The organism is Blastomonas aquatica (genome assembly GCF_014639875.1).
In the GTDB taxonomy this organism is placed as follows: Bacteria; Pseudomonadota; Alphaproteobacteria; order Sphingomonadales; family Sphingomonadaceae; genus Blastomonas; species Blastomonas aquatica.
Genome location: NZ_BMGD01000001.1, coordinates 281,394 through 512,079, shown reverse-complemented (window position 1 = coordinate 512,079; position 230,686 = coordinate 281,394). Strand labels below are relative to the sequence as shown.

At 62.5% G+C, this 230,686-nt stretch carries 207 protein-coding genes, 3 tRNA genes and 1 pseudogene (2 of these 211 only partly in view); 136 read left to right on the top strand and 75 right to left on the bottom strand.

Annotated elements, in window-relative coordinates; genetic code table 11:
- The 11 genes in view from IEW00_RS02370 to hemA are tightly spaced (at most 37 nt apart) and all read left to right on the top strand, a layout consistent with a single transcriptional unit that may run on beyond the window.
- A protein-coding gene (locus tag IEW00_RS02370) for a magnesium chelatase subunit H (RefSeq protein WP_188512737.1) crosses the window boundary here: on the top strand, positions 1-3,450 show its 3' portion. Its footprint begins 171 nt before the window's first position; 3,450 of the gene's 3,621 nt are visible here — the last part of the coding sequence; its start codon lies off the left edge, out of view; its stop codon occupies positions 3,448-3,450.
- A 15-nt stretch (positions 3,451-3,465) separates the two neighbouring features.
- On the top strand, positions 3,466-4,359 hold the full coding sequence (bchL, locus tag IEW00_RS02365; protein WP_188512736.1) for a ferredoxin:protochlorophyllide reductase (ATP-dependent) iron-sulfur ATP-binding protein: 894 nt from the start codon (positions 3,466-3,468) through the stop codon (positions 4,357-4,359).
- Positions 4,359-5,054, top strand: coding sequence for a magnesium protoporphyrin IX methyltransferase (gene bchM / locus IEW00_RS02360; protein WP_188513076.1), 696 nt, complete (start codon positions 4,359-4,361; stop codon positions 5,052-5,054). Before bchL ends, bchM begins: the two co-directional genes overlap by 1 nt.
- Positions 5,051-6,484 (top strand): BCD family MFS transporter, encoded by a 1,434-nt coding sequence (locus tag IEW00_RS02355; RefSeq protein ID WP_188512735.1) that lies wholly within the window; start codon positions 5,051-5,053, stop codon positions 6,482-6,484. Before bchM ends, IEW00_RS02355 begins: the two co-directional genes overlap by 4 nt.
- A gap of 27 nt (positions 6,485-6,511) precedes the next feature.
- Positions 6,512-7,285: a photosynthetic reaction center subunit H gene (gene puhA / locus IEW00_RS02350; RefSeq protein WP_188512734.1), complete on the top strand. Its 774-nt coding sequence runs from the start codon at positions 6,512-6,514 to the stop codon at positions 7,283-7,285.
- Positions 7,282-7,929: a photosynthetic complex putative assembly protein PuhB gene (gene puhB / locus IEW00_RS02345; RefSeq protein WP_188512733.1), complete on the top strand. Its 648-nt coding sequence runs from the start codon at positions 7,282-7,284 to the stop codon at positions 7,927-7,929. Before puhA ends, puhB begins: the two co-directional genes overlap by 4 nt.
- On the top strand, positions 7,926-8,423 hold the full coding sequence (gene puhC / locus IEW00_RS02340) for a photosynthetic complex assembly protein PuhC (protein ID WP_188512732.1): 498 nt from the start codon (positions 7,926-7,928) through the stop codon (positions 8,421-8,423). Before puhB ends, puhC begins: the two co-directional genes overlap by 4 nt.
- 28 nt (positions 8,424-8,451) lie before the next feature.
- Complete coding sequence (locus tag IEW00_RS02335; protein WP_188512731.1) at positions 8,452-8,745, top strand: O2-dependent cyclase accessory protein; 294 nt, start codon at positions 8,452-8,454, stop codon at positions 8,743-8,745.
- A gap of 37 nt (positions 8,746-8,782) precedes the next feature.
- A complete protein-coding gene (acsF, locus tag IEW00_RS02330; protein WP_229736800.1) occupies positions 8,783-9,871 on the top strand; it encodes a magnesium-protoporphyrin IX monomethyl ester (oxidative) cyclase in 1,089 nt (362 codons plus the stop codon).
- Between the two features lie 4 nt (positions 9,872-9,875).
- A complete protein-coding gene (gene puhE / locus IEW00_RS02325) occupies positions 9,876-10,691 on the top strand; it encodes a putative photosynthetic complex assembly protein PuhE (protein WP_188512729.1) in 816 nt (271 codons plus the stop codon).
- Entirely contained in the window at positions 10,681-11,901 is a 1,221-nt protein-coding gene (gene hemA, locus IEW00_RS02320; RefSeq protein WP_188512728.1) for a 5-aminolevulinate synthase, read from the top strand. The genes puhE and hemA overlap by 11 nt, the downstream gene beginning before the upstream one ends.
- Before the next feature lie 167 nt (positions 11,902-12,068).
- On the opposite strand, the gene IEW00_RS02315 is transcribed toward hemA, so the two are convergent.
- From IEW00_RS02315 to IEW00_RS02300, 4 genes are all read right to left on the bottom strand, one after another.
- Complete coding sequence (locus IEW00_RS02315) at positions 12,069-12,581, bottom strand: c-type cytochrome (protein WP_373282555.1); 513 nt, start codon at positions 12,579-12,581, stop codon at positions 12,069-12,071.
- A gap of 296 nt (positions 12,582-12,877) precedes the next feature.
- Positions 12,878-13,558 carry a prolyl hydroxylase family protein gene (locus tag IEW00_RS02310; protein WP_188512727.1) on the bottom strand — a complete coding sequence of 227 codons (681 nt, stop codon included), beginning with the start codon at positions 13,556-13,558 and terminating at the stop codon, positions 12,878-12,880.
- Between the two features lie 67 nt (positions 13,559-13,625).
- Positions 13,626-14,243 (bottom strand): hypothetical protein, encoded by a 618-nt coding sequence (locus IEW00_RS02305; RefSeq protein WP_188512726.1) that lies wholly within the window; start codon positions 14,241-14,243, stop codon positions 13,626-13,628.
- A 185-nt stretch (positions 14,244-14,428) separates the two neighbouring features.
- Complete coding sequence (locus IEW00_RS02300) at positions 14,429-15,361, bottom strand: RcnB family protein (protein WP_188512725.1); 933 nt, start codon at positions 15,359-15,361, stop codon at positions 14,429-14,431.
- A 247-nt stretch (positions 15,362-15,608) separates the two neighbouring features.
- Between IEW00_RS02300 and IEW00_RS02295 the strand changes: the two genes are divergently transcribed.
- Positions 15,609-16,274, top strand: a complete 666-nt coding sequence (locus tag IEW00_RS02295) for an MOSC domain-containing protein (RefSeq protein ID WP_188512724.1) — start codon at positions 15,609-15,611, stop codon at positions 16,272-16,274.
- 15 nt (positions 16,275-16,289) lie between these two features.
- A complete protein-coding gene (locus IEW00_RS02290; protein ID WP_229736762.1) occupies positions 16,290-17,513 on the top strand; it encodes a dipeptidase in 1,224 nt (407 codons plus the stop codon).
- Positions 17,514-17,653: 140 nt separating this feature from the next.
- Here the strand turns inward: IEW00_RS02290 and IEW00_RS02285 are convergent, their stop codons facing one another.
- The 5 genes from IEW00_RS02285 to IEW00_RS02265 all read right to left on the bottom strand — a co-directional run bounded on the left by IEW00_RS02285 (position 17,654) and on the right by IEW00_RS02265 (position 21,793).
- Positions 17,654-17,959: a WYL domain-containing protein gene (locus IEW00_RS02285; protein ID WP_188512723.1), complete on the bottom strand. Its 306-nt coding sequence runs from the start codon at positions 17,957-17,959 to the stop codon at positions 17,654-17,656.
- A gap of 80 nt (positions 17,960-18,039) precedes the next feature.
- Positions 18,040-19,410: an acetyl-CoA carboxylase biotin carboxylase subunit gene (accC, locus tag IEW00_RS02280; protein ID WP_188512722.1), complete on the bottom strand. Its 1,371-nt coding sequence runs from the start codon at positions 19,408-19,410 to the stop codon at positions 18,040-18,042.
- A gap of 7 nt (positions 19,411-19,417) precedes the next feature.
- The gene (gene accB, locus IEW00_RS02275; protein ID WP_229736761.1) at positions 19,418-19,879 is read right to left on the bottom strand and encodes an acetyl-CoA carboxylase biotin carboxyl carrier protein; all 462 of its coding nucleotides are present in this window, start codon (positions 19,877-19,879) and stop codon (positions 19,418-19,420) included.
- Positions 19,880-20,046: 167 nt separating this feature from the next.
- Positions 20,047-20,487 (bottom strand): type II 3-dehydroquinate dehydratase, encoded by a 441-nt coding sequence (aroQ, locus tag IEW00_RS02270; protein WP_188512720.1) that lies wholly within the window; start codon positions 20,485-20,487, stop codon positions 20,047-20,049.
- Positions 20,488-20,602: 115 nt separating this feature from the next.
- Positions 20,603-21,793: an FAD-dependent oxidoreductase gene (locus IEW00_RS02265; RefSeq protein ID WP_188512719.1), complete on the bottom strand. Its 1,191-nt coding sequence runs from the start codon at positions 21,791-21,793 to the stop codon at positions 20,603-20,605.
- Between the two features lie 21 nt (positions 21,794-21,814).
- Between IEW00_RS02265 and IEW00_RS02260 the strand changes: the two genes are divergently transcribed.
- Positions 21,815-22,534: a DUF6445 family protein gene (locus IEW00_RS02260; protein WP_229736760.1), complete on the top strand. Its 720-nt coding sequence runs from the start codon at positions 21,815-21,817 to the stop codon at positions 22,532-22,534.
- A gap of 9 nt (positions 22,535-22,543) precedes the next feature.
- Here IEW00_RS02260 and IEW00_RS02255 read toward each other — a convergent pair whose 3' ends face one another.
- Complete coding sequence (locus IEW00_RS02255) at positions 22,544-22,687, bottom strand: hypothetical protein (RefSeq protein WP_188512718.1); 144 nt, start codon at positions 22,685-22,687, stop codon at positions 22,544-22,546.
- A 142-nt stretch (positions 22,688-22,829) separates the two neighbouring features.
- Here IEW00_RS02255 and IEW00_RS02250 point away from each other — a divergent pair.
- Positions 22,830-22,904, top strand: a tRNA-Thr gene (locus tag IEW00_RS02250).
- 72 nt (positions 22,905-22,976) lie between these two features.
- Here the strand turns inward: IEW00_RS02250 and IEW00_RS02245 are convergent.
- Complete coding sequence (locus IEW00_RS02245; protein WP_188512717.1) at positions 22,977-23,297, bottom strand: GNAT family N-acetyltransferase; 321 nt, start codon at positions 23,295-23,297, stop codon at positions 22,977-22,979.
- A 299-nt stretch (positions 23,298-23,596) separates the two neighbouring features.
- Between IEW00_RS02245 and infC the strand changes: the two genes are divergently transcribed.
- Positions 23,597-24,109, top strand: coding sequence for a translation initiation factor IF-3 (gene infC, locus IEW00_RS02240; protein WP_188512716.1), 513 nt, complete (start codon positions 23,597-23,599; stop codon positions 24,107-24,109).
- A gap of 31 nt (positions 24,110-24,140) precedes the next feature.
- Here the strand turns inward: infC and IEW00_RS02235 are convergent, their stop codons facing one another.
- Entirely contained in the window at positions 24,141-25,682 is a 1,542-nt protein-coding gene (locus tag IEW00_RS02235) for a DUF4139 domain-containing protein (protein WP_188512715.1), read from the bottom strand.
- A 173-nt stretch (positions 25,683-25,855) separates the two neighbouring features.
- The gene (locus IEW00_RS02230; protein WP_229736759.1) at positions 25,856-27,277 is read right to left on the bottom strand and encodes a DUF4139 domain-containing protein; all 1,422 of its coding nucleotides are present in this window, start codon (positions 27,275-27,277) and stop codon (positions 25,856-25,858) included.
- Between the two features lie 106 nt (positions 27,278-27,383).
- Here IEW00_RS02230 and xth point away from each other — a divergent pair, with 106 nt between their 5' ends.
- The gene (gene xth / locus IEW00_RS02225; RefSeq protein WP_188513071.1) at positions 27,384-28,157 is read left to right on the top strand and encodes an exodeoxyribonuclease III; all 774 of its coding nucleotides are present in this window, start codon (positions 27,384-27,386) and stop codon (positions 28,155-28,157) included.
- 69 nt (positions 28,158-28,226) lie between these two features.
- Here the strand turns inward: xth and IEW00_RS02220 are convergent, their stop codons facing one another.
- Together IEW00_RS02220 and IEW00_RS02215 are read right to left on the bottom strand one after the other, a co-directional pair.
- Positions 28,227-28,430 (bottom strand): hypothetical protein, encoded by a 204-nt coding sequence (locus IEW00_RS02220; RefSeq protein ID WP_188512714.1) that lies wholly within the window; start codon positions 28,428-28,430, stop codon positions 28,227-28,229.
- A 93-nt stretch (positions 28,431-28,523) separates the two neighbouring features.
- Positions 28,524-30,056, bottom strand: a complete 1,533-nt coding sequence (locus tag IEW00_RS02215; protein WP_373282573.1) for a peptidoglycan DD-metalloendopeptidase family protein — start codon at positions 30,054-30,056, stop codon at positions 28,524-28,526.
- 338 nt (positions 30,057-30,394) lie between these two features.
- Between IEW00_RS02215 and IEW00_RS02210 the strand changes: the two genes are divergently transcribed.
- The 12 genes from IEW00_RS02210 (at position 30,395) to IEW00_RS02155 (ending at position 49,358) form a co-directional block, all read left to right on the top strand.
- Entirely contained in the window at positions 30,395-32,968 is a 2,574-nt protein-coding gene (locus IEW00_RS02210) for a helicase-related protein (RefSeq protein ID WP_188512712.1), read from the top strand.
- Complete coding sequence (locus tag IEW00_RS02205; protein ID WP_308419304.1) at positions 32,961-33,284, top strand: RNA-binding S4 domain-containing protein; 324 nt, start codon at positions 32,961-32,963, stop codon at positions 33,282-33,284. The genes IEW00_RS02210 and IEW00_RS02205 overlap by 8 nt, the downstream gene beginning before the upstream one ends.
- A 132-nt stretch (positions 33,285-33,416) precedes the next feature.
- Complete coding sequence (gene fdxA / locus IEW00_RS02200; protein ID WP_188512711.1) at positions 33,417-33,755, top strand: ferredoxin FdxA; 339 nt, start codon at positions 33,417-33,419, stop codon at positions 33,753-33,755.
- 314 nt (positions 33,756-34,069) lie between these two features.
- Positions 34,070-34,597: a CarD family transcriptional regulator gene (locus IEW00_RS02195; protein WP_054135725.1), complete on the top strand. Its 528-nt coding sequence runs from the start codon at positions 34,070-34,072 to the stop codon at positions 34,595-34,597.
- Positions 34,598-34,737: 140 nt separating this feature from the next.
- The gene (locus tag IEW00_RS02190) at positions 34,738-35,673 is read left to right on the top strand and encodes an ABC transporter ATP-binding protein (RefSeq protein WP_188512710.1); all 936 of its coding nucleotides are present in this window, start codon (positions 34,738-34,740) and stop codon (positions 35,671-35,673) included.
- Positions 35,670-36,227, top strand: coding sequence for a hypothetical protein (locus IEW00_RS02185; protein ID WP_188512709.1), 558 nt, complete (start codon positions 35,670-35,672; stop codon positions 36,225-36,227). The genes IEW00_RS02190 and IEW00_RS02185 overlap by 4 nt, the downstream gene beginning before the upstream one ends.
- Positions 36,227-37,819, top strand: a complete 1,593-nt coding sequence (gene nadB, locus IEW00_RS02180) for an L-aspartate oxidase (protein WP_188512708.1) — start codon at positions 36,227-36,229, stop codon at positions 37,817-37,819. The genes IEW00_RS02185 and nadB overlap by 1 nt, the downstream gene beginning before the upstream one ends.
- 409 nt (positions 37,820-38,228) lie before the next feature.
- Positions 38,229-39,311: a serine hydrolase gene (locus IEW00_RS02175; RefSeq protein WP_188512707.1), complete on the top strand. Its 1,083-nt coding sequence runs from the start codon at positions 38,229-38,231 to the stop codon at positions 39,309-39,311.
- A 203-nt stretch (positions 39,312-39,514) separates the two neighbouring features.
- Positions 39,515-45,007 carry an AMP-binding protein gene (locus IEW00_RS02170; RefSeq protein ID WP_229736758.1) on the top strand — a complete coding sequence of 1,831 codons (5,493 nt, stop codon included), beginning with the start codon at positions 39,515-39,517 and terminating at the stop codon, positions 45,005-45,007.
- A 42-nt stretch (positions 45,008-45,049) separates the two neighbouring features.
- The gene (locus IEW00_RS02165) at positions 45,050-48,736 is read left to right on the top strand and encodes an SDR family oxidoreductase (RefSeq protein WP_188512706.1); all 3,687 of its coding nucleotides are present in this window, start codon (positions 45,050-45,052) and stop codon (positions 48,734-48,736) included.
- Positions 48,737-48,795: 59 nt separating this feature from the next.
- Complete coding sequence (locus IEW00_RS02160) at positions 48,796-49,062, top strand: CopG family ribbon-helix-helix protein (protein ID WP_188512705.1); 267 nt, start codon at positions 48,796-48,798, stop codon at positions 49,060-49,062.
- Entirely contained in the window at positions 49,059-49,358 is a 300-nt protein-coding gene (locus tag IEW00_RS02155) for a type II toxin-antitoxin system RelE/ParE family toxin (protein WP_188512704.1), read from the top strand. The genes IEW00_RS02160 and IEW00_RS02155 overlap by 4 nt, the downstream gene beginning before the upstream one ends.
- A gap of 158 nt (positions 49,359-49,516) precedes the next feature.
- Here IEW00_RS02155 and IEW00_RS02150 read toward each other — a convergent pair whose 3' ends face one another.
- From IEW00_RS02150 to IEW00_RS02140, 3 genes are read right to left on the bottom strand one after another with little or no spacing between them, the layout of a single operon-like run.
- Entirely contained in the window at positions 49,517-50,284 is a 768-nt protein-coding gene (locus tag IEW00_RS02150) for a M48 family metallopeptidase (RefSeq protein WP_188512703.1), read from the bottom strand.
- On the bottom strand, positions 50,284-50,754 hold the full coding sequence (locus IEW00_RS02145) for a YcgN family cysteine cluster protein (RefSeq protein ID WP_229736757.1): 471 nt from the start codon (positions 50,752-50,754) through the stop codon (positions 50,284-50,286). Before IEW00_RS02145 ends, IEW00_RS02150 begins: the two co-directional genes overlap by 1 nt.
- Positions 50,742-51,341 carry an SCO family protein gene (locus IEW00_RS02140; RefSeq protein ID WP_188512702.1) on the bottom strand — a complete coding sequence of 200 codons (600 nt, stop codon included), beginning with the start codon at positions 51,339-51,341 and terminating at the stop codon, positions 50,742-50,744. Before IEW00_RS02140 ends, IEW00_RS02145 begins: the two co-directional genes overlap by 13 nt.
- Positions 51,342-51,438: 97 nt before the next feature.
- Here IEW00_RS02140 and IEW00_RS02135 point away from each other — a divergent pair, with 97 nt between their 5' ends.
- Complete coding sequence (locus tag IEW00_RS02135; protein WP_188512701.1) at positions 51,439-52,080, top strand: ankyrin repeat domain-containing protein; 642 nt, start codon at positions 51,439-51,441, stop codon at positions 52,078-52,080.
- Between the two features lie 40 nt (positions 52,081-52,120).
- On the opposite strand, the gene IEW00_RS02130 is transcribed toward IEW00_RS02135, so the two are convergent.
- The 5 genes from IEW00_RS02130 to IEW00_RS02110 all read right to left on the bottom strand — a co-directional run bounded on the left by IEW00_RS02130 (position 52,121) and on the right by IEW00_RS02110 (position 57,126).
- Positions 52,121-52,540: a GFA family protein gene (locus IEW00_RS02130; protein WP_188512700.1), complete on the bottom strand. Its 420-nt coding sequence runs from the start codon at positions 52,538-52,540 to the stop codon at positions 52,121-52,123.
- Positions 52,537-53,175 carry a glutathione S-transferase family protein gene (locus IEW00_RS02125; RefSeq protein WP_188512699.1) on the bottom strand — a complete coding sequence of 213 codons (639 nt, stop codon included), beginning with the start codon at positions 53,173-53,175 and terminating at the stop codon, positions 52,537-52,539. The genes IEW00_RS02130 and IEW00_RS02125 overlap by 4 nt, the downstream gene beginning before the upstream one ends.
- A gap of 69 nt (positions 53,176-53,244) precedes the next feature.
- The gene (locus tag IEW00_RS02120) at positions 53,245-54,495 is read right to left on the bottom strand and encodes a hypothetical protein (protein ID WP_229736756.1); all 1,251 of its coding nucleotides are present in this window, start codon (positions 54,493-54,495) and stop codon (positions 53,245-53,247) included.
- Positions 54,496-54,588: 93 nt separating this feature from the next.
- On the bottom strand, positions 54,589-55,842 hold the full coding sequence (locus IEW00_RS02115; protein ID WP_188512698.1) for a hypothetical protein: 1,254 nt from the start codon (positions 55,840-55,842) through the stop codon (positions 54,589-54,591).
- A gap of 111 nt (positions 55,843-55,953) precedes the next feature.
- Positions 55,954-57,126, bottom strand: coding sequence for an acyl-CoA dehydrogenase family protein (locus IEW00_RS02110; protein WP_188512697.1), 1,173 nt, complete (start codon positions 57,124-57,126; stop codon positions 55,954-55,956).
- Positions 57,127-57,242: 116 nt separating this feature from the next.
- On the opposite strand from IEW00_RS02110, the gene IEW00_RS02105 reads away from it, so the two are divergent.
- Positions 57,243-58,565 carry an adenylate/guanylate cyclase domain-containing protein gene (locus tag IEW00_RS02105; protein WP_188512696.1) on the top strand — a complete coding sequence of 441 codons (1,323 nt, stop codon included), beginning with the start codon at positions 57,243-57,245 and terminating at the stop codon, positions 58,563-58,565.
- A gap of 66 nt (positions 58,566-58,631) precedes the next feature.
- Complete coding sequence (locus IEW00_RS02100) at positions 58,632-58,901, top strand: hypothetical protein (RefSeq protein WP_188512695.1); 270 nt, start codon at positions 58,632-58,634, stop codon at positions 58,899-58,901.
- A gap of 9 nt (positions 58,902-58,910) precedes the next feature.
- Here IEW00_RS02100 and IEW00_RS02095 read toward each other — a convergent pair whose 3' ends face one another.
- Positions 58,911-61,658 (bottom strand): [protein-PII] uridylyltransferase, encoded by a 2,748-nt coding sequence (locus IEW00_RS02095; RefSeq protein WP_188512694.1) that lies wholly within the window; start codon positions 61,656-61,658, stop codon positions 58,911-58,913.
- Between the two features lie 37 nt (positions 61,659-61,695).
- Entirely contained in the window at positions 61,696-63,414 is a 1,719-nt protein-coding gene (locus tag IEW00_RS02090; RefSeq protein WP_188512693.1) for a class I adenylate-forming enzyme family protein, read from the bottom strand.
- Positions 63,415-63,589: 175 nt separating this feature from the next.
- Between IEW00_RS02090 and lgt the strand changes: the two genes are divergently transcribed.
- The gene (gene lgt / locus IEW00_RS02085; RefSeq protein WP_188513066.1) at positions 63,590-64,408 is read left to right on the top strand and encodes a prolipoprotein diacylglyceryl transferase; all 819 of its coding nucleotides are present in this window, start codon (positions 63,590-63,592) and stop codon (positions 64,406-64,408) included.
- Positions 64,409-64,424: 16 nt separating this feature from the next.
- On the top strand, positions 64,425-65,519 hold the full coding sequence (locus tag IEW00_RS02080; protein ID WP_188512692.1) for a class I SAM-dependent methyltransferase: 1,095 nt from the start codon (positions 64,425-64,427) through the stop codon (positions 65,517-65,519).
- Between the two features lie 84 nt (positions 65,520-65,603).
- Here IEW00_RS02080 and IEW00_RS02075 read toward each other — a convergent pair whose 3' ends face one another.
- A complete protein-coding gene (locus IEW00_RS02075; RefSeq protein WP_188512691.1) occupies positions 65,604-66,569 on the bottom strand; it encodes an L-threonylcarbamoyladenylate synthase in 966 nt (321 codons plus the stop codon).
- Positions 66,570-66,617: 48 nt separating this feature from the next.
- On the opposite strand from IEW00_RS02075, the gene IEW00_RS02070 reads away from it, so the two are divergent.
- Both IEW00_RS02070 and IEW00_RS02065 read left to right on the top strand, forming a co-directional pair.
- On the top strand, positions 66,618-68,354 hold the full coding sequence (locus IEW00_RS02070; protein ID WP_188512690.1) for an acyl-CoA dehydrogenase family protein: 1,737 nt from the start codon (positions 66,618-66,620) through the stop codon (positions 68,352-68,354).
- Between the two features lie 127 nt (positions 68,355-68,481).
- The gene (locus IEW00_RS02065; protein ID WP_188512689.1) at positions 68,482-69,312 is read left to right on the top strand and encodes an ATP-binding protein; all 831 of its coding nucleotides are present in this window, start codon (positions 68,482-68,484) and stop codon (positions 69,310-69,312) included.
- A gap of 102 nt (positions 69,313-69,414) precedes the next feature.
- Here the strand turns inward: IEW00_RS02065 and IEW00_RS02060 are convergent, their stop codons facing one another.
- The 13 genes from IEW00_RS02060 to flgB all read right to left on the bottom strand — a co-directional run bounded on the left by IEW00_RS02060 (position 69,415) and on the right by flgB (position 79,815).
- The gene (locus tag IEW00_RS02060) at positions 69,415-70,383 is read right to left on the bottom strand and encodes a flagellar motor protein MotB (protein WP_188512688.1); all 969 of its coding nucleotides are present in this window, start codon (positions 70,381-70,383) and stop codon (positions 69,415-69,417) included.
- Between the two features lie 3 nt (positions 70,384-70,386).
- Complete coding sequence (gene motA / locus IEW00_RS02055; protein WP_188512687.1) at positions 70,387-71,250, bottom strand: flagellar motor stator protein MotA; 864 nt, start codon at positions 71,248-71,250, stop codon at positions 70,387-70,389.
- Positions 71,251-71,386: 136 nt separating this feature from the next.
- Positions 71,387-72,238, bottom strand: a complete 852-nt coding sequence (locus IEW00_RS02050) for a flagellin (RefSeq protein WP_188512686.1) — start codon at positions 72,236-72,238, stop codon at positions 71,387-71,389.
- Between the two features lie 17 nt (positions 72,239-72,255).
- Positions 72,256-73,587, bottom strand: a complete 1,332-nt coding sequence (flgK, locus tag IEW00_RS02045; protein WP_188512685.1) for a flagellar hook-associated protein FlgK — start codon at positions 73,585-73,587, stop codon at positions 72,256-72,258.
- The gene (locus IEW00_RS02040) at positions 73,584-73,934 is read right to left on the bottom strand and encodes a rod-binding protein (RefSeq protein ID WP_188513065.1); all 351 of its coding nucleotides are present in this window, start codon (positions 73,932-73,934) and stop codon (positions 73,584-73,586) included. Before IEW00_RS02040 ends, flgK begins: the two co-directional genes overlap by 4 nt.
- A gap of 5 nt (positions 73,935-73,939) precedes the next feature.
- Complete coding sequence (locus tag IEW00_RS02035; protein ID WP_373282553.1) at positions 73,940-75,058, bottom strand: flagellar basal body P-ring protein FlgI; 1,119 nt, start codon at positions 75,056-75,058, stop codon at positions 73,940-73,942.
- A gap of 11 nt (positions 75,059-75,069) precedes the next feature.
- On the bottom strand, positions 75,070-75,711 hold the full coding sequence (locus IEW00_RS02030; RefSeq protein ID WP_188513063.1) for a flagellar basal body L-ring protein FlgH: 642 nt from the start codon (positions 75,709-75,711) through the stop codon (positions 75,070-75,072).
- Between the two features lie 205 nt (positions 75,712-75,916).
- Positions 75,917-76,708: a flagellar basal-body rod protein FlgG gene (gene flgG, locus IEW00_RS02025; protein WP_188512684.1), complete on the bottom strand. Its 792-nt coding sequence runs from the start codon at positions 76,706-76,708 to the stop codon at positions 75,917-75,919.
- 22 nt (positions 76,709-76,730) lie between these two features.
- On the bottom strand, positions 76,731-77,474 hold the full coding sequence (locus IEW00_RS02020) for a flagellar basal body rod protein FlgF (RefSeq protein WP_188512683.1): 744 nt from the start codon (positions 77,472-77,474) through the stop codon (positions 76,731-76,733).
- 49 nt (positions 77,475-77,523) lie between these two features.
- Entirely contained in the window at positions 77,524-78,354 is an 831-nt protein-coding gene (locus IEW00_RS02015) for a flagellar hook-basal body complex protein (RefSeq protein ID WP_188512682.1), read from the bottom strand.
- Positions 78,355-78,406: 52 nt separating this feature from the next.
- Positions 78,407-79,060 carry a flagellar hook assembly protein FlgD gene (locus IEW00_RS02010; RefSeq protein WP_188512681.1) on the bottom strand — a complete coding sequence of 218 codons (654 nt, stop codon included), beginning with the start codon at positions 79,058-79,060 and terminating at the stop codon, positions 78,407-78,409.
- Entirely contained in the window at positions 79,057-79,461 is a 405-nt protein-coding gene (flgC, locus tag IEW00_RS02005) for a flagellar basal body rod protein FlgC (protein WP_188512680.1), read from the bottom strand. Before flgC ends, IEW00_RS02010 begins: the two co-directional genes overlap by 4 nt.
- 3 nt (positions 79,462-79,464) lie before the next feature.
- Positions 79,465-79,815, bottom strand: a complete 351-nt coding sequence (flgB, locus tag IEW00_RS02000) for a flagellar basal body rod protein FlgB (protein ID WP_188512679.1) — start codon at positions 79,813-79,815, stop codon at positions 79,465-79,467.
- A gap of 282 nt (positions 79,816-80,097) precedes the next feature.
- Here flgB and IEW00_RS01995 point away from each other — a divergent pair, with 282 nt between their 5' ends.
- From IEW00_RS01995 to IEW00_RS01960, 8 genes are all read left to right on the top strand, one after another.
- Positions 80,098-80,799, top strand: a complete 702-nt coding sequence (locus IEW00_RS01995) for a MotA/TolQ/ExbB proton channel family protein (RefSeq protein WP_188512678.1) — start codon at positions 80,098-80,100, stop codon at positions 80,797-80,799.
- On the top strand, positions 80,796-81,278 hold the full coding sequence (locus tag IEW00_RS01990) for a hypothetical protein (RefSeq protein ID WP_188512677.1): 483 nt from the start codon (positions 80,796-80,798) through the stop codon (positions 81,276-81,278). Before IEW00_RS01995 ends, IEW00_RS01990 begins: the two co-directional genes overlap by 4 nt.
- 58 nt (positions 81,279-81,336) lie before the next feature.
- Positions 81,337-81,909 (top strand): flagellar protein, encoded by a 573-nt coding sequence (locus IEW00_RS01985; RefSeq protein ID WP_229736754.1) that lies wholly within the window; start codon positions 81,337-81,339, stop codon positions 81,907-81,909.
- Positions 81,910-82,041: 132 nt separating this feature from the next.
- Positions 82,042-82,329, top strand: a complete 288-nt coding sequence (gene flgM, locus IEW00_RS01980) for a flagellar biosynthesis anti-sigma factor FlgM (protein ID WP_229736753.1) — start codon at positions 82,042-82,044, stop codon at positions 82,327-82,329.
- Entirely contained in the window at positions 82,329-82,637 is a 309-nt protein-coding gene (locus tag IEW00_RS01975) for a hypothetical protein (protein ID WP_188512675.1), read from the top strand. The genes flgM and IEW00_RS01975 overlap by 1 nt, the downstream gene beginning before the upstream one ends.
- A gap of 301 nt (positions 82,638-82,938) precedes the next feature.
- A complete protein-coding gene (locus IEW00_RS01970; protein ID WP_188513061.1) occupies positions 82,939-83,736 on the top strand; it encodes a lysozyme family protein in 798 nt (265 codons plus the stop codon).
- Positions 83,737-83,741: 5 nt separating this feature from the next.
- Positions 83,742-85,853, top strand: coding sequence for a flagellar biosynthesis protein FlhA (gene flhA / locus IEW00_RS01965; protein ID WP_188512674.1), 2,112 nt, complete (start codon positions 83,742-83,744; stop codon positions 85,851-85,853).
- 48 nt (positions 85,854-85,901) lie between these two features.
- Entirely contained in the window at positions 85,902-86,627 is a 726-nt protein-coding gene (locus tag IEW00_RS01960) for a sigma-70 family RNA polymerase sigma factor (RefSeq protein ID WP_188512673.1), read from the top strand.
- Between the two features lie 312 nt (positions 86,628-86,939).
- Here IEW00_RS01960 and IEW00_RS01955 read toward each other — a convergent pair whose 3' ends face one another.
- Positions 86,940-87,752: a flagellin N-terminal helical domain-containing protein gene (locus IEW00_RS01955; protein WP_188512672.1), complete on the bottom strand. Its 813-nt coding sequence runs from the start codon at positions 87,750-87,752 to the stop codon at positions 86,940-86,942.
- Between the two features lie 374 nt (positions 87,753-88,126).
- Here IEW00_RS01955 and IEW00_RS01950 point away from each other — a divergent pair, with 374 nt between their 5' ends.
- From IEW00_RS01950 to IEW00_RS01865, 18 genes are all read left to right on the top strand, one after another.
- The gene (locus IEW00_RS01950) at positions 88,127-89,446 is read left to right on the top strand and encodes a sigma-54 interaction domain-containing protein (protein ID WP_188512671.1); all 1,320 of its coding nucleotides are present in this window, start codon (positions 88,127-88,129) and stop codon (positions 89,444-89,446) included.
- Positions 89,447-89,468: 22 nt separating this feature from the next.
- Positions 89,469-89,810, top strand: coding sequence for a flagellar hook-basal body complex protein FliE (fliE, locus tag IEW00_RS01945; protein ID WP_188512670.1), 342 nt, complete (start codon positions 89,469-89,471; stop codon positions 89,808-89,810).
- 3 nt (positions 89,811-89,813) lie between these two features.
- Positions 89,814-91,586 carry a flagellar basal-body MS-ring/collar protein FliF gene (gene fliF, locus IEW00_RS01940; RefSeq protein ID WP_188512669.1) on the top strand — a complete coding sequence of 591 codons (1,773 nt, stop codon included), beginning with the start codon at positions 89,814-89,816 and terminating at the stop codon, positions 91,584-91,586.
- Positions 91,579-92,625, top strand: a complete 1,047-nt coding sequence (gene fliG / locus IEW00_RS01935; RefSeq protein ID WP_188512668.1) for a flagellar motor switch protein FliG — start codon at positions 91,579-91,581, stop codon at positions 92,623-92,625. The genes fliF and fliG overlap by 8 nt, the downstream gene beginning before the upstream one ends.
- Complete coding sequence (locus IEW00_RS01930) at positions 92,618-93,298, top strand: FliH/SctL family protein (RefSeq protein WP_188512667.1); 681 nt, start codon at positions 92,618-92,620, stop codon at positions 93,296-93,298. Before fliG ends, IEW00_RS01930 begins: the two co-directional genes overlap by 8 nt.
- Entirely contained in the window at positions 93,295-94,626 is a 1,332-nt protein-coding gene (locus IEW00_RS01925; protein WP_188512666.1) for a FliI/YscN family ATPase, read from the top strand. Before IEW00_RS01930 ends, IEW00_RS01925 begins: the two co-directional genes overlap by 4 nt.
- Positions 94,623-95,048 (top strand): hypothetical protein, encoded by a 426-nt coding sequence (locus tag IEW00_RS01920; RefSeq protein WP_188512665.1) that lies wholly within the window; start codon positions 94,623-94,625, stop codon positions 95,046-95,048. Before IEW00_RS01925 ends, IEW00_RS01920 begins: the two co-directional genes overlap by 4 nt.
- On the top strand, positions 95,045-96,475 hold the full coding sequence (locus IEW00_RS01915) for a flagellar hook-length control protein FliK (RefSeq protein ID WP_188512664.1): 1,431 nt from the start codon (positions 95,045-95,047) through the stop codon (positions 96,473-96,475). Before IEW00_RS01920 ends, IEW00_RS01915 begins: the two co-directional genes overlap by 4 nt.
- A 37-nt stretch (positions 96,476-96,512) precedes the next feature.
- The gene (locus IEW00_RS01910; protein WP_188512663.1) at positions 96,513-97,079 is read left to right on the top strand and encodes a flagellar basal body-associated FliL family protein; all 567 of its coding nucleotides are present in this window, start codon (positions 96,513-96,515) and stop codon (positions 97,077-97,079) included.
- A gap of 34 nt (positions 97,080-97,113) precedes the next feature.
- Positions 97,114-98,058 (top strand): flagellar motor switch protein FliM, encoded by a 945-nt coding sequence (locus IEW00_RS01905; protein ID WP_188512662.1) that lies wholly within the window; start codon positions 97,114-97,116, stop codon positions 98,056-98,058.
- A gap of 6 nt (positions 98,059-98,064) precedes the next feature.
- Positions 98,065-98,415 (top strand): flagellar motor switch protein FliN, encoded by a 351-nt coding sequence (gene fliN / locus IEW00_RS01900; RefSeq protein ID WP_188512661.1) that lies wholly within the window; start codon positions 98,065-98,067, stop codon positions 98,413-98,415.
- Positions 98,416-98,426: 11 nt separating this feature from the next.
- Positions 98,427-98,840, top strand: coding sequence for a FliO/MopB family protein (locus tag IEW00_RS01895; RefSeq protein ID WP_308419303.1), 414 nt, complete (start codon positions 98,427-98,429; stop codon positions 98,838-98,840).
- Positions 98,837-99,730: a flagellar type III secretion system pore protein FliP gene (fliP, locus tag IEW00_RS01890; RefSeq protein WP_229736752.1), complete on the top strand. Its 894-nt coding sequence runs from the start codon at positions 98,837-98,839 to the stop codon at positions 99,728-99,730. Before IEW00_RS01895 ends, fliP begins: the two co-directional genes overlap by 4 nt.
- Positions 99,731-99,865: 135 nt before the next feature.
- Entirely contained in the window at positions 99,866-100,138 is a 273-nt protein-coding gene (locus tag IEW00_RS01885; protein ID WP_188512660.1) for a flagellar biosynthetic protein FliQ, read from the top strand.
- Positions 100,135-100,914, top strand: coding sequence for a flagellar biosynthetic protein FliR (fliR, locus tag IEW00_RS01880; protein ID WP_188512659.1), 780 nt, complete (start codon positions 100,135-100,137; stop codon positions 100,912-100,914). Before IEW00_RS01885 ends, fliR begins: the two co-directional genes overlap by 4 nt.
- A gap of 4 nt (positions 100,915-100,918) precedes the next feature.
- Positions 100,919-102,061 (top strand): EscU/YscU/HrcU family type III secretion system export apparatus switch protein, encoded by a 1,143-nt coding sequence (locus IEW00_RS01875; protein ID WP_188512658.1) that lies wholly within the window; start codon positions 100,919-100,921, stop codon positions 102,059-102,061.
- Positions 102,062-102,121: 60 nt separating this feature from the next.
- Entirely contained in the window at positions 102,122-103,522 is a 1,401-nt protein-coding gene (fliD, locus tag IEW00_RS01870) for a flagellar filament capping protein FliD (protein WP_188512657.1), read from the top strand.
- 25 nt (positions 103,523-103,547) lie between these two features.
- Positions 103,548-103,940, top strand: a complete 393-nt coding sequence (locus IEW00_RS01865) for a flagellar export chaperone FliS (protein WP_188512656.1) — start codon at positions 103,548-103,550, stop codon at positions 103,938-103,940.
- Positions 103,941-103,946: 6 nt separating this feature from the next.
- Here the strand turns inward: IEW00_RS01865 and IEW00_RS01860 are convergent, their stop codons facing one another.
- Complete coding sequence (locus tag IEW00_RS01860; RefSeq protein WP_188512655.1) at positions 103,947-104,624, bottom strand: COQ9 family protein; 678 nt, start codon at positions 104,622-104,624, stop codon at positions 103,947-103,949.
- Between the two features lie 33 nt (positions 104,625-104,657).
- A complete protein-coding gene (locus IEW00_RS01855) occupies positions 104,658-105,566 on the bottom strand; it encodes a DMT family transporter (protein WP_188512654.1) in 909 nt (302 codons plus the stop codon).
- A gap of 87 nt (positions 105,567-105,653) precedes the next feature.
- Here IEW00_RS01855 and IEW00_RS01850 point away from each other — a divergent pair, with 87 nt between their 5' ends.
- The 3 genes from IEW00_RS01850 to IEW00_RS01840 all read left to right on the top strand — a co-directional run bounded on the left by IEW00_RS01850 (position 105,654) and on the right by IEW00_RS01840 (position 108,902).
- Positions 105,654-106,766: an alkene reductase gene (locus tag IEW00_RS01850; protein ID WP_188513058.1), complete on the top strand. Its 1,113-nt coding sequence runs from the start codon at positions 105,654-105,656 to the stop codon at positions 106,764-106,766.
- The gene (locus tag IEW00_RS01845; RefSeq protein ID WP_188512653.1) at positions 106,763-107,563 is read left to right on the top strand and encodes a sterol desaturase family protein; all 801 of its coding nucleotides are present in this window, start codon (positions 106,763-106,765) and stop codon (positions 107,561-107,563) included. Before IEW00_RS01850 ends, IEW00_RS01845 begins: the two co-directional genes overlap by 4 nt.
- 109 nt (positions 107,564-107,672) lie before the next feature.
- The gene (locus tag IEW00_RS01840) at positions 107,673-108,902 is read left to right on the top strand and encodes a threonine synthase (RefSeq protein WP_188512652.1); all 1,230 of its coding nucleotides are present in this window, start codon (positions 107,673-107,675) and stop codon (positions 108,900-108,902) included.
- Positions 108,903-109,111: 209 nt separating this feature from the next.
- Here the strand turns inward: IEW00_RS01840 and IEW00_RS01835 are convergent, their stop codons facing one another.
- From IEW00_RS01835 to IEW00_RS01825, 3 genes are all read right to left on the bottom strand, one after another.
- Entirely contained in the window at positions 109,112-110,227 is a 1,116-nt protein-coding gene (locus IEW00_RS01835; protein WP_188512651.1) for an acyl-CoA dehydrogenase family protein, read from the bottom strand.
- A gap of 108 nt (positions 110,228-110,335) precedes the next feature.
- A complete protein-coding gene (locus IEW00_RS01830) occupies positions 110,336-111,511 on the bottom strand; it encodes an acyl-CoA dehydrogenase family protein (RefSeq protein ID WP_188512650.1) in 1,176 nt (391 codons plus the stop codon).
- A 216-nt stretch (positions 111,512-111,727) separates the two neighbouring features.
- Positions 111,728-112,522 carry an enoyl-CoA hydratase/isomerase family protein gene (locus IEW00_RS01825; RefSeq protein WP_188512649.1) on the bottom strand — a complete coding sequence of 265 codons (795 nt, stop codon included), beginning with the start codon at positions 112,520-112,522 and terminating at the stop codon, positions 111,728-111,730.
- Between the two features lie 683 nt (positions 112,523-113,205).
- Between IEW00_RS01825 and IEW00_RS01820 the strand changes: the two genes are divergently transcribed.
- Genes IEW00_RS01820 through IEW00_RS01805 form a run of 4 tightly spaced genes read left to right on the top strand, consistent with a single transcriptional unit; the run spans position 113,206 to position 130,033 of the window.
- On the top strand, positions 113,206-114,828 hold the full coding sequence (locus IEW00_RS01820) for a ShlB/FhaC/HecB family hemolysin secretion/activation protein (protein ID WP_188512648.1): 1,623 nt from the start codon (positions 113,206-113,208) through the stop codon (positions 114,826-114,828).
- A complete protein-coding gene (locus IEW00_RS01815) occupies positions 114,825-129,032 on the top strand; it encodes an MBG domain-containing protein (protein ID WP_188512647.1) in 14,208 nt (4,735 codons plus the stop codon). Before IEW00_RS01820 ends, IEW00_RS01815 begins: the two co-directional genes overlap by 4 nt.
- A 15-nt stretch (positions 129,033-129,047) precedes the next feature.
- The gene (locus IEW00_RS01810; RefSeq protein WP_188512646.1) at positions 129,048-129,596 is read left to right on the top strand and encodes an invasion associated locus B family protein; all 549 of its coding nucleotides are present in this window, start codon (positions 129,048-129,050) and stop codon (positions 129,594-129,596) included.
- A 14-nt stretch (positions 129,597-129,610) separates the two neighbouring features.
- Complete coding sequence (locus IEW00_RS01805) at positions 129,611-130,033, top strand: VOC family protein (protein ID WP_188512645.1); 423 nt, start codon at positions 129,611-129,613, stop codon at positions 130,031-130,033.
- A 90-nt stretch (positions 130,034-130,123) separates the two neighbouring features.
- Here IEW00_RS01805 and IEW00_RS01800 read toward each other — a convergent pair whose 3' ends face one another.
- Positions 130,124-131,437, bottom strand: coding sequence for a hypothetical protein (locus IEW00_RS01800; RefSeq protein WP_188512644.1), 1,314 nt, complete (start codon positions 131,435-131,437; stop codon positions 130,124-130,126).
- A 208-nt stretch (positions 131,438-131,645) separates the two neighbouring features.
- Between IEW00_RS01800 and IEW00_RS01795 the strand changes: the two genes are divergently transcribed.
- Positions 131,646-133,190, top strand: a complete 1,545-nt coding sequence (locus IEW00_RS01795; RefSeq protein WP_188512643.1) for a DUF389 domain-containing protein — start codon at positions 131,646-131,648, stop codon at positions 133,188-133,190.
- A gap of 51 nt (positions 133,191-133,241) precedes the next feature.
- Here IEW00_RS01795 and IEW00_RS01790 read toward each other — a convergent pair whose 3' ends face one another.
- On the bottom strand, positions 133,242-133,547 hold the full coding sequence (locus IEW00_RS01790) for a hypothetical protein (protein ID WP_188513114.1): 306 nt from the start codon (positions 133,545-133,547) through the stop codon (positions 133,242-133,244).
- Between IEW00_RS01790 and IEW00_RS01785 the strand changes: the two genes are divergently transcribed.
- The 4 genes from IEW00_RS01785 (at position 133,524) to IEW00_RS01770 (ending at position 135,916) form a co-directional block, all read left to right on the top strand.
- Positions 133,524-133,757 carry a hypothetical protein gene (locus IEW00_RS01785; protein WP_229736751.1) on the top strand — a complete coding sequence of 78 codons (234 nt, stop codon included), beginning with the start codon at positions 133,524-133,526 and terminating at the stop codon, positions 133,755-133,757. The genes IEW00_RS01790 and IEW00_RS01785 overlap by 24 nt on opposite strands.
- 109 nt (positions 133,758-133,866) lie before the next feature.
- On the top strand, positions 133,867-134,307 hold the full coding sequence (locus IEW00_RS01780) for a hypothetical protein (RefSeq protein WP_188512641.1): 441 nt from the start codon (positions 133,867-133,869) through the stop codon (positions 134,305-134,307).
- A 927-nt stretch (positions 134,308-135,234) separates the two neighbouring features.
- A complete protein-coding gene (locus IEW00_RS01775; protein WP_188512640.1) occupies positions 135,235-135,474 on the top strand; it encodes a hypothetical protein in 240 nt (79 codons plus the stop codon).
- A 55-nt stretch (positions 135,475-135,529) separates the two neighbouring features.
- Positions 135,530-135,916: a DUF2335 domain-containing protein gene (locus tag IEW00_RS01770; RefSeq protein ID WP_188512639.1), complete on the top strand. Its 387-nt coding sequence runs from the start codon at positions 135,530-135,532 to the stop codon at positions 135,914-135,916.
- Here the strand turns inward: IEW00_RS01770 and IEW00_RS01765 are convergent.
- Positions 135,913-136,869, bottom strand: a complete 957-nt coding sequence (locus IEW00_RS01765; RefSeq protein WP_188512638.1) for an IS1595 family transposase — start codon at positions 136,867-136,869, stop codon at positions 135,913-135,915. The genes IEW00_RS01770 and IEW00_RS01765 overlap by 4 nt on opposite strands.
- 104 nt (positions 136,870-136,973) lie before the next feature.
- Here IEW00_RS01765 and IEW00_RS01760 point away from each other — a divergent pair, with 104 nt between their 5' ends.
- The 7 genes from IEW00_RS01760 (at position 136,974) to IEW00_RS01730 (ending at position 143,873) form a co-directional block, all read left to right on the top strand.
- A complete protein-coding gene (locus tag IEW00_RS01760) occupies positions 136,974-137,198 on the top strand; it encodes a DUF6471 domain-containing protein (RefSeq protein WP_188512637.1) in 225 nt (74 codons plus the stop codon).
- Complete coding sequence (locus IEW00_RS01755; RefSeq protein ID WP_188512636.1) at positions 137,159-138,094, top strand: hypothetical protein; 936 nt, start codon at positions 137,159-137,161, stop codon at positions 138,092-138,094. The genes IEW00_RS01760 and IEW00_RS01755 overlap by 40 nt, the downstream gene beginning before the upstream one ends.
- 82 nt (positions 138,095-138,176) lie before the next feature.
- Positions 138,177-139,178, top strand: coding sequence for a glycosyltransferase family 2 protein (locus IEW00_RS01750; RefSeq protein ID WP_188512635.1), 1,002 nt, complete (start codon positions 138,177-138,179; stop codon positions 139,176-139,178).
- Between the two features lie 244 nt (positions 139,179-139,422).
- Positions 139,423-140,316 carry a hypothetical protein gene (locus IEW00_RS01745; RefSeq protein WP_188512634.1) on the top strand — a complete coding sequence of 298 codons (894 nt, stop codon included), beginning with the start codon at positions 139,423-139,425 and terminating at the stop codon, positions 140,314-140,316.
- Positions 140,317-140,390: 74 nt separating this feature from the next.
- A complete protein-coding gene (locus IEW00_RS01740) occupies positions 140,391-141,308 on the top strand; it encodes a sulfite exporter TauE/SafE family protein (RefSeq protein ID WP_188512633.1) in 918 nt (305 codons plus the stop codon).
- A 41-nt stretch (positions 141,309-141,349) separates the two neighbouring features.
- Entirely contained in the window at positions 141,350-142,069 is a 720-nt protein-coding gene (locus IEW00_RS01735; RefSeq protein WP_188512632.1) for a TIGR02186 family protein, read from the top strand.
- Between the two features lie 142 nt (positions 142,070-142,211).
- Complete coding sequence (locus tag IEW00_RS01730) at positions 142,212-143,873, top strand: ATP-binding protein (RefSeq protein ID WP_373282552.1); 1,662 nt, start codon at positions 142,212-142,214, stop codon at positions 143,871-143,873.
- Between the two features lie 17 nt (positions 143,874-143,890).
- On the opposite strand, the gene IEW00_RS01725 is transcribed toward IEW00_RS01730, so the two are convergent.
- Both IEW00_RS01725 and IEW00_RS01720 read right to left on the bottom strand, forming a co-directional pair.
- Complete coding sequence (locus IEW00_RS01725) at positions 143,891-144,631, bottom strand: 7-carboxy-7-deazaguanine synthase QueE (RefSeq protein ID WP_188512630.1); 741 nt, start codon at positions 144,629-144,631, stop codon at positions 143,891-143,893.
- Positions 144,632-144,735: 104 nt separating this feature from the next.
- The gene (locus IEW00_RS01720) at positions 144,736-145,575 is read right to left on the bottom strand and encodes a TorF family putative porin (RefSeq protein ID WP_188512629.1); all 840 of its coding nucleotides are present in this window, start codon (positions 145,573-145,575) and stop codon (positions 144,736-144,738) included.
- Positions 145,576-145,832: 257 nt separating this feature from the next.
- Between IEW00_RS01720 and IEW00_RS01715 the strand changes: the two genes are divergently transcribed.
- The 7 genes from IEW00_RS01715 (at position 145,833) to IEW00_RS17450 (ending at position 149,222) form a co-directional block, all read left to right on the top strand.
- Entirely contained in the window at positions 145,833-146,219 is a 387-nt protein-coding gene (locus IEW00_RS01715) for a hypothetical protein (RefSeq protein WP_188512628.1), read from the top strand.
- Between the two features lie 106 nt (positions 146,220-146,325).
- On the top strand, positions 146,326-146,823 hold the full coding sequence (locus IEW00_RS01710; RefSeq protein ID WP_188513057.1) for an MmcB family DNA repair protein: 498 nt from the start codon (positions 146,326-146,328) through the stop codon (positions 146,821-146,823).
- Between the two features lie 121 nt (positions 146,824-146,944).
- The gene (locus IEW00_RS01705) at positions 146,945-147,907 is read left to right on the top strand and encodes an IS1595 family transposase (RefSeq protein ID WP_188512627.1); all 963 of its coding nucleotides are present in this window, start codon (positions 146,945-146,947) and stop codon (positions 147,905-147,907) included.
- 233 nt (positions 147,908-148,140) lie between these two features.
- A complete protein-coding gene (locus IEW00_RS01700; RefSeq protein ID WP_229736750.1) occupies positions 148,141-148,419 on the top strand; it encodes a hypothetical protein in 279 nt (92 codons plus the stop codon).
- Positions 148,420-148,546: 127 nt separating this feature from the next.
- Positions 148,547-148,945 carry a hypothetical protein gene (locus IEW00_RS01695; protein ID WP_188512625.1) on the top strand — a complete coding sequence of 133 codons (399 nt, stop codon included), beginning with the start codon at positions 148,547-148,549 and terminating at the stop codon, positions 148,943-148,945.
- The gene (locus IEW00_RS17570; RefSeq protein ID WP_268235776.1) at positions 148,945-149,079 is read left to right on the top strand and encodes a hypothetical protein; all 135 of its coding nucleotides are present in this window, start codon (positions 148,945-148,947) and stop codon (positions 149,077-149,079) included. Before IEW00_RS01695 ends, IEW00_RS17570 begins: the two co-directional genes overlap by 1 nt.
- On the top strand, positions 149,076-149,222 hold the full coding sequence (locus IEW00_RS17450) for a hypothetical protein (RefSeq protein WP_229736749.1): 147 nt from the start codon (positions 149,076-149,078) through the stop codon (positions 149,220-149,222). Before IEW00_RS17570 ends, IEW00_RS17450 begins: the two co-directional genes overlap by 4 nt.
- A gap of 110 nt (positions 149,223-149,332) precedes the next feature.
- Here IEW00_RS17450 and IEW00_RS01690 read toward each other — a convergent pair whose 3' ends face one another.
- Entirely contained in the window at positions 149,333-149,722 is a 390-nt protein-coding gene (locus IEW00_RS01690; protein WP_188512624.1) for a hypothetical protein, read from the bottom strand.
- A 260-nt stretch (positions 149,723-149,982) separates the two neighbouring features.
- Here IEW00_RS01690 and IEW00_RS01685 point away from each other — a divergent pair, with 260 nt between their 5' ends.
- The 7 genes and pseudogenes from IEW00_RS01685 to IEW00_RS01655 all read left to right on the top strand — a co-directional run bounded on the left by IEW00_RS01685 (position 149,983) and on the right by IEW00_RS01655 (position 154,635).
- Positions 149,983-150,459: a hypothetical protein gene (locus IEW00_RS01685; RefSeq protein ID WP_188512623.1), complete on the top strand. Its 477-nt coding sequence runs from the start codon at positions 149,983-149,985 to the stop codon at positions 150,457-150,459.
- Positions 150,456-150,917 (top strand): annotated as a pseudogene (locus tag IEW00_RS01680) (terminase large subunit domain-containing protein); the annotation flags it as partial. The gene IEW00_RS01685 and the pseudogene IEW00_RS01680, both read left to right, overlap by 4 nt.
- Entirely contained in the window at positions 150,907-151,317 is a 411-nt protein-coding gene (locus IEW00_RS01675; protein WP_188512622.1) for a DUF2793 domain-containing protein, read from the top strand. The pseudogene IEW00_RS01680 and the gene IEW00_RS01675, both read left to right, overlap by 11 nt.
- 221 nt (positions 151,318-151,538) lie before the next feature.
- Positions 151,539-152,657 (top strand): OmpA family protein, encoded by a 1,119-nt coding sequence (locus IEW00_RS01670; RefSeq protein WP_188512621.1) that lies wholly within the window; start codon positions 151,539-151,541, stop codon positions 152,655-152,657.
- A 145-nt stretch (positions 152,658-152,802) separates the two neighbouring features.
- A complete protein-coding gene (locus tag IEW00_RS01665) occupies positions 152,803-153,144 on the top strand; it encodes a HesB/IscA family protein (RefSeq protein WP_188512620.1) in 342 nt (113 codons plus the stop codon).
- Between the two features lie 116 nt (positions 153,145-153,260).
- Positions 153,261-153,434: a DUF1328 domain-containing protein gene (locus IEW00_RS01660; protein WP_188512619.1), complete on the top strand. Its 174-nt coding sequence runs from the start codon at positions 153,261-153,263 to the stop codon at positions 153,432-153,434.
- 181 nt (positions 153,435-153,615) lie between these two features.
- Positions 153,616-154,635 carry an AI-2E family transporter gene (locus tag IEW00_RS01655; protein ID WP_229736748.1) on the top strand — a complete coding sequence of 340 codons (1,020 nt, stop codon included), beginning with the start codon at positions 153,616-153,618 and terminating at the stop codon, positions 154,633-154,635.
- Positions 154,636-154,644: 9 nt separating this feature from the next.
- Here the strand turns inward: IEW00_RS01655 and IEW00_RS01650 are convergent, their stop codons facing one another.
- Positions 154,645-156,981, bottom strand: coding sequence for a DNA translocase FtsK (locus IEW00_RS01650; protein WP_188512617.1), 2,337 nt, complete (start codon positions 156,979-156,981; stop codon positions 154,645-154,647).
- Positions 156,982-157,120: 139 nt separating this feature from the next.
- Here IEW00_RS01650 and IEW00_RS01645 point away from each other — a divergent pair, with 139 nt between their 5' ends.
- Positions 157,121-158,341: an FAD-dependent monooxygenase gene (locus tag IEW00_RS01645; RefSeq protein WP_188512616.1), complete on the top strand. Its 1,221-nt coding sequence runs from the start codon at positions 157,121-157,123 to the stop codon at positions 158,339-158,341.
- A 130-nt stretch (positions 158,342-158,471) separates the two neighbouring features.
- Here the strand turns inward: IEW00_RS01645 and IEW00_RS01640 are convergent, their stop codons facing one another.
- Positions 158,472-159,113, bottom strand: a complete 642-nt coding sequence (locus IEW00_RS01640; protein WP_188512615.1) for a TetR/AcrR family transcriptional regulator — start codon at positions 159,111-159,113, stop codon at positions 158,472-158,474.
- A 198-nt stretch (positions 159,114-159,311) separates the two neighbouring features.
- Here IEW00_RS01640 and IEW00_RS01635 point away from each other — a divergent pair, with 198 nt between their 5' ends.
- The 3 genes from IEW00_RS01635 to IEW00_RS01625 all read left to right on the top strand — a co-directional run bounded on the left by IEW00_RS01635 (position 159,312) and on the right by IEW00_RS01625 (position 163,132).
- Positions 159,312-161,678 (top strand): TonB-dependent receptor, encoded by a 2,367-nt coding sequence (locus tag IEW00_RS01635; RefSeq protein ID WP_188512614.1) that lies wholly within the window; start codon positions 159,312-159,314, stop codon positions 161,676-161,678.
- A 276-nt stretch (positions 161,679-161,954) separates the two neighbouring features.
- Positions 161,955-162,776: a MerR family transcriptional regulator gene (locus tag IEW00_RS01630; RefSeq protein ID WP_188512613.1), complete on the top strand. Its 822-nt coding sequence runs from the start codon at positions 161,955-161,957 to the stop codon at positions 162,774-162,776.
- Entirely contained in the window at positions 162,773-163,132 is a 360-nt protein-coding gene (locus IEW00_RS01625) for a DMT family transporter (RefSeq protein WP_188512612.1), read from the top strand. The genes IEW00_RS01630 and IEW00_RS01625 overlap by 4 nt, the downstream gene beginning before the upstream one ends.
- 122 nt (positions 163,133-163,254) lie before the next feature.
- Here IEW00_RS01625 and IEW00_RS01620 read toward each other — a convergent pair whose 3' ends face one another.
- Positions 163,255-164,847, bottom strand: coding sequence for a phytoene desaturase family protein (locus IEW00_RS01620; RefSeq protein WP_188512611.1), 1,593 nt, complete (start codon positions 164,845-164,847; stop codon positions 163,255-163,257).
- 101 nt (positions 164,848-164,948) lie between these two features.
- On the opposite strand from IEW00_RS01620, the gene IEW00_RS01615 reads away from it, so the two are divergent.
- The 5 genes from IEW00_RS01615 (at position 164,949) to IEW00_RS01595 (ending at position 168,941) form a co-directional block, all read left to right on the top strand.
- Positions 164,949-165,212 carry a FeoA family protein gene (locus tag IEW00_RS01615; protein WP_188512610.1) on the top strand — a complete coding sequence of 88 codons (264 nt, stop codon included), beginning with the start codon at positions 164,949-164,951 and terminating at the stop codon, positions 165,210-165,212.
- A complete protein-coding gene (gene feoB / locus IEW00_RS01610; protein ID WP_188512609.1) occupies positions 165,209-167,065 on the top strand; it encodes a ferrous iron transporter B in 1,857 nt (618 codons plus the stop codon). Before IEW00_RS01615 ends, feoB begins: the two co-directional genes overlap by 4 nt.
- Positions 167,066-167,135: 70 nt before the next feature.
- A complete protein-coding gene (gene ssb / locus IEW00_RS01605) occupies positions 167,136-167,687 on the top strand; it encodes a single-stranded DNA-binding protein (protein ID WP_188512608.1) in 552 nt (183 codons plus the stop codon).
- 14 nt (positions 167,688-167,701) lie between these two features.
- On the top strand, positions 167,702-168,070 hold the full coding sequence (gene arsC, locus IEW00_RS01600; protein WP_188512607.1) for an arsenate reductase (glutaredoxin): 369 nt from the start codon (positions 167,702-167,704) through the stop codon (positions 168,068-168,070).
- Positions 168,071-168,158: 88 nt separating this feature from the next.
- The gene (locus IEW00_RS01595) at positions 168,159-168,941 is read left to right on the top strand and encodes a 3-hydroxybutyrate dehydrogenase (protein ID WP_188512606.1); all 783 of its coding nucleotides are present in this window, start codon (positions 168,159-168,161) and stop codon (positions 168,939-168,941) included.
- Between the two features lie 330 nt (positions 168,942-169,271).
- Here the strand turns inward: IEW00_RS01595 and IEW00_RS01590 are convergent, their stop codons facing one another.
- Positions 169,272-170,783, bottom strand: a complete 1,512-nt coding sequence (locus IEW00_RS01590; protein WP_188512605.1) for a YifB family Mg chelatase-like AAA ATPase — start codon at positions 170,781-170,783, stop codon at positions 169,272-169,274.
- Positions 170,784-171,151: 368 nt separating this feature from the next.
- On the opposite strand from IEW00_RS01590, the gene IEW00_RS01585 reads away from it, so the two are divergent.
- Both IEW00_RS01585 and yghU read left to right on the top strand, forming a co-directional pair.
- Positions 171,152-171,376, top strand: coding sequence for a hypothetical protein (locus IEW00_RS01585; protein WP_188512604.1), 225 nt, complete (start codon positions 171,152-171,154; stop codon positions 171,374-171,376).
- Between the two features lie 166 nt (positions 171,377-171,542).
- Positions 171,543-172,430, top strand: a complete 888-nt coding sequence (yghU, locus tag IEW00_RS01580; protein ID WP_188512603.1) for a glutathione-dependent disulfide-bond oxidoreductase — start codon at positions 171,543-171,545, stop codon at positions 172,428-172,430.
- A 6-nt stretch (positions 172,431-172,436) separates the two neighbouring features.
- Here yghU and IEW00_RS01575 read toward each other — a convergent pair whose 3' ends face one another.
- Genes IEW00_RS01575 through IEW00_RS01565 form a run of 3 tightly spaced genes read right to left on the bottom strand, consistent with a single transcriptional unit; the run spans position 172,437 to position 176,924 of the window.
- A complete protein-coding gene (locus tag IEW00_RS01575) occupies positions 172,437-173,312 on the bottom strand; it encodes an ROK family protein (RefSeq protein ID WP_188512602.1) in 876 nt (291 codons plus the stop codon).
- On the bottom strand, positions 173,302-174,438 hold the full coding sequence (locus IEW00_RS01570; RefSeq protein ID WP_188512601.1) for a glycoside hydrolase family 68 protein: 1,137 nt from the start codon (positions 174,436-174,438) through the stop codon (positions 173,302-173,304). Before IEW00_RS01570 ends, IEW00_RS01575 begins: the two co-directional genes overlap by 11 nt.
- A gap of 8 nt (positions 174,439-174,446) precedes the next feature.
- The gene (locus IEW00_RS01565; RefSeq protein ID WP_188512600.1) at positions 174,447-176,924 is read right to left on the bottom strand and encodes a TonB-dependent receptor; all 2,478 of its coding nucleotides are present in this window, start codon (positions 176,922-176,924) and stop codon (positions 174,447-174,449) included.
- Positions 176,925-177,106: 182 nt separating this feature from the next.
- Here IEW00_RS01565 and IEW00_RS01560 point away from each other — a divergent pair, with 182 nt between their 5' ends.
- Positions 177,107-178,486, top strand: coding sequence for an MFS transporter (locus IEW00_RS01560; protein ID WP_188512599.1), 1,380 nt, complete (start codon positions 177,107-177,109; stop codon positions 178,484-178,486).
- Positions 178,487-178,524: 38 nt separating this feature from the next.
- Here IEW00_RS01560 and IEW00_RS01555 read toward each other — a convergent pair whose 3' ends face one another.
- Positions 178,525-179,508, bottom strand: coding sequence for a LacI family DNA-binding transcriptional regulator (locus tag IEW00_RS01555; protein WP_188512598.1), 984 nt, complete (start codon positions 179,506-179,508; stop codon positions 178,525-178,527).
- Positions 179,509-179,684: 176 nt separating this feature from the next.
- Here IEW00_RS01555 and IEW00_RS01550 point away from each other — a divergent pair, with 176 nt between their 5' ends.
- From IEW00_RS01550 to IEW00_RS01540, 3 genes are all read left to right on the top strand, one after another.
- Positions 179,685-180,449 carry a head GIN domain-containing protein gene (locus tag IEW00_RS01550; RefSeq protein WP_188512597.1) on the top strand — a complete coding sequence of 255 codons (765 nt, stop codon included), beginning with the start codon at positions 179,685-179,687 and terminating at the stop codon, positions 180,447-180,449.
- 78 nt (positions 180,450-180,527) lie between these two features.
- Positions 180,528-181,217 (top strand): class I SAM-dependent methyltransferase, encoded by a 690-nt coding sequence (locus IEW00_RS01545; protein ID WP_308419302.1) that lies wholly within the window; start codon positions 180,528-180,530, stop codon positions 181,215-181,217.
- Positions 181,214-181,942 carry a GIN domain-containing protein gene (locus tag IEW00_RS01540; RefSeq protein ID WP_188512596.1) on the top strand — a complete coding sequence of 243 codons (729 nt, stop codon included), beginning with the start codon at positions 181,214-181,216 and terminating at the stop codon, positions 181,940-181,942. Before IEW00_RS01545 ends, IEW00_RS01540 begins: the two co-directional genes overlap by 4 nt.
- A gap of 3 nt (positions 181,943-181,945) precedes the next feature.
- Here IEW00_RS01540 and IEW00_RS01535 read toward each other — a convergent pair whose 3' ends face one another.
- Together IEW00_RS01535 and IEW00_RS01530 are read right to left on the bottom strand one after the other, a co-directional pair.
- Complete coding sequence (locus IEW00_RS01535) at positions 181,946-184,039, bottom strand: RelA/SpoT family protein (RefSeq protein WP_188512595.1); 2,094 nt, start codon at positions 184,037-184,039, stop codon at positions 181,946-181,948.
- A 193-nt stretch (positions 184,040-184,232) separates the two neighbouring features.
- A complete protein-coding gene (locus IEW00_RS01530; protein ID WP_188512594.1) occupies positions 184,233-184,586 on the bottom strand; it encodes a DUF8200 family protein in 354 nt (117 codons plus the stop codon).
- Positions 184,587-184,755: 169 nt separating this feature from the next.
- On the opposite strand from IEW00_RS01530, the gene IEW00_RS01525 reads away from it, so the two are divergent.
- Positions 184,756-185,286 carry a winged helix-turn-helix transcriptional regulator gene (locus tag IEW00_RS01525; RefSeq protein ID WP_188512593.1) on the top strand — a complete coding sequence of 177 codons (531 nt, stop codon included), beginning with the start codon at positions 184,756-184,758 and terminating at the stop codon, positions 185,284-185,286.
- Positions 185,287-185,605: 319 nt separating this feature from the next.
- Here the strand turns inward: IEW00_RS01525 and IEW00_RS01520 are convergent, their stop codons facing one another.
- From IEW00_RS01520 to pheS, 4 genes are all read right to left on the bottom strand, one after another.
- A complete protein-coding gene (locus IEW00_RS01520; RefSeq protein WP_188512592.1) occupies positions 185,606-186,409 on the bottom strand; it encodes a 3'(2'),5'-bisphosphate nucleotidase CysQ in 804 nt (267 codons plus the stop codon).
- Between the two features lie 39 nt (positions 186,410-186,448).
- Positions 186,449-188,014, bottom strand: coding sequence for a peptide chain release factor 3 (locus tag IEW00_RS01515; RefSeq protein ID WP_188512591.1), 1,566 nt, complete (start codon positions 188,012-188,014; stop codon positions 186,449-186,451).
- Positions 188,015-188,126: 112 nt separating this feature from the next.
- Complete coding sequence (pheT, locus tag IEW00_RS01510; protein WP_188512590.1) at positions 188,127-190,538, bottom strand: phenylalanine--tRNA ligase subunit beta; 2,412 nt, start codon at positions 190,536-190,538, stop codon at positions 188,127-188,129.
- Positions 190,535-191,626: a phenylalanine--tRNA ligase subunit alpha gene (pheS, locus tag IEW00_RS01505; protein WP_188512589.1), complete on the bottom strand. Its 1,092-nt coding sequence runs from the start codon at positions 191,624-191,626 to the stop codon at positions 190,535-190,537. Before pheS ends, pheT begins: the two co-directional genes overlap by 4 nt.
- A 180-nt stretch (positions 191,627-191,806) precedes the next feature.
- Between pheS and IEW00_RS01500 the strand changes: the two genes are divergently transcribed.
- The 6 genes from IEW00_RS01500 (at position 191,807) to IEW00_RS01475 (ending at position 199,800) form a co-directional block, all read left to right on the top strand.
- The gene (locus tag IEW00_RS01500) at positions 191,807-192,187 is read left to right on the top strand and encodes a hypothetical protein (RefSeq protein WP_188512588.1); all 381 of its coding nucleotides are present in this window, start codon (positions 191,807-191,809) and stop codon (positions 192,185-192,187) included.
- 13 nt (positions 192,188-192,200) lie between these two features.
- On the top strand, positions 192,201-193,169 hold the full coding sequence (locus IEW00_RS01495; RefSeq protein WP_229736798.1) for a sterol desaturase family protein: 969 nt from the start codon (positions 192,201-192,203) through the stop codon (positions 193,167-193,169).
- A gap of 98 nt (positions 193,170-193,267) precedes the next feature.
- Positions 193,268-194,890, top strand: coding sequence for a GMC family oxidoreductase (locus IEW00_RS01490; protein ID WP_188512587.1), 1,623 nt, complete (start codon positions 193,268-193,270; stop codon positions 194,888-194,890).
- A gap of 222 nt (positions 194,891-195,112) precedes the next feature.
- A complete protein-coding gene (gene mutS, locus IEW00_RS01485; protein WP_188513055.1) occupies positions 195,113-197,689 on the top strand; it encodes a DNA mismatch repair protein MutS in 2,577 nt (858 codons plus the stop codon).
- A gap of 138 nt (positions 197,690-197,827) precedes the next feature.
- The gene (locus IEW00_RS01480; RefSeq protein WP_188512586.1) at positions 197,828-198,844 is read left to right on the top strand and encodes a threonine aldolase family protein; all 1,017 of its coding nucleotides are present in this window, start codon (positions 197,828-197,830) and stop codon (positions 198,842-198,844) included.
- Positions 198,844-199,800: a DMT family transporter gene (locus IEW00_RS01475; RefSeq protein ID WP_188512585.1), complete on the top strand. Its 957-nt coding sequence runs from the start codon at positions 198,844-198,846 to the stop codon at positions 199,798-199,800. Before IEW00_RS01480 ends, IEW00_RS01475 begins: the two co-directional genes overlap by 1 nt.
- A gap of 28 nt (positions 199,801-199,828) precedes the next feature.
- Here the strand turns inward: IEW00_RS01475 and IEW00_RS01470 are convergent.
- Positions 199,829-199,909, bottom strand: a tRNA-Leu gene (locus IEW00_RS01470).
- Positions 199,910-200,008: 99 nt separating this feature from the next.
- On the opposite strand from IEW00_RS01470, the gene IEW00_RS01465 reads away from it, so the two are divergent.
- The 13 genes from IEW00_RS01465 (at position 200,009) to IEW00_RS01405 (ending at position 220,718) form a co-directional block, all read left to right on the top strand.
- Complete coding sequence (locus IEW00_RS01465; protein WP_188512584.1) at positions 200,009-201,181, top strand: tyrosine-type recombinase/integrase; 1,173 nt, start codon at positions 200,009-200,011, stop codon at positions 201,179-201,181.
- Between the two features lie 772 nt (positions 201,182-201,953).
- The gene (gene zorA, locus IEW00_RS01460; RefSeq protein WP_188512583.1) at positions 201,954-203,921 is read left to right on the top strand and encodes an anti-phage ZorAB system protein ZorA; all 1,968 of its coding nucleotides are present in this window, start codon (positions 201,954-201,956) and stop codon (positions 203,919-203,921) included.
- Entirely contained in the window at positions 203,918-204,670 is a 753-nt protein-coding gene (locus IEW00_RS01455; RefSeq protein WP_188512582.1) for an OmpA/MotB family protein, read from the top strand. Before zorA ends, IEW00_RS01455 begins: the two co-directional genes overlap by 4 nt.
- The gene (locus tag IEW00_RS01450) at positions 204,667-206,094 is read left to right on the top strand and encodes an EH signature domain-containing protein (RefSeq protein ID WP_188512581.1); all 1,428 of its coding nucleotides are present in this window, start codon (positions 204,667-204,669) and stop codon (positions 206,092-206,094) included. Before IEW00_RS01455 ends, IEW00_RS01450 begins: the two co-directional genes overlap by 4 nt.
- Entirely contained in the window at positions 206,039-209,866 is a 3,828-nt protein-coding gene (locus IEW00_RS01445) for a DEAD/DEAH box helicase (RefSeq protein WP_188512580.1), read from the top strand. The genes IEW00_RS01450 and IEW00_RS01445 overlap by 56 nt, the downstream gene beginning before the upstream one ends.
- Positions 209,867-209,971: 105 nt before the next feature.
- Positions 209,972-210,553 (top strand): hypothetical protein, encoded by a 582-nt coding sequence (locus IEW00_RS01440; protein ID WP_229736746.1) that lies wholly within the window; start codon positions 209,972-209,974, stop codon positions 210,551-210,553.
- On the top strand, positions 210,553-211,221 hold the full coding sequence (locus tag IEW00_RS01435) for a hypothetical protein (RefSeq protein WP_188512578.1): 669 nt from the start codon (positions 210,553-210,555) through the stop codon (positions 211,219-211,221). The genes IEW00_RS01440 and IEW00_RS01435 overlap by 1 nt, the downstream gene beginning before the upstream one ends.
- A 520-nt stretch (positions 211,222-211,741) precedes the next feature.
- Entirely contained in the window at positions 211,742-214,471 is a 2,730-nt protein-coding gene (locus IEW00_RS01430; protein ID WP_188512577.1) for a class I SAM-dependent DNA methyltransferase, read from the top strand.
- Positions 214,468-215,370, top strand: coding sequence for an SHOCT domain-containing protein (locus tag IEW00_RS01425; protein WP_188512576.1), 903 nt, complete (start codon positions 214,468-214,470; stop codon positions 215,368-215,370). The genes IEW00_RS01430 and IEW00_RS01425 overlap by 4 nt, the downstream gene beginning before the upstream one ends.
- 49 nt (positions 215,371-215,419) lie before the next feature.
- Complete coding sequence (locus tag IEW00_RS01420; RefSeq protein WP_188512575.1) at positions 215,420-215,617, top strand: hypothetical protein; 198 nt, start codon at positions 215,420-215,422, stop codon at positions 215,615-215,617.
- A 151-nt stretch (positions 215,618-215,768) separates the two neighbouring features.
- Positions 215,769-217,478, top strand: coding sequence for a DUF262 domain-containing protein (locus IEW00_RS01415; protein ID WP_188512574.1), 1,710 nt, complete (start codon positions 215,769-215,771; stop codon positions 217,476-217,478).
- Positions 217,475-219,547 carry a DEAD/DEAH box helicase gene (locus IEW00_RS01410; protein WP_188512573.1) on the top strand — a complete coding sequence of 691 codons (2,073 nt, stop codon included), beginning with the start codon at positions 217,475-217,477 and terminating at the stop codon, positions 219,545-219,547. Before IEW00_RS01415 ends, IEW00_RS01410 begins: the two co-directional genes overlap by 4 nt.
- Positions 219,540-220,718, top strand: a complete 1,179-nt coding sequence (locus tag IEW00_RS01405; protein WP_188512572.1) for a GIY-YIG nuclease family protein — start codon at positions 219,540-219,542, stop codon at positions 220,716-220,718. Before IEW00_RS01410 ends, IEW00_RS01405 begins: the two co-directional genes overlap by 8 nt.
- Here IEW00_RS01405 and IEW00_RS01400 read toward each other — a convergent pair.
- Complete coding sequence (locus IEW00_RS01400; protein WP_188512571.1) at positions 220,705-221,208, bottom strand: RNA polymerase sigma factor; 504 nt, start codon at positions 221,206-221,208, stop codon at positions 220,705-220,707. The two genes, IEW00_RS01405 and IEW00_RS01400, sit on opposite strands and share 14 nt — an antisense overlap.
- Positions 221,205-221,699 carry a hypothetical protein gene (locus tag IEW00_RS01395; RefSeq protein ID WP_229736745.1) on the bottom strand — a complete coding sequence of 165 codons (495 nt, stop codon included), beginning with the start codon at positions 221,697-221,699 and terminating at the stop codon, positions 221,205-221,207. Before IEW00_RS01395 ends, IEW00_RS01400 begins: the two co-directional genes overlap by 4 nt.
- A 487-nt stretch (positions 221,700-222,186) precedes the next feature.
- On the opposite strand from IEW00_RS01395, the gene IEW00_RS01390 reads away from it, so the two are divergent.
- The 6 genes from IEW00_RS01390 to IEW00_RS01365 all read left to right on the top strand — a co-directional run bounded on the left by IEW00_RS01390 (position 222,187) and on the right by IEW00_RS01365 (position 226,017).
- Entirely contained in the window at positions 222,187-222,420 is a 234-nt protein-coding gene (locus IEW00_RS01390) for an RNA-binding protein (protein WP_188512570.1), read from the top strand.
- Positions 222,421-222,445: 25 nt separating this feature from the next.
- Positions 222,446-223,114, top strand: coding sequence for a hypothetical protein (locus tag IEW00_RS01385; protein ID WP_188512569.1), 669 nt, complete (start codon positions 222,446-222,448; stop codon positions 223,112-223,114).
- 2 nt (positions 223,115-223,116) lie between these two features.
- Complete coding sequence (locus IEW00_RS01380; protein WP_188512568.1) at positions 223,117-224,178, top strand: XRE family transcriptional regulator; 1,062 nt, start codon at positions 223,117-223,119, stop codon at positions 224,176-224,178.
- A 50-nt stretch (positions 224,179-224,228) separates the two neighbouring features.
- On the top strand, positions 224,229-225,104 hold the full coding sequence (locus IEW00_RS01375; RefSeq protein ID WP_188512567.1) for an IS1 family transposase: 876 nt from the start codon (positions 224,229-224,231) through the stop codon (positions 225,102-225,104).
- Between the two features lie 128 nt (positions 225,105-225,232).
- Complete coding sequence (locus IEW00_RS01370; protein ID WP_188512566.1) at positions 225,233-225,415, top strand: hypothetical protein; 183 nt, start codon at positions 225,233-225,235, stop codon at positions 225,413-225,415.
- Positions 225,412-226,017 (top strand): hypothetical protein, encoded by a 606-nt coding sequence (locus tag IEW00_RS01365; protein WP_188512565.1) that lies wholly within the window; start codon positions 225,412-225,414, stop codon positions 226,015-226,017. The genes IEW00_RS01370 and IEW00_RS01365 overlap by 4 nt, the downstream gene beginning before the upstream one ends.
- Before the next feature lie 20 nt (positions 226,018-226,037).
- On the opposite strand, the gene IEW00_RS01360 is transcribed toward IEW00_RS01365, so the two are convergent.
- The 7 genes from IEW00_RS01360 to IEW00_RS01330 all read right to left on the bottom strand — a co-directional run.
- Complete coding sequence (locus IEW00_RS01360; RefSeq protein ID WP_188512564.1) at positions 226,038-226,958, bottom strand: nucleotidyltransferase and HEPN domain-containing protein; 921 nt, start codon at positions 226,956-226,958, stop codon at positions 226,038-226,040.
- Between the two features lie 430 nt (positions 226,959-227,388).
- Positions 227,389-227,754, bottom strand: a complete 366-nt coding sequence (locus tag IEW00_RS01355) for a hypothetical protein (protein WP_188512563.1) — start codon at positions 227,752-227,754, stop codon at positions 227,389-227,391.
- Positions 227,751-228,185 carry a hypothetical protein gene (locus tag IEW00_RS01350; RefSeq protein WP_188512562.1) on the bottom strand — a complete coding sequence of 145 codons (435 nt, stop codon included), beginning with the start codon at positions 228,183-228,185 and terminating at the stop codon, positions 227,751-227,753. Before IEW00_RS01350 ends, IEW00_RS01355 begins: the two co-directional genes overlap by 4 nt.
- A gap of 378 nt (positions 228,186-228,563) precedes the next feature.
- The gene (locus IEW00_RS17445) at positions 228,564-228,839 is read right to left on the bottom strand and encodes a helix-turn-helix domain-containing protein (RefSeq protein WP_229736744.1); all 276 of its coding nucleotides are present in this window, start codon (positions 228,837-228,839) and stop codon (positions 228,564-228,566) included.
- A gap of 76 nt (positions 228,840-228,915) precedes the next feature.
- Positions 228,916-229,767: a hypothetical protein gene (locus IEW00_RS01340; protein WP_188512561.1), complete on the bottom strand. Its 852-nt coding sequence runs from the start codon at positions 229,765-229,767 to the stop codon at positions 228,916-228,918.
- 373 nt (positions 229,768-230,140) lie between these two features.
- Positions 230,141-230,215 (bottom strand) — tRNA-Val (locus IEW00_RS01335).
- A gap of 85 nt (positions 230,216-230,300) precedes the next feature.
- Positions 230,301-230,686, bottom strand: the 3' portion of a protein-coding gene (locus IEW00_RS01330) for a TetR/AcrR family transcriptional regulator (RefSeq protein WP_188512560.1). The gene runs 262 nt beyond the window's last position; only the last 386 of its 648 coding nucleotides appear in the window; its start codon lies off the right edge, out of view — the gene reads right to left on this strand; the stop codon is at positions 230,301-230,303.

The following is a 230,686-nucleotide window of genomic DNA, read 5'->3' as shown; positions in this document are numbered from 1 at the left end:
CGTGATCCCGGTGCGCTCGATGCCGCCCGCGCCGATATCGCCCGCGCCGATATCATCATCGCCACCATGCTGTTTCTCGAGGACCATGTCCGCGCGATTCTTCCCGCGCTCGAGGCCCGACGCGAGCAGTGCGATGCGATGCTCGGCCTGATGTCGGCAGGCGATATCGTCAAGCTGACCCGGATGGGCGGATATCGCATGGATGCGCCTGCGCGCGGACCGCTGGCGCTGCTCAAGAAGCTGCGCGGATCATCGAAGCCGGGGGCCAGTTCGGGTGCCGGCCAGATGAAGATGCTGCGCCGCCTGCCCAAGATCCTCAAGTTCGTCCCCGGCACCGCGCAGGACGTGCGGCATTATTTCCTCACCTTGCAATATTGGCTGGCGGGCAGCGACGACAATGTCGTCTCGATGATCCGCGGCCTGATCGATCGCTATGCCGCTGGCGACCGTGCTGCGCTTAAGGGCACCACGCCGGCGCAGGCGCCGCGCGAGTATCCCGAGCTGGGCCTGTATCACCCCGCGATGGCGGAAAAGATCACCGAAGACGCGCGCGCGCTGCCGCGCAATGCCAAGGCTGGCGGCACCGTCGGCCTGATCCTGCTGCGCTCGTATCTGCTCGGCAAGGACGCCGCGCATTATGACGGCGTGATCGCAGCGCTCGAAGCGCGCGGGCTCAATGTCGTGCCGACCTTCGCCAGCGGGCTTGATGCGCGTCCGGCGATCGACAGGTTCCTGGTCAAGGATGGCCAGCCGCAAGTCGATGCGGTGATCAACCTCACCGGCTTCTCGCTGGTCGGCGGCCCTGCCTATAACGATGCGGCCGCCGCCGAGGAAATTCTTGCCGGAATGGACCTGCCGTACATCGCGGCGCACCCCATCGAGTTCCAGAGCCTCGAGCAATGGGGCAACCGCCATCAGGGCCTGCTGCCGCTGGAAGCAACAATGATGGTCGCGATCCCCGAGCTCGATGGCGCGGTTATGCCGCATGTCTTTGGTGGCCGATCCGATGGCGCGGGCGAGCCCTGCGATGGCTGCGCGCGCCACTGCCTGTTCACCGCGCCCGATGCGATGCGCTCGATGCAAAGCTGCCCCGAGCGCGCCGAGATGCTCGCCGCCAAGGTCGAGCGGATGGTGGCGCTGCGCCGGTCCGAGCGGGCCAAGCGCAAGCTGGCGATCATCCTCTTCAACTTTCCGCCCAATGCCGGTGCCACCGGCAGCGCGGCGCACCTTGCGGTGTTCGAGTCACTACACGCCACGCTCCACCGCCTGTCGGCCGAGGGTTATGACTGCTCAGCACCGGCCACCGTCGATGGCCTGCGCGATGCCATCCTCAAGGGCAATGCGGAACGCTTCGGATCGGACGCCAATGTCGCGGTGCGGATCTCGACCGACGACCATGTCACCAACGAACCGCATCTGCGCGCGATCGAAAAGCAGTGGGGCCCCGCGCCCGGCAAGCTGAACAGCGATGGCTGGTCGATCCACGTGCTCGGCAAGCAGTTCGGCAACGTGTTCGTCGGCGTTCAGCCCAGCTTCGGCTATGAGGGCGACCCGATGCGGTTGCTGTTCGACGGCGATTTCGCCCCGACGCACGCCTTTGCCGCATTCTATCGCTGGATCCGCGAAGACTTCCGCGCCGATGCGATGCTGCACTTCGGTACCCATGGCGCGCTCGAGTTCATGCCGGGCAAGCAGGCAGGCCTTTCGGGCGATTGCTGGCCCGACCGTCTGCTGGGCACTGTCCCCAATTTCTATCTCTACGCGGCCAACAACCCTTCGGAAGGCATCATCGCCAAGCGCCGTTCGGGTGCGACCCTGGTGTCGTACCTCACCCCGCCGCTGGCCGAAGCCGGCCTGTACAAGGGCTTTTCCGATCTCAAGGCGCTGGTCGAACGCTGGCGTTCGCTGGCTGGCGAGGGCGTCGAACGCGCCGCGCTGGAAATCATGATCCGCGATGCGGCGACCGCCCTGGACATCGACGGGTCTGATATCGCCGCGCTGGCGGGCAATCTGTACGAGCTCGAACGCGCGCTGATCCCCTTTGGCCTGCATGTGCTGGGCAGCCAGCTCGAAGGCGAAGAGCGCGAGGCGTTCCTCAATGCGCTGGCCGCTGCCGACAATGGCGCTACTCGCGAAGAGCTTGATGCCAAGCTGTCGGCCAATGACGAGCTGGGTGCCTTGGTCCATGCGCTCGACGGCGGTTATGTCCGTCCGGCGCCGGGCGGTGACATCCTGCACAACCCCGAAGTGCTGCCCACCGGGCGCAACACCCATGGGTTCGATCCTTTCCGCATCCCCAGCGCCTTTGCTTGCGCCACCGGGACCGTCCAGGCCGAAGCTTTGCTGGCCCGCCATGCCGAAGCCGGCGATCCGGTGCCTGAAAGCATCGCGATGGTGCTGTGGGGCACCGACAACCTCAAGACCGAAGGCACGCAGATCGCGCAGGTCATGTGCCTGCTGGGTGCGCGCCCGCGCTTCGACTCCTACGGGCGTCTGGCTGGCGCGGAGCTCATCCCGCTCGCCGAACTGGGCCGCCCACGGATCGACGTGATCGCCACGCTTTCGGGCGTGTTCCGTGATCTTCTGCCGTTGCAGACCCGGATGATTGCCGAAGCCGCCTGGCTGGCCGCGACCGCTGACGAGCCCGAAACGCTGAATTTCGTGCGCAAGCATGCACTGGTGCACGCCGCCAAGATAGGCTGCGATATGGAAACGGCATCCTTGCGGGTCTTCTCCAACGCCGAGGGCGCATATGGCGCGCAGGTCAACATGATGATTGACGGCGGCGCCTGGGCCGACCCCGACGAGCTTGCCGAAGCCTTCGAAACCCACAAGGGCTATGCCTATGGCCGCTCGGGCGCGCCGGTAAAGCACCGCGAGCTGCTCGAAAGCGCGCTCTCCTCGGTCGAGTTCACCTACCAGAACCTCGACTCGGTCGAACTGGGCGTCACCGATATCGATCAGTATGTCGATGCGCTGGGCGGTGTCAGCCGCTCGGTCACCCGCGCCCGCGGCGGCAAGGCCGCGCCGGTCTACATCGTCGATGCCACCGAAGGCCCTGCCAAGGTGCGCACGCTGTCCGAGCAGATTGACCGCGAAACCCGCACCCGGATGCTCAACCCCAAATGGTACGAAGGCATGCTCAAGCACGGCTTCGAGGGTGTCCGCCAGATCGAGGGCCATGTCACCACGACGATGGGCTGGTCGGCCACCACCGGCCAGGTCGCACCTTGGGTCTACCAGCAGATCAGCGAAACCTATGTGCTCGACGATGCGATGCGTGCGCGCCTCGCCACACTCAATCCGAAAGCCTCGGCACGTGTTGCCGAACGCCTTCTGGAAGCATGCGACCGCCGGCTGTGGGAACCGGATGCCGCTACCCTGGCTGCGCTGCGCGCCGCCGCGGACGATATTGAAGACAGGCTGGAAGGCCTGATCGCAGCAGAATGACGGGAGTTTATTGATATGAGCCTTTTAGACCACGGCAGCGCGCCCCCCAGTTTCGGCGAGGGCAGCACCCAGGTTGCGCTCGACCCGCGCGATGAGATCACCGGCGCCAAGGTTTTTGCCGTTTACGGCAAGGGCGGCATCGGCAAGTCGACCACTTCCTCGAACCTCTCGGCGGCGCTCTCGCTGCTCGGCAAGCGCGTGCTGCAGATCGGCTGCGATCCCAAGCACGACAGCACGTTCACGCTGACCAAGAAGCTGATGCCCACGGTGATCGACGTGCTCGAAACCGTCGATTTCCACTCCGAGGAGCTGCGCCCCGAAGATTACATGTTCGAGGGCTTCAACGGCGTCATGTGCGTCGAGGCAGGGGGGCCACCGGCCGGCACCGGATGCGGCGGCTATGTCGTGGGGCAAACGGTCAAGCTGCTCAAGCAGCATCATTTGCTCGAAGACGCCGACGTGGTGATCTTCGATGTGCTGGGCGATGTGGTGTGTGGCGGTTTTGCAGCACCCTTGCAGCATGCCGAGCGCGCGGTGGTCGTCGCGGCGAACGATTTCGACAGCATCTTCGCGATGAACCGTATCGTTGCAGCCATCAAGGCCAAGTCGAAGAACTACGACGTGCGGATGGCGGGCGTCATCGCCAACCGTTCGGCCGCGACCGACGAGATCGACCGCTTCAACGCGGCGACGGGCCTGAAGACGCTGGCGCACTTCCCCGACCTGGATGCGATCCGCCGCAGCCGCCTGAAAAAGTGCACCATCTTCGAGATGGATTCGACTCCCGAGATCGAAGCGGTGAAGACCGAGTACATGCGCCTTGCCGCAACGCTCTGGAAGGGCACCGACCCGCTCGACGCGATGCCGATGAAGGACCGCGACATCTTCGACTTCCTGGGCTTCGAATGATGGCCACCAGCGCACCCCGCTCGACCTACGACAGCTATCGTGGCCGTCTGGAGACCTATTTCGACCGCACCGCGCGGCAGAACTGGGTCGACCTGACCTCCGACACCAAGGTCAGCGGCATTCGCGCCACCGTGCGTGCAGGCCGCGACCGGATGCGCGCGATGCTGCTCGACTGGCTGCCCGATGATCTGACCGGCATGCGTATCCTTGATGCCGGCTGCGGCACCGGCTCGCTCGCCGTGGCTGCCGCTCAGCTGGGCGCGCATGTCACCGCGATCGATATCTCGCGCGGGCTGGTCGATGTCGCGCGCGAACGCGCGCCCTCGGGCCTCGATATCGACTGGCGGGTGGGTGACATGCTCGATCCGGCGCTGGGCGAATTCGACCATGTCGTCGCGATGGATTCACTGATCCACTATCAGACCGGCGATATCGTCGATGTGCTGGCCTCGCTGGCCCAGCGCTCGCCGAACATCGCCTTCACTTTCGCACCGCGGACACCCTTGCTCGCGGCGATGCATGCCACCGGGAAGCTCTTTCCCAAATCCGATCGCGCACCCGCGATCGTGCCGGTGGCCGAAGCAAGGCTGACCAGACTGCTTGCCCAGCGTCTGCCCAGCCACCGCATCGCCGCGAGCGAACGCATCGTCAGCGGCTTCTACACCAGCCATGCTATGATGGTGTCGCGCGGATGAACCTTGCTGGCGTCTCGACCCGGTTCTTCACCGGCCTGGGAAGCAGCTTCCTGCCGTTCGCCGATGCGGCGAGCGCGGAACTGCCGATGGGCCGTCTGCTGCGGCTGTCGTTGTTCCAGGTGACCGTGGGGATCGCCACGGTGCTGCTCAATGGCACGCTCAACCGCGTGATGATCGTCGAACTCGGCACGCCGGCCTGGCTGGTCGCGCTGATGATCGCGATCCCCTTGCTGGTCGCGCCCTTCCGCGCGCTGATCGGCCACAAGTCGGACAACCACAAGTCGATGCTCGGCTGGCGCCGGGTGCCTTATATCTGGTTCGGCTCGCTGCTTCAGTTCGGCGGATTGGCGATCATGCCGTTCGCGCTGCTGCTGCTGTCGCGGCCCGATACCTTCACCGTGGGCCTGATCGCGGGAGCGGTCGCGTTCCTGCTCACCGGGCTTGGCATGCACACCACGCAGACCGCAGGGCTTGCGCTGGCGACCGATCTGGCACCCGAAGACACCCGCCCTCGCGTCGTCGCGCTGATGTTCGTGATGCTGCTGGTCGGCATGATGATGGCTGCGTTCATCATGGGCTCGCTGCTCGCGGACTTCTCCGCGACCCGGCTGGTCGCGATCGTTCAGGGCGCTGCGATGTTCACCATGGCGCTCAACATCATCGCGTTGTGGAAGCAGGAGGCACGTCGCCCCTCGACCACCCGGCCCGAACGTCCGACGCCCAAATTCTCGGTCGTCTGGCGCGAATTCACCGCAGAAGCGCGCAATGCGCGGCTGCTGGCAGCGATCGGTTGCGGCACGGCGGCGTTCAGCATGCAGGATGTGCTGCTTGAGCCGTTTGGCGGCGAGATACTGGGAATGTCGGTGGGGGCCACCACGGTGCTGACCGGCCTCTGGGCGTTCGGCATGCTGTTGAGCTTTGCCTATGCCGCGCGCCGCCTGAGCGCAGGTGCCGATCCGTTGCGGCTTGCAGGCTTTGGCGCGGTCGTTGGAATGTTGGCCTTTGCCATGCTGCTGTTTGCCGTGCCGCTGGACGCCAGCGAGCTGGTGTTCGCCGGATCGTTGACCATCGGCATCGGTTCGGGACTCTTTTCGGTCGGCACCTTGACTTCGATCATGGCAATTGCCGGCAGCGGCCAGCACAAGGGGTCGGGCCTGGCGCTGGGCGCCTGGGGCGCGGTTCAGGCGACCAGTGCCGGGCTTGCCATCCTTGCAGGCGGGCTGATCCGCGACGGGGTCTCCGCGCTCGCGCTGGCGGACCAGATCGGTCACACCCTGGCCTATCGCGCCACCGGCTATGGCACCGTGTACCTGATCGAGATCGTTTTGCTGCTTGTTACCATGATCGTGCTTGGCCCGCTTGTCGGGGGCCAACAGGTCGATACCGCCACATCGCAACCGCGGTTCGGCCTCACAGAGTTCCCGACATGATGTTTTTGAAGAAGAGAGGTAATCGCCATGTTTAACGGCAATATCGTGGGCAATATTGATGTTGCATCGATCGCTTTCTGGGCCTTCGTGGTCTTTTTCATTGGCCTGATATATTATCTGCGACGCGAAGATCGACGAGAGGGCTTTCCGCTCGAAGACGAACTGACCGGACGCTCGCTCGGCATGGGTGGCCCGCTGCTGCATGGCAGTCCCAAGTCGTTCAAGCTGCCCTTCGGTCGCGGCATCGTCTATACTCCAACGATCGGCAAGGAGCCGTTCAACATCGCTGCGCGCAAGGCTGGCCCGGGTGCAGGCGATCCCTACATCCCCACCGGCAACCCGCTCGCCGATTGCATCGGCCCGTCGGCGTACGCTCAGCGTAGCCCTTTGCCCGATATTGATGCGTTCGGTAACAACCGTATCGTGCCGATGACGCTGGAACCCAGCTTCTCGATCGCCCGCGGCGATCCCGATCCGCGTGGCATGACCGTGATCGGTGCTGATGGCGCGGTCGCAGGCACTGTTTCCGAAATCTGGGTCGACCGTTCCGAGCATCAGGTGCGCTATCTTGAGGTCGTCACCGCAGAAGGCGTGCATGCACTCGCGCCGATGGCGATGGCAAAGGTCCGCAAGTCTGCCCGCCAGATCGTGGTCGATGCGATCAACGCCGCGCAGTTTGCCGGATGCCCGCAGGTTGAAATCGCAGGCCAGATCAGCCGTCTCGAGGAAGACAAGATATCCGGCTACTTCGGTGGCGGCTATCTGTACGCGAACCCAGCACGGCAGGAGCCGCTGATATGATCACGGAATATGATGACGAGCCGATCCGGGGTCTGCCCGGTGAACTGCCCGAAGGCGAAACACTGATCTGGCAGGGCTCTCCCGAATGGCGGTTGCTGGCACGAAGCGCGCTCTTCACCCGCATCGTGGGGCTGTATTTTGCAGTCCTGGTGGCACTTGCCATCATCAACGGCAGCACGACCGGCGTCATCGCGACGCTGATCGCGGGCGCGATCGGCATCGGCCTGCTGATGCTCTATGCCTGGGCGGTTGCGCGGACTACGGTCTACACGCTGACCAGCCGCCGTGTCGTGCTGCGCATCGGCGTGGCGCTCAACATGTGCATCAACCTGCCGCTGGCCAAGATTGGCGGTGCCAATCTGCGTCCGCTGGGTCCGGTCGAAGGCGATCTGGCTCTGCAGCTGATCGGTCCACACAAATTGGGCTATCTGGTGCTGTGGCCGCATGCGCGTCCGTGGAAGCTGGGCAACCCCCAGCCGATGCTGCGCGCATTGCCCGATGCTGCCGTGGTCGGTGAGCGTCTCGCGCGCGCCGTGGCCAATTTCGTGCCGGTTGACCGTGCGCAGGAGCAGGTGACCTCGCAGGGTCAGACCGCACCGCAAGCAAATGCAATGTCCGCAGGACTTCAGGGAGCCGTCGCATGACAACCGCACCAGCCAAAGCAGCAAGCCATAACGGCCACGGCCACAGCCATGAAAACACCGTGCCCAAGGGCGCGCTGGTCATGGCGTGCGGTGTTGTGCTGTTTACGCTGGCGCTGACCGGTGCGACCCAGCTCGGCTGGATCTCGCCGTCGCCGTCGGCCAGCGAAACACGCTCGGCAGAAGCCGCGACCGCGCTGTCGACCCGCGTGCTGCAGTTCGCCGATGGCCCCGATGGCACGGTTGTCGTGACCGATGCGACGACCAACGCGCGTCTGCATGTGTACGGTGAGGAAGGCAGCGGGTTTGTCCGCGGCGTGCTGCGCGGCATGGGCCGCGAGCGCCAGAAGCGGTCGATCCCGATGCTGGCACCCTACGAGCTCAACCACTGGAGTGACGGATCGCTGTCGCTGACCGACACCGCGACCAACCGCATCGTCGAGCTGGGCGCGTTCGGCACGACGAACCGTGGTACCTTCGAAGCGCTGCTGAAGTGACGGGGTTCCAAGTGAGAAGGTGTAACTGATGGGACTGTTCCGCGAGCCTGCCTTCGATACGCGCTGCAGTATTGCGGTCGAGCAAAGCGAGGCGCACTTTCATGCGCATGTCGAGCTGGACGGCGATATCGCGATCCAGCCGGGCGACAAGGTCCGGGTGCATGGCGCGCCGATCATTGTTGGCTTTGGTGAGTCAATTTTGATCCAGCGCATGGCGACGGTGCAGCCGGCAGGTGCATTGATGCGCGCATGGACCAAGCTGACCGCGATGGGCGAGCTCAAGGAACTTTACGAGGTAAGCTTCACCACCAGCCGGTGGTGAGCGCTGTTCAGATGACAACGGGAGTGGTGTGATGAACATGCAGACCAAGATTAAATCGGCAGCTGCAAGCGGAGCAGCTGGGGCGGACGTGCCCGATACGATGGTGCTGGCGACGCAGGATACCGTGCTTTCTCCACGCTTTTACACCACCGATTTTGACGCGCTGAACGCGATCGACGTATCGCTGGTGCGCCGCGAATGGGATCAGCTGATGGCCGATATGGAGGGTGACCCGAACAAGGCGCATTTCCGGCGCAGCGAATCGTTCGACGGCATCATCGACAATCTCGAGCCCGAGCTTCGCCGCGAATTCATAGATTTTCTTGTCAGCTCGCTGACGTCCGAGTTTTCCGGCTGCATCCTGTACGCCGAGATCGCGCGCCGCACCAAGAACCCCGATGTGAAACGGCTGTTCAAGCTGCTCGCGCGCGATGAAAGCCGCCATGCCGGGTTTATCAATGAGGTCCTTAAGGACGCTTCGATCGGCATCGATCTGAGCTTCCTAACCAAGACAAAGAAGTACACCTACTTCAAGCCCAAGTTCATCTGGTATGCGGTCTATCTGTCGGAAAAGATCGGCTATGCGCGCTACATCGCGATCTACCGGCATTTGGCAAAGCACCCCGAAAACCGCTTCCACCCGATCTTCAACTGGTTCGAACAATGGTGCAACGACGAGTTCCGCCATGGCGAAGCGTTTGCCATGCTGATGCACGCCGACCCCAAGCTGCTCAAGGGAATAAACGTCTACTGGATCAAGTTCTTTATCCTGTCGGTCTATGCGACCATGTATGTACGCGACCATAGCCGCCCGGTGTTTCACGCCGCGTTGGGGGTCAACCCGACCGATTACGACTTCCAGGTGTTCGACATCACCACCGCGATCAGCCGTCAGGTTTTCCCGGTCGAAATCGACACCGACAACCCCAAGATGCGCGCGCAGTTTGAAAAGCTGCGTCTGGCATCGGACCGGATCGCCGCAGGCAAGGCCAAGGGCGGTCTTGGCGGCCTGATCCAGCGTGCCGGTGGCATGCTGGGTGCGGGCACCGCCTTTGCCCGGATGTATTTCATGCCCGGCAAGCCCAACAGCCTGCCTGCCACCATCCGCCTGCAGCCGGCGTGGTAACGGCATGAGCCTGTACGGCCATATCCTGCCCGCTCTGGTGGTGCTGTTTGCCTGGTTCGGCAGCACGGGCGTCGTCGCCTGGCTCGCCAACCGCGGCAAGGACACTTTCGCGCGCAGCATATCGTGGGCGGGCTTTGCTGCCGGGATTTGCCTATGCGTCATCGTCTATGTCGGGCATGGCCATGGCTCTGCAGGTCCCAGCCCGATGGACGCCTATGTCAGCTTCGGCGCGGCACTGGTGATCTGGGGGTGGCTTGAGCTGACCTTCCTCACCGGAATCGTCGCAGGACCCCGCCGCACCGTCAGCGATCCGCACGCGCGTGGCTGGCGCCGGTTTTCGGATGCGGCGGCGACACTGATCTACCACGAGCTGGCGATCGCTGCGGTGATGATCATCCTGGTGTCGCTCACCTGGAACAGCGCCAACCCCACCGGTACGCTGATCTTCACGCTGCTATTTGCGCTGCGGCTGTCAGCCAAGCTCAACCTGTTCGTCGGCGTTCCCAACATGAGCGACGAGATCATGCCGGGGCACCTGGAATACCTCAAAACCTATTTCGGCCCGCGCCGCCTGCATGGCGCGCTGGCCTTCAGCCTTGTGGTGTTGCTCGCGCTGTCCCTTTATCTGGGCATGCGCGCTCTTTCTGCCCCGGCAGACAGCTTTGCAGCCGTCAGCGCCACGTTGGTGTTCACTCTCGCAGCGCTAGGTTCGCTCGAGCATCTGTTTCTCGCACTGCCGTTCAGGGACGGTGCGTTGTGGCGCTGGGCAATCCCAGCAACCGACAAGGATAAGAAGAAGGAGAGTGGTTATGGATTATGAGGGCTTTTTCCAGAGCGAGATCGATACGATCCGCGACGAGGGACGCTATCGCATCTTCGCTGAACTGGAACGCCATCGCGGCCGCTTTCCGCACGCCACACGCTACACCGAAGAAGGTACCGACGAGGTCACGGTGTGGTGCTCGAACGACTACCTCGGCATGGGCCAGCATTCCGATGTGCTGAACGCCATGCATGAAACGCTCGATCAGTGCGGCGCTGGCGCGGGCGGGACCCGCAACATCTCGGGCACCAACCACCACCACGTCGTGCTGGAAGCCGAACTGGCCGATCTGCACGGCAAGGAAGCTGCCTTGCTGTTCACCTCGGGCTATGTCTCCAACTGGGCCGCCCTGGGCACCCTGGCGGCCAAGCTGCCCAACTGCGTCGTGTTGTCGGATGCGGGCAACCATGCCTCGATGATCGAGGGCATCCGCCACAGCCGCGCCGAATGCCTCAAGTTCAAGCACAATGATCCCGCCGATCTCGACCGGCTGCTTGCCGGGATCGCGCCGGGTCGGCCCAAATTGGTCGCATTCGAAAGCGTCTATTCGATGGACGGCGACATCGCCCCGATCGCCGAGATTCTCGATGTCTGCGAAAAGCATGGCGCGATGAGCTATATCGACGAAGTCCACGCGGTCGGCCTGTATGGCCCGCGCGGCGGTGGCATCGCCGAGCGCGAAGGCCTGATGGACCGGATCACCGTGATCGAAGGGACGCTGGGCAAGGCGATCGGCGTGATGGGCGGCTATATCGCGGCGTCGTCTGCGCTGTGCGATTTCGTGCGCAGCTTTGCCAGCGGCTTCATCTTCACCACTGCGCTGCCGCCTGCGCTGGCTGCCGGCGCTACGGCCAGCCTGCGTCACCTCAAGACCAGCCAGATGGAGCGCGCGCGCCACCAGGACCGCGTCGCCAAGGTTCGCCGCCGGCTCGACCTGATGGGCATCACCCATCTCGACAATCCCAGCCATATCATCCCGGTGATGGTCGGTGATCCACACAAGTGCAAACGGATCAGCGACTGGCTGATGGACAACCACGGCATCTATGTGCAGCCGATCAACTATCCCACCGTGCCCAAAGGCACCGAGCGGCTGCGGATCACGCCTTCACCGGTGCACACCGATGGCGACATCGACAAGTTGATCCACGCGCTGAGCGATATCTGGTCGCAATGCGAGCTGGCACGGCGGGCGGTGGCGGCCTGATTCTTTCTTCCGTTCTCCGGCGAAAGCCGGAGCCCAGGATGGAGAATGCGCTATAGTCGCTCTGGATTCCGGCGTTCGCCGGAAATCGGATTAGCCACAAACACAAAAAAAGGCCGCCCCGCAAGGGACGGCCTTTTGTGATTCGGCAGATGCCTTGATCGAATCGATCAGGGCTGCTGCAAATAGGCGATCACGTCTGCGCGCTTCTGCGCATCGGGAAGGCCTGCGAACACCATCTTGGTGCCCGGAACGACGCGGGTCGGCTTTTCTAGATACTGGAACAGCTTTTCCGGGCTCCAGGTGATGCCGCTGTTCTTGTTGGCAGCCGAATAGTTGAAACCTTCGACGGTCCCAGCAGCGCGGCCCACGATACCAGCCATCGAAGGACCGACGCGGTTCTGGCCGGCTTCCTTGACGTGGCAGGTCTTGCACTGGATGAAGACCTTCTCGCCTTCGGCAGCGACGCCGGTGTAATCAGCATATTTCGTGCCGTCCAGCGTATCGGTGTTGTCCGCAGCCGGTGCTTCGGCAGCAGCAGGCGTCGGTGTGGCAGCAGCGTCAGCTGCAGGTGCTGCAGTCTGGTCTTCAGCTGCAGGGGTTTCGCTGCCGCCCGAGCAGGCGGCCAGCAGCGCGAGACCGGCAAACGCGCCGGAATAGCGCAGTGCATTCAATCTTGACATGAACTCTCCTTTTGCTCGGCGACATTCGCCCTCAAGCAGCCGCCAATATAGACGGACTGCACAGGTTGAAAAGTAGGCAAGCCAATTTATGAACGCCAGATGAAGAATTTTGTTCACGCGATTTGCCGAAAATCATAAAATTTTTCGTGATTACAACACTTTCACGCCAGTGTCGGCGGCTTATGTTGCGGGGATCTCGTGCCGCCTTCAGTCCGTCTGGGCCACCCCATAGCGACCCGGGGAGCGCTGGCACCTTCATGTGAGCAGCTAGCACGTCCGCTCAAGGGGTGTCCGGATCACAGCCATAATCCGCGCCTGAACCATTTGGTAATGATGTACTTGGTGCCAGCAACCACAGGGTTGCCGCTGTGCAATAGATAAGGATTGGGGGAACCGTCGGGCGCCATATTGTTCCAGATCAGCAACATGCCGGTGCGCGGCATCATCTTGAAGCTGAGCTGCGGAAACTCGGTCTCGCCGCCCGCCTTGGGTTCGTTGAGGAACACCATCGCGGTCCAGCTGCGCTGGCCGCCGGAATTGCGCTCTTTCTGCCAATAGGACTGATCGGTATGGAAATAGTCATGGTGCGGCTTGAACTGCTGCCCCTTGGCATAGCGCTGGCCCTGCAGGGTCTCGCCGCGACGCGGATCGATTCCGGTGAGGCCGCAGATGCGATCGTCGATTCGCAGGACATCAGGGTGCCAGCGATCAAGGTTGCAGCTGTAGCTCGTCCGGAACGCGGTGTCGTTCTCCCGGTCGGAACGATAGAGTTCCGATGGAACGGCATCGGCATCGATCATCCCGATCAGGTCCCGGCATTCGCTATGGTGAAGGAAATTCTGGTAGCAATAGACCTGCATCGGCACGGTGACATCGTCGAAGCTGATACGCTGGACGCACGGGTGGGCCTCAAGCCGCTCGCCAACTTCACGCCCGATCCGCGCCAATTGCCTGCGATGGAAATAATCTGCGATCATGCGCGATGGTTGTGCGGAGCGCAGCATGCAAGTCAAGTTGGAAGCACACGCGTTGCAGTTTCGCGCTTTATCGACTGCCTGACAGGCGCGGCCCCAGCTTTGGCCACAGCAGGCGCAATCCGATAAGCCCCATCGCCAGCATTTGCAGCGGACCAATGCCCATCCCCGACAAAGGCGTCCCGCGATACGTATCCGGCCCACCGATCTCGCCGATGATCGCCAGCACTAGATGCGGACCGATCACCACAAGACCGGCGATTTCTACGCCACGGGGGAGCCTGGCTGGGTCACGCGGCGTATCGGGGCATTGGGGATAGCACTCCAGCCGCGATTCTATCGACCGGGTGATCTTCTGGACGTCATGCGAATGCATCAGATAAATCGCAATCGGTCCGCACAGGATGCCGGCAAGGATCATGACCCCGGCAAAGGGGATGAGCTGACCCACGGTCATCGCAAAGATCAGAATTCCCGGAAACAATGCAATCGACAGCAGCCGCGTGCGCCGACGGGAAGGAGCGAGGGCTGCGGCGAATTCCTCACCCATCTGCTGCCAGACCCGGGCGGGGAGCAGGACCGACCTCGATTTGCCGGCAAGTCGATAGACAACCGATCCATCGGCTTTTGTGCTTGCCCGGTGCGCAAAGCCCGATCTGGCCAGATATTCCGAGAACCTACTGTTCATCGCCGAACTCCTGATGATCGTTTCGGGATATCGGCAGACGGTTAAGCACTCGTATCAGGCGCGTCTCTTTATAGCGTTGTTCAAAGGTCAGATGGCCGACCTGCCATCAGCAAAAGGCCCGCCGGATCGTTCCGACGGGCCAGAATGCAGGATCTTTTGGATTCCGGGCCTTCAGGCCAGGGGCATCACCAGAAGAAATCGTTGACCACATCGACGACACGGCCGGTGTAGATATCGACCAGCAGCACATCGCCATAATAGCGCACCCAGCGGAACTGGCCATAAGCGGGCGGCAGGCGATAGGCCCAGGGATCGTTGATCCAGAAGTTGCTGGCAAAGAACGGCGCGCCCAGCGTGAAGCCTATGCCCAGTCGGCGATAGTTCCAGCCGCGCACCGGTGCAAAATAGCGACCTCCACGATAGAAATTGCGGTTCTGGTTGCGATAGCCGTACCAATCGTAGCGCCTGTCGTTGCGCCAGTTACGGTTCCAGTTGCCGCCGCGACGGTTGTCGAAGCCGCGCCCGTTAAAATTGCGGTTATCAAAGCCGCGATTGGCAAAGCCACGTCGATCGTTGCGGAAATCACGGTTGTCGAACCGCCGGTCCTGTCGGAAATCCCTGCGATCATTGCGACGATCGGCACGAAAATCACGGACGTCCCCGCGCCGGTCCTGGCGGAAGTCGCGCCGGTCGTTCCTGCGGTCGGCACGAAATTCGGACCGGGTCACATTGCCCTGGCGCAAATCCCGGCGATCGCCCCGGCGCTCCTGCCGGAAGTCGCGGGTGTCCGCGCGGCGTTCCTGGCGGAACTGCTGGCGATCGCCGCGCCGCTCCTGGCGAAACTGCTGGCGGTTCTGAATCCGGGCGCTGCCGATATTGCTGCGGTTCTGTCCGCGAAACTCGCGGCCGCCACCGCCACGATTGCCGCGGAACTGACCGCCACCGCGGCGCCCGTCGCGTTGCTGCGCAGCGGGCTCGAGCCCGGTTTGCACGGCGATGCTTTGGGTTTGCGGGACGGGTTCGACAACGGCGGCTTCGGCCTGCGCCATGGGCAGCAACAGGCTGACAATGGCTATACCGGCAAGCAGCAACGGCAAGCGTTGGAACCTGCCTGCCATCAGGGCAGGCGGTGAAGTAGTTGCAAATATTGACATGACCATAGTCGACCTTTTTCGAAAATGGCCTGAGCAATCGTGTCGGCAACCACGCGGCACAGGACGGTTGTGATGATGTGTTGTATCAGGAAAAGGCTGACCCTCACCTTAACCGGGCGCTGAAATCGGCCCCTAAGCGCCTAAGCCCCTGCGCAGCCGGTACGCGGAAACCCGTTGCGTGCAGCAGGCACGCGGGTTAGCTTGCTTCGGCATGGGTTCGCACACGGTCCGTATACTGGCGCTGCTCACCGGCAGGCCCCGCCCTTTTCGTGAAGACGGCACGATGAGCGCAATCGCGCGTCACCCTGTCGCCGGGCCCGTGATGCTGGGGGAGCTGGGGTTCGAGGGCGATGCGGTGGCCGACACGATCCACCATGGCGGGCCTGATATGGCGGTGCACCATTACCCGTTCGATCATTATCCATACTGGCAACAGCGGCTGAATGGGCACAAGCTGCTGCAGAAGCCCGGCGCGTTCGGCGAGAACATCTCGGCGCGCGGGCTGGTCGAAAGCGATGTCCGCATCGGCGACACGTTTCGCATGGGTGAGGCGCTTGTCCAGTTGAGCAAGGGCCGGCAGCCGTGCTGGAAGGTCGATCATCGTTTCGGGGTGTCGGGCAAGCAATCGGTGATGGCCGACATCGTTCGCACCGCGCGCTGCGGCTTTTACTACCGGGTGCTCGAGCCAGGTCGGGTGCAGACCGGCGATGTGCTGCGGCTGGTCGATCCGGGACCTGCGGCCTGGACAGTGGATCGCGTTTTCCGGTTGTTGATCGGCGGGCAGCACCGGGCCGAGCCCGAAGCGGTTCGCGCGCTGGCCGACCTGCCGCAACTTGCAGCCGACTGGCGGAAACGTGCTAGTGCCTTGGCGGACTGATAGGGAGACAGGAATTTGCGATTTTCTTCATTGGGCGTCCTCGCGCTGGCGCTCGCTGCATCATCCGCCGTTGCGCAAACGACCCCTGCCAGCACGCCTGCCGCCCAGGACGCCGCCAACCAAGATCCTGCCGCGGTCCATGAGCGGATCCTGACGCTTGACACCCATCTTGACAGTCCGGCCAATCTCGATCGGCCCGGATGGGCGATGACCGACCGGCACGATGTCCACGACGATACCACGCAGGTTGACCTGCCGCGGATGATCGAAGGCGGGCTCGATGGCGGGTTCTGGGTGATCTACACCGGGCAGGGGCCCAGTGACGCGACCGGCTATGCCCGCGCGCTCGCACATGCGCTCAAGCGGCTGCACCAGATCCACGATTTCGTTGCCGCGACGCCGGAAAGCTTTTCACTGGCAACCACCGCTGCCGATGCGGCGCGGATCGCGGCCAGCGGCAAGCGGGTCGTCTATGTGTCGATGGAGAACGGCTATCCGCTGGGAACCGATCTCGCCAACCTCGAGGCATTCTACCAGCTCGGCCTGCGGATGGCGGGGCCGGTGCACAACGGCACCAACCAATTGGCCGATTCGACCAATGGCGACCCGGTGCATGGCGGTCTCAGCGATCTGGGCAAGGCCTGGGTGAAAGAGGCCAACCGGCTGGGGATCATCATCGATGCCAGCCACGCCTCGGACACCAGTTTCGACCAGATGCTCGCATTGTCCAAGGCGCCGATCATCCTGTCGCATTCGGGCCCCAAGGCGTTGCATGATCATCCGCGCAATCTCGACGATGACCGGCTGAAGGCGCTGGCTGCCAAGGGCGGGGTGATCCAGATCAACAGCCTGTTCCTCTCGCCCAATCTACCGCGCCCAGGGGTGGACGCGCTGCGTCCGCGAATGGCTGAAATCGATACGCTGCCCCCAGCGGAGCGCGCCGCATTGATGAAGGAATGGGCCAAGGCCAATCTGGCGGAACCGGGTTCGGCATCCGATTTCGACCGGTACATGGCTGCGGTGTTCCACTGCATCGATCTGCTCGGGGTCGATCATGTCGGGATCGGCGCGGACTGGGATGGCGGCGGCGGAGTCGCCGGGCTGACCCAGATCACCGATATTCCCAAGATTACTCAAGCGCTGCTCGCACGCGGACTGACCCCGGCCGAAGTCGAGAAGGTCTGGAGCGGCAACGTGTTGCGGGTGATGGTCGAGGTCGAAAAGGTGGCAGGGCGGTAATCCGACGAATCGGCGCTGTCGTCACGTCACGCAAGGCTTAGGATCAAGCTTGGGCTGCCCGGGAAAATGCGACACGCCATCCGCGCCGCTTCAGCCTGAGGATCGACAATGCGTCGCTCAGCGTCCTCAAGCAATAACGCTCAGGCCATTTCCACGGCGAACAAGGTGTTGCCCTGGTAACGGTCCTCGTTGGGGTTGAACACCGGCTGCGGATCGAACATCCGGTCGGTCAAAGCGAGGTCGCCCAGGCCATCGAGCTTGAACGCACCCACCTTGATCTCGCGCGGGGGCTTGCCGTCGCGCTCCAGCGTCACGCCATCCAGATACAGCTGGTCATGCCGCGTGTAGAGGATGTGCGGCGCAAGCCTGATACGGGTGCGATTATAGGTCGCCTCGAGGCACTTGCGCAGCGCAATCGCCTCGAGCACAGTCTTGTTCATATCCATCCGCCCAATATGGGCCAATCGCCAAGGCGATTCAATCACAAATTGTGCAGTGCAGCATAGCGGCTGTGGCCGCGTTGAGGTCAGGCTTTGCCCTCAGCATCCTGCGCATCGAGTTCGGCCAGCCACTCTTCGAGCCATTTGATGGTGTAGTCGCCGGACAGGAAATCGTCCTGCTTGAGCAGTTCCTGATGCAGCGGGATCGTCGTCTTGACGCCCTGAACCACGAACTCCTCGAGCGCACGACGCAGCCGCATGATGCAGCCCTGCCGGGTGCGGCCATAGACGATGACCTTGGCGATCATGCTGTCGTAATAGGGCGGAATCCGGTATCCGGCGTACAGCCCGCTATCGACGCGGACGTGCATGCCGCCGGGCGGGTGGTAATAGCTGACCAGCCCGGGTGACGGCGCAAAGGTGCGCGGGTCTTCGGCATTGATTCGGCATTCGATCGCGTGGCCGCGAAACTCGACATCTTCCTGTTTGACCGAAAGCGGATGCCCCTCGGCGATGCGGATCTGCTCGCGCACCAGATCGACCCCGGTGATCGCCTCGGTCACCGGATGCTCGACCTGAAGGCGGGTGTTCATCTCGATGAAATAGAATTCGCCGTTTTCCCAGAGGAACTCGATCGTGCCCGCGCCGCGATAGCCCATATCGGCCATCGCCTTGCACACCACGCCGCCCATGCGCTCGCGCTCTTCAGGCGTGATGACGGGCGAGGGGGCTTCCTCGAGCACCTTCTGGTGGCGGCGCTGGAGCGAGCAGTCACGCTCGCCCAGATGGATCGCGTTGCCCTTGCCGTCGCCGAAAATCTGGAACTCGATGTGCCGCGGGTTGCCGAGGTATTTTTCCATATAGACGGTGTCGTCGCCGAACGCCGACTTGGCCTCGTTGCCCGCTTGCTGCATCAGTATTTCGAGCTGGTCCTCGGATGGAACCACCTTCATACCGCGTCCGCCACCGCCCGATGCTGCCTTGATCAGCACCGGATAGCCGATCGATGCCGCGATGATCTTGGCCTCGTGGACGTCCTTGATCGCGCCGTCGGAGCCCGGAACCAGAGGCATGCCCAGCGCGCCTGCGGTGCGCTTGGCCTCGACCTTGTCGCCCATCGTGCGGATATGCTCGGGCTTGGGGCCGATCCAGATGATCTTGTGCGCCTCGACGATCTCGGCGAACTTGGCGTTCTCCGACAGGAAGCCATAGCCTGGGTGGATCGCGTCGGCCTGGCTGATCTCGGCTGCCGAAATGATGTTGGCGATGTTGAGATAGCTCTGGCCGGCAGGCGGCGGGCCGATGCACACCGCCTCGTCCGCCAGCCGGACGTGCATCGCGTCGGCATCGGCGGTGGAGTGCACCGCCACCGTCTTGATGCCCATTTCGTGCGCGGCGCGGTGGATGCGCAGCGCGATTTCGCCGCGATTGGCGATCAGGATTTTCTTGATGGCCATGAGGATATTACTCGATGACGACCAGCGGCTGGTCGAACTCGACCGGCTGCCCGTCTTCCACCAGGATCGCGGTGACCTTGCCAGCGCGCTCGGCGGTGATCGGGTTCATGACCTTCATCGCCTCGATGATCAGCAGCGGATCGCCGATCTTGACCGTGGCGCCCACGCTGATGAACGGCGCTGCGCCCGGCTCCGGCGCCAGATAGGTGGTGCCGACCATCGGCGACTTGACCGCATTGGCCATGGACGGCGCGGCAGGTTCTGCAGCGGCAGCAGCGGCAGGCGCGCTCGCCGGAGCGGCGGCAGTGGCCACTGGTGCCGGTCCCACGGCAACGCTGGCCACCGGTGCGGCGCTGATCATGCGCGCTACGCGGATCTTGCGATCGCCGTCTTCGACCTCGATTTCGCTAAGGCCGGTTTCGCCCAGCAATTCTGCCAGTTCGCGTACCAGTTTGCTGTCAATGTTCATGCCGCCTCCCTGTTTTGCATTGCCGCTTTTGCTGCTTGATGATGACATTGTGTGTTCCTGCGCCCTTATGGTTCTTGTTCGCGGGCGCCGTGTGTTCGGCAGCCTCGCGGAAAAATGAAGTACAAGGCTATGCCCGCGCCGAGGCGTCAAATACAACCGTTAACTGGTCATAGCAGCGCTGCAGCCTCGAGCGCCAATAGATAAGATGCTGCGCCGAAGCCAGAAATCGTGCCCTTTGCGGCCCGGCCCACCCACGAGGTATGACGGAATTCCTCGCGCGCATGCGGGTTGGAAAGGTGCACCTCGATCACCGGCGTGGTGATCGACCGGATCGCATCATACAGCGCTATCGAGGTGTGGGTGAAAGCGCCCGCGTTGAGCAGCACCGCTTTGGCTCCGCTCGCCTGCGCCTCGTGCAGCCAGTCGATCAGATGGCCTTCGTGGTTCGACTGGCGCATATCGATGGCAAGCCCCAGCGCCTGCGCGCGGTCATCCAGCCGATCGGCGATGTCATCGAGCGTGTCCGAGCCATAGATTTCGGGCTCGCGCAGGCCCAGCAGGTTGAGATTGGGTCCGTTGAGGACGAAAATCATCGGTTGATCGGCCATGCATTCCCCGCAGCCCTGCCCCATTGCCTTGGACGTGCGGCGCTTATGCGGGAAAGCGCCGGGCTAGGCAAGGTGGGGGCAAGGCGGGGGCAAGACGGGGGCAGGACAGGGCCTGCTATGGCCGAGCGGGCACCAGCGGGCCACCGCCATACAGCCAGTCCCAGCGCGCCATCACCGCATCGGGGCGGGTCGCCGCTGCGCGGCCCAGCGGCAGCCGCATTGCCAGCGTGGCGAGCGGATTGCCTTCGTGAAAATCGACGCCATTGGCGCGCGCGTTCGCCTGTACCCTTGCCGTCCGCGGCTGGCGCAGCACAAAGAACCGCGCGAGCGCCGCCTCGATCGCCGCGCTGTCGCCTGCGATCGGCAGCAGCTCACCCAGCGCAAAGCCATCCTCGATCCCCATCGCTGCGCCCTGCGCCAGGAACGGCAGCATCGGGTGGCAGGCATCGCCGATCAGCACCGCGCGACCCCTGTGCCAGGCGCGCATCGGCTTGCGATCATGCAGTCCCCAGCGCAGCGGCTGCTCGGCCCGGGCGAGCAGGCGGGTGATCGCGTCCCATCCGGCAAAGTCGGCACGGAGCCGGGCGGGGTCGCCGGGCAGGTTCCAGCCTTCCTCGCGCCAGTCGGTCTGCTCGGTAACGCCAACGAAATTGATCAGGCCGGGCCGCACCCGATAGGTCACCGCATGACGGCGCGGCCCCAGCCAGGCACCGACTCCCGCAGGCGGTGCAGCCGGATCGTCCTTCGCCACCGCTATCAGCGCGCGCCAGGCGACGTGCCCGGTAAAGCGCGCGGTGTCTGCTCCGAACAATGCGGTGCGGACGCGCGAATGGATCCCGTCTGCGCCGATGATCAGGTCGGCGTTCATGGTTTGACCGTCCGAGGTAACGACGGTCGCGGTATCGGCATCGATCTGGTCCACCGTACGGCCGGTGACCAGCGCACCGGGCTGCGCCGCCTCCAGCGCCGCACCCAGGATCGCAACCAGATCGGCACGATGCAGCGCGACGTAACGCGCGCCCCAGCGGCGAAGCGCGGAATCGCCCAATGGAACGGTGAGGATCGGCCGCGCGGTCCGGCCATCGCGCAGTGTGATCGCCTGCGGGCAGTGTCCCGCTGCGGTCACGGCCTCGGCCACACCCAGCGCCCCAAGCACCCGCATGGCATTGGGGCCAAGCTGCAGCCCCGCGCCGACCTCGCCCAGCGTGTCGGCGCGCTCGATCAGCTGAATCTCATGCCCCTTGCGCACCAGCGCGAGCGCGGCGGCAAGCCCGGCAATGCCTGCACCGATGATCAGGATGCGCATGTGCGCGCTTGGGATGGCTGCATGTCCATGGCCGATGTGTGTAGCGCGGGCGATCCCAAGCGCAACCGCCGTGCCCTCTTTGCTGGCCTAGCGCGGGTCTGGCGCGCGAGCCGATCAGCGGTTATGCCCGGCATCATGTTGCCCTCGCTCCTGATCGTTGACGATTTTCTGGCCGATCCGCACGCGGCGCGTGCCGCCGCACTGGCGCTGGCGTATGACCCTGCCAGCCGCAAGGGCAATTACCCCGGTACGCTGTCAGCCGCGCCGCTCGCGGTTACCGGACTCGAAGAGGCGGTGTCGCGAATCATCGGTGTGCCGCTGGCGCCCCAGCCCGGCACCAGCCACAGGCATTGCCGCCTGACGCTGAAGGGCGACCGCGGGGTGAGCGGGGTGCATATCGATCCGTGCTTCTATTCGGGCATATTGTATCTCAGCCGCAACGAGGACGCGCGTGGCGGCACCGATTTCTTCCGCCACAAGCGCACGGGGCTGGAGAAGGTGCCCACCGATCCGCTGGGTCTGGCGCAGAGCGGTTATGACGACATTAACGCCTTGGTCGAGGATGTCGTCAACCGTGACACGCTGCTGCCGGCACGATGGGAGCGGGTGATGCGGGTGCCGATGCGGTTCAACCGGCTGATCCTGTTCAGCCCCTGGCTGTTCCACAACTCCGCCGATGGGTTCGGGGCGAGCGCCGAGACCGGACGGCTGGTCCACCTGCAGTTTTTCGCACGCGCCTGAGCGAATCGGTTAGGCCCGGGGATCGTCCATCGCGCGGGCCTGCGCCTTGCGACGCTTCAGGTTGGCGCGCAGATTCGCGGCAAGCCGCGCCTTGCGTTCCTCATCGGTCCGCGGCTGAGACTGTGCGGGGGGCGGTGTCGGGGTGTCTGCCATGATCTCATGCGCTTATCGTCAGGATCGGCGATTTGGCAAGGCTTGCGAGGGTTGACAAAGCCTCGGGGCCTGCGCATAGGCGCAGGCCTTGCGAGCGGGCAGCCGTTTTTGTCCCGCTTCGCTGTCGTCTACGAAATGGTGTGCTGCTGTAGCTCAGTGGTAGAGCGCATCCTTGGTAAGGCTGAGGTCGGGAGTTCAATCCTCCCCAGCAGCACCATTTCGTAGCGTGGTTTTTTCCAGCCTGAACCTCCGCCCAGCGCCGATCTATCCTGGCGGTCGCTCCTCAGCGTCAGTCCGCCAGAACGTCGTTCCATTCGGGGTGGCGCTTGAAGGCGGTGACAACATAGCTGCAGCGGGGCAGGATGGTCCATTGGTCCGACCGCGCGGTTTCGATCAGTGCATCGACCAGCCTGGCAGCGATTCCCTGGCCGCGCATCGAATCGGGCACATAAGTGTGATCCGCAACCACTCGGGTTTCGCCCGCGCTGGCGCCAGTGGTGGCATATGTCAATTCGGCCTCGGCCCCTTGCGCACGGTAGACGAAGCGTCCGCCCGATGCGGTGGTCTCGTGGGTGATGGCGCTTGCGGCATAGGCGGGTGGCTGTGTCATGTCAGTCTCCAATTGCCCCCGGAATATGCCCTGCTGTGGTTGCCGATATGGGGAGGCGGCCTGCGCCGGGCAACCAAGGGCTCTGCGAGTCGCGAAACGCGCATTCGGCCACCGGGTTGCGTCTCAACCGCGTCAGATCGTTGCGGTAACGCAACTTTGACGGCGGTTCGCGCAGCTTTTGCAGCGCGAACCGCGCACGAGGCTCTTTATCTATTCGACGACTTGGCCTATATGGCGCGCTCAAGAAACCATCAGGAGAATTCGCTATACGTCCGCCAGCCCCCCGTCGCGGCCTCACCATGCCACTGAAATCCGGCCCGCGCTTCAATCAGTTCATACAGTCACCCCAGGTTCGGGTGATCGATGAGAATGGCGAAAATGTCGGCGTATTGCGTACCGAAGAAGCGATAGAGCGCGCAGCAGCCGTGGGGCTCGACCTGGTCGAGGTTTCCCCCAACGCAGAGCCGCCGGTCGCCAAGTTCCTAGACGTCGGAAAGTACAAGTACGAGGCCCAGAAAAAGGCCAACGCCGCGCGCAAGAACCAGAAGACGCAGGAGATCAAGGAGATCAAGATGCGTCCGAACATTGATGACCATGACTATATGGTCAAGATGAAGAAGGTTCACTCGTTCATCGACGAGGGCGACAAGGTCAAGATGACGCTGCGTTTCCGCGGCCGCGAACTTTCGCATCAGCAGCTCGGCATGGCCCTGCTCCAGCGGGTGCAGGAAGACGTCAAGGAAATCGCCAAGGTCGAAGCCTATCCCCGCATGGAAGGCCGCCAGATGCTGATGGTGCTTGCACCCAAATAAGGGCGTGCTGGCACCGAAGTAACGGCACAACTCAGCGATATTTGCTGCGCGATTCGTAAGTGAGCGACGCACGTTCATTGGCAGGCACCGTGACCTGCCAAACTTGTTTGCCATCCTTGCGGATCGTGCGGCCGCTGGCCTTGCGCAGATCGACATCGGCGATCATCGCCAGGTCGATCTCGGCGGTGACCGGCTCGGGATTTGCGTTGGTCAACTCCAGCGCATAGCCATCCCAGCCGCCCTTCGATGCGACCAGCGTGCGGGTCGAGGCCAGTTGCACCGCGTTGCTCTGGCCAATGGTGAACTTCACCTCCTGCCCCACCGCATAATCGCGCATCTGTCCCTGACCGATCAGCAGGCCGTTGTCCGACGCGCCATCGAACACCGCGATCCGGCCCGATGGCAGCGGCAGGCCCAGCCCGGTCGCGGTCTTGTTGTCCATCCGGACCTCGATTTCGAGCGGTCCCGGCGTCTTTTCATAGCCGCCAGCATTGCCGCGATAGATCAGCCGCGCAGGCACGTTCTGCTTGCCAAGCAGCTTGACCTGCTTTTGTCCCTTGGCCGCAACCGTCGAGCGAAACGGGACACGGTAAAGCTTGAGATCGCCCAGCGCCTCCAGCTCTGCCACCACATTGCGCGATCCAGTCACCATGACCTCCTCCATCGCAGCAGCGCGGACCGCGCCACTGCGGGCCATCATCGACGGTGCCATCGGCGGCGGGGGTGGAGGAGGGGGCGGAGGCGCGAAAATCCCCCGAGCCGTGCTGCCGCGCGGCCAGCAGCGGATAGACAAGGGCGTCGCCTGCGGCTTGTCAGCAATCTGTTGCATCGGCTGGCGGATGTTGAGCGTTCCCGCGATCACCAGCAGTTCGGCATCGGTGAAGCTCTCGGAATTGCCATTGGCCAGCGTGAGCCAGGAAAACAGGTCAAGGCTTTTGCCATCCTCGCCCAGCTTGACGACGTAATCGGCGTTCCAGTCGAACCCGGCGGCAAGATAGGTCAGCGTCACCTCGGCGGTCGCAGCTTCTGGCGAGACGGTATCGACCGACAAAACCGGGGTTGCGAACAGCCCGCCCGGCAGATCCTCGTAAATCACCTTTTCGGGCAGGCCGGAACATTGCAGCGCCTCGATACCGCCTTCGGTCTCCACCACCAGCGCGCCTTGCGACCCACTGCGGATGACCGCATCGCGCTCGGTCACCGCGCCGGTGGCAGGGTCGGTGCGGCGCAGAGTCACCCGGTTGCCCAATGTGCCATCGACCAGTGACCCGGGAGACAGCAGCTTCTTGTCGCGGTTCTGTTCGATGATGCCTCCGGGAAGGCCACGGATCACGGCGGAGACCGCGACCATGCCTTCTGCGACGCCTGCAAAGCGGATGGTCGCGGGGCCTGCCGGGACGGTGATGCGGCGGGTTTCGGTGACGACCGCAAAGCCGTTGAGGTAGTTGAGGTTCATCCCCCCGCCATCGCCGCGCGCGGGATCGCGATAGATGGTGACCGCGACCGAATCGGGTTTGGGCGAGATGATCTCGGGGCGGGTTTGAGCGTGGGCAGGGCAGAGGGCTGCAGCCATCGTGAGGATCAGCGCCCCCAGCACCCACCGTGAAAAGGCCCCAAGCGCCCACCCCCGTTTGTCCCGAGCGAAGCCGAGGGACGTGATCGCTAAGGGTAGCGCGAGGTCCCTCGACACGCTCGGGACAAACGGGGGTGGAGAGTTGGGCACGGTGTTGGCCTATTCACCCACCCTCAATACCTGGTCTCAAAAGTCGCGGTGACCTCCGCGCTGCCGTTGGCAGGCACGCTCACCGCCCATACCACCGCATTGCTGTTCCTGCGCTCGCTCTTCAAACTCTCGGTCACCACCCGCGTATCGGTCCAGCCGAAGTCGAGCCCCGATTGCATCAGGTCGATCGTGACCGCGCCATCGCGGGCGTTGGTCAGTTCATAGCGCATGCTGGTCTGCCAGCGGGTGCTCGACAGCCGCTTGCGTTCGACCACCGTGGTCTTGACCTTGACGTCGAACGCCTCGCCGGTCTTGAGCGCGAGCGCGCTGCCCATCGGGGTGTGATCGATCGCGTTCTCGCCGATGAACTGCGGCGATCCGCGCTGGTCGCGCTGGTAGAAGCGCACCGATCCCGCAGGCAGCGCATCGCCGAGCCCGCCCGATTGGCTCGAGCTGAACTTGACCACGGTGTCGGCGCTGCGGGGTTCTTCGATGCTCGCGAGCCAACCCACCCGATATTCGTATGCGCGCGATGCGGGCACGCCTTGGACGTCGAGGAAGTTGATCTGCTTGGTCTGCTTGTCGGCAATCGTCGTGCGGCCGACGGGATAAAGATAGAAATCGCCCAGCCGCTCGCGGTTTGCCGTTTCTGTTCCGGCGCTGCGGATATTGCGACCCCCATTTCTCTGGACGCCCCTGCCGACCCCCGATGCGCCCTGCGGATTGCCCGCAACCAGCAGCGTATCGGCGTTGCGATAGGTGGTGCCCGAGCTGTTCGACAGCGTCACCCAGCCCTGCACGTCGATGCTGCCCTTGGCCTCATCGAACAGCGCAACATAGTCCGCCGACCAGCCGAGGCCTCCGGTGAGATAACGGATCGAAGCGTCGCGGGCGCCCGCGCGCTGGCTGTCGAGCGTGATCGACAGCGTCGGCCGTGCGCGCAGATTGTCGGGCACCTTGTCGAAGATCGCGCGCACCGGCAGGCCGTCGTCGCGCAGCACCTCGATGCGGCTGCCAATCTGGACGACCACGCCCTGGTTGACCGAAAGCACCTTGGCGCGCTCGCGGGTCTCCGCACCGGTCGCGGGATTGGTGCGCACCAATGTAATGGTTTCACCCACCGCCTTTTCCATCAGTTTGCCCGGCGTCAGCAGGTCGTAATCGAAATTTTGCTCGACGATCGTCGCGCCATCGGCGGCGAACGAGACGGTCTCGGGCTGGATCTGCGCCGACACGTCAGGAAATTCGATCCGGCTGGTGCCGTTGGCGATGTTGAGCTTGCGGATGTCCTGCACCAGAGAGGTGCCGCCATTGTAGACCGTGACCGAGACATTGCCCTGCGTGCTTGGCGCATTTGGGTCGGCTGCATCCTGAGCCAGCGCGGGAGGGAGGGCGACCAGGGTGGTGGCGCACAGCCCCATCCAAATCCGAGACGAACGCTGCATGAAGACCTCCCCTGATGGACCTGCGGATGGTGGCTTAGGCGCGCTCAAATGAACAGAGGCTAAATCGCTGGGCAAGCGCCGGTCTGGCCGATAAGAAGGCGCCATGCTGCGTATCGCTTCCTACAACATCAACGGTATCAAGGCGCGCCTGCCGCGCCTGCTCGAATGGCTCGATGACACCCGTCCTGCCGTCGCCTGCCTGCAGGAGATCAAGACTCAGGACGAGGGTTTCCCCGCGTCGGAGTTCGAGAAACTGGGCTATGGCGCTATCTGGCACGGCCAAAAGGGCTTCAACGGCGTGGCCATTCTGGCGCACGACGCCCAGCCGGTCGAGGTCCGGCGCGGGCTAGAGGGCGAGCCCGAGGACGAGCATTCGCGCTATCTCGAGGCCGATGTCCACGGGCTTCGCGTCGCAACCATCTACCTGCCCAACGGCAATCCGCAGCCGGGGCCGAAGTTCGACTACAAGTTGCGCTGGATGGACCGTCTGCGCAAGCGCGCCGCGCAGATCATGGCCGAGGAGGTGCCTGCGGTGCTGGCAGGCGATTATAATGTGATCCCCCGCGACAATGACACCTATTCGGTCCGCGCCATGGCATCGGACGCGCTGATGCAGCCCGAAAGCCGCGCGGCCTATCGCCGCATCCTCGCCGATGGCTGGACCGATGCGATCGGTACGCTGCGTCCGGCGGGCGGGGTGTGGACCTATTGGGACTATCAGGCCGGTGCCTGGCAACGCGACCATGGCTTCCGCATCGACCACCTGCTGCTCAGCCCGCAGGCCGCCGACCGCCTGAGCGCGATCGGCGTCGACAAGGACCACCGCGGCCGCGAAAAGGCCAGCGACCACGCCCCGACCTGGGTCGAACTCAAGCCATAGGCTTGAGGCAAAGGCGATAAGCCGCAAGGGACGGCTTGTTAGGCGCCGCCCCCAGCAACTGCTCGATGTTCAATCTTTGGGCTTGGGGACCTTCGGGCCCTCTTCGGGATGAACCGCAGCGCCGGTCCAACGACCGTCGCCTTCGACGACCGCAGTTCCCGTGACATTGCGCGAATCCTTTGGGACCAGCCCGCCACCTTCATGCTTGGCGGTCTTCTCGCCACTAGGGCGGGTATCACGTTCTTCGGGTTCGATATGGGGTTTGTCAGTCATCATCGCTCTCCTTCGCGTCGCGGCGAATGCAGCAACGGTCTGAAGGATTACCGCCTGATGTCGCGATCGGTTCCGGTGGCGTGGGGTAGCAGGTCAGGCGATCGTCGTGCCTGCGATCCGTTCGATCTCGCGCTTGGGTTCTGCCGTCGCCGCGCTCGAGGGCGGGGCGATCGATTGCAGCGCAGCGCCGGGGGTGACGCCCTGAAGCTGTTTCAGCCGCGCGCGGAAGTTTGCCAGTTCGCTGCCCGAAAGCTGCGCGCGGGTGGTGAACTTGACCGAGCTGGGATCGACCGCGCGGCCGCCGCGATACATTTCATAGTGCAGGTGCGGTCCGGTCGAAAGCCCAGTCGAGCCGACATAGCCGATCACCTGGCCGCGCCGGACGCGGGTGCCATTGCTCACCGCGATCCGGCTCATATGCCCGTATCCGCTGGCGAGGTTGCCGCCATGTGCGATGCGCACGAAATTGCCATAGCCGCCCTTGCGCCCGGCATAGTTTACCACCCCGTCGGCAGTGGCATGGATCGGCGTGCCGCTGCGTGCGCGGAAATCGAGGCCGCTGTGCATCCGCCGGAAGCCGAGGATCGGGTGGCGGCGCGAGCCATAGCCCGATGTGATCGCGCCATTGACCGGCCGCGCAAACTCTCCGCGCTCCTCGCCAACGCCCGAAGCTTCGAACCACTGCGCGCCGCTGCCGGTCTTCCAGCGCAGCATCTGCGCGCGCGGCTTGCCGCTGCGCTCGAGCCCGGCATAGAGCAGTTCGCCCATCTCGACCTCGCCGGTAGCGGCGCGTTTGTAGTCCACGATAATGTCGAACTCGTCGGTCGCGCGGATATCGCTGCCGATCGACATCTGGCTGCCCAAGGTCTGCAGATAGGCCTGGATCGCGCGCGGCGGCGCGCCGGCAGCGCGCGCCGAACGATACAGGCTGGAGCCGACCGTGCCGCGAATGCGCAACGGGGTCGCATCGACCAGGATCGGCTTTTGCACCAGATCGAGCGAGCTTCCTGCGCGGACGATCTCGACGTTCATGTCGAAGCGCGCACGGAAGGCGATGCTCTCGACCGGGCGTGGCTGGTTGCGCGCAAAACGGCGGCCGAGGATAATATCGATGCGGGTGCCATCGCGGATATCGCTCAACGGAACCACGGACGAAACGAGGTTGGCGACCGATTGCGCATCGCCGCCGCCCACGCCTGCGCGTTGCATCACGCGCATGAAGCTGTCGCCGCGACCGATCACGGCGGCAAGCTCGATCGTCGGGCGCTCGGGCGCCTGGCGCAGCGCGACCACCGCATCGGTGGCGGCCATCGCGCGGCCGGTATCGCTGCCGAACGCCATCGGCATGATCATCTGGCTGCGCAGTTCTTCGCGTGCGACTGGCGCAGGCGCCATCGCGGCCGCACCCAGCGGGTGGATGCCCGGCCAAACGGCATAGGCGCCGGTGCACAGCAGGCACAGCGTCGCAAGACCGCGAAACCATTCCGCACTGCCGATGTTGGTGCCCAGATCGGGGGTCCAGTTGGTATCCCGGATGATTTCAAGGACGTGCGCCCAGCGTTCACGCGCTGCAGTCGGTTTGCCAGCAGGCGCACGCGCCGCCGGTGACGGTAGCGCATCGGCCATCGACAGTCTGGCTGTGGCTGCACCGGCCCCGAAAAGCTGTTCGCGTTGCTGAAACAAGTCCGACCCTTTTTCGCCATTCCTCCCGTGACACGCCCTTCGGCGCGCACGATGGCGATTTCCCTCGCCCGCAAATCTTGTGGAGAACCCCGGTTAAAGTCAAATTAACCCGCCGCAAATCGGGCACAGGCCGGGACGAGCAGTGCTGTATGCCAGACCAGCGGCGGAACCTGTCCACAGGTGATTGGGCGAGCCCGCGAATGGGTCTTGCATATGCGGCGCCGGGTCCTGATGTAGGGGCAAGAGCCCTGAGACATCAGGCTTTTGAAGGCAGGCCGATCATGACCCGTTTTTCGCCCCAATATGCACAAGCGTCGGTAACGGCGGTACTGGGGCCGACCAACACCGGCAAGACTCACCTCGCCATCGAGCGGATGAGCGCGCACTCGAGCGGCCTGATCGGCTTTCCGCTGCGGCTGCTGGCGCGCGAGGTCTATGATCGCGTCGTCGCGATCAAGGGGCCCAAGGAGGTCGCGCTGGTGACCGGCGAAGAGCGCATCGTTCCGCCGGGCGCGCGCTGGTTCCTCTCCACTGCCGAAAGCATGCCGCTCCAGGACAAGCGCGATTTTTCGTTCGTCGCGATCGACGAGGCGCAGCTTGGGGCGCACCCCGAGCGCGGCCATGTGTTCACCGATCGCATCCTCAATGCCCGCGGCCGCGACGAGACGATGATCCTGGGGTCCGAGGCGCTGGCGCCGATGGTGCGGGCGCTGGTCCCCGATGCCGATATCACCACCCGCCCGCGCTTTTCGACATTGAGCTATGCGGGGATCAAGAAGCTCTCCCGGCTGCCGCCGCGCAGCGCGATCGTCGCGTTCTCGGCCGAAGAGGTCTATGCCGTTGCCGAGATGCTGCGCCGGTTTCGCGGCGGGGCGGCGGTGGTGATGGGCGCGTTGAGCCCCGCGACGCGCAATGCGCAGGTCGCGATGTATCAGGCGGGCGAGGTGGATTATCTTGTCGCGACCGATGCGATCGGCATGGGACTCAACATGGATGTCGAGCATGTCGCGTTCGCATCGCTCTACAAATATGATGGGTCACGCAGGCGGCGGCTGACTTTGCCCGAGATGGCGCAGATCGCCGGGCGCGCAGGGCGGCACCAGCGCGATGGCACCTTCGGGTCGGTCGCGGGCCGAGCGGATTCGCAGTTCACCGATGAAGAGATCGAGCGGATCGAGCAGCATCAGTTCCCGCCGCTCAAGTCGCTGTTCTGGCGCGATTCGGCGCCGCGTTTCGACAGCCTGGGGCATCTGATCGCCGATCTCGAGCGCGCGCCTTCAAACCCGGTTCTCAAGCCTGCGCCCGAGGCGATCGACCTCGCCGTGCTGCGGCGGCTGGCCGATGACCCGCATGTCGGTGCAAGCGTGCGCGGCACTGCGGCGGTGCGGCGGTTCTGGTCAGTGTGCAGCCTGCCCGATTTCCAGCATCGCGGCGCAGAGCACCACGCCAGTTTCGTCAGCCAGCTGTGGCAGCATCTGGGGCAGGGGCGCGGGCACATCCCGGTCGATTTCATCGCGCGGCGGATCGCCGACCTCGATCAGGTGCAGGGCGATGTCGAAAAGCTCGGCGCGCGCATCGCCGCTATCCGCACCTGGTCGTATGTCGCGCAGCGTCGTGACTGGCTGGCCGACCCCGCCGAGATGGCCGGCCGCGCACGCGCGGTCGAGGAGCGGCTGTCCGACGCGTTGCACAAGGCGCTGGCGCAGCGGTTCGTCGATCGGCGCACCGCCGTGCTGCTGCGCGGACTGGGCGGCGATGCTTCGCTGCTTCCGGTCACGCTCGAGGAGGGCGATGCGATTTGCGTCGATGGCGAACCGATCGGCAAGCTGAACGGTTTTGCTTTCGTGGTCGATGCACAGGCACGGCTGGCGGATCGCAAGCTGCTGCTCGCCGCTGCCGACCGCCACCTGCCCGGGCTGCTCGCCAAGCGGGCGCGGATGCTGATCGGCGATGACGCTTCGTCGGTCGCGATTGCTGGCGACGATCGCGGCAAGCCCGCATTGCTGTGGCGCGGGCAGCGGATCGGGCAGATCGTGCGCGGGGCATCGCTGGCGTTCCCGAAATTCCAGCCCGACCGCGCGCTCGAGGCTTTGCCGCGCGCCGAATACGAGGCACTGCTGGCGCATGTAGCAGGCTGGATCGAGGCGCACCTCGGCCAGTCGCTCGCGCCGGTCCGTGCGCTGACCAAGGCGGCGGAGGACCGACGCTGCTCCGGTCCCTTGCGCGCATTGCTGGTGCAACTGATCGATTCAGGAGGGGCGATGCCACGGGTCCAGGCCGATGGCCTGATCAGCGCGCTCGATCCCGCCTCGCGGCAGGTGCTGCAGCGGCTGGGGGTCCGGTTGGGCAGCCTCGATGTATTCTGCGCTCCGATGATCCGCCCCGAATGCCAGCGCCAGTTGGGCGTGATGCGCACGGTACAGTCAGGCGGCGTGTTGCCTGCTCCGGCTGATCCCCAGGTCGCCGCGCTGCGCACCGTTGTTGCAGCCGATGCGTTGCCGCCTGCAGGCCACCCCGCCTATCGCCTGTTGGGCGATCAGGCGTTGCGGGTCGATATGGCAGAGAAGGTCATCCGCGCTGCGCACGACCGCCGCGGGCAGGCCGCCAGCTTTGTCATCGACCCGGCGCTGGCGATCTCGATGGGATTGAGTGCCGCCAATGCCGACCGGCTGATGCGCGCGGCAGGCTTTCGCCGTGATGGCGCCAAGGCGAGCGACAAGGAAAAGAACTCGGGGGCTGCGCCGCTGTGGCGTTGGCGTGGTCTGGCGCGCAAGCGGCCTCCCCAGGCAGCGCAGCCTCCCCGGCCCGACGGGCATTTTGCAGCTTTGGCGGACTGGAAGGTGGCGATTGGCTGATACAGGCGGTGCAGCACCGGGAGTGGGTGGGTCGCAGGCGGGCGGACACATGCGGATGGATGTGCTGCTGTGGTATCTGCGGCTGGTGCGCAGCCGCTCGCAGGGGAAGGTGCTCGCCGAGCAGGGCCTGATCCGCAGCAACGGCAGCCGGGTGGTCAAGGCGCATCACGCGGTCCGCTGCGGCGATATCCTGACCGTGCCGCAAGGGACACGGGTACTCGTGCTGCAGATCGATCATCTGCCCTGGCGGCGCGGGCCTGCAGAAGAAGCGATGGCCTGCTACCGTGAACCGGAAGACAGGCGCGCAGCCGGATAAAGCTGGGCTTTGCATGCCCATGGCAGCGCGATATTGACGCACCGGGCCGATCGCAATAGCAAGGCCCCCAGAATCACCATCCAGCCGGGCGAGAGATGCCCGGCACGCCACCCAGGGGAGCGATCACAGCCGATGACCTATGTAGTCACCGACGCCTGCATCAAGTGCAAATACATGGACTGCGTGGAAGTTTGCCCCGTGGACTGCTTCTACGAAGGCGACAACATGCTCGTCATCAACCCCAGCGAGTGCATCGACTGCGGCGTTTGCGAACCCGAATGCCCGGCAGAAGCCATCCTCCCGGATACCGAGGACGGCCTGGAAAAGTGGCTCGAGCTCAACACCAAGTACAGTGCCGAATGGCCCAATATCACGCAAAAGCGTGATTCCCCGCCCGATGCGGACGAATACAAGGGCAAGGACGGCAAGTATGAAGCGCACTTCTCGCCAGAGCCCGGCGAAGGCGACTGAGACGACCACTCTCCCCAAGCGGGGAGGTTTTACCAGTCTCGTGCCATACTGAAACACCATTTCCGTAGCGGCGGATGCGCTTCTGCGTCCGCCGCCGCTTGTTTTTGCGTGCCTCAGACCCCATTTGGGTCCGGAATGGCCATTACAGGGTGGCTATTTTGTGACGAATCTGTTAAACAGCGCTCGTCAGTGTTGCAGTGCAGCACTGAGGTGGTGTTCCGCTTTCGGCACATGCGTGAGGAGGTTCGGTTCGGACGGCAGGATCGCAGGTTCGAAATGACTCCCGCTTCCCCTGAATTGAGAAAGGTTTTTGAATGGCCGCCAAAGCGCTGTCTTTTGATGTAGGCGATTATGTGGTGTACCCCAAGCACGGTGTCGGCCGTGTTGTGGAGCTTCAGAAGGAAGAAATTGCCGGCATGCAGCTCGAGCTGTACGTGCTGCGCTTCGAAAAAGAACGCATGACCCTTCGCGTTCCGGTCAACAAGGTTGAAAGCATCGGCATGCGCAAGCTGTCGTCTGACAAGACGCTGCGCGAAGCCATGGAAACGCTCAAGAGCAAGCCCAAGGTCAAACGCACCATGTGGTCGCGCCGTGCACAGGAATATGAAGCGAAGATCAATTCGGGCGACCTCGTGTCGATCGCCGAAGTGACCCGCGACCTGTTCCGTCCCGATGACCAGCCCGAGCAGAGCTATTCCGAACGTCAGATTTTCGAGGCCGCCTCTAGCCGTCTCGCCCGTGAACTGGCTGCGATGGAAAAGACCGACGAGCCGGCTGCGCTCAAGAAGATCCTCGAGATCCTCAACGAAGCCGCGCCGCAATATTACGAAGTCGCTGAATAAGCCGCTTCGCACCCGCCTGACCGGCTGGTGACCGTTTTTCGAAATACGCAGGCTGCATGCGGCCTGCGTATTTCGTTTCGGCCCCGCAGCTGCCACCTTTCCCTTTGCGCTTGTTCGGCCGACCGGCTAATCCGCTTGCCGTGAACCAGGCTGCCATATCGATCAACGCTCTGCGCAAGGTGTACAAGGGGGCCGGTAAAGCCCCCGACAAGCTGGCGCTGGACGGTGTGAGCTTCGATGTCCCGCGCGGCGAGATCTTCGGCTTGCTGGGTCCCAATGGTGCGGGCAAGTCCACGCTGATCAACATCCTCTCGGGCATGGTCCGCAAGACCTCGGGGTCGGCGAGCATCTGGGGCTTCGATATCGACGCCAACCCGCGCAACGCCAAGGCGTCGATCGGTATCGTCCCTCAGGAAATCGTCTTCGATCCGTTCTTCACGCCTGCTGAATCGCTCGAGCTTCAGGCGGGGCTGTTCGGCGTGCCCAAGGCGCACCGGCGCACCGCAGAGCTGCTGCGCGCGGTGCGGCTCGAGGACAAGGCCGATGCCTATGCCCGCACATTGTCGGGAGGCATGAAACGGCGGCTGCTGGTGGCCAAGGCGATGGTGCACTCGCCACCGATACTGGTGCTGGATGAACCCACCGCCGGCGTCGATATCGATCTGCGCCAGCAATTGTGGGATTATGTGCGCGAATTGAACCGCGCCGGGGTCACCATCGTGCTGACCACACATTACCTTGAAGAGGCCGAAGAGCTGTGCGACCGGATCGCGATTATCAACCACGGCAAGTTGATCGCCAACAAGCCCACCGCCGAGCTGGTCGGCATGGCGCGCGACAAATTGATCGTGCTGACGCTCGATCAGGATATCGCCGCGCTGCCTGCCGACCCGGACTTCGACAAGGTCAGCCAGCTCAACGAGCGCACCATCGAGATCGGTTACAGCAAGGACAGGCTGAACGCAGGCCAGGTGATGGGCCGGGTTCGCGAGGCAGGCTATGGCATCGTTGATGTCTCGACGCGCGAGCCCGATCTGGAAGACGTGTTCCTCAACCTCACCAAGGCGGCGGCATGAAACGGTTGACGGCGATCGTAATGGGTGCTGCGCTTCTCTCCGGTTGCGCAGAGCGGAAGATGCCGGGTTCGACGGTTTTGGATGGTTTGCTTGCTTTTGAAGACCCTGCAATGTGCCGGCCCGGGGCTGAAATGGCGCGATTTCTTCAAGCTATGGTGGTGGTCGATCCTCAAGCTGTTCTCGACCCCGACAAGCATTTGCGCTCGGGTCGAATAGATGCGCCACGGTCGCTGGCTGCTCATTTTGGACGGATCGAAATGACACGGCACGACGGCTGGACGGCCTTCAGCGTTCGCGTTTCGGGCACGATGCTTGGGCTGCCACTCCACGCCATTCATCAGACATTTCCTGAAGGCGGCGATCCGGGCGACCTCAGTTTCGAATTTGCGGTTCCGGCGGGCGCTGCATTTTCCGCGCTGCGAGGTGGCGGCTTCCCGGTCGAAATCAACCGCGATGTATCGCTTGGTCCTCCGGACGGGTATGAATTGTTCGTCAGTCTGCAGGCCAGCCCTGATGCCCCGGATCGCTCCCTCCTCACTTGTGGTTATCGTTGATGCAACATGACGTCCTGATCATCGGGTCGGGCGCGGCGGGACTGACCGCGGCGCTGAGCCTGGCGCGGCATTGCCGTGTGCTGGTGCTGGCCAAGGGCGATATCTCGGGCGGATCGACCACCTGGGCGCAGGGCGGGATCGCTGCGGTGCTCGAAGACGGTGATTCGTTCGGCAACCATATCGATGACACCATGGTCGCAGGCGCAGGGCTCAACAGCCGTGAGGCAGTCGAATTCGTGGTCGAAAATGCGCCCGAGGCGATCCAGCATCTGATCGACCTGGGCGTACCATTCAACCGCAATGGCGGCCCGGGCGATCATGCCGATGACCTGCATCTGACCCGCGAGGGCGGGCACAGCCACCGTCGGATCGTGCATGTCGATGATGCCACTGGCTGGGCGGTGCAGCAGGCGCTCGAGCGCGCTGCGCTTGCGAGCCCGAACATCACCTTGCTGCCCGATATGGTCGCGATCGATCTGATCGCTGATCGACACCGTGCCGCGCCTGCGGGCGAGAACCGCATCTGGGGCTGCTACGCGCTCAACCGCGCAACCGGGCATGTCGAGGCGCTGACCGCGCGCGCGACGCTGCTCGCGAGCGGCGGGGCAGGGCGCACCTATCTGTTCTCGACGGCTCCGCGCGGCGCGACCGGCGATGGCATCGCGATGGCGTGGCGTGCGGGCGCGCGGGTCTCCAACATGGAATTCATGCAGTTCCACCCGACCTGCCTGTACAATCTCGAGGTCAAGAACTTCCTGATTACCGAGGCGGTGCGCGGCGAGGGCGGGCATCTGCTGATCCCCGAGACCGGCTATCGCTTCATGGGCGATTTCGACCCCAGGCTCGAGCTTGCCCCGCGCGATGTCGTCGCGCGTGCGATCGATCACGAGATCAAGCGGCTGGGGCTCGATTACGTTCACCTCGACATCAGCCATCAGCCCGCGGAGTTCGTGAAAGGCCATTTCCCGACGATCTACGAAAAGCTGCTGGGGCTGGGAATCGACATCACCCGCGATCCGATCCCGGTGGTTCCCGCGCAGCATTACACCTGCGGCGGCGTACTGATCGACCTTCAGGGACGCACCGATCTGCCCGGATTGTATGCGGCGGGCGAGGTCAGCCAATCTGGCCTGCACGGCGCCAACCGGCTTGCCTCGAACTCGCTGCTCGAATGCTTTGTCTTCGGCGATGCCGCAGCAGCCGACATCATCGAGCATTGGGACGAGCTGGGGCCGCCGCCCGCGATTCTGCCCTGGGATGAAAGCCGGGTAACCGATTCGGACGAGGAGGTCGTGGTCCAGCACAACTGGCGCGAGATCCGTCGGTTCATGTGGGACTTTGTCGGCATCGTGCGGACGACCAAAAGGCTGGAACGCGCACGTCACCGCATCGAGCTGCTGCGCAGCGAGGTTGAGGAATATTACGGCAATTTCCGCGTCACGCCCGATCTGGTCGAATTGCGCAACCTGATCGAGGTCGCTGACCTGATCGTCCGTTGCGCGCTTGAGCGCAAGGAAAGCCGGGGGCTGCATTACAACAGCGATTTTCCGGACATGCTCCCGGTGGCGGAAGACACCGTGCTGGTGCCTTGAGCCTCTCCCCTTCCGCCAGCCAAAAAGCCCTCCCCCTTGATGGGTGAGGGTTTGGGTGGGGGTGATCGCTCCGGATTGCGCAATGGGTGCGCCGCCGCGCTGCTGCCCGGTTGCATCCAGCCGCACCCTCACCCTCACCCTCACCGCTGCGACTAGGTGGCAGAGCCACCAAGTCTCGCTGCCTCTCCCATCAAGGGAGAGGCGAATAGTGCAGCTTGCTCACAGGAAAGACCCAACAGCCCGGCTGAAGTGGCACCCGGTATGACAATTGCCGTTCACCGCGCCCAGCGACTCGTTCACCGCAAAACCTGCCCCGCCGAGGGAACCGGGCGCTAGATCGCTTCACGGACGGTACATAGGGGGTGTGCCAACCCGTCGTACCCGTACATTCCGACCAGAAAGCCGACGCATGTTTGCCCGCACGCTGATCCTGTTTCTTGCCACTGCCTCGCTCGCCGCGTGCGTCTCTGCGCCGCGCCAGGTGGTCCAGCAACCCCAGCCTGCACCTGCACCCGCGCGTGTCCAGCCGGTGCCGCCGCCGCTCGCGCCGCGCGCGACCAATGTCGTGCCGCAGGGACTGCGCGATGACCTGCAGGCCTTGTGGCGCGCCTTTCCCGGCAAGACCGGGATCGCGGTGCGGCGGATCGATGGCGACTGGGTGGTCGGCCAGCGTGGCGGCGAGCTGTTTCCGCAGCAGAGCGTGTCCAAGCTCTGGGTAACGATGGCCGTGCTCGAAAAGATCGATCGTGGCGAGTTGACGCTTGATACGCAGGTGACGATCACTCCCGAAGACTTGACTCTGTTCCACCAGCCACTTGCCGCAAGGGTGGCGCGCGAGGGGACGGTACGCGAGACCGTACGTACGCTGATCAACGAGGCGCTCACCGCGAGCGATAACAGTGCCAATGATGCGCTGTTGCGCACTGCAGGCGGGCCTGCAGTGGTCAACGAATTCCTTCGCCGCAAGGGCTTGTCCAACATTCGCTTCGGCCCGGGCGAACGGCTGTTGCAGAGTGGCATCGCTGGTGTCCAGTGGCGGCAGAATCTGTCGGCCGGGCGCGCGTTCCAGGCAGAACGTGCACGGGTTCCGCTTGACCGGCGGCGCAACCTGCTCTCGGCTTATGTCGCCGACCCGATTGACGGCGCGAGTCCCGAAGGCATCGTCGATGCACTGGCACGACTGGCACGCGGCGAATTGCTCTCGCCTGCCTCCACCCGGCTGATGCTGGACACGCTTGGTCGCACCCGCAGCGGGCCGAACCGGCTGAAAGCGGGGGTTCCGCCGGGCTGGCAGTTCCTGCACAAGACCGGGACAGGGCAGGATTTGCCGCCGGTTTCCACCGGTTACAACGATGTCGGCATCATGACCGCGCCCGATGGAACCCGCTATGCCGTAGCGGTCATGCTAGCCGAGACCACCGCAGGCATTCCGGCGCGGATGCAGTTGATGCAGGCAGTCAGCCGCGCAGTGGGTCGCTGGCACCAGCGCTAGGCGTCGGGAGGCACGCAGCCCCTACCGCTCTTTGAAACATTATGTTATTTGCAGGGCGGGAGACATTTGTTTCGTTCGCCGAAGCCGAACCTCACGCGATTTGGGAATCGCCGGGTATCGGAGCGGCTGGAGAGCTGCGGACTCATGCCTTTATTCCCCATTTTTCGTTCGTTCAGGCCCGTCCGCTGACGGCCTTGGTTCCGGTGGCAGCCCCCGCCATTCCTCCCCGCAGCAACCCGCTGACCGATTCGGCCAGCTGGAACGCCATGCGCAACGCCTGTGTCGCCGATCCGGGCGCCTTTCACGGGGACCAGGCGCGTTCAGCGATCTGCTGGTATCTGCCCGATCATAACGCCTGGGGCTATTTCGACCGCGATGCGCAGGCCTGGACGGGCTGGGATGACGCGACCGGAGCGCCGCGCGCGCTCGATTTGGCGGTCGATTACATGCCGTGGGAGCGCGGGCTCAACGCCGATGATGCGCCCCATTGGCGCTGGTTCGAAGGCGCGTTCACCAACAGCGGCTTCAACGAGGTCGATCGGCATGTGCTGGCGGGGCATGGCGCCGAAGCTGCGCTGATCTTCGAGGGCGACCGCTGGAACATGTCCAGCGATAACGGGCGCGGTGGCCCGGTCGATTGCTATCCGGTGTCGCGCAAGCAGCTGATGCTCGAGTCGGCGAAATGCTCGCTCGCGCTGGCGGCATTGGGGCTCAAGGCAGGCGATCGCATCGCACTCAACATGCCCTCGATCCCGACGCAGATCTACTGGACCGAAGGCGCCAAGCGCGCAGGGATCATCTACACGCCCGTCTTCGGCGGGTTCAGCGACAAGACACTGTCCGACCGCATCGCCGACGCGGGCGCAAAGATCGTGATAACTGCCGATGGAAGCTATCGCAACGCGCAGATGGTGCCGTTCAAGACCAGCTACACCGATCCTGCGCTCGACAACTTCATCGGCGTCGGCACCGCGATGGAGTTGCTCGCAGGCGCACTGGATGATCCCGCGCTCGAGGTCAGCGAGGCGGCGCATGCGCGGATCACCGATGCGGTAACCGAACTGCTCGACGGCGAAGTGACCGTCGAACGCTCCGACGTGATGCGCGGTGTCGGCCGTGCGCTCGACGATCTGGCGCAGGGTTCAGGCATGTCGGCAGCCCAGGCCGCGAACCTGCGCATGGCTATTGCGTCTGCCCTCGTCGATTCGCCGCCGCGCGTCGATGCGGTGGTTGTGGTGCGCCACACCGCGCAGCCGGACCTTGTGTGGAATAAGGGCCGCGATCACTGGAGCCATGATCTGACCGGTCAGGCCAGCGCGCAGATCCTGGAAGCAACGCGCAGCATCGGAATCGATGTCGCAGACGAGGCCGCGTTGCTGGCGCTGCCCGATGCGGACTTCGTTCGCGCGATCTGGGCGGCGTCCAGGCCGCTGCCTGTGGATTCCGAATACCCCAATTTCATCATCTACACCTCGGGCTCGACCGGAAAGCCCAAGGGCGTGGTGCATGTCCATGGCGGCTATTGCGCAGGTGTCGCTGCCACCATGCCTGTCGCGTTCGATGCCGCGCCGGGCGATGTCATGTTCGTCGTCGCCGATCCGGGCTGGATCACGGGGCAGAGCTATCTGATCGCAGGCGCGTTGCTGACCCGGGTGACCACGATCATCACCGAAGGCTCGCCGGTGTTCCCGCACGCGGGCCGCTTCGCCTCGATCATCGAGCGGCACAAGGTGCAGATCTTCAAGGCGGGCGTCACCTTCTTGAAAAGCGTGATGCAGGATCCCGAGAACCTCAAGGACATCCAGAATTACGACATGTCGTCGTTGAAGGTCGCGACCTTCTGCGCCGAGCCGACCTCGCCATCGGTGCAGGCGTTTGCGATGGAGCATGTCACGCCGTGGTACATCAACAGTTACTGGGCGACCGAGCATGGCGGCATCGCCTGGACGCATTTCTACGGGAACACCGACTTTCCGCTGCGTGCCGACGCGCACACCTATCCGCTGCCGTGGATCGTCGGCGATGTCTGGGTCGAGGATGCTGACGCGCCCGATGCCGATTTCGGACTGGTGCGCGAAAGCGCGGGCGGCGTGCCGTGGCGGCGCGCGAAGAATGGCGAGAAGGGCGAGATCGTCATCGCTTTGCCTTATCCGTATCTCACCCGCACCATCTGGGGCGATACCGACAAGTTCACGCTCGAAGAGCATTCGGGCGGCGTGCGGATCAACCCGGCGTGGCGCGGCGATTCGGATCGCTATTCGAGCACCTATTGGCAACGCTGGCGGGGCACCTGGGCGTATACCCAGGGCGATTTCGCGATCCGGCACGAGGATGGCTCGTTCTCGCTGCATGGCCGCTCGGACGATGTGATCAACGTCTCGGGCCACCGCATCGGCACCGAGGAGATCGAAGGCGCGATCCTGCGCGACAAGACGCTCGACCCCAATTCGCCGGTGGGCAATGTGCTCGTCGTCGGCGCACCGCATCGCGAAAAGGGCGCGACCCCGATCGCGTTCGTCACCGCCGTTGCCGGACGCAGGCTGACCCAGGACGACCGCCGCCGGCTGACCGATCTGGTGCGGACGGAAAAGGGCGCGGTCGCGGTGCCCTCCGATTTCCTCGAGGTGTCCGAGTTTCCCGAGACGCGGTCGGGCAAATACATGCGCCGCATGGTCCGCGCGATCGTCGAGGGCGGCGAGATCGGCGACACCAGCACCTTGCGCAATCCCGGCAGCATCGATGCGCTGCAGGCCGCGGTCGCCACCTGGCGGCGCAAGCAGACACTCGCCGAAGAACAGGCGCTGTTCGAGCGCTATCGCTACTTCCTGATCCAGTACAACGATCTGGACGCGGGAGATGATGGCGCGCGGCGGCGTGTTGCCACCGTTACCGTCACCAACGCACCGGTGAATGCGCTCAACGAACGCGCAATCGACGAACTGGTGATCGTGGTCGAGCATCTTGCGCGCAAGGACGATGTCATCGCGGTGGTGTTTACAGGCCAGGGCACCGCCTCGTTCGTCGCAGGCGCGGATATCCGCCAGATGCTCGAGGAGGTGAACTCGGTCGAGGAAGCGGGCGTGTTGCCTAGCAACGCGCAGCTTGCGTTTTCCAAGATCGAGAACATGGGCAAGCCGTGCATCGCGGCGATTCAGGGGGTGGCGCTGGGTGGCGGCATGGAGTTTGCGCTCGCCTGCCATTACCGCATTGCCGAACCCGTCGCGCGCTTCGGTCAGCCCGAGATCAACCTGCGGCTATTGCCCGGCTATGGCGGGACGCAGCGTCTGCCGCGTCTGCTCGCGGAACGCCGCGCGGGCGAGGGCCTGCGCGATGCGCTCGACCTGATCCTGGGTGGCCGTGCGATCAGTGCCGACGAGGCGCTCGAGATCGGCGCGATCGAACAGGTGGCGGACGCATCGAACGACGTACTGAGCCTCGCGCACGGCATGGTGCGCGAATTCGCGCGGCACGGGCCGGAAAGCCCGCTGGGCAAGGCGTTCGCCGACCGCAAGGCAATGACCAAGCGCTGGGCCAACCCTGCGCACATCGATCTCGATGCGGTGCTCGAAGACCCGTTCCTCCAGCGTATCCTCAAGCAGCTCGACTGGGCGGGGCGCGGGCCAGCAGGACGCCGCGCGCTCGATGCAGTGCGCACCGGCTGGACTGAGGGGATGGCTGCGGGGCTCAAGCGCGAGGGCGAGCATTTCGCCGAAGCGATCATCGATCCCGAAGGCGGCAAGACTGGTATCCGCCAGTTCATGGACAAGCAGAGCCCGCCGCTGCCTGTGCGCCGCAACGGCGTTTGGATCGATGCCGAGCACGAGGACACCAAGGCCGAGATGATCGCATCGGGGCAATTGCTGCCCGTCGGCGCGCCGTTCTATCCCGGCGTCACCGCGATCCCGCACAAGCAGCTCGCCTTCGGAATCAGCCGCGATCCCGACACCGGCGCGCCGCGTTTCGGGCCTCCGGCGTCCCACGAGCGCGAGCATATCGTTCCCGTGATCGCGCCCGAGCCCAACGAGGCTCTGGTCTACATGCTGACCAGCGAGGTCAACTTCAACGACATCTGGGCGCTCACCGGCATCCCGGTCTCGCCGTTCGATGCCCATGACGAAGACGTCCAGATCACCGGATCGGGCGGGTTGGCGCTGGTCGCGGCATTGGGCAGCGAGGTCAAGGGCGAGGGGCGGCTGCGTGTCGGCGACATGGTGGTGGTCTATTCGGGCACCTCGGACCTGTTGTCGCCGCAGGCGGGCGACGATCCGATGTTCGCAGGCTTCGCGATCCAGGGGTACGAGACCAAGACCGGCAGCCATGCGCAGTTCCTCAATGTCCAGGGGCCGCAGCTGCACCGCGTGCCCCCCGATCTGACGCTGGAGCAGGCGGGCAGCTATGTGTTGAACCTCGGCACGATCACTCGGTGCCTGTTCACAACCCTGGGGATTATCCCGGGAAAAACGATCTTCGTCGAGGGCTCCGCCACCGGCACCGGGCTCGACGCGCTCAAGAGCAGCGTCAAGACCGGGTTGAAAGCCACCGGACTGGTCTCGAGCGAGGATCGTGCGGATTTCGTCAAGGATCAGGGCGCGGTCGGCGCGCTCAACCGCAAGGACCCGCGCTTTGCCGCGTTGTTCACCGCGGTGCCCGATGATCCGGATGCCGCGCGTCAGTGGGAGGCCGATGGATCGGTGCTGCTCGACGAATACCGGGCGATCAACGATGGCTCGCTTGCCGATTTCGTCGTCAGCCACGCAGGCGAGACCGCTTTCCCGCGCAGCTTCCAGCTGCTTGAGGAGAACGGCACGCTGGCGTTTTATGGCGCATCGTCGGGCTATCACTTCGCCTTCATGGGCAAGGCGGGCAGCGCATCGCCGTCGGACATGCTGGCGCGCGCGCAGTTGCGCGGCGGCGAGTCGGTGCTGCTGTATTATGGCCCCGGAAGCCGCGATCTGGCCGATCCCTTGGGGCTCGAAATGATCGAGGCGGCGCGGCTGTATAAGGCGCGCACCGTCATCGTCACCACCACCGACGGCCAGCGCGAGTTCCTGCAATCGCTAGGCCTTGAGGAATCGGTCGAGGGGATCATCAGCCTCGAAGGGCTGAAGCGCCGCGACAGCGAATTCATCTGGCCCGATAGCCTGCCGCGCCTGCCCGATGCCCGCACCGATATCGAGCGGTTCAAGGAAGGCGTGCGCAGCTATCAGCAGCATACGATGAAACCGTTCGGTACCGCCGTCGGCCGCATCCTGGGGTCGCCCGGCAACCCGCGCGGGGTGCCCGATCTGGTGATCGAGCGCGCAGGGCAGGATTCGCTCGGCGTCTCGACCTCGCTGGTGAAACCCTTTGGTGGCCGCGTGGTCTATGCCGAGGAGATGGCGGGCCGCCGCTACACCTTCTATGCGCCGCAGGTGTGGACCCGTCAGCGCCGGATCATCATGCCCACCGCCAACATCTTCGGCACCCATCTGTGCAACGCGCACGAGGTGACGATGATGAACAACATGATCGCAGGCGGGCTGCTTTCGGTCACCGAACCACAGGTGGTCGAGTGGGACGGGCTGCCGGAGGCGCATCAGGCGATGTGGGACAACCGGCACACTGGCGCGACCTATGTGGTCAACCATGCGCTGCCCGCGATGGGCCTGCGCAGCCGCGACGAGCTGCTCGAATACTGGGCCGCATCCACCAATTGACGACATCAGCCGCCAGCAGTGGCGCGGCAGGGGAATACCGACATGACGAGCAAGACCAAAGCGACCAAAAGCGCGGAAACCACCCATACACCGTCAGGTGGACGGCTGGCAGGCAAGGTGGCTCTGGTCACCGGGGCTGCGGGCAATCTGGGCGGCGCGATCATCCGCCGCTTCATCGGCGAGGGTGCAACCCTGGTGATGACCGGGCGCACCGCCGAGCGGCTCGACGCGGCCAAGGCGGCATTGCTCGCCGAAACCGGCGTCGATGAGGCGCGGGTGTTCACCGTCATCCTTGATGGCGGCGATCCGGACTCGGTTCGCGCCGCGATGGGCGAGGTGAAAGCCGCGCTCGGTCGCATCGATATCCTGATCAACAATGCAGGCTCGGCAGGTCCCCGCCAGACGCTCGAAAACGTGCCGATCACCCGCGCCGAGATGGAGGCCAATGGCGATACCGAGACCGTCGCCGATGCGATGCGCAACCTGCTGGGCGTCAGCTGGAACCTCACCCGCGCCGCCGCCCCGATCATGCCGGTGGGCGGATCGGTGGTGAACATCTCGACGATTTTCTCGCACACCCGCTATTATGGCCGCACCGCCTATGTCGTGCCCAAGGCGGCGCTCAATGCACTGAGCCAGGAGCTTGCCAAGGAACTGGGCGCGCAAGGCATTCGGGTGAACACCGTGTTCCCCGGCCCGATCGAAAGCGAGCGCATCCGCACCGTGTTCGCGGCGATGGATTCGCTGCAGGGCGAGCCGGAAAACACCACCGCCGACCATTTCATGGGTCGGATGTCGCTGGAACGCGCGGTCGCAGGCGCGCCCAAGCAGAAGACGCTGCCGGTGCCGGGCGACATTGCCGATGCATGCCTGTTCCTCGCCAGCGACGAATCTGCTGCGCTCAACGGCAACGAGATCGACGTCACCCACGGCATGCAGGTGCGCAAGGATTCGCGCTCGACCTATATGACCCGCCCCTCGATGCGGTCCTTGGATGGCGCGGGCCTGACCGTGCTGATCGCGGCTGGCGAGGCGTGGGAAGACGCGCTCGAAATGGCCAAGATCCAGGCCGCGTGCGGCGCGCGCGTGCTGCTGGGCATGACCCGGCAGGTCGATGTCGCGCAGGCCGAGGCGCGCGTCAAAGCTCAGGGTACCGAGGAAGGCCTGACGATCATGCGCTTCAATCGCGCCGAGCCCGAGGGCATGGAGGCCGCGATCCGCGCGTACTCCGACGCCCACGGCGCGATCCACAGCGCCATCGTGCTTCCGGTCAAGCCTGCGGATCATTTCGGCGATAGTCTGGTCATGGCCAGCGATGCCGAGGTCGATGCGCTGATCGATGTTGAACTCACCGGTACCATCGCGGTGGCGCGGACTTTGCGCCGTTACTGGAAGGGCCGCACCGATCTGATGCAGGATCCGCGCTTCGTGTTCATGTCGAGCCCCAGCGACGGCAAGGGCAACAAGGCGGCGAAGATCCTGACTGCGGCGATCGCGCAGCTGATCACCATCTGGCGCGATGAATCGCGGGTCGATCTGGCACAGGGCCAGCAGAAGCGCGCCGCCTGGGGCAACCAGATCGTGCGCTATACCAATGTCGAGGATGAGAATACGCGCTTTGCCGCGGGCCATGCGACGCGGATCGTGTTCAAGGAACAGAAAATCAGCGAGACCTCGCTGTACCTGCCCGCGAGCATCGGCGAGGAGACCGGTGCGCGCAAGGCGATGCTGGGCTTTGCCGAAAACATCACTGGCCTGCATCTGGGCAAGGTCGCGCTGATCACCGGCGGTTCCGCCGGGATCGGCGGACAGGTCGCCCGGCTGCTCGCGCTCGCCGGGGCCAAGGTGATGATGGTCGCCCGGCGCGAAAGCGAGCTTGAGGCCGCGCGCGAACGCATCGTCGGCGAGCTGCAGGATGTCGGCTTTTCGGGGGTCGAGCGGCGGATCAAGTTCATCGCCAACGTCGATGTCAGCGATTTCGATTCGCTTCGCCGCGCGGCTGACACGACGATGGAAGAGTTTGGGCGGATCGATTATCTGATCAACAACGCCGGGGTGGCGGGCGCCGAGGACATGGTCATCGACATGCCGCTCGAAACCTGGCGCTGGACGCTCGATGCCAATCTGATCAGCAACTATCTGCTGATGCATTATGTCGTGCCGATCATGAAACGCCAGGGATCGGGCTATATCCTCAATGTCTCGAGCTACTTCGGCGGCGAGAAATTCCTTGCGGTCGCCTATCCCAACCGCGCCGATTATGCGGTGTCGAAGGCGGGGCAGCGCGCAATGGTCGAAAGCTTCTCGCGCTTTCTGGGCCCTGAAATCCAGGTCAACGCGATCGCGCCCGGCCCGGTCGATGGCGACCGGCTGTCGGGTACCGGCGGCAAGCCTGGGCTCTTCCTGCGGCGTGCGCGGCTGATCCTCGAAAACAAGCGGCTCAACGCGATCTATGCTGCCGTCATCGAATCGATCCGCGAGGGTGCGGAAGTGACGCATGTGCTGGGCCGCCTTGCGCGCAACGATACCGGCTATCTGAGCCACGACCGTTCGACGCCTGATCCGCTGCGGTTGCTGTGCCTTGAGCTCGCGCGCGAGGGCGATGGCATCTGCACCTGGGACCGCTATCTGCTCACTCCTGATATCGCAGGTCGCCTGCTCGCGCGGCTGCGCTCTGCGGGCTATCTGCTGCAGAACGCCGACTGGCAGGAGCGCAGCGGGACCAAGGATGGCCTCACCGGCTGGCTGATGGTGACCCCGCCCGATGACATGCCGTACCTTCCGCAGGACCGCATCGGCTCGGAAGCCGACAAGGTCGGGCGCGGGGTGCTGTCGCAGCTGCATCTGGGCGCGATGCCCAAGGAAAGCGAAGTGGCGCAGGCGACGGTGTTCTACCTTGCCGACCGCGCGGTCAGCGGCGAGACGTTCAAGCCTTCGGGGGGGTTGAGCGTCGAACGTTCATACACCGAGCGCGAGATGTTCGGCAGTCCCAAGCAGGAACGGCTCGACCAGATGGCGGGCAAGACCGTGTGGGTGTTCGGTGAGCATCTGGCCGATTACATCGCCGAGACCGCCAGCCATCTGATCGGCGATCTCGATGTCGCGCGGATGGTGCTGCTGACCCGCAGCGAGGCGGGCGGCGCGGACGTGCTGGCACTGCTGAGCGAGGCGGTGGCCGCTAAGGTGACCGTACGCGTCTGCGGCGCGGACATCGAAGGCGCGATGGACCAGGCGCTGACCGATTTCGGCCGGCCGACCACGGTGGTCTCCACCCCGATGGCGGGGCTGCCCGACCGGTTGTTCGAAGACGGCGCGATGCTGAGCGCAGACGAGTTCCGCGAGCTGTGCGAGGAAAACCTGACCCAGCACTTCCGCGTGTCGCGCAAGGCCTCGCTGTACGATGGCTGCCAATTGGTGCTGGTCTCGCCCGACGTGCCTTTCGGACAGAGCGGGCCTGCATTCGCACTCGCCAACTTCGTCAAGACGACACTGCACGCGTTCACCGCGACGCTGGCAGTAGAAAACGAGCGGCTGGTGCACGATGTGCCGACCAACCAGATCAACCTGACGCGGCGGGTGCGTTCGGAAGAACCGCGCAACGCGGTGGAGCATCAGGAAGAGCTCAAGCGGTTTGCGAGGGCGGTGCTGCTGGTCGGCGCGCCTTTGCCCGACGCGCAGGATTCGCGGTACAGGGCGCGGATCTACCGGGGGACATCGATGACGGTGTGATTGTGATAGGGTGCCCCGTGTGCTAACTTGTGTACATCTGAAGGCATAGAGTAAGCGCGATGACCAGCACGACCATGACAATCCGTGTTCCTCAGGCCGTCAGCGACAAGCTGTCGCGGCTGGCAGAAGGCACTGATCGCAGCCGATCCTATCTCGCCGCTGCCGCAGTGTCCGCGTATGTCGAACGGGAATTGGCTATCATCGAAGGAATCCAGCAAGGCCTCGCCGATGTCGAGGCCGGTCGCGTTTTCGCGCATGAAGATGTCATGGCAGAAGCGGATACGATCATTGCCAAGGCACGTAAGGCACAAGCCTGGCGCGCATGAGGCGGGTTGTCTGGTCCGGTTCGGCGCGGGCAGACTATTTGGCCGTGTTGAAGCATATCGCTGCTGACGACCCGGATGCTGCAGAACGCGTAGTGCGCGCCATACGCCAAACCGGGGAGCAACTTGGAGAGTATGCTACCGGTCATCCCGGACGGGTTACGGGCACGTACGAGAAATCGGTGCGTGGTCTCCCCTACATCATCGCTTATGCTTTCGCAGAGAGCGACCGAGCCGTGGCCATCCTGCGCGTGCTTCATACGGCCCGCGAATGGCAGAAGGATAGTTGGCCTGAGTGACGATCCCGAAGAACGTGTGATGTTGATTTGAACCCCGCGACTGTGGCGCAACGTCCCTCGACTTCGCTCGGGACAAACGCAGCGTGGTGCGCAACGCCATTACGCCCCCTCCGAGTTCCCGAGCGAAGTCGATGGAAGTGCGCGCAATCGCTGTAAGATCAGCCGCCCCCCACCAGATACAATCCCCGCCCATGCGCCTTGAGCCAGTGGTCGGCGCTCTTGCGGTCCCCTTCGAACAGCGAATCGAGCCATGCGTAGAAGTCTGCGCTGTGGTTCATGTGGCGCAGGTGCGCGACTTCGTGGGCGACGACCGAGCGGCGGACGGTATCCGGCGCCATCACCAGCCGCCAGTTGATCCGGATCGTGCCGTTGGCCGAGCAACTGCCCCATCGCCGCGCGGCGTTGCTGATCGCGAGTGCGGGCATGGGCACGCCCGCGCGGGCGCAGTAATCAGCAAGGTCGGCGGCGCACAGGCGTTTGGCTTCGGCTTTGAGCCAGCGGGTGAGCCGGGTCTCGATGAGGTCTGCTGCGCCTCCCAATCTGATCGCACCATCGGTGGCGATCACCCGGCGGCCATTGCGCGCGTCCCAACTGATGCGGTGTTGCTCGCCGCGATAGGGGATCAACGCGCCGGGCTCGATCGCGACATGCGCGCCCGCCTTGGCAAAGCTTGCCTCGATCCAGTCCGCCTGCGCGCGGGCAAAGGCGATCGCCTCGCCCAGCCGCGCATGGCCGGGCAGCGTGATCAGCAGCGCGCCCTTGGCCGGATCGGTACGCAGCCGGATGTTGCGGGCGCGGGCATGGCGGCGGACGATGAGCGCATAATCGCGCCCGCCGATCGTCAGTCGCCCGGGGTCTTCCGCAGGCGCAGCAGCCGTGCGTGGCGCGGGCGTGCGCGCAAACAGACGGCTGAGCGGGGAACCCATCAGAGCTCTGAATCGATGATGTGGTTCTCGATCGGCCCGGCGTTCACTTCGCTGATCACGCGGCCCGCCACCGAGTGACCACCGGCAAGCATAGCGGCGCGGCTGCCGGTCAGCAGATGGTGCCAATCGGGCAGCGGCAGGCCCTGCGCGCGCAGATTATAGGCACAGGTCGAGGGCAGCCAGCTGATCGTTTCGACATTGTTGCGGGTCAGCCGCAGACAATCGGGCACCAATGCGCGGCGATGGCGGTAATCGGCGCATTGCGCGGTGCGGGTGTCGAGCAGCCGGCAGGCGACATTGGTCGGGTGGATCCGCCCGGTATCCTCGTCTTCGACCTTGTGCAGGCAGCATTTGCCGCAGCCATCGCACAACGCCTCCCACTGCGCCCGGTCAAGGCTCGCCAGCGGCTGCTCCCAAAACCTGGCGTTGTTGTCTTCTGTTTGGCGGCTGGACGCCATCAGGCTGTCCATTTGTCGATTTCGGCGGCGATCTGTTCGGGGCTGCCATCATAGGGCAACAGCGCGATCGGTTCGCCCTTGGGGCCCATCAGATAGGCCTGGCGGCTGTGATCGACGAGGTAGCCTTGCGCATCTGCCCCTTCGGGCTTTTGCGCCTTGTACATCACCAGATAGCCATCTGCGACGGTCTTGATCTGCTCGGGCGTGCCGGTCAGGCCGATCAGCCGTGGGTGGAACGCGCTGACATATTGCTTGAGCACCGCGGGGGTATCACGCTGGGGATCGATACTGATGAAGATCGGCTGGATCTGCTTGGCGCGTTCGGGCTGCTGCTTTTCGAACAGTGCAAAGCCCTGCGAAATTTTCTGCAGATCGACCGGGCAGACATCAGGGCAATAGCTGTAGCCGAAGTAGACGATGCGATGCTTGCCAGCAAAATCGGTGTCCTTGACGGTTTTGCCGTTCTGGTCGGTGAGCGAGAACGCGCTGCCGATGCGCGCCCCTTCGAGCGGAGCCTCGGGCTTGGGGGAGGCGCCGGAGCACGCGGCGAGCGCTGTCGACAGCGCCAGAGCGATGATGAATGCGGGGGTTTTGTTCATGACAGGTTTGTCTGTGCTCTGCTATGCAGCCGCTTTCAAGGGGGCTTGGTAGCCAATGCGACGGTTGGCCGCTCCCCCGGTGCAGTTTTCAAGGACGATGCAACCCGTGAACACCCGTTTCAATGCCTTTGCCCGCCTGTGGATCGCGACGATGGCCGCCATCGCGCTGTTGATCCCCGTTGCTGCCAGCGCCCAGTTTTCAGAAAGCTACAATTTCCTGAAGGCGGTGCGTGAACGCGATGGCGACAAGGCAACGCAGTTGTTGAACCAGCCGGGCAGCACCATGATCAACACCAAGGACATCACCACGGGGGAAAGCGCGCTGCACATCGTGACCCAGCGGCGCGATATCACCTGGATGGGTTTTCTCCTGCAGCGCGGTGCCAACCCCAATGCGCGCGACAACAACGGCGTGACCCCGCTGATGATGGCGGTGACGCTGCGCTTTGCCGATGGTGCCCAGACGCTGATCGACCGCAAGGCCAAGGTCGATGACACCAACAATTCGGGCGAAACCCCGCTGATCCGCGCGGTACAACTGCGCGACCTGGCAATGGTCCGCCTGCTGCTCAAGGCCGGGGCCAATCCGGACAAGCAGGATACGATTGCCGGTCAATCCGCCCGCGATTACGCCGATGGCGATTTTCGCAACCCACAGATTCTCGACGCGATCAAGGACACCGACAAGGATCGCAAGACTGGCACCGGAAATGCCAACGTTTTCGGTCCCACCGGCTGATCCATATTGAAATCCTCCCCGTGCGTGTCTTGGGGGTGATTTAGCCCTCGGGAAACCGTTCGAACGCCGGCAATTCGTGCGCGGTGGTCATCCACTCGATCGCATCCGCCATCTGAATATGCGCCATCGCAGGGAAGGCCTGCGGATCGTCGAAGGTCGCGGTCTGGATATCGACCAGACCAGGCAGCACGGTTTCATTGACGTAGTACAGCCCCGTGCCGCACTTCGCGCAGAAGCTGCGCTGGGCAAGTGCAGACGATTGATAGACCGCAGGCGTCCCCTGCAGCAGCTTGAAGGTCGAACTGGCAACCGCGGTCCAGCCGACCGCCGGAGCGCCCGCGCAGCGACGGCAGTCGGTGCAGTGGCACAAGGCCGTACGCGGCCCTTGTTCGCTCTCATCCGTGGTCTCGACTGCAAAGCGCACCGCGCCGCAATGGCATCCGCCCTCATGGTTGCTCATGCGTCTGATCCCTGCGCCGCCTTCGCTGCTGCGATCAGGTCGTTGTCGATCGCCTTGGCGCGGATATAAGCGGGGCGGCTGCGCAACCTTTCGGCATAGGCGCTGAATTCGGCTCGCTCGGGCAAGGTGCTGAACAGCAGCCCCCAATCGACCTGCGCACCGACATAGACATCTGCCGCAGTGAACCGCTCCCCGCAGATATAGTCGTGGTCCGCCAGCCACCCGGCCAGCGTATCGACCACCAGATCGAAGCTGCCATAGCCCACCATTGCCTGCCTGTCGGAGTCAGCTTCCCAACCCATCGACCGGTTGGTGACCGCCTGTTCGAGCGGCCCTGCGCCGAAAAACAGCCAGCGATAATAATCCGCGCGTTCGTGCGGCGTCGGTGCGAGGCCCGCATCCGGGAACGCGTCGGCGAGATAGGCGCAGATTGCTGCGCCCTCGGTCACCACCTTGCCGTCATGGACAATCGCAGGAACCTTGCCCATCGGGTTGACCGCGAGATATTCGGCGGATTTCATTTCGGGGCCGTATTCGACGATGCGCTGCTCATACGCCGCGCCGGTCTCCTCGATCATCCACCGCGCGATCTGCCCGCGTGACATTGGGTTGGTATAGAAAATCAGGCTGGTCATGCATCTTCCCCTCGAACCGACTCGGTTAATCGTTAGAACATAACATGAACAAATGTAGGCGCCAATCCTTCAACAGCCCTCGCCGGTCACGACCGCGCCGAGCAGGCCACCCAGCCCGCCCTTGCACTTTTTCTTCTTCTTCGGTGCCTCGGCGTCATCGCCGCCGCGCATCATGGCGTTCATGTCCGGACCGTTGAGCAGCCAGGTCGAATTTGACCGATACCGCACCCGCGCGGTCCATTCTGGCTTCCACGGCGTCTTGGTGTTGGCTGGACGTGGCGGGTAGGCGAAGTTCGCTTCGGGTCCATAAGCGTACAGATTGCCCAATGCGAATTCGCCGCCTGATGCGGTAACTTCGGCAGGGACGGTGCAGTTGGTCTGCGATGGCGGCATGACGACCTGTTGCTGGATCAGCCTGGCGACCTGGGCGGGCGCGATCCAGTCCCACAGTGCCCCGCCGAACTGGCGGGTGGCCGAAGACGACCACCACACCATGTCCTGAAATTCGCCCTTGCTGTTGGCCTTGGCGCTCATCACCCAGGCATAATAGCCGGTGGCGTTGGTCACCGCGTTCCAGCTGATCTGGGTCGCTCCGCCCGCGATCGGGCTGGCCTTGCCGGTGATCGCGGGCATGAAATCCTGCGCCAAAGCGAACTTGATCTCGGGCGAGTAGTTGCCCGCGATACGGTGCTCGCCGATCAGCGAGCTGTCCGCGCCGACCAGCTTGCGGGTATCGGTATTGGGCCATTCGCCATAGGTCTTGGAGTTGCCGGTGTGGACCGAGCGGTCGATGGGCATCGATCCTGCAAACAGGTCGGGCGGCACCTGGCCCGCGGTCAGCTTGGCAAAGTCGATGATCACCGGCTGGCCCGGCCCGGCTTTCGCACCGCAACCCCAATAGATCAGCAGACGGCCCTTGGGACGCTGGAAATCCTTGGGCAGCTCCTGCGGAACATCGTCCGTCCGGGTCCCGGGCTTGGGGGTCAGCAGCGGCACCGATGCGCCGAGCTTGGCAACCGGCGGCATGAAATGGTCGGCCTTGGGCGCGCCTGCTGCCGGTGTCCGCGACGAGCCCAGCCGCAGGATCAGTTCGTGCGCCTGCTTTTGGCCGCCGCCACCGAACATCATCGATAGGCCAGCCCCCATGCCGCCGCCCATTGCGGCGAGGCCGGTGACGGTGCCGACATCCATGTCATAGCGCGCAACCGGCGATGCGGCCTGCTGGCTGCTGACCGGGCTGGCGAGCAGCGCGGCGAGCGAGGCGGCACCGATGCACAGGGTGGCTTTACGAAATGCGGGGGGATAGACACGAAATGGCATGGTCAGGCTCCCGAAACAAGGAGGGACATGCAGGCGACTCGCCTGATAGCATATCTGTGTAGCGTCCGGGAGCCCAAGCCGAAGTGCGTCAGGTCACATAGTTGGATTGCCAGATCCGGTGGGTCCGCTGGTTGCCGTAGCCGCCGGGTTCTGCTTGGCGAGCTTGTTGATGATGTCGGGCACGAAGCGTTCGGCAAAGCCCGAAACAAAGGCGAGCACGATCATCTTGTAGAACTGGGCCGTGTCGGCCAGTCCCAGCGACATCCTGACGCGTTCAACCCAGTTAGGGCAGGTATTTGTGGGGTTTCCGCACGCATCTGCTGTGGCTGCTGACACCTGCTGTGGCTGCGTGGCTGGGGCTGGCGCGGCACTGGCTGCGCTGCCGACTGGGGCAACAGGGTCGGTGGCGGCTGCAACTGCGACCTGCCCTGTAACGGGATCGGTGAGTGCCAGGTCCGCTGCCCCGGCCGCATCGGTACCTGCTGCATTGCCCGCTGCGACATCGCTTTGGGCTAGCTCGCTGCCCGGGTTCGCCGGGTCGCCAGAACCGTCGGGCACGCCGAAATCAGGCAACAGCGCATCCAGCAGGTTGGCTGCGGCCAGAACATAGATGAACAGCGCGAACACACCGCCGATGCCAATCGAACTGAGCACGCTGACCCAGCCAACCCTGAGCCCGATCAGCTCGAAAATCCCATCCTCAACCATCGCATCGCGCGATGTCGCCTTCTGCAGTCGCTGAAGGATCGAGATCATCGCACCGACCATGCCCGCCGCGATGATCGCCACCAGCCCGTGCTGGGCAAGCTCGACCCTTGACGAAATGAAGGCAACCCCCAACAGGATGACCACAGCCGCCGACAGCCCGACGATGGCCATCAACCGGCGGATCGAGTTTTCACGCGCCAGATTGATCAGGTAATTCGCATGGATCACGTCCAGCAAGTTGCGGGCGCGCTGGCGCAGCACCTCGTCTTCCAGCTCCTCGATTGCGCCTGCGGAATAGCTGGCCTCGTACGATGCGATCACGCTGGTCGGCACCACGCGCCTGAATCGGTCCTCGATCGTCCAGAACCGGGCCTGCAGCGCGGTCTTCGGCACAAGCCAGACCAGCGCCAGCTCGATCTTGAAGAGCTGCCCCAGGGTAGGCTTGCTGCCGTTGAGCGGATCGAGCTCCTGAAACTCCTCTTTCAATTGGGCGAGCATGTTGCGCTTCATGGCGTTGCTCTCGGGATCGTCCGTTTCGGCGATCTCGTCGGACTTCCAGGCATAGCCTTCGAAATTGTCGCGCATCGATTCGTAATAGATGCGCGATATGTAGCGCTCTTCATGGAACAGACGAAACATCGCAGGCCTCCCCCCTCAACCGGGGGTATTAGGCCTTGTTTTGGAGCGTCTGTGCCAGTTCAAGTGGCACCGTTTCGGACAGGTGATGGACGTGTCATCGTCCATTCCGGATCATTTCCCTCCGAACAGCTGCCGGCCCGCCAGATCGAGCATGATTTCCTCCGACCCGCCGCCAATCGCGTTGACGCGGACCTCGCGATAGATGCGCTCGACCTTGGATCCGGTGATGTAGCTCGCCCCGCCCAGTATCTGCGCGGCCTCGCGCGCGACGATCTCGAGCATCTGTGTCGCCTGCACCTTGAGCATGGCAAAATCGGCGGGCTGATCCCGGCCGTTCTCAAGCCCCCAGGCGCACTGATCGACCCAGGCCTGGGTGGCGGCAATCCGCCGCGCCATATCGGCCAGCTTGATGCGGATCGACTGGTGCTTGACCAGCGTCTTGCCGAAGGTCTCGCGGGTCTGCGCCCATTGCACGGCCTCTTTCAGGCACACCCGCGCGAACGCGCAGCAGCCCATCGCCATGCCCAGCCGCTCGGAATTGAAGTTGCGCATGATGCCGATAAAGCCGCCATTCTCCGGTCCGATCAGCCGGTCGGCGGGTACGCGCACATCCTGCAGATAGATCGCTGCGGTGTCCGAACAGCGCCAGCCCATCTTGTCGAGCCGGGTCCGGGTGACCCCGGGCGTGTCGATGTCGATCAGCAGCAGCGATATGCCGCCCGCGCCTGCGCCGCCGGTCCGCACCGCGCAGGTCAGCCAGTCAGCGCGCATGCCCGACGTGATGAACATCTTCGATCCGTTCACGACGTAATGATCACCCACCCGCTCGGCGCGGGTCTTCAGGCCCGCAACATCCGACCCGCCCGACGGCTCGGTGATGCCAAGCGCGATGATCTTCTCGCCCGCCAGCACTGGCGGGGCGACCATGTCCTTGAGCGCATCGCTGCCCAGCGCGAGCACCGGGGGCAGGCCGATGCCATGGGTCATCAACGATGCCGTCAGTCCGCCGGCGCCTACTGCGGCAAGTTCCTCGGTCTGGGTCATACCGTGGAAGATGTCGAAGCCCTCGCTATGCCCGCCATAGGCTTCCGGATACCGCAGACCCAGGATGCCGGCGTCTGCGGCCTTGCGGTGCAGGTCGCGCGGCAGCTCGCCATCAGCTTCCCACTGGTCGATATACGGCGCGATCTCGCGCGCGACAAAGCGGCGCACTGATTGTGCCAGCGCCTCATGGCTTTCGTCGTAGAAGGGCGAGCGCGCGCGCCAGTCGTCGAAATCGGTCATCGGGCATCCTCGTGTTGTCTTTACGCTCAGGGCTGGAGCCGTGTTACCTGTTTGTCAATTCTCCGATGCTATTGGGCTATGCGGGCGGGCAGACCGTCCTTCCAGGGGGGGGCAAGATGCAGCCAGACCAGCCAAGCCAGCCAAGCCAGACATCGCCCGGCACGCCGCAGACAATCAGCGGACGGTTTGTCGATCCCGATCTCGAGCGGAGGTTTGTGACCGGCGAGCGTCAGGCGCGGGTGGTCCACATGCGGTTGTTCTCCGGCTTCCTTGCCGCGATGCTGATCGGCTATGCGCTGGTCAATCCACTGTATTTCAGCCGCGAGGACGAGCTGCGCTTCACGCTGCTGCTGCTGCCTGCGCTTGGCATTCTGGCGGGCTATGCCGGGGCCACCGCCTGGCGTGGCTATGCCAGCCGCCCGATCATCGATTTTGCATGTCTGCTGGGCATCGCATTCCTGATCATGGCGGAAAACGCGCTACTGTTCGAGGAAATGCAGCGCGCCCAGGTGCAGTTGCACGCGTCGATCGCGATCAATGGCCTGATCGTCATGGCGTTTGCTGCGATCGCGTTTGCCGGGCAATTGCGCTGGTACACTGCGTGGCTTGGCTGCCATGCCGCGGTCTATTTCGGCATCATGGTGGTGACCGAGGCGGACCTTGTCCCGTTTATCTACGCCACGCTCGCTTATGTCACCAGTGCTGCCGTTATGCTGTTGCTGACCTGGTCGGTGGGGCAGGCACACCGGCAGAGCTTCATCCTGTCCGATGCGCTCGAGGCCGAGCGCGCCAAGACCGAAGAGCTGCTGTTCAACGTTCTGCCGCCTGCGGTCGCCGCGCGGCTCAAGGCAGGGCAGGTGGTGGCTGACAGCTATCCCGATGTCTCGGTGGTGTTCATAGATATCTGCGGCTTTTCCGACCTGTCGCGGCGGATTTCGCCGGGTCATCTGGTCGATCTGCTCAACGGCTTCTTCCTGCTGGCGGACAAGTGCGCGGCTGAGACCGGGATCGAGAAGGTCAAGACGATCGGCGATGCGTATCTCGCGATCAGCGGCGGCAACAACCCCTCGCACAACAGCGCCGATGCCGCGATCCGCTTCGGCGAGGCGGTGATCGCAGGTCTGCCCGAATTGCGCACGGCCACCGGCATCGATCTGCATATCCGGGTCGGCATCCACACCGGCCCCGTGGTCGGCGGGGTGATTGGCGAGACCCGGATGGCGTATGATTACTGGGGCGAGACGATGAACATCGCCAGCCGCATCGAGGGTGCAGCGAACCCCGATGGCATTGCCGTATCCGAGACCACCTGGATGCGCGGACGCGGCGAACGGCACTTCGAACTGCCGCAGATGCTGACCCTCAAGGGTGTCGGCGAGATGGCGGTCTATCGGCTGGCGGAGAAACCCAGCGCCGATATCATCCGACTGGTGGGTTAGGCCGCCCAGGCTGGGCTACGCCAACGCCAATTGGCAGCGACTAAAAATCGGGCTAACGATTGCGGCATGCCAACTCTCGTCATCTTCCTGTGCGGCATCGCCAACTTTGCGCTTCACAAGGCGACGATGGAGTCCGACCACCCGATGGCGCTGCAGATGCGCGCGGCATTCGGCCGGTTCATGGGCGGCTATGGCAGCTATCTGCTCGAATTTCTGATCCTGCTCTCGGCGCTCAGCTTTGCCGCGATGGATTGGGCGATCGCGCTTCCGGCCTATCTTGTCTACACCGGAATGAATGGCCTTGCCGGATGGGCGATCCTCAACGGCAAGATCTGAGGCGCAGCGTCAGGCGGCAACCGCCGGTTCGGGCTGCTCGGCAGCCGCAGCCAGCAGCCGCTTTTCGAGCGTCCTCAAACGCGATTTGCTGTCGATCTTGTCGCCCAGAAGATCGGTGACATAGAAGGTATCGACCGCGCGCTCGCCATAGGTCGCGACATGCGCCGAGTGGACGATGCATTTGAGATCGAACAGCGCGAATGCGAGCCGGTTGAGCAGCGCAGGCCGATCGAAGGCGTTGACCTCGATCACCGTGAACCGGTTTGAGGCCTTGTTGTCGACCAGCACGACGGGCGCGATGTTGAACGCCTCGGTGCGCGGGCGCGCGGTGGGGCGCGCGATCAGCCGGGGGGTCAGCGCGACCCTGTTGGCCAGCGCATCTGCGATCGCGCTCTTCAGCCGGGCGATCTGGCTTTCCTCCATGAACGGGCGGCTCAGCGGATCCTGAACCAGGAAGTTGTCGAGCGCCATGCCATCGCGCCGCGTATGGATGCGCGCATCGATGATGTTCCCGCCGGCCAGATGGATTCCGCCTGCGATCCGATAGAACAGGCCGGGATGGTCGGCAGCGCTTACCGTCACCAGGGTCGCCCCGCGTGCAGGATAGAACTCTGCCGAGACCGTCAGCGGTTCGGTATCGTGCGTATCGATCAGTCGCATGTTCTGGACGATGATGTCCTCGGGCTCAGCAATCCAGTACGCGTCGTCCAGCTTGCGGGCGATCTGGGTGAAGCGGCCCTCGTCGATCTTGAGCAGGCCGCGCACCTGCTCCTGCTTGGCCAGAACCCGCTCGCGCCGTCCGTGCTGCTTGTGGCCCAGCCGCAGCACCTCCTCGGTCGATTCGAACAGGTTGCCCAGCAACTGGCGCTTCCAGCTGTTCCAGATGCCCGGGCCCACCGCGCGGATATCGACCACGGTCAGCACCAGAAGCAGCTTGAGCCGCTCGGGGCTTTTCACCATCGCGGCAAAATCGGCGATCGTCTTGTAGTCGGTGAGGTCGCGCTTGAAGGCTGTGGCGGACATCAAAAGGTGATAGCGTACCAGCCAGGCGACCTGCTCGGTCTCGGCCTCGCTGAGGCCAAGACGCGGGCAAAGCTTCATCGCGACCTCGGCACCCAGCACCGAGTGATCGCCCCGGCGGCCCTTGGCGATATCGTGCAGCAGCGTGGCGACGAACAGAACGCGGCGGCTGATCAGCTTCTGCATCACGTCATAGGCGAGCGGATGATCGTCCTTGAGCTCGCCCGATTCGATCCGCGCGAGCAGACCGATCGCGCGGATCGAGTGCTCATCGACGGTGTAATGGTGGTACATGTCGAACTGCATCTGCGCGACAACACGGCCGAAATCGGGAACGAACCGGCCGAACACCATCGCCTCGTTCATCCAGCGCAGCACCATTTCGGGGTCGCGCGGACTGCACAGAACATCCATGAACAGCGCGTTGGCGCGGGGATCGGCGCGGACATGCCGGTCGATCAACCCTGCATCCATGCTCGCCTGGCGCATCGCGCTGGGGTGGATCTCGACCTTGTGCTTGTCTGCCAGCTGGAAGATCTCGATCATCCGCACCGGATCCTCGCGGAAGAAATCGGGCCGGGGCAGGGCGAGCCGTCCGCGATCGAGCACGAAGCCTGAAAGCTTGCGAGGGCGGCGGCGGAGCAGCGCGGGAATGAACCGGCGGTCACGCGCGGCGAACTGGTCATCAAGCTGCGCCAGAAACACGCCGGTCAGGTCGCCGACGCGTTTGGCGTTGAGGAAGAAATACTGCATGAACCGCTCGACCGCCGACTTGCCCGGACGGTCGGCAAAGCGCATACGGCTGGCGACCTCGCGTTGCAGATCGAAGGTCAGCCGGTCCTCGGCGCGTCCGGTGATGTCGTGCAGATGGCAGCGGACGGCCCAAAGGAAATTGGCCGATCGGCGAAATCCGCGAAACTCGGTCATCGTCAGCAGCCCGGCATCGACCAGCTCGGCCGCCGAGCGCACCTGGTGGATGTATTTGCCGATCCAATAGAGCGTATGGAGATCGCGCAGGCCGCCCTTGCCGTCCTTCACATTGGGCTCGACGACATAGCGGCTGTCGCCCATCTTCTTGTGCCGCGCGTCGCGTTCCTCGAGCTTTTGCGAGACGAAATCGCGGGCGGTGCCGGTGACGACATCCTTCCAGAAGCGCACCGATGCCTCGCGGTAGATCTCCTGGTCGCCCCAGACATAGCGCCCCTCGAGCAAAGCGGTGCGGATGGTGAGGTCGCCCTTGGCCTGGCGGACCATCTCGTCGATCGAGCGGCTCGAATGGCCGATCTTCAACCCCAGATCCCACAGGATATAGAGAATTGCCTCGATCGCCTGCTCGGTCCAGCTGTTCTTCTTCATCGGCGTGAGGAAGGCGATGTCGACATCGCTGTGCGGCGCCATCTCGCCCCGGCCATAGCCCCCGACCGCTGCGATGCAGAAGTGCTCGCCCATGCTCTGGTTGGCGACCGGGTACTGGAAATGCACGACATAATCGTGGATCAGCCGGACGATCTGATCGATCAGGAACGCCTGAGCTGCCGCGCACTCATGCCCGGCCGCCGGATTTGCGACCAGCCGCTCGGCAATTTCCGCCCGCCCCGCCGCCAGCGCATCGCGCAGCAACGTCACCACTTCGGCGCGCGCCTTGTCGCCCAGGTCCCCCGCCAGCGTCGCGATACCGGCATCGAGCGCGCGTCGATCGATGATCGCGCGCTGGTTGGATACGGTAGCTACTGGCATCAGCGAAGGCGCGGACGGTACGGGGTCGGGTCGAATGTCAGCTGCTGACTCCTGCATCGGCCAGGGCTTGGGCCTGATAGGTCTTGCGCAGGCCGACCTTGTCGATCTTCGCTGTCCCCAATCTGGGGAGCGCACCTGTGCTTTGCCAGAGCCGTGCGGGAACCTTGAATGCAGCGAGCTGTCCCGAAAGGAAGTCGGTGAGTTCGGCATCGCTCAGCGTCGCGCCATCGCGCACCACGTAAACTGCGCCGACGATCTCGCCGAACCGGTCGTCGGGAACGCCGAACACGCTGGCTTCTGCAATGTCGGGGTGTGCATAAATCGCCGCTTCCACCTCGACGCAACTGATGTTCTCGCCGCCGCGGATGATGATGTCCTTCTTGCGATCGACGATGAACAGATAGCCCTCGGGATCGATATAGCCCAGGTCACCGGTGCGGAAATAGCCATCGGGCATGATCGCGGCGCGAGTCGCCTCGTCATTGTTCCAATAGCCCAGGAAGTTGGCGACCGACCGAATCGCAACTTCGCCAACCGCACCCGAGGGCAGCGGATGACCGGTGTCATCGAGAATCGCCATGTCGACCAGCGGACGCGAAGCCTGGCCCGTGCTGTCGGGCTTGGCCATGTAGTTCTCGTTAAAGTTACCGCAGCCAACGCCGTTGGTTTCAGTAAGGCCATAGCCCAGGATCGGGAACGCCCAGTCCATCGTCTCCTTGATCCGCTTGACGTGCTCGACCGGGCGCGGCGCACCGCCTGCGGCGAACGATACGCAGCTGGTCAGGTCGTATGTGTCGCGGTTGGGATGGGTCGCCATTTCATAGCTCATCAGCGGTACGCCGACGAAATAGCTGACCTTTTCACGCTCGATCAGCCGCATCGCCTCTTCGGCATCCCATTTGGGCATCAAAACAAGCTTACGTCCGATGACGAAGCTTTGCAGCAGCACCGGCACTTCGGCGGTGACATGGAACAGCGGCACATTGAGCAGGGTGGCGGGCTGGCCTTGCGGAGGCTTGCCCTGCCGGGTGACGATGTTGAGCGCCATCAATGTCTGCGCGACATAGCTGAAGGTGCCCTGCACCACGCCGCGATGGTCCGAATACGCGCCCTTCGACTGGCCGGTGGATCCCGATGTGAACAGGATGGTGGCCAGGTCGTCGCCGGTCAGCTCGGGCAATTCGGTCGCCGGGTCTCCGCCTGCGTCCAGAACCGCCGCCAGACCGGTTTCGGGCGGGCCGTCGTGGCTGAACGTGATGACGCGCGCATCGCCGATATTGCCGCATTCGGCGATGCGACTGGTGCAGCGATCGTCCGCCAGCACCAGCTTGCAGCCGACATCGGTGATCCCGGCGCACAGCTCGGGCCCTTGCCACCAGCCGTTGAGCAAAGTGGCGACGCCGCCTGCCATCAGAACGCCCATATAGGCGATGATCCAGTTGGCCGAGTTGCGCGCTGCGATGCCGACGCGGTCACCCTTTTCGATCCCATGGCCCGCAATCAGCGCCGCTGCGACATGGCGCGCGGCGGAATAGCTCTGGCCAAAGGTCAGCCGGGTCTCGCCATCGACCAGAAATTCCGCATCAGCGTGCTGCATGCAGAAATAGGCAAAGAAATGCGAGAGCGCGGGCGGAGCCGACGCGATCATCGGCAGTTTCTGGCCGTATTTTTCAAAATGCGTCAAAGGCAACATGCCTCCTTCGCCGGTCAGCGCCTGGATGGCTTCATCCATCATCTGGTCCAGCTCGGTTGCCATTAAAATCTCTCCTCTTTCGCTTGTGCTTGCCAACCCTTATGGAGATGAAAACCCGTGGGGAAAAGCCTTGATCCTGCCCATTACGGCGCTTGCCGCCAACACTGTTACATCCACTGTAGCCGACGCGGCGGCTGGTGCTGCTTCGGTTGCTGCAAATGCCGTCGCGTCCACCGCGATCCGCTTTGAAGAACTGGGGCTGTCGCCGGTCGCGCTCAGCATCGGCTCGTTCCAGCTCAAATGGTACAGCCTTGCCTATCTGTTCGGCATCATGCTGGGCTATTGGTACATAGGCAAGATGCTCAAGCAGCCCGGCGCACCGATGGCGCAGCGGCACGCCGATGATCTGATGCTGTATGCGACGCTGGGCATCATCCTGGGTGGCCGTCTGGGCTATGTGGCGTTCTACCGACCCGATCTGTTCGAAACTCCGCTGGAGGTGTTCAAGGTTTGGGAGGGCGGGATGTCCTTCCACGGCGGGCTGCTCGGCGTGATGGCCGCGATCGGTTATCTTACTTGGCGCAACAAGCTGAGCTATATGCGCGTCGGCGACTATGTCGCCTGCGTGGTGCCCTTCGGGCTGTTGTTCGGTCGGCTCGCCAACTTCGTCAACGCAGAGCTTTGGGGCCGCCCCACCGATGTCGCCTGGGCAGTGATCTTCCCCACCGATCCCTCGGGCCTGCCGCGTCACCCCAGCCAGCTTTACGAGGCCGGTCTTGAAGGTGCGCTGCTCGCGATTGTGCTGGGTGTGCTGTTCTGGAAGACCGATGTGCGCCACCGCCCCGGTTTCCTGGCCGGCGTATTCCTGGCAGGCTATGGCGCGAGCCGCTTCTTCGTCGAATATTTCCGCAATCCCGATCAGCATCTGATCGAATTCGCCCAGCGCACCGGTATGAGCATGGGCCAGTGGCTGACTGTTCCGATGATCGTGATCGGCCTGTATCTGATCGTCAGTTCGCGCAACCGTGTTGCCAAGCCGCTTCCTGCTACGGTCTGACACCGTGGAGGGGGGCATGGACGACGCGGCGCAGACCGGTGGCGATGGTGGCGATGCCGGGCTGGAGGCGATCTTCAGGCGGCTGATCGGCGCGACCGGGCCGATCAGCGTTGCCCACTACATGGCAGAGGCCAACGCGCATTATTACAACCGTGCCGATCCTTTCGGCGCCACCGGCGATTTCATCACCGCGCCCGAAATCAGCCAGATGTTCGGCGAGATGATCGGGCTGTGGCTTGCGGACCAGTGGCAGCGCGCGGGCAAGCCGGCCTTGTGCCATTATGTCGAGTTCGGCCCCGGGCGCGGGACATTGGTCAGTGACGCTTTGCGTGCGGCCGAGCAATTCGGCTTTCGCCCGCGGGTGCACCTGATCGAGGGCAGCAGCCGGTTGCGCCAGATGCAGCAGACGCTCATCCCGCAGGCGACATGGCATGACGGACTGGACAGCGTTCCGCGCGAGGGGCCGCTGCTCATCGTCGCCAACGAATTTCTCGATGCGTTGCCCGTCCGCCAGGTCGTTCGCGCCGAGCAGGGCTGGCGCGAACGTGTCGTGGTCCACAATGGCGAGCGTTTTCTGCCGGTTGCGGGCGCAAGGCCGATGGATTCCGCGGTTCCGGCGGTGCACGCCGACAGTCCGGTGGGCACGATCCTCGAGACATGCCCGGCGGCGAGCGGCATGGCATTCGAGATCGCGACCCGGCTGAAGGCGCAGAGCGGCACCGCGCTGTTCATCGATTACGGCTATAACACCGCCGATACGGGACCACATACCGGCAGCACGCTGCAGGCGGTCCGCGCGCACCAGAAGGTCGATCCTTTCGCAGACCCCGGTCTTGCCGATCTCACCGCGCTGGTCGATTTTGCCCAATTGAAGCAGATCGCGCTGGCAGGCGATGTCGATTGGCTAGGGCCGGTGGGGCAGGGCGAATGGCTGATGGCGCTGGGCATCGCCGAGCGCGCTGCGACCCTGGCGCGCACCCAGCCTTCGCAGGCGCAAGCCCTGATGGACGCGCTCGACCGGCTGGTTTCACCTGAGCAGATGGGGACGCTGTTCAAGGTCATGGCCTATCGCGGTCCGGGCTGGCCAAAAGGCGAGGGGTTTGGGGGGTGATTTTTGTGACGCCGCCGGTCACCCTCACCCTTCCCACTCCGCTTCGCGTCGCGCAGGCGCGCAGCGCCGGAAGGGTGAGGGTGACTAGACCGCCGCCCGCTTCAACCGATCGTTGATCGCATCGCCCATGCCGCCAGCAGGAATCGGCGCGATGGCGATGCGCGCGCACGCCGAAGCGTCCGCACGGTGCAGCGCCGCATAGAGGTTCGCCGCCGCCTCGGCGAGATCGCCGCTGGCCGACAGCGTGTCGTCGCCCGCCACGGATCCAAAGCCGATGAGCCACTCATCGGCTTCAGCCGACGCCGCATCCAGCCGCACCGACTTGCTTGGCGCATAGTGGCTGGCGAGCTGCCCGGGAGCCTCGATGGCATGATCGCTCGGCGGCAGCGGGTCTTCGCCCAGTATCGCAGTGATCGCAGCCGGATCGATCGGGCCAGGGCGCAGCAATTGCCAGCCGCCGGGCGCAGCGCCAATGTTGCGCAGCGCAACTATCGTCGATTCCAGCCCTGCGCTGCACGCCCCGCCATCGATGATCAGCGGCACGCCGTCGCCCAGGCTGGCGGCGACATGCGCAGCCGTGGTCGGGCTGATCGCGCCGCTGCGGTTGGCCGACGGCGCTGCCAGCATCATCCCGCCAGCGGTGAGCACCGCGCGCATCACCGGGTGCGCGGGGCAGCGCAGCGCGATCGTCGGCAATCCTGCGGTCACGGCGGGTGCGACATTGGCACCGTCTGCCAGCGGGAGCACCAGCGTCAAAGGGCCTGGCCAGAACGCGGCGGCGAGTTTTTCTGCGCGCGTATCAAAAATTGCCAGCCGCCGCGCCGCGTCCACATCGGGCACGTGGACGATCAGCGGGTTGAAATCTGGCCTGCCCTTGGTGCGATAGATCGCCGCTACGGCATCCGCGCGCGAGGCATCGGCGGCCAGCCCGTAAACCGTTTCGGTCGGCAGCGCGACCGGGCGGCCATCGCGCAAAATCGTGATCGCGCGGGTGATCGCTGCGTCCGATGCGGGCAGGATCTGCGTGTCTGAAGGGTTGGAAGCGGTCATGTTGGTGCCTATACAACGCAGGCACGTAGCGAACAGCAGGGAAAAGCCATGACATTCACCGCACCGACGATCGAACAGCTGTTCGTCCTCAAGACGATCACCGGGATCGACGATCTGGCGCGCCACGAGCGGTTTGCCGAGGCAACCCCCGATCTGGTCGAAGCGATCGTCGATGGCGTGGGCGCGTTTGCCGCAGGCGAGTTCGCACCGCTGTATCGGATCGGCGATACCGTGGGCGCAAGACTGGTCGATGGCGCGGTGAAGATGCCCGAGGGATACCGCGAGGCGTATCAGCATTATGTCGATGCCGGCTGGAGCGCGCTCAGCGCACCTGCCGATCACGGCGGGCAGGGGCTGCCGTTTTCGCTGGCGACCGTCGCGCTGGACTCGCTTGGCGCAGCCAACATGGCGTTTGCGCTCTGCCCGATCCTCACCGTCGGCGCGATCGAGGCGCTGCACCATCACGGCAGCGATACGCAAAAGGCGCTGTATCTGCCCAAGCTCGCCACCGGCGAATGGACCGGCACGATGAACCTCACTGAGCCGCAGGCAGGAAGCGATGTCGGCGCGCTGCGCGCCACCGCCACCCCCCGCGGTGATGGCACCTGGTCGATCAAGGGGCAGAAGATCTACATTTCGTTCGGCGACCACGACATGGCCGACAACATCATCCATCTGGTGCTGGCGCGCACCCCCGATGCGCCTGCGGGCACCAAGGGCATATCGCTGTTTCTGGTACCCAAGTACCGGCTCGATGCAGATGGCAATCCCGGCGAGGCCAATGGCGTCAAGACCGTATCGATCGAGCACAAGATGGGGATCAACGCCTCGCCAACCTGCGTGCTGCAGTTCGGCGAGGGCGAGGAGAGCGTCGGCGAGTTGATCGGCGCGGAATTCGGCGGCATCCGCGCGATGTTCACGATGATGAACAACGCACGGCTGAACGTCGGCCTGCAGGGCGTGCAGATCGCCGAGGGCGCGACGCAAAAGGCGATGTGGTTCGCGCGCGAACGGGTGCAATCGGCGCGTGCAGGGGCCGGCCGCGATCCGGTGGCGATCATCGAGCACCCCGATGTGCGGCGCATGCTGCTGCGGATGAAGGCGGGGACCGAAGCGATCCGCGCGCTGCTGTATTTCGCCTCGGGCTATGTCGACCGCGCGAACCTCGAGATCGAAGGCGCGCGCGAGATGGTCGATCTGCTGACCCCGCTCGCCAAGACCTATGGCACCGATCTCGGTAGCGAGATTGCGTCGCTGGGCGTGCAGGTGCACGGCGGCATGGGCTATGTCGAGGAGACCGGCGCGGCGCAATATTACCGCGATATCCGCATCGCGCAGATCTATGAGGGCACCAACGGCATCCAGGCGGCGGACCTCGTCGGGCGCAAGCTGGGGATGGGCGGCGGCGATGTCGTGCGCGGGCTTATTGCGGACGTGCAGGCCGACTGCGGCAACCACCCGGCGCTCTCGGCGCTCGCGGGCGATTGCGCCGAGGTGACCGAGTGGATGATCGGAGCATCGGTCGATGACCGGCTCGCGGGCAGCTATCCCTATTGCACGATGATGGCGGTGATGACGTCGGGCTGGCTGATGCTCAAGCAGCAGCGCGCCGCCGAAGCGATGCTCGATGCGGGCGATGGCAACGCCGATTTCCTGAACGCCAAGCTGGTAACGACACGCTTTTACCTCGAGCGCATGGTGCCCGAAGCTGGTGGCCTCAAGGCTGGCGCGATGGCGGGCGCAGAGCAACTCTACGCGCTGGACACCGAAGCGCTCGCGGGGTGAGGGGTCTTCCCTCTCATCTTCCTTTCTCGTCATTCCCGCGAACGCGGGAATGACGCTTCTGCGCTTGTGCCGAGAAGAAAAGCGGGACCCCCGCGTTCGCGGGGGTGACGAAAATGGGCGTGCCTGAATGACCAACACCGACCCCCTGATCCGCATCGCCGCCGCGCTCGAGCGGATGGCACCGCCGCCGCCGCCGCCCACCGACTGGAGCGCATCGCCCGCTTATGTCTGGGGCGGGGCCAGCGTGCTTGCGGTTCGTGACCTGCAGGCCATCCCGCTCGACCGATTGTTCGGCATCGATGCGCAAAAGGCGAGCTTCGTCGAGAACGTCCGACGGCATGGCATAGGCTTGCCCGCGCACGATGCGTTGTTGTGGGGCGCGCGCGGCATGGGCAAGTCGGCGCTGGTCAAGGCAGCGGTGGCTGACCAGCAGACGCAGGGCGCGCCAATCGCACTGGTCGAGGCGGGTGGCTCACCCGAAGCTCTGGACACCCTTCCGGCATTATTCGACCAGCTCGGCAGGGTCGAACGCGCCTTTATCGTGTTCATCGATGATATCGGCTTTGACGGTCCAGAGGCGAGCAGCGCGGCGCGATCCTTGCGCTCGATGCTTGAGGGCGGGGCGATGGCGCGGCCGGGCAATGTCCGGCTTGCCGTCACCTCCAACCGCCGCGCGATCGTCGAGCGCAACATGGGCGAACAGGACGATCCGCTCAACCCACGCGATGCGGTCGATGACCGGCTGGCGCTCGCCGACCGGTTCGGGCTCAGCCTGGGCTTTCATGCCTGCGATCAGGCCACGTACCTTGCGATGATCGCTGGATATGCACAGGCCTATGGTCTGGCGTTTGATTCCGAAGACGCCCTGCGCTGGGCAAAACAACGCGGCGCCCGCTCAGGCCGCATCGCCTGGCACTATGTCGTCGAGCTGGCAGGCCGCGCAGGCAAGGTGGTTTAGCGCGCCGTATGCGTTTTCCGGCGAAAGCCGGAATCCAGGGCGACCGCAGTGCAACCCGGCTCCTGGGCTCAGGCTTTCGCCGGAGAACGGCGTTGGTTTACCCTACTTCTTCGGTAGCGGCGCGGGAACCGGTCTGGGCGGCAGGGCAGGCGCAGTCGATCCGCCCGAGCTGCCGGGTAGCGGTTCGCTCGACTGGCCCGTCGCACCGCTGGTGAACGCCAGCGTGATCGACATACGGCGGTTGGCGGGGTCGTTGCGGTCCTGCGGATTGAATGGCTCCCTGTCGGCAACGCCTTCGATGCGGGCAACCTTGCTGGCGTCTATACCACCCACCACCAGCGCCTTGCGGGTCGCTTCGGCACGCGCGGTCGAGAGCATCCAGTTGTTCATCGTCTTGCCCGAAGCGTATGGCAGCGCGTCGGTATGGCCGCGGATGATCACCGGGTTGGGCATGTCATTGATCACCTGGGCAACCTCGCGCAGCAGTTCGGCGGCCTTGGGCACCAGGCTATCGGTGGAGAGCGCAAACATGCTGAAGTCGGCTTCATCGACCAGATCGATGCGCAGGCCTTCACGCGTGTCGGTGAAGCGCACGTTCTTCATCAGCTTCTGCAGGTCCTTGCGAGCCTCGAGCCGCTGTTCGATCTCTTTCTTGAGCTGTTCGAACTGCGCCTGCTGCGCGCTGCGCGCGGCCTTGCCCCTGTCATCATTGGTGCCGGTGGCGTCCTGCGGCACGGTGATCGCGCGGGTGCCGGTCTGTGATGCCTGTTTGGCATAATGATCGCGCGCGACAATTGATTCCCCGCCGAACAGGCCGTTGGTGCCCGCGCTGCCATTCTTCAGTTGCACCATCGTGGGTGCAAAATAGTCTGCAATCGCCTTGCGGTCCTTTTCCTCGGTGGCGCCAAGCAGCCACATCAAAAGGAAGAACGCCATCATCGCGGTCACGAAGTCGGCATACGCCACCTTCCAAGCGCCACCGTGATGACCGCCATGCGCCTCCTGGATGATCTTTTTTACGATGATCGGGCGAACGTTCTCGACCGGATCGGGCTTGCGCTTGGCGGCCATGGCTTAACGACCCCGCATGCCGTCGAACACGTCGGCGAACGTCGGCTGGTTGGCGTGGCCCAGGCTCGAGCGGGCGGCTTCGATCACCAGTGGCTGCGGATGACCATGCAGCGATGCGATGATGATCTGCTTGGCGACGTGATACATCGCGCCATCGGCATCGATCACCTGGCGGCAACGGTTGGCGAGCGGGCCGACCAGCCCATAAGCCAGGAAAATCCCCAGAAAGGTACCCACCAGCGCCGATCCGATCATTTCACCCAGAATAGCAGGCGGCTGATCGATCGAGCCCATGGTCTTGACGATCCCCAGAACGGCCGCGACGATGCCCAGCGCGGGAAGTGCGTCGGCCAGGTTCTGCAGGCCGTCGGCAGGGGCAATGGCTTCATGATGGTGCGTCTTGATCGCCTGATCGACGACATCTTCCACTGCATGCGGATCGAGCTGACCTGACGACACGACCACCAGCCGCAGGGAATCGCAGATCAGATGGATCAGCGTCGAATCTTTGAGCAGTGCGGGATATTCGGAAAACACCGGCGAGCTCGAAGGATCCTCGATGTGCGGCTCAAGCGCCACGGGGCCTTCGGTGCGCAACATCTTCATCAGCTTGGAGACCAGGAAGATGCAATCGAGGAAATCCTGCTTCTTGTACTTCGATCCCTTGAATGCGGTTATGACGCCACCGCCGATCGCCTTGATGTGCGATCCGGAATTTCCGATGAGAAGTGAGCCTGCCGCTGCACCGCCGATGATCATCATTTCCAGCGGCAGAGCGTGCAGGATGACGCCCATGCTGCCCCCGGCGATGATGAAACCGCCAAACACCATGGCGATCAGGACGACAAAGCCGATTGCAGCGAACATGGCGTTTCCCTCGATCCGATTAATCGCATCACGAAAGGTGACGCAATGAGGCCACAAATCGGCCCTTACAGATCGTAGAACGGCTTTGGCTGGTCGTGGTTAAGCGCTAAATAGGGTTAATAAAAAAGGATTTTTGTTAACGCAGATAGTCGAACAGCGTTTGCTGCGACACCTTGCCATAGACCGCCTGCGTTGCCTGCAGATTCGTCATTAGCGTCTGCAGCCGGGTCAGTGCCTCGGTAACATTGGCGTCAGACAATTCCGATTTGCGCCCAGCGAGCGACAGTTTGCTCTGATCGAGCTGGTCGCGGGTCGCCTCCAGCGTGCTGCGGACCACACCCTGGCGGGTCAGCAGCTGCGTGATCCTGTCCAGCGCACCATCAAGTGCGGTCAGCTGGTCGCCACGGTCGGCACCATTGCCATTGCGAATAGCTTCGGCCGTAGCGGCCATGATCTGATCAAGCGTGGCTGTCGCACCGCCTGAGATGGGGATGTCTTCCTGCACCGCATCCATATTGGGCGAAGCCACCGTGGTGCGGCCATCGCTGATCGGAACGCGGATCGGCGGTCCGCTGCCGAACAGCTGGCCACCATAATTGTCTCGCTGATTGAGCGCATCGCGGAAATCGGACGCGATCCCTTCGACCTCAAGCGCCAGCGACTCCGGATCGGAGGGCGCAAGCGTGCCCGAATTGCCCTGGAGCAGAAGCTCGCGCGTGCGGATCAATCCGCTGACGATGGTGTTGAGGCTGGCCTCTGCCTGGCTCGATCGGGTCTCCGCGCGGCCCAGGTTCTGGGTCCACGCATTTTCGTCAGACTGAAAGCGCGAGATGTTGGCGACCTCAAGCCAAGCCTTGGGATCGTTCGACGGGTTGGCGATACGGCTTTCGCCACCGACCAGCGCCTGCTGCTTGGCGATCAGCTGGCTCAGCAGGATCTGCTGCGACACAGCCTCCGGCGCACGATAGCGGTTCACTGACTGGACCATCTTAGCTTATCCCGTCCTCAAAAAATCGATAGAATGGATTGCAGCGCCTCACGCGCAACCTGGATAACCCGTGCTGAAGCCTCATAGGCCTGCTGCAGGCGGATCAGGTCGGCAGCTTCGCGGTCGAGCTCGACCAGCGACACGCTGTCGCGCTGCTTGCGCGCGCTGCTGTCCAATGCGCTGGCGGCTGCCGCTTCGCTGCGGATCGAGGCCAGCGCGGTGGCATGGCCCGCCATGAAATTGTTCCAGCGTGTTTCAACGCCATCGGTGGTGCGCAGGCCGGTCAGCTTCAGCAAATTTCCATTAGGCGTGCCATCGGCGCTGGCCGCAGCGATGTCAGCAATCGCGGATGTTGTCGTCGCCAGCGTCGCAACGCCGCCGGTCATCGTGACAAGTGGCGGTCCTGGCGTACCGGCGGCTGTCACGCCATTGGCGTTCCAAGCGTTGACATCATCAACGAACTGGCGCGCCAGGGCTTCAATCTCGGCTATCCGGGTCTGCACGGTCGAACCGGCGCGGCTCAGCCCTGCCAGCGAACCGTTGCTGGGGCTGCGGGCCGGGTTGCCATTGATCAGAATTCCGAGGCTACCGTCGGCATTCGTGGCCACCGTAACTTCGGCTGCGATGTTCACCCCGGCGAGCGTCTGCCCATCATAAGTGACTGTGGCCGTTCCGTTGCCAGACAGCGAAATGGTCGCATCGAGCTTCTCGGTGATGACCGCGAGCATCGAGTCGCGGGCATCAAGCAACCCTGCATGCGCATCGGTACCAACCGGGGTGCGGGTAATGTTGAGGTTGAGTTCGTTGAGATTGTTCAGTGCCGAATTGAGCGTCAGCGCGTCGAGTTCGGCGGTCTGGACCACCTGTTCGGATGTCAGTTGCAGATTGCGCGAGGTGCGTTTGAAGGAATCGACGACAGCATCGATCTCTGCGACGAAGGTCAGCCTCAACGCGTTATCGAACGGGGCCGCGGCAAGCTCCTCACCCCGACCGAAAAAGCTGTTGAGCCGCGTGCCGACATTCGACCCGGCGTTGTTAAGATTGGTTTCGATCCGCTCCATCCAGCCTGTCTGGATTTCGGTGCGGATCCGCGACGCGCCCGTCTGGCGGACCTGGGTTTCGAGAAAGTCATCCGACGACCGCGTGGTGCTGACGATGCGGACGCCGTTAAGCCCGGACTGGTTGGCGTATAACGGGTTGAGCTTGCCGGATACGGTCGCATCGGAAAGCAGGGTGCTACGCCGCACGTAGTCGGGGTTTTCCGCGTTCGCAATGTTGTGCGACACGGTTTCCATCGACCTTGCATAGGCCTTCAGGCCCGACCGGCCGATTGAGAGCAGATCGCTCATGGCTTATCCATCCCGAACTGCTTGAGCACCATTTCAGCGATGCCAAAGCTCTGTTTGTCGGCCATGTCGTCTGCCAGCCGGGCATCCATCAGGTCGCGGAACTGGTCTCCCGCATCGGAACCCATCAGCGGATCGCCCTTGGTCGCGCTGCGCATCGTGCCGATCATCTGGCGCAGGAAAATCGCTTCGAACGATTCTGCCGCCTTGCGCAGTTCGGCCTCGCGGGCCTGGCTCTGGCTACCTGCACCCGCGGTATCCTGGACCGCTGCAGCAGCCGTCGCCGCCTGCCTGCCGAGCGGCAGCGGTGCACTGGTGCGGGCCAGAGCGAAAGCGGCAGAGGCGGGCATCACGGTCACAGGATCACCAGCTCCGCCTTCAGGGCGCCGGCCTGCTTCAACGCTTCCAGGATCGCAGCCAGATCACTGGGCGATGCACCGATGGCATTGATGGTTTCGACGATCTCCGACAAGTTTGCACCTTTTGTGATCTCGAACGCCGGGTTGGTCTGTTCTTCGATCTCTATCTGGCTGCGCTGTTCGACAGCCGTCTGGCCCTGGCTGAACGGCGCAGGTTGCACGACGGTTGGCGCTTCCTGCACCTTCACGGTCAATTTGCCATGGCTGACCGCCGCAGAGCCGATCCGCACTGCACCGTTGATAACGACCGTACCGGTCCGCGCGTTAACAATTACTTTTGCGGGGGCCTCTGCCGGGGTCACCGGAATGTTCTCGATACGGGACATCATCATCACCCGCTCCTGCGGCGTGACGGGCGCAGCGATGCGCACCGAGACGGCATCGTTGGCCACCGCGAGCGCATAGCCGAACTGGCTGTTGATCGCATCGGCAACACGCATCGCGGTGGTGAGGTCTGCATCGGCCAGGTTGAAGAGCAGATACGGGGTCTGGTCGAAACCGGTATCGACCGCGCGTTCAACCGTGGCACCTGCTGCGATACGGCCGACCGAAGGGATGTTGACGACGGTGTTCGACCCGTCCGCCCCGGTGACACCCAGGCCGCCCACGGCAAGGTTGCCCTGCGCCATGGCATAGATCTGGCCGTCTGCGCCCTGTAGCGGCATCATGATCAGCGTGCCGCCGCGCAGCGACTTGGCCTGGCCGATCGCAGAGACGGTGACGTCCAGACGCTGGCCCGGCTTGGCCATCGGGGGCAGCTCGGCGGTGACCATGACAGCAGCGGCGTTGCGCGTGGCCGGGTTGAGGCCGGGTGGGAGCGAGAGGCCAAAGCGGTTGGTGATCCCGCGCATGCCAAGCGTTGCATATTGCAGATTGTCATCGCCGGTGCCGGGAAGGCCCACGACGATACCGTAGCCGGTCAGCTGGTTGACACGCAGGCCCTGGAACGCACCCAGATCCTTGATCCGCTCGGCGTGCGCGGGCTGCGCGGCTGCAAGCAGCAAAAGCGCCAGCGCCAGCATCGTGCGGACCATATTGGTGAGGGGACGGGTCATATCAGGTGCCTTTAAAACGGACTGACGATTTCAAAGAAGCGCTGCAGCCAGCCCTTCTGGCTGGCGCGCGCGATCTCCCCGGTGCCGCCATAGATGATCTGGGCGTTGGCGACGCGCGAGGAGGGAATGACGTTTTCCGGACCGATATCGATCGCGCGGACGATGCCGCTGAAGCGGATGTGCTCCGAGCCGCGGTTGAGGCTGATCAGCTTTTCGCCGCGCACCAGCATCGTGCCGTTGGGATAAACCTCGGCAATCGTGACGGTGACCTGACCCTGCAGCGAGTTGGACTGCTGCGCGGTTCCGGTACCCTGGAAGCTGGTGTTGCCGCCCATGCCGATGTCGCTGGGGTTGAAGAAACTCAGCGGTCCGGTCGCAGGCGGGGTGATGCCGATGCTGCCGTTGCGATCGGTGTTGGCACCATTGGACTTCACCGCCTGGGTACGTTCGACCAGCGCGATCGTCAGAATGTCGCCCACCATGCCGGCGCGCGCGCCGCTGGTGAGTGCGGAGTATCCGTTGCTCGCCTGGAAGATCGCGCCGTTGGGCACAGCAGGTGCCGGAAGCGGCATCGACAATGTCGGCGCGTAATCGGGATCCGGCTGAATCGGCGGTTTCTTCTTGCGCGCGTAAGCGGGCGAGGCGCTGATCATGAGCGAGAGCGCGATGGTGGCGACAAGTCCTCCCCGGAACGGGGAGGGGGACCGCGAAGCGGTGGAGGGGATGCGAGGTTGCAGATTTGGCGAAGGGAAGCACAATCCGGCTTCCCCTCCACCACGCTGCTGCGCAGCGCGGTCCGCCTCTCCGTTCCGGGGAGGATTGAGCGGTGCGATATCGGAAATACGGGTCATTTATCGATCAACCCATCTGCTGGTTGGCGAACTGGAGCATTTCGTCGGTGGCCGAGATCATCTTGGAATTGACCTCATAGGCACGCTGGGTCTCGATCATGTCGACGAGTTCCTCGACGATGTTGACGTTCGACCCTTCCAGCGCGCCCTGGCGCAGCGTGCCGCGACCTTCGAGCCCGGCGGCACCCGTGACGGGCGGGCCGCTGGCGGCGGTCTGCGCAAGCAGGTTGTTGCCCAGCGACTGAAGGCCGGCCGGATTGACGAAGCTGGCAATCTCGATCTGGCCGAGCTCGCTGGGCTCGGGCTGGCCGGCAAGCGTCGCCGAAACCATGCCGTCCGAACCGATGGTGATCCCGGTGACGCCTGGCGGTACCTGGATGTTGGGGATGACCGGCAAGCCTTCGGGGGTCACCAGCAGGCCCTCTGCGGTCTGGTTGAAATTGCCCGCGCGGGTGAACGCGAACGTGCCATCGGGCAGCTGGACCTGAAAATAGCCGTTGCCCTCGATCATCAGATCAAGCGCGTTGTTGGTGATCTGGGCCGAACCCTGGGTGTCGATGCGGCTGGTGCCGGCAACCTTGACCCCGGTGCCGACCGAAAGTCCGGTGGCATAGCGGTTCTGCGCATCGGCGCGGGCGCCCGGCGCGATCTGCTGCTGATAGGCCAAGGTCTCGAAATTGGCGCGGTCGCGCTTGAAACCGGTGGTGTTCACGTTTGCCAGGTTGTTGGCGATGACGCGCATCTTGGTGTTCTGCGCGTCCAGCCCGGTGCGGGCGACCTGAAGGGCTCCGTTGCTCATCTTATTTTCACTCCGTTCCGGTTCAAGCGGACAGCTGCATGATGCGTGCGCCGCTTTCGTCCATTTCCTGGGCGGTGGTCAGCATCTTGACCTGGGTTTCCCAGGCGCGGCTGGCCTCGATCATGTCGACCAGCGACTGGGTCATGTTGACGTTCGATCCCTCCAGCGCGCCTGTGGTCACGCTGGCATCGGGGTCATCGGGCAGCGCGCCATCGCCGGGCACGCGGAACAGGTTGTCGCGGCCTTTCTTGATTTCGCTGCCCTGCGGGCTGACCAGCTTCAACCGGCCGGCCTCGATCGGCTGGGCGGGGTCACCGCCGACCGGAACGATCGAGATCGCACCGTTCGACGCGATTGTGATCCTGTCGGCAGAAGGCAGGGTGATCGGGCCGTTCTGGCCGAGTACCGGGTGGCCATCGCCCGTGGTCAGCAGACCGGTTTCGTTGACCACCAGATCACCACGCCGCGTATAGGCTTCGGCGCCATCCGGGGCCTGGACCGCCAGCAGCGCGTCACCGTTGATCGCGACGTCCAGCGTGCCGCCGGTGTTTTCGATCGTGCCGCCATTCATGTCCGCGCCGATCACCGCCTCGCTGGTCGATGCGCGGCTGTCGAGCCCATCGCCCTGAACATACAGGGCGCGGGCGTTGATGATCTCGGCCCGAAAGCCGGTGGTATCGGCATTTGCCATGTTGTTGGCAATAGCCGTCTGCCGGTTCATGATGCCCTGCATGGCTTTGAGGTTGATGTGGATCATTTTGTCCATGTCAGGGCACCGTGTGTGAGGGGTTCAGTATCAATCGATCAGGCGGTTATCAGCTCCGCAGGTTGACGATGGCCTGCGTCATGTTGTTGGCGGTTTCGATCGCCTTGGCATTCGCCTGGAAGTTGCGCTGGGCTGCGATCAATCCCACCAGTTCTTCGGTCAGATCGATATTCGCCGCTTCGAGCGTACCCGAGCGGACGGTGCCCAACGGGCCGTTGCCGGCCTGGTTGATCAGCGCGACCCCCGAGACACCGGTGGCCTGCCAATGCGAGTCGCCGATCGGGCGCAAGCCTTCAACCGCGGCAAAGCTGGCCATGGCAACCGCGCCGACGCGCGACTGGTTGCCATTCGAATAGGTCGCGCTGACGATGCCGTCATCGGCAATGGTGATGTTGGACAGCACCGCAGTCGGATCGGTGGGGTCCGTTTCGGGCAGCACGAAATCGTACATATCGGCGGCCGAGGTAGATGTGATCTGACCGGCGGCGTTGACCGGCAGCAGCTGGACCTTGTTGCCGGTGCTGTCGACGACTTCGCGATCGACATTGACCGTGAACGAACCGTTGCGAGTGTAGGTCTGTGCCTCGCGCGGGGGCTGGCCCTTGACGATGAAGAAGCCGTCGCCAGCCACCGCCAGATCGAGCGTGCGTCCGGTCGAGTTGAGCGAGCCTTGCGTGTACTGCTGGACAATGCCGTTGAGGCGGACGCCCTGGCCGGCGACCGACTTGGTGTTCTGCGTGGGTGCAGATGCAAACAGGTCGCCGAACTCGGCGCGGCTCTTCTTGAAACCGATCGAGTTGCTGTTGGCGATGTTGTTGGAAACAACCGAAAGATCGGTCTGGGCCGCTTTCAGGCCGCTGAGCGAAGTGACGAAAGACATGTGAGCTTACTCCTCAGTAAAACTTGGACAGATGAGGTGAACAGGACCGCGATCAGGCGATGCGTCTGGCGCTGGTGGCTGATATGTTGCCCGCAGGGGTCACCAGCATCGCCTCGGACCCGGTGCTGCTGGATTCGACCGCGGTTACCGGTAGCCAGACGGCAAGCGTGGACGGGGTAGCGCCGGTGATCCGTGCCTTAAGCGCGCCGGCATCGACCGGGTTGCCGGCATCATCCTGGCTGATCAGTTCAAACGGAACCTTGCCCGCCTCAAGCTTGCCCAGTCGCTGGGTGTGCACGACCTCGCCCGCAGGGTTCAGCCACTCGACCGAGACATCGGCTGCAGGCGCGCTCAACGTGAACTCGCCGCGATAGCGGCCCTGTGCGTCGGCATAGGCGGTGTCGCCATCCTGCAGCACCGAACGACCGATGAAATTGGCGGCTTCCGACAGCCGCGAGGTGCCGAAGGCTCCGGCGATGTTCTTGAGCGAGGCATTCATCTCGGAAATGCCCGCGACCTGGCTGAACTGCGCCATCTGTCCGACCATCGCCTGGTTGTCGACCGGATCGAAGGGGTCCTGGTACTTCAGCTGTGCGGTCATCAGCTTCAGGAACGCGGCCTGGCCAAGCGAATCCTGGCTGTTCTTGGCTGCAACGCTGTCGTTCTTTACCTGGGTAGCGACAAAATCGCCCGTAATCGTCGTCATTTGCCCATCCTTACGGTATCGAGGATCAGCGACTTTGCGGTCTGCATCACCTGCACGTTGTTCTGGTATTGCCGGGCGGTCTCCAGCATATCGATCAGCTCTGCGGTCTCGTCGACGCCGGCATCCCAGACATAGCCTTCACCATCGGCCATCGGGTTGGTCGGGTCGTGGCGCTTGACCGGCTTGATGTCGGACTGGATCACCTTTTCGACCTGCACGGTGGCAACGCCGGGGCTTTCCTCGATGGTCTTGAACACCGGCTTGATCGCGCGATAGGCCTCGGCCTCACTTGCATAGGTGGTACGGGCGTTGGCCAGGTTCGATGCTGTGGTGTTGAGCCGCGACAGCTGCGCCGACATCGCGCGGCCTGAGATGTCGAAGATGTTCATGGGACCGGGCATGGCTTATTCTCCCTTGATCGCGCGGGTCAGTGTCGCGACGCGGCCCTCGAGGAACGACAGGGTGGTCGAATAGCCGATGGCGTTTTCGGCAAACAATGTCTGCTCGGTGGAAAGCTCCACGGTGTTGCCATCCATCGATGGCTGCAGCGGGACGCGATAGCCGGCGTTCGTTCCGAGCGCCGCGTCGAGGCTGTCACCGCCCTGCACGCGCTGCATCGCCTTGTCGAAATCCAGGTCGCGCGCCTTGTATCCGGGCGTCGCGGCATTGGCGATGTTCGATGCCAGCATCGACAGCCGCTGCGATCGCAGCTGCAGCGCCGTGCCGTGCATTCCGAAAATCCTGTCTGCCCCCATGGGACCATTCCTCTTAATCGATGGCTGCACCTGCCGTCATAAGCGATGGACAAATTGCGTCGCGTAGATGGTAAGCAATGCCCATGCCATTTTGGTGAAACCCTCGGTTTTACTGGGGTTTTGGCAGGTCCGGTACAGGATCGGTTCGGGGTGGGCGAGCGAGACGGCAAGGTCTTGCCGGTCGGGCGGCAAGGTTTTGCCGCACTGGCCTGCACAACTGGCCCGCACATCTGGCCTGCGCATCTGGCCCGTACAGGCAATCGAAGGATTACAGGACAGATCATGACGATGGCCGCCTTTCTTGACCCGCTGGCTCTGGGCTGCGTCGCAGGTGCAAGCTTTGCTGTCGCCTGGATACAGAACGGCACGGCGGCGGCGCTCAGCGGATTTTCCGCACTGCGCCGCGAGCTGTGGATGAAAACCCAGGACCAGGCCGACGAAGGCCATCGCGCAGTGCTGCGGATCGAGCATACCGTCGAACGTCGAGGCGTCAGCTGCGCCGACCGGGTCAAGGCGGGCGGAGCATTTGTCCTCGCCGCTGCCGATGCGATGGCCAACAATCGCTCGCTCGATGGGTTTCAGGCCGCAATGCAGCGACTGGGGGCGCAACGCCGCGCGCGGCTGACCGCAATGGTCCGCTTCTGGGAAAATGTTGCCGATTGCGCGCCCGCGATGGGGATGCTCGGAACGGTAATCGGCCTGATCTTGCTGTTCGGCAATGTGTCGGACGCCGCCTCGATCGGCCGGGCGATGGCGGTTGCGTTGCTGACCACTTTATACGGGCTGGTGCTGTCCAACCTGATCGCCGGACCTATTGCCCAGCGCCTCGCGCGGATCGCGGGCGAACAGATCGGCTGGGAAGAGGACGTAGCACGGCGTCTGATCGAGATCGGCCGACGGGAGTATCCCGATATCACCGCCAATGGACTTTATGTGGCGACCGAAGAGCCGCACGCTGCACGAACGCCTGCCGTCCCCTCATGACCCCGGCCCAGCGCAGCACTGTCTCGTTCCTCGACCTTGCCCTCATCATGACCGGGGTCATGGCCATGATCGCCAGCGTGGGCGATCGGCATACGGTGGTGGCAGACGCGCTGGTCGACACGTTCAGCCCGCAAAAAGACGCAGCAGCACAGCGGGTCATTCTGCCTCTCGCCAGCCTGTTCGAGCCGCAAGATGCGCGGTTGAGTGCCGACGGCTCCGCAAAAATCGCCGCATTGGGGATCAAGGCCCAGGCCGCCGAGGTCGGCATCACGGTGCCGGTGGTGGCAGAAGTCGGCATATCGCGGCTGGATCGGTGGGAGCTTGCCGCCGCGCGCACCGCCGCAATCATGCGGGTGCTCGCCGATCAGGGCATTGCCGACAGCAACATGGTTCCTGATCTGGCGCGCCCGGGCGCCGGCGCAAAGGCTCGGCACCGCGATGTGACGCTGACTGTGCGCGCCAAGGATCGCGCGCGATAGCCGCAGTCTGGCACGGACCTTGCTGTGACTGGGCCGACAGTCATCAAAGGACCGTGTTATGCTTGCTTTCAAATCCGTGCTGACCCCAGGGCTGCTGACGCCCGTGCTGCTGGGCGCTATTCTCGCCGCGCCGGTCCCGGCAATGGCGCAGGCCCAGGCTCAGGGGATACAGAATTTGGGCGACATCGATATACTGGTCGCCGCCACGATGGGCGCCGAAGTCGGACAGCCCGGGGGTGCGCGCGCACTGGTTGACCGCCGCCTCAGGCTCAAGGCCTGCCCGGTGGCGCTCGAGATCACCGGGCCCGATATGGGTGCAGCTGCTGTGCGCTGCCCGACCCTGGGCTGGCGGATCCGCGTCCCGCTCGATCTGAGCGCCGAACCTGCGCAGTCGGTGGCAACACGCGCCCCCCAGCAGCGCGGCGCTGCGGGAATGGGTCAGGAAGGCATCAAGCGCGGCGAGCCGATCCTACTCACCGTCGATCGACCGATGTTCTCGCTTTCGAGGGTGATGATCGCCGACAGGGACGGCCGCGTCGGCGAGGTCATTCCCGTGCGCGACGAGCCCAGGGGCAAGCCCATCTTCGTACGGATCGTCGAACCCGGCCGCGCGACGATCCTGAGCAACTAGGAATCCCTGGTGACCAATCGGTTCACCATGCCGGCCAAAACCGCATTAACCTTTTGTCAAAAATTCGCCTTAAGCAAGCCAGGCCAAGGCCGTTAAAGGACGTAAGTCATGCTAGAACGAGGTCTAAATTCCATGTCCCGTATTACCGCATATGGCAGTCCGGCTATCGGTGCGACCCGCAAGGGCGGTGCAACCGAAAAGGCCGTTGAAGCCGCAGCAACCGCTGCCGCGTCGGACAACACTGTCCGCAACGCGCCCACCACCATCAGCTTTGCGCAGACTGCAGCTGCATCCGCGCCGATCGACGAAGGCCGCGTGGCCGCGATCCGCGAGGCGCTTGCCAATGGCAGCTATGTCATCGATGCCGAAAAGCTCGCGGCCAAGATGATCGAACTCGACCTTGGCGGAGTTGCCAACTGATGCAGGCCGATCTGCTTGAGCGGTTCGCCGACACGCAAAGCGCGCTGATTGCCGCGCTCGATTCGGGCGATACCGCAGCGATGATCGCGCATACGCGTGATTTGGGCGGCATCACCGATGCGCTGCGCACGCAGGGCGTGTTGCGGGCCGATACCAGCACCCGCAGCCAGCTCGACAGCCTGCTGAAATTCAACACCGCCGCTGCCCAGCGGCTGCGCTTCCTGCGCGACCATGTTGATCGCCGCGTCGCCGCGATCCAGGGCGATGAGGCCGGCGCCACCTACAGTGCGCCTGTCCGCCGGGTGTAACGCTTTGAGATAACGTGGGGCAAGCCCTCCATCCCTCGCGGGATGGAGGGCTTTTTTATATGAGGCTTCTCCCTTGATGGGAGAGGCAGCGAGACTTGGCAGCTTGCTGCCTTAGTCGCAGCGGTGAGGGTGATGGTGCGGCCGGGCGCCGACTATGCGGTATCGAACCGGTGCGCAATCCGGAGAGAACACCCCCACCCAACCCTCCCCCATCGAGGGGGAGGGCTTTTGAGACCAGCCCCCCGAAAAACTGGCACAGCTCTTGCTGATACCTTCTCCAGAAACCTTGGAGACCCGCGTTTTGTCCTCGTATCTTGGCAGTGTCGGCAACAGTGGAGATCGCGTTACCCGCGCGATTGCTGCATCCGCGCGCCGTACGGGGGTCGATTTTACCTATCTGATGGGCCAGGCGCGCATCGAAAGCGGGATGAATCCCGATGCCAAGGCCTCGACCTCCTCGGCCACCGGGTTGTACCAGTTCATCGATCAAAGCTGGCTTGGCGTCGTCGAGAAGCACGGTACCAAGCATGGGCTGGACTGGGCGGCAAACGCAATCCAGCGCGATGGCAGGGGCCGTTACCGCGTCGCCGATACAGAAACCCGCCAGGCGATCCTCGCACTTCGCAAGAACCCCGAAGTTGCAGCCTTGATGGCGGGCGAATTTGCTTCCGACAACCGCCAGTACCTTGAGGGTAGCCTGGGTCGCCAAGCCGCACCGGTCGACCTTTATCTCGCGCATTTCCTGGGCCCGGAGGGGGCGCGACAGTTTCTCAGCGCGCACGATGCCAATCCCGATGCCGCAGCTGCCCCGCAATTCGGGCGCGCAGCCAACGCCAATCGCGCCATCTTCTTCGATCGCTCGGGCAGCCCCCGCAGCTTTGCCGAGATCCGCGGCCGATTTGCCGACAAGCTCGGCGGGGCGGCAGGCGCCGGCGGCAGCCGCTTGCCGCGCGAGGGCAATGACCTGCCGCAGGTGCAACCTGCCGATTATGTCCGGCTCGCCAGCGCGCGCGCCACACGACCAGACAATTCCGCCTCGCTGGGCGGCAATGACAATGCGCGGCTGGCTTACATGCTGCTCGCGTCGATGGGAGCCTGAACTGCATGACACCTGCCCCCTCCAAGCTTGGCAGTATCCTAGCGATGTCGCGCGGCGCGATCCTGCCGTTGACGACGCTGCTGCTGGTGGTGTTCCTGATCCTGCCGGTGCCTGCACTGGTGCTCGACATCGGGTTTATCTTCAACATCATGATCAGCCTTGCGGTGCTGATGGTCGCGCTCAACGTTACCAAGCCGCTCGACTTTTCCAGCTTCCCCACGGTGCTGCTGTTCGCGACGCTGCTGCGTCTCGGGCTCAACGTCGCCTCGACCCGTGTCGTGCTGGTCAACGGTCATGAGGGCGGCGCGGCGGCAGGGCATGTCATCGAGGCGTTCGGCAGCCTGCTGATCGGCGGCGACTATATCGTCGGCATCTTCGTGTTCGCGATTTTGATGATTATCAACCTCGTCGTCATCACCAAGGGCGCGGGCCGCGTGTCCGAAGTGTCGGCGCGTTTCACCCTCGATGCGATGCCCGGCAAGCAGATGGCAATCGACGCCGATCTCAACGCCGGCCTGATGACTCCCGATGAAGCCAAAGCCCGCCGGGTCGAGGTCGCCACCGAAGCCGATTTCTACGGTTCGATGGACGGCGCCTCCAAGTTCGTGAAGGGTGATGCGGTCGCAGGCGTACTGATCCTAGTCGTCAACATCATCGGCGGCATCATCCTGGGGATGGTCAGCCACGGCCTGTCGATCAGCGAAGCGGCATCCAATTACACCATGCTCGCCATCGGCGACGCGCTGGTGGCACAGGTCCCTGCGCTGCTGCTGTCGATCGCCGCCGCCTCGATCGTCACCCGCGTCAATTCCCCTTTCGATCTTCCCGGCCAGATTTCGGGCCAGTTCGGCATCGCCAAGGCCTGGGTTCCGGTCGCTGCGATCCTGGGCATCATGGGGCTGCTCCCTGGAATGCCGCACATGATCATCCTGCCTGCGGCCGCTGTTGCCGGGTTTATCGCGTGGAAGCTGTCGCGGCCCAAGCCGCCGGTGGTCGAGGACGCCGCCCCCGCAGCGCCGGAAAACCCCAACGCCATCGACTGGCAGGACGTATCCGACGGCGCGATGCTGGGTATCGATGTCGGCTATGGCCTGGTGCCGTTGGTTGATGAACGCCGCGATGCGCCGCTGATGCGCCGCGTCACTGGCATCCGCAAGCAGATATCCAAGGAGCTGGGCTTCGTCATTCCGCTGGTGCGGATCAAGGACGACATGAGCCTGCCCGCCAACAGCTATCGCATCACCATCGGCGGCACGATCGTTGCCGAAGACGAAATCTGGCCCGACGACCTGCTTGCGCTCGACAGCGGCGATATCGACACGCCGATCAGTGGCCGGGCATGCAAGGACCCAACCTTCGGCATGGACGCAGTCTGGATTCCTGCCGACCTGCGTGCCGAGGCGATCGTCGTCGGCTACACCGTGGTCGATGCCGCCACCGTGATGGCAACCCATCTCAACCAGATGGTCCGCCTCAATGCCGCGCAACTGTTCGGCATGGACGAAACCAAAAAGCTGCTCGAAACGCTCAAGGAAAGCTCGCCCGAACTTGTCGATGGCCTGACCCCGCAGCCGCTGTCGCTGTTCACCATCTCTGCCGTGTGCCGCGAACTCCTGCGCGAAGGCGTTCCGCTCAAGGACTTCCGCCGGATCTGCTCGGCGATGGTCGAGGCAGCAGGCGAGGGCACCAGTGTTGCGCAAATCGTCGAAGGCGTGCGTCAGCGGATCGGATCGATCATCATCCAGTCGCTGGTGCCGGTGAACCTGCCGCTACCCGTGGTAACGCTCGATGCCGAGCTCGAGACTTTGCTCGCACAGTCGCTGCGGGTGGCTGGGGATGCTTCCTTCCCGATCGAACCGGGTCTGGCGCAGCGCATCCTCGGCGCGATCGAGCAGGCCGCGCGTCCGCTGATGCTCGAACAGCGCAACTATGCGCTGGTCACATCGCCGCTGGCGCGCAAGCCGCTGGCCGACCTGCTGCGCCCGCGCTTCCCCGATACGCCGGTGCTCTCGTTCCGCGAGCTGCCCGACGACAAGCCGGTCGAGGTGGTCGCCACCGTTGGCGGGCAGACTCAGTACCGCGCGCCCCAGGCCGAACATTCCTTCTCGCGCGGTTGACTTCCGGACCGCCGCAGCCCGCCATTTTTATGAAGCTGGACAGATAACATGCAGCAACTTCCCATCGAGACGATCACTTATGGCCGTAAGCCTGCCGCGATTGCGCCGGGCCAGCTGATCGAGGCGCACCTGCCTCTGGTCCGCAAGTTGGCCTGGCACGTGCGCGGCATGGCGCCGGGCGTGATCGAGATCGAGGACCTGATCCAGATCGGCATGGTCGCGCTGGTCGAGGCGGCGAACCATTATGAGGATCGCGGCCATGGCTTTGCGACATATGCCAGCATGCGCATTCGCGGCGCGCTGATCGATCATTTGCGATCAAACAGCAACATGTGCCGCTCGGCGATGGATTTCCGCAAGAAACTGCGCCGCGCGCAGGAACAACTGGTCCGCCAGTTGGGCCGCAACCCCACCGAAGGCGAGGTCGCTACCGCGCTGGGGATGGATGCGGCCGAATATCGCATGCGTTCAGACGCTGCGCAGGACGTGCGTTTTGAATCGATGGACGAGGTCTATTCCGAGCATTCGATGTGGTTTGCCGACAGCGAGGATTCTGCCGAAACCCGGATGGAGGCGGATAACCTCAAGCAGTTGCTCAACGCCAGTATCGGCACGCTCAAGGAGCGCGAGCAGCTAATCCTGCAGCTGCATTACATCGAGGAAATGAACCTTGACGAAATCGGCCTGATCCTCGGCATCACCGCCGCACGCGTTTGCCAGATCAAGAAGGCCGCACTGGAAAAGCTGCGCAAAAGGCTGGCGAGCTCGCGGTGAAAAAAAATCCTCCCCGAGCTCGTCTCGGGACGGGGGACCGCGTCGCGGTGGAGGGGCGGCGGGATCGCACCAACGCTAGGCCAGGTGATATCCCGCTGCCCCTCCACCATTCGCTGCGCAAACGGTCCCCCTCCCCCAGCAGGCTGTGGGAGGATCTGAACTTTTCCTCACCCCCAAAACACGAAAAACCCCCTTCCCGATTTTACGGGGAAGGGGGTTGATCGAGAATTCGAAAGGCTCAGGCTAGTGAGTTGTCGTAAAATAGCCGTTGCGGAGCCTTTACGGTTGAGTTTGGAACTGGTTCCCGACCGATTAACGGATCAGGCTCAGAACGCCCTGCTGGCTCTGGTTCGCCTGGGCAAGCATCGCGGTCGATGCCTGGCTCAGGATCTGGGCCTTGGCGAGCTGGGTCGATTCTTCCGAGAAGTTGGCGTCCTGGATCCGCGAACGGGCGTCCGAGAGGTTGGTCGCACGGTTGACGAGGCTGGCAACGGTCGCCTGCAGACGGTTCTGGCCCGCACCCAGCTTGGCCTGTGCGGTGGTCAGAGTGGTCAGCGCCGTATCGAGAGCAGTCAGCGCGGTTCCAGCACCAGCCGTAGTGGAGATGTCGGTGCCCGTCAGAGCCAAGCCGGCTACGTCGACGGCGGTGAGGTCGATATCGATGGTGTCGCCGGACTTGATGCCTGTCTGAATGGCCACCGTGCCGGTGGCGCTCAGCAGGGCAACGCCGTTGAAATCGGTCTTCGACGCGACTTCACCAACCTGCGCCAGAAGCGCGGTGACTTCCTGCTGGAGATTGGCGCGGTCGTCGGTACCCAGTGTGCCCGTGGCAGACTGAACCGCCAGTTCACGCATACGCTGCACCATGTTGGTGATTTCGTTCATGCCGCCTTCTGCGGTCTGCACCAGCGAGATACCGTCGTTCGCGTTACGAACAGCCTGGTTCAGGCCGCGGATCTGCGAGGTCATGCGGGTGGCGATCGAGTTGCCGGCGGCATCGTCAGCTGCCGAGTTGATGCGCTTGCCGGTCGACAGGCGGTCGATCGCCTTCGACAGGCTGTTCTGCGCGTTGGTCGAGGCATAAGAAGCACGCATCGCCGCGACGTTGGTTCCGATAACAGTCATCTGTTGTTCCTTTCAGTTCTAAATCGGGGCGGCTCGGTCCCACCAAAGCGGCCTCGAAAGCGTTAACGGCGCTTGGCAAGGTCCCTTAAGAAAAATCGATCTGGTTTTTTCCGGTGACACAAACGGGTGAGGGAGACGGGGTCATTCCACCAACGCTTTTCGTGCATGCGTCAAAAACCCGTTGCCGGTTCCTTGACTGCTCGCGTCAATAAAATGACGCTGGGGGTAACCTCTTATTATAGAGGCATCTCAGACCCGCGTGTTCGCAGGGGCAATATATTTTTATGTTTCTGGCACGGCCCTTGCTTCAGTGAACGGTGCGGGGCTTCTTTTAACGGCAGTCTCCGCGATCCATTAAGTCGGGGGACTGAAAAATGATCGAATGCACACTCAGCGAGGCTGTTCGCACGAACCTGCCGATGCTGGAAAGCTGGCTCAAATCGGCCTGGATCAATCCGGTCGCGGTGGCAAACGCCGCAGGCACGGTGAAGGTGCTGATGGCACAGGAAATCGGCTCGGCCAGCCATCGTGACATTCTTGTCGACCTGCGCGCCGATACTTCTGGCGCTGCGCCGCAACTGGTGCGCGCCGCCAACGGTCTTCCCGCCCGTATTGCTTTCGGCTTTGACGACATGCCGCTCGGCTTCGCGCTGATCGCCGAACTGCTGCGCGCAGGGCGCGGTCCAGCCGTGGGCGAGCCTGCAATGGCCAAGCTGATGGGCTATGCCGCGCGCATCGCCCGCAGCGAGGCTGCCGTCCTGATCCAGGGCGAAACCGGCACCGGCAAGGAGGGCATGGCCCGCTTGGTGCATGATCAAAGCCCCCGCGCCAAGGGTCCCTTCATCGCGGTCAACTGCGCTGCGCTGCCTGAAACCATGGTCGAGGCGATCCTGTTCGGTCACAAGAAGGGTGCCTTCACCGGCGCGTCCGCCGATGGCGAAGGCCTGTTTCGGGCTGCCGATGGCGGCACATTGTTTCTCGACGAGATCACCGAACTTCCCCTCGCACTGCAGGCCAAGCTGCTGCGCGCGCTGCAGGAAGGCGAGGTTCTACCCGTCGGCGAAACCCGTTCGGTCAAGGTCGATGTCCGCATCGTCACCGCCGCCAACCGCGATGCTGCCGATCTGGTGGCTGCGGGTGAATTTCGCGAAGACCTTTACTGGCGCCTCAACGTGATGCCGATCGCGCTGCCCCGACTTGCCGATCGTCGTCAGGATATCCGCGCGATCGCCGCTGCGATGCTGATCCGCATGCAGGGCGATGCAGGCGAGTTCGCCTGGTTGAGCGCCGAGGCACTCGAAACCCTTCAGGCGCACAGCTGGCCGGGCAATGCCCGCGAGCTGGGCAACGTGCTGCAGCGCGCGCTGGTGTTGCGCGATGGTGACGCGATCGAAGTCGAGGACCTGGGTCTTGCGCCTGCTCGCCTGTTTACTGCGCCTGCCACTCTGGCTGGCGCACCTGCACCTGCCGTGTCCGGCCCCCGCGCCGACCCGGTGCCTGCTGCAGGCACGGTCAAGCTGATGCGCGCGGGCGATCTGCACAGCCTGTCGCGCGCCGTCGAACATGATGCGATCCAGCAGGTGCTTGACGAGAACGGCGGCAACCGCCGCGAAACCGCCCGGATGCTGGGCATCTCCGAACGCACGCTGCGCTATCGGCTCGCCAATATGCGCGAGCTGGCAGCCGCCGCGTGAAGGGCCTGAGAGGAGCTAAGCCATGAGCAACATCAGCAGCACCATTATGGCGGCGCGCAACGCGATCCTCCAGCAGAACAGCGCGCTGCAGCAGCTGTCCAAGAAATCCCCGATGCTGGGCACCGAGGCGACCGAGACCAAGCCCGACGGCTTTGCCGGAACGCTCAAGACTGCGCTCGACCAGGTCAACCAGGTCCAGCACACGTCTTCGGATGCGGCGACATCATACGAAATGGGCCAGACCACCGACATAGCTGCGGTGATGATGGCCAAGCAGAAGGCGTCGATCGGTTTCGAAGCGACACTTCAGGTCCGTAACAAATTGCTGTCCGCGTATCAGGACATCATGAACATGCCGGTATAATCCATGTCAGAGATTACCATCACCCCCAACTCATCAGACGGCGCAGCCCTCGCCCCTTCGCCCATAATCATGGGTGGATCAGGCGCTGCGGGGCGCGTGCTGGGTGGCACCGCCATCCCGGAGCAGGTCCGCAACTTCGTGGCCCAACCCGCGGTCGCCAAGGCGATGCCACTGCTCGGCTTCATGGGGGTCGTCATGCTGGCGATCATGGCATGGGCAGCCTTGCGCGAACCACCCCAGCGCGATCTGTTTCGCGGGCTTCCCGACAGCGACAAGGCTGCGGTGATTTCGGCGCTCGATGGATCGACCATTCCCTACAGCTTCGAGGAACGCTCGGGCACGATCATGGTGTCCGAAGATGATTACCATCAGGCAAAGATTGCGCTGGCCGCCCAGGGCCTGCCCAAGAGCGCACCGAGCGGCGACGAGCTGATCTCTTCGATGCCGATGGGCGCCAGCCGCGCAGTGGAGAACGAAAAGCTCCGCGCCGCACGCGAGCTTGACCTTGCGCGCAGCATCGAGGCGATGGACTCGGTCGTTTCGGCACGGGTCCATCTGGCCGTCGAGCCGCCAAGCATCTTCATCCGCGATCGCAATGAGCCCGCCGCATCGGTGGTGCTGCAGCTTGCCGATGCGGGTCGTCTGCCCGAATCGCAGGTGCAGGCAATCGTCCACCTTGTGGCAAGCTCGGTCCCCGGGCTTTCGGCCGAAAACGTGTCGCTGGTCGATCAGAATGGTCGTCTGCTTTCGAGCAATTCGAAGAGCAGCAGCATGGACGAGGCCGAGCGCCAGATCGAGGTCAAGGAAACCATCGAGGAACGCTATCGCCGCCAGCTGACCGCCTTGCTGACCCCGATGCTGGGTGCGGGCAATTTTGTCGCCGAAGTTTCGACCGAAGTGAATTTTGCCGAGCGGCAGGCGACGACCGAATCGTTCCCCGCTGACGAGGCGCGGGTGCGCAGCGAACAGACCGTCACCTCGACCGAGGCCCAGCCTGCTCCTGCAGGCGGTGTCCCCGGCGCGCTGGCCAATCAGCCGCCAGCCGACCCCAATATGGCGATCGAACCCGGTGCGGAGCTGGCAGGAGCTGAAGGCGCTGCCCCCGGCCAGACCACCACCCGCAACGAACAGGTCAACCGCAACTTCGAACTCGGCCGCGAGGTCGCCGTGACCCGCGAGCCTTCGGGCAAGGTCACGCGCATCTCGGTCGCCGTCGCGGTCAAGAACCTGGCCGGCGGCAAGGAGCGCAGCGCAGCCGAAATCGCCGCAATCGAGGCTCTGGTCAAGGGCGCGATCGGCTTCGATGTCGCGCGTGGTGACCAGGTTGCGATCTCGTCGCGCAACTTCGAACCGGTGACCGAGCTGGAAGTACCTTTCTACGAAACCAGCTGGTTCAACATGCTGGTGCGCAACGTCTCGGCGCTGCTCGTCGCGCTCGCCCTGATCTTCGGCATCGGTCGTCCGCTCCTCAAGCGCTACACCAAGCAGAAGGCCGACGACAAGGAAACTGCGGCACTGACAGCAGCGGATGAAGGCCCAGGAGCGCTGCTCGCCCAGGCGCTGGCCCGTGACGGATCCGATCCGCGCGCAATCGGCCGCACCGCCTCGGATAACGAGCCGGTCACGCTCGACATGATCAACGCAGCGTCGAGCTATCAGGAGCGTGCGCTGCTGATCCAGAACTTCGTGCGGCAGAACCCCGATCACGCCACCTTGGTGGTCCGTGATCTGCTGAAGGGCAGTGCCGATGCCGCCAAGGAGCCGGTCGATGCCTGATCCACTTGACGATTTGGTCGCAGACGGCATCGCGCCGGCAGGCCGTCGCCCGATCCCGGGTGATCACGCCGCCGCCATCCTGATGCTGCTGTTTGCCGAAGAACAGGCTGCCGAAATCCTCACCCGGCTTGAGCCCGAGGAAGTCCGTCAGCTCAGCGAGATCATGTATTCGGTCGCCGATGTCGGTGCCGAGGAGATCAACGAGGTGCTCGATCTGTTCATCGACAAGGCGCGCAACCGCACCACTTTGGGCTACAAGGCCGACGAGCAGATCGAGGGCATGCTAAAGCGCGCGCTGGGTGACCGCCGCGCCGAGACCATGCTCACCCGGGTCGCGCCCAAGAAGACCGGCAACGGGCTCGAGGCGCTGAAATGGATGGACGCGGTGGAAATCGCGTTACTGGTCGAGCACGAACATCCTCAAATTGCCGCAGTCGTGCTGTCTTATCTGAAGCCTGAGGTCGCCGCCAACGTGCTGCAGCTGCTTCCGGCCGAAGTGCAGGAAGACGTGGTTTTCCGGCTTGCCACGCTGGGCCCGGTCAGCGCCGAGGCGCTCGAAACGATCGACGCCCTGCTCGCCAGCCAGGGCGCCAGCCAGCGCAGCGGTGGATCGAGCTCATCGGGCGGTACCTCCGATGCTGCGGCGATCATGAACATCATCAACAAACGCGAAAGCGCGCGCATCATCCGCGCGGTGACCAAGCGCGACAAGGACATCGCCCGCAAGATCGAGGACGAAATGTTCGTCTTTGCCGATCTCCTGCGTCTCGATCCCAAGGATCTGGGCGCGCTGGTACGGTCGATCGATGCCGAAATCCTGGTCCCTGCGCTCAAGGGTGCCGACGACAAACTGCGCGACAAGATGTTCGGCTGCATGTCGAGCCGCGCCGCGCAGTCGATCGCCGACGACATTGCCGATCGTGGCCCGATGCCGCTGTCCGAGGTGCTCGAGGCGCAGAAGGCGATCGTCCAGGCTGCCAAGCGGATGGCCGATGCGGGCGAAATCGTGATCGGCGGAGGTGGCGACGAATATGTCTGATCGTCCGATAACAATCGGTCCCGATGGCGATGCGGCGTTTCTGCCGGTCTGGGACATGCAGGCACCCCCTTCTGTGTTTCGCCCCTCGGCGATGTTCACTGCGATGACGGGCTTTGCCAGCGCCGAGGCGCAGGCTCCGGTGATGGATTTCGACGAAGAGGACGATTTCGATGACGAGCCCATCATCGACGAAGGCCCATCGCCCGAGGAACTGCTGGTGCAAGCCTATGATCAGGGCGTTGCCGATGGCATCGCGCAGGCAGAGGCACAGCTGCAATCGAGCGATGCCGCGACGCAGGCTCTGGCCTTGGCGATTAACGCTCTGCGGCCGCAGCTTTCGCAGGGTCTGTGCGCCATGCTGCTGCATGCGATGAAGCAGATGCTCGAACGCTCGAGCGGCTTTGCCGAGCCCGATGCGGCGGTGCTCGAAAAGCACTGCCAGTCGCTGGCGACCCTGGTCACCCGCGACATGCGCGGTAGCGCGCTGCACGTGCATCCCGATGACCGCAAGCTGCTGGGCGATACCGAATGCGGGCTGGTGCTCACCCCCGACCCGTCGATCCGGCGCGGCACGGTTTCGCTTAACCATGCTGATGGGTGGATTGAGCAAGGAACACAGCCGATGCTCGACGCGCTGCAGGGACTGATCGATGATCTGGAGGGGGACCAATGATCGCCGCACAGGAAGACGCCGTTCGTCAGTTTACCGACAAGGTCGCCGCTCTGGGGGCAGGGCCACGCCGCGTCGGCCGTCTGGTCGCGCATGAAGGCGGAATGCTCGAGGTCACCGGTTTTGATTATCCGATCGGCTATGGCGGATCGGTTCGTGCCGCCGATGGCCGCCGCATCCGTGCCGAGATCGCAGGGTTTCGCGGATCGCGCGCGATGATGGTGCCGCTCGAAAGCGATGCCGCGCTGCGCAGCGGGGCACGGGTCGAACCCGATGCCCAATCGAACATGGCCGTTGTCGGCGAGGCGCTGCTGGGCCGGGTCATCGGGCCGATGGGCGAGCCACTCGACGGTCTTGGCCCGGTGATTGCGCATGATCGCTGGCCGCTGGCGGGCAAGCGCGAGAACGTGCTCAACCGTGGCCGCGTCACCAAGACGATCGATCTGGGTGTGCGCGCGATCAACGCATTGCTCACAGCAGGCCATGGCCAGCGGATCGCGGTGGCAGCAGGCTCGGGCGTCGGCAAATCGGTGCTGATCGGCCAGATAATCGGCTTTGCCGAAGCAGACGTGATCGTCGTCGGGCTGATCGGCGAGCGTGGTCGCGAGGTCAGCGATTTTGTCGAGACCAAGATGTCCGGCCCGATGAAGTCGCGCACCGTGACCGTCGCGGTGCCCGCTGATCATAGCCCGATTCTGCGTCTGCGCGCGGCGTATCGTGCCACCGCGATCGCCGAATATTTCCGCAAGCAAGGCAAGAAGGTGCTGCTGATCATCGACAGCCTCACCCGCATCGCGCACGCACAGCGCGAAATCGGGCTGGCGCTGGGCGAGCCGCCGACGATGAAGGGCTATCCGCCGTCTGCATTGGCGTTGATCCCCAAGCTGGTCGAGCGCGCGGGCAATGACCGCGAAAGCGGCGGGTCGATCACCGCACTGTACACGGTGCTGGCCGATGGCGATGACCTCGACGATCCGGTGGTCGATGGCGCGCGCGCCATCGTCGACGGGCACATCATCCTGTCACGCTCGATGGCCGAGCAGGGCATCTTCCCCGCGATCGATATCGGCAAGTCGTTGAGCCGCGTTGCCACCGACATCATCTCCGACGAGCACCGTCGCGCAATGGCCAATTTCCGCCGGATCTGGTCGGCGTACGAGGAAAATCGCGATCTGCTGCTGATGGGCGCCTATCGCGAAGGGTCTGACGCCAATATCGACGAAGCCGTCGCACGACGGCCCGATCTGCTGGCCTTCATCCGCCAGGCCCCGCACGACCGGATCGATCTCGATGCCAGCGTCGCTGAACTGATGGACGGCTTTGGCGCATGAGCCTGAAGCCCAAATCCTGGCGGCGGGTCCATGCGGTGCGCGATGCGCAGGTGAAGCTTGCGATCGGCGTTGCCGCCACTGCGATGCGCAATGAAGCGACGCTAATGAACAATTCCGACCGGCTCAAGAAGCTGCGCGATGGCGCATTCGAGGCGGCGCACTGCAACACCGGCGCCGCGCTGCACGCCCAGCTCGAGCTGGCGCAGCGGCTGATGCGGGCCGATGGCGAGATCAACGCCGCGCTGGTGCGCGCGCGGCAGCATCTTGCCCAGGTCGAGCGGCAACGCACTGCCGCCTATATCGACCGCGAAACCACATCCAGACTGCTCGACCGGGCAATTGCCCATGCCGACGATACCGCCGACCGCAAGGCCGCGCGGCTGCCGATCCGGCGCAGAATCAAGAAGGAAGCCGAGGAATGAACCAGGACAGGATTGCGACCCGGTCGGGGTCTTCTATGCTATCGCTTTCAGTTGGCACGCTTCCTGCTGTGAAGTCGGGCATGTCGCCTGATACCAACCATTTTGCCAGCCAGCTGGCGCGGATAACCGGAGCGGAGACCGCTGCGAGCGATGCTGCGGCGGCGGGCACTGCTGTATCGGGCACTGCGGTTGGCAGCTTTGCGCAAACACTGGCTCAGGTGCCCGGCGCGCAGCCTGCTGTGGAGCCGATCGCCGCAACCACCGATATTCCGACCTTGCCTGCCGATGCCAGCCCCAGCCAGATCATCGAGGCGGTGTTGAATGGCACGAAGCCTCAACCTGCTGCGCCTATCTCGGGCACTGCCGAGCTTGGCCAGATCGCGCCGCAGGGGATGCCCGAAGCTGTCGATGCCGACGAACTGGCTGCTACCGCGCCCGCTGCGCGTCCGCATCCTGCCGAAAAGCGGGACGAGCCCGTCGATACTGCGGACGACGCCGTACCGATTGCTGCGCCGATCATCGATCCGATGCTCCCGGTGCCCACCCACCCCGAAGCGATGGCGCCGGAGAACGGTACCGCGCGGACCGCGATCAGTGCCTCTCAGCCTCACGCCGGCGCAGCGCTTGAATCACAGACTGCCGCAATTGCCGTGACGGCCGAAGCGACCGACCCGGTCGCAACTGCCGAAGCCGTCCAGTCCGGCCCGGTGCCACTTCCGGTTCAGCGTGCCGTTCAGTCCGCTTCGCAAACCGCTCGTCCCGCACAGGCGCTCGGTGCACTGCTCGATCTGGCCGATCCTGTAGCTGAATCGGCACCACCGACGCCGGTTCTTGAAACGATCGCACCCAAGCCTGTTGATGCCGTTCCGCCATCCTGGGCAGCGGCCTTGAATGCCGTCGGCTCTGCTGGCGCAGGCAATACCGCGCAGGGCCTGACCGCACCGGTCACGACCGGCAGCGCACCTGGAGCGCAGCTGGAAACACTCGCCTTTGACTCCAGCTTCGTCGGCAACATCGAGACCCAGATCGCGCGTGTCGCAGGCGGCGGACAGATGGTCCGGATGCAGATGAGCCCCGAGCACCTCGGCCGGATCGATATCGAGATGCTGGCCGGTCCCATTCGTGACCAGGTCCGCATCGTCACCGAGCATGACGCGGTACGCGATACGCTGGTCCAGTCGCAAATTCGGCTCGAGCAGGACCTGCGCAACAATGGCAATCGCAACACCGATGTCACCGTCGAACTGCGCCAGCAATCTGCGGGCACGTCCACAGGTATGGGCGGCGGTTCGGCGCAACAGCGCGGCCAGTCCGGCTCCGACGCGGGACTAACCCGTGATGGCAACCAGCGCCAGGCCGCGACCGATATGACCGAAGAATCCAAAACCGTCCTGCGTCGCCTAAGCGACAATGTGCGCTACGCCTAACCTCTTGAACACATGACATTCGCTTAAGGATCGACAGATGGCTGAAACCGAAAAGGAACCGAAAAAGAAGGGTGGCTTGGTCAAGAAGCTGCTTATTCCCGTTCTGCTCGTTGCAGTTCTGGGCGGTGGCGGCGCGGCTGCCGGGTTCTTCGCTGCCGGCATGATCGGCGGCGGGGAACATGAAGACCCCAACGCACCCAAGGTGGTGCTGAAGGACGGCAGCACCGTGTCAGCAAAGGCAGCGGGCCTCAAGAACCCGGGATCGGGCACCGAGCTCGACGCCAAGTTCAAGGTCACCTACTTCCCGATCGAGGAACCGTTCACCGCCAACCTGCGCGGCGACACCGGCTTTGCCCAAATGTCGCTCGCAGTCTCGACCTATTTCGATGACAAGATCACCGTGGCGCTGACCGATCACAACATCGCCGTTCGCTCTGCCGTGCTGATGACGATCAGCGAGTTCGATGCGATGCAACTCGAATCGCTCGAGGGCAAGGAACAGCTCAAGGACCAGATCAAGAAGGTCATCAACGAAACCCTGACCGCAAAGACCGGCTTTGGCGGGGTCGAGGACGTCTATTTCACCAGCATCGTGGTTCAGTGACGCGAGTGAGCGTGAGACAGGGCGAAACCAGACCATGAGCAAGGCTAAATCCACCGCATCGCAGGCTGCCGAAAAGCCAGACGACACCGCTGCCCCAGCGGGCGAGCGCCGTCCGGCCGAGCATAGCTTTACGCGTGCGGACGCCGACCAGAAGACCGTCGTTCCGGTCCTGCGCCGCGTCGCCCGGGTGCTGTGCGTCGGTCTGCGCAATGCGCTCGAGCCGATCGCCGGGGTCAAGCTGCGCGTCGATGCGCCCGATCCGGAATTCACCCAGTTCGATATGTGGTGCGACAAGCAGCCCGAATTGGTCAGCATCAGCCAGTTTCAGCTGAGCCCGATGAAGGGCCGGGTGCTGCTGCGGATGGAGCCGGCGATGATTTCGGCGATGCTCGATGCGTTCTTCGGTGGTGCGCCGCGCGAAAGCACGGTGACCAAGAAGGAATTCACCCAGACTGACATCCGCCTGATTGGTCGCATGGCCAAGGTGATCGGCGAGCGGATCGGCAGCGCCTGGAACGAGGTCGGCAGCTTTGCCTGTCATGCTGTGGGGCATGCCAGCAGCATCGATGGTGCGCGGATCGCCGCACCGACGGCGCGCATGGTCCTGCAGCGTTTCCGCCTGACTCTTCCCGGCAACAGCCGCTACGAGATCGAGATCGTCTACCCGCTCGAGGGCCTGCAGGGTGCCGACCAGTGCCTGACGCCTGCCGCCTTTGCAGAAGAGCGCGGACCCGATCCGGCCTGGCGCGACCAGATGGCCACGGTGCTGGCCGATGTCAGCCTTCCCGCGCGATCGGTGCTGGCCCGTCCGGTGCTGACATTGCCCCAGCTGGCCGACCTGAAGCCCGGCGACATCATTCCCATTCCTCCGGCGCGCAACCTGCCGCTGATCATCGGTGACCGCGTGTTCGCACGCGGCAGCCTGGGTGAACAGAACGGCCTGGCCGCGTTCCGCATCGAAACCATAGAAAAAGGATAACGATCCATGAGCGACATGAGCGAAGCCCCGATGCTGGGTGTCCCTGCCAGCCCGATGGACCTGGGCGGCAACGGATTGCATGAGGCGGCAAATCATTACCGCTTTCTTGCCGACATTCCCGTGCGTCTGTCGGTGGAGGTCGGCAGCGTCTCGCTGCGCCTGGCCGAAATCATGGAGCTTGCTGAAGGTTCGGTGGTCGAACTCGACCGCCAGGCCAACGAGCTGCTCGACATCAACGTAAATGGCACGCTGGTTGCAAGAGGGGAAGTTGTCACTGTCGACGGCCGGTTCGGGATCCGGGTGGCCGAGGTGGTGACAAAGAACGTCGGCCAGGCACGGGTCGAACGGCGCGTCTGACAGGGTCTGCATTGTCCCCGTCAGAACGCCGCAAACCCGGCGGCGCGGCGGAGGACAAGAAGCGGACCTGCATGACCTATTACATCATCAAACTCGTCATCATGCTGCCGATCATGGCAGGCATGATCTATGGCAGCCTGTGGCTGTACAAGAAGTACCAGCCCGGCATGATGGCCCGTCTCGACATGGGCAACCAGCAGCGCCACCTCAAGATCGTTGAAACGGTCACCATGGGTGTCTCGGGCAAGCTCGCCGTGGTCGAGTTCGCAGGACAAAGAATTCTGGTTTCGGTGACGCGCGCGCGGATCGATACGATCGCTCGCGCCGATGCCGAACACGGTCCGGCCAGCGTATCACCTCCCCCGGCGACGCTGGCCGGATCAGAGCGCGATCTGCTCGCCGCGTTCAAGGGACGCGGAGCATGAGTGTGCTCTTATCTTCCACAACTCGCTTTTCCGTTTTCCGGCGAAAGCCGGAATCCAGGAGCGGCTACAACACGATCTCGCCCCTGGATTCCGGCTTTCGCCGGAAAACGGGAGGGTTTGCGCTGATCGCTATCGCGATCACGATCCTCGCCCTCTTCCTTACCAACCCCGCCTTCGCCCAGGCCACAGGCCCGGTCGCAGCACCAGGCGCGTCCGAGGCTTTGGGTCGTGCGCTCGATGATGTCGCGGGCGATGGCAAGCCGCTGACGCTCTCCCTGCAGATCCTGGTCCTGATGGGTCTGCTCACCATCTTGCCCTCGATGCTGCTGATGATGACCAGCTTCACGCGGATCATCATCGTGCTCTCGATCCTGCGCCAGGCTTTGGGGCTGCAGCAGACCCCGCCCAACCAGGTGCTGATCGGCCTGTCGCTGTTCCTCTCGATGTTCGTGATGGCGCCGACCTTTACCGAGATCAATTCGCGCGCAGTCGCGCCCTATGCCGCCGATACCATCGAACTGGAAACCGCGATCGAGATTTCAGGGCGCGAATTCCACAAGTTCATGATCAAGCAGACGCGTCAGACCGACCTTAAATTGTTCATGGACCTCGCCAAGGAAAAGGCCTTCGCCCGGCCGCAGGACATTCCGTTCTCGATCCTGCTGCCCGCGTTCGTCACCAGCGAATTGAAGACCGCGTTCCAGATCGGCTTCATGATCTTCCTGCCGTTCCTGGTGATCGACCTTGTCGTCGCCTCGACGCTGATGGCGCTGGGCATGATGATGTTGTCGCCGACGATCATCTCGATGCCGTTCAAGCTGCTCTTGTTCGTGCTGGTCGATGGCTGGGCGCTGACCATGGGCTCGCTCGCCGCATCGTTCGTGACGTGACCGTGATGACCATGGACACCAGCACCGCCCTCCCGTTTGTCCCGAGCGAAGTCGAGGGACGCATGCGCCACCGTTTGACCGACGTCCCTCGACACACTCGGGACAAACGGATCTTGATAGCCATCGGAAACTGACATGGAACAGACCGACTATTTCATCGGCCTTGCGCAGCAGACCTTGTGGATCACCGCGCTTGCCTCTGCGCCGCTGCTGATCCCCGCGCTGCTGGTCGGCGTGCTGCTGGGCATGGTCCAGGCGGCGACCTCGATCAACGAGGCGACCTTGAGCTTCGTGCCCAAGCTGATCGTGCTCGGCATCATCCTGGCGCTGTTCGGCGGATCGATCCTGTATCTGATCGCCGATTTCACCGTCGAGATCTTCAGCCGCATTCCGGATCTGCTGCTGTGATCGCACCGGGCTTTGCCTCTGTCGAAGCGCAATTGTGGATCTGGATCATGGCGATGATCCGGCCCGGGGCCGCGCTGATGGTGGCACCGGTGTTCGGCGCGACCAGCATTCCGTTGCAGGTGCGGATCATTCTGTCGGCGATGATCGGCATTGCCGCTGCCAATTCGGTCGATATCAACCTGCCCGATAGCACGCTGATCAGCTATTCGGGCTTCGTCTTCATTCTGGGTGAAGTCATCTGCGGCGCGGCGATCGGCTTTGCGCTGCAGATCGGCTATTCGGCCGCGTTCGTCGCAGGCGAAGTCATCAGCAACACCATGGGGCTTGGCTTTGCATCGATGAGCGATCCGCAAAGTGGTGCCTCCAGCCCGGTCATCGGCAGCTTCCTGTCGATCATCGCGGTGTTGCTGCTGCTTGCGATGGATGGGCACCTGATGCTGATCGCAATCATCGTCCAAAGCTACGAGGCCTTGCCGCCCGGCAACGCGCTGGTGTCATCGCGCGTGATCTTCAACCTGGTCGAATTTGGCGGCACGCTGTTTTCGATGGGGCTGATCATCGCGCTTCCGGTCGGGGCTGCGCTGATCATCGTGCAATTGGTGATGGCCATGCTGGCTCGCTCTGCACCGCAGCTCAACCTGTTTTCGGTCGGCATTCCGGTGGCGGTGCTCGCAGGGATCATCCTGCTCGCGATGGCAGCGCCCGTGCTCGCCGATGGCATGATGCGCGCGATGGAGCTTGGCCTCGAGCAATCCGAAGTGATGGCGGGAGGCTGACTTTATGGCGGACCAGCCCCCAGGTGGCGGTGAAAAAACCGAAGCACCGACCGAAAAGCGACTGCGCGATTCGGCGGAAAAAGGCGATGTGCTTCAGTCCAAGGAACTGGGCACCGCGATGATCATGATCGTCGGAACCTTCGCCTTCGTGCTGTTTGGTGACGTGATGGTGTCGGCGGTCGCATCGATGTTGCGTGCCGGGCTGGTGTTTGAACTCCACGATGCCACCGATTTCAACATGGGGCAGCGGACCATGACCCTGCTGGCACCGCTGGCTCTGCCGTTCGGCGGGCTGTTCGTGTTCTTGATGCTGGCCGCAGTGGCGACGCCTGCGTCGCTCGGTTCGCTCGGCTTTCGCTGGAGCGCGCTCCAGCCCAAGGCCAGCAAGCTCAATCCCATGGCCGGTCTCAAGCGCATGTTCGGGATGCACGGGCTGATCGAACTGGTGAAATCGATCGCCAAGGTCGGGTTGATGGGCACGGTCGGGGTCGTGATGATCATGACGATGCTGCCGCAGATGGCAGAACTGGGCCATGGCGATGTTCGCGCCGGGATCGGTGCGTTTGGTGAGCTGTTTGCGATCACGATGATGGCGATGGCCGGGTGCCTGGGGCTGATCGCGATGATCGATGTTCCTGCGCAATGGTTCCAGCGCAACCAGAAGCTCAAGATGACCAAGCAGGAAGTCAAGGACGAGCATAAGGAAACCGAAGGCTCGCCTGAGCTCAAGCAGGCGGTGCGGCGGCGGCAGTACGAGATGCTCAACGGGTCGACCCGCAAGGCGGTCGAAGACGCGACCGTTCTGCTGGTCAACCCGACCCATTTTGCGATCGCGCTGCGTTACGACCGACTGAACGATGCCGCGCCCGTGGTGCTGGCGCGCGGACGCGGCGCGATTGCGCAGGTGATGCGCGAACTGGCGATGGAAAAGGGTGTCACCATCCTGCGCTATCCCGAACTGACCCGCGCGATCTATTTCACCTCGAAGCCCGGCGCGATCATCGACGAACGGCTGTACATGGCGGTGGCGACGCTGCTCGCCTTCGTGTTCCGCATCAACGAAAAGATGGACGTCGGCTTTGGCCAGCCCGATCTGGCGGTCCCTGACGACATGCGCTTCGACATGGACGGGAAGCCGCAGAAATGAACGAGAAACGGCTTAAAGCGGGCGCACCTGCGCCGTTAACAGTTTCAAGAGGACACGGTCATGGTCACCAATAGCGGAATATCAAATCTCATCACCGGCTTCACCGGCGTAAACAGCGCATCGCTGGTCAACGATCTGGTGGCGGCGTCGCTGGAACCCAAGCAGGCCGCGGTGCGCGACCGGCAGAACCTCAACCAGGCACGCATCTCTGCGCTCGCCTCGGCGACCTCGGCGCTCGATACCTTCTCCACCGCGCTGACAGAAATCCTCAACGGACGGCAGTTTTCCGGCTCTCTGGTCTCGACCCGGGGCGATCTGGTCGCCGCCAGCTTCATTCCTGGCCAGAAGCCGCAGGGTCTACCCGCAACGGTGCAGGTGACGCAGCTGGCATCGGCTCAGAGCATGGTCTCCGCCGCGTCTTTTGCCGCCAACGCGCAGGTGGGTGAGGGCACGCTGACGATCGCGACGTCCACAGGCAGCTTTAATGTCGTCGTCGATGCAACCAACAACAGCCTTGGCGGCTTGCGCGATGCGATCAACGCCACCGACAGCGGCGTCACCGCCAGCATCGTGACCGACAACAGCGGATCGCGGCTGGTGCTGCGCGGCAAGGAAGGGTCTGCCAACACCTTCACCGTGACCGGGTCGGGCGGTGGCGCGGCGCTCGATGCCTTTGCGTTTCCGCCTGCAGGCGGCGCAGGGATGACCTCGGTCACCGCTGCGACTGACAGCATCGTCAACGTCAACGGCATTCAGGTCACCAACAGCTCGAACCAGATCGACACCGCCGTGCCCGGCGTCCGCATCAATCTGCTGGCGGCGTCTCCAGGAACCAACGTGGTGATCAGCGGCGATCAGCCGACATCGTCGGTCAAGGATGTCGTCAACGAATTCGTCAAGGCTTACAACAGCCTGCGGACTGCGCTCAACGATGCGACCGCGCCAGGGCTGGATGGTGCCAGTGGTGGCCCTTTGGCAGGCGAACGTGCCGCGCGCGACATGATGCGCGCGATGGCATCGCTGACCACCACGCCGCTGTCCGACAGTGGCGCCTACAGGGCGCTTGCCGATATCGGGATCAGCACCGGTCGCGACGGCACGCTGACATTGAACAGCGCCGCGTTCGACCGGGCTCTCGCCGCCGATCCGGAAGGTGTCGCCAGAATGCTTGAACCTGCTACGCCGACCCCGGGCAGTCCTGGCCTCGCCAAGGCGTTCGAGGACGTCAAGACCAGCCTCAAGGCCCCCAGCAGTTCGCTCACGGGTGCGCAGGACCGGCTCAAGAAACTCGCCGCCAGTCTCGCCGAGCAACTCGAAAAGGTCCAGGAAGACAGCGACCGCTATCGCGAGCAGCTGGAAAAAACCTTCGGCGACATGGACCGGCAGCTGACGATCCTGCGGTCAACGCAGAGCTATATCGAGCAGCAGGTTTCTGTCTGGTCCGGCAACAACAACCGCTAAGTACCATAAACGATAAGGGACCGTCATGAGCTTCATCTCCCCCCGGCGCAACATGGGCAGCTACAAGGCCGTCGACACCGTAAGCCGGGTCGAAGGCGCCAGCCCGCATGACCTCGTGTTGATCCTGTTTGATGAGCTGCTGCTGCGCCTCGATGCGTCGGTGCGGCACGCCCAGCGGGGCGAGGGCGTGCCGATGATCCAAGCGCGCGCCCGCGCCTCCGCCATCGTGATCGCGCTCGAAGAGAGCCTGGATTTCAACAAGGGCGGCGAACTGGCGCTCGCGCTGGCGCGGATCTATCGCGAGGCGAGCCGCCGTATCAATGCCGCGATCAGCGTCGACAAGGTCGACCTGCTGATCTCCGCGCGCCAGATGCTCGCCGAAATCGCCGAAGCCTGGCGCACGATCGCGCCGCGGTGATCGGGCTTAGCGCGCCGGGTAGCGCAGACGTCCCAGAAAGCGGGTTAGGCTGAGGCTCTCACCGCCATTGGTCCACTTGGCCTTGGCTTTCTCGAACTGCATGACATTGTCGATCCGGCGCCCCAAAAATGCGTGGGTGTCGGCAAAGTCGGTGCTTTCGTCGTCGAGAAACGCCATCAGTGTCGATCCGTAGACTCCCGACAGGATCATTCGCTTGGAATAATGGTTGTAATCGGTCGCGGTATCGCCCGCCAGTCGCCACATCAGGTCGGCGGTGCGCCACGACAGCTTTGCAGCGCGGCCCAGATTGGAGGGCAGCGCCATGATGGCGGTCGCGCGGCGCAGGGCTTCGCGCTGATGTGCCACTGCTTCGAAACGAAACGCGACCAGCGCGGTGATGCGCTCGCGGATCTTCATACCGGCGATGCGCTCGGCCGGGAACGCCTCGATCATCTGGGCATCGACCTGGGTGATCCACGCCTCGATCATGTCCATCGGACCCTGGTCGAAGGCGAGCTGGGCCAAACCGGCATCGACGCCTTGGCCACTTGCGGCAGCATCGCGCGCTGCGGCTGTCCAACCATCAAACACTGCTTCTTCGGCGATGAACGGAGGCAGAAAAGCCCGCACCTCGTCCAGCGTGGCATCATCGGGCAGGGTATCAAGCTTTGTCGGACGGTACATAAGCGCGCGGTTCCTCCGTGGATGATTCCTCAATTAGGAAGCTTGGGGCGAACCTGCAAGCCGTGCCGCGCGGCGTGCTTCGGGCAGACGGACCAGCACCAGCGCCACGCCGATCGCGATCATCCCGATCCAGTCGGCCAGCGAAAGCACCTCGTTGAACACCACCCAGCCGATGATCGCGGCGATGACGGGCTGGCTGAGCAGCACGATCCCCAGCACCACCGGTGAAAAATGGCTGACCGCATAGACCATCAGCCCCTGGCCGAAGAGCTGGCAGACCACCGCAAGCAGCAGCACCGCAGTCCAGTCGGTCGGCCACACAGGTTCGCCCAGCAGCAGCGCGATCAGCAGTAGAGGGCCGATGCCGAAGACGGTCGACCAAACCAGCACGGACCAGCTGCCCAGCTCGTTGCGGACATGCCGGATGCTCAGCAGATAGACGACGTACAGCACGCCTGCCGCGAGGCAGAACAGGTCGCCGACCAGATTGCGCACGTCGAGTTCGTACGAACTGCCCATCAGCAGGCCGGCGCCGACGATTGCCAGGATTACTGCGCCGAGCTCTGCCTTGTGTGGCCAGGCGCGGCTGATTACGAAACCGTAGAGCACAAGGATGATGCTGCCCATGTTGCCGAACAGCGTCGAGTTGGCGAGCTTGGTGCGCTCGATGCCGAAGTTCCAGCTTGCAAGATCGAGCGCGAAGGCAAAGCCGCCCAGCGCCAGCATCCACCAGATCCCCCGGCCATAGCCGGACAGCGGCTCGCGCCGTTGCATCGCGATCAGTACCAGCACCGGCAAGGCCAGCGTCAGCCGCCAGAATCCGGCGGACACGGGCCCGGTATCGGCCATCCGCACAAACAGCGGACCGAACGCCAGCGCTATATTGGCCAAAATCAGCGCAAGCAGGGCAAACCCGCCACCGCGCTCGGTTGCTTTTGTCATCGCGGGCCTTTAGCCAATCCCTTAAATCCTGTCTCGGCAAAACCGGGACGGAGCAAACGGAGTTTTTTGCCGATGCCAACCGACCAAATGCCCGGCCTGTTCGATCCGATCCAGCTCGGCGCGATCGCTTGCCCCAACCGCATCCTGATGGCACCTTTGACGCGTTGCCGCGCGACCAAGGCGCATGTGCCGGTCCCGCTGATGGGCGAATATTACGCGCAGCGCGCCAGCGCCGGATTGATCATATCGGAAGCCACCGGGATCAGCGCGGAAGGTCTGGGAACGCCGTTCGCGCCGGGGATCTGGAATGACGAGCAGGTCGAAGCCTGGAAGCCGATCACCGAGCAGGTCCACAAGGCCGGCGGACGCATCATCTGCCAGTTGTGGCATATGGGTCGCCTTGTGCATTCCGATTTCATCGGCGGAAAGCCGCCGATCTCGGCATCGGCCACCCGGTTCGATTATCACGCGCACACCTATGAGGGCACCAAGCCCTATGACACCGCGCGCGCGCTGCCGGTCGACGAAATTCCCCGCGTGATCGGCGACTATGTCCGGGCCACCGAAAACGCCCGCCGCGCCGGGTTCGATGGCGTCCAGATTCACGCCGCCAACGGCTATCTGATCGACCAGTTCATCCGCTCCTCGTCCAATCTGCGCGAGGACGACTATGGCGGCGCAATCGCAAACCGCATCCGCCTGCTGGGCGAAATCACGCAGGCGCTGGTCGATGTGTGGAGCCACGAGCATGTCTCGGTGCGGCTGTCGCCCAATGGCGAGACGCAAGGGGTCAATGATGCGACCCCCGAAGACACCTTCACCGCCGCTGCCGCGCTGCTCGACAGCATCGGCATTGCGTTCCTCGAACTGCGCGAGCCGCCCGCCAACGGCACCTTCGGCGCCAGCGATGTGCCGCCGGTCAGCCCGCATATCCGCAAGGTGTTTGCAGGTCCGCTGGTGCTGAACAGCGACTATGTGCTGGAGAATGCCGCTGCCGCGATGGCCGATGGCTGCGCCGATGCGATCAGCTTTGGCCGCACCTTCCTCGCCAATCCCGATCTGCCCGCGCGCCTGGCCGCCGATGCACCATTGACCCCGGACAATCCCAAGCGCTGGTATGGCCAAGGCGGCGAGGGCTATACCGATTATCCGACGATGGCAGAGCAATCGGCGCAGGACGAGGTTGCCGACGCGTCATGATCGCCAGCAGCCAGCCATGGCTGATCAGCGGAGTGCTGATCGGGGTTGCGCTGGGGCTGCTGCTGGCCGAGGCGGTGTGGCCGCGCCGTCGCCACCGGTTGCCGCTCGCTGCGCGATGGCGCACGCATCTGGGGTTCGTGGCCATCAACATGCCGGTCGAACGCGGGGTGCAGGCCTTGGTGTTCATCGGCGTGTTCGGCGCGGTCACAGGCTATACCGCCACGCCCGATTTCGGGCTATTGCCTCAGACGGGTCTGCCCGGTTGGGCGCAGGGCGTTTTGGCGATCGTGCTGCTCGATCTGGCGGTATGGGCGCAGCACTGGGCAACCCACCGACTGCCTTGGTTCTGGCGATTGCACCGCGTCCACCACGCCGACCGCGATCTCGATATGTCGACCGCGTTGCGCTTCCACCCGCTCGAGATCGGGCTGTCGATGCTGCTCAAGCTGGGGGTCGCGTTCGCGCTGGGTGCGCCGTTATGGGCGCTGATCGTGTTCGAGCTGCTGCTCGCGGTGCTGCCGATGTTCAACCATGCCAATCTGGCGCTGCCGTTGTGGCTCGACAGCCTGCTGCGGCTGGCGATCGTGACGCCGGACATGCATCGGGTCCATCACAGCACCGCCCGCATCGAACATGACAGCAATTTCGGTTTCTGCCTGTCGGTCTGGGACCGCATTTTTCGCACCTATCGCGCGCGGCCCAGCGGTGGGCATGAGACGATGACCATCGGCCTGACCGACTATCCGGGCCATGAATCCACCCGGTTCGGCTGGTCGATGGGGCTGCCATTCCGCTGACGACTGAACCGCAAGCTCTTGCAAAATTTCATGATATCACATTGGGTGATAGCAACCGCCCCACCTGCAACACCTGCCGCTCGTCAAGCGCCTGGAGACCATTGTACCGATGCCCCTGCTCACCAACCTCACCGCCGACCGAAAAACCTTCGTCACCCATCTCGAATGCTCGATGACCGGGGAAATCTACCCCGCCGATGAGGTGCACGGGCTGTCGCGTGTCGGCCGGCCTTTGCTGGTGCGCTATGACCTTCCTGCCATCGCCGCGCACCTGGACCGCGCCGCACTGCAATCGCGCGAAACCGATCTGTGGCGCTGGCGCGAGCTGCTGCCGGTGCGGCATGTCCGCGACATCGTCAGCCTGGGCGAAATCGAGACGCCTTTGGTGCCGCTGCCGGTATCGGGCGGGGCGAACGTGCTGGTCAAGGACGAGGGGCGGCTTCCGACCGGATCGTTCAAGGCGCGTGGGCTGGTGATGGCGGTGGCAATGGCCAAGGCGCTGGGGATCAAGCGGATCGCGATGCCGACCAACGGAAATGCCGGCGCAGCGCTGGCCGCGTATGCAACGCGCTGCGGGATCGAGACGGTCGTGTTCTGCCCCGATGACACCCCCGACATCAACGTGCAGGAGATCGCGCTGCAGGGCGCGCGGGTGTGGCGGGTCAACGGGCTGATCGACGATTGCGGTGCCATCGTCGGCGAGGGCGCCAAACAGGGCCGCTGGTTTGATTTTTCGACCTTGAAGGAGCCTTACCGGATCGAGGGCAAGAAAACGATGGGGCTCGAACTGGCCTCACAGTTCGGCTGGGAGCTGCCTGATGCAATCTTCTACCCCACCGGCGGTGGTACCGGGCTGATCGGCATGTGGAAGGCGTTCGACGAGCTCGAGGCTTTGGGCTGGATCGGGCCGAAGCGACCTAAGATGTTCGCCATCCAGGCTGCGGGGTGCGCGCCGATCGTCAAGGCGTTCGACGATGGCACCGAACATGCCGAACGCTGGGAGAACGCACAGACGGTGGCGGCGGGCATTCGCGTGCCACGCGCGGTGGGTGATTTCCTGATCCTGCGGGCGGTCCGCGCCAGTGGGGGCAAGGCGCTCGCGGTCGAGGATGCTGCGATCGAGGCGGCGGTGCAACAGGCCGCGCGGCAGGACGGGCTGCTGCTCTGCCCCGAGGGTGGCGCGACGCTGGCGGCATACCACTACGCGCTGTCCGCCGGTCTCGTGAGCGCGGCGGACAGGGTGGTGCTGTTCAATTGCGCGACGGGGCTCAAATACCCGATGGCGGATGACTCGCGCACGCTCGACCGCCATGCGCCGATCGATTACGACGCGCTATAGGTCCGTTTTCCGGCGAAAGCCGGAACCCAGGGCGACGGCAATGCGATCTGACTCCTGGCCTCCGGCTTTCGCCGGAGAACGGGGATGCGTCTGGTACCCCACCCCGTCATTCCCGCGAACGCGGGAATCCCGCTTTCTTCTGCGACCGAAGTGCAGGAGCGGGACCCCCGCCGTCGCGGGGGTGACGGCAATAACGGCGTGATGGAGCCTTACAGCGGAAAAGCCTGCCGGATCGCCAGCAGCCGGCGCAGCGCGCGGCCCATCGGCAGCTCTTCGGACATGCCCATGCCGCCGTGCAGCTGGATCGCCTGCTTGCCGACCTCGACGCCGTCCTCGCTGACCGCGCGATACGCGGCGCGCGCGGCACGCACCATCTCGGCCTGGTTGCCCGCAAGATCATGCGTGACAGCTTCATACACCAGCGAGCGTGCCTGATCGAACGAAATCGACATATCGACCATGCGGTGCTGCAGCACCTGGAACGAGGCCAGAGCCACGCCGAACTGCTTGCGGTCGGCGGTGTATTGCTGGGTCGCAAGGCACAGGCGCCGCATGATCCCGGTGCCCTCGGCGGCGAGAAGCAGCCGGGCCTTGTCGATCACTGCTTCGAGCGCTTCGGCGGCATCGCCGGGGCCGAGCAGCAACGCTTCACTGCCGACGCGCACGCCTTCCAGCGCGACATCGGCGACCCAATGATCGTCGCGCAACCGGTAGGGGGTCACGGTCACGCCCTGCGCATCAGCAGGGACCAGGAACACACCCAGGCCATCGGCACCGCCGTGATCGGCCGGGGCTGGATCGCCTTCGATCCGGGCGAGCACGATGATCGTCTCGGCCGCAGCAGCACCGTGCGCGAGCGACTTGACCCCGCTCAGCGTCCAGCCGTCACCCGATTTTTCGGCGCGGGTTTCGCAATACCAGATGTCGTGGCGCGCGCGCGGCTCATGCAGCGCGACCCCGATCGGCGCCCCGCCCGAGACGATACCCTCGATCAGGTCGGCGCGCTGCTGCGATGCAGGGGCGGCGGCGATCAGGCCACCGGCCAGGATCGTGCTCGCCAGCACCGGCTCGACCACGAGACCTTCGCCCAGCACCTCGAACAGGCTGACGCAATCGCCCAGGCCCGACTGGCCTTCTGGCTGAAGCCCGCCATCGGCTTCGGCGAAAGGCAGCATCAGCCACCCGGCTTCGGCCATTTCAGACCACAAAGCGGTGTTGAGCGGGTTTTCGCCCATCTGGCCAAGCTTGTCGTCGGCATAATGTTTCTGGGTAAAGCGGCGGGCGCTATCGACCAGCAGCTGCTGGTCATCATTGGGTGCGAACATGGTGTGTGATCCTGAAACTCATCCCGACGCGGCAGATTTCGGCCGCGTCGGGAGTGGGTGCGCACGTCCCTCGACTTCGCTCGGGACAAACGGAAAAGGTGCGGTGCCTTAGAGCCCTGCGGCCATCATCTTGGCGAGAATGTTCTTCTGAACCTCGTTGGTGCCGCCATAGATCGATTGCGCGCGGCCGAAGAGGAACGAGGACATCGCATGTTCGCCCTCGCCGCCATAGGGGTGAACCCGGTTTTCGGCCGGGCGTGGCAGCGCTGCGGGGCCTGCGATATCGAGCGCCAGTTCGGACACGTCCTGCGACAGTTCGGTGCCCAGCAGCTTCAAGGGCGCGACCAGCCGCATTGCCTCGAGCGACTGGCTCGGGGCTTCCAGAGCGCGCGCTTCCAGCGCTGCGAGCTTGGAAAGCCGCTGGTCGAGCGCGTCGAGCCGCTGCGCGATCTTGGGGTCGCTGATTGGCGGGTCGACGAAATGCTCGGTCGAATTGGCCCATTCGCGCAGGCGCGCAAGATCGCCCGCAGTGCGGGTGACACCCGCGATCCCGGCGCGTTCATTGCCGAGCAGGAACTTGGCATAGGTCCAGCCATCGTTCTCATTGCCGACGCGGTTGCTCACCGGAACGCGGACATCGGTGAAGAACACCTCGTTCAAATGGTGCATGCCGTCGATGGTGCGGATCGGGCGGACCTCGATGCCGGGCGTGTTCATATCGATCAGCAGGAACGAGATGCCGCTCTGCTGCTTGACCTCGGTGTTGGTGCGCACCAGGCAGAAGATCCAGTCGGCCCAATGGCCCTGTGTCGTCCAGGTCTTCTGGCCGTTGACGATGTAATCATCGCCGTCACGGATCGCGCGGGTCTTCAGGCTGGCAAGATCTGACCCTGCGCCGGGCTCGGAATAGCCCTGGCACCAGAAACGGCTGCCATCGAGGATGTGCGGCAGATGCTCTGCCTTCTGTTCTTCGGTGCCGAAGGTGTAGATCACGGGCGCGACCATGGTGATGCCGAACGGGCTGTACGAAGGCGCACCTGCCTTGGTCGATTCATCGGCAAAGATGCGCTTCTTGGCGAGCGACCATTCGCAGCCGCCATATTGCTTGGGCCAGCCCGGAGCGCCCCAACCGCGCTTGGCGCGAACGCCCTGCCACCATGCAGTCAGCTCTTTGCTGGCATTGGCAAAACCGTCTGCGGCAAACCGCTTTTCGGGCGGCAGCTCTGCATCCAGGAACGCGCGTACTTCTGCACGGAAGCTTTCGAGATCTTCGTCTTCCATCATCGTCCTCACCTCATCTGCCTGTGTCAGGCGTTGGCGATTAATCTGCACCCTCAGCGGGCAAAAGCAAAGCGCGTTTCGGACGAAATATTGCGGATTTCCGCGCGATCGCGGGCTGACGTTACGGCATTGCGGCAGTTCGTGCCGCCAAATTTTCCGGACCGCACGCCCCGAAAAGCCTAGCCAGGGGCGAATCAATCCGCTCATGCGCGCGGTGGTTCAGCGATCCAGGTATTGTGGCGCGCGTTTCTCCGCAAAGGCACGGCGCGCCTCGGCATAATCTGCGGTCATGCTCAGCATGATCTGCTGGCGGTCTTCGAGCGCCAGTGCCGCCTCGAACCCGGTCGCATCGATGTTGCGGTTGAGCACATCCTTGCTGAGCCTGAGGCCCATCGGACTGGCGAGCAGCATGTCCGCTGCCAGCGCCATCGCTGTGTCCGTGATGCCTGCAGGATCGACGATCTCACTGACAAAGCCCGCCGCCAATGCGCGCTCTGCGCCGACGAAACGGCCCGACAGGATCATCTCGGATGCCAGTGAACTGCCCACCAGCCGGGGCAGAAAATAGCTCGACCCCATGTCGCATCCGCCAAGCCCGATGCGGATATACGCCGCGTTCATCCGGAAATCGGGGGTGCAATAGCGCACGTCGCTGGCGAGCAGCAGCGACATGCCGCCGCCGCAGGCTGCGCCTTGGGCGCAGGCGATCACCGGTTGCGGACAGCTTCGCATCAGTTGCATCACCGTGGCGATCGCGCGCTGGGTGCGCCAGCCGCCGTGCACTGCGCCCTCGTTGGCGCGTGGTGCCCAGCCCTTGAGGTCCAGCCCGGCGCAGAACGCCCGGCCCTCGGCGTTCAAGATCACCACGCGGACCTGCGGCCGGTCAGCCAGAGCGCGGAAATAGTCCTGCAACGCCAGGATCATCGGCTCGTCCATCGCGTTGAGCGCCTCGGGACGGGAGAGGGTTACGGTTTCAACCGCGCCATTTGATGTTATTTGAATAGGATCGGCCATAAATAAACTGCATCCTCAAATGGGCGGCTTGGGTCGCGCTTTAGCTCCAAATCTGCCGGTCTTTCCGGAGGTGCGTCAACCGTAAAGGCTGTTGCCGCTCATGATGTGTTCGCTTGTCCAGCGTTTGAAGGGCCGTTCGCAAGCCGAAGTCGCCCGGCTAGCTATGCACAACATCAACCTTTAGCCTGCAAGATGTTGCTGCCTTCATGGGGCGCTAAACCCCAAGTCATCGCAGGTCCGGATCGGTCGTTGGCATTGCTCCAGTTTCGACCGGTTTTCGTTGGAAATGCTTGCGTTTCTGTCGGCGCAGTGCATAAGCGCGATCAAGGAAGCGGGGGCGTTCCGGTATCGTCTTGAAGCGGTGAGTCCCTTGTTCGGATCAAGGCGCCAGGCGGCCGTCCGGTTTTCCAGATCATGTGATCCGCGACACTGCGGACGCGGTTGGATCTGGTACCTGGCGGCACGGACTTTGTCCTGACTTCCCGAGGCGGGGTCGCACCCTCTCATGTCCCTTCGGGGAGCTGGACGTTGCACCTCGCATGACGATCTCGCGGACACTTTTTGTGGGTGGCGATAGCAGGGCGTTTTTACGTCCTTGCGCAACGGGGCTTGTGGCCCTGTCGTTGCTCGCTTTCACCTTGCTGTGGCCTGCAGCTGCATCGGCGCAGGGCCTGCCAAACGCCGTGCGACCACCTGCAGGCACGTTCGAGCGCGAAAACCGTCCACCCGAAGTGCCCCTGTCCACGCCGCGCACGCCGTTCTCGATCGATCGCCCGCGCACCGACCCCAGCACCGTCGACGACACCGCCAAGGTCCGGGTCACCCGGTTCCGCATCGTCGGGTTCGATTCGATATCCGAAGACCGCCTGCAGGCGCCTTTGGCGCCGTTTCTGGGCCAGGACCTGACGCTGGCAGACATCTACCGCGCTGCTGACCTGCTCACCCGGGTCTATGCCGATGCCGGCTTTGCGCTCTCGTTCGCGCTCGTGCCCGCGCAGGACATCGCCGATGGCGTGGTGGTTCTGCAGGTGGTCGAAGGCAGTGTCGACGGGCTCGAGATCCAGCTGAAATCGGGCGCGGGGATGGTCGGCGAAACCCGGCTCACCGACATGATCCGGCGGCGTTTCACCCCGTTGATCAAGCGTGGTCCGGTGATGGTGGACGAACTCGAGCGCGCGATCCTGACCAGCGGCGATTTGGGCGGCATGGATGTGTCGGTTGTCATCCGCCCGTCCGAGGCGACACCTGGCGCTGCCAACCTGTTGGTGGTGGTCGATCTCGACCCGGTGACGATCGAAGCGCAGTTCGACAACCGCATTCGCGAAAACCTCGGCGAGCAGCGCTATCGTGCCGGCATCACCGCCAATTCGCTGCTGATCCCGGGTGATCAGTTGGTGTTCGATGCGCGCGCGACGCTGCCCACCGACGGGTTTATCTCGGGCTATGCGCAATATAGCGCACCGATCACCGACGATGGGCTGACCGCAACGGTGTCATATTCTCGTGCGCGTTCGCGCGCGGTGCGGGGGTTCCTCTCGATCCTTGAGTTCAAGGGCGAGGAAGAGGTCGTGCGTGCCGGCCTCAGCTATCCGCTGCGCCGCACCCGCAACTCCAGCCTAATCGTCGGGGTGGAAGGCACCGCGATCAATTCCGACAGCGGAATCTTCGGCATCACGCTGATCGACGATCGCAGCCGGTTCTACGAACTGTACGGCAGCTATGACTGGGCCGGGACCGATGGCACCACGGGGCTGGTCCGGCTGGGGTTGAGCCAGGGGATTGACGGGCTGGGTGCCACCGGGCGGTTCAACCCCTTGCGCAGCCGCACCCAGGGCGATCCCGAGTTTACTGCCGCCAATGCCTCCTTGGTGTGGAACGCGCCGCTGGTCGGGCGAACCCGGGTGCGGGTGACCGCCGAGGCGCAGATGGCGCTGCATGGCGGCGCATCAGCGTCGCGCGAGTGCAACTTCGGCGGAGATCGCTTCGGCCGCGCCTATGATTACGGCGCGGCGGGCGGTGACCATTGCATCAACGTCGGCATGGAATTGAACCACGGCTATGCCTTCGGGCCGATCGCGGTGCAGCCGTTCGTGTTCATCGATGCTGGCATCCTGCGGCAGAGCGGTCGGCTCGATTTTGCCGAATTGCGGGTGACCGAATTGTGGTCGGCGGGTGCGGGTTCACGCGTCTCGCTGCCATACGGGCTGTTTGGCGAGGTTTATGCGGCCTGGCCCGGCAAGGCGCGCTTCACGCCTGACGGCAGCAGCAATCCGCGCATCTTCTTCTCGATCGGGGCAACACGATGAGCATCTACCGCACACCCGATCAGCGTGTCGTGATCCAGCGCGCGCGGCGATTCACCAGCTGGCAGATCGCGCTGCGAACCGGGGTTGCCGGCCTTGCTTTCATCACCGCGCAAACCGCCTGGGCCAATCCCGGCGGTGGCAACGTCGTCGCGGGCAACGCGACGATCAGCGGCCAAGGCACCGACCGGGTACGGATCGACCAGTCGAGCGACCGGGTTATCATCAACTGGGACAATTTCTCGATTGGAGCAGGCCAGGCGGTCGATTTCCGCCAGCCGGGCGCGCGCTCGATTGCATTGAACCGGGTTACCGGGCCCGAGATCAGCCAGATCATGGGCGAGCTGACCGCCAACGGCCAGATCTACCTGATCAACGGCAACGGTATCGTCTTTGGCAAGGACGCCCGGGTCGATGTCGCAGGGCTGGTCGCGACCAGCGCGGATATCGGCAACGATGCCTTCATGTCGGGCGGCAGCTTGCGCTTCGGTACACCGGGGCGTTCAGGCGCGAAGGTGGTCAACTACGGAACGATCACCGTGCGCGACGCGGGCATCGCCGCGTTCGTCGCACCGCAGGTCGCCAATGATGGCATCATCACCGCGCATATGGGCAAGATCGCCTTCGGCGGCGCGCAGGCGTTCACGCTCGATCTGCACGGCGACAACCTGATCCGATTCCAGGTCGGCGATGCGGTAACGAAACTGGATGATAAGGGCGCGCTGGTCGACATCGGCGGCGGCGTGGTCGATGCGCGCGGCGGCACGCTGCTGATCACCGCATCGGCGGCGCGCGATCTGGTCAACCAGTCGGTCCGCATCGGCACCCCGCAGGCCTCCAGCATGCAAGTTGGCACCGACGGCAGGGTATCGCTGGTCGCTGCAAAGGTGACGATCACCGCCCCGAGCGAGGTGCAGGTCGGCAAGAATGTCGCAATGGATCTGTCCTCGGGCACCAATGCGGCGGTGACCGGTGGCCGTCCGCAAAAGGGCGGCACCACCAGCAATATCGGCTGGGCCAATGTGCTGGACGGTGACGTCAGCACCGCACCGGGTATCGCGATGGCGACCAGCGGCACCGGAGGCACGCTGACGATCAATGCCGCGCGCACCATCCTCGATGGCACGATCAACCTCGATGGCGGCAAGACGGGCGGCACCGCGCATATCACTGGCAGCGATTTCCTGTCGTTCGGTTCGATCCTTTCGGCGAGCGGCGCAGAAGCTGGTGGCAATATCCAGCTTGATGCGGGTGGCTTCTCGCTCGCCGGGCGGATCACGGTCAACGCCGGGCTTGGCAAGGGCGGCAACGTCGATATCCACACCACACGTCGCGCAATCGACACCGGCGATGCGTTCATCGATGCCAGCGGCCTGCACGGCGGTTCGATCCGCTATACTTCCGACCAGCAGATCATCTCCTCGGGCAAGTTCCGCGCATCGGGGAGTCACGGCTTTGGCGGGTTGATCGATGTCAGCGCAGCCAGGCTCGATCTGTTCTCGGCGCAATTCTATGCGCAGGGCGGCATCCGCGGCGGGCGGGTGCGGCTGGGTGGCGAGTTCCAGGGCGGCAAGGCGCTCAGCGTCGATGAACTGATCAACGCCCGCACGTTGGTCGCAACCGATTCGGTGGTTGTCGATGTGTCTGCCATCGGCATGCGCGGCAATGGCGGCGAGATCGTGTTGTGGTCGGATGAGAAGACCACCTTTCTTGGCACCGCCATCTCACGCGGTGGCATGGTCGGCGGTCTTGGCGGGCAGATCGAGATTTCGGGCAAGGACACATTGGTCTATCGCGGCACGGTGGCAACCGCGCGCGACGGCCAGCGCGGCGGCAAACTGCTGCTCGACCCCAAGAACATCATCATTGCCGACGCCAGCAACGCCCCTAGCCAATACGCGCTGGTGTTGCAGGCATTTTCCAGCTCGTTCCCAGGGTTCGCCGCCCCGGGAACAGGACTGGAGTCGGGCGATGAGTTTGGCACATCGGTTTCGCTCGATGGCAACCGGCTTGCGGTCGGCGCACCGCTCGACGATGGTGCCAGCGGCAGTCTGATCGCTGCTGGAGCAGTGTATCTGTTCACCTTCGCCGACACTGGCTTCGCATCCCCTGTGCTCAGCGCGATCATCGGATCGGGCTATTCCGGCGGCAAAAACATCTCGGTCAGCCAATTGCAGGGCGATGACCGGTTTGGACAGTCGGTGTCGTTGTCGGGCACCCGGCTGGCTGTGGGCGCGCCGTTCGGCAATGGTGCCAACGATTTCGTGCCCAATGCCGGCGAGGTTTATCTGTTCAGCTTCGCCGATCTGGAATTCAACGCGGGCACTGTTGCGGGAATCTTGGGTACCGGGTTTTCAGGCCCTGCCAGCCTCAATGTCTCGCGGCTCGATGCCAACGATGCCTTTGGCGGCAGCGTTTCGCTGAACGGCAACCGAATCGCGGTCGGCGCCCAGCAGGATGATGGCATCGCCGATGATGTCATCAGCGCAGGCGCGGTCTATCTGTTCACCTTCGCCGATGCCGCGTTCAATTCCCCGGTGCTCGAGGCCATTATCGGGAATGGGTATACCGGGGGCAAGAACGTCTCGATCGCGCTCGATGTGGCCGATAACTTTGGTTCCGCTGTGGCGCTTTCAGGCTTCGGCCTGGGCGTCGGCGCATACGGGGACGGTGGGCAGGGCAATTCAGGGTCGGATTACGGTGCAGCCTATCTGTTCAGTTTTGCTTCAGCGGATTTCACTTCGGCCGCGCTGCAATCGACTCTTGGGTTTGGCTATACCGGCCCCAACGACCTCGACATGGTCGACCTGGGTGCAGGCGACCGGTTCGGAGAATCGCTGGGGCTGATCGGCTCAGAAAGCTTTGCGGTTCTTGCGCCGGGCGATGACGGGTTTTTCGATGGCGCACCCGACACGGGCGCGGCCTATCTGTTCAACTTCAGCGATGCTTTCTTCCAGGGGCCGTCGCTCACCGCGCGCATCGGCGCGGACTATGGCAGCCTAGGCGGCAGGAACCTCAGCCTCAATGGACTTAACGCGGGTGAAACGCTCTCGTCGCTCGCACTGGATTTCAATGCGATGGTGCTGGGGTCCAGCTCGGATACCGGGCGTAGTGGTACCAGCATCGATGCAGGCGCTGTTTATCTGCTGACCTTCGATGGCAGCAATTTCAACAATGGTCGGCTGGCAGCAACACTCGGCGTGGGGTATGCCGATGTGGGCGGTCTGTCGCTGCTGGGCACGGGCCTGCGCCAGGGCACCGGCTTCGGATCGTCGGTTTCCCTCGATGGCAACCGGATGGCCGTGGGGGCGCAGTTTGATAATGGCGCTGGCGATGACAAGTTCGATGTCGGCGCGGTCTATCTTTTCAGCTTCGGGGATTCGCAGTTCAGCGCGCCGGTGCTCCAATCGATCATCGGCTCAGGCTATAGCGGCGGCAAGAACCTCTCGCTCGATCGCCTGGCGGCAAACGACCAGTTTGGTACCTCGGTCTCGCTCGATGGCCTCAGGCTTGCGGTGGGCGCGCCTCGCGACGACGGTCTGAACGACACCTCCACTGACGCCGGTGCGGTCTATCTGTTCACCTTTGCAGGTCCTGCATTCGAGAACCCGAACCTTGCCCGCGTGCTCGATTTTGGTTCGATCACCGGCGGCCCGATTGCGGCCGCGGGTGCGATGCTGGGCAGCGGGGTTTCGCTCCAGGATGATTTTCTCGCGGTTGGTGCAGCAGGTGACCCCGGGAGCAGTGGCAGCCAAATCGATGTTGGCGCTGTCCACATCTTCAACATGCTCGCCAGCGATTTCAGCGTAACGCCCGAGCGTCTGGTGTCGATCGGCGCCGGGCTCGATGTCGATGTCGCAGGGCTCGAAGATTTCGATGCGTTCGGAACATCGGTATCGCTCGACGGGCTGCAACTGGCAGTCGGTGCGCCCGGAGATGGCGGAGCATTGTCGCCGGTCAGCGATGCCGGCGCGGTCTATTTGTTCACCTTCGGCAGCAACTATTCGGGTGGTTCGCTGGCTGCGACGATCGGTGCCGATTATGGCATGGGCAATGACTTTGACCCGGGGGTATCGAGCTTCGATGCCTTTGGAGTATCTGTGTCGCTGCGCGGCCTCCAGCTTGCGGTCGGTGCGAGCGGAGACAGCGGCGCCGATGACATGCTGAACCGTGCGGGTGCGGTCTATCTGTTTACCTTTGCCAACCCCGGTTTTTCGGGCCTGTTGCAGACGACCCGGATCGGTTCGGGCTATGCCGGGACGGGGGATTACGCGCTCAACCTGCTCGGCCAGGAAAGCGGGTTCGAATTCGGAAGCGCGGTTTCTCTGGACGGCGGCCGTCTGGTGGTCGGTGCCGTGGGGGACGCCGGGCGCAATAGCAGCGCGATCAATTCGGGCGCGGTGTATCTGTTTACCTTCAGTTCGCCCGAGCTTTTGTTTCTGCCCCGCCTCGTAGATGTCCTGGGCGCAGGATATAGTGGGTTTAACAACTACTCGGTTCCCGGATTGCGCGCAGAGGCGATCCACCAGTTTGGAACTTCGGTGGCGCTGGACGGGCTGAGGCTTGCGGTGGGCGCACCCGAAGATATGGGTGCCGATCTTCTGGCCAGTGTCGGCGCGGTTTATCTGTTCAGCTTCGCCACCGAGGCGTTCGATGCGCCCGTGCTCGAGGCGATCGTCGGGTCGGGCTATAGCGGCGGCAAGAATGTTGCGGTTGCCTCGCTTGATGCAGGCGACCGGTTTGGCGAGGCTGTCGCATTGCGCGACAATCGGCTTGCGGTCGGCGCGCCGCAGGATGACGGGCTTGCCAACGCCGTGACGAACTCTGGCGCAGTCTATCTGTTCACCTTCAGCGACGCTTTTTTCAGCGGCGGCACCCTGCAGGGAAGGATCGGCGCGGACTATGTCGGGGCCAATGATCTCAGCCTGGGCAACATCAATACAGGCGACGCATTCGGCGCTTCGTTGGCGCTGGATGGCACGCGACTGGCGGTCGGCGCATCGCTTGACGATGGGGATGAGGACTCGCTGCTGGATGCCGGCGCGGTCTATCTGTTCAGCTTTGCCGGCCCTCAGTTTGCCGGTGGCGCGCTGGAGGGCATTGTCGGTGCTGGCTATGCCGGGGGCAACAATGTTTCGGTCGCCAATCTTGCCGGTGGCAATGGCGACGCCTTCGGTGCCGCCGTGGCGCTGCAGGGCACGCGGTTGATCGTCGGTGCCCCGTTCGACGATGGGGCTGGCGATGCGATCGGCGATTCCGGCGCGGCCTATATCGTGGATTTCGCCGATCTGGGTTTCACCGGTGGCACGGTGAGCACGATCATCGGCAATGGCTATACTGGCATGAACGACATCGACCTCACCGAGATCGAAGCTAGCGATCACTTTGGCAGCTCGGTTTCGATCGATGGATCGGGACTGGCTGTCGGTGCTGCCCAGGATGGCGGCACGGGCAATCTCGTTCCCCTCAGCGGTGCGGTCTATCTTTTCAGCGACCGGTTTGGGCCATTTGAACTGCGGTGGCGGATCGGGGCCGGATATGGCGGCTTTGGTGATCTGTCGGTAGGCGGACTGCGTGCGGGCGACCGTTTTGGCAGCGCTGTGGCGCTCGATGGCAACCGCCTGGTGGTGGGGTCGCCTGAAGACACGGGCGTAAATGCAACATCCAGCGGCCTGGGCGCGGTACGCCTTTTCACCTCTGCCGATTCCGATTTCGAGAGCCTGGGTCTCGCAGGGACCATGGGCAGCGGATACGGTCCGCAGCAGAACCTGTCTGTCGGCCCGGCAAGCGGAGCTGGCTTGGGAAGCGCGGTGTCGCTGCATGGCACCCAGCTGGCGATCGGTGCACCTGGCGATTCGGGCTTTGGCAATTCGGGCCCCAATCTGGGTGCGGTCTTCCTGATCACCTTTGCCGATGAATCCTTCGGCTCTCCGCAACTGCGCGGCACGATCGGCCAGGGCTATACCGGGGCGGGCAATTTCGATGTCGGCGGGCTTGATGTCGGCGACTTCTTCGGCAGCGCGGTTTCGATCGATGGACAACGGCTCGCGATCGGTGCGCCAGGCGATGATGGCGCGAACGACGACCGTATCGATTCAGGCGCGGTCTATTTGTTCACCTTCGCTGATGCCGCCTTTTCCAGCCCGGTGCTCGAAGCGCGGATGGGCGCGGATTACACCGGATCGAAGAATATCGATATCGCCAATCTCGAGGCCGAAGACCAGTTCGGCTCGAGCGTCGCGTTGATGGGCAACCAGCTTGCGGTGGGCGCGCAACAGGACGATGGCAACGGCAACAGCGCGATCGATTCAGGTGCGGTCTATCTCTACACCTTCGCGAATGCGGTGTTCAACGATGGGACGTTGCAGGCGATCGCCGGTGCCGGATACATCGGCGGCCAGAATTACGCAGTCGCCAATCTCGAGGCAGGCGATGGCTTCGGCAGCGCCGTCGCCTTGAGCGCTGACGGGTTCAGGCTTGCGGTGGGAGCATATCTCGATGACGGCGACGGCAACAGCATCGCCGATTCAGGCGCGGTCTATCTGCTCGGCTTCGACAACACGGCGTTCGCATCGCCGACGCTGATCGGGACAATCGGTTCGGGCTACACCGCCGGTGCCAACGATTTTGCCGTGGCCTCTCTGGGGTCCGGCAATCGGTTCGGTACATCGCTGGGCTTGTCAGGAGCGCAGCTTGTCGTCGGCGCGCCGGGCGACGCTGGCTTTTCGGGCGGCGGTCTGGATGTCGGCGCTGCCTATCTGTTTGGCTTCACGACTGCAGCGCTCGACGGCGCGAGTCTTTTCCGGCGGATTACAGCGGGCTCACCTGATGCTGCGTTTCTCAGCATCGATGGGTTGAATGTCGATGGCAATCGCCTTGGCACCGGGGTGGCGATAGATGGCAGCCGCATGGTGATCGGTGCTGCGGGCAATGCCGGCAACACCGACGGCGAACTGGTCGGCGCGGCCTATCTGTTCACCTTCAGCGGTGCGGTGTTCGATGGTCTGGCGCAGGTCGGTACGATCGGCAGCGGCTATGCGGCCGGCTCGGCGACCTCACTGGCCGCCAATGGTATCGCTGAAAACGAGCGCTTTGGTGCGAGCGTCTCGCTCGACGGGCAGAGGCTGGCGATCGGATCATCACACGATTCGGGCGCGTCGAACCTCAACCCCTTCTCGGGCGCGGTATATCTGTTCACCTTTGCTGATCCCGATTTTGCCTCACCGGTGCTCGAATCGGTGATCGGTTCGGGTTACAGCGGCGGCAAGAACTTGTCTGTCGCCAATCTTGAGCGCGACGATCTTTTCGGTGTTTCGGTTTCGCTCGATGGTAGTGTTCTGGCGGTTGGCGCGATGGGCGATGATGGCGCAGGCAACATCGCGCCAGATTCCGGCGCGGTCTATCTGTTCAATTTTGCCGACCCGAATTTTAGCGCTCCCGCGCTTCAGGCAACGATCGGGCGGGGATATGCCGGAGCCTTCGATCTGGATCCAGGAATGTCCAGCGAGGACCTCTTCGGGCACTCGGTGGCACTGGACGGCACAAGGCTGGCGGTCGGTGCACCGGGCGATGACGGCTTTGCAGGCGACCGTGAAGACAGCGGTGCGGTCTATCTGTTCAATTTCGCCGGAGCGTTTCCATCCACAATCAGTCCCATCGGTATCATCGGTGCTGGCTATACCGGGCTGGGCGACATCGATGTACCCAATCTGGAAATGGGCGATGCGTTCGGCACATCGGTCGCTCTCGATGGGCGGGCGCTGGTGGCGGGCGCGCCGTTTGACGATGGCGCCGTACCCGGCATCTTCTTCAATATGGGTGCCGTCTACACCTTCACCTTTGCCGATGACCTGCTGGGTGGCGGCACGCTCAGGTCTACGATCGGCTTTGGCTATACCGGGTCTGACGATCTGGACCTTGGCACGCTCGACGGCGGGGACTGGTTCGGTGAAGGCGTCTCGCTCAACGGCAACCGGCTCGCAGTGGGTGCCCAGCGCGATGATGGTGCAGGCAATAACTTCAGCGATACCGGCGCGGTGTACCTGTTCGGCTTTGCCAATTCCGAATTCGCTGCGCCCACGCAACAGGCGATCATCGGGGCGGGCTATTCAGGTGGCAACAATATCGCATTGCCGTTGGGAGCCTTCGACAACTTCGGCGTCTCGGTATCGCTCGACGGAGACCGCCTCGTTGCGGGCTCAACGGGTGATGACGGCGCACTCAATTCCAAGTTCAACGCAGGGGCGGTGTATCTGTTCAGCTTTGCCGATTCCGCGTTCAGCGGTGGCATGCTCGGCGGGGTCCTCGGCGCGGGCTATCGCACGATCTCAGGGCTTGAGCTTGCATCGCCGCCGACGGCATCGTCCGTGCAGGTGGGTACAGGCGATGCGTTCGGCCAGTCGGTCTCGCTCGATGGCAACCGCCTCGCAATCGGTGCGCCCGGCGATGACGGCGTGATCGATGGGCTGACGGACGCAGGCGCGGTTTACCTCTTCAGCTTTGCCGATCTGAGCTTTGGCGGTGCCACGCTGGAGGCGATTGTTGGTCATGGCTATGTCGGCGGCAAGAATTTGTGGCCGCTGGCCGTCGAAGCGGGTGACAGCTTTGGTTCTGCGGTCTCGCTCGATGGCAACCAGCTTGCAGTGGGGGCACCCAATGATGCGGGCATCAGCAACACGCAGGGCGGTGCAGGAGCGGTCTATCTGTTCAGCTTTGCCGATTCGCTGTTCGGCGGCGGTATGCTCGAGGCCGTTCTGGGAATCGATTATGGCGGCGGCAAGAACATTGCCATTGCGGGACTGGACCCTGGCGACCAGTTCGGCGCTTCAGTTTCGCTCAATACCGGCCGGCTAGCGGTCGGAGCCCCCGGCGACGACGGTGCAGCAAACGGTGCGGCAGAAACCGGTGCGGTCTATCTGTTTACCTTTGCCAACGCACGGTTTGGTGGCGGGGCAATCGCATCGACGATCGGAGCAGGTTACTCTGGCGGGCTGAATGTCACCGTCGCGCTCGATGACTTCGACAACTTCGGTTCCGCTGTCGCGCTGGACAGTACCCGCCTGGCGATCGGAGCACCCCGCGATGCAGGATCAGCGAACAATTTCGCCTCGCCCGGTGCGGTTTACCTCTTCACCTTCGACGATCTGGGTTTCGGTTCTGCCGTCCAGCGCGGTATCGTGGGTGCAGGTTACACGGGGGCGGGTGATCTTGACACCACCGGTTCGGTCACCAGCTTTGGCGACGGCGGCCTGTTTGGCAATGCGCTGGCGCTGGATGGCACCCGGCTGGTGGTGGGCGCACCTGGCTTTACCAGTAATGCGACCAGTCCGGTGGGTGCGGGCGCGGTCTATCTTCTGACCTTCGCCGACACCAACCTCAGCCTCCCTGCCATTGTCGACGTCCTGGGGACGGAGTCAGGTGGGTTTGGGACGACCAGCGATCTTGGTTTGAACCTGGAGGCTGGTGATGGCTTTGGCACCGCGGTCTCCCTGGATGGCGACCGGTTGGTGGCCGGGGCCGGTGGCGACGATGGCTTTGGCAACACTGCAAGCAATTCAGGCGGAATCTATCTGCTGACCTTCGCCGACACCGACTTCAATGGCGGTGAGCTCCGCGGTAATCTTGGCGCAGGCTATACCCGCGGGGTGAGCACGCCGGTTGGTGGGGTGCAGGGTCTGGATGCCTTCGGCTGGGCGCTATCGCTTGATGGCACGCGGCTTGCGGTCGGCGCGCCGCAGGACCGGGGCGCGAACGGTCAGGGCTTTGCCGGAGCGGTGTACCTGTTCACCTTTGCCAACCTGGATTTCGATGCACCGATGCTCGAAGGCGTGCTGGGCGAAGGCTATGTCGGCGGCAAGAACCTCGACGTTCCGGGCCTGGCCCCGGGTGGGGCCTTTGGCGGAGCGGTTTCGCTCGACGGCAATCGGCTCGCGGTCGGCGCGAGCAACCTCAATGGCGGATCGGTATTCCTGTTCACCTTTGCCGACGCAGCATTCAGCACGCCTGCACTCGCATCATTTATCGGGGCGGGTGCCGATGGCCCGAACGAGCTCGCCTCACCTGCCGCCATGGGCGATGTCTTCGGCTATTCGGTGGCGCTTGATGGCAATCGGTTGGCGGTTGGCGCGCCTCTCGACGATGGCGCGGGTAACAGCCTTCCCGATTCCGGCGCGGTCTATCTGTTCAGCTTTGCCGACAGCGTGTTCACTGATCCCGCGCTGGATGCTGTGATCGGAGCGGGCTATATCGGTGGCAAGAACGTCGATGTGGGTGCGCTTGATGCCGAGGACCATTTCGGCACCTCGGTTAGCCTGCAGGGCCTGCGGCTGGTGGTGGGTGCCGAACTTGACGATGGCTTCGGCAATGTCGATTTCAACACCGGCGCAGCCTATTTGTTCGCGATGTCGGCACCCGATTTTTCGAGCGTTGCGCTCGCCGGGACGATCGGACGCGCCTATACCGGTGCTGCTGACCTCAACATCAGTCGGTTGCAGTCCGACGACTGGTTCGGTCGCTCGGTATCGCTTGATGGCGACCGGCTTGCGATCGGTGCGATCAACGATTCCGGTCTGTCCGAAACCTTTGCCAGTTCGGGCGCGGTCTATCTGGTCGGATTTGCCGATGCGAGCTTTGGCGGGCCTGCTCTGCTCTCGATCTTGGGGCGAGGCTATGACGAAGCAAACGATGTTGACGTCAGTTCGCTCGAGACCTTCGACGGGTTCGGCAACGGGGTTTCGCTCGATACCGGGCGACTGGTCGTTGGTGCGCCACGCGACGATGGGCCGGAAAACACAGTGGCCGGTTCCGGCGCGACGTATTTTTTCAACCTGACAGGCAGCGCAGGCGATACGTCCGCGCTCGGCTTTGGCGATGCGCCTGGCGCTGATGTGACGATCAGTGCCAGCGATCTGGCAGCACTGCTTTCAAGCGGGACCGCCGTCGAGTTGCAAGCCAACAATGATATCACAGTCAGCAATGCGATTGCGGTCAATAATATCTTCGGCAATGGCGGGGCACTGACGTTCCGTGCCGGGCGATCGATTTTCATCAATGCCGCGATAACGACCGACAGCGGCAATTTCACGGCGTTCGCCAACGACTTCGCCGCAAGCGGCGTAGTCGATGCGTTCCGCGATCCCGGCGATGCCGTCATCAGCTTTGGGACCGAGGGCAGAATCACTACAGGCTCGGCCATGGTTGATCTCGCCATCCTAACTGGCGACGACAAGACATTCTCGACCAGCGGCGGGATCAGCGTCGGTTCGATTTCCGCAAGGTCCATCAGCATCCGAAACCTGGGTGTTTCGGGCAACCGGGCGGTTACCATCAATGCCGGAGCCTTGCTCACTGCCGCCACCGCCGGCGATGCGATCCTGATCGAGAGCGATGTCTTCACCAACAATGCCGGCGCCATGGCGTTCAACCTCGTCGGAGGTGGACGGTTCCTGATCTATTCGGATGATTACGAGGTGATCGATCGCGGCGGGCTGGTCGGCAACAACCTGTACAACAATGTCTCGGCCAGCGGCTTTGCGGGCAACCTGTTCATCTTTGCGCGCCAGCCCGTGCTCACCTTCACCGCCGACGATGCCACCCGCACTTATGGCGAGGCTGCGCCTGCCTATTCCTTCCAGTTGGCCGGGCTGGTCAATGGCGACAGCGAATCCTATGCCTTCTCGGGCGCACCCAATCTCTTCGACTTTGCGTCGGGCAATGCGGGCGTCGATTCGATCTTCATTGATCAGGGATCGCTGCTCTCCGACGTCGGCTATGGATTCGACTTCGTCGGCGGTGCGCTGACCACGCTGCGCGCGCTGCTGACCGCGCGCGCCGATGACCAGACCCGCGAATACGGCACCGCCAACCCGGCGTTCACCGTTACCTATTCGGGCTTCGTCAACGGTGATGACGAAAGCGTGATCCTGTTTGCTCCAAGCATCGGGACGATTGCCGACATCACCTCGGACGCAGGCAGCTACGCGATCGATCTGGGCGATGCCTTTGCCGACAACTACGAGTTCGACTACATCCCGGGCACGCTGACGATCACCAAGGCGTTGCTCTCGGTCACCGCCGATGATGCCATACGCGAATATGGGCTGGCTGATCCGACGTTCACCGGTTCGATCACGGGCTTCCGCAATGGCGACGATGACGGTGTCGTCAGCGGGCTGGTCTATGGCAGCAGCGCGCTGATCACATCCGATGCCGGGCTTTACAGCATCACCGGAGCGGGTGCGAACGCGACCAACTACGACTTCGCGTATGTTCCGGGTACGCTGACAATCACCAAGGCGCTGCTCACTGTGACGGCGGACGATGCGACGCGCGAATACGGTCTGGCCGATCCTTCGTTTACAGGCAGCATCGCAGGCTTGCGCAATGGCGACGATGCCAGCGTGATCAGCGGGCTGGCGTTTGGCAGCACTGCGGTGCTGAGCTCGGGCATCGGCACTTACGCCATCACCGGCTTGGGCGCGAGCGCGACCAATTACGATTTCAGCTACGTGCCCGGTACGCTGACGATTACCCGCGCGTTGCTCACGGTGACTGCGGATGACGCAGCGCGTGAATATGGCCTTGCCAACCCGGCACTGACCGGCACGATCAGCGGCCTGCGCGCGGGGGACACCGCCAGTGTCGTCAGCGGCCTTGTCTACGATACTGTTGCATCGATCGGGTCCGACGTGGGTGCCTACACCATCACCGGATCGGGGGGTGCTGCCGCAAACTATGATTTCAGCTATGTGCCCGGCACGCTGACGATCACCCGCGCGCAGCTCACGGTAACCGCCGATGATGCGACCCGCGAATATGGGCTGGCAAACCCGGCGTTCACCAGCACGATCACCGGTCTTCGCAACGGCGATACCAGCGCGGTCGTCAGTGGTCTGGTGCTTTCGACACCCGCGACGATAGCGTCGGGTGTCGGCACATACGGGATTGACGTATCGGGCGGCAGCGCGCTTAATTATGACTTTGCCTATGCGCCCGGTACATTGGCGATCACGCCGGCGTTGCTCACCGTCTCCATCGACGACAAGACCCGAATATACGGCGGGGTCAATCCCACGTTGACCGCGAGCATCACTGGCTTCCGCAACGGCGATACCGACGCTGTGGTGTCCGGCCTCAGGCTGCGTACTGTCGCAATCAGTCGGAGCAATGTCGGGGATTATCTGATCACCGGTTCGGGTGCGAATGCGGCAAACTATCGGTTCGATTACGTTCCCGGCACGCTGACCATCACCAAGGCGCTGCTGCAGGTTCGCGTCAACAACGCGAGCCGCGAATATGGCTTGGACAACCCCGCCTTCACCGCGATGATCACCGGCTTCCGCAATGGCGACAACGCCAATGTGGTGAGCGGACTGGCGTTCGGAACGCCTGCCACCATCGGTTCGGATGTCGGCAATTACGCAATCACCGCATCGGGTGCATCGGCGCTCAATTATGATTTCGTCTACACACCAGGGCGCTTGTTGATCGATCAGGCAAGGCTGCTGGTCACCGCAAACAGCTTGGTAATCCAGCAGGGCAGCGGCGATCCGGTGTTGACGGTCAGCTATTCGGGACTACGCAATGGCGATACCGGCGATACCGGCGATGTCGTGACCGGGCTGGTATTGCGATCGACGGGTGGAGGGACGTCCAGCCCTGGCCAGTACATCATCAATGCCTCGCGGGGTACTGCGCGGAACTATCAGATCACCTATCGGCCGGGGGTGATGACGGTGCTGCCTCCGATCGTGCCGCCTGCGCAGGATCCGCCTGTTGGTGGTGCCATTCCTCCCGCAGCCAATCCTCCTGCGCCCCCGCCGCCGGGACCCACTCCGCCATCGGATACCCCGCCCGCGCCACCGCCTCCAGGTGGAGGCACTGCCGTTGCCGACCCGGGCACCGGTACCTCGACCGGCCAGACCGGCAGCGCCACGACGCCGCAGACGCCAACGCCCGGCGCGGTGATCACGATGCCCGGGCAGGGGATGGTCAACATACCGGTTTCGCCTGATAATATATCACTGCTACCGCTGCTGCAGGGTATGTCGGCGCCCTTGCCTGTGCTGGTGGCACCTGAATTGCGCCCGACCGATCCTGTGCCCGCTGGGGAACCATCACGCGGCGATGGACAGCGCACCGGCTGCGCGTATATCAGCCTGTGTTCGGGCGCGCCGCAGCCTTTGTGGACTTTCCAGCCCGCCCAATGAAGAAAGATTGATCCGATGCCCGTCCTGCTTCGCACCCTCGCCGTTGCCGCGCCCGCCTTGCTGCTGTGCGCGCCGCTGATGGCCCAGACCGCGGCTCCTGCAACACCTGCCGCGCCCGCTTCGCAGGCGATCACGCCCAAGAAGGTGGCAGATGGCGCCAAGCCCTGGACAACAGGGTGCAAGGGCACGGGCGAGGCGGAAATCTGCGATACCGTCCAGTCGCTGATTGACGAGGCCAATGGCAAGGAGGTGATCCGCGTCGCCATCGCCAAGCAGAAATCGAGCGGCAAGACCGGGCTGCTGGTCAAGGTGCCGCTGGGCGTGCGGCTGGATACCGGCGCGCTGATGCAGATCGATGGCGATCAGGCCAAGGGCATCGACAAGATCGTCTTCAGCCGCTGTTTGCCTGAAGGCTGCATCGGCGAAAAGCCGCTCGCCGCTGCCGATATCGATCACTTAAAGAAGGCGCAGAAGCTCGAACTGGTTTTCCTCGATCTGGAAGGCAAGCCGATCGTCATCAGCGTTGTCGCGACTGGCCTGGGTGCCGCGCTGGCGACGTTCTGACCCGAGCATCCGGCATGACCATCAGACCCTTTCACCTGGCATTCCCGGTCGATGACCTGGCAGCGGCCCGGCATTTCTATCGCGATGTCCTGGGCTGCGGCGAGGGGCGGTCGTCGGATCGCTGGATCGATTTCGACCTGTTTGGCCACCAGATCGTCGCGCATCTCGATCCTGCCGCCGGCAGCGCGCGGGCGCACCATAACCCGGTCGATGGCCACGAAGTGCCGGTTCCGCATTTCGGAGTCGTGCTGACGATCGACGACTGGCAGGCTCTGGCCGAGCGGCTGCGTGCGGCGGGCACGTGTTTCGTCATCGAACCGCACATTCGCTTTGCCGGGCAGGTTGGCGAGCAGGCGACGATGTTTTTTCACGATCCGGCGGGCAACGCGCTCGAGTTCAAGGCTTTTGCCGACGACGCGATGCTGTTTGCAACGTAACGAGATCGTTTCCCGACGTAAGCCGGGATCCAGGAGCGACGTTGAGCAACCTGATTCCTGGGCTCCGGCGTTCGCCGGAGAACGGGGTTCTTAACGCACCGCCAGATCGGCAGGCAGCGTCGGTTCGCTGATCACGCGCTCCATTGCCGCCCAGCGGGCTTTGGTGTCGGGCCCTGCGGCCTCGACGAATTCGCGCACCATGTCCTGCCCGAGCCCGTAGTTGATCACATAGCTGCGATAGGTGTCGGTGAAGCCAATCGACTGCTTTGCCCGCGCTTCGCTCATCAACTGGTACTTCTGGGTCAGCGCGATGGCCCGGGCGCGGTCGATCAGGCCATCGAGATACATTTGCGCGATCGTGAAGCGCGCGCCGCGCAGGCCCGTCATCGCCTCTTGCAGCGCGGCCAGACGCGCGGCATCGGTGGTGGGCAGGCCCGCCAGCGGATAGAGCTCGCGCATCTCGAAAGCGAGTTTCTCATCTGCGGGAAAGGCAAGGTCGATGCCGTAATTGGCCGAGCCTTCTGCGATCAGGCTTTGCGGGCTGTAGAGCGGGTAGACGCTGTATTCCATCCAGCCGCGTCCGCGCATCAGCCGCTGTTCGAGCAGGTAGTTGAGCGCATGGTGACCGGGATAGCCTTCATGGCAACCCAGATCGACCGCACGGCTGATCCGGATCGGCAGGTCGGTGTTGATCTGGATCAGGCTGGCAAGATTTCCCTGATAATAATTGTACCCGCTCCATGGCTTGCCGGTGACGAATTCCATCCGGAAGCTTTCCCCTTGCGGCAGCGGGATATGGGCTGCGGTGCGCGCGCGGCATTCGGCGATCGCGCGCTTGAACACCGGCTGCAGTCGGTCGGCCGGGATGACGAAGCGCTCCTGAAACGCATCGACCCGCTCGGCCAATGTGCCGGTGCCAGGCAGCAGCGCGTCGATTTCGGTGAGCACCGGGTCATAGCTTTCCAGCGGCTTGATGTCTGGCGTCGCGCCGAACAGGCCCAGCGATTCGGTGCGAAAGCTGAGCTTTTCGCCGCGCAGCATACGGATGCGGGTGCGCGCCGCGTTGAGCTGCGCACGCAGGAAGGTCACGCGGCGCTGGACCAGCGGCTCGCGGTCGGTCACATCGACCGCAGCGATGCTGGTATCGAGCGTGTCGACCGCCTGGGCGAGCGCGGGCAGCGGGCGCGGCGATGCCTCGGCTTCGCGTTTCCACTCTGCCGGGCCATAATAGGCGTCGATATAGCCGTCTTCATGCGTGCCGATTTCCAGCGACAGCATGACATAACGCTGCGCGATATCATCGAGCGGATCGGCGGGAGCACTGGCGCGGGGGGCGGCTTTGGGCGCGCACGCGGCGCACAACAGCAATAGGGCCAGCAGGCCTATACGGTTGATCCTGATCATGGGCGCACCGCCTTTTTTGTTGTTTTTCCGCAATTCAACCAGGGCGAACGGCAACGGCTTAGCCGGTACCATCGCATCGCTTCCAGCCATATCGCGCCATTACTCGCATAGAAAAACGCTGCGGGCGGCTGGCACCGATTTCGATATCCGTCTATCGGCAAAGCAGAAGCCGGTCCACCCCTGGCCGGGCAGCAGATGGTGACACGCAATGACCGACCAGCCCGCACAGACTGGCGCTGCGCAAAAATTCCGGGGTCGGGCAAACAGCCTGGGTGGGTTTGCCGCGCGGGTCGCCGGACCGCTCGGGACCTGGTGGCGCGGATCGGTGATCCCCTCGATCGAGCACCGCGCCGTCATCGCCAAGGTCGATGACGAATCCGGACTGACCCCGCGTTATGCCTTCATGATCCTGATGTCGGCGGGGATCGCGGTGCTGGGGTTGCTGCTCTCATCGCCTGCGGTCGTGATCGGCGCGATGCTCATTTCACCGCTGATGGGACCGATCATCGGGCTGGGCTTTGGCCTGGCGATGGTCGACGGCAATGAAATCCGGCGCACTGCTATATCCTTGGGCGCTGGTGTGCTGCTGGCGGTTTTTTTTACCGCGTTGGTGGTGTTTTTCTCGCCGATCAAAGACATCACGCCCGAAATCGCTGCGCGTACCCGGCCCAATCTATTCGATCTGCTCGTCGCGTTGTTCTCGGCGCTGGCGGGCGCCTATGCGATGATTCGCGGGCGTGAAGGCACCATCGTCGGGGTCGCGATCGCAACCGCACTGATGCCGCCGCTTGCCACTGTCGGCTTCGGGCTGGCGACGCTCAACAGCACGGTGTTTTTCGGTGCGTTGATGCTGTTTGTCACCAACCTGATGACAATCGCGATCGCAGCGGCGGTCATGGCGCGACTTTATGGCTTTGGCCCCAAGCTCACCAGTCGGCAGAGCGGGGTTCAGGCCGCGATCATCACCACCGTGTTCCTCGCGCTGGCGATCCCGCTGGGCTATTCGCTCAGCCAGATCGCTTGGGAAGCACGGGCGCAACGCCAGACGCGCGATATGCTGGCAGATCAGTTCCCCCCCCAGGCCAAGATCGATCAGCTCGAAATCGATTTTTCGAGCGATCCACTGACGATCCGCGCGACGATCCTGACCCCGCAGATTCGTGCCAAGGCGGCAGAACGGGGCGAGGCTCTGCTGGCAACGACGCTGGGGCGCCCGGTCAAGCTCAGCCTCGACCAATTTCGGGTAGGGACCGCTGCAGGCGATGCCGAGGCTGCGCAACTTGCCTCGGCATCGGCGCGCGAACAGGCGAGCAAGGAGCGTGCGACGATTGCGCTGGTTGGGCGCGAGCTTGCCATATTGGCAGGGGTGTCCCCCGACGCGGTGCTGGTGGATCGCGAAAAGCGGCTGGCGCAAGTGCGCGCGTCACCGTTGCCGGGGGCGACGCTGGCCACATACCGCGCGCTCGAACAGCGTCTCAGCCAGGCTGAGCCGCAATGGCAGATGCAGCTCATTCCCCCGCCGCTGGCTTTGCCCTTGATCAGCTTCGATGACGATGAGCCTGATGCCGTAGGTGTCCAGAATCTTGCCTTGGTTACATGGGCTGCCAGGCGTACCGGGCTTTCGCTCACCGTTCAGGGCGCCGGCAACAGGGCAGATTATGTTTTGACGAAATTGCGCGAAGCAGGCATTCAAGCGGAAACAAACGGATCGCGCAATTCAGACGGGCCCATTCGAATCGACTGGGCACTTTGACGGGGGCATGTCTGCCCCGCCGGGGGGCATTGCTTGGGATCGATTGGAGCATCAACAGGTGAAAATCTGTGCGCCTCGCTGGCGTGCACGGTTTTCGCGTCGGTTGACTTCACCGCTGCCGAGCTTCTTCTGTTTTCCGGTATCTGGTTTCTCATCGGAGCACTCGATGATTTGGCGTTGGATGGTGTGTGGTTCTGGCAACGGATTTTCCGCCACCGTGATGACGAAGCGCACGGGCTTGTGTTCGTGGCGCCCACATCCGCAGACAAGCCGGTAGATTCGGACAAATTCCCACGTCAGGCTGTCTTTGTCCCTGCCTGGGATGAAGCCGATGTGATCGCCGATATGGTCGGCCATTGCCTGCACCGCTGGCCGGGGCAGGACTACAGGCTGTACATTGGCGTGTATGCCAATGATCCCGCGACCGGCTTTGCCGCTTTGCGCGGCGCTCGGGGCGATCGCCGGGTACGGATGGTGCCACTGGGTATCACCGGGCCAACATCAAAGGCAGATTGCCTCAACCATATCTGGCACGCGATGCGATCCGACGAGCGCGGCATTATGTAGCAAATGCACCAACGCAAATCTATGCGTTTGTCATCGATTCCGATACGTTGGCGTCATGATAGAAGGCTTTGAACAAACCCGCTTTGGCCTCATTCGCAAGCGTGCTGCAATGGTCGCTGAGATAGAGGCGCTGCAAGCCCAGGCTGCAAAACTGGTCGCCGACCTCCACGCGCTGGAAACCGTTATCCGCGTGTTCGATCCCGACATAGACATGGAAGAACTGCCCATAAGGCGAATACCGCCTGCCTACGCAGCGTTTCGGGGCGAGATGGCAAGGTTCATGCTGATTACGCTCAGGGAACACGCAGGCGGGCTTACAACGCACGAGCTGGCGCTGTTGATCATGCGGTCGCGCCAGATCAACGTGAACGACATGCAGGCGGTCAAGCTGATGCAGCGCCGGACGGGGCATTCGTTGTCACGCCTCCGCAGCAACGGCTATGTCATATCTGAAAAGGCCAACGCCGGTGGGATGCTACGCTGGCGCATAAGCCTGCGCGGTGGGCGTGATGAGCCTACGGGCAATTGGCGCAATGGGAGCAGCGGATAGGCTGGTTGCAGTGAGGAATTGTGCGATGATTCCAACCGGAAATGATTTCCTCGTACACGCCTTAGAAACTTTTTGTTGTATATAGCCACTAAAGTGGTCATTTGAGCGTTATTGAGTCATTCGGCAAGCGAGCCGATCCCTCAAAAAGGAGTATAAAATGCGACAACCAAAAGCGGGGCGTGCACAGCAGCCCGCTGTCCACGGGTCGCCAAAAATCAGGATGCAGCCGAACTATCATTCGGAGATAACCGAAACATATCTCGACGCAATGCAGAAGGCCGTTGACGCTGCGAAACCCGAGGGTTTCCGCCTGACTGCCATAAATGAGGCTGGGTGGTAATTGATACCGCTCCGCTTCTACCCGTTATCCACATCACCGGCACCATACGACACAGTATGGTGCCGGTTTCCGTATAATGAACAGCCGGATCACCCTGCGCCTGAGCACCATCCCGGCCTGATTCGTCAGAACTTCGCGGACCAAGATGGAAACCCTTGGGTGCGAGTCGTCTATGGAACTTCCGTTGATCCGTTCCGCGTGGGGCTTGAATATTTCACGGTATCCAATCTGCCAGAGATGGACATGTGCGGGCTAAAATGCGCAACCCGATTTTGCCTTGCCCGGCACGCCGAGCTCCCTTGGGGTCCGGATTTCTTCGACCCACACGAAGGCCGTGACAGCCCGATAATGGGTCACCTGAGCCAGCAAGGGCAAAGGTTGCTCCAGGTGCAAGTTTCTTACTGGCAGAGTGCAGGCGGCGCTTAGGTCGCTTGCTGCTAACGTTATCAACCGAAAAGCCAGGCCGTCCAGCCCGCTAGGAGTGTGGCGGCTATCAGGGCGGACTCTGAGCGGTGGTGAATGTTAATGCGCAGGTCATATCTGCGATGTAGGATTGCGTTTGCTACTGGCTCCCATATATATGAGACATGCAAGTGCCAACTTTCAAACCACGATCAAAAAGCTTCCGCAAGGGCTTCCTAGACGGGTGGGCGGCGCATTATTGCTACTTTGCGCCGCACTCGTTTGCCCGCGCACAAATGATCAAACCGTCAATACGCGCAGCTTGGCTGTCGGTCGGCGATGCCTTGCGCGATGCGGAAAAGAGCGAACGGGAAGATATTGGCAAAAACTCCAGAAAATCTACCGAGGAAAGAGTCTCGGCTTGAGATAAGTGAGCACGATGAGATTGCTCACGAAATTGCTAACCGTATCCGAAACTTGGTGCCCAGCGGGCAGCAAGCCCAAGTTGTCGCTCAAATGGTCAGCTTTGTCAGTGAAGAGCGTTTTTCTGGACCCATCGCCCATCCACGACACCTGAAAGAGTATGAGGCAATATGTCCTGGTGCTGCCGATCGCATCATTAGCATGGCCGAGGGTAACTTAGCCCACGCTCAGGACATTCAGACACTTGCCATCCAGGCTGATATCGATGACGCCAAGGCTGGTCGTCTGTATGGTTTTTTGGCATTGATGGCGCTGATCATCGCAGCCGGAGTCTCAGCGTTTCTGGGTAACGAATTGATGGCGTCTGCATTTTTGGGCGCGGGCGTTTTGGGCGTGGTAGGACAGTTGATAAAGGGTCGCGGTTCCAACGAAAAAGAGGATTAAGCCGCCCGCTGCCAATACCCAGCCCATTTCCGGCTAACGTTAGCAGCCAGTGCAGCATCCAAAACCATCGCAGTCTGCTTGCCGTTATCAACGCGGCGGTTGTCTTCACGCCATGATGCTTCCTGCGCATAGGCGTTCAGATATGGGCCTGCGATATGGTGGTGCGTTCCGACTTCCATGCGGCGCAGGCGGCTGAAATAGCTTTCGGCCTGGTTGGTGCAAGCGCCTTCATCATAGAACGAAACCGAGTGATTGACGCGCTTCGTATCCCAGCCAGCGTGAAGGGCATCCCAGCCCGTTCCTTCGTCGGCGTGGATAGTGGCGAGGGTGCCAACATGATCGCGCACGTAAGGCACTGCATCGCCTTCGTTGCGCACGATGAAGGGCAGGCTCTTGCCGTTGCGCTCGCGCATGATGACAACGCACTGGCGCTTGCCTGAGCGGTTCAACTTCAAGCGCAGATCCTTGCGGTCGGCCTTCTGGTTTTCCGGCTTCACGTATCCGCCGAAATAAGCGCCATCGATCTCGACCACGCCGTTCAGCTGGCGACCGGCCTGCTCGCGCGCCATCGCTTCGCGCAGCTTGTGCGTGAGAACGAACGCCGTCTTATACTGGCAATCCAGATCGCGGCTGAGTTGCAAGGCTGCGATGCCCTTGGCACCGTTCACGAAGATCACGATTGCAGCCAGAAGATCGGTGAACGACATTTTGCGGCTTGCGAAGATCGTGCCGCTGGTGACGCTGAACTGGTGATAGCAGGCAACGCACTTGAACCGGCGACGGGTGGCAATGTCATAGGTCTCTGTGCAGCCGCAACGTGGGCAAACAGCTTCCCCGTCCGTATCGGCCCAACGCATAGCCTTGAACGTGTCGTATGCCTTGTTTTCGCCCATTCGAAAAACAGCCTTGAGGCTGAGTGTGCGGGCTGCGGCTGAGAGGAGGAAGTGTTGCATATCATCGTTTCCAGTGCTTATGCACTTTATATGATGACAATATGCACTGTTGTCAATGGCAAACGTATCGCATATGATGATTATATGATCATATAGGATACATCATGCCAAAGACCGGAAAAGACTGGGAAGACCAGGTGAAGGGCTTGCTCAAAGCCGAACTCAAGCGCCGCAATATCTCCTACGCTGAGCTGGTCGGGAAGCTGGCTGACATAGGGGTTATGGACTCCGAGCCGAATGTAAGGAACAAGCTTAGCCGGGGTAAATTTACAGCGGTGTTTTTGATCCAATGTCTGGAAGCTATAGGGGCGTCGGAATTGCGGCTTTAATCGCCGCGCTGCTCATCGCTTTCGGGCTTGGAGCCTACACGTTCAGCTTAGGCTATCCAGAAAAGATAGAGCGGTATCCAAGCTACCAGCAGGGCTATAGCGATAATTCCGGGGCGTCTTCGTCCGTCCCCAATATCCCCCAAGGCATAGTGCAGAAATCCCCCTGCAATAATCCACAGAGCGAAACTGAAAGCGATCTTTGCGCTCAATGGCGCGCTGCCAAGGCCGCTGAAAAAGCCGCCGACTGGACGGTCTACGGTGTGTTGGCGAGTATCACTGGCATTAGTTTGCTGCTCTGGCAGATCAATCTTACCCGGGAAGCCGTCGAAGATACTGGTAAAGCCACTATCGCCATGGAGCGGCAGAACGAGATAGCGGAGAGACAGCAACGACCTTGGGTAACAGTTGCCATTGCGGACGCTTTTATGACGCAAAGCCAAGGCGGGTTGCTGCTGGTATGCGATGTTAGTCTCGGGAATATTGGTGCCACGCCCGCCTTCAAGGCAAGCATCAGCCACTGCATCGGGCCAGCGTTTCGAAGCCCTATTTGGGACTTTCAAACCGTTGCTGAGAACGTTGACGCCGCCGATTATTCGGAAGATGATGAAAGCCTCATCATTCTGCCCAATGGAAGCACTCAGTCGCAAATCTTTATTCACTTCGCTCGCAATGACCCGCGCCATCCGTTCGATGACGGGATTGTTCCTGTCTTCATGGTTTGGGTTAACTACTCGTTGCCTAACGGCTGCCGCGCCCATTCCTCTGCGTGGTTTACCGTCACACCCAAAAACAAATCTGACATTGAGCCGCTGATGTTCTCGTGGGACGACGAAATGTTGGATGGCCCCGCTAGTGGTCTGGATATCACTGACAACGGGTATGTGCGCGTAACCTAACGCCAGCGCCATAAGCGCGGCGCTAATCACAGCGGTTCTCCCGCTGCGCTAGGGCTGTCAGGCTTGGTGCATTTGCTACATAATGCCGGACGAGCGCGAAGCCGGGTTCGCCTACAGATCGGTGGTGCTCCACGATGCGGAGGATGTCGTGCACCCGTGCGAGCTGCAGGTCTATGACCGGCTGCTGGATCGTTACGCTTTCGTGCAGCTTCCGGTCAGTCCGCTGATCGATCCGGCGGCGCGCTTGATCAGCGGCCATTATGCCGATGAGTTCACCGAAGCACATGCCCGCGCGATGCCGGTGCGCAGCCGTCTGGGGGTCGCGATGCCCTGTGCGGGGGTAGGCTGCGGGTTCGCGCGCGCGACATTGCAGGTGCTGGCCGATGCTGCGCCGGACGGGGCCCCGTTCGCTACCGACAGCCTGACCGAGGATTACGAGCTTGGCATCCGCATCCATGAGGCAGGTGGGCGCGGGCTGTTCGTGCGCGCGCGCGACGGCACGGGTGGCTTGATCGCCACCCACGCCTATTTCCCCGGCGACCTGACCGCATCGGTTCGGCAAAAGACCCGATGGACCATCGGCATCGCCTTGAGCGGGTGGGATCGAACCGGATGGGGCAGGGGCGTAGGCGATATCTGGATGCGCGCGCGTGACCGGCGCTCGGCGCTTTCCGCGCTGGTGCTCGTTACCGCGTATCTCGGTCTGCTGGGCTGGCTGGTCGTCAGCATCGGCGACTGGGCAGACCTCTACCAACCAGCGCCGCTCGATCCGGCATTCCGCGCGCTGCTGATCGTCAACGGGGTCGTGCTGACTTGGCGGATCTGCGTGCGCGCCGCATGTACCGGGCAGCAATATGGCGGACGTGAGGCGCTGTGGTCAGTGCCGCGCACACTGGTCGGCAACATCATCGCGGTAATGGCCGCACGCCGGGCGCTGCTGGCTTATGCTGCAAGCCTGTGGGGGGCACCTTTGAGCTGGGAAAAGACCCGCCATCACATCCCGGCTGCGCCTCCGGCGCCTGCGGCCAGCGCACAATCAGTGCTGCAGGTGGCAAGCCATCAGCCCTCGTCTGTCCGTGACTAGCATGGCGTCCCTCCGCCTGCCGCGACGCAGGATGCGGGGCCAGCCACTGCTTTTTCTGGGCACTGTCGTGCTTTTGTGGTCGGCGGCGCGGATTTTCCACCATTTGCCGGGCCCGGCGCTGAACCCGGTTCTCCTCCCTGCGATTTCAGATACATCAGTATCGGAAGACCGCAGCGGGCTGTGGCAAGCAGTGCGGCCGGTCGTTGTCGGCAGGCGTGCCCGGCTTGTGTTGCCTACATCCACCATGACGATGTGGAAAGGGCCGGCTCCAGCGCCGCCGCTGCCCATCGCTGATCCTGGGTCGATCCCAGTCGATGGCGCGATGGTGCACCCCCTGCTGGAGATGGGAGGTCGGACTGTGTCTGCCGATCTCTCGGGCCAAAATCGCTGGCCGTTGATAGCCGAACAGGTGGGTTCCGCGCCGCCATTGGCGGGTGCCGGTTCGAACCCTGCTGCGCAGATACTGGGCAAACGCTGGTCGGTCTATGCGTGGTCGTTGGTGCGCGAGGGGAGCGGGGCAAGCGCCTTGGCACCGGGCGCGCAATATGGCGGCAGTCAGGCCGGGTTGATCGTCCGCTATGCATTGGGCGATACGGGTCGGGCGCCCGCAGTCTATGCTCGTGCAGCCTCTGCGCTGGCCAATGATGATGACCGGACGTTGGCGCTTGGCGTCACCGCGCGGCCCTGGCGCGCACTCCCGGTCGATCTGGCAGTCGAACGGCGTTTCAGCCTCGGCACGCCCCAGAATGACCGGTTCGCTGCACTGCTGGTCGGCGGTGGCAGCACCTCACTGGGCCGCAGCCGCATCAGGCTGGACGCGTTCGGTCAGACGGGGATTGTCGGCTATCGTGACGCCCAGGGTTTTTTCGATGCGCAGATGCTGGTCAGCCGACAGGTTGCGGCGCAAGACGGCTACTCGGTTTCTCTCGGCGGGGGCGTGTGGGCGGGCGGGCAGCAGGAGCCGGACGCGGCAGGCAGCAAGCGCTGGGTGCACCGGGTCGATCTGGGGCCGCGGGTCACGCTTGTGCTCCCGGTCGGCGACAGCCAGATGACCGTGGCGCTTGACTGGAGGCAGCGGGTCGATGGCGATGCGTTGCCTGCGTCGGGCGTTGCCCTGACGGTGTCCACCGGTTTTTAGCGTCGTAGCGTGCTCTCTAGGTCGCGTGCCCTCTTCTGCTGGGCCCTTAAAGCGTCTAGCGTCGGGCTCATATCATGGACGTCTATCTTCCCATTGCGAATCTTTCGGTCAACGGCTTCGTGATTATCGGGCTGGGTGGGCTTGTGGGCATATTGTCGGGCATGTTTGGTGTCGGCGGAGGCTTTCTCACCACACCGCTGCTGATTTTCTATGGCATCCCGCCCACGGTGGCCGCCGCCTCTGCATCCACCCAGGTGACCGGGTCGAGCGTATCGGGCGTTATCGCGTACAGCCGCCGAAAGGGTGTAGACTACCAGATGGGCGGAGTGCTGGTGGTTGGCGGCATTTTCGGCACATTTGCCGGCGCCGCGCTGTTCCGTGCGCTGCAGCAGCTCGGCCAGATCGATACGGTGATCAACATCGTCTACGTGCTGCTGCTGGGCTCGATCGGCGGGATCATGGCGCGTGAAAGTCTGGCCAGCGTCCTTGCAATGCGGCGTGGCGAAAAGCTTCCCGCCAAGAAGCGCAGGCATCACCCGCTGGTTGCCAACCTGCCGCTGCGCTGGCGGTTCTACCGCTCAGGCCTCTATATCTCGCCGCTCGCGCCTTTGATCCTGGGATTTGCCACCGGAATATTGACGATCTTGCTCGGTGTCGGCGGGGGCTTCGTGATGGTTCCGGCAATGTTGTATCTGCTGGGCATGGGCGCGCAGGTCGTTGTGGGAACCTCGCTGTTCCAGATCCTGTTCGTAACGCTCGCATCGACGATGGTGCATAGCCTGACCACAAAGGCAGTGGATATCGTGCTGGCGGTACTGCTGCTGATCGGCAGCGTTACCGGCGCACAGATCGGCGCGCGCTTCGCGCAGAAGCTGCCACCGGAATATCTGCGGCTACTGCTCTCGGTGCTGGTGCTGCTGGTGGCCCTGCGGCTGGGGATCGGCCTGGGGTTCAGACCGGCGGAAATCTACTCGGTCGAGCTGCTGCCGTGAATGCGCTGCGACATTTAGCGCTGCTTGTTTGCGCCTGGCTGATGACCAGCGCTGCCACCGAACCGGTGCTGGTGCCGGAGGTATCGCAGCGCGACATCCAGATCAAATATGGGTTTACCGGGGCGGAACTGCTGCTGTTCGGTGCGATCGTCTACCCCGGTGGCACCCCGCCATCGGGCGACAATGATATCGTGGTTATCCTCAAGGGCCCGCCGCAATCGATCATTCTGCGCGAAAAGCAGAAGATCGCCGGCATCTGGATCAATGCGGCGAGCACCGAATTCCGCTCAGCGCCGGGCTATTACGCCGTGGCATCGTCGCGTCCGATCGACAAGATCGTCGATGAACGCACCGCGGCGATCTACGAATTCGGTCTTGGCAACCTCCAGCTGTCGCCTGCCGGATCGATCGACCCCAAGGAGCAGAGTCGTTTCCTTTCCGGGCTGGTCGATCTCAACCAGCGCGAAGGGCTTTACAAGCAGCAAGAGGGCAGTGTCGAAATCCTGGAAGGCGTGCTCTATCAGGCACGGCTGTCGATCCCGGCCAGCGTACCCACTGGCCTCTACACCGCTGAAACCTTTCTGGTGCGCGATGGCCAGGTGCTCGCCGCTGCGGTGCGCGAGATCGAGGTGCGCAAGTTTGGCTTCGAACGGTTCGTCGCCACGGCGGCCGAGTATCAGCCGTTCTTCTATGGGGTAAGCGCGGTACTGATTTCGCTGTTGCTGGGATGGCTGGGCGGGGTGGTCTTCCGCAAGATCTGATGCCTGCGCACCACCAGGAGCCAAGTCACGGGGTATAGAGAGAAAATTTACTGTCTCCTGTTAATCCGCCCGGTGCACCTGCAGCAGAAAGGCACCGGACTGCGCGATGACCGAGCTTAGCCCCAGGAGTTTTCAGGATCGTATGCCAGCAGCTCCTGCCGATGTCCCCGAATTGCCCCGGATGATCCAGCGCCCTGCAGAGCATTTGCGGATCGGTGAGGTCATCGAAATTGCAGGCTCCAGTTCTCAGGTGTTGCTCGACTCCAGCCGGCTGACCGCGTTGATGGAACACACCGATCCCAGCGTGTCGATGGCGGGGCAGGTGGGCAGCCAGGTCAAGATCCGCATGGGCGCCCGCTGGCTCGTCGCCAATGTGCGAACTCAGAGAATGCACCAGCGCGAGGCCGGGCTGATCGTCTGCCAGATCGATTTTCTGGGGGAAGGCGAAGAAGAAAAGCTGACCGGGCGGATCTTCAACTTCCGCCGCGGGGTCACGCGTTACCCGGTCCCAGGAACGCCGCTTTTCGCGATGACCAGCGCCGACCTGAAGCAGGTTTATGCCGCCGATGCGCGTCCGCATATCGAGATCGGCACGGTCTACCCCACCACAGATACCCGTGGCGCGCTATATGTCGATTCGCTGCTTGGCAAACATTTTGCGCTCTTGGGATCGACCGGCACTGGCAAGTCCACCGCAGCCGCGCTGATCCTGCATCGGATCTGCGACATGATGCCCGATGGGCATATCATGATGATCGATCCGCACGGTGAGTATGCCAGCGCGTTCAGTGAAAACGGTGCGCTGTTCAATGTCGGCAATCTCGCGATGCCGTACTGGCTGATGAATTTCGAGGAACATTGCGAAGTGTTTCTAACCTCGTCGGGCGCAGACCGGCAGACCGATGCCGAGATTCTGGCCAAGTGCCTGCTGGCTGCCAGGCTCAAGGGCAAGGCCGCGCAAGGGGCCTCGAAAGTCACCGTCGACACCCCGGTTCCTTACATGCTGTCCGATCTGGTGGCCAACATCCAGAATGAAATGGGCAAGCTCGACAAGGCGACTTCGAGTGCGCCGTTCCTCCGGATCAAGGGCAAGATTGAGGAAATCAAAAGCGATCCGCGCTACAGCTTCATGTTCTCCGGGATGCTGGTCGGCGACAACATGGCCGACTTCATCTCGAGGATCTTCCGCATGCCTGCCGACGGCAAGCCGATCTCGATCATCGACGTCTCTGGCGTGCCATCGGACATTACCTCGACGGTGGTGGCGGTGCTCAGCCGGATGGTGTTCGATTTTGCGATCTGGAGCCGCAAGGACCGGATCACGCCGGTGCTGCTGGTCTGCGAGGAGGCGCATCGATACATACCCTCGGACCGGGTGCTCGAGCACAGCGCGGTGCGCAACGTGCTCAGCCGCATCGCCAAGGAAGGCCGCAAGTACGGGGTATCGCTGGGGCTCATCACGCAGCGTCCATCCGATCTGTCTGAAGGCGTGCTGTCGCAGTGCGGAACGATCATTGCGATGCGTCTCAACAACGATCGCGATCAGGCGCATGTCCGCTCGGCGATGCCCGAAGGTGCACGCGGGTTCCTCGATTCGATCCCGGCGCTGCGCAACCGCGAATGTATCATCTGCGGCGAGGGCGTATCGATCCCGATCCGCATATCGTTCGACGATCTTGCCGAATCGCGTCGGCCTGCTTCTGATGATCCGCTGTTCAGCAGCCTGTGGTGCCAGCGTGGCGGCGAGAGCGAGATGGTCTCGCGCGTCGTCGGTCGGTGGCGCAATCAGGGCAGTCAACGCTAGGTCGATGCCGTGACCGTTCACGTCCCGCGCGTATCGCCATATAGGTGGATGTGCAGCCGGTCGGTAAACCGCCAGCCTTTGGCCAGGCACAACGGGCCAAGCCAGCGGCTGCGTTCGCGCAGTTCGGCCGGGCTGGTCCCCTCGGGCATCAGCAAAATGCGCTCACCCGATAGGCCAAAGCGTTGCGCCAGGATTGCGACCTCATCGGCATCCTGTGGGCTGGCGATTACGAATTTGAACCAGGCGCGCTGGTCCTGTGCATAGGTCAGTAATGCTGCCTCGTTGAGGCGAGCGGAATCTGGGTTGCCCGAATGGACGAGCTTGGGGGACAGGTTGAGCTGATCGACATGCCCGCCAAATGCCGGCGTCAGCGCGACTGTGGCGTTGCTTTCGATTTCGATATGGTAATCCGGCCCAAGTGCCTCGCACAATGCAACAAGCCCAGGCTGCTGTAGCAGTGGCTCACCCCCGGTGAAGACGATGTACCGACATCCAAACGCAGCGATCTGCTGCGCGACTTGGGCGGCGTCAAGGGTCAGGCTGTTGTCGCGTCGATCGAAAGTCTGCCTGCCGCGATGGTCGCCAGCATGGTCGGTAAAAAACCAGGTATACGGCGTGTCGCACCAGTGGCAGGCAAGGTTGCAGCCCGATAGCCGCACGAAAACCGATGGTCTTCCCGCAGACACTCCTTCGCCCTGCAGCGAATGGAAGATCTCGGGCTCTCCCGGATGAGTGGTAGCAAGGCGCAGTTTGGTCATGCGCTTGCGCCCATAGCGAAAAACAATCCGCTTGCCAAAAAAAGTGGCCGCATCTGTCGCAGACAGATGCGGCCACGCCCTCCAAAGGCGATATCAGCAGAGCATCAGAACGCTGCGGTAACCGCGAACACGAAGGCCGAGTCGGCGATCTGGCCGCCACCGGTGCGGAACTTTTGGAAGTTCGGCAGAAGATAGGCCGATTCGGCAGGTGTGATGTCGGTATCGACATAGGTCACGCTCAACGTCAGCGTGCCATAGACATTGACCGCCGCACCGAACGAATAGTCCCAATATTTGCCTGTCGGCGCGATGCTCGTGCCGTTGGGGCCAAGGCCGGGGTTTCCATCCGAATAGCCGATATGCGCGGTCAGGGTGACCGGAGTGTCCGGAATGCTGAACGCTGCATCGCCCGCAAGATACAGATTGTCCTGCTTTTGGCCGCGGCTGAACGGGGTGTTCGAGAAATTGCCCAGCGCTTCCTGCTTGGGCGCATAAAGCACCGAAGCCGTCAAAGTGACGGGGCCTGCGGTGCCCTTGAGCTTGGCGTAGCCTTCAAAGAAGTCGGTGTTGTCGAAACCGTCGGGATACATGTACCAGGTCACGCCGACATCGATGCCCGCCGAACCGACCGTGGTCGCATAGCCTGCGAACAGATCGACCTCCAGATTCGGACCACCAAAGGTTCCCCATCCTGCAAGGTTGGATCCCCATGTGCCGGCATAGAAGCCCGATTCGTGGCTTACGGTAAAGCCGCCCTGCAGCGCGACGCCTTCATCGGACTGCGATACGCCGCGGAAACGATAATCCGACACAAGGCCGACAGAGCCGGAAACGGTCACCGGCGGCGAGGCCTCTTGCTCCTGCGCGAACGCAGGGGTGGCAAATGCCGACGATACGAGAATTGCGAGGCCAGCAAGGCCCCGGTTGAATTTGGACGTACGCATGTTTTTCCTTTCAACTGGATGCGTTTCGTCCCGCCTGCGCTGCGATGGCGACCCTCTTTGAATACGACGTCCCTGGGCGTCAGATCGGGGTGCTCATGATCAGCGTCAGCAATGCTGCCGTGTCATGCTGCGCTGCACAAGAGAAAAATGCCAAAATATACAAGTTGGTTGAAAGATCGTGTCTTTTTCGCCACTCGTATCTATCCGTATCGGACCTTTAGAATGCCGTTAACTGTGCATCATTACTGTCAGCCATCATGTTTGCACCGCTTTCACCGATTCTCGCCGCAGATACGGCTTCCAACGATGACGCGCAGGACGTGCTCGACCGGATCGAGGCGGTCGCAACAGCGCTGTCTATCGTCGCCCGGTTGGCAGGGGTCCCCTATCGGCCTGCGTTTGGCGCATTGTCGCGCCGTGCAGATCTGTCGGCGATCCTGACTGCAGCGGCCCCTTGCGGGATTGATACTGCTGGGCGGGACCTGGTTACGCTTGGCATCGAGCTTCACGCCGGTCTGCTGGCACTGGAAAAAGCGCGGATGGCAGGACGGCTCAACCGCAGAGCGGCTGCGCTGCTGCATGATGAAGCCTCGGCGAGTTATTGCACCATTCTGGCGGCACTGGGATATACCACAACGCATTGACGCCGAGCTGGAAACGGAACCAGGCGCTGCCACGCCTTTCATTTGTTCCCCTTTTGTATTAGGATCGGGAATGACCCGAGCCAGCCTGCAACTTCCGACCGTCGTGATGGACGATCCCCTTGATGCCTCCCTGATCGCGCCAATAGGTCCGCTGCAGGGCGCGGCGGCGGTGGCGCGGGGCGTTGCCCGGCTGTTTCGCCGCAACCAGATCTGGGTTGCTCCCGAAATTGCGCTGCCCAACGGACGCCGCGCCGACCTGATGGGGATCGATGCGCGCGGGGCAATTGTGATCGTCGAGATCAAGGTATCGCGCGCCGATCTGTTGGGCGATTCCAAATGGCCCGAGTATCTCGATCATTGCGACCGGTTCTATTGGGGGCTTCCGCCCACGCTTGAGGCAGCCTTGGTTGAGGGGCCAGCATTTCTGCCGGAAACCACTGGGCTGATCGTCGCGGACGCCTACGATGCCGAGATCATTCGCTCTGCGGCAACCCGCCCGCTGTCGCCCGCACGCCGAAAGAGCGAAACCGCGCGGCTCGCCTGCCTGGCCCTGCGCAGGCTCAATCTGATACACGACCCTGCCCCGCCCGACGAGCGCGACTGATAACCATATAGGTTATTTTCGGTTGACATCGTGACGCTGATATGGCACAAATCAGGCGATTATGCACTTTACAAACCCAGCCTGATCTGGCATAGAATGCTCATTAACGGAGCATTTCACCATGTCGGTTCTCTCTTCCCCCTACTTCCACGATGAAGCCAAGGCTTTCGAATATCTGGAAAGCGTCGTGTGGGCGGATGGAGTTGCCTGCCCGCATTGCGGCGTGGTGGGTGGTCGGGTCTATGATCTGTCGGGCGTCCGCTCCAAGCCGAGCGTAAAGAACCCCGAAGGCGTTGTGCGTCATGGTCTGAAAAAGTGCGGTGAGTGCCGCAAGCAGTTCACCGTCAAGGTTGGCACTGTGTTTGAGCATGCGCGCATGCCGCTGCACAAGATGCTCCAGGCTGTGCATCTGATGGTTTCCAGCAAGAAGGGCATCAGCGCCCACCAGCTTAGCCGTGTGCTTGAAGTGCAGTATAAGAGTGCATGGTTCCTTGCCCACCGGATCCGCGAAGCAATGCGCTCTGGCGATCTGTCGGTTCCGTTCGGTTCGGGCGGCACGCCGGTTGAGGTTGACGAAACCTACTTTGGCCAGCGCAGCGGCATGAAGAAGGCTCGCGGCGGCCACGCTCACAAGCTTGGCGTTCTGGCGCTGCTTGACCGTGACAGCGGCACCATGCGCTCGTTCACGTTCGACAAGTTCCGCGCAGACGAAGTGCACCCGATCGTGCGTGCCAACATCTCGCGCGAAGCTCGTTTGATGACGGACGAAGCCAAGATGTATAAGAAGCTGGGCAAGGAATTTGCCGAGCACGGCACCACGCTGCACGGCATCCGCCAGTATGTCGATTACTCGGACCGCACCATCCACACGAACACCGTTGAAGGCGCGTTCTCGATCTTCAAGCGCGGCATGAAGGGGGTTTACCAGCATTGCGGCGAACAGCATCTGCACCGCTATCTGGCAGAGTTCGAGTTCCGCTATAACAACCGGATCGCCAACGGCATTGATGACCGCCAGCGGGCGCGCACGGCGGTGGCTGGCATCGTTGGCAAGCGACTGATGTATCAACCAGTTGATTGCTAATCGGCCTGCATGTGGGGCTATGGCCCGGAAAAACAGGCGCCGGCACCGTAAGCGGAAAACTTAGTTTAAGCCGTTGTAGGATATTTCCTATTTCGTGGTAAATTCGCTAGCAGAAAATTTTTTACCCCTGAATCTCTTGACTTTTTTGCAAGGTAAAGCTACCGCCTTCTAGGCGGTAGCTTCGGGTGGCGGTATAGACAATGTTCATCTCTTACCCCTTATATAAGCATGCTATGACGTATGAACTCGATCCCATTATGCGCGATGAAATTGAGCGCGCGATCCGGTCGCAGTTTCCGGACGGCACCGTCGCGGGCGTCACTGTCGTATCGATGGATACATCGGATGGCGAGCCCGTAATTGAGGTCCGCGTTGAGTTCCACGAAAAGCCAGAAACCAGCAAGCTGCGGAACCTCGTCCGCTCTGTCGTCCCTGATATAAGCAGGTTAGAAGCCGGGTTCCCTGTTTTTTCATTCGGATCTCGACGCGCGTTGGCAGGTGCATCCGCCTGATCTATTGAGCACGGCGGAGTGCCTTCTGCATCAGCAGGATACGCAGCCGACCGAATGCGATCTACGTCGAGCCCAAAGCACGATTTACTATGCGCTCTTTCATTGCCTTGCCCGCGATGCCGCAGACATGCTGGTGGGAGAGGATGGTGTTGAACGTAGCGACCGCGCTTGGATGCAGGTCTACCGGGCGCTAAATCATAACACAGTCTTTAGTCGGTGTGACAGTGATATGATAGACAGGTTTCCGCCTCAAATTGGCGAGTTTGGCTATTACTTCAAAGCATTCCAGTTAAAGCGGCATGAGGCCGATTATAGCCCAGTCGTGGAAATAGATCTGGATTCGGTGAGGCAAGACCTTGATATTGCTAAGGGCGTGATTGAGGATTTTTTAGGCCAGTCCCGTAAGCACCGCAGGGCATTTGCAGCCTACTTAATTGTCGAACAGAGAAACAACAAAATCATAAAGCGGAGGGGGTACCCGAAGCTGGACAACGGGACGACGCAGGCCGGAAAGGCAGAAGCATAATGGAACCTAGCAAAATCCAACTCGACAAGTTCAAGCAGGCCGCGCGCGATCTGGAAACAGATGACGACCCAAAGCGCTTTTCTGACCGGCTAGGCAAGCTGGTGAAGCACAAGCCGGTCGAGAAGCCAGAATGACGATTGAGGCCGTTGTGATCGCAGTGGTTGGCGTGGTGCTAGCCACCATCCAAATTGTGTCAGCCAGTGAAACTGAAAAGCGGTTAGACCGGATTGCTGGCCAGTTGCAGCGGCTGGCGGATGAACTTTCGAGCCGTAACTAGGGCTTGTGGTATTATAATACCTGTGGTATCTAGATACCACTATGGGACACGCTTCTGATTGCGCCGTTCATGACGGCCCTGCGTTTCTGCCCGGACCGTGTGACTGCGGTCTAGAACTCTGCGTCAATGATACGGAATTGTTTCGCCCCCTTGCTGTAATCGGCAGGCTGGGTGGGCATTGGGAGATCAGACAGCGCAACGTCGAAGCATTCATCAAAGCAGAACAGGCCCCACTTGGGCACGGTACCAGAATTCGACTGACCATCGATCTGCCATGCACTCATGGCTGGCCTTCCTGCTTGGGTGAGCCCGACTGTGAAGACGCCGACGACGCGATAGCAGCCGTGATAAGTGAAGGTGAGGCAGCGGCGTTGGGCAAGTGCCAGTAAGGCGTCTTGGCGACTCTTTGCAGCTGCGAGCGGGTTTTTAGGCCATACGCGCTCGATAGGCTTGGCTTTGGTCAGGCGTGGCATTTTAAATGGCTTGATCGGCCTACGCATCTAATCCCCCCGAGTCGTTACTCGGCAAGGCTGCGCTGATGCAGCGCCAGAGTCGATCCCCGTTATTTCCGGGGTCCGCAAACCAACCCGGTTAGCCGTCAAAACCCGCAACCCACGCATTTCCGCCATGGGTTTGTAAGATGCATAATCGCCACAAATCATGAAGATCGAGATGAAGCGAGTCGGGCAAATGGCCTGACGGGACGCTCTCTCGACCGTGATTTACTTTTTCGCGTGACCACGTTTGCGGAGATTCCCGTTTGTCCGAAACTGTGTCGGAGGAATGCCTGCGGGCGTTTCTCGATCATCTGGCTGAAACGTCGAACGTTTCAGTCGCGGCAAAGCGTGCGGGGATATCGCGCTCGGCGGTGTACCGGTTGCGTGCGATCAGCCCCGCGTTCAGCAACGGCTGGCAGTCGGCGATTGCGACCGGCTATGACGAGCTGGAATTCCGGATGCTCAAGACCGCGCGGTTCGGTACGCTCAAGCCCGTCAAGCGGCCCGATGGCAGCATCGGCCGCGCGACCGAATATGACGATGCGCAGGGCCTCAAGCTGCTTATGGCGTACAAGGCGAATGTCGAAAAGGGACGCAATGAGGGGGCAGGCGGCGATGTAGTGGCAGCGGTAGTCGCCCGCGACCAGCTTGCCGCGACGCTTGAACAGATCCGCCAGCGGCTGGATACCGCTATCGGCACGGACCAGTCCGAAGATCGCGACGCGGCGCCAGCGCAATGACCGGGCGCTCGCTCGCCGAGCGGCTGGCGGCAATGCCGGCTGCTGCGGCGCGGCGCTATATCAACGGGATGAGCGATGCAGCGGCAATGGGCCTCGCGCATCATTGGCAGTTCTGGGCGAGGCCCGGCCAGATTGCTCCGGAGGGAGACTGGCGGATCTGGCTGATCATGGCCGGGCGCGGCTTTGGCAAGACCCGCGCCGGGGCCGAATGGGTGCGCGCGATCGGCGAGGCGCTGCCCGATGCGCGGATCGCGCTGGTCGCAGCGAACCTCGCCGAAGCGCGCAGCGTTATGGTGGAGGGGCAGAGCGGGCTGCTGGGAATCGCGCCCGATGCCACGCGGCCACACTGGGAGCCATCGTTGCGCCGGTTGCGCTGGCCCGGCGGGGCGCAGGCGATGCTGTATTCCGCCGCTGAGCCCGAGAGCCTGCGTGGTCCGGAGCATAGCCATGCTCGCTGCGCAGGCGCAAAAGGAAATTACCCACAACGAAGCGTTGGCATTGATCGACGCGCTGCTCAGCGGATGCACCGAGTCGAAGGTTTCAGATCCTGCGACCCTGGATTTGGCCGAGGGAAGGGTGTGGATCGTCGATGAGGCACCTGTCGGGGCATGGGCGGGGAGAGCTGGCACCATCGCCGTCTTTACCGCAGGCGGTTGGCGCTTTGTCACACCGGTAGCAGGAATGCGGATGTACGATCGAGACCGAGCGATCGTGCGCATTTTCGATGGAGGTGCATGGCGTGGGGCAACCTCGGCTGCCGAGCCAACAGGCGGCACGGTTATCGATCTTGAAGCACGTAACGCCCTTAGCGCGGTGTTGATGGCTCTGCGACAATTTGGCCTGCTTGACGCTACATGATTGATCTCATGGATATTCTACTGTTATGATTCGAAAATGACAGGCGCGGTCGATCCAGTCTTCAAGGACGGGTCGGCAACAACCACTTTTTGTCCGACACACCCTGAAATGGCGACATTTCGGCAACACTATCGGCAAAACCGCGCTTGCGTGGCAACTAGGTTGGGGTTAGTAACGTTCCCGAGTTGTCGTTTCAAATCCTAATTATAAGGGGAATATCTATGCGCAAGTTAGTCATAGGACTGGCGTTGGCATCTACCGCCCTGACCACACCGGCGTTTGCCCGTGATGGCGAGTGGTACGTTGGCGTCGAAGGCGGCGCCATGATCGTTGAGGATATCGAGTTCGATGTCGGCGCGGTCAGCAATGCGGTGATCGTGAATGCAGACACCGGTTATGATGTCGGCGGTATCGTCGGTTACGATTTCGGCCCCTTCCGTATGGAAGCCGAAGTCAGCTATCGTGAAGCTGACCTGACCGATGTGCAGAGCACTGTCGCAATCGCACGCGGTGCGCCCCTTCCTGCTTTGATCGGTAGCTCGAATGCAGTTGGTTCGGCCAACGTTCTGGCGTTCATGCTTAACGGCCTGGTCGACTTCGGCGACAACGATGGCCTTCAGGGCTTTATCGGTGGCGGCGTCGGTGTTGCCCGTACGGATATCACTGCAGCAGCTACCAACCCCGGCCGTTCGGCATTCCTGAACGACTCCGACACCGGCTTCGCATGGCAGGTTCTCGCTGGCGTTCGTGCTCCGCTCAGCGACAGCTGGGACGTGGGTCTGAAGTATCGCTTCTTCAACAGCGACTCGGTCAGCCTGATCGACGCTGGTGGTCGTGATTTCGATGGCCGCTTCCGCAGCCACTCGATCCTGGGCAGCATCATCTACAACTTCGGTGGTGAAGAAGCGGCTCCGCCTCCTCCTCCCCCGCCGCCGCCTCCTCCGCCACCGCCGCCTCCTCCGCCACCTCCGCCGCCGCCTCCGCCGGTTTGCGAGAAGGGTCCGTACATCGTGTTCTTCGACTTCGACAAGTCGAACATCACGCCGGAAGCAGCGACCATTCTGGACAACGCCGTGGCAGCCTATGGCAGCTGTGGTTCGGTTCCGATCATGCTCGCAGGTCACGCCGACCGTTCGGGTGCAGCCAGCTACAACGTTGGTCTGTCTCAGCGCCGTGCCGACTCCGTTCAGGCCTACTTGGTCTCGCGGAACATCCCGGCAAACGCGATCAGCACTCAGGCATTCGGGGAAACCCAGAACCGCGTGCAGACCGCCGATGGCGTTCGCGAACTTCAGAACCGTCGTGTGGAAATCACGTACGGTCCAGGTTCGGGCATGTAAGCCACTCGCCGGGTCGAAAGATCTGGCAGCAAAATTGGGGTCGGTCTTCGGACCGGCCCCTTTTTTGTTTTGGGGGCGGGCGCAGCCATAATCGCTTGGCAGGTGGCGGCTTGTCGCTGCGGCCCGGAAGGCTTATGTTGGGCTCATGGACCATACCGCAACCACCGACATCATCCTCACCCCCAGCGCTGCAAGCCGTGTGGCTGCAATCGCGGCCAAGCAGGGCAAACCTGCCGTGCTCCGCCTGTCGGTGGAAGGTGGCGGGTGTTCGGGCTTTCAATATCGCTTCGGCCTAGCAGATGCGCCGGAACACGGTGACACCGTCGCTATCCAGGATGGTGTGTCGCTCGTTGTCGATGAGACGAGCCTGGATCTGGTGCGCGGCAGCGCGGTCGATTTTGTCGAATCGCTTGGCGGTTCGGCGTTTCAGGTGACCAATCCCAATGCCGCCTCGGGGTGTGGCTGCGGTTCGAGTTTTTCGATCTGACCCTTCGGTCAGAATCCAGCAGGAACAACTGTAGTTTCGGAGACGGAACCGTTCGGCGCGGTTTGGCGTAACGTGATGCAAGACATTACCGCGAACATCCGCTGAAAGGATCCTTCATGCTCAGAGCTGCCCTCATCTTCGCCATTATCGCCCTCGTTCTAGGTGTCCTGGGTTTCGGCGGCCTTGCAGGCTTTGCTTGGGATCTGGCCAAAATCCTGTTCTGGATCGCTGTTGTGATTGCGGTTGCGCTGTTCGTAATTGGCACCTTCATCTACAAGAAGGTGACATAGCCTCAGGCTCGCCCAACCATGGACAAGTAGGCGCCTATTTTCGCTGCTTTTCCCACTGAATAACCGATGATATCTAGGCCATCATATGCACCACTGGCTACTTGCCGGTGGTGCAATTCTCTTGTGAAAGTCTAACCCGATGGAGCCTGCAAACCGAGACAGCCGGAACCCCATGCCCGGCATGGGCAGGGTTGCCGCCATGACGATGGTCGTGGTTGCCATTTTGGGACTTGCATGGTTGCTGGTCGAATTGGCCGGTTTCCTGATGATGGTCTTTGCAGCATTGGTCCTGGCAGCGGTGTTTTCCTCGATCGCCAGCGGGGTTTGCCGTATTACCGGTATGAACCGGGGCCCGGCGCTCGCCATTTCGGTGCTGTTGTTGCTGGGGGTTTTTGCCGGAGTGTTCACCCTGTTCGGGTCACAGCTTGCCAGCCAATTCGATACCATCCGCCAGAGTATCCCGTCTGCGATCGACAATGTCGAAGCGCAACTCGACCAATTGGGGCTGGGAGATTCGGCGCGCGAATTGTTCAGGCAGGGCAGCGGTGACATCTCTACCATGGCGTCGCGATTGGGTGGTTTTGCGATGACAGCCACAAGCAGCCTTGCCAATTTTCTGCTGATCTTTTTTGGGGCGATCTTCATAGCCAGCGATCCGCAGGTCTATCGGCGCGGAGTGGTGCTGTTGATGCCGCGCCGCGCGGAGGGGCCGTTGGATGAGGCACTCGAGGATGCAGCCCGCGGATTGCGTGGCTGGATGCTCGGTCAAGCGGTATCCTCGGTGTTCGTCGCGCTGTTCTCGGGGGCGGGGCTTGCCCTGTTGGGTGTCCCTGCCGCCGGTGGCCTAGGGCTGATTGCGGGGCTTCTCGATGTCATTCCGATGGTGGGTCCGATCATCGCCGCAGTTCCCGCCGTGCTGCTGGCGTTCACCGTCTCGCCCACGGTGGCTCTTTGGACGCTGGTTCTGTATATCATCGTGCAGCAACTGCAGAGTTACCTACTGCAACCGATGATTCAGAAGCACGCGGTGGATGTGCCTCCCGCTGTTCTGTTGTTCGCTGTCGTGGCCGCCGGCTTGCTGTTCGGCTTCATCGGCGTACTTTTGGCAGCGCCGCTGACCGTCGTATTGTTCGTGATGGTGCAGCGTCTTTACGTGAAGACGCTGCTGGAAAAGGATATTAAGGTCGCAGGCGAGAAGTGACCCGCGCGGTCAGAGCGGGTTGCCGTCCTTGTCGCGGAACACTTCGCGCCGCCCGACATGATTGGGCGCGCTGATGAAGCCATCCTCTTCCATCCGTTCGACCAGACGCGCCGCGCTGTTGTAGCCGATGCGCAATTGCCGTTGCAGCCAGCTGGTCGAGGCTTTCTGGCTTTCGAACACGATCTGGCAGGCGTTGCGGTACATCTGCTCTTCGGGCGTATCGTCGAGGCTCGCCCCGTCGAGCGCAAAGCCGCCATCCTCTGGCTCTTCGGTCACCGCCTGGATGTAATCGGGCGCTCCCTGTGAGCGCCAGTGATCGGCGACGCGGCGGACCTCCTCATCCGAGACGAACGGCCCATGGACGCGCTCGACCTGTTTGCCGCCCGACATGTACAGCATATCGCCCTTGCCCAGCAGCTGCTCGGCACCCTGTTCACCCAGGATAGTACGTGAGTCGATCTTGCTGGTGACGTGGAAGCTGATGCGGGTCGGCAGGTTGGCCTTGATCACGCCGGTGATGACATCGACCGACGGACGCTGCGTCGCCATGATCAGGTGGATGCCTGCCGCGCGCGCCTTCTGCGCCAGCCGCTGGATCAGGAACTCGACCTCCTTGCCCGCGGTCATCATCAGGTCGGCGAGCTCGTCGACGATCACCACGATCTGCGGCATCGGCTCGTAATCGAGCTGCTTTTTCTCGTACTGAGGCTGGCCACTCACCGGATCCCAGCCGGTCTGGACCTCTTCGCCCAGCGGGATGCCCTTGGCTTTGGCGACGCGGATCTTGTCGTTGAAGTTGACGAGGCTGCGGACCTTGAGCTCGCTCATCATCCGGTAGCGCTCTTCCATCTGCTCGACCGCCCATTTGAGCGCGCGGATCGCCTTTTGCGGTTCGGTGACAACAGGGGAGAGCAGATGCGGGATGCCGTCATAGATCGACAGTTCGAGCATCTTAGGATCGATCATGATCAGCCGCAGCGTTTCCGGAGTCATCCGGTAGAGCAGTGAGAGGATCATCGCGTTGAGGCCGACCGATTTGCCCGACCCGGTGGTGCCCGCGATCAGCAGGTGCGGCATCGGCGCGAGATCGGCGATCACCGGATCGCCCGAGATGTTCTTGCCCAGGATCACCGGCAGCTGGCCGGTATTCTCGGCAAAGTGGGTCGATCCGATCATCTCGTGCAGCACCACGGCATCGCGGTGCTGGTTCGGCAGTTCGATGCCCAGTTCCTTGCGGCACGGGATCGCGGCAACGCGCGCCGACCGTGCCGACATGTTGCGTGCGATATCGTCGGCGAGCTGGATCACGCGGTTAGCTTTGATACCCGGCGCTGGGAGCAATTCGTAGCGGGTTACGACCGGGCCGGGGCGCACCGCAGTGATCTCGCCCTTGACGTTGAAATCGCTGAGCACGGTTTCGAGCAGCCGCGCGTTGCGTTCCAGCGCGATCTTGTCGAGCGCGGGGCCGGTGCTGGTCGGCGGCGGATCGAGCAGGTCGACCGAGGGCAGGTCATAGGGGCCAAAGAAATCGCCCTGCTTGCTTTTGGGACCCAACTGGGCCTTGGCAGGACGCAGTGAGGGCTCGGTGATCTCCGGCGGTGGGCGAGTGTCGGGAACGGCTTCCTTGCGCGGCGCGGCCAGAGCGGCGCGCGGGGTCTCTTGCAGACCCTCGATCGCTTCTTCATCATCCTCGTCGATGGTCGGGCCGATCGGCTTGCGGAACAGCGCCTCAGGCACGCTGACTTTGATCGGCGGCATACGCAGCAGTCCGCGCTCCAGCCCCAGCGCCTTCCAGCCAAGCACCGTTCCGCCCAGTGCCAGCAGTGTGGCGGTGGTATAAACAGCCCACGCCACCCCGGCGGGCGGCAACAATCCTGCAAGCCCATGGATTCCGCGTGCGCCGACCAGCCCGATCAGACCGCCGGGACCTGCAGGGAAATGCTGTGCGGATTCGCCGACGAACACGGTAACGGCCACAGCCAGCAGCACGATGCTGATCACCGTGACAGCAACCGAACGGCGCCAGAAGCCCAACGGACGGTTGATCCACAAGCGGTGCGCCTGCACCGCAGTGATCGGCAGCAGCGCCGCGCCGGCGGGACCAGCCAAAAACAGCATCATGTCGGCAATCCATGCGCCGGTGGTTCCCATCCAGTTATCGATCGGACCACCTGCGGCAGTATTGAACGAGGCGTCGGTCTGGTGGTACGTGAGGAGCGCCACGGCCGCAAACGCGACGAGCGAAAACAGCACCAGCGACAGGATCAGGCTGCCGCTGCGCAACAGGCTTTGACGCATCAGGTCGCGCCAATCGGGCGCGTTTCTGGTGGCGGCGCGACTGGCCATATCCTGTTCAACTCCGGCGTTATGGTAAATCCCCCGCATTTTGCACAGAGGAGCGACTCCGCGTCAAGCAAGGACTTCAGCGCGACTCCGCGCTGCAAAGCCCCTGTTCAGGCAGCAGGTCACGCCCTACATTGGCAGCATGACCGAGACACAGCATAGCGACATCCTCATCATGGGCGCAGGGCCTGCGGGCCTTGCATTGGCACTGGCTCTGGCACGCAGCGGAATGAGCGTGCGGGTAGTTGACCGGATCAGCCCCGAGAGGCTGGCCGACCCAGAATTTGATGGCCGCGCATCGGCGCTAGCCAGCACCAGCTGGCAGATGTTACAAAACTTGGGGCTGGCCGATGCTTTGTGGCGCGATGCCTGCCCGATCGACAGGATCGCGGTCAGCGATGGCCTGCGCAAGGGCGGCCTAGATTTCGACGCCGGCGTCGATGGCATGGGGGTGATGATGCCCAACAGCCTGCTGCGCGCTGCGCTGTTTGAGGCAGCCAGCGCGGATGCGGACATCGATCTGGTGATGGGCGCTGATGTTGCCGCGCGCACCATCGACGCCCATCGCGCTACTATCACGCTTGACGATGGCCGTGCTTTTTCCGCCTCGTTACTGGTCGGCGCCGAAGGCCGCGTTTCCCCGACGCGGGACTTGGCGGGAATCACGCTGGGCCGGTGGTCTTACCACCAGCGCGGCATCGTGACGGCGGTTACGCTGGAAAAGCCGCACAAGAACACCGCGTTCGAGATTTTTTACCCCGATGGTCCGGTTGCGATCCTTCCCCTCAATGATGATGATGACGGCCGGCCAATGGCCTCGATCGTATGGACCGTCCCCGAGGGCAAGGCCGATGCCTGGGTCTCGCTATCCGACCGTGCTTTCGGCGCGGCGCTGACCAAGATGAGCGGTGGTTTTCTGGGCGCAATCACACCCGTCGCACCGCGCAGCAACTGGCCGCTGACCTTGTGTCAGGCGAGCGCGATGGTTGCGCCGCGGATCGCTCTGGTCGGCGACAGCGCACACATCATCCATCCGATCGCCGGGCAGGGACTGAACCTGGGTCTGCGTGATGTTGCGGCGCTGGCACAGGTGCTGGGCGAGGGCGCCCGGCTGGGGCTTGACCCTGGCGATCTGGCGCAATTGAAGCGCTATCAGGATTGGCGGATGCTCGACAATGCGATGATGGCAGCAGCAACCGATGTGCTCAATCGGCTTTATGGCCTGCCTGGTAGCGCACCCTCGCTGGTGCGGCGTCTGGGCATGCAGATCGTCGGGCGTACCGGATTGATCCGGCGGTTCATCATCGATGAGGCGCGCGGCGCGAGCGGAGACCTGCCCGACCTGCTGATGGCCAGCGATTGAGGGCATTTGTACCTGTACCTTCGTCACCCCCGCGAAGGCGGGGGTCCCGCTTTTGCGCAGCCGTTGAGTACAAGCGGGATTCCCGCGTTCGCGGGAATGACGGGTCAGGGCGCAATCACTTTGACGACCATCAAGGCCGCAATCCGCGCGCGATGAAATCGTTCGCCGCCCGCGCGATGGCCTCGGGGGTCATGTCCTCGGTCCACACGCCATAGCGCAGACCCAGAAACACGTTCATCCCCATCACCGCCCAGGCATGCAGTTCGCTGACGTCCTCGCGCAGCTCGCCGGTTTCGGCGCCAGCCTTAAGCCGGTTCAGGATGCGCGAGGCGGTAACCTGATAATGCGCGCGGTAACTGTCTGAATCGACGAACTCGGACTCGTCGATGATCCGGTAGATTTCCTTGTGCTCGCGGGCGAACTCCAAAAACCCCTTCAGCGCGGCGCGTTCGCGGTCGAGTGCAGTCTTGGCCTCCTGCATCGCAGCGGCAGCATGGAGGCCGACCTGCGCCGACATGTCCTGCACCAGCGCGCGGAAGATTTCGTCCTTCGAATCGAAATAGGTGTAAAAGCTTCCCAGCGCAGTTCCCGCGCGGCGGGTGATGCCGCTGATCGAGGCTTCGTGGAAACCGCGCTCGCCAAATTCGATCGCCGCAGCATCGAGCAGCTTGCGCAAGGTGGCGCGACCACGCGCGGTGCGCGGCGTCTTTGCCGACTGTTCGGGCGAAGTGCCCGCCTTGTTGCCTGCCTGCCCAGATGCCTGCGCCGCCATAATCCACTCCTACCGCCGCACATGATGCACTGATGCAACACGTCTGGCTGATTAACCCGGCTTTGTCTTCCCCATTTCGGATAAGAGTTGAAAGCTGGTTCAACTTTCACTAATGGACAAATACGCCTCGCGCAAGGTCGGTCGAATTATGAACCGGTACACCGCGGGGCTTCAGGTTTGGATGATGGGAGGATTGCCATGACATCGTTTCGGTTTACCCGCTTTGCCACGACGCGCGCCGCGCTGACGCTGGGCGTCGCAGCAGCCGCGCTGACCGCGCTTCCCGCCAACGCCCAGGCGCAGGACGTGCAGGAAGAAGCGGAGACCACGTCGGCCGGCGGCAATGTCATCGTTGTGACCGCCCGCCGCCGCGCGGAAAACCTGCAGGACGTGCCGATCTCGATCAGCGCCTTTTCGGCCGAGCGGCTGGAAAACCAGGGCGCGCTCGACATCACCGATCTTTCGCAGATCACCCCCAACACCACGCTGGAAAACTCGCGCGGCACCAACTCGACGCTGACCGCGTTCATCCGCGGCGTCGGCCAGCAGGATCCGGTTCCCGGGTTCGAGGCAGGCGTCGGCATCTATCTCGATGACGTCTACCTCAACCGTCCGCAGGCCGCAGTGCTCGACATCTACGAGGTCGAGCGGATCGAGGTGCTGCGCGGGCCGCAGGGCACGCTCTATGGCCGCAACACCATCGGCGGCGCGGTCAAGTATGTCACCAAGATGCTGCCGCAGGACTTCAGCATGAAGGTCCGCGCGACGTATGGCACCTATGACCAGGCCGAAGGCGTGGTCACCGTGTCCGCTCCGATCGGCGATATCGTGCGCGTCGGCGGCACCGTAGCCCGGCTTTCGCGTGGCGGTTTTGGCGACAACCTCAACATCCGCAGCCTCGAAAACTACAACCGCGATGTCTATGCCGGGCGCGGGACGCTGGAAATCGGCGGCTATGACGCGCCGGTGCTGATCCGCATCTCGGGCGACTACACCCGCGACAAGTCCGATCCGCGCAACGGCCATCGCCTGATCCCCGGCATCCGCAGCGGCATCCCGGTGCTGCGCGATGTCTATGACACCCGCGCCGGACTCAACAGTCCTGAGCAGGATATCGAGGCTTATGGTCTGGCGATGAACATCGCCGCCGAACTCACCGACACGCTGACGCTGCGCTCGATCAGCGCCTGGCGCAAGGATGACAGCTTCACCCCGATCGATTTCGACGCATTGCCCGCGATCGATGTCGATGTGCCAGCCTTGTACCGCAACGAGCAGGTCAGTCAGGAATTCCAGCTGCTCTACGAAGGCAGCCGCCTCAAGGGTCTGGTCGGCTTCTATTATCTCGATGCCAAGGCTTCGACCGCGTTCGACGTGCTGCTGTTCACCACGGTCCCCAATCTCAACGCATTCACCGCAGGCGATGTGCGCACCGATACCTGGTCGGTATTCGGCGATTTCACCTATGATTTTACCGATCAGCTCTCGCTGTCGCTGGGCGGCCGCTATACCGTCGACAAGCGCAACTCGACCATCCTGCGTCAGACCAAATTGGGCCGCTCGGCCGAGTTCGGCGGTACACCGATCGTGCTCGCCACCACCTCGAACTTCAACGGCCAGGCGCGCTTTACCGATTTCAACCCGCGTGCGTCATTGAGCTTCAAGCCCAACACCGATCACCTGTTCTTCGCCAGCTACTCACAGGGCTTCAAGGGAGGCGGCTTCGACCCGCGCGGGCTTTCCACCGCCGCGCCCGATCTCAACCGTGATGGCGTGCGCAGCGAGGACGAGATCTTCGATTTCCTCAGTTTCGAGCCCGAAACCGTCGACAGCTATGAACTCGGCTGGAAGGGCAGCTTCGCCAACAACGCGATCAACCTGGCGGTAACCGGCTTCTATGCCGATTACACCAACGTCCAGGTGCCAGGGTCCGCCGGGTTCGATTCGAACGGCGACGGCGTCAACGACACCTTCATCGGCGTCACCACCAATGCCGGCAAGGCCGAGTTCAAGGGGCTCGAGTTCGAAGGCAATGCCGTTTTCGCACAGGAGTTTGCCGGCAGCGGATCGTTTCTGAGCGTCAACGCAACGCTGGGTTACATCGATGGCGAGTACAAGCGCTTCATCGATGCGCGCAACATCGACGTCGCCGATCTGCGCCGCATCCAGAACACGCCCAAATGGACCGCATCGGGCACCTTCACCGGCGCGGTTCCGGCGTTCTCGGGCATGATAACCGGGTCGACCACGCTCAGCTATCGCAGCAAGACCTTCCAGTTCGAAACGCCGAGCCCGTTCCTCGATCAGGAGGGCTATGCGCTGTGGGATGCTGCGCTGATCTGGCGCGACGACGCCGACCTCTTCAGCTTCGGGGTCAACGCCAAGAACATCCTCAACAAGCAGTACATCACCTCGGGCTATCAGTTCCTCGCGACCGCACCCGACGGCACGCCGACGCGCAATGCGGCAGGCGCCTTCGTGCCGACATTGGGCACCGAGGGCGTCGCCACCGCGTTCTACGGCAACCCGCGGCAGGTGTTCGCGACGGCGACCGTGAAGTTCTGATCGGCTGACATTCGGCTCCATCTGCCGCTGACGCACCCTGCTTGGCCTCTCCCTTGGTGGGAGAGGCAGCGAGACTTGGTGGCTTGGCCACCTAGTCGTAGCGGTGAGGGTGATGGTGCGGCTGGATGCTACGGCGCAATGGCGGCCTGTTCGCTCGATCCTGAGGGATCACCTTCACCCAAACCTCCCCCATCAAGGGGGATGGCATATGGGGAAGCGTAACGCCTGAAAAATTCCGCTTGAAGCTGACCTTAGGTCAAGTGGCATAAGCCGATTATGGCTGATTCGCTCGACATTGCTGCCGTTACCCGGCTCACCGGTCTCACCGCCCGCGCATTGCGCTTCTACGAGGCGCGGGGGCTGGTGGAGCCGTTGCGCACGGCCTCGGGACGGCGGCATTATGATGCGGCGGCGCTCGAGCGGCTGAACCTGATCCTGTCGCTCAAGAAAGCGGGGCTGACGCTGGCGCAGATCCAGCGGCTGACCGCCAACCGCAGGATCGACCTGCACGGGCTGATCACCGCCCAACTCGACCATCTCGAGGCGCAGGCGCGGCGCATATCAGACGCGCAGGCGCTGCTGGTTTCGGTCAAGTCACGCATCGATCACGGCGAGCCCATCGATGCCGAGACATTCTGCTCGCTGATCCGACACGAACAACAGGACACGACAACCATGTCACAAGACCAATGGAAGGCGGTGACCGACCGCTATTTTACGCCAGAAGAACAGGCCGAATGGGCCGAAAAGATGGGAGGTGTCGACCCGACTTTCGATAACGACGCCTATGCTGCGCAATGGAAGGAACTGGGCGATGCCATCAAGGCCGCGCTGCCAATGGACCCGGCCAGCGAGACCGCCGCAGGCTTTGTCCAGCGCTGGTTCGATTTGCTCAAGCCCTTCACCCAGGTCGCGACGCCCGCAATGTGGACCGGCACGATGAAGATGTACGACGACATGCCTAACTGGCCCGCCAAGGCCGACCCTGGTTTCGATGCTGAAGTCTGGGCGTTCATGAAGGAGGCCACCGCAGCGCGGATGCTGGCAGGCGATGCGGTGGCAATCCCGGGGTATGATCCGAAGGGAGGCGCGGCATGAACGCATGGCTGCTGCTGGCGCTGGCGATCGCGTTCGAGATCGCAGGGACGAGCCTGCTCAAGGCCTCTCAGGGCTTTACCAGACCGGTGTTCGGCGTGGCGTCGATGGCCTGCTACGGCCTGTGCTTCTGGCTGCTCGCCTTCGCCTTCACCCGCATCCCGATGGGCATTGCGTACGCAATCTGGTCGGGGGTGGGCGTGGTGGCGGTGGCGCTGATCGGATGGCTGGTGTTCCGCCAGTCGATCAGCGCGTGGCAGGCGGGGTTCATCGTGCTGACGTTGATCGGCACGACGGGGTTGTATCTGACGACGCCGCCTGAGGGGGATGCGGAGGTGGCGGACGGCAGGTCGATGTGAGCTCGTAACGACTGAGTGCCGTTTTCCGGCGAACGCCGGAATCCAGGGCGGATTAGTAGCAATCGCGCTCCTGGACTCCGGCTTTTGCCGGAGAACAGTTGGGGGCGGTAGAGGGGTTAGCGTTACCTCCACCACCTCCGATCGGCCAGCACGACCTTCGCCGCATTGTGCCCCGGTGCGCCGGTGACGCCGCCGCCGGGGTGGGAACCCGATCCGCACATGTACAAACCCTTCAAGGGCCCGCGATAATCGGCATGGCCCAGCACCGGGCGCGCGGCCCACAATTGGTCGAGGCTCATCCGGCCGTGGAAGATATCGCCGCCGATCAGACCGAAGGTGCGCTCGAGGCCTTTCGGGCTGAGCACCTGCCGTCCCAGGATCGAGGCGCGGAAACCCGGCGCGTGCGCCTCGACCGTATCGATGATCGTGTCCGCAGCGGCCGCCTCCTGCTCGGGCGTCCATTCGAGCTTGGGATCGAACTGCTGGCAGAACAGGCTGGCGACGTGTTTTCCGGCAGGCGCAAGGCTGTCGTCGACGATCGAGGGGATCAGCATCTCCACGATCGGTTCGCGCGACCAGCCATGCGCCTTGGCGTCGGTGAACGCGCGGTCCATGTAGTCGAGGCTCGGCGCGATGACGATGCCCGCGCGCAGATGCTCGCCATCTCCTGGCAGGCAAGAAAAATCCGGCAGCCGGGCGAGCGCGACGTTCATCCGGAAGCTGCCCGATCCGCAGGCATAGCCCTGGATCCGCCGCGCGAAATCATCGGGCAGGTCGGCGGGCGGCACCATGCGGCCATAGAGCAACTTCGGCCCGACATTGGCGATGATCCGCGGCGCGCGCATCTCCTCGCCGCTCGCCAGCCGCACCCCGATGGCGCGTCCGTTCTCGACCAGTACCTGATCGACCGGGCTGTTCAGGCTGATCTCGACGCCGTGCTCGGCACACGCCTCGGCCATCATCCGGGTGATGCTGCCCATGCCGCCGATGACATGGCCCCAGCTTCCCTTGATGCCGTTGACCTCGCCGAAGACGTGGTGGAGCAGTACATAGGCTGAGCCCGGCGTATCGGGGCTGGCATAATTGCCGACGACCGCGTCGAACCCGAACGCCGCCTGTACGGACGCGCTCTCGAACCAGGGCGCGAGGAACTCGCGCGCTGATTTGGTGAACAGGTCGAGCACATCGCGCTGCACCTCGCGCGGCAGTCTTGCCAGCAAACGCCCGGTGGTCAGCGCCTCGACCAGCCCCGCCACGCCTCCGCCGACACTGGGCGGCGGGCGCAACGCAAGGTCGCGCAGCACATCGGCGACGCGCTCGAGCATGGCATAATAGCCCGGCAACGCTGCGGCATCGGCCTTTGAGAAGCGCGCAAACTCGGCCTGGGTGCGCTCGAGCCCGCCGCCGAGCAGCAGATGGTCTCCGTCTGGCAGCGGCAGGAAGTTCGACACCGGGCGCTCGATCACGTGATAGCCTCGCCCGACCAGGCCCATGTCGGCGATCACGCGCGGCTGCAGCAGGCTGACGGTGTAGCTGGCGACTGAGTTGCGAAAGCCGGGGTGAAACTCCTGCGTCACCGCCGCGCCGCCGATGACATCGCGCGCTTCGAGGATCCGCACCTTCATTCCGGCACGCGCCAGATAGAAGCCGCAGGTCAGCCCGTTATGGCCGCCGCCGATAATGATCGCGTCTGGTGCTGACCGCGTGCTCCCCATCGCGCTGGACTAGCCGAGCGACATCGCTGCGCCAAGCGCCAGTGGTACAAGAATTCGCTGGCGTCGCACCTCCGATATTGATAGCGGTTCGCAACACCATCATGCTTCTTGACCAGCTTCCCACCGGCCAGCGCGCGGAAATTGCCGCGATCGACTGGAGCGTCCTGCCTTCAGACGAGGGCAAAAGGCTGCGTGCGCTGGGCGTTGATGAAGGTGCGAGTGTCAGCATCCGCCATCGTGGCATCTTTTTCGGGCGCGATCCGATCGCGCTGAGCATTGGCCGGATGACCGTGGCGATCCGCCGCGCGCACGCCCGCGCCATTACCTTGCGTGAGCCCAAATTCGGCGCGGAAGCCGCCGAATGACCCGCCACCAGCCACTGATCGCTCTGGTCGGCAATCCCAACGCCGGCAAGAGCGCATTGTTCAACGCGATCACCGGTGCACGCCAGAAGATCGCCAATTACCCCGGCGTTACGGTGGAACGCAAATCGGGCCGCTTTTCCTTTGCCGATGGCCGCCCCGGCGAACTGATCGATCTGCCCGGCAGCTACAGCCTTGATCCGACCAGCCCCGACGAGGCGGTCACCCGCGACGTCGTGATGGGCTGCCAGGCGGGCGAACGCCAGCCCGAAGCGCTGATCATTGTGCTCGATTCGGCCAATCTCGACCAGCACCTGGTGTTCGCGCTCGAGCTGCTGGCGCTGGGCTTGCCCACCGTGGTTGCGCTGAACATGGTAGACCTTGCCGAACGCGACGGATTGACGCTCGATGCCGCGCGGCTGGCGGCGGACCTTGGCGTTCCGGTCATTCCTACGGTCGCGGTGCGGCGCAAGGGGCTGACCGAGCTTGCCGCAGCGCTCGATACGGTGATCCTCGCCAAGCAGGCGCCGCAAGCCCCCTTGGGCGAGCCCGACATGCGCGCGCGGCGCAGGCGGGCGGAAACCATCGCGCATGCCGCGATCGTCTCGCAGACCGACAGCCGGCGCTGGACCGACCGCGCCGATGGTGTGCTGCTGCATCCCTTTGCCGGGCCGATCATCCTGTTCGCCCTGCTGTTCGTCATCTTCCAAGCGGTGTTCAGCTGGGCCTCGCCCTTTGCCGATGGGCTCGAAGCTGCCGCAGCGGCGCTGAGCGATCTTGCCAGCGCAACGATCCCCGAAGGCTTTTTCCGGTCGATGATCGTCGATGGCATCATTGCAGGCGTCGGCTCGGTGGTCGTCTTCCTGCCGCAGATCATCATCCTGTTCTTCTTCATCCTGCTGATGGAGGCGACCGGTTACATGGCACGCGCCGCGTTCATCATGGACCGGATGATGGCAGGGGTCGGCCTGTCGGGGCGCTCGTTCATCCCGTTGCTCTCTAGCTTCGCCTGCGCGATTCCCGGGATCATGGCGACACGCAGCATCTCGGACGAAAAGGACCGGCTGACTACCATCCTGATCGCGCCATTGATGACCTGTTCGGCGCGGCTGCCGGTCTATACCGTGATCATCGCCGCGTTCATCCCGCAGGTTGCGGTCGGCCCGGGAATCGGCATGCAGGGGCTCGTCCTGTTCGGGCTGTATGTCTTCGGCATCATCGGCGCGATGGTGGTCGCTTTGGTGCTGCGCTCGACCGTCGCCAAGGGCGGCGCGAGCGGATTCCTGATGGAAATGCCCAAATACCAGCTGCCACGGATCACCGATCTGGCGCTGGGCCTTTGGCAGCGCGCCGCTTTGTTCCTGCGCCGCGCGGGCACGATCATCTTTGCCGTCACCATCGGCCTGTGGCTGTTGCTGACCTATCCGCAGGTGCCCGCAGGCAGCAGCATGAGCCAGTCCGAATATTCGGCCGCCGGACGGATTGCAGGCGTGCTCGAGCCGGTCGTCGCCCCCATCGGCTTCAGCCGCGACATCGCGCTGGCGCTGATCCCGGCGATGGCGGCGCGCGAAGTCGCGGTCTCGGCGCTGGCGACAACCTATGCGATCGACGCACCCGACGAGGAGACCGAGGCGCTGGCGCTGGGCGAGCGGCTGGCGGGGCGCTGGTCGCTGCCCACTGCTCTGGCGTTCCTCGCCTGGTTCGTCTTTGCGCCGCAATGCATTTCGACGATCGCGGTGACCAAGCGCGAGACCAACGGCTGGAAATGGCCCATCTTCATGCTGGCGTATCTGTTCGGCCTGGCATGGGTCGCCGCAGGGATTACCTTCTGGACCGCGACGGCTTTAGGGCTATAAACGGCACAACAGTCCGGAGCGAACTCTCGCCCGGTCCATCCATCACAGCATTGAATTCCGGGGAAAGCATATGTCGGGCAGCGTCAACAAGGTCATTCTGATCGGCAATCTGGGTGCCGACCCTGAAGTGCGCAGCTTCCAGAACGGCGGCAAGGTCGCCAATCTGCGGCTGGCCACCACCGAAAGCTGGAAGGACCGCAATTCGGGCGAAAAGCAGGAGCGTACCGACTGGCACACCGTCGCGATCTTCGGCGAAGGCCTGGTCGGCGTGGCCGAGCGCTTCCTGCGCAAGGGCTCCAAGATCTATGTCGAAGGCCAGTTGCGCACCCGCAAGTGGCAGGACCAGTCCGGCGCGGACCGCTACACCACCGAAGTGGTGCTGCAGGGGCCCGGCGCGGTGATGACCATGCTCGACGGCAAGCCCGGCGGCGGTGGCGGTGGTGACTTTGGCGGCGGCGGCGGCGGTGGTCGCAGCAGCGGCGGCGGTTCGGGCGGCGGACGCGGCTTCAACGACAGCGGCTCAGGTGGCGGCTCGGGCAGCGGTTCCGGTGGTGGCTGGGGCGGCGGCGGTGGTTCGGGCGGCGGCTTCGACGACGACCTCAACGACGATGTGCCGTTCTGATCGGGATGACCCCGATGCAGATCACTGTCTATCACAATCCCAGATGCGGAACCTCGCGTAACGTGCTCGCCGCGATCCGCGAGGCCGGTCACGAGCCGCAGGTGATCGAATACCTCAAGACCCCGCCATCGCGCGACACGCTGGAAAGCCTGATCGCGCGCGCGGGTGAGGGCGCGCGCGGGCTGCTACGCGCCAAGGAGCCGCTGGTCAGGGAGCTTGGGCTTGATGACGCGAGCGCCACCGATGCCAAGATCATCGATGCGATGATGGCGCACCCGATCCTGATCAACCGGCCGATCGTGGTGACGCCGCACGCCGTCAGCCTGTGTCGCCCGAGCGAGACCGTGGCGACGCTGCTGACCGTCGAGGCACCCGCGGACTGACCACCGCCACGCCACGCCACGCCACGCCACGCCACGCCACCTCACGCCACACCGCATGCCAGCCATGCACCATCGAGGGAGTTATTCGATGCTCAACGGATTGAACGCTATCGTTACCGGATCGACCAGCGGGATCGGCCTAGGCATTGCCCAGGTGCTCGCCGCCAAAGGCGCAAACCTGGTGATCAACGGCTTTGGCGAGGACGAGGCGATCGAGCAGGAGCGTGCCGCGATCGAGGCAGAGCATGGCGTCAAGGTGGTCTATAGCAGCGCGGATATCTCCAAGCCCGATGACATCGCAGCGATGGTCGATCTGTGTGTCAGTAGCTTTGGTTCGGTCGATATCCTGGTGAACAATGCCGGCATCCAGCACACCGCGAGCGTGGAGGATTTCCCTGCGGAAAAGTGGCACGCGGTGATCGCGATCAACCTGTCGGGCGTATTCTTCGGCATGCAGGCCGCGCTGCCGCACATGCGCGCCAAGGGCTTCGGCCGCATCATCAACATCGGATCGGCACACGGTCTGGTTGCCAGCGCCAACAAGTCCGCTTATGTCGCTGCCAAGCACGGGGTCGTCGGCATGGGTAAGGTGGTCGCGCTGGAAACCGCAGGCACCGGCATCACCTGCAACACCATCTGTCCCGGTTGGGTTCACACACCGCTAGTGCAAAAGCAGATCGAGGCGATGGCGCAGGAACAGGGCTTCAGCGTGGAGGAAGCCAGCGACAAGCTGCTCTGCGCCAAGCAGCCCTCGGGCCAGTTCGTCACCCCCGAACAGATCGGCGAACTCGCCGCCTTCCTCTGCACGCCTGCCGCCGCCCAGATCACCGGCACCGCACTGCCGATCGACGGCGGGTGGACGGCGCAGTAATGTAACGATGGTGGCTGGGGTGAGGGATTGGCTGGCGGTAAGCCAAGAGAACCACGGCATGGCCAAAGCATCGGTTGCATTAAGCTCGCCTGCCTTGAAAGACTGCGGCTACGCGGGTCGCCGAGGAGAATCGCGTTTCTCTCCACCAATGGATTTCGGTCGCAATTGCCCAGCAGATTGGCGCTTTGGAGATGGCGGCGGGGTTCTGAGGCAAAGCGCAGGTGCGGCCAAGTCTTTCGATATGTCACAGTGTCTGGATCAAGTGGGAATTGGAACGCCGCCGGCGAGCGGTGAAATTGAGGTGGCCAATAGCTCGGGCAGTGACCGCCTTCACCTCACCGGCGCCCTTCTGCGATAGCTCAACGCTTCGGCGACATGCACCCTGCCCACCGTCTCTGCGCCGCTCAGGTCGGCGATCGTGCGCGCCACCCTCAGCACGCGCGTATAGCCGCGCGCTGATAGCCGCATCGCTTCGGCCGCGCGGGCAAGAAGCTGGCGCGCCGGTTCGTCAGGGGTGGCGTGGCGTTCCAGCGCTTCGCCATCGATCTCGGCATTGGTTCGCGCCTTGATGTCAGCATAGCGCGCGGTCTGGAGCGCGCGGGCGGCGCCGACGCGGGCGGCGACCTCGCGCGAACCTTCGGCGGGCGGGGGTAGGGTCAGGTCGGCAGCGGTGACGGCTTCAACCTCGACGTGCAGGTCGATCCGGTCGAGCAATGGCCCGGAGACCTTGGCCTGATAATCCGCCGCGCAGCGCGGCGCGCGCGAGCATCCCAGTGCCGGATCGCCCAGATGGCCGCAGCGGCACGGGTTCATCGCCGCGATCATCTGAACGCGGGCAGGGAAGGTGACATGCGCGTTGGCGCGCGCGACGCTGACCTCACCGGTCTCGAGAGGTTGGCGCAGCGAATCGAGCACGGTACGCTGAAACTCGGGCAGTTCGTCGAGGAACAGCACGCCCAGATGCGCCATTGAGACTTCGCCGGGGCGCACCTTGAGCCCGCCGCCGACCAAAGCCGCCATCGATGCGCTGTGATGCGGGGCGCGGAACGGGCGCGCGCGGCTGATGCGGCCATCGGTCAGCGTGCCGGCGACGGATGCAACCATCGAGACCTCGAGCGCCTCTTCCGGGGTCAGCGGCGGCAATATGCCGGGCAGGCAGGATGCCATCAGCGATTTGCCCGCGCCCGGTGGCCCGGTCATCACCATGTTGTGCCCACCGGCGGCCGCGATCTCGAGCGCGCGCTTGGCGGTCTCCTGGCCTTTGACCTGCTTGAGGTCGGGCCCCGGCACGGGCTCCTCGGCGATTCCCGGCCTGGGTGGGCTCAGCCGACCGTTGCCCTTGAGGTGGTTGAGCAGGGTCAGCAGATCGGGCGCGGCGATGACATCGATGCCGCCCGCCCATGCGGCCTCGGCACCTTGCGCTGCGGGGCAGATCAGCCCGCGCCCGGTCGCCGAGGCATGCAGCGCGGCGAGCAGCACGCCGGGCGATGCGGCGATACGCCCGTCGAGCGCGAGTTCGCCCACCGCGACATATTCGCTCGCCAGCTCGGCATCGATGATGCCCATCGCCGCGAGCATCGCGAGAGCGATCGGCAGATCGTAATGCGATCCCTCCTTGGGCAGGTCCGCAGGCGAGAGATTGACGGTGATGCGCTTGGGGGGAAGCGACAGGCCCAGCGAGGCGATGGCGGCGCGGACCCGCTCGCGGCTTTCCCCCACCGCTTTGTCGGGAAGGCCGACCACCGCGATGCCCTTGTTCATCCCCGGCGATATCTGCACCTGCGCCTCGACGCTGCGCGCCTCAAGCCCCAGATACGCCACGGTCTGGACGATCGCGACCATGAATGCCCCCCCCCCGCTTGTGGCCCCTGTTTGTTCCTTCGGCAGACTGACGCGTCTGTTGAGGCGAGTCGAGGGTGATTCGCCCGATTGCGTCATTCTGGAGGAAGTTACCCGTCACATCCGCAGGGTTTCTGCTTGGATCACACACCCACTTGCGCGACGCCGACAAGAAGCTGGCTATCTACACGCGATAGCTATTTGGAATCGCGCTTATTGACACGAATGTTACTTTCTTGTGACTTGCAACCGTGGGGAAGCACCTGAAAAGAGCGATGAAATTGCTCAAAATTGCGCCCAACGCATGTTGCAATTGCGAAGAGGCTGTGGGATACCGCCAGTGCTAGCAGCACGTCTGAAGGGACAATTCTATGAAACTTGCAAAGACCGCACTTGCTGCGCTTGCTCTGACCACCATGGTCGGCGCTCCGGTTCTGGCACAGGCTGCGACTTCCGCAGCCCGCGTGTCCAGCGCTTCGAGCGAAGAAGCAAACGCAGAAGGCAGCACCGGCATCATCATTGGTGTCGTTGCCGCTGCCGCCGTGATCGGTGGCATCATCATCATCGCTGATGATGATGAGCCCAACAGCCCCTGAGCCCCTCGCAAGAAGGTTTTAGGTACTGATTCGGAAAAGGGTGGCCAGAAATGGTCGCCCTTTTTTGTTGTCGGATGCCTGCGGGATTGTTCAATGTTGCGCCTCACTCGACCCAAGTCGCGATGTTCCCGTCGCTGACCCACCCCATTCGCGGAGCCCCGAGCCCATGACCAACTTCCCCGCCGATTACACCCCGCCTGCCATCTGGACCTGGGACAAGGACAATGGTGGCGCGTTTGCCAACATCAACCGGCCGATCGCCGGTGCGACGCACGAGACGAGCCTGCCGGTCGGCAAGCATCCATTGCAGCTCTATTCGATGGCAACTCCCAATGGGCAGAAGGTCACCATCCTGCTCGAGGAGCTGCTCGCGGCAGGCCATTCGGGCGCAGAATATGACGCGTGGATGATCGATATCCGCAGCGGCGCGCAGTTCGGCAGCGATTTTGTCGCGATCAACCCCAACAGCAAGATCCCCGCGCTGATCGATCACAGCACCGCAGAACCCACCCGGTTGTTCGAATCGGGTTCGATGCTGCTGTATCTGGCGGAAAAGTTCGGCGCGTTCCTGCCGACCAATCCGGCCAAGCGGGTCGAGGCGATCAACTGGCTGTTCTGGCAGATGGGCAGCGCGCCGTATCTCGGCGGCGGCTTCGGTCACTTCTATGCCTATGCGCCGATCAAGATCGAATATTGCATCGACCGCTTCACCATGGAGACCAAGCGCCAGTTCGATGTGCTCAACCGCCATCTGGCCGACAATGCGTATATGGCGGGCGATGAATACTCGATCGCCGATATCGCGATCTGGCCGTGGTATGGCGGTGTGGCGACCGGAGTGGTGTACGATGCCGCGGAGTTCCTGCAGACGCAGGAGTACACGCATTTGCTGCGCTGGGCGGAACAGGTCGCCGAGCGGCCCGCGGTCAAGCGCGGCAAGATCGTCAACCGGACCTGGGGCGATGACCTCAGCCAGCAGCTGCCCGAGCGGCATGATGCGAGCGATTTCGAACTGCGGACGCAGGACAAGCTGGCTGCCGCAGAGTCAGAATAAGGGCTCTTACAACAGATCCGCCGCCAGCAGGAATGCGCCTGCCAGCCCCGATACCGGGGCGAGGACAGGGCGGCGGATTACCTGCGCGGCGGGCAGCGCGAAATAGCCCCCGTCGCTGCCCGCAGCGGCTTCGATCACGCGTTCGAACAGCCCGGGCGTGCCCATCACCCCGCCACCCAGCACGATCCCATCGGGGGCGAGCACGGCACGCAGCGTGTTGCACATTTCGGCAAGATAGCCCGCGATGATTGCATGGCCGGGATGATCGGTCGGCAGGTGCGATAACGATTCGCCCCAGCGTGCCTTGATCGCGGGGCCGCTCGTCAGCCCTTCGAGGCAATCGCCATGGAACGGGCATATACCGTCGAACCCATGGTCGTCGGCGCTGCGACGCGGCCGCATATGGCCAAGCTCGGGATGGCCGGCACCACCGATGATGGCGCCGTTGGCGATCACCCCGCCGCCGATCCCTGTTCCGATGGTGACGTAGACGCTGACGGCTGCGTCGCGCGCTGCTCCCAGCCGTGCCTCGGCCAGGGCGGCGGCGTTGACATCGGTGTCGAACGCGACCGGGACGCGGAAAGCACGCGCCACGGCTCCAGCGAGGTCGAACTGGCTCCATCCGGGCTTGGGCGTGGCGAGGATGTGCCCCCATTGCGCCGAGCGCGGGTCGCGTTCGAGCGGTCCGAACGAGCCGATGCCGATGGCGGCGAGCCCTTCGTGCCGGGCAAAGAAGGCGTTCACATCGGCCAGCGTCGTCGCAGGATCGCGGGTGTCTATCTGCTGCTGTTCGATGACTTCGTCGGGGCCATGGCCGACGCCGAGCACGAACTTGGTGCCGCCCGCCTCGATCGCGCCCAACAGCGGGCGCTCAGCAGGCATGGAGCCTGTCCATCGCAAAGGTCTCGACGATCCGGCTGGTGCCACCGTCGAGCGCGATCTGCGCCATTGGCGCGGGCGTGCCGGCAAAGGTTTCCGCCGCGACGAAGGCGTTTGTCGCAGGGTCGCGGCCCTGTAGCCCCCAATGGTCGACAAAGCTGCACACCAGCAGCTCGGCGCTGGCAAACCAGCTGAAGGCCTGCATAGGCTCTTCGTCGGGATTGGCGATCACCAGACCGGTGCCGTTAAGCGGGGTCCAGGGCCCGGACAGGCAGTCTGCGACCATGCCGTAAAATCCGGTGGGCCCGGTGGGGCCATCGGGAGCGAACACGCTGCGCTGGGTGGACCAGAAGACATAATATCGCCCTTGATGCGCAAGGATCTGGGCGCGTTCAAGCTCGTTGTTGAGCGTGTCTGCGTGGACGATCGGATCCAGCAACTGCCAGGCGCCGTCGGCGCCCTGCCGCGCCAGACCGATCGCGCCGTTGAATGCATCGCTCGAGGCGGCAAGGGTCGCGGTGAACGCGAGATAGCGGATGCCATCGACAGGATCGACGAAGAACGCCGGATCGCGGAACGCCTTGATCGTGCCGGGCGCGCCCTCGTGCCGGTCGGCGGCCAGATAGATTTTGCCATCGGCCACCACGCATTCACGGACCGGGCTCCAGCCGGTGATCCGGCCATCGCCCTGGAGTGTGCCCCTGGTCTCGACCAACCGCTGCTGAAAGCCACCCGGGTTGTCCACATAGCCCGCAGCGGTGAAATACAGCGTGACCGAGCCATCTTCCAGCACCGCAGAGCCCGACCATTCGCGTTCGTAATCGCCCAGGTCGCGTGGCAGCATGTCACCCAGATCGTGCCAGCCGCCGGCATCGAGGTGGAACAGCCGGATGCGGGCCTCGAAATGACGCAGCACCGGATCGCCGTGGTCGGGGGCGGCGAGGATCATCCACAGGCTGCCGCCGTTTACCGGGGCGATGCGGCCGTCGGGCAACTGCAGCGGCCACATATCCCATAACAGCAGATCGGGCAGGATCCGCCGCGCCTGCGCCTCCCCGATCAGCCCCGGTACTGGCAGGGGCCGGTGCTTGATGGCGGCAACATGCGCGGCGGTCCAGGCAGTGGTCATATCCAGCGTCAGAAGTCGTAACGCAGCGTGGCAGAGATGGTTCGCCCATTGATCGAGCGGGCGCGGACAATGCCGTTGGCCGGGATCGCGCCTTCCTCCGCCTCGGTGAAGCCGCGCGTGTCGAACAGGTTGTTGGCGTTGATCGACAGCTGCACCCGGTCGATCGGGCGGACCGCGACGAATGCGTTGATCTGGGTGAAACCGGGCAGCACCAGCAGGTTGTTGTCCTGCGCAAAGCTGTCGGTGGTGCCGACCAGATTGGCCCCCAGGCTGAACCTGTCCTGCTCATACTGGCCGCTCAGCTGATAGATGAAATCGGCCTGGCGGCGCGGGGTGTTGCCCTGATTGACGGGGCTGATCCGGTCGAGGCTGATCTCGGCATCGGTATAGGTGCCGCTGGCGCTGAGCGTGAATCCACCGGTGCGATACGATGCTTCGACTTCCAGGCCCTTGGCCTCGAACACGCGGTCGAAGGTCTGGCGGGTGGTTGCCTCGAAGTTGGTTTCCTCGGTCTCGGCATAGAACGCGGTGGCATAGACGGCAATGTCGCCCGAACGGTATTTGATCCCCGCTTCAGCCTGCTTGACGAAGTCGACCGCCAGCCCCTCGTTGGCGATCGCGCCGGTGACGAAGTTGACGTTGTCGTTGTTGAACAGCAGACGGTCGGCGTTGGCGCGGCCACCCTTGCTGTACCGCGCGAACGCTGCAAAATCGTCGGAGAACCGATAGTTCAGGCCGAACGAATAGCTGAAATAGTCGTAGCTGTAGTCGACCAGAGCAGGCGCGCCGAGCGGGATGGTCGAGGTCTGCGCCTCGGCCGCGCTGATCACACCGTTGCCGTTGAAATCGAACGCCGTCGTGCCGACCCGGCCACCGCCCAGGTCCGCGCCGAAGGTGCGGCCCGAAGCATCGCCAAAGTCATAGCGGATGCTGCCATCGAGCGTCAGCCGGTCGAACTCCAACGAGAGCGAGGCGAACGGCGCGTTGGTATCATATTGCAGATCATAGCTGCGGCGGCAGCAGCCACCGAAGAAGCTGGCACCATAGGCCACGGTGCCGCTGTCGGACAGCCGCGTGCCGGCCGCGTTGACCACGTCGATCAGCGCCGCATCGCCGCCGCCCTTCACTTCGAGCAGGTGCGAGGTCCACAGCCAGTCGGTGTTGATGTCCTGCCGCGACTTGTAGAAGCCTGCGGTCAGCGTGGCGGTGCCGCTGCCGACAGCGAAATCGCCCGTGATGCGCAGATCGTTGGTGATGTTGTCGAGGCTGTTGAGACGCGTGTTGAACAGCACGATGCTGGCGACCAGATTGCCGTTCGGCACGTTCTGGCCGGCCTGCGGACCGTTGGCGAACACCAGTCGCGATCCGGCGCCGCCGATCCCGGTTGCGGTGTTGGCGGCGGTGTCGATCGATCCGGGGAAGGGCGAGGTAAAGCCGCCCGATACATCCGAGAAGCGGAAGCGGTTGGTGACCTTCCAGCCATCGGCAACCTCGAACTCGCCTTCAAAGCCGAACGCCTTGACCAGCGGGCGCTGGCCGTTGGTGATATCGAACCGGCGCGGCTGGTTGTTGCCATCGAGGCTGAGCGCCGACTGGAAGAAGCGCGAGTGCAGGCTGTCAGAGCGGATGTCGAAACCGGGGACGTTGGAATAATTCGGGTTGTCGTTGGTGCCGGTCACCCGCACCGGGTTGGGCAGATAGCCGACTGCGCGGTCATCCAGATACTTGCCGTAGAAACGGATATAGCCGCCGGTGAATTCCTTGGTAATGTTGGCCTTGATCTGGCCGCCCCGGTTGCCGTCATAGCCGATGTCGCGCGGCCCCTCGCCCTGGCGGACAAAGCCGCCGATGTGGAAATACAGGTCTTGGGCAAGATCACCGCCGTAATCGAAATCGAAGCGCTTTTCGTCATAATCGAGGCCGAGCGTCGCCTGGATGGTGCCGCCGTTCTGGTCCTTGCCGGTCTTGGAGATCATGTTGATCACCCCGCCAGGCGAGTTGGAAGCGAAGGTGGACGCCGAGCCGCCACGGATCGCTTCGACCCGTGCGATGTTGAGATCGGCGCGAAGGAAGATGTCCGAGTTGCCGAAGGTGATGTCGCCGAATTCGAGGATCGGAAGGCCGTCTTCCTGCAGCTGGAGGAACTTGGCGCCGCCCGATGCGATCGGCAGCCCGCGGACTGCAATGTTGGCGTTGCCTTCGCCGCCCGAGGATTCCGAGCGGATGCCGGGAATGTTGCGGAAGATTTCTGCAGCACTGCGCGGCGCGGTGGTGGCGATCTGCTCGGCGCTGAGCGAGCTGACTGAAACCGAACTGTCGAGGACATTGGCGCCGCGTGCGACCGCGGTGACGATGATCACGTCGTCCGATGGCGCATCATCCTGTGCGGATACGTCCTGGGCATGGGCTGCAGGGGAAAATGTAGCGGTGGCAACGGCCAGAACTGCATATGCGCTGCGAACGCGCAGGGCCTTCAAAATCGACATGATACCTCTCCTGGACTTGCCGGTTATCCGGCTACAGCGTTTTAACGCTATTCTCACCCGCAAACGTTTGCAACAGTTTTGTGCAAACGTTTGCAAAAAGACTTGCCAAGCGGGCTGCCCCCGCTTTAGCATGGCCTACAAGGCGCACGGCAAGACGCCATCAGGATTGAGGACCGGGCCCCATGACCAGCGCCACACACGCATCTGCAACCGATTTTTCCGCTGCCGCCACCCGCCCGCCGCGGCTGTCGCTGCCGCGCATCGTCGAGATGAACCTGGGCTTTTTCGGGCTGCAGTTCAGTTTTGGCCTGCAGCAGGCCAACATGACGCCGATCTACACCTTTTTGGGTGCGGATGAGGCGACGATGCCGCTGCTCTGGCTGGCAGGGCCGATGACCGGGCTGCTGATCCAGCCGATCGTCGGCGCATTGTCCGACCGTACCCGCTCGAGGCTGGGGCGGCGTACGCCCTATTTCCTGATCGGCGCGGTGATCTGTTCGCTTTGCCTGTTCCTGATGCCGTATTCGAGCGCGCTGTGGATGGCGGCCAGCCTGTTGTGGCTGCTCGATGCGGGAAACAACATCACGATGGAGCCCTACCGCGCCTATGTCGCCGACCGGCTCGAACCGGGGCAGCGGCCTGCGGGCTTTCTGGTGCAAAGCGCATTCACCGGGCTCGCGCAGTGCCTGTCCTATGCCACGCCCAGCCTGCTGGTGGGGTTCGGCATCAGCCAGAACCTGGTCGATATCAACGGCATTCCGGTGATCGTGCGGATCGCATTCGTCATCGGGGCGATCCTGTCGATCTCGACCATCGTCTGGTCGGTGGTCCGCGTGCCCGAACTCAAATTGAGCGAGGCTGAACTCGCCGCGATGGCCGCCAAGCCGATGGGCGCAGGCGCTGCGTTGGCCGAGATCCGCGGTGCCTTTGTCGCAATGCCCAAGCCGATGCGCCAGCTGGCCTGGGCGATGCTGTGCCAATGGTATGCGATGTTCGTCTACTGGCAGTTCATCTCGCTCGCGGTCGCGCGCACGCTGTTTCCCGCGGGCGAGGGCGTGGGCGAGAGCGCGGTGTCGGGAGTGTCGGAAAACTTCATCTCGGCCTCGCTGACCGCGCAGCAGATGGGCGTGGCGTACAACGCGGTGGCGTTCGTCTCGGCACTGGCGCTGATCCCCATCGTGCGCCGCCTGGGGGCCAAGCCGGTGCACGCAGCCTGCCTGGTGGCATCGGGGATCGCCATGCTCTGCCTGCCGATGATCGATTCGCGAATGCTGATGTTCGTGCCGATGATCGGCATCGGCCTCGGCTGGGCAGGCATGATGGGCAACACCTACGTCATGCTCGCCGATTGCATCCCGCCCGAGCGCACGGGGGTGTATATGGGGATCTTCAACATGTTCATCGTCGTGCCCATGCTGATCGAGACGATGACGATGCCGCTGATCTATGCCCCGCTGCTCGGCTCGGATCCGCGCAACGCCATCCTGCTCGCCGGCCTGCTGATGCTGCTCGGTGCGGTCGCAACGCTGGCGGTGCGGACTGAGAAGGTGGGAACTGCGTGATCGGCGTTTTCCTCCCGCAAGCGGGAGGGGAGAGTGGCTCAGCTCGAAGCCCGTACGATCAGCTTGGGCTCCAGTTGCACCGAAGTGCAGGTCTCGCCGTCGATCTGGCGGAACAGCATGTCGACCAGCAACTTTGCACCGTGTTCCAGATCCTGCCGGATCGTGGTCAACGGCGGGCTGGTGTGCGCGGCGAGCATGATGTCGTCATAGCCGACCACCGCGACATCGCCGGGAACGCTGAGCCCGCGCTCGGCCAGCGCCCGCAGCACGCTCATCGCCACCACATCCGATGCCGCAAAGATGCCGTCGATCCCCGGGTTTTCATCGAGGAACGCGCTGGCCGCGGCATAGGCGGCTTCCGATGTCAGGTGGATCGGCAGGGTATGGACAGGCTCGGCCAATCCCGCTTCGGCGCAGGCCTGCAGAAAGCCCTTCTGCCGCTGGCCGAATTCGGGCGGGCTGGGGTTGCCCAGAAACATCAGCTTGCGCTTGCCGCGTTCGATCAGGTGGCGTCCGGCGATCAGGCCGCCGAGCACATTGTCCGACCCGACCGAGACATGCGTTTGCCCCGGAACCTGCGCCCCCCACACCACCAACCCGCGATGTCGCGCGGCGGCGGCGTCAAGCACTGCGGCCTGGTCGGACTGGCCGATGACGATCGCGCCATCGACCCGGCCCGAATCGAGCAGATTGTCGAGCCAGGCATCGTCGGAGGGGATCACCCGCGAGAGCAGCAGGTCGAAATTGCGGTCGGTCAGCGCGTCGGCAAGGTGGCCTAGCATTGTCATGAAGAACGGATCGGACGGGTGCTGGTCGATCTCGTGCCCCATCGGGATGATCACGCCGATCGCCTGCGCGCGGCGCAGCCGCAAATTCTGGGCAACCTGATTGGGCTTGAAACCGTGCGCACGCGCCAGTTCCACCACCCGCTCGCGGGTCTTGGCGTTGATGATGGTCTTGCCGGCAAGCGCGCGCGATACGGTGGATACCGATACCCCTGCCAGTTCCGCCAGTTCCTGCATCCCGATCTTGCTGATGACCTGAGCCTTTCCTGCCCGATGGCTGCGCCCCCCAACCGATTTAGCGTCTAATCGCAACAACCCGTTCCGTCGAGCCAAGAACACTGCGTGGTTAAGCTTGCGTGTAGTCTGCTCAGCGTGTATTAATACAGCAATACACGCGAAGAGGAGGGCCCGATATGGCCGTGAACTGGAAACCCGCTGTCGTCCTGGTCGTGGGCGTGGCCCTGATCGGCGCCTACAATATGTCCGGCGCGGAGGAGTTCCGCTTCGATAGCGATGGTGAGGAAGCGCGCGAGGAGGGTTCGAGCAGCGAGGGCTGGGCATCCAGCTGGTCCGGCGAGCCGTTCGACCGGATCACGCTCGCAGGGCCCGATGACCTGACGTTCGTCACACAAGGCGAGCATGCGGTGAGCGCCACCGGCGATGCCAAGGCGCTCAAGGCGCTGCAATACAAAGTAGACGATGGCGAGCTGCGTATCCGCCGCAAGCCTTCCAACTGGAGCTTCGGAGACAAGGGCGAGGCGACGATCGCGGTCAACGCGCCTGCCTTGCGCAGCCTGATGGTCGCAGGCTCAGGATCGGCCAAGGTCGATCGCATGGAGGGCGACGAGGTGAAGCTGACCATTGCAGGTTCAGGCGATGCCGATATCGCCAGGCTCACCGCGCAATCGCTCAAAGGCTCGATCGCTGGCAGTGGATCGCTGAAGCTTGCTGGCAGCGCCGATACATCGAAGATTTCGATCGCCGGATCGGGCAGCGTGCTGGGCGAGCGCTTCGCCAGCGATACCGTCGATATCTCGATTGCCGGATCAGGCGATGTCACGATGGCCTCAAACGGTTCGGTCGATGCCAGCCTGATGGGCTCGGGCGATGTCACCATCAAGGGCAACGCCAAATGCAAGAGCAGCACGATGGGATCGGGCAGCATTTCGTGCGAATGATCTGACCGCCCGGCGGGGTGACCGCGCAAAAGCCGTTGCGCCGTGCGCGGGCATGCTAGACTATCCCTCCAGCGACGCGTGACAGACAACGCTGCGCCGGGGGAGATGATTTTGAGCGCGTCGCAATCCAGCAGCCTGCGTGAGGCGGGGCCCAATTTCTGGGATCGGCACATCATGCCGCGCCTCATCACCTTTTGCTGCGGTCAGCCTGCGATAGCCAGGGCACGCAGCCGCATCGTTCCCCGCGCCACCGGCGATGTGCTCGAACTGGGCTGCGGGGGCGGGATCAACCTCGATCATTACGACCGTTCCCGCATCACCCGGCTGTCGGGGGTCGATCCCTCGCTTCAGTTACTCGAGACCGCGCGCGCCAAGGCGAAAGATCGCGGGTTCGATGCCGATTTCCGCGCGGGTGTCGCCGAGGCACTGCCGTTTGCCGATGGCCGTTTCGACACCGTGTTGACCACCTTCACGCTCTGCTCGGTGCAGGATCCCGATGCGGTGCTGCGCGAAATGCGCCGGGTGCTCAAGCCTGGTGGCAGCATCCTGTTCCTCGAACATGGCGCGGCGCCCGATCGGGGTCCTGCACGCTGGCAGCAGCGGATCGAGCCGATATGGAAGTCGATCGCGGGGGGATGCCATCTGACCCGCCCGGTCGGGGACACCTTTCGCGCACAGGGCTTCAAGCTGGGCGAATGCGATAGCCGCTATCTACCCAAGACGCCGCGGTTTCTGGGCTGGATCGAAATGGGAGAAGCGCGCGCATGAAAGCGGCGATATACATTCTGACGGCGATCGGCGCTCTGGCGGCGGGCGCGGCTGCGCAGGCCGCCGAGCGGCGCTTCACGCTCTCGACGTTCGACAAGGTGCGGATCGAGGGTAATGTCGCGGTCGAGATCACCTCGGACGCTGCCCCGTTTGCGATCGCCAGCGGCGACCCGCGCGCGCTCGAGGCATTGAGCGTCAAGGTGCAGGGGGGCACGCTCTACATCCGCCGCGCCCGGCGCGACATTCCGACCGAACGGCGCAACCGCTCCGCCGGTCCCGATGCGCTGCCGATGGTCACCTTGGGCGCGCGCTCCGTCAGTTCGCTGACGATGCTGGGCCATGGCAGCGCAAAGCTCGACCGGTTGAGCGGCGCCAAGACCAGCGCGACGATGGACGGCAACGGATCGGTCGAGATCGGATCACTCAACGCCGACGCGGTGGCGATCAACGTCAACGGCAGCGGCAGCCTGAAGATCGGTGGTCAGGCGGCGAGCGGACGCGCGGTGATGCTGGGGGATGGCCTGATCGAAGGCGGCGGGCTTGAACTGGGCACGCTCGATTTTACCGGTGAAGGTCCGGTGCGCGCCCGGTTGACGGTCGATGGCACTGCGCGGATCGCGGTCAAGGGCGACGCCGATGTGCAGATCGGCGGCGATGCGGTGTGCACCGTGCGGCAGGCCGGGGTCAATGTCGTGACCTGCGCGAATCTGCCTTCTGCCGGGTAAGCGCTAGATTCGGTCGGCCCGCGCCACCGATTCGGATGCGCGCAGTGCCATGATGATCTGCATCAGATGGCCGACATCATGGACTTCCAGGTCGGATTCATAGGTGTGAAACGGCTGGTCGCGGTTGGTCAGCTTCAGGTTGACGATGTTCGCCTTGTGATGGCTGAAGATGCCAGCCATGTCGGCGAGCGTTCCGGGGCGGTTGTAGAGGATCGCGCGGATGCGCGCGGTCGCGCCTTCCGAATCGCTCTCCCATGACAGATCGATCCAGTCGGCATCGACCCCGCTGACCAGGTTGAGGCAATCGATGGTGTGCACCTCGATATGCTCACCCTGGCGGCGCAGCCCGACGATGCGGTCGCCGGGAACCGGGTGGCAGCATTCGGCGAGCTGGAAGGCCACGCCGGGGGTCAGTCCGCGGATCGAGATTGCGCGGTCCTGGCGGGGAAATTCGCGCTGCGCCACAAGATCGCTGCTGCTGCCGGGGACGAGCGCATCCATCAGATCGTGGTCGGTGATCTGGTTGGTGCCGATCGCGACCATCAGGTCGGTCTCGTCCTCCATCTCCAGCCGTTCGAGCGCCTGTTTGAGCGCCTTCTTGCCGATCTTGACCGGCAGCCGCCCGGCGATCTCGTCGAAGATCACCCGGCCCATTGCGGCGGTTTCCTCGCGCTCCTTGTCGCGCACATAGCGGCGGATCGCGGCGCGGGCCTTGCCGGTGGTGACGAAGCCCAGCCAGCTGGTCTGGGGTTCCTGGCCTTCGGACTTGAGGATCTCGACGATATCGCCGTTGGACAGCGCGGTGCGCAGCGGTACGTTGCGTCCGTTGACGAGCACGCCCACTGCCTGGTTGCCCAGATTGGTGTGGACCGCATAGGCAAAATCCACCGCAGTCGCGCCCTTGGGCAACTGGTGCAGCGCGCCCTTGGGGGTGAAGGCGAAGATGCGGTCCTGATACATCGCCATGCGGGTGTGCTCGAGCAACTCGTCGGCATCCTGCGCGGTGTCGAGGATCTCGATCAGGTCGCGGATCCATCCCGCCTGGCCATCGGGACGCGAGCTGCCCTGTTTGTAGGCCCAGTGCGCTGCCAGCCCGAATTCGCTCTGTCGGTGCATGTCGTGGGTACGGATCTGGATTTCCACCCGCATCGACCGGCCATGGATGATCGCGGTGTGCAGCGAGCGATAGCCGTTGCGCTTGGGGGTCGAGATATAGTCCTTGAACCGCCCCGGAATCATCTTCCACTTGCGGTGGATATGGCCGAGCGCGGCGTAGCAGTCGTCGATGCTGTCGACGAGCACGCGAAACGCGATGATGTCGGTCATCTGCTCGAATGAGACGTGGCGTTCGGCCATCTTGCGCCAGATCGAATAGGGATGCTTTTCGCGTCCGCTGACATCAGCCACCAGACCATGCGTGCCCAATTCGGTCTTCAGCGATTCGGCGATGGTTTCGACCTGGTTCTCGCCATGCGCCTTGATCTGGTCGAGCCGCCCGACGATCGTGCTGTAGGCCTCGGGCTCGAGCTCGCGGAACGCCAGCATCTGCATCTCGCGCATGTATTCATACATGCCCACGCGCTCTGCCAACGGAGCGAAGATGTCCATCGTCTCGCGCGCGATGCGCTTGCGCTTGTCGGCGCTGGAGATGAAATGCAGCGTGCGCATGTTGTGCAGCCGGTCGGCCAGCTTCACCAGCAGCACGCGCAGGTCGTTCGACATCGCCAGCAAGAACTTGCGCAGGTTCTCCGCCGCGCGCTCGTTCTCGGTCTGCGCCTCGATCTTGGAAAGCTTGGTGACGCCATCGACCATCTCGGCCACCTTGGGCCCGAACATCCGCTCGATCTCTTCGATCGTGGTCAGCGTGTCCTCGACCGTGTCGTGGAGCAATGCGGTGATGATGGTTTCGACATCCATCTTGAGGTCGGTCATCAGACCTGCAACCTCGATTGGGTGACTGAAATAGGGGTCGCCGCTGGCGCGCTTCTGGCTGCCATGTTTCTGGACCGAAAACACATAGGCGCGGTTGATCAGCGCTTCGTCAGCATCAGGGTCATAGTCCTTGACCCGCTCGACCAGTTCATATTGTCTCAACACCCGCTGAATGTCGGTGCTTTGCCTTCAAATGCAACAGAAAAACGCGCCTGAGCAAGCTTTGACTCAAGACACTCCGGGGGCGGGAAGACGATGGGTCGAAAGCCCGCACAGGCGCGCAAGGTTTGCCGATCGGCCCGGTCCACGCTGTGGGAGCGACGTGGACGCTGGCCGACCAGGCAGAGGGTGCGAAATATCAGCCCTTGGCGTTACAGGCGGCAAGGTCTTCGCCTGCCATCGGCTCGCTACGGGTAGTAAATGAGGTAACGTCCCCCATCTTACGAGACAGGCGGGAGCAGGCATTGATCGGTCGCGAAGTCGCCTTTGATCCGCTGCAGACCGTGCCTTCGCACTGCCAGACCACGCCCTGGATGATCTTGGTGGTCTTTTCGACGGGGTTAGCCAGTTCGGCGCTGAAATAGCTCGCGCCGGACGCGAAGGACGTGGGGGTCTGGGCGCTGGCGGTGCTGGCCTGCAGCAGGACCATGCTGGAAAGCGACGCGGCGGCGACAAGAGCGATCTGGGTAAGGGCGTTGGTGAAGCGGGTCATGGGAATGTCCTTTCTTGGGTAAGCGGGGGAGGAAAGTTTGAGCGTGTAATTTGAGTTGCGAATCACTACTTACTTAAATAGGTTTCGAGTTGCAACTAGAAACTGAATTTTCGTTGGCTTTGCTACAATTTTGACTAATGATGGCCTTCTGAAACTGGATTTGATGATCATGACCCAACCCACGCCCGCCAAACTGCGCGAACCGCTTGCCGAAATCGCCGCCTGCTGCAGCCTGCCGCAGGCGCTGGAGACGATGGGTGAGCGCTGGTCGTTCATGATCCTGCGCGCCTCGTTCAACGGGCTGCACCATTTTGAGGAGTTCCTTGAGGAACTGGGAATCGCGCGCAACATCCTCTCCAACCGGCTGACCCGGTTGGTCGAAAGCGGCATCCTCAAGCGCGCACCGTGCATCGATGACCGCCGCAAGATCGAATACCGGCTCACCGACAAGGGGCTGGATCTGCTGCCGACGATGATCGCGCTGCGTCAGTGGGGCGAGAAGTGGGAAAGCGGCGTGCCGTCAAACCCGGTGCTGGTCGACGAACGCGATCGCCGCGCAATTCAGCCAATCTCGATCCTCGCGCATGATGGCCGGGTGCTGACCCATCACGACCTGTGCTGGATCGATATCGCCGACCTGAACACCGGTGCGGTCGACGACGATCACGAGGGCGTGGTCAAGCGAATCGCGACGATTTGAGGGGCTATGCGCTTCTCCCCTCCCGCTTGTGGGGGCTTGTGGGGGAAAGCCCTCCCCCTTTATGGGGGAGGGTTGGGTGGGGGTGATCTCTCCGGATTGAGCTTTTGGTGGAACGCTGCACCGTCAGCACCCAGCCGCGCGATCACCCTCACCGCTGCGACTAAGGCAGCAAGCTGCCAAGTCTCGCTACCTCTCCCATCAAGGGAGAGGCAAGTAAGGTCCAACGCGCGTTGAGACAAAACGGCAGATTTCAGGCCCACCCCGGTTTCGGCTGCGCCTCAACCACCCCTCCCGCAAGCGGGAGTGGAGATTAAGAGCCTCACCCCCCGCCCGCCGACAGCCTCACTGCCCGCTCGCGCAGTCGCTCGACGGCCGCAGCATGGATATCGGGCGCGCAGCACAATACGCCAAACGCATTGGCGCGGGGCTTGTTGTAGCGCAGTTCGCCGCCCAGCGCATCGGTCACCCGCGCGCCGGCTTCCTCGGCGATGATCGCGGCGGCGCCGATGTCCCATTCATAGCCCCAGCGCAAGGTCGCGAGCAGATCGGCGCGGTCGTCGGCGACCATCGCCATCCGCAACGCGATGCTGTTGGGCTTTTCGACGACGGTCAGATCGATGTCCGCCTTGGGTAGCGCATCGGTTGGCACCCGCGATCCTGGAAAGCTGGTCCGCCTGCTGGCTTTCAGCCTTTTGCCGTTGAGGAATGCGCCTCTGCCTCGCGCGGCGATCCAGTATTCGTTGCGGGCAGGGGCGGCGAGCACGCCCATCACGACGCTGCCATCCTCGACCAGCGCCACCGAAATCGCCCAGCCGGTGCGACCGCGGACGAAATCGCGGGTACCGTCGATCGGATCGACCAGCCAGATCCGGCTGCAATCGAGCCGCCCGGCGTTATCGGCGGTTTCTTCGGATAGCCAGCCTGCATCGGGCACCAGCGCGCCCAGCCGGTCGCGCAGGAAGTTGTCGACGGCCAGATCGGTCTCGCTGACCGGATCGCCGGGTATCTTGTCCCACACCAGCAGGTCACCGCCCGCGCGCGCAAAGGCCGCCATCGCGATCCCGCTGGCCTCTTCGACGATATGCCGGATCGTATCCGGGGAAACCTTGGCGCGCGACTGCATAGCTCGCTCTAGCGCGGCGAATGCCGTCGCAATAGTCCCTCAACGCTCGCGCGTGGCGCTGAATGCGATGTCGGGGTTCTTTTCCTGTTGATAGCCGATATCCCAGGCCGATCGCGCCATGAACACCGGGTTTCCGTCGCGATCCTTGGCGAGGTTGTTCATCGATATGCGCTTGAAAGCCTCGAGCGCATCGGACGGTCCGGTGATCCAGCGCGCGGTATCGAACGGTGCCATCTCGAGCACCGCCTCGACCTTGTATTCCGCCTCCAGACGGCTGATCAGCACTTCGAGCTGCAGCTGGCCGACCACGCCGACGATCCACTGGCTGCCGATCTCGGGGTAGAACACCTGGATCACGCCCTCTTCGGACAGATCGTCCAAGGCCTTGCGAAGCTGCTTGGTCTTGGTCGGGTCTTTCAACTGGACGCGGCGCAGGATTTCAGGCGCAAAGTTGGGAAGGCCGGTGAAGCGCACATCGTTCTTTTCAGACAATGTATCGCCCACGCGCAAGGTGCCATGGTTGGGGATGCCGATGATGTCGCCGGGCAGCGCCTCATCGGCGAGCTCGCGGTCCTGCGCGAAGAACAGGATCGGCGAGTGCACCGCGATCGGCTTGCCATGGCCCGAAGGCACCAATTTCATGCCGCGCTTGAACGTGCCCGAGACCAATCGCATGAACGCGATGCGGTCGCGGTGCTGCGGGTCCATATTGGCCTGCACCTTGAAGATGAAGCCGGTGACGTCCTTGCGCGTCGGCTCGACGGCCTCGGGCTGCGCGGGCTGGGCGCGCGGCGGCGGGGCGTGATCGGCGATCGCGTTAATCAGCTCCTCGATGCCGAACTGCTTGAGCGCCGAGCCGAAATAGACAGGCGTCAGGTCGCCGTGGCGATAGGCTTCGAGATCGAAGCTGGCGTAGCCGCCCTGCGCCAACTCGGCCTCGCCGACCAGCCGCTCGAGCGCTTGATCGGTGAGCTTGTGGGCCAGCGCGGGGTCGTCGAGACCCGAGACCTGCGTGAACGATCCATCGAACTCGCGCGATGGCCCGGTGGGCTGCATCAGGCGGTTGCGCGCGAGATCGAACACGCCTTCGAACTGCCCGCCCATGCCGACCGGCCAGCTCATCGGACAGACATCGAGCGCGAGCGCATCGGCGACCTCGTCCAAGAGTTCGAACGGATCGCGGCCCTCGCGGTCGACCTTGTTGACGAAGGTGATGATCGGCACGCTGCGCAGGCGGCAGACCTCGAACAATTTGCGCGTTTGAGGCTCGATACCCTTGGCGGCATCGATCACCATAATCGCCGAATCTACGGCCGTGAGCGTGCGATAGGTGTCTTCGGAGAAATCCTCATGCCCCGGGGTGTCGAGCAGGTTGAAGGTGATGCCCTTGCGCTCGAACGTCATCACCGAGGAGGTCACCGAAATGCCGCGCTGCTGCTCGATCTTCATCCAGTCCGACCGGGCGCGCCGCGCCGCCCCGCGCGCCTTGACCTCGCCAGCCAGATGGATCGCGCCGCCGGTCAGCAGCAGCTTTTCGGTGAGCGTGGTCTTGCCCGCATCGGGATGCGAGATGATGGCGAAGGTGCGGCGGTTGAGAGCGGTCATAATTTCAATTCAATTCTTTGTCTGCTTTCCGGCGAAAGCCGGAATCCAGGGCGATAACAGCGCGATCTGACTCCTGGGCTCCGGCTTTCGCCGGAGAACAGGCGGGACTTGGCTAGCCCCTCAATTCTGCGCCCAGCTTCGCCGCGGCTTTCACTACTGCGTCCGCGATGGCTTTCAGCTCGTCATCGGCAAAGCTCTTGTCCACCGGCTGAAGCGTCACCTCGATGGCAAGCGAGAGCTTGCCCTCGGGAACACCCGCGCCTGCAAAGCTGTCGAACACGCGGACATCGGTTATCAGCTTCTTGTCGGCCCCCTTGACTGCGCGCACCAGATCGCCCGCTGCCATCGTGGCATCGACGAGGAACGCGAAGTCGCGGGTTACCGCCTGCAACGCCGGCGGCGCATAGGCCTCGCGCATCGCGGAACCGCGCGCCTTGAGCGGGATGCCATCGAGGAACAGCTCGGCAACCATCACAGCGCCATGGACCGGCTTGAAGCCGAAGGCCTTGGCGGTCGAGGGGTGCAGCGTGCCATAGCTTGCCAGCACGTTCTTCGGCCCCAGCCGCAGCGTCGCCGCCTGGCCCGGGTGATAGTGATCGCCAGGGCCTGCGCTGTCAGGCGCGAAGTCCATCAGCTTGGCCGCGGGCGCGCCAGCGGCTTCGAGCAGTGCCAGTACCTCGGCCTTGACGTCGTGCGCAGTGAACGGCTGCGCCTTGCCCGAGCGCCACTCGCGTGGCGTCTTGTCGCCCGCGAGCACGATGCTCAGCGTTGCGCGCTCAAGGCTGGTGCCGTCCTCGGCCTTGAAATAGCGCCGTCCGATCTCGAACAGCCGGACCGAGCCCGCGCCGCGATCGAGGTTGCGCTTGGCGGCGGACAGCAGGCCCGGCAGCAGCGAGGGCCGCATAACTTTCAGATCTTCGCTGATCGGATTGGCGAGCGTCCAGTCACCACCGCCAAAGGGCGCGGCCTCCTTTTCGGAGATGAACGACCAGTTGACCGCCTCGTTGAGCCCGCGCGCTGCCGCCAGACGGCGCACACGCCGCTCCTGGAGCTGCGCCGGGCTCGCGGTGGGCTTGGCGACACCGGGTAGCCGCGGCAGCGGGGTCGAGGGGATCGCGTCGATCCCGGTGATCCGCACCACTTCCTCAACGATATCGGCCTTGCCCGCGACATCGCGCCGCCAGCTGGGGATGGTTATCGCCCACGGGGTTGCGGCGCTGTCGATGGTAAAGCCCAACCGTTCGAGGATCGCCTTTTGCTCGTCGGCGGGAACGTCGATCCCGCCCAGGGCGAGGCAATAGGCCGGGTCATATGACACCGTGCGCGCCTCAACCGGAGCCGCACCTGCGCGCGTCACTTCGCTCGCCGTGCCACCGCACAGGCTGGTCACATAGGCGGTGGCAATCGCCAGCCCATCGTCCAGAAACGCAGGGTCCACCCCGCGCTCGAAACGCTGGCGCGCGTCCGAGGTCAGCATCAGCTTCTGACCGGTGCGCGCGATATGCTCGGGATCGAAATAGGCGCATTCGATCAGCACATCGGTGGTGGTCTCGGCCACGCCCGAATGCTCGCCGCCCATGATGCCGCCGATGTCGTGCACCATGGCGTCGTCTGCAATCACGGTCATCGAGCTGTCGAGCGTGTAGGTCTTGCCGTTGAGCGCGAGCACCTCTTCGCCGTCGTTCGCCTTGCGTGCGACCAGCCCGCCCGAAAGCGTTCCCATGTCATAGACGTGCAAAGGCCGGCCCAGATCGATCATCACGTAATTGGTTATATCGACCAAAGCCGAGATCGGCTTTTGCCCTACCGCCTTCAGCCGCGCCTGCATCCAGGCGGGCGCCGCGCCGTTGGTGACGCCGGTGACGGTGCAGCCGTAGAATGCCGGGCAGCCGTCCGCGTCATCGGTGCGCACATCGGGGCCTGCGCCGACGCGCGCCACATCGGCGATCACCAGCGACTTGAGCGTACCGATGCCTGATGCGGCCAGATCGCGCGCGATGCCGCGCACGCCCATGCAATCCTGCTTGTTGGGGGTGACCGAGACGTCGATCACCGGATCGTCGAGCCCGGCATAATCGGCAAAGCTGGTGCCGACCGGCGCATCTTCGGGCAATTCGATGATGCCGTCGTGATCCTCGCCCATTTCGAGTTCGCGGTACGAGCACATCATGCCGAAGCTTTCGACATCGCGAATCTTGGCGGGCTTCAATGTGAAGGCGGGACCAGGGACATAGGTGCCGGGAGGACCGAACACCCCGACCAGGCCCTGCCGCGCATTGGGCGCGCCGCAGACCACCTGCCAGGGGGTGCCCGAGCCGTCATCGACCTTGAGCAGCCGCAATTTGTCCGCATTGGGGTGTGGACCTGCCTCGATCACGCGCGCGACCTTGAACGGGCGCAGCACGTCGGCGGGGTTTTCCACGCCTTCGAGCTCGAGCCCGATCGCGGTGAGGCGGTCGGTGATTTGGTCAAGCGAAGCATCGGTGTCGAGATGCTCTTTCAGCCAGGAAAGCGTGAACTTCATGCGCCGACTCCTCCGCTCAAAGTGGGGACGTCGAGCGACGAGAAGCCGTAGTGCTTGAGCCAGCGCAGATCGCCGTCGAAGAAGGCGCGCAGGTCGTCCATGCCGTATTTGAGCATCGCCAGCCGATCGATGCCGCAGCCAAAGGCGAAGCCCTGCCAGACATCCGGGTCCAATCCGCAATGCTCGATGACCTTGCGGTTCACCATGCCGCTGCCCAGGATCTCCATCCAGCCGCCATTGGGGCCGGTGGGATCGCCACCGATGACGCGCTTGCCCTTTTCGACCGTGAAGCCGACATCGACCTCGGCCGAAGGCTCGGTGAACGGGAAATAGCTCGGGCGCAGCCGCAGCACGATGTCGTCGCGCTCGAAGAACGCCTTCACGAAGGTCTCGAGCGTCCATTTGAGGTGCGCCATGGTGATGCCCTTGTCGATCACCAACCCTTCGACCTGGTGGAACATCGGGGTGTGAGTCGCATCCGAATCGCTGCGATAGGTGCGGCCGGGCGCGATGATCCGGATCGGCGGCTTTTGCGCCATCATCGTGCGGATCTGCACCGGAGAGGTGTGCGTGCGCAACAGCATCTCCTCGCCCTGCGCGTTGCGATCAGGGAAGTAGAAGGTGTCGTGCATCGCGCGCGCCGGATGCGTCTCGGGCATGTTCAGCGCGGTGAAATTGTACCAGCCCGATTCGATCTCGGGTCCGGTCGCCACGGCAAAGCCGAGGTCGGCGAAAATCTCGGCGAGCTCGTCCATCACCTGGGACACCGGATGCACCGAACCTTGCGCGCTGGCGGCTGGGGGCAGCGTCAGGTCGATCGCCTCGGCGGCGAGCCTTGCATTGAGCGCAGCGCCTTCGAGCGCATCCTTGCGCGTAGTGATTGCAGCGGTCACCGCCTCGCGCGCGCCGTTGATCCGTGGGCCCTGTTCCTGCCGCTCCTCGGCGCTCATCTGCCCGAGCGTCTTGAGCAGGCCGGAGATCGCGCCCTGCTTGCCCAAAGCGGCGATGCGGATTTCCTCAAGACCCGCCAGATCGGCGCTGGCGATCTGCGCCAGATAGTCCTGCTGCAACTGTTCAACGTCGGCCACGGTACGAATTTCCCATCTGTCAGATTCCGTGCGCGAGCCGTAGTCATGGGGCCCGTCACAAATCAACCCCTGCCGGTGCTTGTCAGCCCTTTGCGAGTCTTTTCATTATGCCGTGCACGGTGCTATCATCGTTGCACGGACCAGGCGAAGACCCGGCCGCAAAAATGGGGATTATCGCCGATGAACCTGATGCTGCTGTTCGCGTCGCTGGCTGCAATTCTTGCGGTCGCAGGTCTGGTCTGGCTGCTGCAACTGGGCGAGAGCAAGATCGGCAGCGCGGGCGATGCCGCGCGGATCGCCGAGGAGCAGATCGCCGGGTTCGAAGCCGGGCCGGTGCTGATGTCGGAAAATGGTGAGGCGGCGCTGATCGAAGGCGCCGACGGGCGCATCGTACTGCTCAAGCGCCATGGTGCGCATTGCGCCGGCCGGGTTCTGCAACGCCCCTTACGCGCGCACCGTTGCAACGAGGGGTGGAAGGTCGAAACCGGCGATCCGCGCTTTGGTCATGTTGCACTTGCTCTGTCAAAACAGGATGGAGACAAGCTGCTGACAATGATGTAAGCAGGCTGATATGGTGCCCGACCTGCCCAACCCGACCGAGCTTGCGATACCGGCATTCGTGCTGTTGATCCTGCTCGAGATATGGTGGGTGCGGCGTCGCGACCGGCGCGCCTATGAGCCGCGCGATACGCTGACCTCGCTGGCTTTGGGACTGGGCAGCACGATTGCAGGCGCTCTGACGGGCGGGCTTGCGCTGGTGATTGCCTTTCAGGTCTATGACCACCGCATCTTCGATATCGGCTTTGTCTGGTGGGCCTGGCCGATCGCCTTCTTGTTCGATGATTTTGCCTATTATTGGGCGCACCGGCTCGGCCACCGCGTCCGCTGGATGTGGGCGGCGCATGTCATCCACCATTCCAGCCAGCATTATAACCTTTCGACCGCGCTTCGGCAGACCTGGACCGGGTTCTTCACCCCCGGCCTGCTGATCGGGCTGCCGCTTTTCTGGCTGGGCTTTCACCCGCTGATGGTCGCGTTCTGCGGCGGATTGAACCTGATCTATCAGTTCTGGATCCACACAGAGGCGGTCAAACGGCTGCCGCGCTGGTTCGAGGCGGTGATGAACACCCCCTCGCACCACCGCGTCCATCATGCGATCAACCCGCGCTATCTCGATTCGAACTATGCTGGCGTGTTCATCGTCTGGGACAAGATGTTCGGCACCTTTGTGCCTGAGCGCGACGACGAGCGCATCCAGTACGGCATCGTCAAGCAGCTCGGAAGCTTCAACCTCGTCTGGGCGGCGTTCCATGAATGGGTCGGCATCGCGCGCGACATGTGGAGCGCGCCCGGACTGGGCAACAAATTGAGCTATCTGCTGCGACCGCCGGGCTGGAGCCACGACGGCAGCCGCGAGACCAGCGACAGCATCAAGTCTGCATGGGCCGCACGCCAGCCGAAACCCGCCGGCACTGCGTCCGGTACCGCGCCCGGCACCGCATCACCGTCCTTCCCCAGCGGGAGCATGACGCCTGCCGAATAAGACGCCCGCCGAATAAGACGCCCGCCGAATAAGACGAACGCCCCATCCGGGGTCGCTGCATCAGTTACCAATGGCCGCAAGAGCCGATAGGAGAGAGTATGAGCGAATATGACATCATCGTGATCGGTGGCGGTTCCGCCGGGTGCGCGGTTGCGGGACGGATGAGCGAGGACCCATCGGTCTCGGTCTGCCTGATCGAGGCGGGCGGGCGCAACAACGGCGTGCGGGTCAAGACCCCCGGGTTCATGCCGTTCCTCCCTGCCAATACCAACTGGAAGTTCGACACCGTGCCGCAACCCGGGCTCAATGGTCGCCCCGGCTATCAGCCGCGTGGGCGCGGGCTGGGTGGATCATCGGCAATCAACGCAATGGTCTACATCCGCGGCAACGCCTGGGATTACGACAATTGGGAAGCGATGGGCGCGACCGGATGGAGCCACAAGGATGTGCTGCCCTGGTTCCGCCGTTCGGAAGGCAATTCGCGCGCAGGATCATCGGCAGAGTTCGACGCGCACCACGGCGGTGACGGGCCGCTCTCGGTGGTCGACCAGAAATGGGCCAACTCGGGCAGCCACTGCTTTGTCGAGGCGGCGCGACGGCTGCAGCTGCCGGTGAATCCTGATTTCAACGGAGCGAAACAGGACGGCTTCGGCATCTACCAGACAACGCAGAAGAACGGTGAACGCTGGAGCGCATCGCGCGCTTACATCGACCCGGCCTCCGATCGTGCAAACCTCGATGTGCGCACCCATGCGCAGGTCCGCCGGATCATCATCGAGAACGGCCGCGCGCGCGGGGTCGAGTTCGAGCGCGCCGGACAGGTGGTGCAGGTGTTTGCACGCTTTGGTGTGGTGCTGTCGGCAGGCGCATTCGGATCTCCGCAGATCCTGCAACTGTCAGGCATCGGCCCTGCCGGAATGCTGAAAGAGCATGGCATCCCGGTGATCGCCGACCGTGCGGAAGTCGGCGCGAACATGCAGGACCATATCGATTACGTCTCGGGCTTTGCCACCAAATCGACCGACAGCTTCGGCAGTTCACTCGCCGGAACGGTGCGCATGGCGCGCGCGGTCATCGAGCATCGGCGCAAGCGCACCGGTATCCTCACCACCTGCTGGGCGGAAGCCGGCGGCTTCTGGAAGATGATGCCCGATGCGCCTGCGCCCGACGTTCAGTTCCACTTCGTGCCTGCGGTGCTTGAGGACCATGGCCGCGAGAACGTGAAGGGCCATGGCTTTTCGTGCCACGCCTGCGTGCTGCGCCCCGAAAGCAAGGGCACAGTGACGTTGAACAGCCCCGATCCGGCGGCACCCCCGCGCATCGACCCCAACTTCCTGGCCGACGAACGCGACATGGCGGTGCTGCGTGCAGGCGTCCGCTTCATGCACCGCATCTTCGAAACCGCGCCGATGTCGGATTACGAGCCGGTCGATCGCCACCCGATCGATCTGCGTGATGACGCGGCGCTCGACAACCAGATCCGCAACCGCGCCGATACCGTCTATCACCCGGTCGGGACCTGCCGGATGGGATCGGATGAGGGCAGCGTGGTCGATCCGCGGCTCAGGCTGCGTGGGGTCGAGGGGCTGTATGTCGCCGATGCCAGCATCATGCCCAAGATCGTCAGCGGCAACACCAATGCGCCCAGCATCATGATCGGCGAACGCTGCGCGGCGTTTATCGCCGAAGATATGCGCGTGGGAGCGATGGCCGCGGCGTAATCAAATCCTCCCCGAGACAAGCTCGGGGAGGATTTTTATGGCGAAGGCGACCAAGTCCGTTCTCCGGCGAAAGCCGGAGTCTAGGAGCGGCTACAGTGGCTCCTAGCCCTGGATTCCGGCTTTCGCCGGAAAACGGTGAAATATCCCTCCTTTCCCGCCGCTTGAAGCTCGGCTAACTGATCCCCGATGAGCCAGCCCCCCTCCGACAGCGCGTACACGCCGATGATGGCGCAATATCATGCGCTCAAGGCCGAGGCGCCCGATTGCCTGTTGTTCTACCGGATGGGCGATTTCTTCGAACTGTTCTTCGATGATGCCAAGGCGGCTGCGGCGACGCTCGACATCGCGCTGACCTCGCGCGGGGCGCATGGCGGTGACCCGATCCCGATGTGCGGTGTCCCCGTGCACAGCGCCGAGGGCTACCTTGCAAAGCTGATCAAGGCGGGGCACCGCGTCGCGATCGCCGAGCAGACCGAGAGCCCCGCTCAAGCAAAGGCGCGCGCCGGGTCCAAGGCACTGGTCGCGCGCGCGATCGTCCGCTTCGTCACAGCTGGCACGCTGACCGAGGAATCACTGCTTGATTCGCGCGCCGAAAACCGGCTGGTCGCGCTCGCCAGCGCCGAAGGCGGCTATGGCCTTGCGATGTGCGATATCTCGACAGGCAGGTTCGAGCTGATGCAGGCGAGCACCGATGATCTGTCCGCCGAGATTGCGCGGCTGTCGGCCAGCGAACTGATCCAGTCCGACCGTAGTGATCCGTTCGCCGAGGATGCCATTTTGCGGCCTGCTGGCGCGTTCAGCAGCATCGAGGGCGAAAAGCGGCTCAAAGCGCATTTCGGCGTTGCGACGCTCGACGGCTTTGGCAGCTTCAGCCGCGCAGAGCTGGCGGCGGCGGGCGGGCTGATGGCCTATCTCGAGCATGTTTCGCGCGGCAATATGCCGTTGCTCGCGCCGCCGCGACGGCACGAGATCGCGCAGCATATGGCGGTCGATGCAGCCACGCGCGAAAGCCTCGAGATCCTCACCAGCCAGCAGGGCGGGCGCGCAGGCTCGCTGGTGCACGCGATCGACCGCACGGTTACGGGCGCGGGCGCGCGGCTGCTCGCCAGCGATCTGGGCGCACCGCTCACCGACATCACCGCGATCCGCGACCGGCTGGCATTGGTGCAGTGGTTTCACGATGATCCGCTGCGACGCGACAGCGTGCGCGATGGCTTGAAGGCCATCCCCGATCTGGCGCGCGCGCTGGGCCGCGTGGTGGCGGGACGCGGGTCCCCCCGCGATCTGGGCCAGCTGCGTGACGGACTGAGCGGGGCGCGCGCCTTGCGTGAACGGCTGGCGCGCGCCGATGATCTGCCGCCGCTGCTCAAGGCGCTGCTGCCCGACATGCAGGGCCATGGCGCACTGGTCGAGCATCTGCAGCGCGCCTTGGTCGAAAGCCCGCCGACCGAGCGTGGTCAAGGCGGCTATATCGCGCGCGGTTACGACGCTGCGCTCGATGCCTTGCGTGATACTTCGGGCAACGCCCGCCGCGCGATCGCAGCGCTTGAGGCGGATTACAAGGCCGCGACCGGAGTCCAGGCGCTCAAGATCCGGCACAATGCGGTGCTCGGCTATTTTATCGAGGTGCCCGCAGCGCGCGCCGATGCGCTGATGAAGCCCGACAGCGGTTTTGCTCATCGTCAGACGATGGCCGGCGCGGTGCGGTTCAATTCACCCGCGCTGCACGACGAGGCAATGCGGATCGCGCAGGCAGGCGGCCATGCACTTGCGGCAGAAGAAGCGCATTTCGAGGGGCTGTGCGAAGAGGTGGTAGCCGCGCGCGAGGCCATTGCAGGCACCGCCGCCGCGCTAGCGCGGATCGATGTCGCTGCCGCCCATGCCGCGATGGCAGCGGAGGGCGATTTCAGCTGCCCGGAATTGACCGACGAACCCTGCATCGCGATCCAAGGCGGGCGGCATCCGGTGGTCGAGGCCGCGCTGCGCAAGGCGGGGCAGGCGTTCGTCGCCAACGATTGCGCGTTGTCAGAGCATGACCGGCTGTGGCTGGTATCCGGCCCCAATATGGGCGGTAAATCCACCTTCCTGCGCCAGACCGCTTTGATCGTGTTGCTCGCGCAAGCGGGCGGCTTCGTACCAGCCAAGTCGGCGCGGATCGGCATTGTCGACCGGTTGTTCAGCCGTGTGGGGGCATCGGATAATCTGGCGCGTGGCCGATCGACCTTCATGGTCGAGATGGTCGAGACCGCCGCGATCCTGTCCCAGGCGACCGAGCGCTCGTTCGTCATCCTCGATGAGGTCGGGCGCGGCACATCGACCTATGATGGCCTTGCGCTCGCCTGGGCGATTGCCGAGGCGGTGCACGACACCAACCGCTGCCGTTGCCTGTTCGCAACGCATTATCACGAGCTCACCCGGCTCACCGACCGGCTCGACGCGCTATCGCTGCACCACGTGCGCGCACGCGAATGGAAGGGCGATCTGGTGCTGCTCCACGAGCTTGCCGATGGTCCGGCGGACCGGAGTTACGGGCTTGCCGTCGCCAAGCTTGCGGGGGTTCCTCCGGTGGTGGTCGCGCGCGCCAAATCGGTGCTGGCCAAGCTCGAGGCAGGGCGGCAGGCGACCGGCGGGCTGGCGGCGGGGCTCGACGATTTGCCGCTGTTTGCTGCCGCGCTGGCCAAGGAGCCCGAGGCGAAGGACGCCTTGCGCGAAGCGTTTGGGAACCTTGATGTCGACAACCTCAGCCCGCGTGACGCGCTCGAGGCGCTCTATCGCCTGAAGGGGCTGATGGGCGAGTAAGCCACGTCCGGCAGGTGTGGTCCGCCGGCCTGTGTTGCGAACTTCGACAGCGCGCTTTGATCTTCCAAGAACAGGGTGGGGCAATTGCTGTAAAGCCACCGCTTGACCTTGGCCTGCGGACCATTACCAGAACCAGCCATGAAATTCTTTTCCGACAACGCCGCTGCGGTGCATCCGCATGTGATGGACGCGATCATCGCAGCCAATCACCTCGATTCGCCTTATGATGGCGATGCGCTCAGCCAGACGCTCGATGACCGGTTCAGCCAGATCTTCGGCACCCGGGTGCGGGCGCTCTGGGTGGCGACCGGGACCGCGGCCAACGCGCTCGCGCTTTCGGCCTTGTGCCCGCCGCACAAGGGCGTGATCTGCCACAAGATGGCGCATATCGAGCAGGACGAATGCGGCGCGCCGGGCTTTTTCATGCACGGATCCAAGCTGATCCTCGCCGATGGCGAAGGCGCCAAGTTGACGCCCGCCGAAATCAGCCGCGTGCTGGCCAGCATCCGCGACGATGTGCACCAGGTCCAGCCCGCCTGTGTCTCGATCACCAACGCCAGCGAATATGGCCTCGTCTACACCGCCAAGGAGGTCGCCGCGATCGGCGAACTGTGCAAGGCCAAGGGCCTGAAGCTGCACATGGATGGCGCGCGCTTTGCCAATGCGGTCGCCAGCACCGGGGCGCACCCGGGCGACATCACCTGGCGTGCGGGCGTGGATATGCTGAGCTTCGGCTGCGTCAAGAACGGCGGGATGAACGCCGAGGCGATCATCGTGTTCGAGCCCACGTTGGCGCGTGAATTGCCGTACCTGCGCAAGCGCGCGGGCCAGTTGCAGTCCAAGGGCCGGTTCCTCGCTGCGCAATTGCTGGCGATGCTCGAAGACGATCTGTGGCTTGCCAATGGCGCTGCCGCCAATGCGGGCGCGCAGGCGATCGCGCACGCGGCGGGCGACCGCCTGCTGTATCCGGTTGACGCAAACGAGGTGTTCGTGACCCTGACCGCTGCCGAGGCAGCGTCGCTGCGTGCGCAGGGTTTCGAGTTCTATGACTGGGGCGAGATGACCGAGGATGGCGGCGAGGCGCGCTTCGTCACCGCGTGGGATCAGGACGCAGACACCGTCGCGCCGCTCGCTGCCGCAATCGCCGCATTGTAATGGCCAGCAGCGCCAGCCCAGCGCCTGCGGTGCACGACGAACCCTCGATGCTCTCGGCTCGGGTGCTGGTGCCGTTCCTGCTGGTCTCGCTGATCTGGGGATCGACCTGGCTGGTGATCAAGGACCAGATTTCCAGCGTCCCGCCGACATGGTCGGTGAGCTACCGGTTCGGGGTTGCCGCGATCGGCATGTTCGCGCTCGCCTGGTGGCGCAAGGCACCGCTCAAGCTGGACCGCCAGGGGCAACTGATCGCACTGGCACTGGGGCTGTTCCAGTTCTCGGCCAATTTCAACTTCGTCTATCGCGCGGAAATGTACATCACATCGGGCCTGCTCGCGGTGCTGTTTGCGATGCTGATGGTCCCCAACGCCATCTTGTCACGGGTGTTTCTGGGGCAAAGGATCGCAGGCGGGTTCGTGATCGGCACATTGGTGGCGCTGGCGGGGATCGCGCTGCTGTTCGTCCAGGAATATCGCGCGATGTCTGCCGATGCAGCAGCGGTGATGACCGGGCTTGGCCTCGCATTGTGCGCAATCCTGTCGGCGTCGATCGCCAACGTCATGCAATCGGCCGAACGGGTGCGCAAGCTGCCGATCGTCTCGCTGCTCGCCTGGGCGATGCTGTGGGGCGCGCTGGGCAATGCCGCGCTGGGCTGGATGCTCTATGGCCCGCCGGTGATCGAGACCCGGCCGGCCTATATCGGCGGGATCGTCTATCTGGGGCTGCTGGGCTCGGTCGTCACCTTCCCGATGTATTTCGCGCTGATCCGCGACATCGGGGCTGCGCGCGCAGCCTATAGCAGTGTGCTGGTCCCGGTGGTGGCGATGATCCTGTCCACCCTGTTCGAAGGCTATCACTGGAGCGCGCTGGCTGCGAGCGGCGCGGTGCTCGGAATGGTCGGCCTCGTCATCGCGATGCGCGCGCGAAGCCCTCGGACACCAAGGCTCACCGGTTAAAGATGCGCTAAATCAACGATCGGGAAAATGGTGGGCGCGGCAGGGATTGAACCTGCGACCCCACCCGTGTGAAGGACCAAAATGGGGTCATTTGCGGCTTTACGCGAACATGAAAAACTAATAAAATCAATGACAAGTGTTCGCAGGCGTTCGCCGGTGTCCACCTATGTTTTTCATGTTTTTTTCATGGATTTTGGAGCGCTGAAAGGTGCCTGATCTCAGCCGTATCGGCGAGCGCGAACGATTGAAGCCCAAGACTGGCGATGAGCCTCATTGGCAAAGATTACGCCAAGGGGTCTATCTTGGATATCGCCCTTCTCGCAAAATGGCCAGAGGCACGTGGTTTGCTCGGTACTATGATGCCGATGCCAATCGTAACACTCGCAAGCGATTGGGCGATTATGGCACTCTGACGGGCCATGACGTATTCAAGCAAGCAAAGGCCGATGCCGAAACCTGGGCAGAAACGGTTGAAAGCGGAGGTGAACTTGCCCGCGACATGGTTACGGTCAAGGATGCCTGCGACGCCTATCTAGAAGAAAGGCCTGGGCGGATTGCGGCAGGCATTTTCAGGCGACACGTCCTTGATGATCCTATCGCCAAGGTGAAGCTCGAGAAGCTTCGCCGCCACCACCTAAAGGCTTGGCGTAAGAGGCTGGAGGATGCCCCAGCACCTCTGACGCGATCGAAAGACCGCTACAAGAAGCGAATGAAAGTGCGTTCCAAGTCCACCGTTAATCGGGATATGGTGCCGCTGCGAGCAGCGTTGGGCAGGGTGCTAAGTCTTGGAGTACCGAACACGGATGCTGCGTGGCAGGAAGCTCTCCGTCCTTTCAAGGGGGCTGACAGGCGCCGCGACCTGTATCTTGATCGGGATGAAAGCAAGAGACTGATCAATGCGTCGAGCGATGAGGTTCGTCCTTTTATAAAGGCTTTGTGCCTTTTGCCTCTCCGCCCCGGCGCACTGGCAGCCCTGACAGTGAAGGACTTCGATCGCCGAACTCGGGCGCTGACCATTTGTAAGGACAAGAACGGAAAACCGCGTCAGCTTACGATGCCGCAAGTGATCGCTGATTTCTTCGAAGCGCAGGTGAAGGACAAACTGCCAGCCGCAGCTATCTTTGCCCGGACTGGCGGAGAGGCTTGGAACAAGGACACTTGGAAAAAACCGATCAAGGAAGCCGTAATTGCGGCTGGGCTGCCTGGTGGCGCATCTGCCTACACGTTACGGCACAGCGTGATTACCGACTTGATCCGCGCCCGCTTGCCAATCCTTACCGTGGCGCAGCTATCGGGTACGAGCGTCGTAATGATCGAAAAGCATTATGGTCACCTTGTGCGAGATGATGCCGAAGAGGCTCTGGCGAGCATTGCGATTTGATGCACCAACGAAAGTTCCTAAACCTTGACGGCTCCGGACAATTTCGCCGGAAATTCTCAGCTTATTTGGGTCGCTCTAAACTTTTTCGCTGGGTCAGAAAAGTTCGCGTAACATGCTCCAAGGCCGCCATTTCGCGAAGAGCGAACGGGGGTACGGATAGGCGGTGAACCGATCGACGCAAGCCAGAAAACTGTGCCCGGCTTAGCCGTCACACAAGTCTGGCGATGTGTAGGCGGACAGGTAGCGGCCAATGACGGTCAGGAGCTTCTTGCGGGCCCATAAGCACGACGCAGTGTAGGAAGAAAGCCCGGTGAGTGTTGACTTGCCTCACCCAAATTTCGCCATAATGAGCGTTTCAGGGGGATGCCAGAATCCGACATTATTGCTGCAATGGCCCAAGAAATTTTCGCCAAGCTGGCGAAGATGAGCCCCACGCTCAACGTGCGATATCGGGTGGCGGAAGGTTAACAAGCTGATGGATATCGTTACGACCTGATTTTGCGGTTACTTATACCCGCGGCTAGAGTGACCATTTGTCACGAGTGCTCAGTTCAAACATCTATCGATCATTACGAAAGCAATTAGCGCCACTTTGAAGGTAAAAAGCTGCTATCATTTTGCTTCCTTCTGAAGCTTAATGCCTGCAATGAGCAGGTTGATCGATCATTGTTGATTTCTCAATCACTTAATGATCATGATCGGGGTGGCTGGCGCCCCGGGCGACTATCTTTTTGGGCGCAGGTCGCAATGAGATTTGCGGTATGAGGGACAAATGAACGAAATTCTCGAGCAGATACTCGATTGGTTACTGGGGCTTTTGGATTTCGTATACGGTGAGCGCTGGGTCGCTCCGTTTGTGCTGCTCCCGCTTATGTTTGCTGCTGCATTCTATGTGCGCCTTGAGGCAAAGCGCCGGATCCTGCCTTATCTGGCAGCCGCTAAGGAGCGGGCTGAAGCGCTTGAAGCAGCTCTGGGCACCGACCCCGATCCTGTCGCGGAGAGGCAGGCATTTGCAGAAAGCTACATCCCTGTGTCCAGTGCGATGGCTGCTGACGGGCCAGGTGCACATAACCTTGTCCTAGCCTGGAGGGAGTTTCAGGAATCAATGGTTGATGAGGAGGCATCGCCAATCAGAAATACCAATAGGCCCAGCTCCTTTTTTAGCCGCGCAGCCCCCAAGCTGACCGTACTCACCTTTGCTTCCAACATTTTTGTTGGCGTCGGTCTAATTCTCACGTTTCTGGGGCTCATTGTTGCTTTGAATACCGCCGCGCAGAACATGGGGCAGGATATCACGGCCGCCAAAATGTCCCTGGAGCACCTATTGACCGTTGCTGGTGCGAAGTTTTTCACCTCGGTCGCAGGCCTTGGAGCATCAATCTGGTTGCGCTTCACCGAGCATAATCTAACCAAAAGGGTTCGAGATACAACGGATCTCATCTGTGAGCTTCTTGAGCGCGGACTGCTCTACGTGTCACCACAAAGGCTGGCCGTGGAGCAACTCGAGGTTCTTCGCGAACAGCGCGATCAACTGAAGTTCTTCAACACTGATGTGGCGCTACAACTATCCGAACGTATCGGCGCGCAATTTACGCAGGCCATTGCTCCCGTTGCGGCCTCACTCTCCGCACTCAACGATAACATGACGTCAGTTACGCAGGGCATTGGGGCCGGGGCTCGTGAAGCCATTGAGAAGGTCAGCGGCGAGCAGCTTCGCGGCCTGAGCGAAACATTAGGCGGGCTGCGTGAAAAGCTGGATACGATAGGGCAAACGGTCGGCAGCACCGGTGACGATGCTGCAAGGCAAATTCGTTTGGCTGGTGAGGATTTCGCCAAAGCCGCGTCGGATATTCGTGAGGCGTTCGATCGCCTGACCATTCAGGTGGATGGCATGGGCACGCGTTTGACGGAGCAGGGTAATGCAGCCAGCGCAGCCCAGCAAAGAGCTCTCTCGGAAATCATGGCTGGCATAGGGGATGCTCAAAACCGGTCCAATGCGATGTTGACCGAAATGCTGGGCGCGTTGCAGGCGGCCGGATCTCAGGCTGCTAGCACTATGCAGGAAGCGGTTGGCAAATCGCTCGAGCAAGGAGTTGCTGCAAGTGGCAAGACCTTCAACGCCGCCATAGAAGCTTCAAGCGGCGAGCTTCGCGATACCACTAAGCGGCTTAGCGAGGCAGTCGCCTCGGCCGCTCAGCAAGTTGAACGTGCGAGTACCGGGTTTTCGCAGTCAGGTGACAAAGCGGCGCAGACGGCCGAAGCTATGCGCAACGTAACCGACAGCGCCAGGATGGTGGCTAACTCGATGAACGAGGCGGCGCAGGGTTTTGCGAGCTCCGCAGGGCCAGTCGCCGAAGCCGCACGCGCAGTCAACCAAGCTGCAAGCCGCGTTGCCGATACAGTGGCCGCTGATCGCGCCGCTGGCGCTGAAGCGATTAGCGAGATGAAGGAGCTGGCCGCTTCGATTCGCGAGACACAGGCAGCGGCTGAAGAGGCTTGGCGCGATTACAGGGCACGTTTCGAAGGCGTCGATCGTGCGCTTTCCGAAGCCACTGGCAAGCTTGCAGAAACGCTTGGAGATAGTCTGACGGAGTTCCGCAAATTTGCGCAGGATACCGATCGCGAGATGGCGTCTGCAGTGAGCAGGCTTGGCAACATGATGACCCAAATCGAGGAGTACGCAGAGTCTCTAGATGGTTTCGTAGAGGATAGCCGTCTGTTGCGGGAAGCCGCTGAATGATTTTCGAGGAAGCCCACGAGCACGTAGTTGAGGAAGAAAACTACTTCGTATCCATGACCGATCTTATGGTTGGATTGGTCTTCGTATTCATTATCCTTTTGATGTATTTCGCATTGCAATTCCAAGAAGTCACCGAGGAGTTGACGGGTGCCAATAAGACCAGGACGGAAATTCTTGAGCAGATCCAGGAAACTCTCAAAGCCAGAGGGGTCCCCGTTATAATTGACCGCGAAAACGGAATATTGCGGTTGCCGGATTCCATTCTCTTCGACAGCGGACAGTACCAGCTCAAACCCCAAGGCCGTGTCAATGTAGGCTACCTTGCCGAGGCCCTTCGCGATGTTCTGCCTTGCTACAGCAAGGGCCTTGACCGAACCGCTTCGTGCCCGCCGAGCGAACACCTGATTGAATCAGTCTACATTGAAGGTCACACTGACAGCGCGCGGTTTGCAGGTGCAGGCGCTCTGAAAGACAACTGGGATCTGTCGGTTGTCCGCGCGACTAATACGTTTCGTACCCTTACCGAGTTACAGCCTGGGCTTGTAAGCCTTTGCGCTCCCAAGCAAACTCGATGTGAGCCAATACTCAGCGTGAGTGGTTACGGACCACAGCGCCCGGTCCCCGATACGCAAGGCGATGAAGGCGAGCAGATGCAGCAGAACCGGCGTATCGACCTTCGCCTTATCATGATGGCGCCTGATTCCGGTGAAACCAGACAAGAGCTCCAGGAAAGGCTCTCTGGAAAATGACGCATCTCGCCAAGCTTGTTGCTGATCCAAAGCTCTTCGCTGCGCGCTTGAGAGTTGGCGCTGTTGAACCCGCTCAACTGCGTCGCAGCGTTTCGGGCATCGTTGAGAGGGGCGAAAAAAGCGCGAGAGAAGTAGAAGAGATCGGGGTTGTCCAGCAGCGCATAGCGGATTGGTCGGTGCATGACGCTTCGCTACGACTTTCCCGGCGTGACCTACGTTTGGGTTGCCAGGCGGTCCTACACCCTCCGTTGCCACCGGCCGGGGACGAAGCCGTTTTAGATGGTCTGCTAAGGGAGGTCGAACGCAATGAGCGTAGAGCCGCCTTCTTCGCTGTGATCGATGCATATCTTGATGGGTTCGACGATGCCAATGAGACCATCATGACGCTCGCGTGCAAGCTTGAGGCTATGGTGTCACGTTGGCCTTGGCGCGAAAAAGACGATTGGCCTGCCAAGATTTCTCAGTTCTCACTGCTGGATCCCGTCAAGGCGCCCGATGTCCTCGCTAACCGGATCCTGGCGGGCGAAAAAGGAGCTCTAAAGGTACTTCAAGACGCAGGCCTCGAAACTGCCGGGCGCCGGTTTGGCGGTCTTGTCGAAGCGGCGTTCCGATCTGCCTGCCATCTTGTTACGCGGATGAAAGGACAGGATGCAGTCACCGGTCAAAATGTGTTGATCGAATGGGCCCGGGACGAAGGCGGCCGCTTTGGATACCAGAGGGCATGGCCTGACTTCGTTGAAGCTAGTCTCACACCTTGGGAACTCGAAGAGCCCAGCGAGGCCCATAAGTCCGTGCTGCTTAAAATGTTCGAGCGTTTCGGAGGAGGGGATCCGCGTACCGCTCCACAGCGCTGGCGCAGCGTCATGGACCGGAGCCCCGGAGCCTACGCAGTGCTGATGCGTTGGCTGACGCGCGCTTCGGTGCTGCAGTTCCTCGACATCGTTGATCGCCTTATGCCGGACCACGCCTCGAAGTTGATGTGGTCATATCGCCGGGCTTTCTGGATGTCCTATTTGCTGAGTGACGGGTCCAGTCCCGGGATCGATGCCGCTTGGGTCGCCTTCGGCGATGACGGCGCCCAGCTGGCACGAAAGATTGCTCGAGAAACTGGCGACAAATCGTTCACAGCATTCGGCAAGCAGACCGACAAATCAGCCCAGCACGCAGCGCTGATCCTCCAGATAGGTGATCTAACGATCGTCGATTGGAGCCATTCGGCTAAATACCAAGTGTGGAAGCGGGGAGACAAGGGCGTGCCAGCCCTATTCAAGCATAAGTACAACTACAAAGAGCTTTACAGCGCTCCGATCCAGGAAAGCCATGTCGCTCCCAAGACATTCAGCTGGCAGAAAAACCTCGCCAAAACAATTGAGCAACGAAATTTTTATTCGGCCAAGCCGTCTTGGAGGCCAAGAAGTGTTTAAAAACCCCTTTCGTAAGGACGATCAGCCTAGCTTCCGATGGCAGGAAGAGGGTGACGATCTGGTCATAACGCTCAATCGGGGAGCGATCCATATCCCAACGGCCGACTGGGCCAACTTTAGACCAGATACCACTGGTGCAATATCGTCGTTGTTGTCGGCAAACGAGAGCGAAGATGAGGCTAAAAACGCTGTGTTGATGACCAGAAACCATCTGCGGCTGACCCCGGCAGCCGTTGCCTCGCTCAATGCGACCACGGCTGCGCTCCTTGGCCTGCCTGCACCGACACCCCTGGCACTAGATCTGAGAGCTCAGAACCGGATTGACCAAGATGAATTTCGCCTCGCAGTCCGCTGGGTGCGGCCTGGCGGGCAGCCTGTTCGTTCGCAGATGAGAGGTGCGATCCTAATCACCGACAGCGGCCCTCGCCGTGTACCTGAGCCGCTGTGGTCGCTCCATGCAGCTGCTGAGCCGCTCACGTGTGCGCTCGATCGATCCGACCGTTTTGAGGCGCTTGCCAGACTGCGAGAACATTGGCCTGAAGATCCGCAGTTACCAATCGAGAGCGAGTCTTATCTCAAGGACCTGCGTGTCCATTACGCGGCAAGCATGTCGCTCAAGCTAAAAACCCTGACTCCTGATCGAACCGAATTCGATCCAGTTCTCTTCAGTGCGCGCACGGTAGCCGACGCCAGCGACGGGGGAGAGGCTCTCGACGAGGAAGCAGACAGCATTCTTGCACCTTCCGCCCAGAGGCTTTTTGCAGGAGACCGCTTCCGTCGTGAAGCCAGCGCTCGGCCGGTATACGTCCTGAAGAACGGCGAATATCTCTTCATTGACCCGTCCCTTCGGCCTGCACTCGACGTCGTGCGCAAGCTTCAGGACGCGCCGGAAGAGCAGCGCCGCTCCTTCATACTCAATCCGCGCAAGGTTATGCGCGACGTACTAGGCGAGGAACAGGCCGAAAAGATCGGCCTCGAGGACCTGTTCATTGATACCGAGCAGTTTTCGGCGCGCGTCGCCGGCGTCGATGTCTGGCGCGCACCTGTCCTTCCTTGGATTTTGCCATCGGAGAAAAACAGGTGGATCCCCGAGCAATTCGGCCTGCGTATTGGAGAGGACTATTTTGCCCTTCCGGCACGCAACGTGGCAGAAGTTATTCGTCGCGTCGAAGACGCGGCACAGGCAAACCAGCCCGATGCCGACGTCACGGGCTTGCTCGAGCCTGCCAATGAAGATGGACCGCCGCCGCCTGCAAGGCTTCCTGTCAATGACCAGAGCCGAAAGGCGCTCGAAAGCCTGGCACCATTCTCACAGAATGATGATGTGTCGAACGAAGTTCCACCAGTTGCCGAAGGTCAAGAATGGGATGCAGAGACCCAAGGCAAGCTGTTCCTGGTAGTTCACGACAATTTTGAAGAAGTGGATTACGCCCCTGTTGGCCTGACCCACGACCTCGACGACAATCCAGCCCGCGCGATCGATGCACCCCATCTGCTGCAATCGACCCTCAAATCGCATCAGGTGGAAGGCTTGGCTTGGCTCGCTCACAGCACGCTTGCCGGGCGGCCAGGAGCATTGCTTGCTGATGATATGGGGCTTGGGAAAACTATCCAAGCTATTGCCTTCATGGCATGGCTGCAGGAGGAAGCTGCGTCCGGGCGAACACGCCGTGCTCCGTTTCTGATCGTTGCGCCGACTGGTCTCCTTGGGACCTGGCGTACCGAGATTGAAAAGCATCTGCGCGGTCGTCAACTTGGTGACCTGGTCCCCGCCTTTGGTAGCAACCTCAAGCTTCTGCGCGATGAAGACAGTTTTGGCTCTCGCGATATCGAGACAGGCAAAGCAGCGCTCGACGCCGCCAATTGGCGCGATGCAGGCGTGGTCTTGACCACTTACGAGACCCTGCGCGACTATCATTTCAGCTTCGCGCGAACGCGCTTTGGACTCATCATCTATGACGAGATACAGAAGCTGAAAAATCCTGGTAGCCAGATGACGCGTGCGGCCAAGGCACTCAATGCCGATTTCACGCTTGGCATGACGGGGACGCCAGTCGAAAACCGACTGCAGGACCTGTGGTCGATTATGGATGTCGTCGCGCCCGGCTTCCTTGGTGCAAGCAGGGACTTCGAGAAGAGGCATCCAACCGACAATTCAGAGGCGCTCGCCAAACTTAAGTCGCAGCTTACCGATCCGATCAAAGGCCGCCCTCCTTACATGCTGCGCCGCATGAAGGGCGAGGTGCTGGACGACATGCCGACAAAGACTGTGCATGCCCTGGAAATGGATATGCCGCCCATGCAGGCCGGTGCCTACCGCGATTTGGTCATTCGGGCTGCTGCGGCGGGAGCGGCCGGCAATCTCGGCAAAGGCGGAATGCTGACTACGCTTGCCAATATGCGCGGTGTTTCGCTCCATCCGATCGACCCTAGACAGGCGCCCGACGATCTCGATACGTATGCTGCTGACTCCGCGAGGCTTTCGCAGACGCTTTCGATCCTCAAAAATGTTTTCGACGCCCGAGAAAAGGCACTGATCTTCGTTGAGGATCTTGCCATGCAAGATAGGCTCGCCAGCCTTATCGAAGATCGTTTTGGACTCGGCAGACGGCCCGTCCGAATCCATGGCGGTGTTGCTGGCCACAAGCGACAGGCGCTGGTTGACGAATTCCAAAAACGTCCGGGCGCTTTCGATGTGATGATTTTGTCACCCAAAGCAGGCGGCGTGGGCCTCACGCTAACCGCAGCAAATCATGTGATCCATCTTTCCCGCTGGTGGAACCCAGCAGTCGAAGATCAGGCAACTGACCGAGTTTTCAGGATAGGTCAGACGCGTGACGTCCATGTTTATTTGCCAATGGCCGTTCACCCTGATCCAGACCTGGCTCCTTCCAGCTTTGATCTGCGTCTGAATGCCCTGATAGAGCGCAAGCGTAAGCTCACCCGGGATCTTTTTTTCCCGCCCGATGCCAGCGATGGCGAACTCGGAGATCTTTTCCGCGAAGTCTCTCTCGAACTCCATGTTACGCAAGAAGCCAAGGATGCTGGAGCTTCGGAGGAGTCGGCACCAACAGTTAGTTCGTTGGATCAAACGACTTCCAGCCCAGCGCCGGAAATTCCTGCCAGCGACAAACATCTTGGTATCAACGAGGCGGCGCAAAAAGCCGCACACTCTCCCAAGCGGTCTGTCCAGACTGAAGCTGGTGACACTGGTGCAAACCTGGCGGAAGAAGCCGCCAAGATCGAACGTCGGCCAGTCCTGTCCCTCCCGAACGCTATTGCAGACGCACAAATCAAACTGTGGAGGCGGGGCCCCGGCGAACCAAGACCGACCGATGAAATTGTTGCGTTGTTCGCTGGCCTGCACATTTCTCAGGTGGCCATTCGGGATCCTTACGCACTGGCGTCTCAGACCTCTAGAACCTCGCAGATCGAGTTCCTGCAGGCGCTGAATCACGTGGCAGTTACCCTCGATAACGTGATCATTGAGTACGCCCCAGAAGTCGAAGGTGACATTGATGAGGTGGTGAGCCGCCGGGAATTTGGCTCGAGCTATTCCAAAACGTTTGGGGGCGGGGGACCCAGGCTAGCGTTGGTACGACGGAGCAAACGATCACGAGACGATGATTTCCATGATCGGTTTATCGAAGTCGATATTCGTCATGCGGGTGGCGCGGTTAAACGCCACGAGCTTACAATAGGCCGTGGCATTGAAGCGCTGTATAACGAACGCAGGCAATGCACTGTGACCTATGCGCCTCCAGGCGCTTAAAGTTCGTCCGACAACAACCGACGTTGGCGTATTGGGCCATAACCGAGACGCTTCAGGACAATTCGGCGCCTCGGGGTCTCGATTACGTTACTTAGAAGATGTTGGATGATGCTCAACGAGAGAAAGGGGAGGGCCATGGCGATAAGTGACGAAGAGGCGAACCAGGTGATCGCCGCGATCAAGGAAGCGCTTCCGCAAGAGGCTCTTGAGCCTGGCCGCGACGCGATCGCTGACTTCCTGCAGCAATGGCGCGCTGAGATCGAGGCGGGCCGTCCGATCGACCGCAAGCTCAAGGTCGCCGAAAGCCCTGGGCTGGACGAACTCGCGGGCGTGCCGCGTGCCCGCACCAGCTCGACCGGGGAATTCGTCGGCAAGAAGGATTATACTCCGACTGAGCGGCTCGACCTCTTGCTTGAGGCACTTGGATTGTCCTTCGTCGCGCCGCCGATGATGGCGGCTCGTTTCTTCGAAACGGTGGAGCGGTATCGCGTGGACGAGGCGAACGAAAACCCCGCGACGATCTTCTTGGCGCCAACGGGGGAGATCGGAGATCCAACGTTGCACCTGGATCGTGCAACGATTGATCAAGCTGCTGAGGCGGTCATTCCGCTTTCACGGGTGCTTGAGGAGCTCTCGCGCGAGACCGGCATTCGCGATCGCCTTACCGATGTCGAGAAGAAGGCCTGATGCCGCTCCGCCCGGGCCTATGGGCCGAGATCACCAACGCCCTCGGTTCTGCGATTAGCGCAAACCTGTCGGCCTCATCCGACGGCGCCGATCTTTACGAGTGCTATATATGGTCACTGGTGCTCGAAGCGGCCCGTCAGGAGGGGGCAACGATCCGCTTGCTCGATCGCCGAGGTGGACCAGCAACGAGCTTTTGGTTCCGAACCTCACCGTCCTCGATCTTCTCCACGGCGCACGACTACTGCCACGCGGAGCTGCATTTCCCAGGCCGGCCGACGCTCGAGGCTCACATCGGGATCTACGTGTCGGGGAAATCGAGGGTAAATCATGAATGTGACGTTGCCATCGTGTTCAAGGACGAGGCTGACACCTGCCGTCGTGAAAGCGTCCACCCAAGATCCAGCAAAGTTCTGCTTGCGATAGAATGTAAATATTATCTGAGTAGCAGCCTGGGTGTAAACCTCGGCCGTTCGTTCCTCGGGCTGATCGATGACATATACGCCAAGGGACGGTTCTTCGTCTCAACTCAAAACACCGGATCGGTCGACAGGCTCTTCTCGCGGCATAACAAGGAATACGAGATCGGTCTGTCGCCGATGACGCCCGCGCTCGAGGTCCGGCTACGCGGCTCGTTCGAGAAGCTTTTCCGCAACTTCAAGGCCGCGTGAGGCCTCAACCGGAAGCTCGCCGCTGAAAGCCGTGCGTGTATTGTCGGTTTGGATCAAGGCAGGTCAAGCCCTTGGTGTTCCCCTAAGGATCGCAGCAGCGATCCGCACAGATAACGGCGCCCTTGCACGGCGCGAAGCCGCCGTACGCCCTGCGCGCGGGCCAAGTGGGACAGCGGGCGTCCGGCAAGGAGAGAGGCAAGAGCGCTTGCGGGTTAGCTCAGGAACACCGCGCCCTCAGGAGCATGGCCACAGGCCATGCGGGACAGAGCGCGTCCTCCAGAAACTCCCGCTCAGCTTGCACCCGCTCCTGATCGTCACCCGAATGGGCCGGGACCACAGGCCCGGTCCGCGCCAGCGGATAGAGCAGGTTGCCCGAAGGGCAGCCCGATGGCCGATTGAAGTTGTCGCTGGCCGACCGCATGCTGAAACGCCGCCGTGCGCATCGTCGCTCGGCAACATAGCCCCATGCTGAACCTTGTCCCGCTTGGCGATGCGGATGTGGCGCTGTAGACGATGGCGCATGAACCCCGTCGAAATCGAAGAAGCCGTATCCGAACTTGCCCAGCAGCCGTTCGATGCAGGCGAGTTTCCGTTCCAGTTTCTCGCTGCGTTCGGCAACAAGGCGACCACGGTGACGCGCCTGCGCGCTGGTAACACCAACCAGTCGGACCTCTCCGGCGGCGTGCTGCAGCGCAGCCACATCCACATCGCCACCAGCTCCGAGAACCAGGTGAACGACACGCTGACCGCGCTGCGGTCCAGCCCCAAGACCGCCAGCCAGAAGGCGCGGTTCATCCTCGCCACGGATGGCACCGAATTTCAGGCCGAGGACGTTACCACGGGCGAGACAATCGCCTGCGACTATGCCGATTTTGCCGACCATTTCGGCTTCTTCCTGCCGCTCGCCGGGATCACCACTGTCGCGCAGATTCGCGAGAGCTCGTTCGACATCCGCGCCACCGGGAGGCTCAACAAGCTCTATGTCGAGCTGCTCCGCCATAATCCCGATTGGGCCAAAGCCGAGCGCCGCGCCGACATGAACCATTTCATGGCCCGGTTGATCTTCTGCTTCTTTGCCGAGGATACGGACATCTTCCACCCCAGCTATCGCTTCACTTCAACGGTGGAGAAGATGAGCGCAGGCGCTGGCGACAACACCCATGAGGTGATCCAGCAACTGTTCCGCGCGATGAACACCCCCATTGGCGATCGCAAGGCGGCGGGGATCAAAAGCTGGGCCGATCCCTTTCCTTACGTCAACGGCGCGCTGTTCAGCGGCAATATCGACGTGCCGCGCTTCAGCAAAATCGCTCGCTCCTACCTCATCCACATCGGCAATCTCGACTGGACTAGGATCAACCCCGACATCTTCGGCTCGATGATCCAGGCGGTCGCCGACGACGAGGAGCGCGGCGCTCTCGGCATGCATTACACCAGCGTGCCCAACATCCTGAAGGTGTTGAACCCGCTGTTCCTCGACGATCTTCGCGCCAAGCTGGAGGAGGCGGGCGACAACGCGCGCAAGCTGCTCAATCTGCGCAGCCGCATGGCCAAGATCCGCGTATTCGATCCGGCCTGCGGTAGCGGCAATTTCCTCGTGATCGCCTACAAGGAGATGCGGGCCATTGAGGCGGAGATCAACCGGCGGCGCGGCGAGTTCGATCGCAAGACCGAAATCCCGCTCACCAACTTTCGGGGCATCGAGCTGCGCGACTTCCCGGCCGAGATCGCGCGACTGGCGCTGATCATCGCCGAATACCAGTGTGATGTGCTCTACCGCGGCCAGAAGGAGGCACTGGCCGAGTTCCTGCCGCTCGACAGCCAGAACTGGATAACTTGCGGCAACGCCCTGCGGCTCGACTGGCTGAGCATCTGCCCACCGAACGGGACGGGGGTGAAAGTGCGCGCGGATGACCTCTTCCAGACGCCGCTCGACCAGTCGGAGATCGACTTCGAGAACGCCGGGGGCGAGACCTACATTTGCGGTAACCCTCCATATATTGGTGACAAGGTCCAGACACCCGAGCAGAAGCAGGAGCTCCAGCAGTTTAGGTTCGGCAGGCAGGACGTGCGCTCCGTCGATTACATTGCGGCGTGGTTCTGGAAGGCTTCAGAATACATAAGGTTTGGCGGTCGCTTCGCTTTCGTTTCGACCAATTCGATCTGTCAAGGCGTCCAGGTTCCGCTGATCTGGCCGAGAATCTTCAGAACCGGCCAGTCCATATTTTTCGCACATCAGAACTTTATGTGGGGGAACAATGCTTCGCGAAACGCGCAGGTCACCTGCGTGATCGTCGGCGTCGCAGCAAAGGTTGAAGGCCCGAGGTTCATCTACTCCGATGAAGCGCGCAAGGAGGTTGCGGAGATCAATCCTTATCTCACCGCAGGTGACACGATCATCGTTGAGCGTTCGTCGGCACCCATTTCAGATGTCGCAGTGATGTTCGGGGGGAATATCCCCCGAGACCAAGGCAATTTGCTCCTGTCGTCCGAGGAGATGCGGGCATTGCTCCAAGCTTACCCTGCTGCTGCGCCGATGATACGGCCAATCGTTGGGTCAGCAGAGTTCATCAATGGCCTGGCCCGCTACTGTCTCTGGATCACCGATGACCAAGCTGATTTAGCATTCTCGATCCCGCCAATTGCGGCGCGGTTAGAGGCTATCCGCACCTATCGGCTGCACGGGAGCGAGAGAGGTCGAGCAGGGTTGGAGACGCCCTATAAATTTGAGCGCACCATCATTGGTAGCCGTCACTCGATCGTTGTTCCAAGCGTTTCTTCAGAGCGGCGCCCTTATCTGCCCTGTGGCCTGCTTGATGCGCCAGTCCGTGTGTCGAACTTGGCGTTGGCGATCTATGACGCGCCCCTGTGGCATATGGCGCTAATCGCATCGCGCCTTCATTTGATGTGGGTCGCTACGGTTTGCGGCAAGATGAAGACTGATTTTCGCTACTCCAACACTATGGGCTGGAACACCTTCCCGCTCCCCAAGCTGACCGAGCAGAACAAGGCCGACCTGACCCGTTGCGCCGAGAACATCCTGCTCGCGCGCGAGGCGCATTTCCCTGCCACTATCGCCGATCTCTACAATCCCGAAGCCATGCCCGAAAACCTCCGTCGCGCCCATGAGGACAACGACGAGGTCCTGGAGCGCATCTATATCGGCCGCCGCTTCAAGAACGACACCGAGCGGCTGGAAAAACTTTTCGAGCTGTACACCAAGATGACCGGCAAAGGGAAAGCAGCGTGAGCGAAGATACCGATCTCGACAGGCTGGAACGCCTGAATCGGCTGCGTGAGGCTGGTGCGCTAACCGGAGAAGAGTTTGACGCGAAAAAGCGTGAGATCCTGTCATCTGGCTCTGAGAGCGGCCAAAGCCGGCCCACACGGTTGGTATGGGCCATCGGCGTTGCCGTGTTGGCGATGGCTCTTGCGGCAGTGATTTATCTGGCTGGCAACTCCACCCCGGCGTCGGAGTACAGCGGCGATGCAGTTGTGGCAACGGTCGCTCCTTCTATTGCGGTCGCCGACCCATCAGAGCCGTCAACTAAGGAATCGGTCCCTTCGGCAGGTGAAATGTTGGCATTTGCGACGTCTGATAACGTCATCGGAATGAGCCCGGCGTTCTTGGAGCAACGACTTGGAACGCCAAAGGACAAGCGCCCCGGCACATTGGTCTATGACATTGGCGGATGTACCATCAATTTTTGGTCTGAAGGTGACCGCATCACTACGTTGTTCTTCAATGTCAGCCGGTCCTGCCAAGTGACGATAATGGGTAGGAAGATCAGCCCGAAGACCACTTTTGGTCAGATTTCGACGCCGGGTGATTCAGGCGCAATAACAGCAACATGTCTAGCAGATTGCGGTAATGCGGCCGATCCGACAATCGACCTGCGTTTCGGCGCTTCCCGCGCGACAAATGACGTGGGGATCAGTTTCTCGACCGATAGTGTTCAGTCCAGCGATGCGCTCGAGCTTTGGGAGAAGGAAGTGCGCCATGAATTGGGCTTGGGCGAGTTTGACCCGACCTATGATACGGGACGCTTTAACTGCGCTACGAGGCCGTCTCGTGCTGTGAAGCAGCTAGCAGACAAGCTGACCGTCAGGAGAGTTTTGATCGTTCGAGGCGAATTCGGTGGATGTTGAGCAAGGCTGAGCGAATCGATCAATGCACCGCATATTGGGGAGATAGACCATGAGCAAGCCGCCGGGCTGGGATGCCAAGGCCATCAGCGAAATTGCCGCCCGCCACTATGGCGACTTCACCGGCCTGTTCGAGCGTCATGATTGGCCCGAGCGCGGCTCCGCCATGATGGGGAAGGTACAGACGCGCGTGAAGGAGAGTTACGGTAGCATTGCTGCCTTCGTGGACAAGCATGCAGCCAGGAAATGACAGCCCCATCCGCTTCCAAAAGCTATTGAGAGGCACCAGATCGGATCTGTGTCTCCCAAAAACAGCCAATATGGTGCGGTCTTCCCATTGGGTGATTACAGAGCATTTCTGATGCGGCATTCAGGACGCTGACAAGATAGGGGAGGCCAGCATGGAAGCACGCAACAAGAAGATCGAAGACTGGTTCGCCATGATCAAGCAGGGGCAGATCGTCCTGCCCCGGTTCCAGCGGCACGAGGCGTGGCGCCCAGCCCAGGTGGTTGGTTCGCTTGAGAATATCCTGCGCGATCCGCCCCTGCCAATCGGCGCGCTGCTCACGCTGGAAATTGGCGACAAGGAATTGTTCCATTCGCGCCCTATTGTCGGAGCGCCCAAACCCGCTGGGAAGGTGACGTTGCACCTGCTCGATGGACAGCAGCGCATGACGGCACTGTGGCGCAGCCTGACAGGAAACTATCGCCGCGACGGGTTGGACGTTCTGGTGAAACTTGTCCCGGACGATGAGGGCGAAGAGGCTGGCGAGGACGATGAGGCGATCGACGCGCCCAAGGTCGAAATCGTCAAGCGTTGGGATCGAAAGGGAGTTTTGCAGCCAGTGTGGGCGAATGACCCCGTTACGATGTTCGAACAAGGCTACCTTCCTGTTACGATCCTTTGCCCCGGCGCCGAAGGCGAAGCAGCTCTCGAAGCTTGGGAAGATGCTTTGGATGGAGCTGGGTTGCTTACCAAGGCGCTGACCAAGCGCGCATCAGCGCTGCGCCAGCGTGTCAGCGGCTACAATATCCCCTTCCTTTCGCTCACTTCCTCGACAGGACGAGATACGGCGCTGGACGTCTTCATAAAGATGAACACGTCCGCCACCCCGTTGAAGGATTTTGACATTGTCGTCGCGCAGCTTGAAAGTGCGACCGGTGACAGCCTCCATGATATGGTCGGGGAACTGGTCGCATCGGTGCCTGCCGCGAGAGATTTCGGTCGCATTGAGGACAGCATCCTGTCGGTTGCCGCGTTGCTGATGGAACGTCCTCCACTCAAGAAGACCTACCTCGATACTTCCTTCGGCAATGAGTTCGCATCTGTCTGGGACCGCTTGAAGCACGGCTTCAAGCATGGGATCGCGTTTCTGCGGTCCGAAGCCATTCTCAACGAACAGTGCTTGCCCAGCGAAGTCGCGGTGTATCTGATTTGCGCGCTATGGGCGGATGTGCCGGAACACGGCTTCGACGCCGGTGGCAACGCGCGGACACTGATCCGAAAAGCGCTTTGGCGCGCCTGCTATACGAATCGATATGGCAAGACTTCGGCCACCCGCGCCTATGCCGACTACAAGGCTTTGCGTGATATCATCGCTGGCAAGACCGACACGGCATGCGAACTGTTTGACGAGGTCTTCAATCCCCTTCCTGCCAAGGAGGAGATGGTGCTGGCCGGATGGCCAGGCCGAAAGGACCGCTTGCCGAGGGCCATGATGGTCACAGGTCTGCGCCGCGGAGCCCTCGATTTCGCCGATGGCGCTTCAATCACCCCTGACAATTTCCATGGACGCGAGTTCCATCATCTTTACCCGGTCGGGGTCTTGAGCGGCGACCGTGCCGATGAAAAAGTGAATCGTGCACTCAATTGCGCACTTATCAGCTGGACCACCAACCGTAAGGTGGGGGCACAGACCCCGTCAGAGTATATCGCCAAGAGAGCCGCCAAAGCTTCATTGGGCGAAAATGTCGTGCATCAGCGGCTTAAGAGTCATCTCGTTCCCTTCGACGCGCTCGTCGGCAACGATTATGACGCCTTTCTTATGGCACGAGCAGAGCTCATACATGCGGACATGACCAGTCTGTGCGAGGGGGCTACACCGCAATGACGTCCGCTCGTCCCATTCCGGCCGTCTCCTTCCAAACCGCCCGCAGCGGTGTCTCTGCCAAGTCGAACGAACTCGGCATGCGCCCAATGCAGGAGCGCGCGTACAACAAGCGCGGCGAGCAATATCTGCTCATCAAGTCCCCGCCTGCGTCCGGCAAGAGCCGCGCGCTGATGTTTATCGCGCTCGACAAGCTGCACAATCAGGGGCTGCGTCAGGCGATCATCGTAGTGCCGGAAAAGTCCATCGGCGGCAGCTTTGCCGATGAGCCGCTGTCGCAGTTCGGCTTCTGGGCGGATTGGAGCGTCAAGCCAAAATGGAACCTGTGCAACACGCCAGGCCTGGACGAAGAAAAGTCCGATCCGTCCAAGATCAAGGCGCTTGGCCAGTTCCTCGAGAGCGACGATCAGGTGCTGGTCTGCACGCATGCGACGTTTCGCTTCGCGGTCGATCGATTCGGCATTGAGGCATTCGACGATCACCTGATCGCCGTGGACGAGTTTCACCATGTGTCGGCGAGTGAAGACAACCGTCTTGGTGCTCAGCTCGCAGCGTTCATCGGCCGGAACAAGGTCCACATCGTCGCCATGACCGGCAGCTATTTTCGCGGTGACGCGGTGCCGGTGCTGACGCCCGAGGACGAGGCGAAATTCGAGCCGGTCACCTATACCTATTATGAGCAGCTCAACGGCTATGAGCACCTGAAGTCGCTCAACATCGGCTATTTCTTCTATACCGGGCGCTATCTGGAGGCGATCGAGCACTGCCTAGACCCGGCGCTCAAGACCATCGTTCACATTCCCTCGGTCAATGCGCGGGAAAGCACCAAGGACAAGGTCAGCGAGGTCAACGAGATCCTGCATTATCTGGGCAAATGGCAGGGTGCGGACCCGGTGACCGGTTTCGAGCTGGTGGCCATGCCGGATGGCCGGGTGCTGAAAATTGCTGACTTGGTCGATGACAGTGATTCGGCCCGTAGGACCAAGGTGCTGTCCGCGCTCAAGGATCCGGCGCACAAGAACGACCGCGATCACGTCGATATCATCATTGCGCTCGGCATGGCCAAGGAAGGGTTCGACTGGATCTGGTGCGAACATGCGTTGACTGTCGGCTACCGTTCAAGCCTCACCGAGATCATCCAGATCATCGGACGGGCGACGCGCGATGCCCCCGGAAAGACGACGGCCACGTTCACCAACCTCATTGCCGAGCCCGATGCGTCCGAGGCTGCGGTTGCTGATGCGATCAACGATACCCTCAAGGCGATCGCAGCCAGCTTGTTGATGGAACAGGTGCTGGCGCCGCGCTTCACATTCAGCCCGAAAAGCGCCGGACCGTTGCCGGATTTCGATTATGGTCCGGGGGGCTATCAGGAAGGCAAGGCGAACGTGGGCGTGCATGAGGAGCGCGGCCAATATCACTTCGAGATCGCAGGGTTGGTCACGCCCAAATCTCCCGAAGCCGCACGTATCTGCGAAGAAGATCTGAACGAGGTGATAGCCGCCTTCGTCCAGAAGAAGTCGGTCGCCGAGCGCGGCATGTTCGACGAGGAAACGCCGGCGCAGGAACTGACCCAGGCGGCAATGAGCGCGATCGTCCGGGATCGATACCCCGACCTCAGCGCCGATGATCAGGAGGCAGTGCGTCAGCATGCCATTGCTGCGCTTAACCTGACCCAGAAGGCCAAGGCGCTGGCAATGGATGCGCTCGATCGCGGCGATGGCGAGCAGCGCGCCAACACCGCATTGCTCGAGGGCGTGCGGCAATATGCGATGGATGTTCGCGAGCTTGATATCGACCTCATCGACAGCATCAATCCATGGCAGGCCGCCTATGCTGTGCTGGCAAAATCGATGAGCGAGAGCACCCTCAAGCAGGTGCAGGCAGCCATAGCGGCCAAACGGACCAAAATTGGCCCCGAGGAAGCCAAGGAGCTCGCAGCAGCTGCGGTAAAGTTCAAGAGGGAGCGCGGACGCCTGCCAGCAGTCACTTCGTCGGATGCATGGGAGCAGCGGCTTGCGGAAGGCGCAGCAGCCTTTATGCGGTTCCGGGAAGAGGGCCGCTATGAGTGATTTCAATCTGGACGAACTCGCCGACGAACTCGCCGATTTCGCCCCTGCCAAGAAGAAGCAGACCTCCTACACCCCGCGTGAGGAGCGGATGATTGCTGGCTTTGAGGATATTGTCCGTTTCTTCGAGGAACATGGGCGTGTGCCTCAGCATGGCGAAGACCGGGACATTTTCGAACGCCTGTATGCGGTCCGTCTAGGCAGGCTGCGTGAGCTGGAGGATTGCCGGGCATTGTTGGCATCTGCGGACCTGCATGGATTGTTGAGCGGGCCGAGCACGCCGGCGCACGGCGCCGAATTGGATATCGACGATCTGGCCTCGGAGCTGGTTGGCCTAGATGAAGCTAATGATATTACCCGGCTGCTTCATGTTCGCTCTGCCGAGGAAAAGCGGGCGGCTGAGGAGATAGCCCGGCGCGATAAATGTCACGACTTTGACAAGTTCAAACCCCTGTTCGAGCAGGTGAAGCAGGACTTGGCCGCGGGAACACGCGTGACCCGGCCGTTCGAACTGAAGGCGGAAATTCGACCTGGGGCCTTTTTCATTGTGGGCGGGCAGATCAGCTATGTCGCCGAAATGGACGATATTTTTACTAACGCGCAAGGCCGCACCGATGCCCGACTGCGCGTGATCTTCGACAATGGCACCGAGAGCGGCATGCTTATGCGCTCGCTTCAGCGCCAGTTGCACGACGACGATGCTGGGCGCCGGATCACAGACCCAGCACCCGGCCCCTTGTTTGCTGACCGATCCGAAGATGGTGTATCCGAAGCAGGCACGATCTACGTGCTGCGGAGCGAGTCCGATCACCCGTTCGTGGCAGAGCACAGGGAGGTCGTGCACAAGATCGGCGTCACTAGCGGATCTGTGGAAGTACGAATATCTGGCGCAGAGAAGAGCTCTACGTATCTGCTTGCGGGAGTAGATGTAGTAGCGACCTACAAGGTCTACGGGGTAAACTGCCAAAAGCTAGAAGGCCTGCTGCACAGGGTGTTTGCAGAGACCCAACTGGATCTGACCATACCAGACCGGTTCGGACATGTGGTGAAACCGCGTGAGTGGTTCGTGGTCCCGCTGCCTGTGATCGACGAAGCCGTGGAGCGGATCCGTGATCGTTCCATCACCGCTTACCGGTATTCACCGAATGCAGGCCGGCTGGTTAGTACAGATTAGCTCCTCGTAGTGCCCGAAGGGCCGCAATCATGTGATATTCGATGCACTGGTGGCCGACACCGAGTTCTTGACCGACCTCACGATAGGTCATGCCCTTCAGCCTTTGCATCAAGAATATGCGTCGAGTTCGCCGAGGCAAAGCCAGAAGCGCGCGCCGGTAGGCTGCGCGCAGTTCCAGAGCTTGAATTCCCCACTCTTGGTGCGGCGGTAGTGATGCGTCGCGGGCTTCATTCAGTGGACAGATAGTGCATGCGTTGCGCTTCCGTCTGCGCGCCAGATCGATCAGCAGGTTCTGAGCTGTCCGTGTGAGATAGCCCTGCGGATTGTCCAGCCGGTCAAATGCGCCGCTTTGCCAAACGCGAGCAAATGTTTCCTGCACTAGGTCGGAGGCATCACCTGGACCAATCTTCCGTCTGAAGAAGTGGAGCAATCGTTTCTGTTCCGTTCGGTAAATTTCTTCGAACGCACGATGGGAGATTGCAGCGCTCATGGCCGGTCTCCCGAGCCATTTGTCGAATAAAGGTCGGCATCGCGTGATGCGCGATAAAGAGTGATCCCTGCCTCGATCCGATCAACAATGAACGTGTCACGCTCGGCTTGGGCAGTCCGAATGTCGGATTTGGCGTAAATCTCGACATCCACGGCACATCGATTGCCAAGCTCTCGGTAGATAGTTCCCCGTGCATTTTGCCAGCAGCGTTCGTCGGTAAAGAGGGGATGGTTGACGACAACCCAGAACTCGTAATCGGAAAACTCGATCGTCCGGCGGTCTTCATACCATGATCGCCGGGCGTAGGGTCCAATCAGGATAATGCGCTTGATCTTGCCAGGCTCGAGAGCAAGCACCTGCCCAGGATCGAACAGGCTGCGCAACATCCGGGTGATGCGCTCGACTTCGCGTTGCTTGCGCCGAATGAGATGGCCAACGCGCGCCATCACGACTTCGCGCGCATAAACGTCGTTCAAATATGGGGTGATCATTTTTAGCTCGCACCACGGCGGTCCGCGCAAGACTGCACGGATGGGCAAGCGGTGTTCGCTGTGGTGCCGCTGGAGCGACTATCAGCAACCGTCCGACGCGCAGCCGGACCTACATGATGCCTGGCAGGGTAATCCCCGAAATGGCCGCCAGTCGTTCCATTCCGTGAGGCAGATTATGCCGGATTTCGAGAGTCTCGGCAAGTGGACGCAGTTTCGGGCAGTGTCTCAGTTTGAATTTTCGCGCTAGCTCTGTCGCATCCAGCCGCCGCTTGCTATATGCTTAGCGGAAAGCATGGAGGTTGTATGGCTGAACGTATATCCACTGATCACCCGCTGCAGTGCGACTGCGGCGCGCGTGGCGTCGCCACGTTAACAGAGGATGATACCCGTGAACGCAGCGAAGGCGCGAGTAACCCGACGTGGACAATTAGCGGTCCCTTCAGCCGCCGCAACGGAAAATTTGCCTGCCTAAAATGCGAAAACGCTCATGCCTAAAGGTCCGCGCGGAGAGAAGCGCCCAGCCGACGCCATCGGCCTTGCTGTGTTGATCGGAAAGATTGCCACTGGTGAGGTTGAGGATGAACGCGAAACGCTGTCCAGCGCGGCGGCTGAAATGGGCCGCGCTGGAGGCAAAAAGCGTGCGGAGAATATGACGCCGGAACGGCGCAAGGAGATTGCCCAGAAGGCGGCTGCAAAGCGGTGGGGGGAAAAAGGCGCTTGACCCCTGTCCCAAAATCCTTCATCAGATGATGAGAGAAAATGGGACAGAGATGATGGTCGAACCTGTTGTTGTAGAGAAACCTGAGTTTGTGAGGTCAGAGCTGGCCGAAATGAATTTGGACCGCACGAAATTGCTTGAGGCGGTGGTATTCGCGGACCGGGAGCGATCCTTTTGCACCGGCAATGATATTAAAGGCTTTCCGCTCATTATTGGTTGCGCAAAGGCTGCACGAGCGCTTCGTGATCAGTTCTGCGGAGAGCATTGGGTGATCGACGACACCGACAATCAGCCTGGGATCCGACACAGAACAAAGCCTTTGCGCATTATTCCCATGAATATGGACGAGAACGCAGGCAGTGTTGACCAGGCCATTACCCCTCGGGCTGCAACTCAAAAGGGGGCAGCCACCAAATCAAAGGTTCGTTGCAATAAAACGGCTTGGCTCCCGTTTCTTGAAATGCCCCAGCCTGTCGATGAGATTCAAACATGGATTTTTGGCATCGGGCCTGCTGACGAAAATGGCTATGTTGGGGCTGAAATTTCTCTGCCATTGGAGTTCAATGGCAGCACACCGACAAAATACTTAAGGCGGATTATACTCAATAGCCGCTTGGAGGGTGGCATTGCTCCGATCCCTTCCACTGTGCCTGTCGATCCGACTGAAACGGTAGATATTCAGATCATCAGGAAATAGTTGTGCCTAATCCAGATAGAGTAGAGTTGGTCCGGAAACGTCTCGGACTGACTAAGATAGGATTCGCAGATCTTCTTGGTGTTGATCGCAAGGTCATTCAGCGCTTTGAGGCAGGCCAGGCTGAACTCCCCGAACATGCGCTCAACAATCTGATCGAAGCGTCAAAATATCCTATTGAGTTTTTTAGTGGGCCTTCGCCTGAATATCCCAATCCAGACGGTGTGAGCTTTCGGTCATTGCGTTCGCTGACAGCGCGGAGCCGCGATGCGTCCCAAGCCGCAGGCTCATTAGCCTTTATGTTCGATGATTGGATTTCGGATCGCTATGGCAGGCCGGAAGCAAACCTAAAGTTGGTTCCCATGAATGAACCAAATCCAGTGGAGGCGGCGGCACGAGTGCGCGCGCATTGGGGCATTGGCTCCCGTCCGATTGGCAATGCAATCAATCTTTTGGAAACAAATGGAATTAGGGTCTTTTCCCTTGCCGAAGAAACACGTCATTTGGACGCCTATTCGCTCTGGCGAGATGAGAAGCCCTATATCTTTCTCAACATGACTAAAACGATGGAGCGCACTAGGCACGACGCCTTTCACGAGCTTGGTCATCTGGTTATGCATCGCCACACTGGGTCCAAACATAAAATGGCGGAGTTCGAGGCCGACACGTTTGCATCTGCATTTCTGATGCCAGAAGAAGATTTGAAAGCAGAGATTCCTTATTTTCGTTCTTTGGACCATTTGATCGAAAAGAAACGGCGTTGGGGCGTGTCGGCAGCGTCGCTAAATTTTGCGTTAAACAGGATTCAACGAATTTCTGACTGGAATTACAGGGGCAATTACATTGCTCTGGGTAAAATTGGGAAGTCAGTCGAGCCAAATCCTCTGCCGCCCGAAACCTCGCAAATTTGGACTAAGATATTGAGGGACTTGTGGACGAGAGGGCTACCGCTTTCGCGCATAGCCCGCGAACTGAATTTGCCGGAAAAGGAGCTGAACGATTTGCTTTTTGGAATCGCCAGCACTCTAGACAAACCACAAGTCGAGCGAGAGCCCCACGTAGTTTGAATTGATAAATATGCTTGGCGCTAAGCACGAAAGTTCATATCAAGATGGGCATGAACAAGCTCGACCATGCCAAGCGCCGTCAAATCCTCGCAATGCTCTGCGAAGGATCATCCATGCGTTCGATCAGCCGCGTTGTGGACGTGTCGATCAACACGGTTTCAAAGCTGTTGGTGGAAGCTGGTGAAGCCTGCCTTGCCATCCATGATGAGAACGTTCGTGGCGTGAAAGCATCGCGCATCCAGTGCGATGAAATCTGGTCGTTCTGCCATGCCAAGCAAAAGAACGTCGCAACCGCAAAGGCTGCACCGGAAGGCGCGGGCGACGTTTGGACCTGGACCGCGATCGACGCTGATACCAAGCTGATCGTGTCATATTGGGTTGGCGATCGCTCGGGCGAAAGCGCCATGGTGCTTATGGACGATTTGCGCGATCGTGTGGCGAACCGGGTGCAGCTTACAACGGATGGTCACAAAGCCTATCTCGAAGCGGTTGAAGGCGCATTTGGCGCGGACGTGGACTATGCCCAGCTCGTCAAGCTGTATGGCCCCACGATCACCGCACCGGGTCGCTACAGCCCTGCTGAGTGCATCGGCGCAAAGAAGGTCCGTGTTGAAGGCAATCCCGACATCGATCATGTCAGCACGTCCTACGTCGAACGCCAGAACCTGACGATGCGCATGTCCATGCGTCGCTTCACCCGGCTTACCGATGCGTTCTCAAAGAAACTGGATAACCACATCCACGCGCTGGCGCTCTATTTCGTGTTCTACAATTTCACGCGCATCCACAAGACGTTGCGCATGTCGCCTGCCATGGCTGCTGGCATCACTGATCGGCTCTGGTCGCTGGATGATGTGATCGCAAAGATTGACGAAATGGCACCGGCGCCCGCGAAGCGCGGAGCGTATAAAAAGCGAAACGTGTAAACGCATAGCGCTTGAAATTTATTCGCGGATAACGTTATCTCCAGCTAGGAAATTTTAGCGACGTTAATCGTTGTTGCTTTAATTACCGCATTTCCATCGCGCTCCCACGGTGGAAGAAGGAGAAATCCGTGACACATTCCCAGCGCAATCAAAAAATCCTCAACGCGATTGAGGAAGAAACTTCGCGCGCTTTGGAATCAAAAAAGACGGCCCGCGCCGCACTTATTGGCGAAGGAATTTACACCACCAAAGGAAAGCTCCGTGTCGAGTTTGGCGGCACCGGAAGCAAAAAGGCTAATGTAGCCGCTTGAGTCGGCTCGCCACCTCGTTCGTCCTTGGCTACCATGGCTGTGATCGGTCGATCGCCTTAAAGGCAGTCAATGAGGGTGCTGATATTTTACAAAGCAACCGGGATTACGATTGGCTTGGTCCTGGCGCCTACTTTTGGGAGTCGGATCCCAAGCGTGCGCAAGAATGGGCTGAATGGAAGACCAGCATCGGCGATTACAAAGAGCCGGCAGTTATCGGCGCTGTTATCGATCTCCGCAATTGCCTTGACCTTGTATCTCGCGATGACATCGAATTGCTGCGAGCGGCGCACAAGTCTTTTTTGAGTGTCCAACGGAAGGGTGGTCTTCCGATACCGAAAAATAAAAACCCAAAAGGCGCGAAGGATAAGGATAGGGTGCTTCGCTTTCTCGATTGCGCCGTAATGCGCCATTTGCACAAAATCCTAGACGCTTACGCGGCTTCTGAACCAACTTTTGATGCGTTTGATACGGTTCGCGGCATGTTTGTCGAGGGCGGCAAAGTTTATGCAGGAAGCGGGATATATAGCAAAAGCCACGTCCAGATCGCCGTGCGAAGCCCCGCCTGCATAAAAGGCATCTTCCTGCCGTTAAATTCAAACTGAGACACTACCCAGTTTCGCGTCTACTTGCCAGCCGCAGCTTCAAGCTCGGCAATTTTGTCGGTGCAGACCTGATGCACTACACGGCCAAGCTCTTCGACGCGTGCAGCCAGCCAGGTTAGCTCATCTTCGCTGATCTTGTAATGCTTTGAATAGCGCGCCTTGGTGTAGGCCTCTTTCAGCTTCTGGAACATTGCGCGCTCGCGGTGGGATGTCCCCAGCCAGATACCAAATAGCCGGCGATCCAGTCCCTCCGCGAGCGAGCGTAGAAATGCGATATTGTGGTTGTAGGGCGTGTAGAACGTGACGGAGAGAAGGAGGCAATGATAAAGCTGCTCCGTTGCCTGGTGCAGCTGGAACGCGGCATTTTTGTGCAAGCCATCCTCGAATGCGTGTTTGAAACTTCGAAAGAAGGCTAGAGCAGTAGGCATTCCTTCCTCAAAATACTCCTTCGCGGCGGCCAAAGCTTGTTCAGGCGTCTTCGGCTTCGGCGTTGCCAATTCGCGGTCATCGGCTTCGTAAAGCGCAATGCCGTCCTTCGAGACCTCCATGAAGAACACGCGGCCGTGCGAAAGGCCCTCGTTCACCTCGTGCAGGCTGTGAACGATGAAGTTGACCGGCGTATGGAGCGTCTTCTCGATCGTGTATGCCCGGATCAGCCGTTCCTCGGCCTTGGCCCAATGGGCGGCCCGGTCGGTCAGCTCCTTCTGGCTGACAATGATCAGGATGTCATAATCGGATTTGTACTGGTTTGCCGATAGCGGCGCATCGACCCAATCGCCACGCGCGTGGCTGCCGAAAAGGATGATCTTGAGGATGCGCGCGCCTTTTCGCGGTCCGGTCGCATTTTCGGTCGATCCGCGAAACTCGTCAAAGATCGTCTCGACGACGCGCTCAAGCTCGCGCTGTTTGGCGGCGGGAAGATGATCGAGATCGGTGCGCATGTCTCAAGAATCTTCGAGAACATTCCCGGCTTTGGCAAGCGCTAATGCCCTGTTGCAAAACGGGATGGCAAAGGTGTGGTCAATCGGCACGAATTTGACCAGTTGCGGTGTGCTTCTGAGCAGATCGTTGAGTTATCTCCAGCGAGCCCGGACCGCGCTTTTGCTTCATCAAGTTTGCCCGCTCCGTGCGATCAATTGGAAACATCTTTACTGACTGTGTGCGCTCGCGATGTCGATTGGGGACCATCTGATCGGCAAGATTTTCAGCGCAGTCAGTGCATGAACGATGCTGTGTCGGACGCAGCATTGATGCGGAGGGCGGGTCACGGCTCCGTAATTGCCACGCGACGCTCGATGTCTCCCGTCGGCTATGTCGCCATTTGCTGGTGCGTTTCCTGGGCACGAAAATTGTGGTCGAAGTGCCCGCTCATTATCGACCTTCCGCCTTTGCCCTCTGTCGATCATAGGCCCGGTTTATTTCGCCAGTGATGATTTCGTCCGTCTTTCCACCGCCCATCGCGGCGCTGCGCGAATAGCAATATGCTGCGACAGCCGTGAACAATGTGCGGTCGATCATCCGCTCAAGATCGGAAAGTCTGACGCTCATGGAAGCGACTTCGGCAACGAGTTCGCGGCGCTCGCTGTCATCGGTTGCGGGAATTGTCAGCGCAGCAATGCCTTCCTTCACGCTGCGCTGAAGCATCGCGTATGGCGTTACGCCATGCTCCTGGGCGAGCTTGCGCAGCGCCTTGTCGATGGCTGCTGGCAAGCGAACGTTATGGCGGGCGAGGGTCATGGTCTGTCTCCAACGCGCTGCCGATCCGCTGCCTCCGAAGCCGCGGGAAAACCGCCACTTTCCGGCCCGCCCGAGAGGGCGCTGCCTGACCGCTGCCTTGAAAAATGGCGGAAATGCTGGATGCACCCGTGCGTGAGGTGTGTATCCAAATTACGGGTCCGATGCGAAGCATCGCGGCCCTGCAACCTTGCCGGAAAATGGTTCGGTTCAGCCATGATCCGAACCTTCCGGGAAGGGTACGTCTGCCGCGCCGACTGCGTCATCGCCACGTCGCAATCGACCATCGTTCTTAGGGCTTCGCGATCGACATCAGCCGGGTCGATTTCCATCAATACATTTGCTGTGCCGTGGTGGTCGCTACCATCAATCCAAGTCAAGGTAATGTTCTCGATAACTGCCTGGGCAAGGTGAGAAAAATCTTCCCATTCCAACGGATTGGAGTGTGCTTCGCCGTCGCGACTGAGCGGGATGCCACCTACGGTGCAGGGCTCCCCGCTAGTCGATCGAAGTCCGGCGTCGGTGCAACATTTGCAGCCCTCACCCTGACATGTTGCGATCGTCAGTTTCTCAAGTCTGCGCCACGGGAAGAGTGTCGAGAGGCGAAGCTCCGCATCATCCATGTCCCCGCGATTCGTTTCGATCAGGGGCCGAACGGTTTCCCCTATCCGCAAGCCGACAAGGGGGTGAATGGCGATGTGATCTGGCTCGCTAAGCGGGCGAGGGACCGTGAACCGAATCCGGGACATGCGTTGTCCTCCGGCTTGAGACATGAGTATGAACGGGCGAACGAAGAGAGGGCCGATCCTAATTCAAACTTCACGGCGGGTCTGGGCAAGGCGCGTGATCGACTCGGTCGTGATCAGGGTGCGTGATCCAATCTTGAGCGTATCGACCTGGCCGGATTTTATCAGCTTGTAGATCGTGGTTCTGCCGACGCCGAGCACCTTTGCGGTGCGGTTAATCGAGTATGCGAGTTCATCCATTATCGCCTCCGTCTGAGTGCCGCGATGCGGCTGACGACGGGGTGATTTGCCGATGACCGGCGGCGGTTCCAGCGGTACGCAGAAGTTCGGGAAATCGGCCATTCTGGTCCATGGCGCGGTAATTCAAGGGGTTCGTCAGCCTCGCAATTGCACGCTTCCTCGGTAATGCAGGTGAGGATTAAGATGCGCGATTTTTCGCGATCGTTTCGATGATCTGCTTGGCGTATCCGGACAGCTGGGTTTCACTCGGCACTTCAAGGCGCCTGTTGCGATACCAATCTTCGAGCAGCCCGATAATCACCTTCTGGTTTCCGCGCTTTTTGGAGACATCGATTGTCCGCACCTGCGGGTGTTCGATCAGTGATATGACCGCGTTGGTATAATCATACTTCTTGGGCGCCCCGGCGCGGCTGGGTTCAGCCTTGCCCTCGGCGATGAAGTCGTCAACGTCTGCCTCCAGAAACAGCTCCCGATCGAACCAGGACCCGATCGGGCTGAAGAACGCGCTCCGTATCGTGCTGTCTCTGGCTACATGGGCAGCGCGCAGCTTGCCGAAGAAGTGACGGTGATCGACATATCGCCTGCGACCATTTGCCAATCGGAAAAAGGCACGTGGAGATGTTTCGCGTTGCAGCAGTTTAAACAGCCGTTCGAGGTTCCGCGCTGCTGGATCGTCGCTGTTTGCGTACAGGGCAGCCTGCGGCGCTTTCGCTTTTAGACCCCCATATTGGAACATTCGCCATGTGACGATTGCGAGCAACATCAGGCTAAAGCACAGCAGGCCGATGATGACGACGGCGGTTGCTCCTGGTCCATTGCTCAGCGTAAGGAAGATCCCTGGAAGGAGCGTCATCGTGGTCGCGAAAGCTGTAGCGCCCAGCGCTAGCCTGAACGTCCAGTAGCGCTTCTCGATAACGCGCGAAGCCTGCGCTGTAATGCGGTCCAATTCAGCTAGGCCAGCCTGTTGATCGGTGCTGATGAAGCGGGCCGCGACTATTCGAAGCGGCAATGCTTGTTTCTGGTCCTCCATCGACTTCTCCTAAAGAGAAGCGGCTATCCTGCCTCTATTGCAAAGCCGACACAAACTTTTGGTCAGTCGCTGCGACAACCGCCAAGACAGCCAATCGAAATTTTTCATAAGCCTATGTCAGCGGCGGGCAGGGTTGGGACGACATGTCTCATTCGATCTGCAAGACCTAAATCGTGTTTGACGGTCAGCGTCAGAAACGCAGCTGACGCGAATCACTCAGCAGCAGGGATCTGCCAGAATGGAGGTGCGCGGAGGCATGTGTCCGAGTGTGTTTCACGCTCGCTCAAACCGGATCAGGCCATAATCCAGCCAAAAAGTTTTTCATGTTTTTTTCATGGAAACACGGGTCATCTCTTCTAAGTCATTGAAAAGATGGTGGGCGCGGCAGGGATTGAACCTGCGACCCCACCCGTGTGAAGGGTGTGCTCTACCACTGAGCTACGCGCCCGCTGATGGCTCTGCCGGTTGCGGCGGCCTTGTGCGGAGCGCTCCATTGCCAGAAGCGATACCGCTTGGCAAGAGGGCGCAAGGTGTCAGGAAATCGCGCGTAACGCGGTGACATTGGCCTTATCGGCCGCCGCCGCCTGCTTCACGCCCAACCCGTCGAACAGCGTGTTGATGACGATCCGCAGATTGTCCGGCGTCGCCGTCCGCATCATGTCCATCATGACGAACGGGTTGCAGAACGGCTGGACCATCAGGTTGGTGATCGCAATGATATGGTCAAGGTCATAGCCCTCGAAATAGCCCTCGCTCATCGCTTCGCCCAGCACCACCGCCATGTAATGGTCTGCCAGGTCGACATAGCCGCGGATGACCTCCCAATGCTCCTCGCCCAGATCCATATTGGCGCGGAAGAGATTGGGGTCGGCCTCAAATCGTGCGCGCTTGACCGCGACACGCCGGGCGAAGAATTGGA

Bases quoted from the DNA above. Each gene is read 5' to 3' on its own strand.
- IEW00_RS01360 (WP_188512564.1), bottom strand. From the start codon at position 226,958: ATGCGCACCGATCTCGATCATCTTCCCGCCGCCAAACAGCGCGAGCTT.
- IEW00_RS02285 (WP_188512723.1), bottom strand. From the start codon at position 17,959: ATGGATATGAACAAGACTGTGCTCGAGGCGATTGCGCTGCGCAAGTGC.
- IEW00_RS01430 (WP_188512577.1), top strand. From the start codon at position 211,742: ATGAACCCCGTCGAAATCGAAGAAGCCGTATCCGAACTTGCCCAGCAG.
- fdxA (WP_188512711.1), top strand. From the start codon at position 33,417: ATGACCTATGTAGTCACCGACGCCTGCATCAAGTGCAAATACATGGAC.
- IEW00_RS01480 (WP_188512586.1), top strand. From the start codon at position 197,828: ATGAAATTCTTTTCCGACAACGCCGCTGCGGTGCATCCGCATGTGATG.
- IEW00_RS01670 (WP_188512621.1), top strand. From the start codon at position 151,539: ATGCGCAAGTTAGTCATAGGACTGGCGTTGGCATCTACCGCCCTGACC.
- IEW00_RS01660 (WP_188512619.1), top strand. From the start codon at position 153,261: ATGCTCAGAGCTGCCCTCATCTTCGCCATTATCGCCCTCGTTCTAGGT.
- IEW00_RS01855 (WP_188512654.1), bottom strand. From the start codon at position 105,566: ATGACAAAAGCAACCGAGCGCGGTGGCGGGTTTGCCCTGCTTGCGCTG.
- puhC (WP_188512732.1), top strand. From the start codon at position 7,926: ATGACAACCGCACCAGCCAAAGCAGCAAGCCATAACGGCCACGGCCAC.
- IEW00_RS02035 (WP_373282553.1), bottom strand. From the start codon at position 75,058: ATGACCCGTCCCCTCACCAATATGGTCCGCACGATGCTGGCGCTGGCG.
- IEW00_RS02040 (WP_188513065.1), bottom strand. From the start codon at position 73,934: ATGCCCGCCTCTGCCGCTTTCGCTCTGGCCCGCACCAGTGCACCGCTG.
- IEW00_RS01530 (WP_188512594.1), bottom strand. From the start codon at position 184,586: ATGACCCGCTTCACCAACGCCCTTACCCAGATCGCTCTTGTCGCCGCC.
- IEW00_RS01920 (WP_188512665.1), top strand. From the start codon at position 94,623: ATGAGCCTGAAGCCCAAATCCTGGCGGCGGGTCCATGCGGTGCGCGAT.
- IEW00_RS01405 (WP_188512572.1), top strand. From the start codon at position 219,540: ATGAGTGATTTCAATCTGGACGAACTCGCCGACGAACTCGCCGATTTC.
- flgM (WP_229736753.1), top strand. From the start codon at position 82,042: ATGTCCCGTATTACCGCATATGGCAGTCCGGCTATCGGTGCGACCCGC.
- IEW00_RS01745 (WP_188512634.1), top strand. From the start codon at position 139,423: ATGACGATGTGGAAAGGGCCGGCTCCAGCGCCGCCGCTGCCCATCGCT.
- nadB (WP_188512708.1), top strand. From the start codon at position 36,227: ATGCAACATGACGTCCTGATCATCGGGTCGGGCGCGGCGGGACTGACC.
- IEW00_RS01850 (WP_188513058.1), top strand. From the start codon at position 105,654: ATGCCCGGCCTGTTCGATCCGATCCAGCTCGGCGCGATCGCTTGCCCC.
- IEW00_RS01595 (WP_188512606.1), top strand. From the start codon at position 168,159: ATGCTCAACGGATTGAACGCTATCGTTACCGGATCGACCAGCGGGATC.
- IEW00_RS01795 (WP_188512643.1), top strand. From the start codon at position 131,646: ATGACCGACCAGCCCGCACAGACTGGCGCTGCGCAAAAATTCCGGGGT.
- IEW00_RS17450 (WP_229736749.1), top strand. From the start codon at position 149,076: ATGACGATTGAGGCCGTTGTGATCGCAGTGGTTGGCGTGGTGCTAGCC.
- IEW00_RS02100 (WP_188512695.1), top strand. From the start codon at position 58,632: ATGCCAACTCTCGTCATCTTCCTGTGCGGCATCGCCAACTTTGCGCTT.
- IEW00_RS01815 (WP_188512647.1), top strand. From the start codon at position 114,825: ATGAGCATCTACCGCACACCCGATCAGCGTGTCGTGATCCAGCGCGCG.
- IEW00_RS02185 (WP_188512709.1), top strand. From the start codon at position 35,670: ATGAAACGGTTGACGGCGATCGTAATGGGTGCTGCGCTTCTCTCCGGT.
- IEW00_RS02120 (WP_229736756.1), bottom strand. From the start codon at position 54,495: ATGCCATTTCGTGTCTATCCCCCCGCATTTCGTAAAGCCACCCTGTGC.
- ssb (WP_188512608.1), top strand. From the start codon at position 167,136: ATGTCGGGCAGCGTCAACAAGGTCATTCTGATCGGCAATCTGGGTGCC.
- IEW00_RS01475 (WP_188512585.1), top strand. From the start codon at position 198,844: ATGGCCAGCAGCGCCAGCCCAGCGCCTGCGGTGCACGACGAACCCTCG.
- IEW00_RS01960 (WP_188512673.1), top strand. From the start codon at position 85,902: ATGCAGCAACTTCCCATCGAGACGATCACTTATGGCCGTAAGCCTGCC.
- IEW00_RS01885 (WP_188512660.1), top strand. From the start codon at position 99,866: ATGGAACAGACCGACTATTTCATCGGCCTTGCGCAGCAGACCTTGTGG.
- IEW00_RS02315 (WP_373282555.1), bottom strand. From the start codon at position 12,581: ATGTCAAGATTGAATGCACTGCGCTATTCCGGCGCGTTTGCCGGTCTC.
- IEW00_RS02070 (WP_188512690.1), top strand. From the start codon at position 66,618: ATGACATTCACCGCACCGACGATCGAACAGCTGTTCGTCCTCAAGACG.
- IEW00_RS02300 (WP_188512725.1), bottom strand. From the start codon at position 15,361: ATGGCAGGCAGGTTCCAACGCTTGCCGTTGCTGCTTGCCGGTATAGCC.
- motA (WP_188512687.1), bottom strand. From the start codon at position 71,250: ATGTTCGCTGCAATCGGCTTTGTCGTCCTGATCGCCATGGTGTTTGGC.
- IEW00_RS02155 (WP_188512704.1), top strand. From the start codon at position 49,059: ATGAGGCGGGTTGTCTGGTCCGGTTCGGCGCGGGCAGACTATTTGGCC.
- IEW00_RS01625 (WP_188512612.1), top strand. From the start codon at position 162,773: ATGAACGCATGGCTGCTGCTGGCGCTGGCGATCGCGTTCGAGATCGCA.
- IEW00_RS01690 (WP_188512624.1), bottom strand. From the start codon at position 149,722: ATGCGTAGGCCGATCAAGCCATTTAAAATGCCACGCCTGACCAAAGCC.
- IEW00_RS02095 (WP_188512694.1), bottom strand. From the start codon at position 61,658: ATGCCAGTAGCTACCGTATCCAACCAGCGCGCGATCATCGATCGACGC.
- IEW00_RS01930 (WP_188512667.1), top strand. From the start codon at position 92,618: ATGTCTGATCGTCCGATAACAATCGGTCCCGATGGCGATGCGGCGTTT.
- IEW00_RS01750 (WP_188512635.1), top strand. From the start codon at position 138,177: ATGCCGGACGAGCGCGAAGCCGGGTTCGCCTACAGATCGGTGGTGCTC.
- flgC (WP_188512680.1), bottom strand. From the start codon at position 79,461: ATGCCCGGTCCCATGAACATCTTCGACATCTCAGGCCGCGCGATGTCG.
- IEW00_RS02105 (WP_188512696.1), top strand. From the start codon at position 57,243: ATGCAGCCAGACCAGCCAAGCCAGCCAAGCCAGACATCGCCCGGCACG.
- IEW00_RS01780 (WP_188512641.1), top strand. From the start codon at position 133,867: ATGGTCGCTGAGATAGAGGCGCTGCAAGCCCAGGCTGCAAAACTGGTC.
- IEW00_RS02145 (WP_229736757.1), bottom strand. From the start codon at position 50,754: ATGGACAGCCTGATGGCGTCCAGCCGCCAAACAGAAGACAACAACGCC.
- IEW00_RS01590 (WP_188512605.1), bottom strand. From the start codon at position 170,783: ATGGTCGCGATCGTCCAGACCGTGGCGTATCTGGGGCTTGAGGCGCGC.
- bchM (WP_188513076.1), top strand. From the start codon at position 4,359: ATGGCCACCAGCGCACCCCGCTCGACCTACGACAGCTATCGTGGCCGT.
- IEW00_RS01525 (WP_188512593.1), top strand. From the start codon at position 184,756: ATGACCCAACCCACGCCCGCCAAACTGCGCGAACCGCTTGCCGAAATC.
- IEW00_RS01555 (WP_188512598.1), bottom strand. From the start codon at position 179,508: ATGCAGGAACTGGCGGAACTGGCAGGGGTATCGGTATCCACCGTATCG.
- IEW00_RS01520 (WP_188512592.1), bottom strand. From the start codon at position 186,409: ATGCAGTCGCGCGCCAAGGTTTCCCCGGATACGATCCGGCATATCGTC.
- IEW00_RS01570 (WP_188512601.1), bottom strand. From the start codon at position 174,438: ATGACCACTGCCTGGACCGCCGCGCATGTTGCCGCCATCAAGCACCGG.
- IEW00_RS02165 (WP_188512706.1), top strand. From the start codon at position 45,050: ATGACGAGCAAGACCAAAGCGACCAAAAGCGCGGAAACCACCCATACA.
- IEW00_RS02265 (WP_188512719.1), bottom strand. From the start codon at position 21,793: ATGCGCATCCTGATCATCGGTGCAGGCATTGCCGGGCTTGCCGCCGCG.
- bchL (WP_188512736.1), top strand. From the start codon at position 3,466: ATGAGCCTTTTAGACCACGGCAGCGCGCCCCCCAGTTTCGGCGAGGGC.
- IEW00_RS01775 (WP_188512640.1), top strand. From the start codon at position 135,235: ATGCAAGTGCCAACTTTCAAACCACGATCAAAAAGCTTCCGCAAGGGC.
- IEW00_RS01515 (WP_188512591.1), bottom strand. From the start codon at position 188,014: ATGACCGCTCTCAACCGCCGCACCTTCGCCATCATCTCGCATCCCGAT.
- IEW00_RS02160 (WP_188512705.1), top strand. From the start codon at position 48,796: ATGACCAGCACGACCATGACAATCCGTGTTCCTCAGGCCGTCAGCGAC.
- IEW00_RS01665 (WP_188512620.1), top strand. From the start codon at position 152,803: ATGGACCATACCGCAACCACCGACATCATCCTCACCCCCAGCGCTGCA.
- flgB (WP_188512679.1), bottom strand. From the start codon at position 79,815: ATGGGGGCAGACAGGATTTTCGGAATGCACGGCACGGCGCTGCAGCTG.
- flhA (WP_188512674.1), top strand. From the start codon at position 83,742: ATGACACCTGCCCCCTCCAAGCTTGGCAGTATCCTAGCGATGTCGCGC.
- IEW00_RS01915 (WP_188512664.1), top strand. From the start codon at position 95,045: ATGAACCAGGACAGGATTGCGACCCGGTCGGGGTCTTCTATGCTATCG.
- fliN (WP_188512661.1), top strand. From the start codon at position 98,065: ATGAGCGACATGAGCGAAGCCCCGATGCTGGGTGTCCCTGCCAGCCCG.
- IEW00_RS01985 (WP_229736754.1), top strand. From the start codon at position 81,337: ATGCTTGCTTTCAAATCCGTGCTGACCCCAGGGCTGCTGACGCCCGTG.
- IEW00_RS01990 (WP_188512677.1), top strand. From the start codon at position 80,796: ATGACCCCGGCCCAGCGCAGCACTGTCTCGTTCCTCGACCTTGCCCTC.
- IEW00_RS01800 (WP_188512644.1), bottom strand. From the start codon at position 131,437: ATGATCAGGATCAACCGTATAGGCCTGCTGGCCCTATTGCTGTTGTGC.
- IEW00_RS02175 (WP_188512707.1), top strand. From the start codon at position 38,229: ATGTTTGCCCGCACGCTGATCCTGTTTCTTGCCACTGCCTCGCTCGCC.
- IEW00_RS01640 (WP_188512615.1), bottom strand. From the start codon at position 159,113: ATGGCGGCGCAGGCATCTGGGCAGGCAGGCAACAAGGCGGGCACTTCG.
- feoB (WP_188512609.1), top strand. From the start codon at position 165,209: ATGACCCGCCACCAGCCACTGATCGCTCTGGTCGGCAATCCCAACGCC.
- puhE (WP_188512729.1), top strand. From the start codon at position 9,876: ATGAGCCTGTACGGCCATATCCTGCCCGCTCTGGTGGTGCTGTTTGCC.
- IEW00_RS02130 (WP_188512700.1), bottom strand. From the start codon at position 52,540: ATGAGCAACCATGAGGGCGGATGCCATTGCGGCGCGGTGCGCTTTGCA.
- IEW00_RS01440 (WP_229736746.1), top strand. From the start codon at position 209,972: ATGATGCTCAACGAGAGAAAGGGGAGGGCCATGGCGATAAGTGACGAA.
- IEW00_RS01995 (WP_188512678.1), top strand. From the start codon at position 80,098: ATGACGATGGCCGCCTTTCTTGACCCGCTGGCTCTGGGCTGCGTCGCA.
- IEW00_RS02125 (WP_188512699.1), bottom strand. From the start codon at position 53,175: ATGACCAGCCTGATTTTCTATACCAACCCAATGTCACGCGGGCAGATC.
- IEW00_RS01710 (WP_188513057.1), top strand. From the start codon at position 146,326: ATGGACGATCCCCTTGATGCCTCCCTGATCGCGCCAATAGGTCCGCTG.
- IEW00_RS02030 (WP_188513063.1), bottom strand. From the start codon at position 75,711: ATGATCAGCGCCTCGCCCGCTTACGCGCGCAAGAAGAAACCGCCGATT.
- IEW00_RS01650 (WP_188512617.1), bottom strand. From the start codon at position 156,981: ATGGCCAGTCGCGCCGCCACCAGAAACGCGCCCGATTGGCGCGACCTG.
- fliP (WP_229736752.1), top strand. From the start codon at position 98,837: ATGAGTGTGCTCTTATCTTCCACAACTCGCTTTTCCGTTTTCCGGCGA.
- accB (WP_229736761.1), bottom strand. From the start codon at position 19,879: ATGAACATTGACAGCAAACTGGTACGCGAACTGGCAGAATTGCTGGGC.
- pheT (WP_188512590.1), bottom strand. From the start codon at position 190,538: ATGAAGTTCACGCTTTCCTGGCTGAAAGAGCATCTCGACACCGATGCT.
- IEW00_RS01630 (WP_188512613.1), top strand. From the start codon at position 161,955: ATGGCTGATTCGCTCGACATTGCTGCCGTTACCCGGCTCACCGGTCTC.
- IEW00_RS01385 (WP_188512569.1), top strand. From the start codon at position 222,446: ATGATGAGAGAAAATGGGACAGAGATGATGGTCGAACCTGTTGTTGTA.
- IEW00_RS01955 (WP_188512672.1), bottom strand. From the start codon at position 87,752: ATGACTGTTATCGGAACCAACGTCGCGGCGATGCGTGCTTCTTATGCC.
- IEW00_RS02335 (WP_188512731.1), top strand. From the start codon at position 8,452: ATGGGACTGTTCCGCGAGCCTGCCTTCGATACGCGCTGCAGTATTGCG.
- IEW00_RS01550 (WP_188512597.1), top strand. From the start codon at position 179,685: ATGGCCGTGAACTGGAAACCCGCTGTCGTCCTGGTCGTGGGCGTGGCC.
- IEW00_RS01875 (WP_188512658.1), top strand. From the start codon at position 100,919: ATGGCGGACCAGCCCCCAGGTGGCGGTGAAAAAACCGAAGCACCGACC.
- IEW00_RS01675 (WP_188512622.1), top strand. From the start codon at position 150,907: ATGCTCGCTGCGCAGGCGCAAAAGGAAATTACCCACAACGAAGCGTTG.
- IEW00_RS01845 (WP_188512653.1), top strand. From the start codon at position 106,763: ATGATCGCCAGCAGCCAGCCATGGCTGATCAGCGGAGTGCTGATCGGG.
- IEW00_RS01340 (WP_188512561.1), bottom strand. From the start codon at position 229,767: ATGGAGGACCAGAAACAAGCATTGCCGCTTCGAATAGTCGCGGCCCGC.
- IEW00_RS01975 (WP_188512675.1), top strand. From the start codon at position 82,329: ATGCAGGCCGATCTGCTTGAGCGGTTCGCCGACACGCAAAGCGCGCTG.
- IEW00_RS01950 (WP_188512671.1), top strand. From the start codon at position 88,127: ATGATCGAATGCACACTCAGCGAGGCTGTTCGCACGAACCTGCCGATG.
- IEW00_RS02215 (WP_373282573.1), bottom strand. From the start codon at position 30,056: ATGGCCGATGCGCTACCGTCACCGGCGGCGCGTGCGCCTGCTGGCAAA.
- IEW00_RS02015 (WP_188512682.1), bottom strand. From the start codon at position 78,354: ATGTCTTTCGTCACTTCGCTCAGCGGCCTGAAAGCGGCCCAGACCGAT.
- IEW00_RS01695 (WP_188512625.1), top strand. From the start codon at position 148,547: ATGCTGGTGGGAGAGGATGGTGTTGAACGTAGCGACCGCGCTTGGATG.
- hemA (WP_188512728.1), top strand. From the start codon at position 10,681: ATGGATTATGAGGGCTTTTTCCAGAGCGAGATCGATACGATCCGCGAC.
- fliG (WP_188512668.1), top strand. From the start codon at position 91,579: ATGCCTGATCCACTTGACGATTTGGTCGCAGACGGCATCGCGCCGGCA.
- IEW00_RS01400 (WP_188512571.1), bottom strand. From the start codon at position 221,208: ATGAGCGCTGCAATCTCCCATCGTGCGTTCGAAGAAATTTACCGAACG.
- IEW00_RS01420 (WP_188512575.1), top strand. From the start codon at position 215,420: ATGAGCAAGCCGCCGGGCTGGGATGCCAAGGCCATCAGCGAAATTGCC.
- IEW00_RS02305 (WP_188512726.1), bottom strand. From the start codon at position 14,243: ATGAACAGTAGGTTCTCGGAATATCTGGCCAGATCGGGCTTTGCGCAC.
- IEW00_RS02210 (WP_188512712.1), top strand. From the start codon at position 30,395: ATGACCCGTTTTTCGCCCCAATATGCACAAGCGTCGGTAACGGCGGTA.
- IEW00_RS17570 (WP_268235776.1), top strand. From the start codon at position 148,945: ATGGAACCTAGCAAAATCCAACTCGACAAGTTCAAGCAGGCCGCGCGC.
- IEW00_RS01575 (WP_188512602.1), bottom strand. From the start codon at position 173,312: ATGCCTGCTGAGCGCCCGCTGTTGGGCGCGATCGAGGCGGGCGGCACC.
- IEW00_RS01615 (WP_188512610.1), top strand. From the start codon at position 164,949: ATGCTTCTTGACCAGCTTCCCACCGGCCAGCGCGCGGAAATTGCCGCG.
- IEW00_RS01490 (WP_188512587.1), top strand. From the start codon at position 193,268: ATGAGCGAATATGACATCATCGTGATCGGTGGCGGTTCCGCCGGGTGC.
- puhB (WP_188512733.1), top strand. From the start codon at position 7,282: ATGATCACGGAATATGATGACGAGCCGATCCGGGGTCTGCCCGGTGAA.
- IEW00_RS01620 (WP_188512611.1), bottom strand. From the start codon at position 164,847: ATGGGGAGCACGCGGTCAGCACCAGACGCGATCATTATCGGCGGCGGC.
- IEW00_RS01435 (WP_188512578.1), top strand. From the start codon at position 210,553: ATGCCGCTCCGCCCGGGCCTATGGGCCGAGATCACCAACGCCCTCGGT.
- IEW00_RS01830 (WP_188512650.1), bottom strand. From the start codon at position 111,511: ATGATGGAAGACGAAGATCTCGAAAGCTTCCGTGCAGAAGTACGCGCG.
- IEW00_RS01835 (WP_188512651.1), bottom strand. From the start codon at position 110,227: ATGTTCGCACCCAATGATGACCAGCAGCTGCTGGTCGATAGCGCCCGC.
- IEW00_RS01560 (WP_188512599.1), top strand. From the start codon at position 177,107: ATGACCAGCGCCACACACGCATCTGCAACCGATTTTTCCGCTGCCGCC.
- infC (WP_188512716.1), top strand. From the start codon at position 23,597: ATGCCACTGAAATCCGGCCCGCGCTTCAATCAGTTCATACAGTCACCC.
- arsC (WP_188512607.1), top strand. From the start codon at position 167,702: ATGCAGATCACTGTCTATCACAATCCCAGATGCGGAACCTCGCGTAAC.
- IEW00_RS01720 (WP_188512629.1), bottom strand. From the start codon at position 145,575: ATGCGTACGTCCAAATTCAACCGGGGCCTTGCTGGCCTCGCAATTCTC.
- IEW00_RS01790 (WP_188513114.1), bottom strand. From the start codon at position 133,547: ATGGCCGACCATATCGGCGATCACATCGGCTTCATCCCAGGCAGGGAC.
- IEW00_RS01455 (WP_188512582.1), top strand. From the start codon at position 203,918: ATGATTTTCGAGGAAGCCCACGAGCACGTAGTTGAGGAAGAAAACTAC.
- IEW00_RS01390 (WP_188512570.1), top strand. From the start codon at position 222,187: ATGCCTAAAGGTCCGCGCGGAGAGAAGCGCCCAGCCGACGCCATCGGC.
- IEW00_RS02135 (WP_188512701.1), top strand. From the start codon at position 51,439: ATGCAACCCGTGAACACCCGTTTCAATGCCTTTGCCCGCCTGTGGATC.
- fliD (WP_188512657.1), top strand. From the start codon at position 102,122: ATGGTCACCAATAGCGGAATATCAAATCTCATCACCGGCTTCACCGGC.
- IEW00_RS02060 (WP_188512688.1), bottom strand. From the start codon at position 70,383: ATGGCCGCCAAGCGCAAGCCCGATCCGGTCGAGAACGTTCGCCCGATC.
- IEW00_RS01565 (WP_188512600.1), bottom strand. From the start codon at position 176,924: ATGTCGATTTTGAAGGCCCTGCGCGTTCGCAGCGCATATGCAGTTCTG.
- IEW00_RS01500 (WP_188512588.1), top strand. From the start codon at position 191,807: ATGAACCTGATGCTGCTGTTCGCGTCGCTGGCTGCAATTCTTGCGGTC.
- IEW00_RS02195 (WP_054135725.1), top strand. From the start codon at position 34,070: ATGGCCGCCAAAGCGCTGTCTTTTGATGTAGGCGATTATGTGGTGTAC.
- IEW00_RS01635 (WP_188512614.1), top strand. From the start codon at position 159,312: ATGACATCGTTTCGGTTTACCCGCTTTGCCACGACGCGCGCCGCGCTG.
- IEW00_RS02260 (WP_229736760.1), top strand. From the start codon at position 21,815: ATGTCCATGGCCGATGTGTGTAGCGCGGGCGATCCCAAGCGCAACCGC.
- IEW00_RS01645 (WP_188512616.1), top strand. From the start codon at position 157,121: ATGACCGAGACACAGCATAGCGACATCCTCATCATGGGCGCAGGGCCT.
- IEW00_RS02230 (WP_229736759.1), bottom strand. From the start codon at position 27,277: ATGCAGCGTTCGTCTCGGATTTGGATGGGGCTGTGCGCCACCACCCTG.
- IEW00_RS01805 (WP_188512645.1), top strand. From the start codon at position 129,611: ATGACCATCAGACCCTTTCACCTGGCATTCCCGGTCGATGACCTGGCA.
- IEW00_RS01760 (WP_188512637.1), top strand. From the start codon at position 136,974: ATGCCAAAGACCGGAAAAGACTGGGAAGACCAGGTGAAGGGCTTGCTC.
- mutS (WP_188513055.1), top strand. From the start codon at position 195,113: ATGATGGCGCAATATCATGCGCTCAAGGCCGAGGCGCCCGATTGCCTG.
- IEW00_RS01725 (WP_188512630.1), bottom strand. From the start codon at position 144,631: ATGACCAAACTGCGCCTTGCTACCACTCATCCGGGAGAGCCCGAGATC.
- fliE (WP_188512670.1), top strand. From the start codon at position 89,469: ATGAGCAACATCAGCAGCACCATTATGGCGGCGCGCAACGCGATCCTC.
- IEW00_RS01410 (WP_188512573.1), top strand. From the start codon at position 217,475: ATGACGTCCGCTCGTCCCATTCCGGCCGTCTCCTTCCAAACCGCCCGC.
- IEW00_RS01540 (WP_188512596.1), top strand. From the start codon at position 181,214: ATGAAAGCGGCGATATACATTCTGACGGCGATCGGCGCTCTGGCGGCG.
- IEW00_RS02050 (WP_188512686.1), bottom strand. From the start codon at position 72,238: ATGGTCCAGTCAGTGAACCGCTATCGTGCGCCGGAGGCTGTGTCGCAG.
- IEW00_RS01730 (WP_373282552.1), top strand. From the start codon at position 142,212: ATGCCAGCAGCTCCTGCCGATGTCCCCGAATTGCCCCGGATGATCCAG.
- IEW00_RS02295 (WP_188512724.1), top strand. From the start codon at position 15,609: ATGGGTTCGCACACGGTCCGTATACTGGCGCTGCTCACCGGCAGGCCC.
- IEW00_RS02080 (WP_188512692.1), top strand. From the start codon at position 64,425: ATGGACGACGCGGCGCAGACCGGTGGCGATGGTGGCGATGCCGGGCTG.
- IEW00_RS01825 (WP_188512649.1), bottom strand. From the start codon at position 112,522: ATGGCCGATCCTATTCAAATAACATCAAATGGCGCGGTTGAAACCGTA.
- IEW00_RS02090 (WP_188512693.1), bottom strand. From the start codon at position 63,414: ATGGCAACCGAGCTGGACCAGATGATGGATGAAGCCATCCAGGCGCTG.
- IEW00_RS01375 (WP_188512567.1), top strand. From the start codon at position 224,229: ATGAACAAGCTCGACCATGCCAAGCGCCGTCAAATCCTCGCAATGCTC.
- IEW00_RS02010 (WP_188512681.1), bottom strand. From the start codon at position 79,060: ATGACGACGATTACGGGCGATTTTGTCGCTACCCAGGTAAAGAACGAC.
- IEW00_RS01450 (WP_188512581.1), top strand. From the start codon at position 204,667: ATGACGCATCTCGCCAAGCTTGTTGCTGATCCAAAGCTCTTCGCTGCG.
- zorA (WP_188512583.1), top strand. From the start codon at position 201,954: ATGAACGAAATTCTCGAGCAGATACTCGATTGGTTACTGGGGCTTTTG.
- IEW00_RS01865 (WP_188512656.1), top strand. From the start codon at position 103,548: ATGAGCTTCATCTCCCCCCGGCGCAACATGGGCAGCTACAAGGCCGTC.
- fliF (WP_188512669.1), top strand. From the start codon at position 89,814: ATGTCAGAGATTACCATCACCCCCAACTCATCAGACGGCGCAGCCCTC.
- IEW00_RS01700 (WP_229736750.1), top strand. From the start codon at position 148,141: ATGACGTATGAACTCGATCCCATTATGCGCGATGAAATTGAGCGCGCG.
- flgG (WP_188512684.1), bottom strand. From the start codon at position 76,708: ATGAGCAACGGAGCCCTTCAGGTCGCCCGCACCGGGCTGGACGCGCAG.
- IEW00_RS02020 (WP_188512683.1), bottom strand. From the start codon at position 77,474: ATGGACAAAATGATCCACATCAACCTCAAAGCCATGCAGGGCATCATG.
- yghU (WP_188512603.1), top strand. From the start codon at position 171,543: ATGACCAACTTCCCCGCCGATTACACCCCGCCTGCCATCTGGACCTGG.
- IEW00_RS02115 (WP_188512698.1), bottom strand. From the start codon at position 55,842: ATGTTTCGTCTGTTCCATGAAGAGCGCTACATATCGCGCATCTATTAC.
- IEW00_RS01910 (WP_188512663.1), top strand. From the start codon at position 96,513: ATGGCTGAAACCGAAAAGGAACCGAAAAAGAAGGGTGGCTTGGTCAAG.
- IEW00_RS02220 (WP_188512714.1), bottom strand. From the start codon at position 28,430: ATGACTGACAAACCCCATATCGAACCCGAAGAACGTGATACCCGCCCT.
- IEW00_RS01810 (WP_188512646.1), top strand. From the start codon at position 129,048: ATGCCCGTCCTGCTTCGCACCCTCGCCGTTGCCGCGCCCGCCTTGCTG.
- IEW00_RS02150 (WP_188512703.1), bottom strand. From the start codon at position 50,284: ATGGGTTCCCCGCTCAGCCGTCTGTTTGCGCGCACGCCCGCGCCACGC.
- IEW00_RS01765 (WP_188512638.1), bottom strand. From the start codon at position 136,869: ATGCAACACTTCCTCCTCTCAGCCGCAGCCCGCACACTCAGCCTCAAG.
- IEW00_RS02110 (WP_188512697.1), bottom strand. From the start codon at position 57,126: ATGACCGATTTCGACGACTGGCGCGCGCGCTCGCCCTTCTACGACGAA.
- aroQ (WP_188512720.1), bottom strand. From the start codon at position 20,487: ATGGCCGATCAACCGATGATTTTCGTCCTCAACGGACCCAATCTCAAC.
- IEW00_RS02065 (WP_188512689.1), top strand. From the start codon at position 68,482: ATGACCAACACCGACCCCCTGATCCGCATCGCCGCCGCGCTCGAGCGG.
- IEW00_RS01415 (WP_188512574.1), top strand. From the start codon at position 215,769: ATGGAAGCACGCAACAAGAAGATCGAAGACTGGTTCGCCATGATCAAG.
- IEW00_RS02245 (WP_188512717.1), bottom strand. From the start codon at position 23,297: ATGACACAGCCACCCGCCTATGCCGCAAGCGCCATCACCCACGAGACC.
- IEW00_RS01735 (WP_188512632.1), top strand. From the start codon at position 141,350: ATGACCAGCGCTGCCACCGAACCGGTGCTGGTGCCGGAGGTATCGCAG.
- IEW00_RS02310 (WP_188512727.1), bottom strand. From the start codon at position 13,558: ATGATCGCAGATTATTTCCATCGCAGGCAATTGGCGCGGATCGGGCGT.
- IEW00_RS01925 (WP_188512666.1), top strand. From the start codon at position 93,295: ATGATCGCCGCACAGGAAGACGCCGTTCGTCAGTTTACCGACAAGGTC.
- IEW00_RS02355 (WP_188512735.1), top strand. From the start codon at position 5,051: ATGAACCTTGCTGGCGTCTCGACCCGGTTCTTCACCGGCCTGGGAAGC.
- IEW00_RS01755 (WP_188512636.1), top strand. From the start codon at position 137,159: ATGTCTGGAAGCTATAGGGGCGTCGGAATTGCGGCTTTAATCGCCGCG.
- IEW00_RS01355 (WP_188512563.1), bottom strand. From the start codon at position 227,754: ATGACCCTCGCCCGCCATAACGTTCGCTTGCCAGCAGCCATCGACAAG.
- IEW00_RS02235 (WP_188512715.1), bottom strand. From the start codon at position 25,682: ATGGCTGCAGCCCTCTGCCCTGCCCACGCTCAAACCCGCCCCGAGATC.
- IEW00_RS01860 (WP_188512655.1), bottom strand. From the start codon at position 104,624: ATGTACCGTCCGACAAAGCTTGATACCCTGCCCGATGATGCCACGCTG.
- IEW00_RS01655 (WP_229736748.1), top strand. From the start codon at position 153,616: ATGGGCAGGGTTGCCGCCATGACGATGGTCGTGGTTGCCATTTTGGGA.
- accC (WP_188512722.1), bottom strand. From the start codon at position 19,410: ATGGCCATCAAGAAAATCCTGATCGCCAATCGCGGCGAAATCGCGCTG.
- IEW00_RS17445 (WP_229736744.1), bottom strand. From the start codon at position 228,839: ATGGCCGATTTCCCGAACTTCTGCGTACCGCTGGAACCGCCGCCGGTC.
- IEW00_RS02075 (WP_188512691.1), bottom strand. From the start codon at position 66,569: ATGACCGCTTCCAACCCTTCAGACACGCAGATCCTGCCCGCATCGGAC.
- IEW00_RS01705 (WP_188512627.1), top strand. From the start codon at position 146,945: ATGTCGGTTCTCTCTTCCCCCTACTTCCACGATGAAGCCAAGGCTTTC.
- IEW00_RS02255 (WP_188512718.1), bottom strand. From the start codon at position 22,687: ATGGCAGACACCCCGACACCGCCCCCCGCACAGTCTCAGCCGCGGACC.
- IEW00_RS01585 (WP_188512604.1), top strand. From the start codon at position 171,152: ATGAAACTTGCAAAGACCGCACTTGCTGCGCTTGCTCTGACCACCATG.
- acsF (WP_229736800.1), top strand. From the start codon at position 8,783: ATGCAGACCAAGATTAAATCGGCAGCTGCAAGCGGAGCAGCTGGGGCG.
- IEW00_RS01840 (WP_188512652.1), top strand. From the start codon at position 107,673: ATGCCCCTGCTCACCAACCTCACCGCCGACCGAAAAACCTTCGTCACC.
- IEW00_RS01905 (WP_188512662.1), top strand. From the start codon at position 97,114: ATGAGCAAGGCTAAATCCACCGCATCGCAGGCTGCCGAAAAGCCAGAC.
- flgK (WP_188512685.1), bottom strand. From the start codon at position 73,587: ATGAGCGATCTGCTCTCAATCGGCCGGTCGGGCCTGAAGGCCTATGCA.
- IEW00_RS01395 (WP_229736745.1), bottom strand. From the start codon at position 221,699: ATGATCACCCCATATTTGAACGACGTTTATGCGCGCGAAGTCGTGATG.
- IEW00_RS02140 (WP_188512702.1), bottom strand. From the start codon at position 51,341: ATGAACAAAACCCCCGCATTCATCATCGCTCTGGCGCTGTCGACAGCG.
- IEW00_RS01740 (WP_188512633.1), top strand. From the start codon at position 140,391: ATGGACGTCTATCTTCCCATTGCGAATCTTTCGGTCAACGGCTTCGTG.
- IEW00_RS01715 (WP_188512628.1), top strand. From the start codon at position 145,833: ATGTTTGCACCGCTTTCACCGATTCTCGCCGCAGATACGGCTTCCAAC.
- puhA (WP_188512734.1), top strand. From the start codon at position 6,512: ATGTTTAACGGCAATATCGTGGGCAATATTGATGTTGCATCGATCGCT.